The sequence below is a fragment of the Mucilaginibacter gracilis genome, from assembly GCF_003633615.1.
GTDB classification, from domain to species: domain Bacteria; phylum Bacteroidota; class Bacteroidia; order Sphingobacteriales; family Sphingobacteriaceae; genus Mucilaginibacter; species Mucilaginibacter gracilis.
In genome coordinates this window covers 5,420,589-5,651,274 of sequence record NZ_RBKU01000001.1, presented here as the reverse complement: position 1 = coordinate 5,651,274, position 230,686 = coordinate 5,420,589, and the positions used below count along the sequence as shown (strand labels likewise).

Sequence of the window (230,686 nt, the reverse complement as noted above, 5' to 3'; positions counted from 1 at the left end):
GCCGCCGGTGGTGTTGCCAATTTGCATGGCCGAGTAGGTTACGTAAAAAGGGTCGCCGGCGCTTGTCCAGTCGGTATCGCTGCCGCCGTCCCAGGTTTCTTTGTACTCTACCGTATATGATGCGCTGATGTTGGCATCGCGATAGTTAATGGCTGTATAATTAAGCTCGTCTTGAGGCAGCAGCAGCGTGCGCAGGTATTTTGATATATCGGCCCGGCAATAGCCTGTTAGGTTGGCGGCATGGGTGGCCGTTATTACGTTTGCGGCACCATCGTACCCGCTGGTAATTTTGGTTATAAACTTGCGGCCCGGTACTGCCGTAGCACTTTGGTAACCAAATATTATGGGGTTAAACAGTGCGCTCCAGCGCGATTGGCCAATGGCCGGGCTGCTTACCAGCCTGTTAAATACTAATGGCGTGGTGGTTACGGTATAACTTTGCTGGGCAGTACAGCCCAGGGCATCGGTTACGTAAGCGGTGCCGCTACCGCCGGATAGGCTGCTAAAAACCGGACTGCTAACCCACGTGGTGTTGTTAATGCTGTAGCTGATGGGCAGGTTTGCCGTTGTGGCCACAATGGTTAGCGTGCCGTTTGCTGCGCCGGGCGCACTTTCGGCAACGGTGCTTAGGCTGGTTATGGCAATATTACAACCGGATGGGCCGCCGCTGTTGCCATCGCTGCCGTCATCTATTGGTACGGTGCCGGGAGTTGCCACTAAAAAGGGGAAGGTTAGGCTGGCGGTAAAGGTTACCAATGTGCCGGGCCCGGTTTGCAGGGTGCCCACATAATCGCCCTCGTTGAAGCCGCCGCGCTGGCTGCTGCTTAGTGTGTATTGCTCGTTGTTGCCGGTAAAATTTACGGAAAAGCCGTTGCCACCAACATCATAACGAATTTGGTAATGGCCAAACTCGTTATCAAATGAATTTACTATGGTACCTATTATTGGCATGGGGTAAGGGTTTATGGAAGATGTATCAGGTAAGATGGAAGATGTGTTTTTATGTAAGATGTAAAAATATGTGGTTGCGAGCGATAGCGTGGCAATTGCACGGAGGCCGGGCCGTTATGCAGGGCGAATATGTCTCTGTGCGGTTGCTTCGTACCTCGCAATGACAGGGCTTTTTAAGCGTGGAAATCGCACGGAGGCCGGGCCGTTATGCAGGGCGAATATGCCTCTGTGCGGTTGCTTCGTACCTCGCAATGACAGGGTTTTTTAAGTGTATTTTGTTGAGGTTTTTGGTCTAATTTCGTGCTTCTCGCATCTTGCCTCTTGCTTCTTGTATCTTAAAATTACTGCCCCATCTCCAGCATGGGTTTAAATATATCTTGCGAGGCGGTTTGCAGGTATTCGGCACTGATGTTGGCGAATACCTCGTCGAGCCGTTCGAGTTTGAGGGGGATGCTGAGTACGCCCGAGTTGCCGCCGGAACGGTATAGCCGCGTTCCGTTTTTGTGGATGGCGTTGGCTACGGCGTAGGGGTTTATGGCAAGGCCCTTGGCATCCAGCCAGTTTTGTATCACTTCAACCAGGTTGGGGTTGCCTGCCGGTGTGCCGGGATGGGTGGGGCCGCGGCCGTTTTCCATAAAGTAAATGTTGCTGTTGGCCATTAGCTCCAGTCCGTTTGGTATTTCGGTAATCTCGAGCGAGGTTAGGGTTTTGCCGCTGGCATTCATACCCTTTTGGGTGGCAATTTCGATAATCTGGTTGCGGATATCGGTAAAATAGGCGAACAATTGCAGGTTCATTTGGTGTATTAATTTGTGAGCATAGTTTAATGTTGAGTATACTTACACGCACACGGCGTAGCCGCTCCTGTCGCGCAAGGTTATCATGGTGAGTACGCCGCATACGCACATATCAAACTTGTAGTAGAGGTGTTTAAATTGTATTTTAGATACTTCATCAAACTGGCGGGTTTTGTTAAGGCGGGCCACGTATTCAATAGCTAAATCTTTCATTTGTTCGGCAATGGCGTCCTGCTCGTCGGTAGTTAAGTCGATGTCGCCTTTTTGGCAGAAAAACAAAAACAGGGGCCATGTTTTACGTGCCGCGCCTGTGGTGGCCGATAATTCGGCACCCGAATTGGTGATGGTTTGCACGTGCAGCATCGGGAAAGCGGCATCGTCGGCCTGTATGTTAGCCTCGTAATCTGTTCCGTAAAAAAAGGAAGCTATAGAGCTTTGCCCGGCGGCCAGGGTTTGGAGTGTGGTTTTTATCATAACGGATTAGATAGTTTGTTGGGGTTTTGCTTCGTGGATATAAAAAATAGCCATGTGCGCGGTTTTGTTAAGGTTAGCCATACTTGTTAGGTATTGCACCTACGGAGCAATGTGAATAAGTTAAGGAACAAAACAATATCGAACACTGAATTTTGAATGTTGAACACCGAAATTTATCTCGTAATGACGGTTTTTGGGGTGTTTTTAAAAAGCCTTTAAATAATATTGGCCATTTGCTTTTTAACTTTACTTGCTGTTTTTATCTTTTATCTACCTGGTTCACGGCTTCGGCGTAGCGTTTTTGGTATTCGGTGCGTTCGCGGTTAATGATGAGTTTGATGATGGTGCGCTCGTAGCTTTGGCTCAGTACGTTATCCCAGCGGGTTATGTCGAAATTGGCGAGGGTATCAATGGTGAGCATCCAGCCAAATTGGTTAAGCTTTTGCGAATTGGCGCGCTGCTCGTCGGCAGTGGGTGGGCGGTAAAGTAGCTTGCCCTGCTCGGTTATAAGTGCGGAAACTTCCGAAAAAAAAAATTGGCAATGGGCACGGCATCCGTTATCGGGATAGTCATTATTTGCTGCTGGTAGGCTTCGTTCTCAATTTTTTCGTCGTTATAAAGCACATCGTCGCCCATAAAGGGCAGCCATAAATAATGGGCCAGCACCTGCGGAATGATGTTGGTAGGGTCGAACTCAATTTGGGCGGCGGCGCAACGCTTTTGCTCGTCGTTAATTAAGTTGTAAACGGCTATAAATGCGCCCACGGGTTCTATTTTTAGGTTTTTAGGCACGCGGATGGTTTTGCCACCCACCACGGTTTGTTTGGGCAGCGTGTGGCCATCAAACCCGGCGGCCAGTTTTTGGCCCAGGGTGTTTAGCAAGGCGCTGCATTTATCCAGATCATCGCGGCCCTTGAAGTTAGAAACGGTTTCGTGGTTTATCCCCGTAAGGGCACAAATTTCGTGCAGGATGCCTTTTGACTGGCGCAAGGCAAAAAATTGCCCGAGGCTGATCTCGGCTACTTCGGTAGGGAAATTGTAGGGTACTCCGTTTAGTTTAATTGGAAGCATTTTTATTGGGATTTAGTGCGTGGATCATGGTTGATAGTCTTTAGCCACAAGTCTTGAGTTCTAAGTCAAAAAAAGAATAATCTAACTTTTGACTCAGGACTAGTACTATTAAAGTTGTATACCTACGTTTTTCTATAGGTGGCTAAACTGCGCCACGATAGCTGTAAAAGTTAAACTATAGTTGATGAACTATCAACCATTAAACCGTTTTATTACTTTGATTACAAAAGTAATAAATAAAGTTTGAATAATAAAAATTTTATGGGGTTTTAATTTGCAGTAGGCACAACCCCTGCATAAGTGACATACCTACGGCATGCAAATAAGCAATTATTGATAAGCTACCGACCTTTTGCACCGATGGTGCATTTTTAAATAGCTTAACTAAATTACATGTACCGCAATTGATAACCTTAAAGATGTTGATTTTGAGTTTAGTAGAATGAAGATTAGTGTTTAAGGTGAAAATGTGTTGTTCACATTAAAAAGTTGATTTTTTAATGTGAATGAAAGGTTGAGGGATTGCTTTAATGTTAAAAAGATAGATTGGCATTAAAATTTAAGTTTTTTAATGTGAAAAACATTAGTTTTGAACTATGGCCTACAAGATTAATCCCGATAGAATGAAACCTTGGAATGATTTACCAGAGTTGCCCATAGCACCGGAGCTATACCGGGACATTGACATTTATGAACAGTTAGGTAATGCTAAAGCAGCCCTTGCCAGATTGCACGGTAGAAGTATTGCAATACCCAATCAAGGCCTACTTATCAATTCAATAAGTTTGCAGGAGGCAAAAGCTTCCAGTGCTATTGAAAATATATTCACCACAGACGACGAACTTTACAAAGCCTATAGTGAAGAAAATATAAACCATACAAATGGCCCTGCCAAGGAAGTACTTTATTATAGGGAGGCACTTTGGGAAGGCCATCAATATCTGCAAGGCGACCAACCCATTGACACCAATTATTTTGTACGGATGTACCGGATAGTTAGTCAGTTTGCCGACGGCATTCGAACACCTATCGCCCAAATTATTATTAAGGAAGGTGGCACTGGCCCTAACGCAGGGAGAACGTTTTATACGCCTCCACGCGGAAAAGGAATTATTGAAGCCAAAATGGACAATTTGGTAGACTTTTTAAATGATGATAAAAAATACCCGGTAGACCCCTTGCTGAAAATGGCTATAGGGCATTATCAATTTGAAGCTATACACCCTTTTAGGGATGGCAATGGCCGTACCGGACGCATTTTTAATATCAATTATTTAGCCAAAAAAGGATTGCTGGATCATCCGATTTTGTTTTTGAGTAAATATATCATCGACAATAAGGAGGATTATTATGCCGGCCTTGCCGGAATAACGCAAAGAGGTAGTTGGAAGCCTTGGTTGCTATTTATGTTGAAAGCTGTTGAGGTTACCTCAAACATTACTTATGACAAGATAAACGATATTATTGCCGCCAAGAATGCCATTTTAACGGCAATTGAGGAAGATACAGATGTGCAACGGCCAGACCAACTTGTTAATGCCATTTTTACACAGCCGTTTACCAAAGTAAAGCATTTAGTAACCAGCCGTGCTTATGCCGAAAATACTGCCAGACGATACTTAGATAACTTAACCAGGATGGGCATACTTGAAAAAAGGGAGGTTGGCAAAGGTTTTTATTATTTGAACCTGGAGCTATACCGCATACTTTCGGCGTAGTGAAACAACACCGGGCGCAGGAATGGCGAAATTACCCCCACTACTTACTTTCGCATTATCGTGAAATAGGGAAAGGGCAAGTTGCTTAACCGTTTTGGGTTGGTAAACGCTTTTGGCCGGTTTGTAGCAGGCGGCTTTGTTTGAGGTTTGGTTTTTGGCGGAAGTGGAACTTGGCCTGGCCGCTTATTGCACCCAGGCGCAGGCATAAATCGGTAGCGGCCCAAACCAGGGCGTCAATACGGTTTGGCGATCGTTTGCCTTTTTGGGCTTCCCAGGTTGTCATCTCCAGCTCAAGCTCCAATAACTCATTAATGTGATGGGCCTTGCCTTGCTCGTAAATGGCGGCAATCGGTTCGGCGCGGGTAAGTTTATCGCGCGTGGCATGTACCGATCGGTAACTTATTTTGGCGTCCACATTGCGCAGCACGGCTTCAATTAAATCGCCGCCGTTGTTAACCTCGCCAATAATACGGTCGGCACGGTAATGGTTGTACAGGGCAACGGCTTTGCGTGCCCACTCGGTGGGGCTGTACTGGCCGGTGGCATCGTCAATAACGTATAAATGGTTGTCAAAACCAATGCCGGCTACAATAATGCCGGTTTCGTCGCTGGTATCTTTACTGCTCACGGCGGGGTCAATGGCAATTACTATCCGCTTAAGCGCTACGGGTAGGGTACCATCGGGGTTGCGGCAAATGCGGGTGCCGTTAAGCAGGTCGTCGGTCCAGAGGGCACCTTCGCTATCGTCGGCAAATTCGCCGTCCCTAAAACGTTTTCGTTTGCGCAGCGGGAGCGAGTTTAGGGTGTCCAGGTATTCGGTGCTAATGTTTTCCAGGTTTTGGTCGGGGTTCATTTTAAGCATGGCATACCTGGTGGGTAATAAATTGGTATTGCTTTCGGGGTCGGTATGTTCAACAAATACGCGGTACATCCAGTGTTTTTTTGATGGCGGGTTGGCATCAACAAACAAAAGCGGCTGCGCGCCATCAACCTTTTGGGCCAGGCGGGTTTTAATGGTGGTATAAGCTTCGTATGATATTTGGCTGGCTTCGTTTAAAAAAACGGTTAAAAATTCCATGCCGAGTATTTTTTCGGTACGGTCTTTATCGTCCAGTCCGGCAATCCATAATTGCGATCCGTTTTCAAGCTGGAGGTAAAAATCGGTATTGCGCCAGGTAAATTTTTCGTCGGGGAAGCAAACGCGGGTTACTTTTTTAAGGGTATCTAACCAAATGGAGTTTTTGGCATGACTAAAACGGTAACGCGCAATAATATGCCTTGAACCCGGATACTGCTGCGCCATGCGTAACTGCTGATGTACAATAACGAATGATTTACCCGACCGGCTGCCGCCAACTAATAAAAACTCGCGCGCATGGCCCAAAAAAAGCTGCGCGGCCTGGTTTTGAATAGGGGTAAGTTTAAAGGTGGTATCCATGTGTTTTTATTTCGGATTGTGGAGGGAGGATTTGGGATTTTGGAAGTCGGAGGGCGGATTTCGGATTTCGGAGGGCGGATTTCGGATGTCCGTTTTGGGATTTCGGATTTCCTACATCTGACTTCAGATTTCTGTTTTCAGATTTCTGACTTCCGTCATCTGATTTCAGTTTTCAGAGATCTGAAAAACGGATTTATTATTGGGATAATAAAGTGGTGTAAAGGTACAAAAAATATTTTACAGGGCTGGTATCAATTTTATTTTAGCCGTTGGGTTAGCTGTTTGGTTAAAAATTGGCGGCGGCCAGGTACTGCAAAATAGGGCGTGCTGCATTATGAAACGTTAAAACTAAAAATAGGAATGGTTTTAGTACTTTAGCGGCCTCAAACAACCAGTTTTAAATTTTATCTATCAAAATGAAACAATCTTTTAAAATTTTATTGCTTTTATTATTAACCACGGGCTGTGGCGTTAAAAATGGAAAAGAGGAAATTGAAAAAAAGATACAGGCCAAGGCCGACGATTGTAAGGGTGCTGCCAATTGTATTGTTAAAATTGCCGATTTAACCAGTTTTAAATGGGACGGCCTTTGTGTGTTTAATACGCCCCTGCCAAAGCAAGATGTTGAAACCGCGCTTGGCGTGCCCTATCCGGATTATGAGGAAGGCACCCGGCCCCTGATATTTTTTTACCAGGGCAAAATTGTTTACAGCGAAAATAACCCAAACGGCTTAATAAAGGGTACGCCCGGCCAGGTGATATATGATTATGCCGTGGGTTTGCATTACGGTGTATATAACCCGCAAAATGCCGTTTTTAACGTTAAGGTTGAAAAAGGTGGCCCAAAAACATTTTACTCCATGCACTTGGTGCGCGCCGTTAAATAAATTATTTTTTTTGCCGAAACATTAATTTAACACAGGTTGCGTAGGCCATGTACTGCATGCGCCAAACTGTTAATTTTAAAGAAAATTTGCATGCGTAAAGTTAAAATGCTAACTTTAATTGTAAGTTTACAATAAGCCATGAAAATTATTTTTTTTACCCTTATTTCGGTTAGTTTGGGGTTAGGTGCAACTGCACAAGTAACGCCCAACCTGTTGCAAAATAAAGTGCAAAATTTTAAGTTGCAAGGTTTAAAAAGTGCCCCAAACCTTAACAGTTTGCTGTTAACTAACCCATCGCCAAGTATTGCCGATTATTTGGCATTGCCGCCAACTGCTGCACTGCCCAGCAACACCATTAATTTTGATAACGCCGAGGTTGTTTACAGCCGCATGCCCGTTGTGCGCTTAGGCAGCACCGATAAAATGCCGGTTTATAAATTAAACGGAACGCATTACACCATGCTGGTTAAACGGTTTAAAGTGGTTGATGCGCTTAAGGTTGATGCGCCTGTTACTGTGGGCCCATAACGGTTTATTTTTATGGTTGGTATGTAAAAAAGGCATAAGGCCGCTTTGTGAGCCGCGTTGGTGAAATAAAAAACAAATCCTTAATAGTTAAAAAATACGTATATTAGCTATTTTTATATAACATTTGGCAAAGCGTTGCCCTGTTTTATCATTTATGGATAAGCAATTATATATAAACATACTTGATGTTTTGCAGCAAAGCAACGCCATTGATAAAATGGTGGATATAAAACCTGCTTTTGACCAGGAACTTGATACCCAGGAAAAACGTAAAAATTTTAAAGCTCAGCTTGATTATTTGGTGGCCCAGGGGCTGATAGTTACCGACGGCAAATACGACTTTTTGGGATGGCAGCTTTTAAACGGCCTTTACCCCGTTGAGGGTAAAAAAATTGAAGCCCGTTTAGCCGGAAAATGGCAAAGCCATATTGCCTATAAACGCGGCGTTAAGGGCGAGCCGCCAATTATACCTATGGCTGCACCTGCGCTTGCCCCGGTTGCCCGGCTTGGTTTGTACGATGCGCCTTCGGCGGCACCATCGCTTACGCCTGGAGTGGGGCCGCAGCAATTGGCCGAGCCGCCGCTAACTGCAGAAACCGATGCTACCCCTGCAGCTAACAGTAATGATGATAGCGACTTTTTGCCTTTTAAAATTAAAAATCCACTACAGGCCAGGTCAAACAACAGTAATGTTAATTTAAAACCCGAATATTTTGCGCCCCTTAAAGCTAAAGCCGAGGAAGCGCAAACCGAGCTAAACAGCGATAATTTTTTAAAGGAAGATGATTTTTTGCCCTTTAAAAACAAAACCATACCGGCAGAAGAATTAGAGTACGAGAACAGGTTTTTTAGGGAGGCCGATTTTTTGCCTGCCAATACCAAAAGGGCCAATGCTGCCGCAGCCAGTACCGGCAACAACCTTTTAAACAGCAACCCATTTGCCAGCGAAAGCACCGGCACCCTAACTGCTGCTACACCCGAGCCCGAAAAAGCGCCCCTGCCGCCAGCTAAAATACCCGAAGTGCCTCAGGAGTTTTCGCCATTAAAGGTTACTTATTCGCCGCCAAGGGTTGATGTTAAACCAATGGTGCTTACAGCCAAGCCCTTTAAACCGGCACCTGTAAATACCCCTCCCGAAAGTAAAACTGCGCCTGTTGCGCCTTTACCGCCGCAGCTTACCAGGCCCGAGCCGGCATTGCCCGGCGCGGTAACACCCCCTGCTGCAACAATGCCCGAGCCTGTGCCAGGTCCGCCAATTGTGCCTCCTGCCGCGCCATGGCGCAGTATGCGCAGCGACCCGGATGAGCCTATTTTAACTGCCCGTACTGCAAGCTTGCTTGCCGCGCAGCCCTTGCCCGAGCCCGAAGCACAAACGCCCATTGCCGCAGTTGAGCCCGAGGTGGTTAAGGAACTTGCACAACCCAAGGTGGTTAAGTTTGCACCCCCAGGCGCGCCAACGCCTAAACTTGCCGATGCCGCGCCGCCGCAGCGCAACATAGTACTGCCGCCGCCATCAAATTACACGCAGATGAGGTTTGATACCGATAATAACCCCTTTGCCGATTTAAGTACCATATACCTGGCTAACGACGAGGATAAGCCTAAAACACTAAATTTGGCAACGCTTTTAAAATGGGCCATTGCTATAGCTGTTTTTATGGGGCTTGTTTTGGTTTATTTGCTCACCAAAAAGCGGTATTAGTGTAATATCAATAGCTTTTTATATTGCTTTTTGTGCTGTTATGGGGTAGCTTGGTGCGTTATTTTGTAATATGCTGTTTAAATTTCATTCACAAATAATTATAAAGAATAAAAATATCAATTCCCCGCGTCATTGCGAGGTACGAAGCAATCTTTAAACTATACAGAGCGGCTCTGTAAGTCCGTTTCTCCTGCTTAGAGATTGCTTTGTACCTCGCAACGACGCTCGTTTGGGTATTTTTTAAAGAGCCTCTAAAAATCTTAATTCCCGATGTCAAACCCTATCGCTTTTTTGGCCGATCAGTTGTTGCCTGGCTTTATCCCTAAGGATGCTGCAGCAACTACGCTTACCTTTCAGTTTACTATGGTGCCCAATACTACTTACCGGGTTAACTATGTTAAAACGCAAGAAAAAGGTAAAGCCGTTTGGACGTTTACCGGATACGAACTTGTTGAGCCACCTGCCGCCGGGTAAAGCCCCATGGTGCCAATTAAATAAACCCGGGCGCAAACCAATTAACTACCCCAAGCGTTAAAGGTTTATAAACTATAAAACCATGGCAAGTTTTGCTGAACTGATACAATCTGACAAGCCGGTACTTATTGATTTTTCGGCAGAGTGGTGCGGGCCGTGTAAGGCCATGCCACCTATTTTAAAGCAACTTAAAGATGCTCTTGGCGATACAATAACCATCCTGAAAATTGATATTGACAAAAACCCGGCGGTGGCCGGTGCCTACAAGGTGCAAAGTGTGCCTACGCTGATGCTGTTTAAAAACGGACAAAGCAAATGGCGACAAAGCGGCGTAATGCAGGCCAGCGAACTGCAAAGGGTTATTGCCCAGTTTGGCAAGTAAGGTGGTAAGTTAAAAGTACTAAGCGTTGAGTGAAAAGTTAGCTTATTATTTTTTGTATAAAAGGCTGTTTAAAAACATCAATCCCCTGCGTTTATCGCGAGTAATAGAATCCTGTGGCCTATGAAAGTGAACTGATGTTCGAAAGAGCGTTGGCTTGTGCCATTCCCCTCTCGAGAGGGGCGGAGGGGTGTGTTATTTTCGAAATGCCTGGCGTACAACACACCCCGGCCACTACACGTTTCAACCCGCCCACTCTCGAGAGGGGAATTAAAAACGTCATGGGTAGCGACAGTCGAAGGACGGAGCGGTGGCCTCTTTGCGCGACTCAAAATGCACTCGCCATTTAATCATATCTACTCTGTATAGCTGCTTGGCCTCTGCGCTCCCTTCTTCGACTGTCGCTCAGAATGACACCCTTATTAAAAACGTTATTGCGAGGTACGAAGCAATCTCTACGCAGGACAAACGGACTTACAGAGTAGCTTTGTATAGTTTAGAGATTGCTTAGTACCTCGCAATTGACGTGGTGAATTGGCGTTTTTCTTCTAAACACTATCTATCAGTACACTATTAACATCATAGTAGTAGCACTAAGCCGCGCCGGTGCTGGGCTCAATAAAAAGGCTTCGCCAAATTAATGGTGAAGCCTTTTGGGGATATATATATTAGGCGTGTACTTATGATGCTTGCGAATAAATTGTCATGGCGGGGCGGTTCATTATTTTGGTTTTGATTTCGGTATCGTTATCGGTGTATTTGGCTTTTAATTTTTTTAGTATCTCAAAACTAAACGCATCGCGCACCGGCAAATGGTTGGACTCTAACGATTTTGGGTGTAATTTCAAGGCTTTTAAGGGCACCAGCAAATCCATATGGTTAATATGGGTAAGGCCGCTTTGCGGGTCGGTTTCGTAAACAACAAAAGTGTCTATCATGTTACCTGCCGCATCGGTGTAAATTACGCTGTCGTGTTCGTTGTAAGTTTTCATAAATCGTAGAGTTTTTTTGTTGTTATGCAATTTATTAAACAATAGGTGTGCCATTTAACCAAATGCGCTTAAAACCCTGTTTTTCAGGTGTTGTAATTTAACTAAAAATTAATTTTTGCTACACCGTGTATTTAATTTTGAACACGAAGTGGGGGATATGGTTTAAGGTTTGCAGCGTGGACGCTGCAAACTGTTTTTGTTTAGGCGTGGACGCCTAAACGGGCGGGGGGCGCTCACGGGGTGCAAGGGATTATGGTTTGGGGTTTGCAGCGTGGACGCTGCGAACCGTTTTTGTTTAGGCGTGGACGCCTAAACGGGCGCGGGGGTGCAAGGGATTATGGTTTAAGGTGGGCAGCGTGGACGCTGCAAACCGTTTGTGTTCAGGCGTGGACGCCTAAACGGGCGGGGGAAATAATTATAGAAACTTCAACGCCCTCTTCGCCTCACTGGTGCAGCCAATCTAAAATATCGGTGTTTTGGTTAATCAGGAGGTCGAATAATTGGAATAGGGTGATGCGTTTGGCTTCGGTGAGGATGAGGTTTGGGGCCTCGCCGTTTATAATTTTGTTGAGGGTTGAGCGCAGGCCGGCGCGTTCGTCGGCGTAAAGCGATACGCGGCTGTAGCGGTTTATCATGTTTTGGCGGGCTTGCTGCAATATGCCGGCTTCTTGCTGGGGGTAAAGGGTATTTTGCCCATTGCGTTTATGTTATCAAATACCAGGCTGCCATAGTCGTTATAATAGCCGGTGGTTTTGTACTGGTAAAAGGCGGTTGCTATGCGGCTAATGCGGTTTTGCTTTATTTGTTGGGCACTGGGCACTGGTTTTGGGGCCTGACTGGCCAGTGCCGCGCTGTGTGCCTTTATGGCGTTTAGGCGTTGCTCGCTTTGGTAATGGGCCATTAAAAAATGCATAAATGTGGCTACGTTAAGGCCAAAAAAGTTACCAAACTGGCGCAATATGCCGCGGTTTATGGCAACGGGTATTTCGCTTAGGCGGATGTTGGGCAGGGTGCGCAGTACTTCGGCGGGCATGTTTTGTACCAGGTAGGTAATCTCGTCGTTACGGTCGGTGGTGTTAATGCCCATATCGGCAAAGGCTTTGGCCATTGCCTGCGCCAGGGTGTACTCTAACTGTTGTGGCGTAGCCTGTATGGCCAGGGGCGAATTTAACAATTGCGCCATGGCTGTTGCCGATGCCGTTGGCACCAAATTGCTTGTATATTGCGGGGCACTATCAGCTTGCTGGTTCATTTTTTAGCGTGTGGTTGTAATAATTGTAATGTTTAACGTATGGGGTTTGATGTTGCTGGTGGTTGCCCGGATATGGCCTAACGGTACTGTAAGGCTTGCTGAAAGGCGTTGGTTATTTGCACAATTTTGCCTGCCCCGGCGGCGGCGTTGGTTTGGTTCAAATTTTCGCGCTCAAGCCATTTTTTTGCGGTGAGGTATAGCGAGGTGTATTTTTTGTTGTTTTTATAGTTTTCTACCTCATCTAAAATTTTGTTGATGTGGTTAACGGTGTAACCGGCATCAATTAGTTTATCGTATTCATCGGTAAACAAAACCAGGTGGGCAAAGGCCCTGTATATTGTTCTTTGTTTATCTATTTTTTGTTTATTGGCTTTATTAGTTTCGTCCGGTTGTTGTCCGGCAGTTGTCGGGTCGGTGTCCGGCTGGTGTCCGGTTTGCTGGCTGGCGGTTTTGTTTATGGTGTTGTAACTTTCATAATTACAGATGGTTATAATGGTTTGCGTGGTGTTGGGGGCTGTACGGGTTGTTATCATTTGTTCGCTTTTAAGCAGTTTTAAAAAGCTTTCTACTTTGTTTTTTGTCCAGCCCCAGCGTTCCATTAAAAAGCGGATTGATGCGGGTAGTTCGCCGCGGTTCCATCGCACAATATTGCTGCCAATTAACACCCGGCCCTCGGTGTTATCAAACCTTGCCGACGTTATCAAATCAAGCCAGGCTTCAAATTTGGAATACTGGCGTTTTTCGGCCCAAAATTCGTGTTTAAAAAGCTTGCGGTTTATGGGTATAAAATTGCTTAATGGCGTTTTCATGGCTAATTAAAGTTGGCAAAGAGGGTAAAAAATGCGGTTTTTAGGCGGCGTTTGTTTGGTTAATTTTATTTTGTTTGATGAAATGATGGTTTAGAAATTATCGTTTAACAAAAGCATTTTAATTTTTAGTATTGGTTTGATGGGGTTTTATTTCTGTGTGTTAATTATTTAGCTTAATTTGGTCCGCCCAATTAAGCTAAAGTTATTACTGCATGCTCGAAGATCACTATTTGTGCCCGAAGTGTAATGTTTCATTCCATTACCAAATTCCACGTAGCCGTTGGATTAAATCGTTGTTTCCTAAACTTTCTAAACGGAAGATGTTTTGTGCTAAATGCTCCAAATTGTATTATGTGCGCATAAAGGATGAGCACCAGCGAGACGATAATTAGGTTAATTGTTACCCCTCGAATACTTTATACGCACTTGCCGTTTTAGAACGTACCAGTTTGCATTGCCTGGTTAAACAGGTTATTGCGCGGCGCACGGTGGGCAGCAATACATCGTGCCCGGTTATGGCGCTCACTATGGCCCTTACTTTTGCCGGGCTAAGCCACTCGCCGCTGTGGGTTTTAAATATCGTTAATATCAGTTCTTCTGTTTTGTTCATGTGGTTTTGCAATGTTTTGTTGTGGATGGAAATGCTGCGCCGATAGTTTATTGGCGGGGTTAAATGGTGCTTTCTAAATACTTGTGTATCACTTCGTGGTAGTTTTCGTTTAAAAAGGTTTCAATATCGGTTGCTGTTTCGGTATGGGGTTGTACGCTGCCGGTTTGGCTATCGTAACGGTAGGTTTCCCACTGGTTTAGTTTTTCGGCAAGTATGTAGTTAATAAGTGGTTGGCGCTCCAGGTGGGTATCCATCCATTGGGGCGTACTCATTTTAAGGGTAAAATCGAGGCACCACGATACATCGTAACCGCCATCGGCACTAAAATTAATATCGTCAATATAAATAGCTTTTTTATCGGCAAACAGGTGCGCCAGCAAATTATCAACGTTGGTGTTTGTTAAGGTTGGCATCGGGAGTTAATGATTGAATGATTGAGTGATTGAGTGATTGAATTTTGAATGATTGAGTGATTGAATTTTGAATGACTGAATGATTGAGTGATTGAATTTTTGAGTGGGTGAATTTTGATTGTGAATGAGTAATTATTTATTCTATTCAATAACTCGGTAGTTATTTCATTCAATCACTCAATCACTCAATCACTCAATCATTCAAAATTGATTCAATCACTCAATCATTCAAAATTCATTCAGTCATTCAATCATTTATCTTAACCTCCATACTCTAAAGTAGCCGCCGGGTTCTTTGGCGGTGGTGAAGGCTTTTTGCAGGTTGCTGTGGAAGTGCATGCTGATGGCTGCTTTTACCGAATTATAGTATTGAATGCTGATGCGGGTGCTTTGGTTTACCTGCATTTTGTTTAAACTGGCCTTCCAGTTACGGGGTGGGGGAGGTGGGATGTGATTTTCTACTTGCATTATTGAAAAACAATTTGTTACTTTGGTTATTATTGATGTACAAATGTAATAAGATACTTTCAATAATGAAAGTGAAAGAGTGAAAATATTTCAATTTGTAAAGTATGCATGAAGGAGACTACACCCGGAATACCCTTAAAGGCACCGGGAAGGCCATGGGCGATATTGCTATTATGCTGGGTTTAACACGCCAGGGGCTAAATTATCACTTGCGGAAGGATGTTTTGGAGGCTGGTTTTAAAAGGTTGTTGCTGGGTAAATTTCCGGATGCTTTCAATTTTGAAAGTGATGTGCCTTTGTCGATGATTGTGGCCGAGCATACTAACGGGTATTCGGTTGGGCAAATGCAGCATCACGACGGCGATTCGCCTTTTATTGATTTGGGTAACGGGCAGTATATTATGATTGTGCCTTTGGTGCAGGATTATGCGTATGCGGGTTACTTATCGGGCTACCAGGATGATGAGTACCTGGAGGAGTTGCCCAAGCATAGTTTTGTGGTAAATAAACAACATAAAGGGCATTATATGGCTTTCCAGGTTATTGGCGATAGCATGAGCAATGGTACAGATGAGAGTATTACCGAGGGCAGCACGGTTACGGGCCGCGAAATACAGCGGCATTTATGGAGCAGCCGTTTCCATATTCACCGTTTTAAGGATTATGTGATTGTACACAAGGAGGGTATTTTAATTAAGCGTATTGTTAAGCACAATGTTGATGCGGGTTTGATTACCTGCCAATCGCTCAATCCGGATAAGGAGGGTTACCCCGATTTTGAACTCAACCTTGACGATTGCCAGCAGATTTTTAATATTGTTAACGTTACGCAGATACGGTAAAATTGGGTTTATGCCTTAGAGCGTGTTTAAATTTTATTTGTAAATAATTGTAAAGAATAAAAATAGCAATCCCCTGTGTCATTGCGAGGTACGAAGCAACCGCACGGAAGCATATTCGCCCTGTATAGCAACCCGGCTTCCGTGCGGTTGCCACGCTATCGCTCGCAATGACATTACGATATTGATTGAAGGATTGAGTGATTGAATGTAATTACATTTTTTCAATAATCATTGAAATTCAATCCTTCAATAACTCAATCCTTCAATCATTAAAATTGCGAGGTACGAAGCAATCTCTACTTATGACAAACGGACCTACAAAGCCGCTCTGTATAGCTTAGAGATTGCTTCGTGTAATGAGACGTTGCCTGGTTTGTGGTGTTTTTTAAATATTTAAGCTTCGGTTGGGGTGGTTTGGGGTTCTGTTTCGGCTTCGGGTTGTTTGTTTTTATCTTCGCTGCGGAGGCAAAAAAACAGAATAATTACGCCAAAGGTTACGCACATATCGGCCACGTTAAATATGCCGGTGCGCAGGTTTTGGATGCCGATGTTGATGAAATCGGTAACGTGGCGGTCGAAAAATATACGGTCGATAAGGTTACCCAGTCCGCCCGAAAATATCATGGCCAAAGCGGTGGTTTTTGTTACCGACATTTGCCGTCGGTGCTTAATAAAGTACACAAAAAGCCCTACCATTAAGCCCAGTGGCAAAATGCTTAGTAATATAAAATTTGCGGTTTTGGGCAGGTTATCGCCCAGGCTAAGGGCGGCACCTGTGTTTTCGGCATACTCAAGCACAAAGGTATCGTGGAAGTAGGATAACACGGGGGCATTCATTAAATGATCTTTAGCGAGTTGCTTGGTAAACCTGTCGCAACCTATAAACAGTACTGATAGCAGGCAGAAAAATATGATTTTATTACGGGCCAACATGCGTTTTTTTTGCGATAAAGATATGGAAATTGACCGAAATGCGAACGGCTTTGGCTTTTGCGTGAGCAATAAACCAAAACCGTTGTTTTGCGCGCCAAGGGTAAAGTGTATTTAATATGAGTACGCATCAAGAGTAACTCCAGAGGAGTTTAAGGGCGGTAGAAAAGGCACCTGGTAATTAGTTCGTGCCGGAGGTACGATACTTGGCCGGTTGCTATCACAAACCTTAATAGTTTGTTAAGTATTGCACCTGAATACTTTATTTTCTACCGAGCTATTGCACCTAAAGGCGCAAAATGGTTGGATACTTTGTTTTTCTCCGGGCTATTGCACCTGCGGCGCAAAAGGGTTGGATACTTTGTTTTTTACCGGGCTATTGCACCTACGGCGCAGTATCTGGGTAGAATGAGCACCGGAACTATTAATAGAAAGTTATGTTGGCTATTCCTTTTTAGTTATTTCAGCTTTAGCACTCCGGGGATTTTAGCGCTCCAAATGAACGCCTGTTGTGGAGGGAACAGCTGCTTAGAATAATACAAATTTCTGTGTGGATCTCTGTGCAAAACCTTTGTGTTCTCTGTGGTTGATTTTTACCACGGAGGACACAAAGAGGGGAGTACAAAGGGCACGGAGCCAAATTACCTTTGGACTCCTTGATGGGTTTAAAACTTTAAGTGTTTTACCGTTAAGCCGTTGTTGATGAGTTGCTTTAGCGAATCGATACCTACGCGTAAATGGGTTTCTACATAGGTTTCGGTTACTTTGCTATCGCTTTCGGCGGTTTTAACACCTTCGGGTATCATGGGCTGGTCGGACACTAAAAGTATTGCGCCTGTTGGTATTTTGTTGGCAAAACCGGTAGTGAAAATGGTTGCCGTTTCCATATCAATGGCCATTGCACGCAGGGTTTTAAGGTATTTTTTAAATACTTTATCGTGTTCCCAAACGCGGCGGTTGGTGGTGTAGCAGGTGCCGGTCCAATAATCGCGGCTATAATCGCGAATGGTGGTTGATATGGCCTTTTGCAGTGCAAATGATGGCAGGGCGGGCACTTCGGGCGGCATATAATCGTTTGATGTACCTTCGCCACGTATGGCGGCTATGGGCAGTATTAAATCGCCAACGTTGTTTTTCTTTTTAAGGCCGCCGCATTTGCCCAAAAATATTACGACTTTGGGGTGTATGGCGGTTAGCAAATCCATCACGGTGGCGGCAAGGGCGCTGCCCATACCAAAGTTAATAATGGTTATACCATCGGCAGTTACGCTTTGCATAGGTTTATCTAAACCCATAATTGGAGCGTTATCATGCCACTCCGAAAACATTTGCAGGTATTTTGAAAAGTTGGTGAGGATGATGTATCCTGTAAAATCGTCGAGCGGGCGGCCGGTGTAACGTGGCAGCCAGTTGGCCACAATGGCCTCTTTGGTTTTTAAGCCCGATTTGATGGGGGTGCTTACTTCTTTAATTTTTTGAGTTGTTTGTGGTTGGGCCTCTTTTTTTACGTCTTTTTCTTCGTTCATAATAATTGTTTGTATAACAGCCGCCGGATAGCGGCATTTACATGAAGATAATAAAAAAAAGGCAATTTTGCAAATGGTATTGCTTTTTAGTTTGTACGTTTTGTTGCACTATAGTGGTTAATAGTGCTTTTAAGCACGCTGGTAGTAGTATTTGGGGCTCGCAAAATATTTCTCCCTTAGGTGGCGATGGCAATGGTTTTTTACCTGTGATTGCGAGGTACGGGGCAACCGCACGTAGGCTTGTTAACCCGGTATAGTTTTCCGTTCTACGAGCGGTTGCCACGCTATCGCTCCCAATGACATGATTTTTTGATATACCCCTACAATATAAGCGTAACACTGCCCGCTTTGGTGAAGCTTTGTTTGAGATAGGTATCGTAGCCATCCAGTATCCAATAATAGGTGCCTATGGGCATTTTTTGGCCGTTGTAGGTGCCGTCCCAACCTTTAAGGTAGTCGGTAGTTTCAAAAAGGAGGCCACCCCATGAGCCGTATATCCTGAAATGATTGAGCTTAATGGAGTTGGTTATGTTGAGCCGGAATACGTCGTTTTTGCCATCGCCGTTAGGGGTAAAGGTGTTTATGCCATAATCAACGGCGTTGGGCGCGTTAATGTTAGCATGTACCGCTTTTATTATTGAGCAATTGTTGCCGTTTACGGCTTGTATATAGTAGGTGCCGCGCACGGCAATTTTGGTAGCATCGGGTATGAGCCTGGTTGCCAGGCTATCCATATAGTAATAATAGGCGGTACCTGCCTGGCGGGTAAAGCTTTGTGTAATATCAATGGTAGCGGGGAAGGTAACCGCAGGCGGATCGGTAAGGTTTTTTATCTGCGGGTACTCATAAACGTTTATAAATATTGGTTTAACATCCGAAACGCAACCTGTAGTGGGGTTGGTGGCCCTGATGTAGTATTTTTGGTTAGTACCAACAGGTATGGCCTTTGGTGTTAGCATAGGGTTGGTACCATCGGGGTTATTCCAATACGAAAATTGGGCACCCGGCGTGCTGCCTGTTGTGGCTGCATCTACAGTAATATCGCCAAGGTTACAGGCGCTTATGGTGTTGGTTTTTAATACGGGTAAATCGTTTACTAAAACGGTAACTTGCTTAACATCGTAACAGCCATTGGTAGTATTGGTAGCCTTAATATAATAAGTGTTGGTTTTAGCTATTGCCTTATAGTTTGTGAGGGGTATAAGGCAGGCGGCATCGATAAAATAGGTTAAGTAATTGGCCATAACGCTGCCTGCGGTTACTGCGGGCAGGCTAATATCAACCGTTGTGCCGGCGCAAACCTGCGGCGGGTTGGTAATAATTAGTGTGGGAGTTGCTAACCGTGTTATGGTAATGGGGCTAACATCCGAGCAGCCCGAAGGGCCGGTAGCCTTGATATAAAAGCGCCCGGCGGTGGTTATTTTTGTTGGATCGACAACGAAATTTTGTAACTGGGCATCGGTATAATAAAGATAGGGGGGCGGGTATGTACTACCCGCTGTTATGCTGGCAGCGGTTATATCAACCGGCACATCCCTACAGGCCGAAAGCTGGGGCTGTACCGTGAGTACCAGTTTATCGGCCCGCATAATGGTTGTTGTAATTACATCTTCGCAACCAAGGCCGGGGTAGGGCTCAATACGAACGGTGTATTGTGTACCCACTGCGGGCAGCGGGTTTATGCTATAGGTGTTGGTGGTTGCTACCGGTGTACCGGTGGCGCTGCTGCCCAGGTACCAGGCGTATGATGCAAAACCGGCAGGTGCTTTTAAGGTTAACGAGGTGCTGCCATCGCATATATAGTTACCCGTTACCGGGGATGCGCAATTTTGTTCCACATCCAGGTAGGCGTAGGCAAAGTGTGCGCCGGGGGCACAATTGTTTGTGGTAAACTCAAGCCGCAGCGTTTTGCCTGCATAACCCCTAAGATCAATTGTAACGGGCGACCATTCTTTATAATAAACATCCAGGTCTCCGTGATAGCCGCCCACACTGGAGTGTGTAAAACCGGGTAAGTTACGGATGGATACAAAGTTAAAGTTGGCGCAATCGGTATATTTATCGTCGGTTACGTTGTAAACGGCGGCTATAAATTTGGGTTTATTTAAGTCGGTATGCCTGCCATCGTTCGGGTCCTCTAAAACTACGGCGTAGTAGTATATCAGGCTAAAATCGTTATTGTTTTGGGGCACGGTAAAGGTGTAGGTAAGTTTTTGCGCCTTGTTTACGCCACTGCTGTTATCGCCCAGTTTGGCAATAGTGCTGCTACCGTTTGGGCTGGTTAAGCTAAAGCCGCCATACTGGTCAACCTGTTGCGATGCGCGGGTTATAATGCTGTGTATACCATCTACAATGCCTTGCCCGGTAAATGTGATAACGCCGCTTGGGTTTTCTATATTGCCGGTATAGCCTGTCCAGCCGGTAAAATCGCCCATATCAAAACCAATGTTGGTGGGGCATTGGGCATTAACGGCGGTGGCGCATAGTATTAAAAAAAACGCAATAGTATAAACAAGCGGCCTAAACATTTACAAACTGGGGGATTTATAATTTACCAAATCAAAAATACATTTTAAATTAACATTTTATACTTATTGGCCCGTAACGTTTTAGCTAAAATGAATGTTGAAACGTGCTGCGCCGGGCTCCGCGATTAAAAAATGCCCTATTGTAACGGTTTTTTTGGCAAACGGGTATGTGGTTTGGAAAATAAATAGTGGGATGTACTGCCTCTTTTGCCACGTTATTGAAAGGCAACGTTTTTTATATCTAAATTTTGTTTTTGCGAAGCAATAGAATGCTGCGCCCTATGAAAGTGAACTGACGAATAAGAGCGTTGGCTTGTGCGATTCCCCTCTCGAGAGGCGCGGAGGGGTGTGTTATTTTCGAAATGCCTGGCGTACAACACACCCCTGCCACTACACGTTTCAACGCGCCCTGCTCTCGAGAGGGGAATTAAAAACGTAATGGGTAGGTACGAAGCAACCGCACGGAGGCATAGTATCGTTGCATATTTGCTGTTCTACTTGCGGTTGCCACGCTATTGTAATGACAATATGGTAAATAGAGACTGCGCACGGATGTGGCTTTTACTAACTATGTTAAAATTATCCAACACAAAAAAGGCCCCGGTAAACCGGAGCCTTTGTATTCGTTTTTATCGAATTAAGTTAAGCTACTTTTAGCTTTTTCAAGTCGGATTTATCAAATTTTTCGTGAGCGTAATCTAAGGTTACCACCAGTGCTTTTGCATCTTTTTTGGATGGGAACTCAAACATGGCATCAATCATGATGGCTTCGCAGATGGAGCGGAGGCCACGCGCGCCCAGTTTAAATTCCATTGCCTTATCAACAATAAACTCTAAGGTTTCGGGTTCAAACTCTAGGTCGATGCCTTCGTATTCAAACAGTTTTTTATATTGCTTTAACAGCGAATTTTTGGGTTCGGTTAATATGTTGCGCAGTGCTTCGCGGTCTAACGGGTTTAAATACGTTAACACGGGCAGGCGGCCTATCAGTTCGGGTATTAAGCCAAAGGCTTTTAAATCCTGCGGGGTAATGTATTTGTACAGGTTTTTCATGTCAACCTCTTGGTCTTCGTTTTTAAACTTGTAACCAACGGTTTGGGTGCGCAGGCGGTTGGCAATTTTTTTCTCGATACCATCAAACGCGCCACCGCAAATAAACAAAATGTTGCTGGTGTTTACGGTTATCATTTTTTGGTCGGGGTGTTTACGGCCGCCTTGCGGTGGTACGTTAACCATTGTACCTTCCAGTATTTTTAACAGGGCCTGTTGTACACCCTCGCCAGATACATCGCGGGTTATAGATGGGTTATCGCTTTTGCGGGCAATTTTATCAACCTCATCAATATACACAATACCGCGTTCGGCGGTGGTTACATCATAATCGGCAGCTTGTAAAAGGCGGGTTAAAATGCTTTCCACATCTTCGCCCACGTAGCCGGCTTCGGTTAATACGGTGGCATCGCAAATGCAAAACGGTACGTTTAACACCTTGGCAATGGTTTTAGCCAGCAGGGTTTTACCTGTGCCGGTTTCGCCAACCATAATGATGTTTGATTTTTCTATCTCAACTTCGTCTTTTTCAACCTTTTGGTTAAGGCGCTTGTAGTGGTTGTAAACAGCTACGGCAAGTACTTTTTTGGCATCATCCTGACCGATAACGTATTGATCGAGATGGCTTTTTATTTCGGCTGGTTTTAGTATGTTAGTAGTTTGGTTAGGGTTTTTAACCTTACGTACCTTCATTTCTTCGGCTAATATTTCGTTGGCCTGGTTTACACATTTGTCGCAAATGTGGGCATCCAAACCAGCGATGAGCATCAGAGAGTCCTGCTTTCCGGCACCACAGAACGAACACTTTATCTCTTTGCTGTTTTTATTCATCACCTTTAGTTTATTCAAAATTACGGATTTATTTACAAAAATGTTGCTGTAAAATTGAAAATATCAACATATAACAACATAAATACTTCATTAACAGTGGTTAACCTGTTTGTGTAATACTTACACTTTGTTAACCATGCAAATGTGGAATGGTTTTAATTATTTGAACGTAAAGTTAACGCGCCACGTATATAGCGTTAGTACGAAGCAATGACAATTTTAATGATTGAAGGATTGAGTGACTGAAGGATTGAATTTCAATGATTTATTGAAAAAATATAATTACATTCAATCACTCAATCCTTCAATCCTTCAATCAATCCTTCAATCAATATCGTAATGTCATTGCGAGCGATAGCGTGGCAACCGCTCGTAAGCCGGTTGCTATACAGGGCGAATTTGCTTCCGTGCGGTTGCTTCGTACCTCGCAATGATATGCGAGGGTAGCCTTACGCCAAAAAAATTACTTTTTAGCGTTGCCTCTTAAAACTTCGTCAACCATACCAAATTCTTTGGCTTCTTCGGCAATCATCCAGTAATCACGATCGCTGGCTTCCCAAACTTTTTCGTATGATGCACCGCTATGGTCGGCAATAATTTGGTACAATTCTTTTTTAAGCTTGGTAATTTCGTGGTAAGTGATCTCGATATCAGACTGCTGACCGTTTGCACCGCCCGATGGCTGGTGTATCATTACCCTGGAGTGTGGCAACGCTGCGCGCTTGCCTGCTGTGCCTGCGCAAAGCAATACGGCACCCATTGATGCTGCCATGCCTGTACAAATGGTTGCAACATCGTTACTGATAAACTGCATGGTATCGTAAATACCTAAACCTGCATAAACCGAGCCTCCGGGCGAGTTGATGTAGATCTGGATGTCGCGCTTGGCATCGGCAGATTGTAAAAACAATAGCTGCGCCTGTATGATGTTGGCATTAGTATCATAAATGGCATCGCCTAAAAATATAATACGATCCATCATTAAGCGGCTAAATACGTCCATCTGGGCAACGTTTAGCTGGCGCTCTTCGATGATATAGGGCGTCATGCTGGTTGGTATGCGCGAGTTATCAACGCGCGATATAAAGCTATCTACAGCAAGGCTGTTAATACGGTGGTGTTTAACAGCGTAATTGCGAAATTCGTTTTTGTCGATCTTCATGGTTATTTGGGGGTTATGGCCGGCTGCTAATATATAGCACACAGCGTTAATTATTAAAGCAAATTAAAATTTTTTAATGATTGAGTGATTGAAGGATTGAATTTTAATGATTTATTGAAAAAAATATAATTACACTCAATCCTTCAATCAATATCGTAATGTCATTGCGAGCGATAGCGTGGCAACCGCACGTAAGCCGGGTTGCTGTACAGGGCAAATATGCTTCCGTGCGGTTGCTTCGTACCTCACAATGACATTTTTAATGATTGAATTATTGAGTGATTGAATTTTAATGATTTATTAAAAAAATACAATTACATTCACTCAATCACTTAATCCTTCACTCAATCCTTCATTCAATCACTCAATCATTCAATCACTCAATCATTATTTTACTCCGGTACAAAAAATGCCGGGCAAGCCCGGCATCCATATTAAATATGTTTATGTCGTACTTATTTTTCGTTGGTAACTAAGGCTGCAAAAGCGGCACTATCAATTTCCTTTTTTTCGAGGGCTACAACGGTTTTTAAAAAGTCTAAGGTTTTAAGGGCCTTTAGTTCTTCAAAAATTTTGTTGCCGTTTTCTTTGCTTTGCAGGTATTGTACGGTGTACTGGCCCAATTGCTCGTCGCTCAAGGGTTGCGGACTGTACATCCTGAACTGGGCATCTAAACGTTGTTTTGCCAGCGCAAAAACCTCATCATATTTAATTTCGATGTTATGGTCCTTCATGATCTTGTTTTCGATGAGGGTCCATTTCAGGTTTTTGGCAAAATTGTCGTAATCTTTATCCAGGTCTTCCTGAGTTAGTTTTTCGTTAGTTGCAAGCAACCAGCGTTTTAAAAACTCGTCGGGCAATTCAAAGTTCACTTTATCCATTACCAGGTTATACAGGTCGTTTTGCAGGCGGCGGTCGCTATCTTGCACCATCATGCTTTCAACCTCCTGGGTAATGCGGTTTCTAAATTCTTCTTCGGTGGTAACTTCACCTTCACCAAACAGCTTGTCAAAGAACTCCTGGTTCAAATCGCTTTCTTCCAGGCGGTTCACGTTTTTAACGGTTAGCTGGAAATCCGATTTTAAATCGGCAGCTTCGTCTTCTTCAATTTTCAGCAGGGCGGCAACTTTTGCAGCGTCGTTATCAAAAGCCTTCTGTATATCAAATGTTATTACATCGCCCTTTTTTAAACCAATTAACTGCGCCTTTACTTCGGCGTTTTTAACCTGGTCTAAACGGATAGATGCCGTGTTGGTAATTCCGTCTTCAAAAACAGAGCCATCGGCAGAAAGTTGCACCAAGTCGCTGTAAAGAACATCATCATCTGCCGATACGTCAGGATTTGTCATTTTGCCATAGCTGCGGCGGATGTTTTTAACCCTTTCGGCCAAAGTAACTTCGTCGGCCTTAATAATGTATTCGGTAACTTTAGCTGTGGGGTCAATGTTTAAAGTAAACTCGGGGGCAATGCCCAATTCGTAGTTAAACTCAAAATTATCGTTATAATCCCAGTTAAAATTGGTGTTTTCGTCAATTTTAGGCAGCGGCTGGCCCAAAACGTCAATATTGTTTTCGGTGATGTATTTTGAAAGGCTATCGTTTAATAAACTGTTAACCTCATCAACCAAAATGCTTTTACCGTACATGCGCTTAATGTGCGACGGTGGAACCATTCCGGGGCGGAAACCTGCTATTTTAGCTTTCTTAGCTTGTTCTTTTATTGCTTTTTCAACACGCGGAGTATAATCTTCGGGTTGTAATTTAATGGTAAGTACTGCGTTTAGACTGTCGATTTTTTCCTGTGTGATATTCATTATGTGGTATTAAAATAATGTTTTGCTATTGTTAAAAACTGTGCCAAAAACCCATTTTGTTTTTGAGAGGTGCAAAGTTAATTATTATTTCGGATTTCGGATTTACGATTTGGGATTTTTGATTGAGGAGATATTAGGCAGAACTGCTATCCGGCAACAAAACACTAATTGCTCATCGCTCCCCGCAAGCGTCATCGCTTGTGGTTATGCAATTTGTTGACTATTGAGCATAGTTGCCACAAGCGAGGACGCTTGTAGGAGCGATGGCTGATAATCACTATCGGATACTATTCGGTTTCGGACGTTATTTTCCAGTTGATGCCAAATTTATCAGTTACGATGCCATAATGGTTAGTCCAAAAAGTTTGGGCCATGGGCATTATTATTTGGCCATGGGTAGCCAATTGGTTAAATATGCCGTAAGCCTGGGCCTGGCTTTGGGTAGCTATGTAAATAAAAAAGTTGTTGATAACCGTGCCGTTTGCTTTTTGGTAGGTTTCTACATTATCGTTACCCATTATAATGGTTTGGGCGTTAATTTGTAAACTGGCATGCATAATTTGTTGGTTGGTAGCAGCCTTAAAAAATTGCCTGCTTGGCAGTGGCACATCTTTATAGCGGCCCATATATAAAATTTTGCCGCCAAAAACCTGTTCGTAAAAATTAAACGCCTCTTCGCAATTGCCATTAAAAACCAGGTACGGACTGAGTGTTAGCATAGCTTTATCATATTTATAAATATCCGAAAAAAAAAGGCAATAGTGCTAATGTACAGTTTAAGCGATGGGAGATAATGATTGAAGGATTGAGTGATTGAAGGATTGTTTAATATAGTTGCCACAAGCGAGGACGCGTGCGGTGGCGATGCATTGTTTCTTGCTTCCTGATTCTTGCTTCCTGATTCTACCTTTCGCCTCGCCACGCTCATCTCACATGGTGCAGTACTTTTCTAAAAAGTTCGTCGGGTAAAAAGGGTTTTACAACAATGTCGTTAATGCCAACTTGTTTTGTTCTTTCTTCTACTTCGGCGGGCAGGTTGGCGGTTAGGGCCACTATGGGGATGGTGATGCCCCGGGCGCGCATTTCGGTGGCCGACTGGTATCCGTCCATTACGGGCATTTGCAGGTCCATCAATATCAGGTTGTGGCGGGTTGGGTCAACCTTGTCAAGCGCTTCCAATCCGTTAACGGCCACATCAATGGTAGCGCCCCAGCGTTGTAAAAACTTTTGGGCAACCAGCACATTCATGGGGTTATCTTCAACCAGTAAAATAGAGATGCCGTTTAGAGGTTCGTCATCCTGCGTTGGCGCGTTGTTTTCTATGGTTTGCTGCTCGGTAGTTTTAATGCTTTTATCAAAGGTTTGTATAAAGTAAAAGGTTGAGCCCTTGCCAACTTCGCTAACCAGGTTTAATGCCGATTGCTGAAGCTCTAATATACGTTTGCAAATGGCCAGCCCCAGGCCTGTACCGCCAAAGCCGCGCGAGGTTGACGAATCGGCCTGGGTAAAGCGTTCAAAAATAACCTTTTGCTTCTCGCGCGAGATGCCCATGCCGGTATCTTTTACCTGTATGTTAATGGTAATGGTTTTATCGGTTTGGGCGGTTACCAGCATGCCAAGCTCTACGTAGCCCTGGCTGGTAAACTTAATGGCGTTGTGTACCAGGTTGGTAATTACCTGGAAGGTGCGGGTAGGGTCGCCCATTACTTTGTTGCCAAGGCCGCCTGTAATGTTTAACCTAAGCTCAATGCCTTTATCTTCGGCGGGGCCTTTAAGGCCGTTAATAATATTGCGGGCTATTGATGCCAGGTCCATCTCGGTATGCTCAAAGGTAATTTTGCCGGCTTCAATTTTGTTGTAATCTAATATATCGTTAACAATGGCCAGCAGGTTGTTTGCCGAAAACAGCATCACATCCAGGTGCTCAACCTGATCGGGCCGTGGGTTGGTTTTTAAAAGCAGGTGGCTCATGCCGATAACCGAGTTAAGCGGCGTGCGTATTTCGTGGCTCATGGTGCTTAAAAAATCGCTCTTGGCGCGCAGGCCCTCTTCGGCAGCTTGTTTTGATTGCGTTAGCACAAACGATACCCTGTGCGACAGCACCAGCGATTGCAGGAAAAAGAAGCACATGTAAACTAGGGTGCTTAATGCTTTTAACTGCTCAATTACCGCCCAATAGTGCAACAGCGAAATGGAAAATATAACCATAAGCGCAACTGCGCTTGCCAATGCATAAACCGAGCCTGGCCGTTTATTTTTAAAGGCCCGCCAATATACATAGGGCACGTATAGCATGCAAAAAACCGTAATAACCAAAAACGGATTAATAAGTTGCGTATAGTAAACCGGCGGCAGGCATACCGAAGCCAGCCCAAACACAAAGCAAATAAAGCTAACGGTGTATAAAACGCTACGGTTAATACAAAGCGGGTACAGGTAGCGGGTATATAAGCCAAAAAGCCCAATGCTGATAAACAAACTAAGGTACTCAATACGCGTGGTAATGTACCAGCTTGTTGCGGGCAAAAGGGTGTGCAATACATAATTATCGGTACCAATAAGGCGGTAGCTGTACACGATGGAGAATATGGAGAACAGCAAAATGGCCTTATCGCGGTTGCCAAACAGGTAGAGGCCCAAAAAAAACAAGCCGCCCATAAACAGGCAACCGGTAAGCAATAAATCAAAAGCCGAGTCGCGGTTGCGGGTTAAGTCAATCAGGTATTTTTTGCCTATATACAGGGGTTTGCTTATGCCACCTTTGCTGTGCGCAAAATTGGCAATTTGGAGCACAATTTTAAGGGTATCGGCATTATCGGGCACGTCAATACTGTTGTAGTTCCAGTGCGGTTCAAAACCGGCCGGGGTGGTGCTTATGGTGCCGTTGGCAGCAACCTGTGTGCCGTTAACAAACAGGCGGTAGGCGCTGTAAACTTCGGGCATGGCCATGCGCAACGGGCGCGGGGCGCGGGGCAATAACACAGTTAGCTTATAGGTGGCATAGCCGAATGATGGCAGACGTTTCCCGTTAAGGTAATATGAGTCCCATTTAAACGGAAAATCAACTACAATGCCCTGGTGGGGGGCTTTATCTGCCGGGCTTATCAATTGCTGCCAATAAAACAGCCATTGCCCGTTTAAAGTTAAGTTTTCGTCGAAATTTTGCTTTCGCAGATCAATAACCCCGTTTTGAGCCTGGGGTTGTGCAACATTACTTTGCGCAATACCCAAAGCGGTAATACAGCAAAATAGTGGCATTAATACAAAAAATAGCCTTTTGCCTTTCATTATCAATCAATAAAATAAAATTGCTGCGGGGGCAAGCGGTTTAGGCCCGTAGCAATTTTGGGTGTTTGTGCCGGCAAATGTAAGCTATTAAACAAAATTAGCCAGTGTAATTGTAGCGTTAAGTATATATTAAACTAAAACGGTTGGTGGTGTATTTTATTGGCCATTATTTACACCATTTTAACGGTGGTAATTTTAGAGGCTGTTTAAAAAATGCCCATACTACCGTTATTGCTTTGTACCTTGTTAATTATACGGGAGATTGATATGATACCGAGATACAAAAGTTTAAAAGGCCATAAATTGTGCTTTGCGGCGTATGTGTTTTGTGTTTATTTTTACCGGCTAAACATCACATGAAAATACTTTTAACCCTGCTGCTATTGCCTATTGCCCAATGCTGCTGCGCCCAGTTTAACGATACTACGCATTACCATTTAATGGCAACAGCCGCCGGCTCTATAAACAAAACCGAAGCTAACACGGCTTACCTGCTTAACAACGCAGTAAATTTAGGTGTTAAACAAAAAAGCAGCTATTTAAATGTAAGCGGTGCCTGGGTTTATGGCAAGCAAAACAGCACGCTTACAAATAACGATTTTTCGACCACCGTATTTTTTGATCTTTACCGCACCTTTCCGCATTTTTATTACTGGGGGCTGGCCAATTATAACACCAGTTACTCGTTAAAATTAGGCAACCAGTTGCTGGCCGGCGCAGGCGTGGCCTACAATATTTTGGATAAAGATAACGCCCGCCTAAACCTGAGCGACGGGGTGCTGTTTGACCAAAGCAGCCTGCTTACCAAGGTAAACTACCACACCTACCGCAACTCGTTAAGGCTGCAGTTCCATTTTGCGGTAAGGGATGTTTTTACTATTGATGGCGGTAATTTTTTGCAAAGCTCGTTTTCAAACGGTAACGATTATATTATCCGCTCCAATACCATACTGGGTATAAAACTGCGCAAATGGATAAGCCTTACCACCACCCTGGCCTATAACAAAATGAACATTACCAATAGCGATAACCTTATTTTTACTTATGGCCTAACGCTGGATAAGTTTTTTTGATGGGAGAAGGGGTGGGGCATCCAAAAAGTGAAAATTTTGTGTGGGAAGCAAAGTGAAATTGGCGGAGAAGTTTTTTGCATTCTTTGTGTAAACCCCATTGCAGCCTTTGATTGTTTTTACCACAGAGGAAGTAACACAGAGAAGCACTGAGCTAAACTTATTTTGTATTTTTTCTTAAAAAAAATCATCTAAACAAATCAAACCCGTATTGGGCATCGCTCCAAAACTCATCGAGGGCTATAATGCGGGGTTTAAAAAACGATATTAAGGCGGGCCAGTGTTGCTGGTTAAAAATGCTTGTGCCGGGCAGTTGTTTGTAAATGCGGGTAACGGTGCGCTGGCCGTTTTGCAGTGCATTGGTATCGTTAATATGCAGGGCCCATTCCCAGGGTTCGGCAAGGGTGGCGTGCAGCATGGTTTTATAGCCCAAAAACTGGTCGAACATCATTTGCTGGATCTCCAAATCGGGGTGCGACATCTGGATGGCTATAAAGGCCCCTTGCTTATCGGCCTCCATTTTAAAATACAGGTGCTTAATGCCGGTTTTGTAATTAACCCAATTTATTTTTAAGCCTTCGGCAGATGGTTGCGGAGCTATGTATTGGCCAAAGGTGGTCCAAAATTGTTGTTTGATTTGCGATGCTTCATCTTTAGAATACATGGGCAGTTAGGTGTTTTTTAGTTCATGGATGATGGTTGATGGTTCATGGATTATGATTCATGGTTTGGCAAAATTACATCAAATACGTTGGATGGTGCAATTATCCTTTTTATCGGCATCTATTGTAAACCGTTATATACAGGTAGCAAAGTATAGCAAGCCGGTGGTGCCACACTTTGCCTGTTGCTGTTACCAGCTATAAAAGTGGGCTAAGTATTGCACCTACGGCGCAAAAAACAATTGGATATTATTGTGCTACCGGGCTATTGCACCTAACGGCGCAGCAAAGCAAGGCAATTAAATTGGGCAGTATGACGTTGCTATCTAAACAAGAAAAAGGCCTTGCAGCCAATAGCCTTCATCATTAACACAATACCTAAAAAACTAAATAAAACGCCATAAAGCATCAACAATCATCCATCAACAATGAGCAATCATCCATCAACAATGAGCAATCATCCATCAACCATGAACCATCAACAATGGGCAATCACCCATGAACCATCAACCATGAACCATCATCCATGAACCATGAACCATCATCCATGAACCATGAACCATCATCCATGAACCATCACCCACTAAGTAAAGCTAAATTTTTAACCAGCCGGTAATACTCATGCGGGCTTTGTTTGATAGTAGTACCTCGTGCTCCAGTTGGCTGCTTTTAAAAAACACGCTTTTGCCGTTTTGGGGGGCTATGTTTTGGGCTATGCCATTGTGATAAATGCACAGTTGGCCGCCGTCGGCAAGTTGCCAGTTGGGGTTTAGGTACATTATCATGGAATATTGGCGGCTGCCGTTGTTTTGAAACTGATCGATATGCTTTTTGTAAAAACTACCCTTTTCGTACAGCGCGTAATGAAACTCGTAGCCGGTAATGCCGGTATAGCAGGTGCGGTTAAGGTGGGCCACAAAGCGGTCCATCAAATCAAAAAAAGTGTTTTCGTGCGTGTTTTGGTGGGCGCGGTCGAGCCAGTAAATTTTATCGCTGCGGTAAAGCTCGTTGTGTACCACCAGGGCATGGTTGCCGGTGCCGGCGGGCAGCATTTGCTTATGGCTATACAGCTCCATTAAATTTTGTTTAAGGTGCAGGGCCAGGGCTTCGCCTAAAAAGTTATCGGCTATGCCAACATCATTACTAATAAACGAATTAATGAGGGTATCAAAAGGGCTTTCCAATAGGGCGCGGGATATTGGTGAAGGTAGCGATAACAAACCGAAGATGCTGGTTTTTAATTAGCCCTGTTTTAAGGCCTGGTACAAACTTTATTTTACGGGCGCGCAAACAAATTAACTGTAATTTTTTTAAGCTATGATATTATTTGTTTTTGTTTTAAAAAATTTGACGCTCTAACCATATCTGATGAACTTTTTAACAGAGCCGCTTTTTACGGCCCTTTTTGAAACAGACGTGCCCTGCCTTATTACAGGCATCAACAAGCCCCTTTTTAGTATTGTGGCTTGCAATAAAAGTTACCGTGCTACCGCCAATTTGCAAAAAAGCGATGTGGCCGGTTTGCCGCTTTGGGATGTTTTTGATACCAAGCGAAGCGGCGGTGTTAACACCCAGGCCTTGCGTAACGGGCTTGCCAAGGCCATGCAAACGGCGCAAAAAGTGTATATGCCACCCTTTACCAACCACGATGCCTGGGCCGCCGAGAACGACAATTTGGGCTGGTGCCAGCTTGTAATTACGCCCATAGTTGATGCCGATGGCCGGGCAACCAACCTTATGCTTACCATTAACGATGTTACCAGCCGCATTGTTAAACATAGCGAGCTTGACGATGTGCAGCTGCGCGCCCAAAGCCTGGCCCAGGAACTGGAGGCCACCAACGAGGAGCTTGCGGCATCAAACGAAGAATTGAGCTCAACAAACGAGGAGTTGAATACAACTATTGAGGAGTTAACAGAATCGAAATATAGTTTGCTTGATTTAAATAACACCCTTGAGGACCGGATTGCCTTGCGAATTAAAGATTTAAGCGAAAGCGAGGCCAGGTTTAGAACCATGATAGAGCAATCGCCGGTGGCTATGCTGGTTAACCGGGGCGACGATCTGGTGTTTGAAACCATTAACCAACCTATGCTTGACCTGATTGACCGCGATGCAGCAGTTATGGGCAAACCCTGGTACGAGGCCATGCCCGAGCTACAGGGCCAGGACGTTATAAAACACCTTTACCATACCTACCGCACCGGCCAGCCGTGGACGGGTGTTGAAGTGCCTATTGTAATAACCCGCGGCAATAAACCGCACCTGGGGTACTACAACCTATCGTACAAGGCCTTGTTCGAAAACGGTAAAATTGTGGGCCTGCTGCAATCGGCCACGGAGGTTACGGAGCAGGTAAATTGGCGCAAGGATTTGCAAGCCAGCGAGCATAAGTTTAAAAGTATGGTAATGACAACCCCCATTGGCATTACCGTTTTACGTACCCGCGAGCTTATTGTTGAAATTGCCAACCAGCAAATGCTTGACATTTGGAACCGCCACATGGACGATGTGATAGGCAACCGCATGATTGATATTTTTCCGGAACTTGTTGGCCAGCCTTTTTTACCCATGCTGGTAAGCGTTATAGAAACCGGCAAGCGTGTGGTGGTTAACGAAATAGAAGCCATTATATCAACCAAACAGGGCCAGCTAAAAAAATATTATGTTGATTTTAGTTACGACCCTTTGTTTGAGCCCGATGGTACCGTAAACAGCCTTTTAGCCACCGTAACCGATATTACCGGGCGCGTAGAGGCCCGCAAACAGCTTGAAGACAGCGAAGCCGAGCAGCAGGCCCTAAACGAAGAGCTTACGGCCACTAACGAAGAGTTGGCCGCCATAAACGAAGAACATGCCGCTACCAACGAAGAACTTGCTGCCGCTAACGAAGAACTGGTGGCTATTAATGAAGATTTAGACGAATCGCGCAGGAGCCTGAGCGCCGTGCTTGCCGAACTTGCCGTGAGCGAAGAGCGCCTGCGCTACTTGCTAAGCGAGGCCCCGGTTGCCATTGCCGTAATGACGGGGCCTGATTTGATTATCGAATCGGCAAATAAAAAGGTGTTACAGGTTTGGGGTAAAACCGAGGCCATTATTGGCAAACCCCTGCGCATAGCCATGCCCGAGTTACAGGGCCAGGGCTTTTTAACCCTGCTTAGGGGTATTTTAGTAACCGGCGAACCCTTTTATGGTAACGAAGTTAAGGCCCAAATTGAGCGCGGGGGCCAGATAGAAGAAATTTACTCAAACTTTGTTTACTATCCCTTAAAAGACGATGATGGCCAAACTACCAGCATCATGATGGTTGCCAATGTGATAACCGAGCAGGTAAAGGCAAAGCAAGAGCTGCAACGGGCCGAAGAGATGTTGCGTTTTTCGATAGAGGCGGCTAACGTGGGCACATGGTTTTTAAATATCAATACGCTCGAGTTTATACCATCGGCAAGGTTAAAAGAGATGTTTGGCTTTTACGCCGATGAGGAAGTTACCTACGATGCTATTACCGCCCAAATAACCGATGGTTACGACATTAAAATTAACGATGCTATTGAACTAGCCACTACCCGGGGCCAAAACTATAGTATGGAACACCCGGTAATTGGCTATCGGGATGGTAAAAGGCGCTGGCTGCGGGCCATTGGCAAGCTTTACCCCGATGCCGAGGGCCGGTTGCGGCATCTTTCGGGCCTGGTTATTGATATTACCGAGCAAAAGGCCGATGAGTTGCGCAAAAACGATTTTATAGGTATGGTAAGTCACGAACTTAAAACCCCGCTAACCACCATTACCGCCATTGTACAAATGTTGAGCCTCAAAGCCAAAAACAATAACGATACTTTTACCGCCGGCGCGCTCCAAAAAACCAATACACAGGTAAAAAAGATGGCCAACATGATTAATGGCTTCCTCAATATTTCGAGGCTCGAATCGGGCAAAATACTGGTTGAAAAGCAAACCTTTAATTTGAACAATTTGATTACCGATATTATTGACGAAACCAAACTAACCGTAAGCAGCCACGCCTTAACCCTTTTGCCCAGCGATATTATTGAGGTTTATGCCGATAGCGATAAAATTGGTTCGGTAATATCAAACCTGTTAAGCAATGCCGTTAAATATTCGCCAAAAGGCAACGAGGTAAAAATAAAATGTGCCTATGTTAACCAAACCGCCCAGATTAGCGTTGCCGACCAGGGCATAGGCATTAATGCGCATGATATTGACAAACTTTTTGAACGCTACTACCGGGTTGAAAACAACAATACCCTGCATATATCGGGCTTTGGCATTGGCCTTTACCTGAGTGCCGAAATTATTAAACGCCACGATGGCCACATTTGGGTAGAGAGCGAACCCGGCGTAGGCTCAACATTTTATTTTAGCTTACCGCTGGAGTAGCATTTGGGAAAGGTGGAGATAATGATTGAAGGATTGAGTTATTGAAGGATTGAATGAAACGACACTACACCGCTATTAGTAGACTCTGTGCATGTAGTCTCCGACTACATGAAGATCGCATAATGGCTAATTCAATCGCCGCCCATACGTTCTCGCTTGTGGGGGCGGTGGTGCAGCGTTGACGCTGCAAACTGTTTGTGTTGAGGCGTGGACGCCTCAACGGGCGGATATACTTGTAGAGTAGGTTTAGGTAAATAGCATTTTTGCCGCACCTCAAACCAAATATCCAAAATTGGGGCTACCTTTGCGGCCCATGCCCATACTCGATATTATTTATCACGACGATTACCTGGTGGCCATTAACAAGCCGCATGGCTTGCTGGTGCATCGCTCGCCCATAGCTCATGATGTTACTGAGTTTGCGCTGCAAATATTGCGCAACCAGCTAAACCGCCATGTTTTCCCGGCCCACCGGCTTGATCGTAAAACGGCAGGCGTGCTGCTGTTTGCCCTTGATAAAGATACCGAACGGCTAATGCAAACCCAGTTTATGGATAACCGGGTTGATAAAAAATACCTGGCCATAGTGCGCGGCCACACACCCAACGAGCAGGAAATTGATTACCCACTGCGCAAAGAAAACGGTACATTGCAGGATGCCTTTACGCGCTACAAAACCCTAAACCATGCCGAGCTTGATGTGCCGCTGGGTAGCCACCCAACATCGCGCTACTCGTTGGTGCAGGCGCACCCGCAAACCGGGCGCATGCACCAGTTGCGCAAACATTTTAGTCACGTTTTTCACCCGATTATTGGCGACCGCACACATGGCTGCAACAAACAAAACAAACTTTTTAAAGAACGCTGGGAAATGGAAACCATGCTGCTCCATGCATCGCAACTACAATTTACACACCCCATAACCGGCCAACCTATACATATCAAAGCCCCCCTGCAGCCCGAGTTTTTAAGGGTGATGGATATTATGGGATGGGAAAACGTTAATTTTTAATTAGTTATCGGGCTGTCGCCAGCTATTCGTATACGCCGCTATCGCCACAATCGCTACGGCAAGTGTCCTCGCTTGTGGTTATTCAGCATAGTTACCTGCTATTCGTAGACTTTGTCTGCGAATCTATATGCTCGTAGTCTCCCGAGGAGACTATATACGTGTTAGACCATGTTACTTAAAAAAATAATCGGCCAATTTAGTAGCCAATACACCAAGTATAGCTCCTGTTATCAATAATAGAGTTTGAAACCATCTATCAGATTGTTTTTCTTTTTGCTTCTCAATGTGCTCCGCCTCTCTCTCTTTAGCCCGCTCAATCTTCTCCAACTGTACTTTTCTTTCTTTTTCTTTTTCGGCTGCAATTTGCCCCTCTAAGCTCATTATTTCACCCATTGTCTTTCTTTGGTTTAGGTTTAGTTTTGCCTTTCTTTTGGGTAGCAGGTTTACTAACAGACGCTTTCATAATGCTATGAAAAATGTTAGATGCTTCTTTTGGGTTTTTCTTATCCTCTGCCATAATAAATGATAGTTATCCCTTTAAATAAAATGTACAATAAATGCCGAAACCTATTATCAACGCTATAAAACAGGCTAATATAAAATAAGCAATAGGTCTGTCGAAATTCAAATTCCAGCCCAAACCATCATCTCTTACAATAAACATAGGTTGTCTTTGCTTCTTCATAATATATAAAGTTAGCTATTTTTCGTATATTTGTTATACAAGAAAGCCCCGACAAACACTTACGCCTAATGAGAGACCACTCATGGGATGGCTGTTTACCGAGGTTAGGACTGTATATACTTGCAGTCCGCAATCTTGCGTCCGTCACGACACCATAAAGGGGCTATAAGCCCCTTATTTTTTATGCAGTTCTTTTTAAAATTTTCAATTTCGGTTTTGAATTTAAATACCAATCTTCCACTTTATGAAAGTGCAAAAGCTTGTTTAATTCATCTATGGTATATTTAAAATCGATCAAATGAGTATTTAAAACTTCCCTGCTATTCGTAGACTCTGTCTACGAATCCATATGCTTGTAGTCTCCCGACTACAGTAACATCGCAAAATAGCTACAAACTGCTTGTGTCCAGACGTTCACGCTTTACGATAAACCCGCCAACAAAGCATCAACATAAGTTTAAAAACAAGATTTGGTAATATGCAAAAATAGCTGCAAATTGCTTTAAGGGTTTGGCGTTAGCTTATGCTTTATTGCTGCCAAAAACCTGCACTACTTTTGGTTTGTTTTGATATCAATTTACTAAAATACAAAACGTTTAAATATGAAAAAAGTAACGGGCATTGGCGGCGTATTTTTTAAATGCGACGATCCGCAGGGGATGAACGACTGGTATGCCAAAAACCTGGGCCTGCCTGCCACCCAATACGGAACAACGTTTGAGTGGCGCGATGCCGATGATCCGGGTAAAAAGGGATCAACATCGTGGTGCGCGTTTCCGCAGAATACCAAATATTTCGATCCGTCGGCCAAGCCGTTTATGATTAATTACCGGGTAGAAAATTTGGTTAGCCTGCTTGAGGAACTCAAAAGCGAAAACGTTACCATTGTTGACGAAATTGCCGAATACGACTACGGCAAATTTGTGCATGTGCTTGATCCGGAAGGCAACATCATTGAGCTTTGGGAACCAAAAGATGAGCAAGAAGAGTAAGCCATAGTTGGCCCGATAGATGCTTTGATGCCCGGCAATACGTTAAACTGTTTGCTGCTCAAAATTTGCTTTAATGAGGGCGTAAAGTTTTTCGAAGGGGTATTTTAACCCATCGGTAGTAATACTTAGCGGCGAGCCATAGGTTTTTAAGTTGTACTGCATGGCCTTTTTTTGCAGGTAATGGGTTTGCCGCTCAATGTATTTTTCGGGGTTGCGCACCTCAAGCATTATAAATTTGTGGCCGCCCTCTTCAACCACAAAAACATCCTTAATATCGCGCCATAAAATTTGACCGGCGGCAACCGCGCTCGAGTTATCGCTAATGCCGGTTTCGTCAATAATTAGTCCGGGAGTATTATCCTGTAGTTGGCGGGCCAGTATTGATGCCGCAAAGCCAAAAACCAGCACCACTATAACGCCACTCACCCGGTAAATTAACACGTTTTTTTGCAGTAACAAAAACCACAAGCCAAGGGCGGTAAAAGCAATGGCACCCAATAGCAACAGGGCTATTTTAGTTTTGTTTAAAGGTATTTCGGTACGGTTAATATTTGCCATATAACAAAACTTAGGGGCCGGGCGTAAATGCCGGGGCCTTGTTTAAAATTTAACGAAACTGGTTTATAACTTTTAGGCTTAAAAGATGGTGTAAAACTAATAAAATATATTTTTAAAAATGAAATTATAATTATGAGGGCCTTTTTTGCGGTAAATGGCAAAAAATACCCCTTAAAATTTATACAATTTAAAAATTGGGCGTATTGTTAGTTAATCAAAACGCAAACAATTATCTTTATCGTTTCCAACATTTGCGGATCATATAAATTTTGAACATGAAAAAAATTGCATCAACAGTATTACTGTTATTACCCGCGGCGGCTATATTTGCCCAGCAGGGCGGCGCTTTTACGGTAAAAGGTTCGGTAAATAAAGCTACCGGGCAAGAAAAAGCCTTTTTGTTATATAACAACGGTACTACCAACGTTACCGATTCGGCAACGGTTGTTAACGGTGCTTTTGAGTTTAAGGGCACAGTGGCCAGCCCCGTAAAGGCAACGCTTGTTTTGGCCCACAAAGGCGAAACTTTTGAGGTAATTAGGCACACCCGCAAGGTTGATGTTACCCGCTTTTATGCCGAGCCTGCTACCATAGTGTTAAGCGCTGCCGATTCGGTTGCTAAAACTACGGTTACCGGCGGAGCGAATAATAAAGACAACGAATTGTTAACCGCTGCTACCAAGCCATTTGCCGACCAAAGCCAAAAAGTTGAGGCCGAAGAAAACGCTGTACCTAAAGAGAAGCAAACCCCCGAACTGCAAAAAGAATACGAAAAGAAATACAACGCCATTGATGCCGAAAAGAAAAAGGTTGTGGCGGCGTTTATCAAAGCGCATCCAAAATCGTGGGTGAGTTTAAACGCTTTGCAGGATGTGGGCGGCTATTACCCCGAAGCCAGCGATTTGGAGCCGGTGTATAACATCCTTTCGGACGAGCTGAAAACCTCTACCCAGGGTAAATATTATGCCACTTTAATACCTAAATTAAAATTGGTTGCCATTGGTGCCAAGGCCCCTGTTTTTGCACAAAACGACAAGGATGGCAAAGCTATCTCGGTAGAATCGTTCAAAGGCAAATATTTGCTGATTGATTTTTGGGCATCATGGTGCGGCCCTTGCCGTGCCGAAAACCCTAACGTGGTTAAGGCTTACAACCAGTTTAAGGATAAAAATTTCACCATCCTGGGCGTGTCGTTAGATCAGCCAACCGGTCGTGAAAAATGGCTTGCCGCCATTGAAAAAGACGGCCTGGCCTGGACACAGGTTACCGACCTTAAATATTGGGGTAACGAAGCCGCCGCCTTATACGGTGTGCGCGCCATTCCGCAAAACTTTTTGTTAGACCCGGAAGGAAAAATTATTGCCAAAAACCTGGAAGGTACCGACCTTACCAATAAACTAACCGAAATTTTTAGCGGCAAAACCGCCGTAAAAGCACCCGCCGGAACGGGAAAGTAAGGCTACTATTCGGCAGGAAAATATTTGATGAAATTACAGGACGGGAGCGGCAAACGCTTCCGTTTTTTTGTTTTAAGCTGGGTTTGCTTAGAAACTCTATTAAGCGTTAGTGGCTTGTTTTTATACAGTTTGTTGCTTACTTTTAACATAGTTACCATAAGCGAGTACCTATGCGGGAGCAGCCTGATTAGGTATTATGCTATCTTCCTGTAGTCGGAGACTACAAGCATAGGGATTCGTAGACAGAGTCTACGAATAGCGGGGGGTCCCCACCTCTCCCGCCAGCGTCCGCGCTTGTGGTTTACTTAGCATTTTTACCACAATCGCGGACGCTGGCGGGAGCGATGGGGAATCAATATCCTGAGCTATATTTCGCACTAAGCCACAAGACAACAATCGCAGCAATAAGAAGAATACGTTTATATTTAATATCTTCATCCTCAGTCGACCTTCCTGCCCATTCATCAGAGACAATCTCATAAGAGCTTCTATAGGTTACCGGTGGTACAAACTCCTTTTTGTAAACAGTTATAAAAAGAAACCGTATTATATGGTAAAGAAAAAACAAAAATAAGTTGTAAAAGCTCAAAGTCTCACCACCAATTAAACCAAATACTATCGTCAAAAGAAACCAACAAATACTAAACCACAAATTGGTAAATTTCATCAAAAACTTTTGTGTAAAAAGCAACAATCCCAACATGCTTATACAGATGTCGAAATCAGCTTTAATCTCATTGCTGGCGTCAAAAACCCGCAAACATCCCCTTGCTATTATTAATCCTCCGAAAATAGCCAAATAAATTTTATCATTTAATTTAAAAACTCCACTATAAAGTTTGTAAACTGAAATATCTATCATGTTCAAATATGCTAAATAATTGGGGTTTATAATTTCTCAAGTTATTCGTTTACATAGCTGTCCGAATGTCTCCGACTTCGGACAACTATGTAAACGAGATGCTTATTTCCCACGCTCTCGCAAGCCATGCAGAGCCAAAATGCGCATTGTTTTGCACGCCGCGTATTAATACTGCGCTCTGTAAAACTTGTTGTCTTCGTCCAGTTTGAGGGGGTTGGCGGCAAACCAGGTTAAAAAATCTTGCCATTTGGCGGGGTTTTGTTTGCGCCAGGTGGTAAAATCGGTTTGGTTGCCTTGTAAAAGCAGCCAGTGGTTGTAGGCTTCTATGCAACCGGCCTTGGTGATTTTATCCTGATAGTTAAACAATACGTTGGGGTAGGTTTTGTTAAAGCCGCGTTGGTTATAAAACTTTAAAAAGTTTTGCCTAATCCTATCAAGCGAGTTAATATCTATTGCTGTTTCGGTGGCGGCGGCGGCGCCCATTGTGGGTTGGTAAACAAGCGGGTAGGGCATTTTATCGGGCTTGCGGCCCTCAACAATTACCTGGCTGGTAAAGGTTACCTGGGGTTTACCCGGCTCGGCGAAGGTAATTTGATTGTTATAGGTATCGTAAAGCAGCTTACTAATTTCGTTGTTGCGGGGGCCGTTACGTTCGAGGTTCATAAACAGTTCGGCGTAAAGCACACCCCAAACCGGGTCGGTAGAGTTGCAGTAAAGCTTGGCCGCCCAGTAATAGTTGGATGCGAAACCGGGTTCAACCTCAATGCCTTTTTCAAAATATTGGAGTGCCTCGTCGTAATTTTTATCATCAAGCGGAATGGTGCCGCGCTCCAGATATAAACATCCCGATTTGGGGAACTTTTTTAAACCCTCGGTGTAAATGGCCAGTGCTTTGGCTCCTTCGTCTAAAACAATATAGCTTTTACCCAATAGCTGGTACAGGCGGTCGAAACTATTGGTGTTGTTTTTTAGGGTTAAAAGCTTATCAATAGCTTTTTGATATTGCTTTTGGCTGTACAGGGCATAAGCAATTTCGTAAGGGTAGTTAATATTTGCCGGGTTTAGCTTTTGGGCATCGGTTAGCAGGGCAATGGCGTCGGCGTAATTTTCATCGTCCTCCAGTTGCAGGGCCTGTTTATATTTTTGGTCGGCAGCATCTTTTGGTGCCTGGGCTTTAGCGGCAAAGCATAATAAGCCAAACACCAGTGCCAGCGTATATTTTTTAACTAACGGAAAATTTAAAAGCATAATTATTTACAATACAGTTTATAAAATTACCCAAAGTGGCCAAGCTACGCAACAATTTAACATACTATAACATTTGGCATATGGGATTGGGCGCTAAATGGGGAACTTTTGCTACAATTAGTCAATATGGCAGTTGTTTGTCATGTTTTCGAGACTGTGGTTTTGGTGTAAAAATAGTGTTTGTCATGTCGGGTGACAAAATGGCGTAAAAAATATTTTTGAAGCTTTAGCCGATCGAAAAACCATCAAAAAGCAATCATTTTTTTAAAATACCTACTTTTAAGTAGGTATTTTGGAGCACGACGCGATATTTTTAGCATTTTTAGACCTTTTTTTGGCTTTATCCCCTCGTTTTTTGGTTTGTCGGCTTTTATTTGGTGCTAATTTTATGGTTTGCCGGCAAATGCCGGCTTTGTATTTTGGCATCCCTTTTATTTTTGTGCGGCCTTTTAAATTGCCAATAAAAAAACCAATGCATCCAAATTTTTAAGTGATTTTTTAATTATCGTAAAATATTTTTTTGGCTTTTTGCCCCTAATTAGCTGGTTATAAAAAAAATAAAATATTGGTATGCAATTAGCTAAAGTACCATCAGCAGGCGGTATTGTTGCTCAGTGATAATTCAACCTGAAACGAAACTTATTCAATCACTTTAAAAAATAAAAACCATGTTAATCGCATTAGAAGTAGCCGTGTTAATTGTAGCAATTATTATCCCTTTGTTTACTCCAAAACAAAGCTTTAAATAATTTAGGCATACCTGAAAGGTATTGCTAGCGGGCGGCTTTTGTCGCCCTTTTTTTTTCTTTTTTTTTCTGCGGTATTCACCGTCAATAGTTTAGGGGCTGTTGTTGGTAAATGGTTGCGCAGCCGGTTAAGCAAAATATAAAACCAAAACCCTATATTTGTAGTATGAAACGCCTGTTGCTTATTTTGCTGGTTGCGGCCTACCTTTTATCGGGTTTAGGGGTATCTGCAAAAGGCACTTGTTGTATGGGCGTTTTGCGGTTAACCGCTATTAGCCACGGCACGCATTGCAAAAAGCATACCTGCAAAATGGCCGCCCGCAAACGCTGCTGCCAAGCCCAAAAGCAGTTGTTACAGGTTAACGATGTGCATATTTACCAAGGTCCGCTTTATTTTTTAACTCGGCTTTTCCCGGTACTTTTTAATTATAGTAACGATAATAAACCAGCCGTTGCCGCAATAATAAGTAAACAACAACAGTATTGCAGCCCTGCAAAACTGGCAAGCTTAAAAAACCCGGCGTATATTTTAAATTGCAATTACCGTATTTAATTTTATCCAGCCCTGCCAGGTTTTTTTAGGTATTTTCTTTCTATTAACCGATGCAATGCTAATAGCTTTACCGGCCCACTTAAACAATTTATAAGGCAATAAGCCGTTAATTTGGCAGGTATATGTTTAACAAAAGCCGTTGCTATTATTATTGTTTTAGCGGAGATGGAACGGATCATATTCAAAACATCATGTTGTGCGCAATTACATTGGCAACCAGCATTTTGCTAAAAAACAAAACTTTATAACCTTAACCCGGTTTTTAGTTTGTATTGTTAAAAAGGCTTTTACAACGCTAATTGCAGCGTGCTTTGTGTTAACAGTACGTAAAAAACCAGGGTAAAATAGGGCGGCGTTTTATATTACCTTTTTAATTTTTTAATTTGCGGTGCCTTACAACTGACGGGGCCTTCGCAAACCAATTTTATACGTTTACATTGATAAGAATATGAGCAATACTTCAAAAGGAGCAGTATTACTATTGGCAGGTTTAGCTGCCGGAGTTACTTTAGGAATTTTATTTGCACCCGCTAAAGGGAAACAAAACCGCGAAAAATTAGGTTCGTCGTTACAAAACCTGGGCGAAACCCTGGTTGACACGGCAGTTGGCCAAATTGACCATTTAATTACCTTTACCGATAAGCTGGTTACCCAGTTTAAAGCCCAAACCGACCCTTATGCCATGGTGCACGATGATATTGAGAACGCTATAATATAAGCACTCAAAAAAAAGCCATCAAAACAACAACGCCGGGTTATTAAACTAACCCGGCGTTGTTGTTTTGATAGGAGCGATATAATTGAAGCCGATGCAGCGTTGACGCTGCAAACCGTTTGTGTTGCGGCGGGGACGCCGGAATGGGCGGAACTTTTACGCTTTTTAAATAAGTGGGGCCAGTTTGCCTTTGGTGGCTTTGTTTTCGTAAACCAGGAGGGCTACCAGTAAAAACAGGCCAACGGCAAAAAAGCAATCGAGGGCCAGGGCGCTGTCGCGCATTTCGTGCCGCCAATCTTCAACCTTGGCGAAGCACAGGAGGCCCACTACAATGGATAGTTTTTCGGTAACGTCGTAAAAACTAAAATAAGAGGCCGTATCGGGTATATTCTCCGGAAGGTATTTTGAAAACGTTGACCGCGATAACGATTGTACACCACCCATTACCAAACCTACCACTACGGCTGCTACGGCAAACTGTGCTTCGTTGGCTACAAAATATACGCAGCAGCAAATTAGTGTCCAAACAGTAACCAGGCCAACCAGGGTTTTGGTGTTGCCATATTTGGCCGATGCCTTTGATGCAATTACCGCACCGGCTACGGCAACCACCTGTATAATAAGGATGATTACAATTAAATCGGCGTCGGGCATTTTAAGTTCTTTGGCGGCAAAGTTGGCGGCCACCAGCATAATGGTTTGCACACCTACCGAGTAAAAAAAGAAAGCCGATAAAAAGCGTTTCATGAGTGGCATTTTGCGCACTTTGCCAAACACTTTGGCCAGCTCTTTAAAACCACCTGTTAACACATTATAATTATGCGCCCCTGCATTGGGTACACCTTTGGGCAGCATTTTAAAGGCAATAAAGCTAAAGCTTATCCACCACACAAAAACTATTACAAATGATATGCGGGCAGGCAGGTAATCAACCTCGGTAATGCCAAATAATTGGGGCTTTAAAACCACTACAAAGCATATAAGCTGCACCACAATGCTGCCAACGTAACCATAAATAAAACCTTTGGCGCTTACGGCGTCTTGCTTATCGGCGGTGGCAATTTGGGGCAGGTACGAGTTGTAAAACACAAAACCACCGCAATAACCAATAGATGCCAGTGCAAAACAAATCATGGGTATTTCCAGCGGGGTGCCTTTATCAAAAAAGAATAATCCGGCGCAAGCCAAACTGCCCAGCCAGGTAAACAGTTGCAGGTACAGTTTTTTGTTTCCACGATAATCGGCAATAGAGGTTAGTATGGGCAGCAGGGCAACTACAACTAAATAGCTAAGGCCCAAAACGTAGTTTGATAAAACGGTATTAACATATTTGTGCCCAAAAAAAGTAACCATATCGCTTTTGGTGGGGTTGTTGGTGGTTACAAATACAAAATAAGCCGGAAAAATGGTTGATGTAATTACCATGTTGTAGGCCTGGTTAGCCCAATCAAACATGCACCAGGCCCAAATGGTTTTTTTATTGTTCTTTTCGCTCATAGCAAGGCTAAAAATATATAATTTTTAGGGTTTATAAGAGCCTGTTTAAATTTCGTTCACAAATAATTGTAAAGAATACCTCCGCTGCGTCATTGCGAGTAATACAATGCTGCGGCCTATGAAAGTGAACTGACGAATAAGAGCGTTGGCTTGTGCGATTCCCCTCTCGAGAGGGGCGGAGGGGTGTGTTATTTTCGAAATGCCTAGCGTACAACACACCCCTGCCACCGCATTCGCCAACGCGCCCCCGCTCCAAGAGGGGGAATTAAAAACGTTATGGGTAGGTACGAAGCAATCTCTACGCAGTACAAACGGACTTACACAGCCGCTGTGTATAGTTTAGAGATTAGCTACCGATCTTTTGCACCGACGGTGCATTTTTAAATTACTTACCTAAACCACATTAAATTACCTGTTTTTAGTTGCCTTTTATAGTTAAGCCTAACCTGGCGGCTACTGTACCGGCATAGTAAACGTAAACGTGGTTTGCTCAACGCCCGATGCTACTGTTAGCACACCGCCATGCGCTGTGGCTATTTGCCAGGCAATGTAAAGGCCAAGGCCCAAACCTTGCTGCCCCTGCCTAACCGCCCCGCGCGAAAACGGTTGGAAAAGGCCCTGTATTACCTCGCTGCTTATTGGGGCACCGCTATTACTTACCGATAGGGCAAGCTGGCCGTTTTGGCTTATGGCACTAATTTTTACCGGTGCATTTTTTTGCCCGTGGGTAATGGCATTGGTTAGCAGGTTTGCCAGTAGTTGCGCTATGCGCCGTGCATCGTGCGTAACAGGCTGGGTTATGGCTAAGGTGGTTTCAATTGGGCTTTGGGGCCAAATGATGCTTATTTGGGTAATAACCTGTTTAATGGTGGTTTCTATATGCTTATCGGCAAGGTTAAGGCTAATGCCGCCGCCCATGCGGCCACTGGCAAAATCCATCACGTTGTCAATAAGGCCCTTCATTCTAAATGAAGCATCTTTTAAAATATTGGCCAGGCGGGTGGTACGCTGGTCTAAAGGCATGCGCAGCAGCAGTTGCGCCACGTTTGATACCGCGCTGATGGGGTTACGTAAATCGTGCCCTAAAATGGCAATAAACTGCTCGCGCAGTTCGGCGGTTTGGCGTTCTTCCAATAGTTTGGCCTCGGTTTGGGCCAGTTGGTCAATGGTGTTTAAATGGTACGATATTAAATCGGCAAAAAGGGTAAAAAGGCCAATAGTTTGGGCTGTGTTAAGCTTATTGGGTTTGGGGTCTATCGCGCAAAGCGTACCAAAAAAGCTACCATCTTTAAGCACAATAGGCATTGATATGTAACTTTGAAAACCATATTGCAACGGCGTGTGGTGGCGCGCAAAATGCGGGTCGAGGTCTACATGGTCAATAACAACAGCGCCGCCGTTTTGCCTTATTTCGTGGCAAATGGTGGTTTCCAGTACCAATTCGCCGCCGGGCTTTAAGCCAAAATTAATATCATCCTTTACCGAGCATACTACCCAACGGGTATCGGTTACGCGCGCAATTGCCGCAAACCCCATACCTGTGGTGCGGCAAATAACTTCTAAAAGCGAGTTTATTACGGGTATTTGCCCTACGGCTTCAATATCCTGTTCAATTGTACGCCCTTGCACTGGTGTTTGATTTATGTTAGTGTGCAATATACAAAATTAGCCATTGGCAACTCCTTAAATTACTTAGTACAATATTAATTTTATTGGTGTGAAATTTATGAGGCTTTATTTAAAAAGCGATAAAAATCAACTTCATCTTATTTTCATAATTTAATACTACTATTGTTGTAACATGTATTTGCATTGTTACACATTGACTCTTTCCCCCAATTAAGATCAAACATGGTTGCCGAACAACATATTTTTAAACGTAGCTGTAAATTAATGGGCAACCATTTTGAGCTTAGTGTAGTGGCTACAAACCAAACCTGGGCCAACCAGATGATTGATGCCGGTATTGCCGAAATACAACGCATTGAACGCCTGCTTACTACGTTTAGTAACGACAGCGAAACCAACCGCATTAACCAAAATGCCGGTATTGGCCCCGTTGCCGTTAGCCGCGAAACTTTTAATTTAATTAAGCGCTCAATTGCCATATCGCGCGTAACGCAGGGTGCCTTTGATATTACTTACGGCTCGATTGATAAACGGCTGTGGAACTTTGACCAAAGCATGACCAGCCTGCCCGATGCCCAAACCGCGCGCCAAATGGTGCGCCTTATTAATTACCAAAATATAATTTTAGCCGATGATGCCTGCACCGTTTTTTTGCGCGAAACCGGGATGCGCATTGGCTTTGGCGGCATTGGCAAGGGCTACGCCGCCGAACAGGCTAAACGCATAATGGTGCAGCTTGGCGTTAAAAGCGGCGTGGTAAATGCATCGGGCGATTTAACGGCTTGGGGAGTGCAGCCCAACGGCAGCAAATGGACACTGGGCATTGCCGACCCCGACCGGGCGCAGCAGGTTTTTTCGTACATGAATGTTACCGGCCTGGCCGTGGCAACATCGGGCAATTACGAAAAATTTGTGATGATTGACGGCAAAAAGTATTCGCACACCATTAACCCCCGCACCGGCCTGCCCGTTACCGGCATTAAAAGCGTTACCATAATTACCACCAATGCCGAAATTGCCGATGCCATGGCAACGCCCGTAACCGTAATGGGCATACACGCCGGGCTTAATTTAATAAACCAGATGAAAGATATTGAAGCCATTATTGTTGACGATGATAACCGCCTTTACACATCAAATAATATAAACGTTATAACCCCTAAACCACATGAAACTACTGCTTAAACTAACGGCTTGCCTGCTTGTTACGGCAAGCTTAACCGGATGCTCGCACTTAAAAGAGTACCAAAAAAGCCGCCTTAACGATGCCGAAATGGTATTGGGCAACCGCAAGGTAGAAAAAAACGAACTCAGCTTTCAATCATATCGCGAGGGTGCATCGGGCGCAAATGCGGGTAAAACCGGCGGTGGTTGCGGCTGTAATTAATTAAAAATATGTTGCGCTTTTTTAAAGCCCGGCATAAACAGTACAGTAATGGCGCAACGCGGTTAACGCTTAAAAATTAACCGTAAACTATAAACCACCCCCAATTAATGAAAAAAGTATATCTCTCTTTTATAGGTTTTGCATTGGTTTGCCGCATGCATGGCTACGCGCAGCTACGCAACACCAGCAAAGATACCGTGGGCGAAAGGCCAATGGCCAGTTTATTTACCCCCGAAGCTATAGATAGCAGCGGTTATAGTATACACCGCTTACGTATCGACGAAATTAACCTCGTATCAAGCTATTACAATCAGGATGGTAACCACTCGGCGGTTACGGGCGGTATTGGTACCGAAAAGGTAACCGATATATCAAACGGGATTGACCTCAAGTTGGTTTGGCTGGGCAATAACAACAACAAAAACACCATTTCGGCAGGCTTGGGTATTGATTACCATACCTCGGCTTCGGCGGCGTATGTAAACCTATCGGGCGCATCAAAAACCGGCGGCAGCCGTATTTACCCGTCGTTAGACTGGACTATAGAGAAAGCTAAAACCGGCAATACGTTTGGCATAGGCACTTATTTATCAACCGAATATAATTACAACTCGTTTGGTGCCGATATACACTTCTCGCGCAAAACGCGCAATAAAAACGGCGAGTTTAGCTTAAAGCTGCAAGCCTATCTGGATAATGTAACGCTTATTTACCCGTCGGAATTTGTACCTAAAACCACCACCGTAGTAAGCGGGGTAACGGTGGTAACCAGTGCCAGCGGGCGCACATCAACATCGGGCGGTGGTTCAAGCAGTTCCGAGTCCAGCATACCCACCAGTCCGCGCAATACTTATACGGCATCAACCTCGTATTCGCAAATGATAAATACGCGCCTTCAGGTAATGTTTTTGGCCGATTTTGTTAAGCAGGATGGTTATTTGAGCTTGCCTTTTCACCGCGTATATTTTTCGAGCGGTAAAGATACCATTGAACACCTGCCATCGTCGCGTTTTAAATTACCACTGGGGGTAAGGCTCAATTATTTTATGGGCGATAACATTATTATACGCTCGTACTACCGTTATTATTTTGACGATTGGGGAACAAAATCAAACACGGCCAATTTAGAGGTGGCTTATAAAATAACGCCCTTTTTATCGTTATCGCCTTTTTACCGTTATTACACCCAATCGGCAGCCAAATATTTTGCCCCTTACGAGGGTCATAGCGCTACCGACCAGTATTATACCAGTAACTACGCCTATGCTAAATTTAACAGCAACTTTTTTGGTATGGGCTTTAGGGCAGCACCACCAAAAGGTGTTTTAGGCTTGCAGGGCCTTCACGATTTGGAAGTGCGTTACGGCCATTACAGCCAAAGCACCAGTTTGGCATCGAATGTAATTTCGATGAGTTTAGGCTTTAAGTAAAATAAATTGCGCTGTAGCCTGCCCTAATGCAGGCTGCAGCGTATTAAGTACAAAAAATAACAATAACCATGAAATTATTAACCGTACTGCTATTTACCATGTTTGCCACTGCCACACCTTGGCTTGGCGATTTTGACAGCGCAAAAAAAGAAGCCGCCGAAAAGCATAAGCTTATACTCATTAACTTCTCCGGGTCGGACTGGTGCGGGCCATGCATCCGCCTCCGTAAAGAAATACTGGAAACGGCTTTGTTTGATGCCTATGCCGCCGATCATCTGGTACTGGTGCGTGCCGATTTTCCGCGCCAAAAAAAGAACCAGCTTAGTAAAGAGCAAACTAAACTTAACGAGGCCCTTGCCGATAAATATAACCCCGACGGCAAATTTCCGTACACGCTGCTGGTTGACGCCAACGGCAAAGTTTTAAAAACCTGGGACGGTTTCCCCAACAAAACTCCCGAAGCTTTTATAGCCGATGTGAGCAGCACCACTGGTAATTAATACACTATAAAACAGGCGGCAGCAAGTTATTTGCCGCCTGTTATTGTTTTAAACAAGTTTTGCGCGGCGGTATACTATAAACAAGACGTTGCTATGGGAAATAAGAAGTCGTATTTAGTTAACCTGTAGCACTATCCTGTTATTAGCGATTTTAAAAGTGATTTACCTGGCAGCAGGAGAGGAGGGGGTGCTTAACGTTGCGTGGTTAATTATCCAGCTTGTCGGATATGTTTTTAATGGAATCGTCGAGGCCCTGTGTAGAGGTAAAAAGGTGTTCTTCGGCTTGCTGGTAATCTTTAAACTTATCGTCGCTATGTTTTATCACCGTTATAATGCCAATAATGTTTGATAGGTGCCGCCTAACCTCGTGCGAGTTAATAAAGGCCAGTTCTTCTTTTTTAGTGGTAAATAAAAGTTTTTCGTAGTAACGCTTTTGGCGATAAAATACGGCCACAATACCAATAGATAATACCGCTGCAATGATGATAAATATGAGCCACATGCGCTGGTGCTTATAGGCTTCTTCTTTTTGAATGTAGGCACCCTGCACCTCGTCAATTTTCATTTGCGATTGTATGTTACCCACCTGTGTTAGCCTGTTCACCTGGTCTTCAACCTGTAATAAGGCCTCTTTATAGTTGGTTGCGGCCAGGTTGCCATTATGCTCGTTTTGTGCAATAGCGCCTAAAACCTCGTATAAGTGAAACTTTACTTCGGGATGGTTATAAAGCTCGGGCAGGGCCAGCAGGTTATCAATGGTGTGCTTTGCCGAATCGGGCAGGTTGGCATTAAAATAAGCGTCGGCCAGGTTTTGCTGATCGGTAAGGTCAAATTTGTAGAGCTTGTCGGTTTTAAGCGCAATAATTTGCTTAATAGCGGTGCTGTAATTGCGCTGCAAAAAGGTTAAGCAATAATTAATACGGTTTTTAAAAATATACAGCTTATAGGTGCCGGTGAGGGTATGGTTTAGTATATCGGCATATCGCGTTAACGAATCGAGCTCACGCATCCTGAAAAAGTTTTCGGCCTTGTTATAGTTAACAAGGTTAATCAGGCGCTGCTCGTTTATGTGTTGCTTTTGCAGGATGGAGGCGGCCAGGTTAAGGTAAGATAATGATTGGCCGTAAAAATTATTGTGGTAATAAATATCGGATATGTTGATGGCTATCAGCACCTGCAAATAATCGTCGTTAAGTATAGTGGCCTCTTTTTTGGCTAGCCTGAAACTTGTTACGGCCTCAATAGTATTGCCCTTATAGGTGTGCATAAAAGCCATGTGGGTAAAAAAGGAATACAGCAAATAATGATCGCTGTTTTTTGCGGCTACCTCAATGGCTTTACCAATAAAATTATCGGCCTTATCAAGGTGTTGCAGGCGTTGCTGGGTAATACAATCAATAAAGTAGTTTAGGGCCACTTTATCAATATTATACTGGTCGAAAATAAGGTTCACCTGTCCCTTAAAAATCACCAGGCTATCGGCAGGCCTGTATTCAAAAACCGATTTTACAAAGCTCACCAGTTTTCTTTCGCGCTGGTTTTGATCTTTTATTTTGCAAATCAATGGCAAATCGCTCTGTATAGAAGCGCGCACTGCATCTGCACCCAATAAAAAGCAAACCAATAAAAATAAAACAGATACTTTTTTTAACATGCAGTTTTGTAATTATGCTAAACTACGTATTGTAAAACAAAAATGTACAATATATTATACACAACGCAGGCTTTTGTTTGATGTGCGCTATCAAAACCGGTTTATAGGTATAAATATAATGTTAATAATTATAAATTTGAATATGGGATGCAATGTGGTTATTTTTATGGAAGATGGAACAGGTAGCATAAACCGTAAACCGCTTTGTTTATTTAACCCCAAAACGCATCAATTAGCAAAAACCTATGCAGCTACGCCTTACTATAGTACTACTGGCACTTGGCTTTAGTGCCCTTGCCCGCCAACAACCCAGCCCGCGCGATACCTCGTTTACCACCTATAGCGCTTATACAAGTGCGCTAAAAAAATACCCCTTTATTACCGTTGCAAAGCCGCCCATACCGGCCACCGTGCAAAGTAAAGCCAACCTGGTTTATTGCCGGCTTGGCGGGCGCAGCCTGCACGTTGATGTTTTTTACCCGCCCACCAAAGGCAAAAAGCTAATACCGGCGGTGCTGCTGATACATGGCGGCGGATGGCGATCGGGCGATAGGTGGCAACATTGGCCCATGGCGCAGCAAATTGCGGGCAGGGGTTATGTGGCCATAACGGTTGAGTACCGCCTATCAACCGAGGCCCTGTACCCTGCCGCTGTTAACGATGTAAAAACGGCCATACGCTGGGTGCGCGCCAATGCTAAGGCTTACCATATTGATACTAATAAAATTGCGCTTTGGGGCTTTTCGGCCGGGGGGCAGTTGGCTACGCTTGTGGGCACCACGGGCGGCAGCGCGCTTTTTGCCGGTAACGGGGTATATACCAAATATAGCGACAAGGTGCAGGCTATTGTTGATGTTGACGGCACGCTGGCCTTTATACACCCCGAAAGCGGCGAGGGCGACGATAGCAAGCGTAAATCGGCAGGGACGCTTTGGTTTGGCTACAACAAAACCGAACGGCCCGACCTATGGCACCAGGCCGGCGCCCTTAACCATGTTGACGCCAAAACGCCACCCATAGCCTTTATTAACAGTGCCGTTGACCGGATGCACGCCGGCCGTACCGACGTGGTACACAAACTGGACAGCCTGCACATTTACAGCGAAATACACGCCCTGCCCGATACGCCGCACCCCTTTTGCCTTTTTAACCCCTGGTTTGAAACTACTTTAAATTTTACGGTGGCGTTTTTGGATAAGGTGTTTAGGTAGGATGCTTTTATTTAGGGCTGGCTAAACGGCATAAAGCTGCTCACGCCAGCGTCCTCGCTTGTGGTTATAAAGAATCTTCCTGTAGTCGGAGACTACAAAGCATATTTATTCGTAGACAGAGTCTACGAATAGCGGGCGGGGGAAAAGCAAACTCAAACGTTTTATCAAAAGGCTTTGGAGTTAATCAAGCTAAAATAAATATATGAAGGTAATTTATAAATCCCAGGTATTGGGTATAGTTTCAGAAAATAGCTATGAGGTTATTAAGAAAGGATTAAAAAGGAAGTTTAATGAGGGTTTAGCCTTAAATTTTTTTTGTACGTATTCAGAATATGAAATTCCCTTTGGTACACGATTTAATTATCTAAAAAATAATTTATCTGGTACCATAGTTGAAATACAAGCGACCCTAGTCGATGCCACACAGCAATGGGGCTTGCCATTTGATAATGTACCAATGGGCTATAAAACAATATCGCGATTTGAGTTCACAGAACTTGGGTTAGATCTCATAAAAAGAGAAATTCCAGTGATAGATTCATGGAGTAGCACAAAATCCGTATTTGAATTTTTAAGAATGCAATAGTATATGCCAAGTTATTCGTAGTCTGCTGTCCGAATGTCTATGACTTCGGACGACTATGTAAACGAGTTGCTTATCACAAGCAAGCATTTGCCTCCATCGCTCACGCAAGTGCCCTCACTTGTGGCAGATATGCTAAGTAGGCCGTTTTGGCTAAACTGCCTAAATCCACCAGCTGGGACGATGGCGGGAGCAATGGGAATAGCGGGAACCGACTGGGCCCCGTAGTACAAACCATATAAAGGATTATGGTTGCATTTCTAGCAAGTATTTTTCCAAATACTGGTCGGAGGGATTGAGCTTTACAATCTTACCCGTTTTGTCAACTAAAATTGTAAATGGGATATTGATGATGTCAAAAAGTTTAGCATCTCTTGATTCAAAGGCATTTAAATCTAAATAATTAGGCCAATCAACCCTCTGCTTTCTTACCGCTTCAACCCACTTTTGGTAATTATTATCTAGGGAGATCGACAGTAGTTTAAAGCCTTTACTATTATATTTTGTTAGTAACGACCGCATATATGGGAATTTTGCAATACACGGGCCACACCAGGATGCCCAATAGTCAATCAAATAAATACTGCTTTTAAAATTTATCGTTTCTATCTTTTTATGTGCATTGTATAAAGTTATGCTTGGCATGAATGTTTTCTCCAATGACTTCCGGAATAACAAAGTTTGAAAGTCTTTACCCTCTTGTGAATCCTTTAGCCTGTTGGAGAAGAATGGAAAAATTTGTTTTGCCATTTCAAAAACTTGAGGTGTAGCCTTATAAAGTTGCTTTAGGGTTAAGAAATTATAATATGAATCGGGATGATTTTTTATAAAAAAAAGGAGTGACATGGCAGAGCAGGAGTCCTGTATGTCCATCAATTTTGAATATTTCTGGGTTAATATTTCATTCTTATTTTCGTATTTAAGAAGACTATCCTGAAAACGCTCTCTAACAACTTCTATCGAATCCATTTTTCTTTTTGCAAGAGCTAGCCATTGATTTTGTTTCGACTCAACTTTTAAGGACTTGTAAAGGTAATCGGCCCCGTTGGCACTAATTTTGATTTTTCCAGTATCGATAATAAAACCTGCATAATTACCCTTTGATTTGAAAGCGATTGAGTAATACTTTAAATCATTAAATTGACCTTTGAAGACGCATTTTCCGTTAATCAATTGAGCTGAGTCAACCTTAACTATTTTTGATCTGTCTGAAGCGCCTCCCTGAGCATCGGCGAGGTATACAAATTCGCCGTTAGAGTTCGAAATATTAACTTCAATTGCGTATTGAAGCTGAGCTTTGCTTGGAAGCGCGTTAAAAATTATGGCGATTAAAATGAAAATGCAACTATATAATTTCATTGTGAATTTGCTTGGATGCTTGGAGTTTTTATAACAGATTTGATTTTTATGGTATTTGATCTCACCCTGGTGATTGTTTTTCAAATATCTAATTGATGATTAATATGATGAACTTCGTTTGTGCATAGATGTATAAGATATGTTCAGTCGAAATAAGAACAATTCCCCATCGCTCACGCAAGTGCCCTCACTTGTGGCAGATATGCTAAGTAGGCCGTTTTGGCTAAACGGCCTAAATCCACCAGCGGGGACGCTGGCGGGAGCAATTAGACATCAATGTTGAACTTTAATTTGAAAAGGTTACTTTAGAAAACATTACGGCTGCTTCCGTTGCTAAGTACTTAAACCAAACTAAATGATTAATGAACGTTTTGAATGTGAAATTTTAAGAGCGAGCAGGACCAGGCTATCGCAATTGATTGAAAAAAGTAACTACGAAATATTATTTAAAATTCCGGAGGGTTTTAACAATAATATAATTTGGCAAATTGGCCATTGTATCACTTCTCAACAGAGGCATATGTACATGCGTAGTGGATTGCCAATGTACATATCTAAAGAATTCGAGGAGTCCTTCAAAATTGGATCGTCTCCACGTTCTTGGAAAGTTACTCCAGATGTTAATGAGGTGAAACATTTATTGATTGATACAGTGAACCGCCTTGAAACAGATCTGGAATCCGGATTATTTGTTAACTATGAGCCCTTTGAGTTACCCATCGGGTTTCAAGTGAAAAATCATGTACAGGCGCTACAAGCCGCTAACTATCACGAAGCGGAGCATAGTGGGCAGATTTTTACGTATTTGAAGCTGCTAGTTAAAGAATGAAGTGCAATAAATTTCCATCGCTCCCGCAAGTGTGCTCACTTGTGGCAGATATGCAAAGTAGCCGTTTTGACTAAACGGCCTAATTGCCACGGATATTTGCCATGATGCAAAAGTAAAAAATTTGCAGTTCGATAATCCAATGATTAAACTATGGTGCGACACGATAGTTTAAATTATGATTGCTGCGATTATGATAATTGCGGCAATTTTATACAACTGGCATGTTTTACAGAGATAGGAAATGAAAAAAGCAATTATAGTATTTTTACTAACAGCATTAGTCGGTTTTGCATTTGGTCAGCAAGTTAAAAGGGTAGATTTGGAAGGCTCACGGCTTAGAGATTTTTACTTAAAACAAAATGTAGAAAACTTATGGCTGGCAGGTAACCATATAAACTGGGAGACGGGCGAGCCGGATAACCCATATGCAACAAAAAATATTAAAACACATTGCAGTGCTTTTGTTGCTTCTGTTTGTAAACAAAAAGGTGTTTATATTTTAAGGCCACCCGAACACAAAACAGAATTATTGGCAAATGCCCAATATAACTGGCTTTCTTCGGCAGATGGTTACAAACAGGGTTGGCGACAGATACAAGATAGTATTTATGAAAAGGCGCAAGAGTTTGCAAACAAAGGGTTTATTGTTATAGCTGTATATAAAAACCAAAATGCTAAAAAACCGGGCCATATTGCATTAGTTATGCCAATAGAAAAATCAATTGCCTATTTATTTAACGAAGGGCCAAATTTGATTCAGGCCGGGCATATTAACAGAAACAATGTTTCATTAAAAGAGGGATTCAAAAATCATATTTCCAACTGGGCACTTGCAGCAAACGAGATAAGTTTTTTTTACCAGAAAAACCATTACTTATAAACGGCTTTGGCTAAGGAAAACCACCGCCATTGCTCCCGCAAGTGCCCTCACTTGTGGCCGATATGCTAAGTAGCCGTTTTGGCGAAACTGCCTAAATCCACCAGCGCAGACGCTGGCGGGAGCGGTGGAATAACTTGGGGTTGATAATTAAAACTTTAAAATTATATTTGAATACAATTTACGTATATTATAATGACGTCAAAAATATCCAAGCTTATTTCTTACTGGCCTTTAACATTAGGGTTATTATTGATTGCGTTAATTGCAGTTTACATCGCAAAGATAGCGCACATCGCAATTTATCAAATTTGTTTAATACTTGTTGAAGCGCTTTTAATTATTAATGCTTCGTTAATTTTACTTAGCACGCTCAACTTTTTGATTAAAGTATTTGGGGTTAAGAAACACCATTAAACCCGGTATTAGTATACCCCATCGCTCCGGCAAGTGTACTCATTTGTGGCAGCGATGCTAAGTAGCCGTTTTGGGTAAACTGCCTAAATCCACCAGCGCGGACGCTGGCGGGGGCGGTGAGTTATTCGGATAACAGACTACGAATAACTTAGCTATATAACTTCTTTAATATTTTTATTGGTTTTAAATTTTAGTTATATTAGCATATGAATGAATTTGAATACGAAAAAAGATTTAGCCCTATTCCTAATAAAACTTACGCGGATAGAATAAAACGATTTAAAGAAGAATTGAAATATCTTTCGAATGAAGTGTTAGTCATAGATGATTTAAAAGGTGACAAACTATGGATTAATTGTTTTTTAGACTACGAGGCTAGTTCTAATCACGGATTACCATGTTTTGGCTTTCATAAACAATCAAATGTTAACTATAAAACAAAAGACCACCTATTTAATGTTTTTCTGAAACATTTTCCCGATGGAGTTAGGGGAAGCTTAGTTGGTTTTCCTCGGCAATTTTAAGTATATTTCTTAAATACCACATCTCCCGCAAGGGCCCTCCCATCGCTCCCGCAAGTGTACTCGCTTGTGGCCCATATGCTAAGTAGCCGTTTTGGCGAAACTGCCTAAATCCACCAGCGCAGACGCTGGCGGGGGCGGTGAGCAAACCCGTTTTACTCGGCGGGTATTACAAACCAAAAGGTGGAGCCTTTGCCTTCAATGCTGTTTACATTGATGCGGCCATTGTGGCGCTTTATAATTTCGGCGGAGATGTAGAGGCCCAGGCCCAGGCCGGTAAACCTTTTGGAGCTTTCGTCAACGCGGTAAAACCTGTCGAACAATAGGCTTTGCTTTTCGCGGGCTATGCCGATGCCAAAATCGGTAACGGCAATTTTTATGCCCTCGGGTATACGGCCAACGTTGATGATGATTCGTGCCTCGTCGGGCGAGTATTTGATGGCGTTAGAGAGCAGGTTTACCATCACCTGTTCAATACGGTTACGGTCGGCAAAAACTTCTACATCGGTTTCGCCATCAATAATAAGCTGATGTGTGCCGGCCAGGCTTTGCTGATCGCAGCACTCGGCCAATAGTTCGCTCAGTACAAATGTGGTTTTATTAAGTTCCAGTTTGCCGGCTTGTATTTTGGTAACGTCAAGCAAATCTTTAATCAGTTCTACCAGTTTGTTAACCTGTTTAATGCCTTTTTGCACAAAAACGTGGGCCGTTTTCATTTCGTCGCTGTTTGCCGTGGCCCGCTCTATCATTTGCAAAGCCGCCTTTAAACTGGTTATTGGCGTTTTTAGCTCGTGACTGGCTATACTCAAAAATTCGTCTTTCTTTTTTAACAGCTCAATGTTTGCCTGGTCGTTTTGTTTTTGGGCGGTAATGTCAAGCATCGTGCCGATGAAGCGTATAGGTTCGCCTTTTTCGTTAAAATAAGCGCGGCCCTTGGCTTTTAACCATTTAACATTATCATCAATAGGTATGGTGCGGTACTCAATATCAAAATCGCCGTTGGTGCCCTGGTATAGGGTTTTGCGTACACTTTGCTCAACCCAGGTTTTATCCTCAGGGTTTATGGTATCAAAAAAGGCCGATAAATCAACATGGCCCAGCGGTGCAAGGCCAAAAATTTCTTTACAGCGTTTATCCCAAACCAGTTCGCGGCTTTTGGGGTCGTAATCCCAGGTGCCTAAGCCTGCCGAGTCTACCGCAAATTTGAGGCGTTCTTTGCTTTCAAGCAACAAGCGTTCGGCTTCGGCCAGGCCCTGTTCAACGGTGCGTTTATCGGTAATATCTTCTATCGATAGCAGTATCAGCTTTTCGCCGTTAATATTATCAATTTCGCGGGCGTTGAGCCACATTGTTTTTTTGCCTATAACCGGGAACCTGTGGCTCACCTCAAAACCTTCCAGCTCTTTTTTCTCGGGCAGTATTTCGTCTAACAATTGGCGCAGGCTGGGTATATCCCATTGGTTGTTGCCCAGGTCGTAAATATACTGTCCTTCGGTTTCCTTTTCGGTTATTTTAAATTTAGCGTAAAAGCCGCCGGTGGCGCGTTTGATGCGGAGGTCTTTGTCGAGGATAAGCAGCGGATCGCGGATGGTGCTCACAATACCCTCGTTATACAGGCGCACGTTATTGAGTTGCTCGTTACGGTCTAACAGTTCTTTGTTAACTATCATCACCTCCTCGTTGGTGCTTTGCAGTTCTTCTTTAGATGTTTCCAGCTCCTCGTTAAGGCTTTGCAGTTCTTCACTTCCGGATAGTAACTCTTCGTTGGCGCTTTGCAGTTCTTCGTTTGATGCTTCCTGCTCGTCGGCAATAACGCGCATATCGGCGCGGGTTTGCATCAGTTCGCGCTCCAGGTGCTCAATGCGCATTTCGGCGGCGTTGTAATTGCTATTTTCGTCGGTATGGCCGGTATCAAACATACCGGGCTGTATACCAATGGTTGATGCCTGCTGAAAAACAATTAAAAAATGCTGCTCCGGAGCCTCGGGCAACGGGGCAACCTGTAGGTTAACAAAGTGCTGTAAATCGTTTATCTTAAAAAAAACGTTGAACTTGCGTGTTGCCAGGTTTGTTTTTTTTGCCAAATGCAGCAAGTTACGCAGCTCGAAGGCTAAACCCTCGCGCGCCATTTTAAGTACATTAAAACTTGGTTTGCCAACGGGCGGCACCAGCCAGGTTTCGGTAGTGCCTTTAAACTGCACAATATCAAACTTATCGTTAACCACTACAGCCGGCGGCATAAAGTTGGCCAGCATGGTTTCGTCGGCTATTTTAAATATGTCTTTATTGAAGCTTTCTTTTTGTACGTTTTTATCAATTTCGCGAAAGCTTTGTTCCCTTCCGGGCGAGCTAACCGTCATAAAGCGGCCCACGGGCCCTTTACGCAGGTATATTTTCTCGGCAAGGTTGTAGGCCGTAAATATATCGGTGCTGCCGCCAATTGTTTCGGATTTGCCCAGCATCAAAAAGCCATCCTTATTAAGCGAGTAGTGAAAAGTGCCCAGTGCCCGTTTTTGCAATACAGGCTCCAGGTAAATCATTACGTTGCGACAGCTCACCAAATCTATTTTAGAAAAAGGCGGATCTTTAAGCAAATTATGGTGTGCAAATACACACATATCGCGTATGGTTTTGCTTACCTGGTAGTTACCATCCTGCTTGGTAAAAAACTGTTGCAGCCTTGATGTTGATATACCCACCAGTTCGGTAGGGCGGTAAACCCCTGTGCGCGCCTTTGCTATGGCCGTTTCGGATATATCGGTAGCAAAAATTTGTATCTTTCTGGCCGTAGCCTTATCGCCAAGCAGCTCTTGCAGGCATATAGCCATTGAGTAAGCTTCCTCGCCGGTGGCGCAGCCTGCTATCCATATCCGTAAAGCTTCGTTTTCGGTTTTACTGCTTAACAACGATGGGAAAATAACGTTGCACAGCAATTCAAAACTTTGCGGATCGCGAAAAAAGTTGGTTACCGAGATCAGCATATCGTTGTAAAGCGAATCTTGCTCGGTTTTATTTTCGCGTAAAAAGTTAAGGTAATCTGCCGGTTTTTCTATTTTACTGAGCGCCATGCGGCGGATGATGCGCCGCTTTAAGGTACTTTGCTTGTAGTACGTAAAATCAACCCCGCGCCTAACGCGCAACACGGTAAGTATTTGTTTAAAGGTTTCGTTATCTTGCTGTGGTATGGTATTTACTATTTCGGAGTGCGAATAATCGGTATGGAAGGGGTGGTTTATGGCAATAAGATGCTGGGCTATTTTATCGGGCGGCATCACAAAATCAACCGCGCCCGATCGTACTGCGCTGTTGGGCATGCTATCAAAAGCTGCCGACTCTTCGTCCTGAGCAAAAGTTAAACCACCGTATGATTTGATAACCTGCAAGCCCCGCGTACCATCGCTTAAAGCACCCGATAATACAATGCCCACCGCATAACTTTGATGCACTACGCCTAACGACGAAAAAAAGAGATCGATGGTATTGGTTTTGCTTTTTTTATCTAACGGTGCAAGCTTAAGTATACCATCGGTAGTGGTAACAATTTTATTTTGCGGAATAATATACAGGTTATCGGGCTCAAGGTGTATATTATCGGTAATTGATTGTACGGGGAAGGGTGTAGTTTTTTGCAAAATTTCGGGCAAAATACTTTGGTGACTGGGGCTAAGGTGCTGGATAAACACAAACGCCATGCCCGATTTTGCCGGCAATGCCTGCAAAAAAGCCTTAACTGCGTTAAGCCCCCCTGCCGACGCGCCTATCCCTACAACAGGGAACTGTTTTTTTGAAGACTCCTCGCCACTACCTTTCGCCATCACTTGATATTTAACCTAATACAAAAAAAAAGTGGTTTTAACAGGTGAAGTTGAGCCACCAACAGAAAGCGTAAATGTAACCCAAATTTATTAACCACAGTCTTATTTTTTAAACAATTGGGCGGCAACCTAAAAAGCAAAAAGCCCACTTGTAAAAGCGAGTACACCCGTGAAAATAGGTTTGAAATTTACTGATAAAAAGGGACACCGGAAGTTTATCGCATAACCCAATCAATGTCGTTTAGTTTAAGCGGTTAAAAATGCACCATCGGTGCAAAAGGTAGGTAGCTAAGTGATAATTGAAAATTTGCATGCCGTAGGTATGCCACTTATAAAGGTGTTGTACCTACGGCATGCAAATTTTTATTTAATTTGTTTTGCTACCTACCTGTGACCCCGATGGGGCCGCCTTTTAACTAAACGACATTGAATGATATTTATAAAAAGCAATCAATATTGCTTTAACTATATATTTATAAGGTTAATAGCTTACAAGGTAGCCATATCAATAACAAAACGATAGCGTACATCGCCTTTAAGCATGCGCTCGTAAGCGTTGGCAATATCTTTCATGTCAATCATTTCAATTTCCGATACGATATTGTGTTCGGCACAGTAATCAAGCATTTCCTGGGTTTCGGCCAAACCTCCAATGTTCGATCCGGCGAGGCTTTTGCGGCCACCCAGCAAGCTAAATGCGGCAACCGGCGCCGGTTTTGATGGTACGCCAACGCAAATGTGGGTGCCGTTGGTGCGTAGTAAGCCAAGGTACATGTTTAAATCGTGCTCGGCCGATACGGTATCCAAAATAAAATCAAAAGTGCCTTGTGCAGCTTTAACCTGTTCGGCATCGGTAGTAACCACAAAGTGGTGGGCGCCTAATTTGCGGGCATCGGCCTCTTTATTTGCCGATGTGCTCAATACCGTAACTTCGGCACCAAAAGCAACGCCAAATTTTACGGCCATGTGGCCCAGGCCACCTAAACCTAATACGGCCAGTTTATGGCCCTTGCCTACCTTCCAGTGGCGCAGTGGCGAGTAGGTGGTAATACCGGCGCACAACAGCGGTGCAACAGCGGCCGGATTTAATTTTTCGGATATATGGAGCACAAAATCCTCGTTAACCACAATAGTGTTTGAGTAGCCGCCGTAGGTTGGCGTTTTTTTATCCTGCTCCAAACTGTTATAAGTTTGCGAGTTTCCGTTAAGGCAAAATTGTTCCAAATCCTGTTTGCAGTTTTCGCACTCGCGGCACGAATCTACCAGGCAGCCGGTTCCGGCCAAATCGCCAACTTTAAAGTTTTTTACGTGCGAGCCAACGGCAACCACGCGGCCAACAATTTCGTGCCCGGGCACCATGGGGAATATACCGGGAAACCAGTCGTTTTTAATTTGGTGTAAGTCCGAGTGGCAAACGCCACAAAATAAAATATCAAACTGCACATCGTGAGCACCAACATCGCGCCTCTCAAAATTCCAGGGAGCTAAGTCGGTAGTAGGGCTTTGTGCAGCGTAAGCTTTAGTAGCTATCATATAAATAAAAATTTTCTTTTTAAATGTAAAGGTACTTGCTAAAGCTAAAACGCGCTAATTTGTTTTATCTGTGTTGTGTAAAAACTGTTTTGGGTTGGTTTAGAGGATGGTTGGCCGGGGGCGGAGGATGTGGTTATTGGGGATACAGGATGATAAAAACCGCGCCATTTATTTACTGTTTTTCCTTTTCAATCAATCCTTCAATAACTCAATCCTTCAATCATTATCCCTGAAATAAAATGCTGGCGCGTTTTGTACATACTGCTGCCATAAAACCCATGTGCCGCTAATGATGACGAGGTTTTTCATGATATACTGGCCAAGTAAAGTAAAATCGTAAGGCAAATGCAGAAATGTAGCTTGCGGAAAAAACACAAAGGGTGTAAAAGTGAATAGCATGTGGATAAATACAAGCACAAGCGTTGCCCTCATCCACAGGCAACCCATCAATAAAATACCTAAGGCGCATTCGCCTGCGGCCAGCATTGTTATGGCCAAATGATCGGGCAGGCGGCCAAACGTTAAATGATGTACAGTTTGAGAGGCAATTTGCTTGGCAGGACTGAACCCGTAAAAGAATTTAAGTATGCCGAACCAAAAATAGATTAAGCCAATGCTCAACCTGAGTAAGGTTACCGGCTTGAGTAACTTTTGTTTATTTTGCGTATTAGCACTTTGACTGGTATTGCTCATACCGGGTTAGAGTACCACAACGCAGAATGGTTTAACCACCAGCCATTTCAAGAAAAATAAAGTATTAACGCTTGCCTTTCATTCAATCCTTCAATCATCTTACATAGTTGCCACAAGCGAGGCTCGTTGAGGCGCGTAAGCTATTATTGCCATCTTCCTTTAGATAGCGAATACAAGCATGAGGATTCGTGGACAGAGTCTACGAATGGCTCGGTGCTCACCACGTGCACATTTAACTGCCTTTACTTGGGGGGGAGTAAATGTTTTCAGCGACATCGTTGTCTGCATTTTCAGATGCTAAGTCCTCGTTGAGTTTTTTAGCAACTTCAATATTTCGTTTTAATAATTCGTTAAATACAACTTGAGTATCAATTACTGGTACATAAACATTAGTAAATCTGCTTCCTGCAATATTTTTCGCTAAAATAGCTCTCATGTGGCTAAATGCAATCCCAAATAAGCTTTCCAGTACCCCTTTTGGAAACACAACCTTTTTATCATCATCTAAAAAGCCACTTAAATTATTTATACTAAATCGTGTTAACACAGTCCCACTTAAAAAAGTAATACCAGTTTCAGAGTGTTGAAAATCGGCTCTTACATTAAATTGTATCCAGCTATTTGGCACGTCAAATAGGAAGTTCATCGAATAGCCCAATCTAACCTTATTGGGTTCAGCTTTTACAGCTTCTTCAATCATAAAGCCACAATCTACTATTCTGCTAATGCCAAATTCAAAAGGAGGATATTCAGTGTCCATTATTATGCCTGTTTAAGTGTTGGAATTACTGTTGTAGTGATAAAGTTATCGCCGTCAACTGGTAATTGTATTTGTTGAAGAGGGAAATCCTGAAAATATGGAGTATCTTTTATAGAAGAAGAGTTTATCGGAATAATTTTGCTAAACATAGATATGTCACTATCATAGTACGCTTTGAGATCAACATCTTCGTTAATAATATCTTCAACTTTTTTATATCCGATGTGAGGTACTATACCTATAGCCAAACAAAGGTCAATCAATTTTTTTAATGTGTAATTGAAATTTCCCTTTAAAATCTGGGATATATACCCTTTTGAAACATTCAACCTTTTAGCGAGTTCGGTTTGATTAATGTTTTCTTCTGCCATGTATTGATAAACCTGTCTAAACAGTTCATTTTGTTCAAATTCAAACCAATATGTCGAACTTCTTAATAATTTTTCTCTTGTCATATGTTTATTGAATTAAAATAAGATCTCTTTAATGCCCTAAAACTTTTTATATCACTTACCTGTGAACTCTTTTTACCGCCTATTAAAACAATGTTGCCAACATCATCTTTGATAAGATAAACTCTTAAATCTTTTGTTTTTATCTCGTATTCCTTTATCACTTCCTTATCAGGGGTAATGTCCCTGAATTTTTCTTTTGGCAACCTTCGTAAGTTAGCCACGTCGTTCATTCGTGATATTATTGTAATTAATTGATCCTCAAAATTGGCTTCTTTTTGTATTTCACGACAAAAATCATCCCAATAGCAAACAGTATCCTCAATCAGTTTAAAGAACTTTATTTTACCCGTAACATTATTATATTCTTTTAATGCAAATTTACTCATTTTTGTTTAGATATAACTAAACTCTTTAAAATACATAGAGTTTTAACTTTTATATTACGATTTATAATTATTCTTAGTTCTTTTTATTTTTAACCTATCTCAAACACCCAGCTCCTTCATCAATCTTCCAACAACATCTTTCAGTTCCTCTAATTCGGTTTCCAGTTTGGTTACGCGGGTTTCAAGTTCGTTGGTGGGGCGGGCGAGGGGTTCGTCGGTAGTATCGTCTTCGGTTAAATCGGGCGGGCCCGATAGCAGGTGGGCAAAGCGAACCTCTTTTTGACCGGGGCGGCGGGGTAGCTGGGCCACGTATGGCGGCTCGTCGGCAGCCAGTTTTTCTAAAACGGTTTGTACTTCTTCAAGGGTTTCAAACTCGTAAAGCCTGCCGCTATTGGTGTTAAGTTCGCCTGGTGTTTGGGCACCGCGCAGCATCAGCAGGCATATCAGGGCAACTTCGGCGGGCACTACCGGGAATACGATGGCAAAGTTATGCTTGTATTTTATGGCACGGCTTGAGCCGCCTGTGGCGGTTGATATCAGTCCGCGGCGCTTTAATTTATCCAGGGCTAAAACAACAGTTTCGTCGTCGTAATTAACAACCGGCTTGCGCGATGTTTTTTGGTTGCAGGCAGCCGTTAAGCTATTAACCGTCATGGGGTAGTAATCGGGCGTGGTGCGGGCTTTTTCCATCAGCACACCCAAAACACGAAGTTCGGTGGCTTCAAGTACAGGTAAAGTTTTGGTTTGATCCATCCGCTAAGATAGTTTTTGATTTCGGATTTGGGAATTTCGATTTGGGATTTGTTTTGATTTGGGAATTTGGATGTTGGATTTGGGATTTGTTTTGATTTGGGAATTCGGATGTTGGATTTGGGATTTGTTTTGATTTGGGATTTGGATGTTTGATTTGGGATTTATTTTTGATTTGCGATTTTGGCAATTTCCCATGTCATTGCGAAGAATGAAGCAACCGCACGGAGGCATATTCGCCTTGTGTTGCAGCCCGCACTTATTTGCGGTTGCCACGTTTGTTTTTAACCCATACAAAATTTTACTTTCGATACTAAATTTCTTCGCAAAAAAATGGGTTACTTTGCAGGTACATGTCACTGTTTATTGCATCGCTTAATTCGGGAAGTAACGGCAATTGCTATTATATTGGCAATGAGCGCGATGCTGTGCTGGTTGATGCAGGTATATCATGCCGCGAAACCGAAAAACGGATGCTGCGCCTGGGTTTATCAATGAACAAGGTACGTGCCATTTTTATCTCGCACGAACACTCCGACCATATTAACGGCGTGGCCGTGCTGGCAAAAAAATATCAGCTTAAAGTTTACATTACCCCAAAAACCATGCTTAACGGCGGGTTAGCCTTGCAGCCACATTTGGTTGCGCCCTTTACGGGATATGAGCCCGAGCGGGTAGGCGAGATGGATATTACCGCTTTCCCCAAGTTTCATGATGCTGCCGATCCGCATAGTTTTATGGTGAGTTACCAGGGGATTAATGTTGGTATTTTTACCGATATTGGCGCACCCTGCCAGCATGTTATACAGCATTTTAGCCAATGCCATGCCGCCTTTTTAGAGGCCAATTACTGCGAAACCCTGCTTGAGCAGGGCCGTTACCCTTACCACCTTAAACGGCGCATACGCAGTGGCCACGGCCATTTATCAAACACCCAGGCGCTTGATATTTTTAAAACCCACCGGCCCGCCCACATGAGCCACCTGCTGCTGGCCCATTTATCAAAAGATAATAACAACCCCGAGCTGGTACAAAACCTGTTTAACGCCCATGCCAACGGCACGCATGTTAGCGTGGCCTCGCGCTATGCCGAGAGCGAGGTGTACCAAATTGTTAACGGCCTGCAAACCTGGCGCAGCGGCTTTGAGCGCGAGTTAGGGCAGTTTTCGCTGTTTTAACAAGGGTGTTTGGCTATGCGCGGCCTTTTTTACAGGGCAGGGTGGCAATAAATTTTTATCTAAATTTATTAACTCAAAATATAAGTGAAGCTTTTTTATTTTATTAGTTAAATAAAATATTACTGGTTTGTTAAAATAAACCGCACAATAATAGGTTTATATAACTATAGCCATTATATTATGCTACCTTTATGTTTTTGGTAAAAGCCAGCACTACTGCAACTTTACGGCCAGTTAGATAGCCTTTGGGCATTCTAAAGGCATTTGCGTTTTAATTTAATAGCCCAATGCGTTTTTAGGGGTTAAGCCCTAAAAAATTAACCTACCACTAAACAAACAAATAATGAGTAAAGACAAAGGCAAAAAGGAAACTAAAAAAGCTCCGGCCACAGAAGGAAAAAAATCAACATCCGATTATCAATCGGGTAAAAAATCGGTGTCTCAGCTTGATCTGGGGTCTAATAAAGGTAAAAAGTAATATGTTAAACGGAACGGCTGAGTACCAGGCAAAAATGTACATGTACGATTTGAAAAATTGTGCCAAAGAGAACGGATTTAAACCCGATGATAAGTGGGAAGTTGGCCTGGTTACCGATGCAGAAAAAATTGCTATCGAAAACAAATACATACCCACCATTGCAGTTAAATTTGCCCCGGCGCTTTTGTGGGAGATGTTTGGCCTGGTTAAAGAAAAGCTCAACCAATCTAAAACCGATGCCGAACTGAGCCTTAACTCGGACAGTATACGTGTTAACGAGCTTAAATATTTAATAGCCTTTAGTGCTAAAAAGATTAGAAGGTAAATTTGTGCAGCATCCTGATTGTAGTTTAAATTAGGATTGGAACTGAGAAAATCCTGGGCTTTGTTATTGTTAGCCTATAGCGGTTAGCAACCCAGGATTTGCTCATCATCCTATCAAAAACAACAAATTTACAGCATTTTAAGGCGGCCATCCCCGTTGTTAACATTGTTTTTACTGGCCGTGATGCCCTTGCTGTGTTAAAGCTTTGCTGCCAGCCGCTCCTTAACACCACCCAACCATTCGTGCTTCAAAATACTCAACACTATCGAATCGCGCCGCTGACCGTCGGCTTTTAGGCCGTTGCTGCGTAATACCCCTTCAACCTGGCAGCCAATGCTTTGCATGGCGGCAATGCTACGTTTATTATTATTATCGGCCCTAAATTCAACCCGCTCGGCACCCAGCGTTTCAAAGGCAAAACCCAGCAGCAGCCATTTGCAATGCTTGTTTAGTTTGGTGCCCCTGAATTTTTGGCCATACCAGGTGTAGCCCAGTTGCAGGGTTAAATTAGCGGGCTGTATATCGTAAAAGCGTGTGCAGCCGGCGTAACTTTCGGTTAGTTTATCAAACACAATAAAGGGGTATTCTTTACCGGTTTGGCGCGCGGTTAGTGCATCGTCAATATAATTTTTTAGGCCCTCCTCGCCGGCGGCACTAACCTGCGAGTATTGCCACGTTGTGGGCTCGTTAAGGGCAAAGGGCAGTAAAGGCTGGTAATCATGGGCCTGTAAGGGGCGCAGCAATACGTTATCGGTTTCCAAAACATATTCGGTATGGGCATCAAAAATTAAGGGCATTTGTTGTAGTCTAGCGTATAAAGCAATTATAGCTAAATGTTTGTAAAAAATATTGCCATACCGCGGTTTTAAACGAGGAGATAAACAGGAAGTTATGCCCGGCAATATCAAACTCAAAATAGATACCCGGCCGTAGTGGGCTGTTTGTGGCAATTTGCCTCAACCTGCATATTGGTTTTATAAAACAAAACTGTGGCGGTTAGGGGTATAACAAATGCCGTTACTTATTTAAGCTTCCGGATAAAAAACTGTAATTTAAGCCCCGCTATTATTGCGTATGAAAGAAATTAGCGACATTGTACAGGCCTACCAACAGGCGCAAAAACAAGGTATACAAACTGCCTTGGCCACCGTGGTGCTGGTTGAGGGTTCGGCCTACCGCAGGGCAGGCGCGCGTATGCTGATTACCGAAAACGGGCACCTAACCGGAGCCATTAGCGGCGGCTGCCTGGAGGGCGATGCCCTGCGCAAAGCACGCCTGGTAATGGCGCAACAACAACCCATGCTGGTTACTTATGATACGATGGACGACGACGATGCCAAACTGGGCGTTGGCCTGGGCTGCAACGGCATTATCCATATTTTGATAGAACCCATTAACCGGCAAATACCTAATAACCCTATGCAGTTGCTGGGCATTGCGCTAAGTAAAAGGCAAAATGCGGTGCTGGTTACCTTGTTTTCGTTACAAAACCGCAAGGCTGCACAGCCTGGTACAGGCCTGTTGCTTACCGCAGATGATACTTACAGCGCTTTAGCGGATGATAGTTTACGCGCCACCCTGAATACCGATGCGGCGGAGGTGTTGCTAAACGGACAATCGGTAACTAAAACGTATTTTGCTGATAACGAATATATTGGCTTTGTTGAATATTTAAAACCCGTAATAGCACTCGTAATTATAGGCGCAGGTAACGATGCCGTTCCGTTAACTAAAATGGCGGGTGTTTTGGGCTGGGATGTTACCGTTATAGATGGCCGCGCCAACTACGCCCGTGCCGAACGTTTTACCGTCGCCAAGCAAATTATTACTGCCCGCCCCCACGAGGTGCTTAACCATTTGAGTTTAGATAAGCTTACCGCGATAGTAATGATGACGCATAATTACAATTACGAGCTTGCCCTGCTGCGCCAGCTTTTACCCCTGCAACCGCCTTATATTGGCATGCTGGGCCCCAAAAAAAAGCTGGACCGTATGCTTGCCGAATTGGAAGAGGGCGGCCTTGCCATTACAGCCGCGCATTTGCAACATGTTTACGGTCCGGTGGGTTTAGATATTGGGTCCGAAAGTCCGGAAGAAATTGCGCTATCCATTGTGGCCGAAGTTAAGGCTGTATTATCGGGCCGCAAAGGCTACCCGCTTAAACAAAAAGCCCAGGCCATACACGCCCCCGAAATAGAATGACAACCGGTATTATCATTTTAGCCGCAGGCTCATCAAGCCGCCTGGGCGAGCCGAAACAAAACTTAATTTACCAGGGCAAAACCCTGTTGCAACACGCCGTTTCGGCAGCAATAGCCTCGGCTTGCCGCCCGGTAATTGTGGTGCTTGGTGCTAACGCGCAAACCATACAAAGCCAAATTGCTAACCAGGCCATACAAATTATACACAACCCAAACTGGCAGCAGGGCATGGCAAGCTCCATTAATGCAGGCATAAGCCACCTGCAAAAAACACCAAACATACAAGGCGCCGTAATTATGCTGTGCGACCAGCCCTTTGCCAACCATACCCTTATTAACCAATTATTGCAAGCCCACACCCAAAGCGGCAAAGGCATTGTAGCCAGCTTGTATAATAACACTCAAGGTGTACCGGCATTTTTCCATCAAAAGTATTTTCACCACCTACTGGCCCTGCAAGGCCACCAGGGCGCAAAAAAACTACTCACCGCTTATGCGGATGATATTGCCACCGTACCCTTTGATAAAGGCGCAATTGATATTGATACCATGGCTGATTATGAGGGGTTGTTGGGGGAGTAGTGATAAGAAAATTAAAACTGAACATCGAATATTAACAATTAGATTACGGCATAAATTTCGGTGTTCGAAATTCAAAATTTGTGGTCGATATTTGTTCCGTTCTTTAACTTATCGACGTTGGAGAGGCGGCGTATTGGGTGTGTTCATCGTCACACGGGATAAGGAGAGCTATTTATTAATTACCAAAGCAATATTTTCGCAGCTAATTATTATTTTCACGGCAAATATCTACATGTGAAAACACTTTTTACCTTATCCTTAATATCGCTTTTTGTTTACCATAGCGGCCTGGCCCAGCAATATAAAACAAACCAGGCCTTTGGCCAGGTTGATATGGCCGACCTTACACTTACCAGTTGCAGCTTTGAAAAAGATGCCAATGCAATGGTGCTTTTAGATAAGGGCGAAATGACAACCAATGTTGATTCGGTAGTGGTTAATTACCATATGCGCATCAAAATTTTTAATAGCGCAGGTAACGATGCGGCCAATATTCGGTTACCATATTATTCGCGCAATAATTTGCAACAAATAACTCAGGTAGAGGCTCAAACCATTAATTTGGAAGATAACCATGTGGTGTACACTAAGGTTGAGCCCAGCCAAATATATACCGAAACAATTGATAAATACCGCAAAGCAATAGTATTTGCATTTCCGAAAGTAAAACCGGGCTGTATTATTGAGTATAAATACAAATCGAAGAGGTTGGGGCTTGTTAATCCGCCAGCGTGGTATTTTCAAGAGTCGTTACCGGTGCGTTACAGCGAGTTAACCGGCTGGATGTCAAAAACAACCAGGTATAAAATTATAAGCAGGGGCAACCAGCCTTTTGCAACCGATACCCTGGAGCAAAGTGACAATAATAAAGAGGTGAGCAAAAAAGTTTGGGCCAAGGCCAATATCCCATCTTTTACGGGCGAAAGTTTTGTTAGCAGCAGTACTGCCAATGCGCAATGTATTATGTTTCAGTTAAACTCGTTTGAGTGGGATACCGAATATAAGATACAGAATGGCTGGCACAAAATTGCGTTCGACTTAGGTTTCGACGATAACTTTGGTGTAGAATTATCGTTCAGGCTCAGTCACTAAGATACAGTTATCAGTAAAGCCAAAACCCTGCTTAGTAACGATGATAAAATAGCCTACATTTTTAACGTTGTTAAAAACACCGTAAAGTGGAACAAAAAAAACAGATGGTATACAGAGGATGGTGTGCGGCAAGCCTGGGCGCGCAAACAAGGCAATTCAACCGAGGTTAACTTAATATTGTTACGTTTATTAACCAAAGCCGGTATTAATGCGCAACCCCTGGCAGTAAGCACCCGCGATCATGGTGTGATAGACCCAGTTTACCCCAATATTTACGATTTAAATAAAACCGTTGTTTATATACCCCTTGATAGCACCAGGTATTACGTGCTTGATGCAACCAACAAATACAACCTTTACACCGATGTACCTATTGATTTGTTAAATACCTACGGCCTGATGGTAAAACGCGAGGGTATATACGTTAGCAGCAAATTAATACTGTTGCAAAACCAGCAACCAACTCAAAGAGTGGTAATTATAAACGGCGATATTAATGCAAACGGCCATATTACCGGCACTGCCGATATTAGCAACTACACTTATAACAAAACCTTTTTTGCCCGTTTGTATAATGACCTGGATAAAAAGGTATTTATTAATTTTTTGCGCGATAATAACAATGCAATAAATGTTAATGATTTGGCTGTAGAAAACATGGAGGCCGATAGTTTGCCGTTGGTACATAAAATAAAATTTAACCAGGAGCTAACCACTACCGATGATAAATATATTTATTTCGACTCCAATATTTTTACCGCTATGCGCAGCAATCCGTTTTTAAGCGAGCAGCGTGTGGCCGATATTGATTTTGAAACCTGTGCTGCAAACAGTATTAACGAGCACCTTAAATTACCGCCCGGCTATAAAGCTGATGTATTGCCTGCCAATGTTTTAGTACGCTTTGCCGATAACAGCATAACATTTAAAAGGGTAGTTGGCGAAGCAAACGGCTTTGTTGAAGTGCATTACACCATTACCCGCAGTCGCGCAAAATACCAGGTGGCAGAGTACCCCGCCCTGCGCCAGTTTTACAAAAAAATGTACGATATGCTAAACGAGCCCGTAGTGCTAAAAAAGCTATAAATGCAATTAATTTACCGTGCCGCCCTGGTAACAGCAACACACGGGCAAATGCGCAAAGACAACCGGCTTTTGTTACTCAAAAATTAAAAAACAATAGCTTAACGAAAGTTGTTCTTATTTTAAATTTAATGAATAAGAACATCATGAAAGCGATATTAAAAAAAACAGCTATCTGCCTTACTTTGGCTGTAGTATTGGGTGCCTGTAGCACTCCAACTATGGTAAGCAGTTCGTGGCGCAAACCCAATGCAACAGCAAACGGTTTCCACAATATTTTTGTTGCGGCCTTAACTAAAGAGGTGAGTACCAAGCAAAGTTTGGAGAGCGGTCTGCAAAGCCTGCTGCAGCAAAAAGGTTTAACGGTTGAAAAAAGTGTGGATGTTTTTCCGCCTACGTTTAGCTCGCAAACCGGGCAGCAGCGCGAGTTGGTAATGAGCCAGATACAGCGTACCAATGCCGATGGTATATTAACCGTAGCCCTGCTGCGTAAAGAAACCGAGAGCCATTATGTACCCGGCTCGGGCGGCGGTTATTGGAACCCCGGTTTACGTTACGGCTACTATAACCGCTTTTGGAGCTATTACAACAACTGGTATCCTATGATATATTCGCCGGGTTATTACGATCAAACCAAAATTTATTACATAGAAACCAACCTGTATAATGCCAAAACCGAGGAGCTGATTTGGACAGCACAATCGCGCACTTACGACCCAACCAGCATCAACAGCTTTTTAAAAGGTTATGTTGATGCCATTTACGACAGAATGGTTAAAGATGGCTTAATTAGCACAGTTCCGGGTGCTTAGTTGGTAACTAAGGAGCTATTTTTTATTGAACGTGTTGCAGCACAGTTATTTATAAAATTTAACTGTGCTTTATTACCTTAACCCTTTAAAACCATGGAATCTCCCGAAATAGTAAAGCATACGTGGCAGCAATTGGTAGAGCGTTTAACAACGCGGTTTAACTCCGAAGGTTACCAGGTGGTTCAATTTCAGCACCACGACCAGGTTTTTGGTAGCTGTTACATCATTTGGTCTAACAACCAGGAGGCCCTGCGCCTAACCTGGGACGGCAAAGAGTGCTGGTTTTTACTGGAAGAAACCATGCTCCCCATATCTGCCCAAAGCCCCTGGCAAGAAATTATTGTGATGCCCTTTGACCCTGATGAGCACGATGCCCTTTATGCTAAAACCTTGATTGACGATATAATGGATAGTTTGGAGTGAAGAGGGGCGAATGGGCTCAACATATTTTGGCACGGCAAAACCATTTCAAAGCCGGCTGCCAGATGCATGAAATACACATTTAATAATCGTAAAACGCTCGTTGTAGTTTTCTCCTGATTCTTGCATCCTGATTCTTGATTCTCATCCCCCACCACATAAACACATTTTTAAAATAATGTTAATTTATACCCACTGTTTTAGTAAGGTATTGTCATAGTGTTATCAATTTACTAAATTTTTTAAAAATAATTTTAGTAAATAGGTTTATATTTGCATTCTTAATAAATACCATGACTAAAAAGAATAAATCCGTTGAGAGCCCTGATGTTGTTTTGATAGGCGCCGGAATTATGAGTGCCACCCTTGGTGCTATGCTTAAACAATTGCAGCCCGACCTTACCATCGAGATTTTTGAAAGACTTGATATTGTTGCCGGCGAAAGTTCGGACGCGTGGAACAACGCGGGTACCGGCCACAGTGCTTTATGCGAGTTAAATTATACGCCCCAAAAGGCCGATGGTAGTATTGAAACCGATAAAGCGGTAAAAATTGCCGAATCGTTTGAGGTTTCTAAAGAATACTGGGCCTACCTGGTTGAGCAAAAACTGGTAGAATCGCCCGAGAAATTTATTCGCAGCATTCCGCACATGAGCTTTGTTTGGGGCGAAGAAAATGTTGAATATTTAAAAAAACGCCATCAGGCCCTGGAGCAGTTCCACCTGTTTAAAGGCATGCAATATACCGAAGACCATGCGCAAATAGCCGAGTGGGTGCCCCTGATTATGGATGGCCGCCAGCCCGACGAAAAGGTGGCTGCCACCCGCATGGAAATTGGTACCGATGTTAATTTTGGTTCTTTAACGCGTAGCCTGTTTACCTACTTAACCGCGCAGCCCGGCGTGCAAATGCACATGAACCACGAAGTGCGCGACCTTAAACAGGATGAAAACCATAACTGGGAGATCACTGTAAGGGATATGGGCACTAAAAAGAAACGCAAACTTAAAACCAAATTTATATTTATTGGTGCAGGTGGTGGCTCTTTAATATTGCTCGAAAAATCGGGCATACCCGAGGGTAAGGGCTTTGGCGGTTTCCCGGTAAGCGGACAATGGCTAAAATGCGTTAACCCCGACGTTATTGAAAAACACCAGGCCAAGGTTTACGGTAAGGCATCGGTAGGTGCGCCGCCAATGTCAGTTCCGCATTTGGATACCCGGATGATTAATGGCAAAAAAGCCCTGTTATTTGGTCCGTATGCAGGTTTTTCAACCAAGTTTTTAAAGCACGGTTCGTTTATGGATCTTCCGCTTTCTATCAAGGCCAACAATATTTTGCCTATGATGAAGGCCGGTTTAGATAACATACCGTTAACAAAGTACCTGATAGATCAGGTTCGCCAATCGCCCGAAGACAGGTTGGAGGCCCTTAAAGAATATTGCCCGTCGGCAGTAATGGCCGATTGGGAGCTTGAAGTTGCCGGCCAGCGCGTGCAGGTAATTAAAAAAGACCCTGAACTGGGCGGCATTTTAGAGTTTGGCACCGAGGTAGTAACCGCGGGCGATGGCAGCATTGCCGCCCTGTTGGGAGCTTCGCCGGGTGCATCAACATCGGTATCTATTATGCTCGATTTGCTTAAACGCTGCTTTGCCAGCAAATTGTACACCCACGAGTGGCAAACCAAGCTTAAAGAGATGATACCATCTTACGGCCAATCGTTAGCCCAAAACGGTGAGCTAACCGAAGCAACCCGCGCCCGCACCAGCGAAGTGCTCAATTTAGTTACTTTGCAGGAAGCGTAATTTTATATAAGGTACCAAACTACCGTCATTGCTTCGTTCCTCGCAATTTTAATGATTGAAGGATAGAGTGATTGAAGGATTGAATGTCAATGATTTATTGAAAAAAATATAATTACATTCAATCACTCTATCCTTCAATCATTATCGTAAATGTCATTGCGAGCGATAGCGTGGCAACCGCACGTAGAACGGCAAACTATACAGGGCGAACAAGCTTCCGTGCGGTTGCTTCGTTCCTCGCAATGACAATTTCAATGATTTATTGAAAAAAATATAATTACACTCAATCCTTCAATCCTTCAATCCTTCAATCCTTCAATCACTCAATCCCCCTCAGGGTATTAAAATACTTTTGCGCTGTACGGTATGTACGCTAAAATAACCAAGCACATCGGCGTTAAAAAAGTTTGATGGCGGGTTGGCCGGCGTTGCCGATGCTTGCGGCGAGTTACTGCCCTGGCTGCTTAAATTATCCCAATAGCTGTACATATTGGCATCAATACATTGCATATCAACATCCACAACATCGCCGCTTTTAATATCAACATCGCGCTGGTACAGGCTGCTTGATACTACGCGGCCATCGGTTAGGTTATCGTTTTCGTCAAAAATATGTTTAACCTGGGCGTTGTTAACATATAGCACAAATTTATATTGGTTGGGCTCGTTAGGCGGGTCGAAATAGTTTACCGCTATGGTTTTAATTTTTGTAGAACCAAATATCTGATTAGTAAGCGTAAGCGAATCTAAGGGTACGCCCACCGGCATTACGCCACTTGCCGTATAAACATGATTATCAACCGTAACATTAAGCGTATACAAAGTTTTGGCCCTGCCCCTAAACGATGTTATGGCATAGGTACCAGGTGTTGTGGTTTCTTTTAGTTTATATACCCTGCCGGTAGTGCCTTCGGTAAAGCTAACCGTTGCGCCCGATACCCCCGGAAAAACATTGCTGCTTGCATATGCTACCGACCGCGAAATAAGCACCGTTTGCGTGCCCGTAACATCGGTAAGGTTAGCTTCAATTACCAGTTTAGGCGCGGTGCTGGTAATATCAACATCAATTACCCTTTGGCAGGCTGCCAGGCCTGCAAGCATTATAAAAGCAACCATCAGTCTAACAGGCAAACCTTTAACCATACCGCTATTTAAAGTTAAAGTTCCAGGTAACTGAAGGTATGATGCCAAACAAACTGGTTTCTACAGCTTCGGTGTGTGGCGGGCTCCCCGCGCTGTCGCGGAAGATAACACTGTAAGGGTTTTTACGGTTGTAGGCATTATACACGCTAAAGGTAACGCTGGAGTGGTAACTTTTATGCTGCTTACCTTGCAAGGTGGCACCCAAATCTAACCGGCTGTTAACAGGCAGCCGCGATGCATTGCGCGCACCGTAGTAATAAGTGGTGATGCCATTAAGGCGATATTTGCCTGCCGGGTAAGTTACCGCATTGCCTGTACCATAGGTAAACACTGCCGAAACCGACCACCGTTTGCTCAAGCCATACATATTAACCAACGATACATCGTGTGTACGATCTTGCCGGGCCGGGAAGTAATTGCCGTTATTAATGGCATCAAAGCGGCGTTCGGTTTTTGATAGCGTGTAGCCCAGCCAGCCGTTATAGCGGCCATACTTCTTTTTTAAAAATAGCTCCAGGCCGTAGGCGCGGCCCGTGCCATATACCAGTTCCTGCTCAACATTGCTGTTGGCCAGCAGTTGGGCATTATCGCGGTAGTCAATTTCGTTTTTTAGCCATTTGTAATACACCTCTGCCGAAAACTCATAACCGTTATGGTTAAAATTACGGTAATAGCCAAGCGATACCTGATCGGCAATGCCGGGTTTTACGTTGTTGCTGCTCATTACATACAAATCGGTAGGCAGGGCTGAAGTTGAATTTGATAACAAATGAATATTCTGGCTGTTATGATTATACGATACCTTAACGGATGTATTGCTATTAAAAGTATAACTTGCCAAAAAACGCGGTTCCAGGTTTATATAGCTAACCACGCCCTGGCCCGCGCTGTAGTTTTGCGTGCTTAGTAAATAACCATCGGCATTATAGGTATTAAAATTACCGGGGCCAATTAAATTAAACACATTAAGCCTTGCGCCATAAACCATGTTAAGTTTATTGGCAGGCTGCCAACTGTTTGATAGGTAGGCCGCCCATTCGTAAGCATAGCGGGTCTCGATAACTTTAGGGTTAAAGCTCGATATTTCCGATGTGCTGATATCGCCGGGTACAACCGTGTGGTGCGTTACCGCGAAACCAAAGCGCAGGGTATTATTGTTGGCAATAAAGTAATCAAAATCTTGTTTCAGATTAAAATCTTCAATTTTAGAGTATACTTTAATATCGTTGTCGGCATCGTAATTGGCTATGTTATAATTGTATTTGCTGTAAATGAATGATGTGTTTGAGAATAGTTTACCGCTAAACACATGGTTCCACCGCAGGGTTGCCGTGGTGTTGCCCCAATCGGTAGCAAAGGTATTTTTAACGCCCACATCATCCTTACCCAAATAGGCCGATAGGTAAAGGGTGTTTTTATCATCAAGCTGGTAATTAAACTTGGCGTTAACATCATAAAAATACAAGCTGCTGGTGTTTATTGATGTATCCGACGACAGTTTTAAAAACACATCGGCATAGGTGCGGCGCGCGCTTATCATAAACGAACTTTTGTTTTTTACAATGGGCCCCTCAATTTTTATGCGCGACGATATTAAGCCAATGCCGCCTTCTACCCCGTATTGCTTGTTATTACCTTCGTCCATCTTAATATCCAGTACCGACGATAGCCTGCCGCCGTAACCCGCAAACATGCCGCCCTTATACAAACTCACCTCGCGGATAGCGTCGGAGTTAAAGGTGGAGAAAAAACCGAAAAGGTGCGATGCATTGTAAACCGTTGCGCCATCCAGCAAAATCAAATTCTCGTCGGCATTACCACCGCGCACGTAAAAGCCCGTATTAGCATCCCCGGTTGATTTTACGCCCGGCAGCAGCTCAATGGTTTTAATAATATCCTTTTCGCCAAGCAATACCGGTATATTGGCAATATCGGTCATGCTTAATTTATTTACACCCATTTGCGCGCTCAAAACGTTATCGGCGGCTTTAGTTTTTGCCGTTACGTTAATTTCGCTTAATGCATTATCGGCTGTAAGTTCAATATCAAGGCGGGTATTTTTATCAATATTTACCGGTATAGGTTTGGTTTTATAACCTATGTAACTTACCAGCACGGTGTAGGTATTGGGGCTAACCGTTAACGAGTAAAAGCCGTAGCTGTTGGTTATAACTCCGCCGTTTTGGCCGGTTTTTATGGTGGCACCTATAAGTGCCTCGCCGGTTGTGCTATCTTTAACAATACCGCTTATGGTTAGTTTGCTTTGCGCCCGTAAAAGGCCTGGCAGGCACAGCAGCAAAACAAGGCCGGGCAAATAAACAAGGCCGCGCAATTTAAAAAAGTTGTTTTTTAACCGGGAAACCAACATGGCGGGATATGCAATTGCTAAAAGGCTTAACGGGCTAAATATATGACGATTATTTTTTTTAATTGCAGGATAGTTTTTAATTAAAAGTGCAAGTGTTAATTTGACTATTAATTAAACTTAATTAATCTTTTAAATTAAAATTTAAATTAATTGGTAATCTAGTATCAAAAAATAAAAATGTTACTAACAAAGGCACATTTAGCCAATTGTTATTAGCAATATATTGCTATGTTTATAGCAATATATTAACCATTATAAACAAAATATGCATTTTACGATGCAAACGTGCAGGTGGAGCTAGAGAGATTTTATAAAAAATTACGTAATTCAGGGTCGGTAAGTATAGCCTTTATTTACATAGCTATTAGCCTTGTTTGGATATTGCTGCGCGACCGTTTAATTTTTTTACTTAAAAGCCGGTTTGGCTATACCAACTTTGAGGCACTTAACAGAGGCCATGGTTTTGCCTTTGTTATTGCTACAGGTATCTTATTGTTTTTTTTAATACGCCGTCACAGCAGGCAGGTAATTTTGAACGAAAACGAATACCGCGAACTTTATGAGGCCAACCCAAGCCCGATGTGGATTTACGACCCGCAAACACTTAAAATAATATCAGTCAATCAAACTGCAATTACCGTATATGGCTATACAAAGGAGCAGTTTTTGCAGATGACCGTTTTAGATATACACCCCGGGCGCGACCATGAAAAGCTGCTGGCGGCACTTGCCGGAGATATAAACACATTTAACCACTCGGGCGTTTGGGCGCAGTTTAAAAATGACCGATCGGTACTTTGCGCCGAACTATCACTCAGTAAAATAAACTTTAGGGGCAAAACTGCATTAATGGTTTTAGCCCGCGACCATAGCCTGATTATTGCACAGGAAAAAATGCTCAAAAAGGCTAACCATGATTTGGCCAACGAGAAAAAGCGGCTCACAGATATTCAGGAATTATCGAAAATTGCGGCCTGGGATTATTTTATTGAAGATAAGCAACTGGTACTTTCAAACGAGATTTACCATATATTTGGCATACTGGGGAAAAACTCAAAAGATACCTACGACATATTTTTAAAAACCGTACACCGGGATGACCGCGAACGCTTTATGGCTGCCGCCCGAAGCGTTTTGGCGTTAAATAACGACCTGGATATTGTACACCGCCTTTTTTTTGGCCATAACAACATTAGGTATGTGCGCCAACTGGGTAAACTTGAATACCGCAATGGCAAACCTTACAAGGTGCGCGGCACCATGCAGGATATTACCGAAATAAAACAAATTGAACGGGAGAACAACCAGATTAACACCGAAAACCGCAAACTGGCCACCATTATTACCAAAATAAACAACATGGTGGTTATTGAGGATGCCGAAAGCCGCATTACCTGGGTTAACAACGCCTTTGAAAAATTTACCGGCTACACCCTTGCCGAAATACAGGGCCTGCACCCATCGGAGTTTATTACCCGGCCAGAGGATGAGGAGGAAGTAACATCAATTAGCAAGGCCCAGCAAAGGTTGGAGTCGTTTGCGGTTGATGTTATTAATCACACCAAAACCAAACAACCTTACTGGGTTAATATTGAGTTTACGCCCATGTTTGAAGAGGGTAAGTTTATTGGCTACATTAGCGTACACAACAACATTACAACCCGTAAAGAAAAAGAAGACGAGATAACCAAGCAAAATACGGTATTGCGAAACATTGCCTGGCTAAGTTCGCACGAGATAAGGCGCCCCGCAGCCTCAATTTTAGGCCTCACAGACCTGATACGCAACGCCGACAACCAAACCGAAAAAGACGAATACCTCGATCTGCTCTATCAAAGCACCCTGCAATTAGACGAAATTATCCACAAAATAAACAACACCATTAACGAAAAATTGCCGGATAGTAATTGAGGTTGGTATTATGGAAGATGGAAGATGGAAGATGTGTTTTTTATGGAAGATGAGTCAGGTAAGATGGAAGATGTAAAAACTTGTGTCATTGCTGAGTTTTAAACCCGGAGCCTTCTGAATTTGCAATGATATTAAATTATGATGGGTGTCGCGCTGAGCGATAGTAGAAGCGCGGTGCGGTGGGTTTCGACTATCGCTTTACTTTTTATCCGAGTGCCCCAAACTTTTGCCGGGTGCAACCACGTTGCGTATTAACTGCTTGAGTTCCTTAATTTCGGGGAAACGGCCCTCTGCCGCCCTATCAAAAACCACGGCATCGTTTACACGGATAATGTAGGTGCCGCTAACCAAACTGGGTTGTAAAAGCACGCCAAAAACATCGCCTGTAAAGGTAGTTAATAACTCCTGCGCCATGTAGGCCGCCCTTAGCATCCAGCCGCATTTGGGGCAATACTCAATGGCAATGGTATGGTTGGTGGCGGTAAGGGGCGCGGTATGTGTTTGCATGGGCAGTAGTGGTGTTAAGTTGTTAGTATTAAGCGTTGAGTCAAAAGTTAGATTATTCTTTTTTTTTGACTCAGAACGTAAGACTTGCGGTTAAAGACTATCCGTTATTAAACGATTAACATAACAGTAGTTTAATTTTTTGCCGAAGCCTTAAAGTTTTGGTGGGCAGCAGCTACAGTTACCACCCCATTGTTTGGTGCCGTCGCTAAAATATTCGCATTTCCAAATGGTGGCCTCGTGTTTAATACGATCAATAATGTACTGGTTGGCCGCATACGCCTCCGAGCGGTGGGCCGATGCCGTAATTACAATTACGGCAGTTTCGCCCACGGTAACCTTGCCCGTGCGGTGCTGTGCCACAGCAATATTAAGCGGAAACTTTTGGCTGGCATCGGCCAAAATACTGTTTATCATTTTGGTGGCCATGGCTTCGTGAGCTTCGTATTCAAGGTAATCAACCGCCATGCCGTTGTTATGGTTGCGCACTTCGCCGCTAAACAACACCACAGCACCGGCAGCCGGGTGGTGCGCCTGCGCCAGCAGTTCCACAACGTTTAAAGGCGTGGCCGATAGTGCGGGCAGTTCAACCACCGCTGCTGGGTGGAAATATGCAGATGGTATCATTATTTTTTAAGCTATAATTTTGGTCAACAAATTCGTCGTGAACGGCAAAGCGGCAAATTTTTAAAATGCCGGCCGCATCGGTGTTTAAGGCTATTAGTTTTTGCTGTAGCGACGCCACATCGGCAACATCGCCGCCAAGCTCAAACTCCTTATCAAAGTAATCTTTTAAAACTGCAAAAACCTGTATTTTCATTGTTAAGTTTAATGATTGAAGGATTGAATGATTGAAGGATTGAGTTATTGAATTATTGAGTGATTGAATGATTGAAGGATTGAGTTACTGAGTGATTGAATGAAAAATTATAATTAAAATATTAAATCAATACTGTACTGTCATTGCGAGCGATAGCGTGGCAACCGCACGCTGGCCGGGCCGCTTTGCAGGGCTAAATGGCTCCGTGCGTTTGCTTCGTACCTCGCAATTTTAATGATTGAAGGATTGAATTATTGAGTGATTGAATGAAAAAATATAATTAAATTCAGTCACTCAATCCTTCAATCATCCAATCAATCACTCACTCAATCAGTAACTCAATCCTTCAATCACTCAATAATTCAATCATTAAAAAAACCTACCCCCCAATGTGCATCATACTTAGTGCGCTGCCAACAAAGTGCAGGTTTTGTTTTTGTTGCATGGCTTGTTGTAATTTACCTGTTAGTTCAATATTGTTTTCGTTACCGTTTAGCGGGATGGGGTTGTTGTTGCTTAGGCAGCCGTAAATATTGCCTTCGGCATCTAAGCGCAGGCGGTTGCAATCCTGACAAAAAGGTTCACTCTCGTTGCCTATAATGCCAAATATACCGCCCTGTTCGGTTTGCCAGTAATTGGCTGTTGCCGAGGTTTTTCGCGCAAGCCGCACAAAATTATACCGGCTTGCAATAACATCTAATATTTGATGCTGGGTAAACAGGTGTTTTTCCGAATTGCCAAATAAATGCCCCATAGCCATCACCTCTAAAAACCTGATGGGTACGTTTTGCTTAAAGGCGTAATTAAGCAGCGGCAGTATTTGTTTATCGTTTTGGCCCTGCATTATTACCGAATTTATTTTCACCTCCAAACCGCAGGCTATGGCAGCCTCAATGCCGGCCAGCGTGCGTTGCAATTGCTTGCGACGTGTTACGGCAAAAAAAGTTTCGGCATCCATGGCATCTAACGATACATTTACCGACCGTAACCCCGCTGCCTTTAATTTGGGCGCCATGCGCTCCAATAAAAAGCCATTGCTCGTCATCCGCACATCGGCAATGCCCAGGGCCGTAATGCCTTTAATTACGGTTTCCAGTTCGCGGTAAAGCAAAGGTTCGCCGCCGGTTAGCCTAATGGTTTTTAAGTTGAGCTGGCCGTGTAAGCCCGCAATTATTTTAACAAAATTAGCGGCAGGCGTTTGTGGGCGATGGTCGTGGGCTATTTCATCTTCGCTGCCCATGGTGCAATAAATACAACCCAGGTTACAGGTGCTCAATAAGCTCACCCGTAAAGTTTTAAAACTGCGATTATATTTATCGTCCAAATTAACCATTAATCAAATTTATACAAATTTTACCGATGCGGCACATGCTGTTAACAAACGTACCGAATATGACAATGTTTTAAACATAGGAATGGGGTTGGAACAAATATCGAACATCGAATTTTGAACACCCAACACCGAAATTTATTTCATCATTCGGCATTCATTATTAATTTCTTTTTGTTTAATGGAAGAGGCCTCAACTACTTAAAGCAACAGGCAATTCACCATATCTCCGGGCTGCAGTTCGTCGGTATCGGCGGGGTGAAAGGCCAGCGCACCGGCGTTTAATCCCAAACGTATATCGCCCGAAGTATTGATGGCGATAGGGCTAATTGCCGAAGGTTGCCCCGAAATAGCTACCGGAAAAAACTCATCAAAACTGCTGCTGCGCTTGCGTTTGCCGTTAAAAGGCAGTTGCAAAACGGGCGGCATCCCCAAACCAAAACAAACCGAAAGGTAGGCCTCAATAAACAATTTAAACGTTACCATGCACGAAAACGGATTTCCCGGCAAGGCAAAAACCAAACCGCCGTTAGGCAACTGCCCGCACCAAATAGGCTTGCCCGGCCTTATTGACAGCTTGTGGAACAGTTTTTTAACGCCCAGGCCTTCTAATACTTCGGGCAAATAATCGGCATCACCGGCAGATACGCCTCCGCAGCTAATTACCATATCAAAATTTAATACTTCGGCTAAAGCCGCATTCAGCTGCGCCTTATCGTCGGCAATATGCCTGCATACCTGCGGTTTAATGAGCCATTTTTTGAGCAAACTGCACAGCAAATATTGGTTGCTGTTGCGTATCTGGTTAGGCAAAATAGCTGCCGAAGCATCAACAACCTCGTTGCCGGTGGTAAAAAGTGCAACTTTGGGCAGGCTTTTAACCGTAATGTTGTTTTGGCCCAACGTGGCAAGCAGGCTAACCACAGCAGGTGTGCAAAGTGTATTGGCAGTTAAAATACTTTGGCCGCTTTTAATATCCTCGCCTTGCCGGGCAATGTTTTGGTAGGGTTTTATGGTTGTTACATTAAAGCTAACCAGTATGTTAAGTGCCTCTGCATCTTCGCGCCGTATAACCGCATTTGCCGATGGCGGTACGGGTGCGCCCGTCATTATTTTATAGCAATGTGCGGCTTGTAAATCCGCTTGTTCTGCCTGCCCGGCATAAATAATTTGCTGTACGGTAAACTGGCGCGTGCCGTTTTCCCAATCAGCAATATTAATGGCGTAGCCATCCATAGTGGCACGGTTAAAGGGCGGGTAGTCCCTATCGGCACTAACGGCCTGGGCAAGTACGCGGTTATCGGCACCGGCCAAATTAATAATTTCGGTACCAAACAATCGCGATAGGGCGGTTATAGTTTGCCGGGCTTGTATGTAAGTAAGCATGGCTAAATATAGCAAAAAGCCAACAGTGCAAAAGCCGGCTTTGGGGCGGCTTTTTAAGTTTGCTGGGCTTAGGTAACCATTACCTGGTTACTTAACTACGCGGTGAGCTGCTGCTTTTTTGTAACCACCAAAAGTATAACTTAATTACATTGCCTAAGCGCGTGTACAATTTAAACTGTAAATTTGCCGTTTGTTATTAACAACCAGCATGAAGAATTTTAAAAAATACTACGTTATACCCGCTACTCCCGAAGAAATATATAACGCCCTTACCAACCCGCTTAGTTTACAAATTTGGACGGGCGAAGAGGTACAAATGAGTACCGAACCCGGCACCGATTTTAGCTTATGGGGCGGCAGCATTGTGGGTAAAAACATTGAGTTTATTGAGAATAAAAAAATAGTGCAGCAATGGTACTTTGGCGAGCAGGCAGAAGAATCAATAGTGACTATTATACTGCATGGGGCCAAAAACGAAACCTCGGTTGAGTTGAGGCACACCAATATTCCGGATGATGATTTTGATGATATTGTTGAAGGCTGGGATGGCGCGTATTTTGGTTCGGTAATTGATTTTTTTGGCTTTTAGGCCAACCCGTTTGCAATTTAAGCAAACACAAGCACCGCTTTTGTGTTGTAAAATGTAATGTACTTAAAACACAAGATATGAAAACGTTAAAATTATTTAGATTACCTGCTATGCTGTTGCTGGCATCTGTTATGATGCTTACAACCGTAAGCGCGCAGGATAAAGAGCACGACAAAATAGAGGATGCCACAGGCGTTTTACGCGATTTTGGTAAAATGAAGGAAAGCATACCGCGCGAGTTGTTAGAAAAAACAAACGGCATTATCATTATCCCTAAGTTAATTAATGCTGGTTTTGTAATTGGCGGCAAACGCGGCAAAGGCATTGCCATGGTTAAACTGCCCGACGGCAAATGGAGCAACCCCGTATTTGTTACCATGACGGGCGGTAGCTTTGGCTTACAGGCCGGCGTACAATCGGTTGATTTGGTGCTGGTATTTAAAAGTGCTAAAACCCTGCACCGCATAGGCACAGGCAGCTTTACCCTTGGCGGCGATATATCGGCAGCAGCCGGACCGGTTGGCCGCAGTTCATCGGCTAATACGGATTATAAACTGGAGGCCGAAGTGTATTCGTACTCGCGCAGCCGTGGCTTGTTTGCAGGTATCAGCATAAACGGTGCTAAACTTGATATTGATGCCAAGGCAGATAATGCCTTCTACGGCCAATCATACTCGGCCCGCACCCTGTTTGCAGGTACCGACAAAACATCGGAAAACTCGGTAAAAGAGTTGAAAGAAACTTTGAGAGGGTTGTATTGAGGTTCATTAGTTCATTAGTCATTAGTTCATTGGTCTTTTATAGTGACAGAACTGAAAGCAAATCATAAAAAAACCGGCGATATTGCCGGTTTTTTTATGATTTGCAGTATGCAAGTCCACCAATTAACTAATGACAAATGAACCAATGAACTACCAAATCTTCACCCTTTTATCAGGATCTATCCACATGGCGTCGCCTTTTTTGATGCCGAAGGCCTGGTAAAATTCGGGTACATCGCTAAAGGGGCCGTTAACGCGTAGAAAGCCGGGGGCATGTACGTCGGTTAATATGCGGCCTGCAAGTTCTTCGTCGCGCTGCTGGCCCAGCCAGCCAATGGCGTAGCCTAAAAAGAAACGCTGCATAGGCGTTAGGCCGTTTATTAATTTACCCTCTTTATATTGCTTTGTTTTTTTAAAGGCATCAACACCTAAAACTATCCCGCCAAGGTCGGCAATGTTTTCGCCGAGGCAGGCTTTGCCGTTAACGTGCAGGCTATCTAAAACCTTATAGGCGTTAAACTGATCTACCAGTACCTGCGCGCGTTGGGTAAACTTTACCGAATCGGCAGCCGTCCACCAGGCTTTTAGGTTGCCTTTGGCATCGTACTGGCGGCCCTCATCGTCAAAACCGTGGGTAATTTCGTGCCCAATGGTTGACGCTGCCGAGTAGCCATAAACCACAGCGTCGTCAATATCCTCATCCTTAATGCCGGGGATAATAAACTGGGCGGCAGGCAAGGTAATTTCGTTGTTTGATGGCTCGTAATTGGCGTTATAGGTTTGCGGGGTCATGTTCCATTCTGTATGGTCGACAGGTTTGCCCAGTTTGTTAATGTTGTTTAAATAAGCCCAATGCCTGGCGTGCATTACATTTACGGCATACGAACCACGATCGATACTGAGTTTAGAAAAATCTTTCCATTTATCGGGGTAACCAACCTTGGCATGTATGCTGTTAAGCTTGTAGAGGGCTTTTTGCTTGGTTTCGGGGCTCATCCAATCCAGTTGGGCAATATGCTCGCGGTAAGCCTGGCGGATGGCCTCAACCAGGTCGGTATAACGTTGTTTCGCTTTAAGCGGAAAGTATTCCTGCACAAAAAGCTGGCCCAGCAGTTCGCCCATAATGCCGTTTTCGGTATCTAAAACGCGTTTCCAGCGTGGCAATTGCACCTTACGGCCACTCAGCACCGTTCCCGTAAAACGGAAATTTTCCTGATCGAAGCTTTTGCTGAGATAAGGCGCGTAGGAGGTAAGCACTTTCCAGCGGAGGTAAGCCTTCCAATCGGCAATAGTAAAGGTTTTGAGGTATTTGTTTACGGCTACATAGTACTCGGGCTGGCCAACAATAACGGTATCAACATTAGGTATGCCCATGTTGGTGAAAACCACCTTCCAGTTAATGTTGGGCGTAAGTTTGTTAAACTGCGCCACGGGCATTTTATTGTAGTTATGGTAAGGGTCGCGCAGATCTTCCAGTTTGCGGCTGCTATCGGCAAGTGCCTTTTCTATAGTAAAAACGCTTTTGGCCGCCGCCTTAGCCTGCTCATCGGTATAGCCCGAAAGCACAAACATGTTGGGGATATACTTTTCGGTATAGTCGGTGCGTATTTTGGTAGTGCGGGCGTCGGTTTTAAAATAGTAGTCGCGGTTGGGTAAGCCTAAACCGCCCTGGTTTAATTGCAGCATCATTTTCGAGCTGTTTTTATCGTCTTGCCCAACACCGGCGCTAACAAAGGTGCGCGCGCCAACGGTATTGAGGTAAGCAACGGTGCTTAAAATACCTGCTACGTCGGTTATCTGGTCAACCTTGGCGAGTGGTTCGCTAATGGCGGTTATGCCTAATTTTTCGATGTTTACGCTGTCTAAACCGCTATAGTAAAAATCGCCTATTTTTTGGGTACTGGTGCCTTTGGCAGCGTTGGCGTTAATGGCATCTTCGTTAATTTTTTTGAGGCGACTGCGGATATCCTCGCTAACCACATTGCCAATTCCCCAGCTTGAATAGGCAGGAGGGATGGGGTTGTTTTTTAACCAGGTACCGTTGGCATAACGAAAAAAATCGGCACCGGGACTGACCGATTTATCCAGATTTTGAAATACCGGGTCGTTTGCCGGATGCGATTGCGCCCTGCCGCTAAACTGCTGGCCAAAAACCATAGCCAACGCCCCGGCAATAATAAATTTGCTTGTATTAGTTTTCATTGAAAAGAAATCAGTTATGGATGTAAACATAATAAAATATTGCGGGATGTGGAGGGGAGATGACGCCAATTTACATGCAGGAGCTGTATGCATCTAGGTACAAGTACGCAGCGCTTTTTGCATTATGGCAATACCGCGCCGGGGATGGTGAAGCATACGCCACAGGCGTGCGCTGGTGATGGGATATTATAAAAAGTCATCAAAAAAGGAGTCATTAAACTTATCAAATTCCACATCTTCTCCGAGCAAGGAAACTTTTTCTAGCCGCTCTTTTTTCAATGGTTTGTCCTCTGCTATTGACCTTAATTCATCCAACACAATTGGATGTTTATGAAAATTCATCAAGTATTGAACGTAGTAATTGGTATTGTAAGTTTCGAAAGGGAGGGGCTTAATAGTTTTTACAAAGTCTTGGAAACCATCGCCTTTTTTTCTTTTTCTTAACAAATGAATTAAAATTTCTTTTTTTAAATAATGTTCGTCTTTAAAAGAGAATTCTTTTCTAATGAAAATTTTAAATGCTTTTGATTCATAGTTCACTTCGTAGGTGTAGATATTCATTCTTCTACATTCATTACGGATTATTTCATAAAGTTGTAAAGTTATTTTACTGATGATTTTTCCAATAAAATTTTTTATTCGCTGATCGTTCGGCGTTGTTTCAATCATTTCAACCTTAACTTTTATATCTAATTCTTCCTCTAAAAAACGTCTAAATTTTGCTTCGTGATTTTCAGCATAAACGGATTTTTTATTATACCGATTATATCGAGATGAATGATAAAAGTCTTTAATCACTTGCAAGAATTTTGTTGAAGACTTACCCATCGTGATTTCTTTATGAGCTTTAATTCTGTTCAAAAGGTTAAAATGATCGTGCGTAATCAATTTTTTTTCAAAATCTTCTTGATCAGTTTGAATATCATGTTCTAAAAGAATAACGGTAATTTTGGCTAACCGCTCCAATCCCACAGAGATATTGTATAAAAACTCAAAAACTTCTGCTTCATGATAGAAACTTTCCATTTGATCGAATGCATACAATCCATTATATAAGAAAGTTCCTGCGATTTGCAATTCAGTTCCCAATCTCCAGTTTTTCCAAAAAAAATCAGCTTCATTCAACATAAAAAAAATTATTAAAATTTACCACCGTCACTTGGTTACAACGGTTGGCAGCGTCCACGCTGCCGACTGCTAATAGTTAGGCTTGGACGCCTAACACTCGCCTTTTAATTATCTCTGCTCTGTATAGCTATTCGGCCTCTGCGCTCCCTTCTTCGACTGTCGCTCAGAATGACCCATTATTAAAAACATCAGGGCTAATATACTTCCGTGCGATTGCTTCGTTCCTCGCAACGACAATGTGTAAATACCCTCCCTCAATAACTAAATCAACTCAATAACTAAACCTCAATGCCCTTCCCCTAAAATCATTTTGCGTGCGTGGAAAACGCCGGGCAATATGGCTTCCAGCGATTCTTTTACGCCGTTGGTGCTGCCGGGCAGGGTTACAATGAGGGTTTGGGCTATGGTGCCGGCAATGCCGCGGCTCATCATGGCGAGCGGGGTGCGCTGCTGGCCGTAGCCGCGCATGGCTTCGGCAATGCCTTCGGCTTCGCGCTCCAGTATGGCCTTTACTGCGGTTACGGTATTATCGCGCGGGCCAAGGCCGGTGCCGCCGGTGGTAAATATAAAGTGAACATCGCGTGCAACCCAAAGCTTAATTTGTTGTTGTATCTGGTCAATATCGTCGGGCACTACTTGGTAATCGGTAACGGTGGCGTTAACCTGGGCCAGCATGTCTATAATCAGTTTGCCGCTTTGGTCTTCGCGGGTGCCGTTGGCAGTGGAGTCCGAGCAAACCAGTACCGCGCATACGGGCGGGGTGGCAAAAAAACGTTCGCGGTCGCTTTTGCCGCCGCGTTTTTGCAATAGTTTAATGTGGCCTATTTCCAGTTGTTTATCAACGGGTTTAAGCATGTCGTAAATTTCTAAACAGGCTACCGATACGGCGGTGAGCATTTCCATCTCAATACCTGTACGACCGATAGATTTCGCATTACCCATCACCACAATGCCCGAGCGGTCAAACACTGAATCGTCGAAATATTCGGCATGGGTATCTTTATCCAAAAACTCAAAGCTCATATCCATACCGTCAATTTGTACGGGGTGGCAATGCGGCAGCAATTGGGGCGTTAGCTTTGCGCCTATAAAACCTGCGGCCTTGGCCACATCAAACAAATTGCCTTTGGGCAAGGCATCGGTTTTAATAAGCTCTATAGTTTCCGCGGTGCAAAATATTGCGCCTATGGCCTTTGCGGTGCGCAGGGTTATTTGTTTGTGGGTTATATCGCGCATGTGTTATGCAGGGGTTAATGAGTTTAACATTTCTTTCACTTCGGCAACCTCAATTATATCGCCAATGCTAATGGTTCCGTGGCCGTTGTGAATTAGGTTTTGACCGAAATATACTTTGTTTTTGCTTTGGCGATATTTGGCCAGGGTGCGCGTAGGTTCTTTGGCAACGGCCCCGGTTTGTTGGTTTATGGTGGGGATGTTACAGCGCGCGCAAAGCTTTGAACCCGTAAATTGCACGGTGCCAATGGTAAATTGGGCCATGGTATCTTCGGCATAAGGTTGGCCGCCGGTAAAAACAATGTTGGGGCGAAAGCGATCCATAGGCAGTTTAACCTCAAGCCGTTGGTTCAAATCGTCCAGCGACGACTGGCCAATTATCAAAAATGGATAAGCATCGCTAAAGGATGTTATTTTGTGTTGGGTAACGTATTTAAATTCGGGGTCAACCAGGCGTTTGCTTTGGTTGGGCATATAAACCAGGCGGCAAGGGTGTTGCAGTGCGTTGCTAAACCAGGCATCGGCGTCGGCACTAACATATTGGCCGGTGCAGGTATCGTCCCAGATGGTAAACTCGCCAAATTGCTTGGTTTGAGGTTCAAAGGGAATGAGTATTTGCCTGTTTGTTGGTGCATGATTTACCAGTAAACCATCTGCCGAAAGGCTAACTTTAAGCAGGGCCATTTGCACAAATTCGCGCTGACTTAAAAAGCGGTTATTGTTATCAACCAGCATCCAGCGCCTGTCGAGCTCCAAACCACGATCGGTAACGGCAGCCGAAGTAAGCTCAACACCGCCCAGCGATTTGATGGGATAAATAAATAATTGGCTTACGCGTAGCATAGGGGTAAAGGTAGCGATTATGGAAGAGTGTTCATAGTTGATGGATGATGGTTCATGGTAAGAAGTTAATAGATCATGGTTGATGGTTTATGGAAAGACAAGCCAGAGAACACTTATAGTGCATAACAACCACAAAACCATTAACTATAACCCCGTATAAAACTATGAACCATCAACTATGAACCATGATCTATCAACTATAAACGAAAGCACCTAATCAACCAATACCATTTAACCCGCCTTTTAAGCTCAATGCATTGGTGTAGCCCAATTTGCGCATAAATTGTGCGGCGGCTTGGCTGCGGGCACCAACCTGGCAGTACAATATAATTTGCTGGTTTTTAAGTAATTCCGAAAAATTATGGTTAGTTAACGCTTTTAGCGGGATATGCTGGCCGCCAATGTGGTGGTTATCGCGTTCCCAATCTTCGCGTACATCAATTAAGTGGTAGCTGCCCGGGTGCAGCGTGGCAAATAGTTCGGGCGATATTTCTATCGGGCCTGTGGTTTGCTCAAAACGAATTTTGCTGGTTGTGCGGCTTTGCGGGTTGGGTTTGTAATTAATGGTTTTTAACTCAACCGATACCGCATTGTAGGTTGCCAGTTTGTTAGCCAGCACATCGGGGTTTTGCAGTATAACTTTTATGGCTTCGCCGGCCATCATTACGCCTATGATGTTGGTTATTATGTTGTAGGCACCAACGTCGGCGCAATTGGGTACATAGGTTTCGGCATCGGGCTCGGCAAAAAGGCAGCGCAGCGTGGCCGAATTTTGGTAGTTAAATACTGTTACATGGCCTTCGGTTTGGTAAATTGCGCCATAAACCAAGGGCTTATTAAGGTAAACACAGGCATCGTTAATGAGGTAGCGCACGGCAAAATTATCGGTGCCATCAACAATAATATCGTATTGTTCAATCAATTCCAGCACATTAGTTTCGTCAACCTGTAAACGGTGCACGTTAATACGGATAAACGGATTATGCTGTAACAACCTTGTTTTGGCTACTGCAACCTTGCTTTGGCCCACATCCTCGTAATTGTAAATTATTTGGCGGTGCAGGTTGGTTACGCTTACGGTATCAAAATCGGCAATGCCAATGGTGCCAACGCCGCATCCGGCAAGGTAAAGCAGGCAGGGGCAACCCAGGCCGCCGGCGCCAACTACAAGTACTTTGGCATCGTTAATTTTTAGTTGCCCATTGGTACCAATAAAGTTAAGTTTGCTGTGGCTTTGATAATATGTTTTTGCTGCTTCTGTCATTAAGGTATTAAAATCCGTTTACAAACGTATTAAAACCTATGGTTTATTAGGTTAGTTTTGGGTAAGTTTTTAAGTTAGTAGCCTGGTGCCGCTAATACTTTATAATGTACAAATTTTTTAATGAGCAAGTTTTTTACAGGCCTGCAATAACTACCCAATAAGCTGCCTGATATTACAGGCACGATTTTTTTTATTTATGACCAACACCCCCATAATACCCCAACTATACGTAATGGGCGCCGGCCCCGGCGACCCTGAACTGATTACCATAAAGGGGTACAAAATATTACAACAGGCCAACGCTGTGCTTTATGATAATTTAGCCAGCAAAGAGTTGCTGGCCTATACCCGAGACGATTGCGAAAAAATTTATGTAGGCAAGCTCCCTTACGGGGATTATACCACGCAAGAGCGGATATTGGAACTGATTAAAGAAAAGGCTTTTGAAAAGGGCCTTATTGTGCGCCTTAAAGGCGGCGACCCTTTTATTTTTGGACGTGGTTACGAAGAAGTGCTTTTTGCACGCGAAAACGGTATAGAAACCTTTTTTATACCCGGCATAACCAGTATGCAGGCCAGTGGCTTTTTAGATATTCCGCTAACGCACCGCTCGGTGAGCGAGAGTGTTTGGATGGTTACGGGTACAAAAAAGGACGGTCGCCTTTCGGCAGATTTATGCCTGGCTATGCAAAGCAACGCTACCGTGGTAATTTATATGGGCATGAAAAAGCTGGACCAAATTGCCCAAACCTATGTTGATGCCGGTAACGGCCACATGCCCGCAGCAATTATACAACACGCTTCGCTACCGCACCAACGCTCGGTAAAAGGCATCATAAGTGATTTGCCCCGCCTGGCGCACCAGCAGCAACTAACCCACCCGGCCATCATCATTATTGGCAACGTTGTTGGGGAGTTGAAATATTGAATCGGAGTACAGAACGCAGAGGACGGAGGACGGTTTTCGGAGGGCAGATGACGGAGGTCAGAAATCGGAAGCTCTCCGAGAACATCAAATCATTCGTCTTCGACATCTGTCATCTGTCCTCCGTCATCTGTACTCCGTCATCTGCCCGCCTAATCAAAGCTCTCCCTTCAGCACTCCCCAAACGTTGTTGGCAACAATTTTAGCACCTTTTGCGGTGGGGTGTATGCCGTCGGCCTGGTTAAGGTCTTTAATGCCGGCTACGTTTTGGAGTAAAAAGGGCAAAAAGGCCATGTTGTTTTTTTTAGCAACAGCCGGGAAAACGGCTTTAAAGGCGTTAGCATAATCTGCCCCCATGTTGGGCGGCACCATCATGCCGGTTAGTATCAGTTTGGCTTGCGGGTACTTTGCCTTAACCTTATCAACAATGGCTTGCAGGTTTTTTTGGGTTTCGGCGGTTTGCAGGCCGCGCAGGCCATCGTTGGCACCAAGCTCCAGTATAAAAATATCAACCCGCTGTTTAAGCAGCCAGTCAATGCGCGATCGGCCACCTGCCGTGGTTTCGCCGCTAAGGCCGCCGTTTATAACCTTGTAAGGCAGCTTTGCCGAATCCAGTTTAGCCTGTATCAGTGCCGGGAACGATTCGGCTTGCGGGTCGTCTAAACCGTAGCCGGCAGTTAGGCTGTCGCCAAAAAATAAAATGGTTTTGGTGTTTGCGGCCTGTGCGGGTTGGGTTGGGGTAGTGGTGGTATCGGCTTTACCGACGGTGGTGTTGGGGCTGCCGCAGGCACTGCTTAAAATTATGACAATGATGAGCGTTAAATATTGTAACTTATGCATGTTTTTGTTTTCTAATGAATAGTAATACCGATGTTGCTTTTAAACATCCCGGTGACATTTAAGTTTAGCTATTTGGCTACTTTACAAACATTTAATAATTGACTAACCGGGCACGGCAAATTAAAACAAACCGCGCCCACATTCCAAAAAAACAATTAGTGGAAACTATCCTCAACATTACCGATCTCAGCAAAACCTACCAAAGCGGCGGCCAGCCCCTAACCGTATTACATAACATTAACTTTGGCATCGAGGCAGGGTCTACAGCGGCCATTGTGGGGCCATCCGGCAGTGGCAAAACTACGTTGCTGGGCCTTTGCGCCGGGTTAGACCGATCAAGCAGTGGCGCGGTAGAACTGAACGGCATCCGGCTCGATTCGCTTACCGAAGATGAACGGGCGCAGGTGCGCAACCAGTACGTGGGCTTTATTTTTCAAAACTTCCAGCTATTGCCAACCCTCACCGCCTTAGAAAACGTAATGGTGCCTTTGGAGCTGCGCGGCGAAAAAAACATTAAACCCCGCGCTTTAGAATTGTTGGATAAGGTTGGCCTTTCGGCGAGGGGGCACCATTACCCGGCGCAGCTATCGGGCGGCGAGCAGCAGCGGGTATCGTTGGCGCGGGCATTCTCCAACCAACCCAAAATATTATTTGCCGACGAACCCACCGGCAACCTGGATGCCGAAACCAGCGAAAAGGTGGTAAAATTACTGTTCGACCTAAACCGCGAAGCCGGAACCACACTAATATTGGTTACCCACGATTTGGAACTGGCATCAAAAACCCAAAGAATAATACGCATAAAAGGCGGCCATTTGGTAAGTGATGAGAAAACAAATGCGTGATAAGTCAAAATTAAAAAGTCAAAAATCAAAAAAAGACGTCATTCCGACCGGAAGGAGAAATCTTTTGATTGCGATGAATTTGCACCATATTTAACGTGAGGAAGCCAAATAATACATATTATAAATGCGTAATTATACTAAAGCAAAAAGCCTGGGCCAGTGCGATTCCCTCCCCACGGGAGGGTGTAGGGAGGGGTTTATGCAAAAGCAAGGCGAATAAACCCCTCCCTGCCATTTCACAACCCAACGCGCCCCTCCCGTGGGGAGGGAATAGGCCATTCGTGGTGTTATAAGCATTATTGTCTCAACCACTCAACCCAATAGCTCAATCACCCTAATAACTCAATAACAAAAAAATGAAACAACCCTTAAACCTGCCCTGGCTTTTTAAAATGGCCTGGCGCGATAGCCGGAAAAACCGTTCGCGCCTGTTCCTTTTTGTATCGTCAATTGTGCTGGGTATTGCCGCGCTGGTGGCTATTTACTCTTTTGGGGATAATTTAAAGCAAAACATTACCGACCAGGCCGCTACCTTAATTGGTGCCGACCTGGTAATATCGGCCAACAAAGCGGTAACGCCGCCCATCCAAAAACTTATTGATTCGTTGGGTGACGATAAAAGTCAGGAGCGCGATTTTGTGTCGATGGTGCAATTTAGCAAAGGCACGCGGCTGATACAGATCAAAGCCCTGCAAGGTGCTTTTCCGTACTATGGCGATTTGGAAACCACGCCCGAAGCCGCCGGCAAAAACTTTAAAAACAGCAACGATGCCCTGGTTGATAAAACCCTGGTGCTGCAATTTGGCGCCAAAGTTGGCGATACCATACATGTAGGCAAGCAGGCTTTTAAAATAGCGGGTATATTAAACAAAGCACCCGGCCAAAGCGGCGTGGCATCAAGCGTAGCGCCTATAGTTTACATTCCGTTTCAGTATTTGCAGCAAACGGGCCTGGTACAGCAAGGCAGCCGCCTAACCTACAAGTACTATTTTAAATACAACCACCAGGTTGATATGGCCAAACTGGTAAAAAACATTGAACCCCGTTTGGAGAAAGAGGGGATCAATTACGATACCATAGACACACAAAAAGAGCAAACCGGAAAATCGTTTGCCGATTTAACCAGCTTTTTGGCCCTTGTTGGTTTTATTGCCCTGCTTTTAGGCTGCATTGGCGTTGCCAGTGCCATACACATTTACGTGCGCGAAAAAATTGCCACCATTGCCGTGCTGCGCTGCCTGGGCGTAAAAGCCGCGCAGGCATTTTTAATTTATTTGATACAGATAGTAGGCGTGGGGCTAATAGGTTCCATCATTGGTTCGTTACTGGGCACGGTTATTCAGCAGATATTGCCCGTTGTGCTTAAAGATTTTATACCCTTTGTTATTGATGTAACCATATCGTGGAAAGCCATAGGGCAGGGCATATTGCTTGGCCTTATTATTTCGGTTTTGTTTGCGTTATCGCCATTGTTATCGGTGCGTAATGTATCGCCGCTAAATACCCTGCGCATGAGCTTTGAGGAAACCAGCCTCACGCGCGACCCTTTAAAATGGCTGGTTTACGCACTTATTTTGCTGTTTATTGCGGGCTTTACCTATTTGCAACTGCAAAGCGTGGTGCAAACCGTGGTATTTGTTATTTGCATTTTGCTGGCCTTTTTAATACTGGCGGGTATGGCGCGGCTGTTAATGTGGCTGGTAAAAAGGTTTTTCCCCTTTTCGTGGAGTTACTTGTGGCGGCAGGGCTTTTCAAATTTGTACCGGCCAAATAACCAGTCGGTTATATTAATTATTTCTATTGGTTTGGGTACGGCTTTTATTTGTACGCTGTTTTTTATCCAGGGTATACTCATGGAGCGGGTAAGTATGTCGTCAAGCGGAAACCAGCCCAATATGATATTGTTTGATATACAGGCCAATCAAAAAGAGGGTGTTGCGGCACTCATCAAAAAACAAAACCTTCCGGTAATTTCGCAGGTGCCCATTGTTACCATGGCTTTGACAGAGATAAACGGAAAAAACTATGCGCAGTTAAAAAAGGATACCAGCCTTAAATTGCCGCCGCATTTTGTGATGACGCGCGAGTACCGGGTAACCTACCGCGATTCGCTCACCAATACCGAAAAAATTACCGAAGGGAAATGGATAGGCAAATCATCGCCAAACCAAGTTATTCCCATCTCGGTAGAAGAGCGTTACGCCCACCGCAGCCGCCTGCATCTTAACGATAAATTGCTGTTTAACGTACAAGGTGTACCCATGCTTACGCAGATAAAAAGTTTGCGCCAGGTTAACTATAACCGCGTGCAAAGCAATTTTTTGGTGGTTTTCCCGGCAGGCGTGTTAGAGCAGGCCCCACGCTTTTATGTTGATATTAGCCGTGTACCCAACAGTAAGGTATCGGCAAGCTTTCAGCAAACTATGGTGCGCAACTTCCCCAACATCTCGGTTATCGATCTCGCACTTATCCTTTCCGTTATCGACGAGTTGCTCAATAAAATAGGCTTCGTTATCCAGTTTATGGCAGGTTTCAGTATCCTTACGGGTATTATTGTTTTAATAGCATCGGTACGCATTAGTAAATACCAGCGTATACAAGAAAGTGTTTTGCTGCGCACCCTGGGCGCAAGCCGCAAACAAATACTGGCCATAACCGCGTTGGAGTATTTGTTTTTAGGCACCTTAGCCGCCGCAACCGGCTTACTGCTGGCCCTTGCAGGGAGTTGGGCCCTTGCCAAATTTACCTTCGACGCTGCTTTTACGCCGCATATTTTACCCGTGCTTGGCATATTTAGCCTCGTAAGTTTGCTAACCGTAGCAATAGGCTTGCTAAACAGCCGGGGCGTGTTAAGCAAACCCCCTTTAGAAATTTTACGCCGCGACGTATAAAAACACAAACAGCTTGCAGCATAGTAAAATGCGCAAGCTGTTGCAATTAAGGGGCAGGCTTTGTGGTTACAACTTATATTGCAAGCCGTAGTATACGCGGTAAAAACCTTTAAAAGCGTACTCGGTATCTTTATCAATATCGGCGGTGCCGGTAACGGTATCGCCAATTTTTAGGGTTTTTAACCTTTTAACCCAAGGCGAAGCACCACCTACCGAAAAGGATAACTTATCGCTAATTTTTAAACCCGCACCTAAAAATAGGGCCGGATAATCTGTACTGGCACCCACACCGGCCTGTATAAAAGGATGTATGCTTGAGTTGGCAATAAAAAGGTTAAAGTTTAGCATGGTAGTTACACTATATTTAGATACGTTGTCGCTACCGCCATCGGCAACAGTCATTTTTCCCGAAGCATCGGTAGCGGTGCCATACTTAGGATAACTTATATCCGAATAAACTACGCCGGCCCATACTTCGGGTACAAACCAATCAAATTTGCGAACGCTGATGGTGTAAGTAGCTAAAGTTTCGGTTTTTGAGGTTACAATTTCCTTTGCGGGAGAAAGCTCATACCCGGTTTTATTAATTTTTAGATTGAAATCTTTAATTGTGCCGGTAACCGCTTGCGGAGTACCAATATTTACAAACCAGTTTAACATATTGATCTGGTTACTGGCCGCATCATTATAAGCTTTGTTAACCAGGTCGGCTGCTTCTTTTAAAATGGTAAGCCGTTTTACTTGGTTAGCAAGTTCAGTTTGAATATTTGTTATTGTGGATGCCGCAACTTGCTTAAATATAAAGCTTGTGTAAGCATCGTCGCATTCAAATGCTGCCAGGGTATCTTGCAGTCTTTTTACAAGAGCCGTAACATTATCAAAGTGTTGCGTTATTACAGGGATTTTTTTGTTGATAGGTGAAAGTACCGCTTCAGTTAAGCCCTTACTTTCAAAGGTTAAATTTTTAAGATCAGTAAAAATTTTTATAGTTTCCGATTTCTGATTGTTTTTTAAAGAATCCGCAGTAGCGTTAAATAGTTCGATAAAATTATTGTACTTAATACTACAATCTGGCACGTCGGCAACGGTTCGCTCATCTAAGCTTTTTATGAAGCCTTGTTTATTAGTCCCACCGGATGATCCGGCAAATGTTTTGATATTGCTAACTATAGTTGCTATCGCGGCAGCAGATGCAGAAGATACCTCGTCTATCCTCGAAGTGATCTCTGAATTTATACCCAAGCTAAGCGGGTTAACGGGTTGCACATAAATATTTACGGCATTATTTTTTATTAAAAAGTAACTTTTATCGTTATAGGGTGTCCAGTTTAACGATCCTCCGTTTAAACTTGCTTCGCTTACATCATACCAAAGCTTGTTGCTTGAGTCTAATCTGAGCAATATTTTTTCGCGTTTTTTCACTACAATGCCATCTAAAATGTTATTTACAGTTTGGGCGTAGCTTTCCAGCTTCATCAAAGCTAAAAGCGCCAGTAAAATAATAATTGATTTCATGATTTTGTTTGTTTGGGTTTTGATTTATAACTTATTCACTGTTATAAAGTTAAATTCAAAAAACCACCATCATTACCGTATAAATACGGTAATAAAACCGTTATTAACCCCGGGTTTGCTTTACTGTGCATTGTTTTATATCAATTACTTAAAACTGTTTGGCCTAAAAAGCTGTGCCAGGCCAAGGTATTACCTTGCGTAAAGTTTGCTTATGCGAATAGTTGTTATTAGCAATAAAAAACACGGCACCGGCCAAATCTTAAGTTTGGTAATCATAAAAATTTATGATTGATTTGTATAAATGGCTATTAGCTTAGCGCGTTAGGTTAGCGGTGATTAATATAATAACCTAAAATAAATAAAAATATATGAGTAATAACGATGTGATGAAAAAACTGCGTGTAGCCTTAAAGCTAAACGATACCGATATTGTGGAGATATTGGCCCTGGTTGATTTCCGGATCACTAAAACCGAACTGGGAGCCATTTTTAGAAACGAAGACCACCCCAACTTTAAACCCTGCGGCGACCAAATACTGCGCAACTTTTTAAACGGATTAATTATTCATAAACGCGGCCCGAGAGAAAAAAAGGAACCCGAAGAAGAGGGGAAGTAAGAGTAGTTAGTAATCAAGTTGTTGTTGCGGGCGATAGCGTGGCAACTGCACGTAAGCCGCACAGCCATAAAGGCCAATATTGCCCTCTTAAAAAAACAGATGTTTTTTATTCCCTCCTCGGGGAGGGGTGCAATGGGTTGCGAGGTGGCAGGGAGGGGTTTATCCGCCTTGCTCCCGTATAAACCCCTCCCTACACCCTCCCGTGGGGAGGCAATCGCGCGGGGCCCAATGCTTGAAACCTATACTCTATTTTTGATAGGCTATTACGCTATAAAGGCCAATATTGCCCTCTTAAAAAGGCCGGTGTTTTTTATTCCCTCCTCGGGGAGGGGTGCAATGGGTTGCGCAGTGGCAGGGAGGGGTTTATCCGCCATGCTTCTCGCGTAAACCCCTCCCTACACCCTCCCGTGGGGAGGGAATCGCACGGGGCCCAATGCTTGAAACCTATACTCTATTTTTGGTAGGCTATTACGCTATAAAGGCCAATATTGCCTCCGGCCGATTGCTTCGTTACTCGCAATTACACGGTTTAGCGACCTTTTTACCCCAAAGCCTGGCCCAAAAGCGCATCTGCCTTTTCGCTATATGGCAAGGTTAGGGCGGCACTGTGGCCCGGCTGACTCATTTTGTTCCAGGTTTTTTTGATGATGTGGATGAGCTTTTCGTCAGTATGTTTTTGGATGAAATTTTGGAACTGAAATTGCAGAAAAACAAGGCATAACGCGTTTTCCATCAGTTGTACTTCGGCATCAAGCTTAATTTTTTGTTTCAGTATGATGCGTTGTACATCGGCAATAAAATCATCCGGGTAACCGGCTTGCAGCATCAGTTCGCCAGCCTTTTGGGCATGAAACTTTGATAAATCGCTTCGCCAGTTTAAATAGCCCGCCTTACCATCGGGATAGGTATTTCGGGGGATGGTCCACCGCCCGATGTGCTGGCTGCGCGATGCCAGCAGCACGGCTTCGCTGGCCTGTGGTTCAAGTTTTAATATCCAGTTATACAGCTCAATAGCATAAAAATATTCCGACGGGTAGGTTACGCCATCCCAAACCAAAGTAAATGGGTCTTGCTGGTTATAGGCATCAAATAGGGCAAAGGCTTTTTGTAATTTATCCATTGGTTTGTGTTGCGCTAAAAGTTAAAGATACACTTTCGGCTCAATACTATGGGTGGGTTTAAATGCTATTCACCAATAACGTATACGTATCAATTAAACGCGTCATTGCCGTGTTTTAAAGTCTGGGCCTCTGAGTGCGTTAAAAAAAGCGATGGATTGTGCGATTCCCCTCTTGAGAGGGGTGGAGGGGTGTGTTATGTTCGCAATGCCCGGCGTATAACACACCCCTGCCACCACACATTTCAACGCGCCCCCTCTCAAGAGGGGAGTTAAAAAAAAAGTGATGGGCGGGTACGAAGCAATGACGCCCGTTTAAGTGTTTTTAAGCCGCCATTAAGTGCCTCACTCCGATGCTTCTTCACCTTTTTCGCCAAGCTTTACAATATCGCCCTCTTTAAATAATATGGCTTGCAGGGTTTTTTTCCAAACCGGTTTTTGGCGCAGTAAAAATTCAAGGTCCATACCAAAATGTTTAAATTCCTCGTGCTGTGCGTTTTGCATAATGGCTTTGGCATCCTTGTTTTTTTCTACCGAAATGCGTTGCTCGTACCAGTTAATGGCTTCGGCTTCTTCGGTTAACGAAACAATCATACGGGCAAAGGTGCGGGTTTCGTCGGATAATTCGTTTGCAGGTTCGTGGTATTGGTCGAATGACATAATATTAAATTTAGTTTCAATACTTACTACAAATGCGCTTTACATTTGTTTATCATCAAAAAATTAAACATGCCACAAACTAAACCCGAAGTATGGCTGCGAGGCCCGCTGCCGCAAATACCGGCCCTGCTGCAACCCGTTGCCCATGCCTTGTTACAAGCGCGCGAAGAACTTAACCTTTTAATGGCCGGTTTCCCGGATGAATTACTTTGGCAGCGGCCCGCGGGTTTGGCGTCGCCGGGTTTCCATTTGCAACACCTTAGCGGGGTATTGAGCAGGCTTTTTACCTATGCCCGGGGCGAGCAGTTAACCCAACAACAATTGGCCTACCTTAACGCCGAAGGCAAGCCTGCCGAGGCACCAAACTTAACACAAGCCCTGGTTGCTGCATTTAACCACCAGGTTGATGCCGCCCTGCAACAGCTAATTGCCACCAATGAGGCTACATTAACCCAGGCACGTGGCGTTGGCCGCGCGCAAACACCATCAACCGTGCTGGGTTTGCTGGTACACGCCGCCGAACATACCCAAAGGCATTACGGGCAATTGCTGGTAACGGTTAAGGTGTTAATGGTGGATAAATGATTGAGTTAATACATCACAGAGCGGCTATGCAAAGCCGCCCTGTGCAGTATAGAGCTTGCATTGTACTCTTATAGTTATACCTTTTTTTGTTTTGCCTCATCGGCATTACCTTCTGCCGAATTAAATTGCGATTCTGGTTCATCGTCAAAGGTTTCAACAGTAATAATGGTTATCTCCGGCTCCAGCGGAAAATCGTCGCCATCGGTATAAATAGTTTCTATATAATCTTTAAAGCTCAAAACATCGGCACGCACAATTTTTTCGAAAAGCGGGTTCAGTAGTTTTGCAATGCCTGTGCCAATACCACCGGCGGGGGGCAGGTAGCTTATTACAACCTTTACAATGGTGCCACCGCCAGGTGCATCCTCAAACTCAACCTTACCTGCGTTTTGTATGGTTGAACCGGGGAGCGAGTGCCAGCCTATTACGGCGGCTTCTACATCGTTAACAATCTCGGCTTCCCAGCTTATATTGCCCAGTCCACCCGGTATTTTGGCTTCCCAGTGCGATAGGGTATCGTCAATAACGGTAACGTTTTCTAAATGGCTCATAAACAGGGGCAGGTTTTCTAACCTGCGCCAAAAATTGTACACATCGGTGCGGCTGCGGTTTACAGTAAATGTGTACCTGATGTTAACGTTTACCGGACTGGTACTTATTTTACCAATTTTTGCATAAAGCGAGCAATAGCCCGTAACGCCCCGTTGCAGCAAATAGCCGCCAGCAAACAGTTTAACAGCACCCCGCAAAGGATGCCTGAATACGCCAAAGAGGCCCGAAAAGGCCATTTTAGTGCCCAAGGCAACCGAAGCCAGGCGTTCGGGAAGCTCTATATTTACGGGGTGTTGCTCCGCATTGGCCGGAACAAGTTTTAAATTGATCGTTTTAAAGTCCATAACAATTAACTTTTTTATGTTATAGATTAACCCCGAAACCCATAATGGGTTTGCTTTAAATGAAAATATTTATAGGGAGAGTTATGGTGAAGGGGCAAAGATTTGGCAACTTTTTAAAAGTTGCCAAATCTTTGCCCCTTCACATCGGCCCTTACTCCTTATAATCAAAAATAAACTTTTGCAAATTGGGTAAATGTTTTTTGGGGCGTTGCAGTTCGTAATTGTAAATTAACTGGCCCAGGTTTTTTAAAAACGGCAGGCATACGGTTGTGTACTCGTACTTGTTGTCGTTATAAATACCGTCTTCGTTTGATTGTATTACGGCGGTGAGCATAAACTCAACCTTGTTTTGAGTATCAATAATGTAGGCGTTATCAATATCGTAGCCATACGAATCGCCCACTTTATTAAATATCCTGATGTTGGGGTTTATTGTTGCTGCGCTATCGGCACCGTAAAACAAAAACTTGCAATAGGCGGGGTAATAACCAGGTCTGCTGTAAGTAGGGTGGTGGCTTTCGGTAGGGAAGGTGCTCATGTAGCGATACAACAACCGGTAATCGGCAGGGGTAAGGTTAAAGCGTTGGGATGGCTCAAAACTTTCGGGGAAAAGTAGTCGCCGCAATACCATTTGCTGGTTGGTAATAGTGTAAATGTTGTTGCTGGTAAAATCAAAAGGTTGCATTACCAGTTTATCGTGGCTATCCATGTACCCTTTGCCTTGCAGCAAATTAGTCATCGTTATGGGGTATTCCGCCGAATCATACAGGGCGGGTTTGGTATAAACCAGTTTATGGCCATTGTAAAAATTAATGGGGTTGGTGTGCTTCGCGCTTTCGCCTTTATCGCCAACGGCAAGGCGGTTAACAATGCGGGTTTGGGTAAGGCCGTACTTTTTTAGTTTGGTGTTAATTTGGGCACGGCCAACAAATTCGTACAGGCGGTTAAAGGCATCGTTATCGCTAACCAGCAGTATTTTTTTAATGTAGTTTTGGATGCTTGGCAGGCCAGTTGTTGATGATGTATCCGTTAAAACCTGGGTTTGCCCCGCAAAGGCACTATCGGTTATCATGGTGCTTTGGCTGTTAAGCCCGGCAATTTTTAACTCATTTAGTTTTTCGAGCGCAAATATAGCCGTAGGCAGCTTTACGGTGCTGGCGGGGTAAAAGTAACGCCTGGGGTTTAGCCTATAGCTGTAACTTTTAAAATGCGGTTTGTTTTGCGCATCGCGGTTTATTTGGGTGTAAAGTATTTGCACCTCGTTTTGAGTGGGATGGTTTAATATCCCCAAAAATAACTCGGGATGGCTTTGCAGCATCGTTTTTAAAAAAACGGTATCGGGCTGCTGGGCTTTCGCCGATAAGGAAAGCAGCACCAAAACGGGTATCAGTAATTTTTTCATGCTTAAAAATTATAACCAACGCCAAACCTAACGCCGGCGTTTAGTAACGAATAAGGCGTGCGCCCGCTAAAATGTGCAACGGCGTGTTGTTGCAAAAACGGCGAAACCAATAAACTTATTTTGCCCATGTTAACCTGCGCACCAATGCCTAATTGGTAACCCAGCCCGGTTTGTTTTGCCTGTGCCACCATGCTGTTGCTGGTTTCAAAATCAAGGGTTAAACCTGCGTCGGCAAAAAAGTACTTCCAAAAAGTGGCCCTGGCTACAAAGGGTATGGTAAGCAAACCCAGATCGGCATTTTGGCTGGGCTGTGCTATACCCGGCTGCAAGCTGTTGTACTGCATGTGGTTAATTGAATAAACAACCCCTGTTTCAAAACCAAGCACGCGGTTAACCTGGCGGGTATAAGTTAGGCCAAACAGGTTTGAGTTACCATCCTGATAGCCACCGTCGGCCTTTTGTTTACTGCTGTACATGCTGTTGGCGGCAAAGCCGTATACAACCGTTATGCTATTTTTAGACTGCGAATAAGCGGCAATACTACCCCAAACGGATAGCATGAACAGGAACGTAATTTTTTTCATTGTGGGTGTGAGTATAAAGCTATGGTTTTGTTTGTTATCAGGTAACCGAAAAAGCATCAATCAGCGTTATTGCACTAGTAATGTGAAAAATAGAGCATAGGTTTAATGCATTGGGCCCGCGCGATTCCCTCGCCACGGGAGGTGCAGGGAGGGGCTTATGCGAGAGCATGGCGAATAAACCCCTCCCTGCCACTTCACAACCCAACGCACCCCTCCCCGAGGAGGGAATAAAAAGCTTCTATCTTTTAAAAGGCTGTTACTTTTGCATACTACAGCATTTTACTAATGCAATTACGTCGCGTTTGGTCTTTTAAACGTTCTCTAAAAATAGATAATTTATAACTCTTTTCAAGTTTATCAAATCTTATCCTAATTTTGCAGCGCTTTCGGTTTCCTTACTGTTAATGACTGTAGGGGATTAAAAGGGAATCCGGTGTAAATCCGGAGCTGTCCCGCAGCTGTAAGTCCGGGCCCCGCTAACTAAAATTTGGGGCTTAGTTAAGAAAAAAAAGTCACTGTGCGCCGCAAGGCAAATGGGAAGACCTTAACGTTAGGACGAGCCAGAATACCTGCCATAAGCATTTAATTATTCATAGCTTTCGGGGATAGAAGCTTGAGTGTGAATGCCCTGTGCACGGGGTGTATTCCATTCCTAATTCTTCGTTTTCGGTATGCTGTGGGAGAAAAACTCACAACAACATGAAAAAAAAATTCGTAGTAGTTGCTGCAGGCCTGGGGCTTGCACAACTGGCACTGCTAACAACGGCAGGCCTGGCGCAAAGCGCACAAAACACAAAAAAAGACACCGTTACCCATCTTAACGAAGTAGTGGTAACCGCCAGCCGGTCGGCAAAAAAACTGAGCGACATTGGCCGCGTGGTAACCGTTATCAGCAGCCAGGAAATTAACCGTTCGCAAGGTAAAACGCTGCCGCAGTTGTTAAACACCGTTGCAGGCATCACCTTTTCGGGAGCGCAAAACAACATCGGCATCAGCTCGTCGGTTTTTTTGCGGGGTGCAACTACGGGCAATACGCTCATCCTCATTGATGGCTTCCCGGTAAACAACGCATCATCAATTGATGGCAGTTACGATCTGAACGCTTTTTCGTTAGACCAGATAGACCACATCGAAATTTTGAAGGGCAGTGGCTCCACGCTATACGGCTCGGATGCCGTGGCGGGTGTTATTAATATCATTACTAAGCACCCTCAAAATCAGGATCTGGTTGGCGATGTGCAGTTTAGCGGCGGTAGTTACAATACCTTTAAGGGAAGCATTGGTTTAAACGGAAGGCTAAACAAAACAGGCATCTCGCTTAATTTTTCCAATTTACGGTCGGATGGGTTTGCCGCTGCTACCGATACTACGGGCAAAATGGGCTTTAAAAAAGACGGTTACCTGCAACAGTCCCTTAGTTTAAACCTCAACCAATACCTATCAAACAAATTTACGCTTAACGGTAATTTTCAACTATCGGCAAACACCGGCGATTTACCTTATGGTGCTTTTAAAGACGATAAAGATTACAACTACAACAATCTGTTTTTATTTGGTGGCTTAGGGGCCAAATTGGTATTGCCCAAAGGCTCGTTACTGTTTAACGTAAGCCAAAATACCGTTTGGAACAATTTTTACAATTCACCTCCCGATAACGATTCTACCCATTCGGTAACGCAAAACATAGGCCGCATAACCAATGCCGAGGTTGTTTTAAACCAGGCTTTGGGCGAGTATTTTGATATTACCAGCGGCGGCAGCTTTAAGTACAGCAACACCGGCCAATACAGTTTGTACGAACAGGCTTATTACCACCCTAAACCTGTTGATAGCTATATTAGTGGCAATAACAACATCAGCAGTGCGTATACCTCGCTGTTTTTCAAATCGGATATATTTCACATGGAGTTGGGTGGGCGTTATAATCGTCATAGTAAGTATGGCAACAATTTAACTTATACCGTTAATCCCTCGGTTATTATTGCCAACCAACTTAAAGTATTTATTACCGTTGCTTCGGCTTACAAAGCACCATCGTTATACCAGTTATACTCGCAATACCGAAACAGCGACTTAAAGCCCGAAACTACAACAAGCTACGAGGCGGGTTTTGATTGGGATATTACCAAGGCATTATCGTTCAACACCGTATTTTACAAACGCAAAACCACCAATGTAATTTATTTTTACACCGATGCTTCCTATAAATCAACCTACCAAAATGGCAATTTGGAAGACGACCAAGGTTTTGAAAGCGAACTGAAGTACCGTAAAAACGATTTTACAGCTTCGGCCTACGCGGCATACGTAACCGGTACACAAACCGATACCAAAGGTGTTGATACGCACAACCTGCTGCGCCGCCCTCGCAATACTTATGGTGGCAATGTAAGTTACCAGCTTATTAAAGCATTATCGGTTGGGGTAAATTACAAATATACCGGCGAACGCAGCGACACCCGTTTTTTAGATGTTGCGCCATACTCGCGTGTTGAAGGTTTAAAGGCTTACAACCTGTTTGATGTACATGTACAGGCCAGTGCCACCAAAAACCTAAGCTTGTTTGTTGATTTAAACAACGTATTTAATGTAAAATATACCGACTGGATTGGCTATAGCACCCGAGGGTTTAACGCTTACGGCGGCATTAAATATTTGCTTAATTAACCAATAAGCAAGCTGTTTTTATTGTAGTTTAGTTTGAGTATTTTTGCACCCATAATAAAGTTATATATGACCTTACAGAAAACAAATACACGCACCATTGTACTTATTTTAATGATAGTGGTTGCTATGGCCTTCCGCTTGCTGAGTTACAAGTTTCAGGTATTGAGTAATTTTACGCCTGTGGGAGCTATTGCCCTGTTTGGCGGTGCTTATTTTGCCGATAAATGGAAAGCTTATGCAGTAGTTTTGCTGGCTTTGTTTTTAAGTAATATAGCCATTAACTACCTGTACACATCTAAAATATTGTTGTGGACAAGCAGTTCGGTTTGGATGTATTTAACTTTTGCCATTATGGTTTTTGTTGGCAGTTTAATAAAAAAGGCTAACTTTTTAAACGTGCTTTTAGCATCAATAGCAGGCATTTGCATCCATTGGTTAATAATGGACCTGCCTTTTTTATACGGCACCATGTATCCGCATACTTTGGCGGGTTACGGGCAATCGCTACTGGCAGCCATACCCTTTGAGCGCAATATGGTTTATGGCGATGCCGTTTTTGGCACCTTACTATTTGGCGGCTTTGAATTGGCCAAGCGTAAATATTCGGCACTGGCTTACCAGCCAAACAATAATGGCGCTTTAAGAGCAGCTTAAACAAATTAACAACATAAATATTAGGGCGGTGATTACAGAAGATCACCGCCCTTTTTTTGTGCCGAAACAAACGATCGGCTTTAGAATTCCATTAAAAAAGAATTTATTCCCTCCTCGGGGAGGGGTGCAATGGGTTGTGAAGTTGCAGGGAGGGGTTTATTTGCGTTGCTCTCGCATAAACCCCTCCCTGCACCCTCCCGTTGGGAGGGAATCGCGCCAGTCCCAATGCTTGAATGTTATATTTGTCTTTCCATCAAAAAATTCCCCCTTTAGGGGATTAGGGGGCCATCGTTTTTTGTTTCCGTTTTCTTAATTTTACTGATATGGAAAACCAAGCACATCAAAAACCCGGTGCTCATATTGTAGTTTTAACCGGGGCAGGCATTAGTGCCGAAAGCGGCCTTAAAACCTTTAGGGATACCGATGGCCTGTGGGAAGGTTATAACATTGAAGATGTTGCCACACCCGAAGCCTGGGAACGCAACCCCGCCCTGGTTCAGGATTTTTATAACCAGCGGCGCAAGTCGGTTTTAGAGGCGCAGCCTAATGCCGCGCATTATGCACTGGCAAAGCTGGAAGAAAAATATAAGGTAACCATCATCACCCAAAATATTGACGACCTGCACGAGCGTGCCGGATCAACCAATGTAGTACACCTGCATGGCATCATCACGCGGTCGCAATCAAGCAAGCGGCCCACGCTAACCTATCCCATCAACGGTTGGGAGCTGGGTATGGATGAGGTGTGCCAGCTTGGTTCGCCATTGCGGCCACACGTGGTTTGGTTTGGCGAAATGGTGCCCATGATAGAAACCGCTGCCCAAATTTGCGCTAAAGCCGATTTGTTTATCCTGATAGGTACTTCGTTGGCTGTGTACCCGGCATCGGGCTTAATTAATTACGTGCCGGATGAAATACCGAAAATTATCGTCGATCCTAAAATACCCACCGTTTATAACGTTGCCAACATCATCAAAATAGAAGCCAAAGCCACAGTTGGCGTGCCCGAGTTGGTAGGGGAGTTGATGGGATAAGGTGTTTGAAGCAATGGCACGGAGTGTTATGTTAATGGTGTGTAATAAAGGAAAGTGTTTAGCCAAAAGTTTTAAGTTCTAAGTCAAAAAAAGAATAACTTTTGACTCAAGACTTAGTACTATTGACTTAATAATAGGTAATAGTAGCCCTGCTCTCAAGAGGGGAATCGCACAAGCCAACGCTCTTATTCGTCATTTCACTTTCATAGGCCGCAGCGTTCTATTACTCGCAATGACAGGATTTTAAAACAGCTTGTCATTCCATCGCGTCAAAATAATTATACTTGCATAAAAAAATACCATGGCTGTTAACCCTACCGATATACGCTATACCGAAGAAGTTTTTAAACTTTTCCTCTCGGCTATGGTTGGCTGTTTGGTGGGTTTGGAGCGCGAAATCAGGCGCAAGCCGGCGGGGTTTCGCACTTTGGCTATTATTTGTGTAGGTTCAACGCTGTTTACTATTTGCTCGTACAAGCTGGGCTTTCCGGACAATGAAGATAGGATTGCGGCCAATATTATTACCGGCGTGGGCTTTTTGGGTGCAGGAGTAATTTTCAGGAACGGCTTTTCGGTTTCGGGGATAACCACCGCCGCAACTATTTGGATTGCCGCAGCCCTGGGCATGCTAATTGGTATTGGCGATTATGCAATTGCATTGCTTTCGCTGGCTGTATCGCTTATAATTTTGTGGGCCATGCAGTTTTTGCAAAACTTTATTGATGCCCGTTTTCAGCACCGCAGTTATACCATTAGCTATAAGGATGGGTTTGATAGCGACGAACTGCAAGCCAAATTAACCCAACTGCAACTGAAGGCACGCAACTTTAAAGAAACCCGGCAGGATGTGCAAACCAGTTTTGAGTTTGAAGTGAGCGGTAAAGAAAGCAACCTTAATATATTTAACCAATGGCTTAAAAACGAAACCCGCATATACTCGTTTATGTGGTAGGTTTTTAAGCCATTGGTAATTGGCTATTGCCTGGTGCTGCCTTTTTTAAGATAATGGAACTTTAAATCGATAGTTAGCGAATCTGTTGTTACCACAGTATTGTCATGTGATTCTTTGTCGTCGTGCATTTTTATCTTTACACCACCGGTTGCCGTTATCAGGCTGTCTTTGATGTTAATTTTAATCACCTTTGCCTTAATATTATATTTCGGAGTACTTAGTTCGGCGTTATAAAGCGTGGTGGTTGGGGTGTTATAGTAGTGCCCGGTTGAATCGGTAGCGGTATATTTTGCAGCCTTAAATTCCTTATACATATCTTCATTGGATTTGGCTTTGTCATAATAATTTCCGGAATAAGCCATGGATAACCCTGTTACATCATATTTTTTGGCATTGGCAGCCGTTCTTGTTTTTGCAACAACCCTTATTGCAGTATCTTTTACTATATTTTGAGCTGCCGTTTGCGGTTGCTGGTTCAAAAACGTAACCTTTACCTTGGTATGTATGGCAGTATCCACAGGCCCCATTTGGGATATTTTTTTGGTTGGCGATTTTTCAAATGCAATTACGGCGTTGATGATTTTTTCGGCCAAATTGCGTTGATATTGCTTGTCGGTTAGGTATTGTACATCGCTTTTATTGCTCATGTAACCCATCTCCAGTAAAACGGCTGGCAGTTTATTTTTGCTCAGTACGCCTATGTTCTGTTGCACAACATCAAAAGATTCAACACCTTGTAAATGTGGCAAATGCGCCATCTGGGTAACAAAGGCCATGGCCAGGTTTTGCGATTGCGTAAACTCCAGGTTGCGGCTACTGGTAATAATGCGCATCCCGGTGGCACCGGCATCATTTACGGGTGCCCAGTTAGTATGTACCGAAACAAAAACATCACCCTTTGGCGCCAACCGCTCGGCCATGGATACTAATTTATCATCTGTGCGGGTTAAAACGGTTTTAATGCCCCTCTCATCGGCAACAGCCTTAATTTGTTGTACCAGTTGCAGGTTAAGGTCTTTTTCAACAAGGCCGTTGGCCGCTACACCGGTTTCTTTGCCACCGTGCCCGGCATCAAGCACTATTACAAAATTGCTGTTGTTATAGTTGTAGGCATACGTTTTTTCGATAACAAAAAAGTAAGTTAGCGCGCACAAAACAGGCAGCACCAGCAAGTAACACAACTTTTTGGCTGTGGCCGATGGGCGGTTAAACAACATGCCAACACGGCTTTTTAAACCATAGGCACTAAACTGGTTTACCAAACCCGCCCCTCCCGGCGATGATAGTTTGAGCAACAAACCCGCATAACTTTTTGAGTTGTATTGGCTGGCCAAACGGCGGTCAACCTCAAACTCGTGGGCCTGGCAAAGTGCGCGGGAAAACAGGTACACAAAAGGGTTAAACCAAAGTACGGCTTTTACTATCTCCACAAATAAATTATCTGCCGAGTGTAGTTGTTGCACATGCACCAGTTCGTGCGCTATAACCTGTTCTTTTTCGGCTTCGGTAAGGCCATCGGCATTCAAAAAAATGTAGTTAAAAAACGACGAATTGTTTGGCGATTGCCCATTAACCACGAAATAGCTTTTTTGCCGCTGCCCGTATTTAACCGCTTTATACAAAATAGAATAAAGGTTAATACACAACTTTAATACAAGCAAACCTGCAATTAACCAATAAGCACAGTTGGCTATAAAAAGCCAGTTGATGGGTGTAACGGCTTGCTGTACAACCACCGGTTGACTGGGTTCGGCAATGGCAACAATATTTGCTGCTGCATTGTTGATAGTTACCTGGTTGCTAACCGGCGGTGCATTAACCACCGTTTGCACGCTAATGTGCAGCGCCGGGATAACTAAGCTTGCCACAAGCGCGCTTAGCAGATACCACCTGTTAATGCTAAAGAAGGTTAACTTACTGAATAACAGATAATAAAAAATGTAAAAGGCAGCCGTACAGGCGGTTACTTTTAGCAGATACATAAACAGTTCCATATACATAATTATTGCTTGTTAATAAGTTGTTTGATGTTGCTGATCTCGTCGTTGCTCAAATTTTCTTCCTTTACCATGAAGGATAAAAGGCTCTCGGCCGAGCCGTCGAAGTAATCTTTAAACAGTTTGCCAAAGGTGTGCTTGCGGTAGGCGGTTTTTGTGATAAGCGGAAAATACTCGTAGGTTTTGCCATAAGCCTTAAAACCTACATAGCCCTTTTTCTCCAGCAACCTCACTACCGACGATATGGTATTGTAAGGCGGCTTAGGCTCACCGGGCAGTTTATCAATAATATCTTTAACAAACGCTGGGCCAAGGTTCCATAGTACCTGCATAATGCGTTCTTCGGTTTTGGTTAACTCTTCCATAAACCAAAGGTGAAACTTATTTTTCAGTTTTACAACTGTATTTTACGTTATTTAACGTAAAATACAGTTTAATATAATTAACTATTTGTTTTGCAGTGTTTTAATTATTTTATTGGTTAATTCCTCACCCTGTCTTGTTCGCTTTCGGCACTGCTGTTTCGCCTTTTTTCGTTTTTGGGTGTTGTGCCAAAGTTGTAGGTAAAGCCCGCCGTTACAGATCGGTTTCCATTATCATTATGGTAGGTTGCAAGTACATTGGGTATATTGGTAATGTTGCCTGCCGAATAATTGCCCTTAAAAATATCTCTCGCACTAAGCTTTATGGTGCCTTTATTGTTGAGTACCTTTTTTGATATGCCAACGTTTATCTGCTCGCGGTAAATATGCGTAAACTGCGCGTCTCTGGCTGGCGATAAATAAAATGCACTCAGTTCGGCCGCCCAGCCGTTTGTAAAATTGAACTGGTTAACCTCGTTTACATACAAATAGGTTGTACTGTTGTTGATGAACGAATTAACGAGCTGCCCCGAAAATTGATTATGGTCTAACTCGCCGTTTAGGGTAAAGTTAAACCATTTTACAGGTTTTAATGCCCAGTAAATTTCAAACGCCCAATGTACGCGCTGGCCCAGGTTCATGGTTGTGGCTAAAAAAATATCGCCTTTTTGCATATCGTATTCAACCTGGTAATCGTTAATTACATTATAGTCTACCGTTAACGAGAAGCAGCTTTTGTAGCCATACGTTAGTTGGTACTCGCTGGCAAACTGAGGCTTTAAAAAGGGATTGCCCTCAAACTGGCTATACTTATCTAATATGGTTACAAAGGGGTTTAAATCCTGATAGTACGGCCTGTCTATACGCCTGCCGTAGGATAGGTTTAGCGTGTGCGAGCCCGCAGTATCTAACTTATACAACACATAACCTGTTGGGAACAGGCTGGTATAGTGCTGTGTAAAAGCCGAATCGGGACTTTGGGCGTTGCCCAGTTGGTGGCCGCTTACGTTGGTGTTTTCGGCCCGCAGGCCAAACTGTGCCGAAAAACGCTTATACTCTTTATTAAAATTAACGTAAGCCGCGTTAATGTTTTCTTTGTAAATAAAGTGGTTGCTGTTGTTATTATCAACGGTGCTAACGTTGTTAAGCACGTTAAAGTAATAGGCGGCATTATCGGTATTTACGTAGCTGGTTTTAAGGCCGCTCTCAAACTTGCCTTTGGCGCTAAGGGGTTTGGCATAATCGGTTTTGGCGGCGTAAATGTTAATGTTGGCAGGCAAATCGTCGGTAATGTTTTGCTGGCTACCCAAAACACCTGCGTTGTTATAGCTGCTGTTGCTAAATGATTGTGTACGGCCCGAATTGTAATTTAGGTAATCTAAATTAAAACTCAGTTCGTGGCCTTTTTGCTCAAACTGGTGGTTGTAATTTAAATTGCCCCCTTTGTTGTAAAACTTGCTGCGGGTGGTGTTGTAGGCTATTATGGCCGAATCTGTTTTGCCCTTGCTATCGGTTATAAAACTGTTTACCGGGTTGGTATTGCGGCCCGTTGTAAACATACCCGTAAGCACAACACCAAACGTTGTTTTGGGCGATAGGTAGTAATCCATCCCCATTTTAATGTTGGGGTTATAACTCATGGGGTGAAAAAATGCCGTTTCGAGGTAGCCCGATGTGATGTTGCCCTGCCCATTAAGGTATGTGCGTGTAACATCTAAGCGGCGGTAATTATTGCCCACGCCGTAACCCATATTGGCAAACAGGTTAATGTTGTTTACATGGTAGTTTAGGTTAAGGCTCTCCAGCGTGCGCCAGTATTTGGCCCGGCCTACGCTGGCGGCAAAAGTGCCGTTAAAACCTGCATCCTTTGATTTTTTTGTTTTGATGTTGATAACCCCCGCACTGCCCGATGCATCATACTTAGCGGGTGGGTTGCTCATCAGCTCAATTTGGTCTAGTTGTGAGGCCGGGATGGCTTTAAGGTAGTTAGCCAGGTTTTCGCCGGATAGGTAGGTGGGTTTATCATCAATCATCACCATAACACCACCTTTACCTTTAAAGCTAATGTTGCCATTTTCGTCTACAACAACCCCCGGCGATTTCTCCAACACTTCAAGCGCGTTTGCACCTGTATTGCTAATCAGGGCATTTACGTTTACCACCGTGCGGTCTATTTTATGTTCTACAAAGTTTTTTTGCTCGGTGATGGCAACTTCTTGCAGGGCTTTGCTGGTTTGCACCAAAATAATAGCGGGTAATTTTATAGCCTGCCCGGTGCCTGTATTTATTGGTGTGCCGCGGTAGGTGCTATAACCCATTGTGGTTACTGCTATGCAATAATTACCTGCGGCCAGGTTATCAAACAAAAAACTACCATCGGCATTGGCAAGCACTGCTTTTACCGTTGCCGAATTCTTGGCGGCAATTAAGGTAACGCTTGCGCCGTCGATAGGTTTTTGTGCTTTATCTAACACCAGGCCACTAATTTTAGCCGTGTTTGTTTGCGCCTGCGCAAAATTTTGAGCAAGGCATAGCCATATGGTAATTAAAACCAGTTTAAAAGTTTTCATAAGGATGAGGATGGGAAGGGTGGTGATTGTTTATTAACCTAATTCCTTACAGGAATTAAAAAGAGATGTTATTTAGAGTTTGAATTTTAAAAAAGGAGCATTGGCCCGTGCTATTCCCTCCTAACGGGAGGGTGCTGGGAGGGGTTTATTCGCATTGCTCTCGCATAAACCCCTCCCTGCCAATCACAACCCAACGCACCCCTCCCCGGGGAGGGAATAAAAAAGCGTCTGTAATAGATATAGGCCATTTAGGCTGTTGAGGTAGATTAAGAACGTTGTTGAAACATTGAGCCCTTAATAACTCAATAACAAAAGCCCAACAACTACTTAGCTTTACGCAGATAGATGTTGCCGTTCATGGTTTTCATCAGCATTTCGGGGCCGCCGCCGTTAATTTTGCCGTAAACGGTTTCATCAACCGATAGGCGGTACATGCCCTGGCTATTGCTTTTGCTAACTTTGGGTATTTGCCTGTCGGCAGCAATATCAAAATCGCTGTAAACGTTGCCCTGGTCCGATTTTAGTTTAACGTTAGCCTTCAGGTTGGCCGGGAAAACTACGTCAACACTGCCATTAAGGGTTGAAAACGCCATAGGTGCCTTATTATCAACAGCTTTAAAGTTAACCTTAATGCTACCGTTAACCGTATTGGCCACTACCGAACCAGATATATCGGTTAAGGTAATAGAGCCGTTGGTGTTTGATATTTCCAGATCGCCGCTAACGTTGCTCACCCAAATACCCCTACCGTTAACGGTTGATAGTTTTAAATTGCTCACACCACGCGGAATTTTAATATTCAGGTTTATATTTTTCATCGGCATATCGGTATTAATGGTAACAACGTTGTTTCTTTCTTTAGCGGTAATATCAAGGCCGCCACCGCCGGCAATGCGTTTCATTCCGCCTTTGCGTTCATGGTCATGGTCGTCGTCGTCATCTCTTTTTTTCGATTCATTAATCACCTCTATCACAACATCTTTACCCTCGTAGGTGCTTACTTTAATGGAGCCAAAAACAAGGTCGACACTCAATTTATATGGTTTTCCGGGGTCGCTCAACGGAACTACTAACTGATCTGGCTGTTGGGCCATTAACCTTGCGGATAACAGCGCGGCGGCTATTAATGCGCCTGTATATTTAATTGCTTTCATTATTTTGTAAATTTATTAATTAGGATTGTTTTTTAATATAGATGTTCCCGTTAAGGGTTTCGTATTTAAACAGTTTGCCGCCTTTGCCAACGCGCACCTGCACATCTTTATTAAGGCGGTAAACGGTTGCATTATCTTTTTTACTCTGGTTTTTGGTAATTACTGCCGGTAAGGCCTCTACTTCGGGGAAATCGGTATAAAAAGCACCGTTCATGCTTTTAAACTGCATATCTGCCGATAAATTGGCCGGGTAGGTAATGGTTAACTTACCGTTGATGGTTTTGTATGACGACTCGCTATTGGGCACCGCCACGTAATTAACCGTAATTGGGCCGTTAACCGTATACGCCGCGGTTGCGCCTTTGGCATTAATTATACTAATTGGGCCATTAACGTTATTGGTTTTTAGCGTGCCATACACATCTTTTACATCAATACTGCCATTGTTAACTGTTGATGCATTGAGGTTTACATTGTTGGGCACCTTTACCACAAAATTAAGTTTAACGGTGTAGTGTACATTGTCGCTATCGTAATGCCAGCCGCGGGCACTTGGTTTGGTGTACCAGGGTGCGATAATGTAGGCCATAATGGTATCGGCGTTTTGCTCAAACTTTAATTTAAACTCATTTTTGCCTTGTTCTACATCGGCATTGGTGTTGCCGCTTATCGTCTCGTCAACTTCTATCAATACGTTGTTGCCGTTATAGCCCTCAACCGTTACCGAACCAAAGGTGTTGTATATACCTACTAAAGTATTGGCTGCCGGTTTTTGCAGGGTAAATTGCTTGCTAATGTGGGTTTTATAATCTTGTGCGGTGGCGCTCAATTGGGCAAGGCAGAGGCCGTATCCCGCCAAAAGCGGAATTAAAAACTTTGTTTTCATAATGTTATAAGGGTTAAATTAAAATTTTAATGGTTTGGCTTATTTTATCGCGAACGGTGGTATTGAGGTTTTTTTGCTTCAGCAGCTCTTTAAACTGTGTTATCGATTTCTTTTCCTGCAACTTGAGCATCAAGTCGGCAATGGCCGATTGCATGAGCGGCGAATCTTGCTGACTGATTGACTGTATCAAGCCCTGTCTAACTTCCGGGTGGTTGGCTAAATGGCTCAAGGCATCCAGCGTGCTTAACCTAACATTTACATTAGGGTCGTTATTAAGGGTTGCCAGCAGGGCGTCAATCACCTCTTTATCGGCGTGTTTAATTTCGGGCGTATAACTCACCCCACGTATCCGCTCCGAAGCCGAAGGGTTTTCCAGCAACGATAGCATCATGGTTTGCTTTAGTTCGTGTACCTCGTTGTTAAGGGCCTGCAATTGCTTATCATTATTATTGCTGCCGCTGTTGTGCATGTAAAAAAAGCCGCCACCTAAACATATTACCAATATGGCAAGGTTATAAGCCATTGGCCATTGTGGTTGCATTTGCCATAAGCGGCTCCAGCCTGCTTTGGCGGTTTGCCAAAAGCCATTTTTTTGCTCGGCAACTTCCTGCTTGTAAGTGTTAAGCATGGCATTAAACTTAACCTGTAAATGTGCCGATGGCTGGGGCGTTTCAATAGTGCCCATGATATTCCATAGCTGTTGCATAGCCAATAGTTGGGCAGTGCAATTGGGGCAGGCGGCTAAGTGCTGCTCCATGTTTTCCCTTTCGGGGATGCTGAGATCCTGGTTTATAAAATCTGTAAACAGATCCTCGTATTGCTCACATTTCATCTTTATCTCTGTTTAGCTTACCATTTTTGTATAAATATTTTTCAACTCGCACATAGCGCGGTGTACGCGCACCTTAACTGCACCTTCGGTAATGTTAAGTATTTGGGCAATTTCCTGGTGCTTTAACTCCTGGAAACGGCTCATGGTTAATATTTCGCGTTGGTCGGTGCTTAGTTTACTCATTGCCTTATGCAGTTCTTGTTTTTCTTGTTTTCGCTCCAGTTGGCCGTCGGTACTCATATCGCTTGGCAGTACTTCGGCCATGTCTTCGGCACTGTCGTGCAGGTGTTTTTTATTTTTTTTAGCCTCGTCAATAATCGTATTACGGGCTATGCTGTACATCCAGGCAACAAATTCGCCGTCGCCGGTAAAAGTGTGGCGGTATTTAAGCATCTTATAAAAAACCATCTGCACCATATCTTCGCTGGCCTCGCGCTTATACGTCATGTGGAACAAAAAGCCGTAAAGCTGCCTGTTGTACCGCTCAAAAAGCAGCCCCATGCGGTCAAGGTCTCCGGCTCGCACTTTCAGCATAATAGCATTATCGGTCAGCGTATTCAATTTGTTTTATTGTTGTTATTTGTATTGGAAACTTAACTAAAATAAAATGGTTACAGTAAAATTTTAATTTTTTAATATGGCAACAAAAAACGGTATGTTACACTGTTAATAAACAACTAAACAAGGCACCTTGTAAAACTGTTACCAATAAATAAAACTCACCATGTACGGTAAAATAACATTAGCCAAAGGCGACATTACCAAAATTAAAGCAGATGCTATAGTAAATGCCGCCAATAGTAGCCTTTTAGGTGGTGGCGGGGTTGATGGCGCTATTCACCGAGCCGGGGGCAAGGCCATACTTGATGAGTGCATTGCCATACGCAACAAACAAGGCGGCTGTAAAACCGGCGAAGCTGTGATTACCACCGGCGGTAACTTACCTGCAAAATATGTAATACATACCGTTGGCCCGGTTTATAACAGCGGCAAGGGCCAGGTTGCCCAACTGTTAGCCAACTGCTATAACAATAGTTTACAATTGGCGCTTGCGCATGGTATACAAACCATAGCCTTCCCTAATATTAGTACCGGTATTTATGGTTACCCAAAACAACCTGCGGCACAAATTGCTTTTGACACAGTTACCGCTTTTTTAAACGCAAACCAGGGCATTGCCGAAGTTGCCTTTGTTTGTTTTGACGATGAAAGTTTTAATATTTATAGAAGCCTGCTTGAAGCCGAAAATGGATAAGGCAGCGCTAAACACCGAATGTTAATTCAAAATAATTTTTGCCGGGAGCTTATTAAACAGCCAGCTTTTACCATGCTTAATTAACGGTTTTTTTGTGAGGATATTTTTTGCAGGAGCAGGTTGCTTAACTGAGATTCAATTTCGAGAAAAAGTCCCACAAAATAATACCTGCCGATACCACAATATTAAAGGAGTGTTTGGTGCCAAACTGCGGTATTTCAATACAGCCGTCAATTTGTTCCATTACATCGTCGGCAACGCCGTTTACTTCGTTGCCAAAAATAAGGGCGTATTTTTCGCCGGGTATGGGTTCAAACTCGTGCAGTTTGGTGCTATCAACGGCCTGTTCAATGGCAATAATAAGGTAACCATCAACCCGAAGCTGGTGCACAGCTTCGAGTGTGGTGGCATAATGTTTCCAGTTAACCGAGTTGGTTGCGCCTAGTGCAGTTTTTTCTATTTCGCGGTTTGGCGGTGTGCCGGTTATCCCGCAAAGGCAAACCACATCTACCGCAAAAGCATCCGACGTGCGGAAAACCGAGCCTACGTTGTGCAGGCTGCGCACGTTATCTAAAACAACGGCAACGGGCAGTTTATCCTGCGCCTTAAACTCTTCAACACTGGCGCGGTTAAGCTCGTCTAACTTTAATTTACGCATGGGTTATACAATAACGGCCTCGTGCAATTCGCCAACGCCGTTACCAATAAGCGAGCTATAAACCGATGGTGCATAACCAACTTTGGCGGTATAGTATTCGGTTAGGCCTGCGGTAAAGCTATCTAAACTATCTTTTTTAACCAGGGCAATGGCGCAACCGCCAAAGCCGGCCCCCGTCATGCGGGCACCTATTACGTTTTTATCGGTTGCGGCGTATTCAACCACGGCATCCAGTTCGGCACCACTAACCTCATAAAGCTGTTGTAACGAGTTGTGCGATGCGTACATGAGCTTGCCAAACTCGGCCAGATTATTTGCTGCAAGTGCTTTGGCGGCTTGCTTTACCCGGTCGTTTTCGGCAACTACGTGTGTGGCGCGGTTAAGTACTGTAGGGTTGGTAATGAGGTGTTTAAACTGCTCAAAAATGGGCACGGTAAGTTCGCACAGGTTGCTAATGTCCAGCTCAAGCTGTAACTCTTTTAAGGCAGTTTGGCATTCTTGCACGCGCTCGTTGTATTTAGATTCGGCCAGTTTGCGCGGTTTGTTGGTATTGATAATAGCCAGCAGGTAATCGCCCAGGTTGCTGTCAACAGCTTCGTAGTCAAGGGTATCGCAATCCAGCATCAGGGCTTTGTTCTCTTCGCCAAAGGCAACGGCAAATTGGTCCATAATGCCGCTGTTAACGCCAATAAACTCGTTTTCAACCTTTTTGGCCATCAGCACCAGCTCGAGCTTGCTAAAGCCGCCTTTAAATAACTCGTTAAAAGCATAGGCGGTAACCACCTCGATAGATGCCGACGACGACAGGCCCGAACCAATCGGGATATCGCCATAATAAAGCATATCCAGGCCCTGCACCGCGGTGCCGCCTTTTACAAAATAATGGATAACGCCCAGCGGGTAGTTAAACCAGCTATCGCCATCTTTTTGATACGAGTTTTGGATTGGCGCTTCCAGCTCTTCTTTAAAGTTTACGCTTTTAAACCTCAATACACCATCGTTATTGGGCGCGGTTAACATGTAGGTACCCAGGGTAATAGCGCAAGGCATTACCAGGCCGCCGTTATAATCAATATGTTCGCCAATAAGGTTTACCCGTCCCGGCGAAAAAAAGGTGTGTTGAGCTTCGGTGCCGTAAAGTTTTTGAAACTCCTGTTGTAAATTATGTTTCATGCAGATTGTGTAATTGGTTTTGCAAATGGGCAACCATTTAAAATTCAAATATCCCTAAAATAATTTAATATTGTAATAGATACACTAACTATTGTTGATTTCGGATCTTTGATTTTCGATTTGGGATTTGTTTTGATTTGGATGTTCTCCCCACGCGAAGAACGCGTAGGTAGAAAGACAGATCCCAAATCGGAAATTCGGAGCTAAATCAATCTCAAATCGAACATCCGAAATCCGATATTAAACATATGCAAATAAAACCATGAACCAATACGTAATAACCGGCCACGATTATACCGATGACGGTGCTTTAGAACGCCGCATGCAGGTACGCCCAAAACACCTGGAAGGCACCCTGCAACTTCGCGCAAGCGGAAATTATATTTTAGGCGGCGCAATACTTGATGATGATGGCCGCATGGTAGGTTCGGTAATGATATTGCAGTTTGAAACCCACGGGCAATTGTTGGCCTGGCAAAACCAGGAGCCTTATATTGTTAATAAAATTTGGGAAAATATTGATATTAAACCTTTTAAGGTAGCTAACGCGGTATAAAAAAAACGCCATTGCTATTTAAAATAACAATGGCGCCGGTTCAATCACAATTAACTAAACATAAAAACCACGAACCTGCCCTTTAACTGCTTTTATAACGTATTAACTTAAAAATAGGTTGCCTTTGTAGTTAAAAAATATGGTTAATCTAGTTCGGTGCAGTAATAGCCGCGCCGGGTAAGCAGGTCGGCAATGTTTTGCTGGCATAAATGGCTGGTTACAATGCGCAACACGCAGTCAATGTCTTCTAAATCAACGTTCCAATGGCTTATTAGCGGGTGTGCATCTAAAAGGGGTTTTAGGGTAAATTTATCGCCCTGGGTTTTAATGTTGGTTTTAAATATCAGTACATAAGGCTCTAACTCGCGATAAAAATTTGGCGGCGTTGCCCGGTTTTGGTTTACTAAATAAAGCTTTTCCATAGTAATTTAGTTTTAAATATGGGTGCAAATTAGTTGCCCGGGATGACAGCCCTATGTCAGCAGTTAACTGCGCCGCTAAAATAAAATTACACCATGGCCCTAAACAATTAATTAACCTTACCGTTTATAACTGAATGAACGATAAATTGGATATTGAGTTAACGCCCTTTGAGGCTGTAACCATGCTGGGCTTTTTACGCGAATTTAATTATACCGAAAACCCGCTGTTAAAAGCACTGGGTGATGTTGTACAATCGTTTGAAGATGAGTTGTACAAAAAGATAAGCAAAACCCAGTTGGAAGACGCCTTTGCCGAAATAGAACTTAAAAAACTGATAAACCAATGCCCGGATCAATAAGTGCTATTTGCGCCTATGGCGTTATTTATCAATAAATTATATGCGGTAGCGTAAAGCAATCGAATCGCCAATGGCGGCAAGCAGGTTTCCGTTAGGGGCGTTTTCGTCCTGTGCTTTCCACCGGCCCATGTTTTTATACAATTTATAGGTTTCGCCCTTTATAGAAACCGTAATATCATCTTCCATAACCCAGGGCTTGTTGTTGAGGATGTAAAAAACAACGTCCGAATTGTTGTACGTTAGGCGTAAAGGTAATGTTGTGTTCATGTTTTGGTTATTTAATTTTGTAAATCTTTTATAACCAATATGATACCAAAGTGCTAAAATTAATTGTTTGTTGCTTTAAATTAACTATTAGTAAATTAAATGCGCGTTATTTAAAAAAGCTAACTGAGTGCTGTATGTTTTTTGGGGCGCAGGGTGTATGCTGCACTATACCTGTTATTTAATAAATATATAGTGCCGTGTACGAGGCTTGTAAAAACTGTGTATTAGGGTGTTACTTATCTACACAAATGTGTATAATTTATGTTGATAAGCTTATTTTATAGCTATTGTAATTTACAATAGCCGTTAATAAATGCCAGGTTGGTTTATTATTTAAAACTGTTTAAACGTTTTGGCAATAAACACTGATGTGTTGTGAAGCATTACTGCCCAAACTAATTAAGCCTACTGTTAGTGGCTGTAGTTTGCAAAGGTTTCTAGCTTTTGATCTGCGGAATGCACGGTATCATATAAATCGCAATAAGTTATGTTGCCCTCAAACGAGTTACTCAGGGCCGACGCATTAGGAATTTGTTTTAGCGATTAATGAAAGAAGAAATTTATGGTTCCACCCGGCCATTTTTCTTTTTGCTTTCAGGCTGGCCTTACTGGTTTTGTCGGCTTTTAGGATATTTAGGGCTATCTTTCTGACTACGGCAAGGTTTTGGGCGGTCTGTTTGTTCCGTGTGGTATTGTAATCTTCGCCAAATCCGACATCCAACTGCCAGTGCAATTGGTTCTCAATGCCCCAATGTGCGCGGATGGCTTGGTTAAAATAGGCAGCATCAGCACGGAGGCTGGAGATATAGTAGCGGTCTTGTATGGAGTGGCTGTCACCTATTATCCTTTCCGAGGTTATTTTGATGATGGTCTTTATTCCCTTCCAATTTTCCTTTTCGTCAACCCAGTTAAGTTCATGAATGACTTTGCAGTCTCTGATCTCCGCCCGCCCGTGGCCCTTATCCAGGTGCTGGCTGTAACTGTCTTCTTTAAAGTTGAACTGATTGATTACCTGTTCATAAAGTGTTTCCTGGTTCTGTTTCAAAGCAAGGATATAATCGCCCTGGCTTTCGACAATCTGTTCAGCAATCGCTTTCTGTGTACCCATTGCGTCGATGCTTACTACCGCCCCTTTGATGTTCAATAGCGATAACAATGCTGGGATCGCCGTAATCTCATTGCTCTTGTCATCCACTTTTTGTTGCCCCAGTACCAACTGGTTACGACCCGACCAGGCGCTTACCAAATGCAAGGCCCCCAACCCCTGGTGTTTGCAGGCGCTGTTACAGATGCTCTTTCCATCGATAGCGATCAACTCCTTTTCGCCAGACAGGCCCGACTCCTCAAGACCCCGGCTAAGTTCCGCTGTCCAGGCACGAAAACACTGTTCAAAAAGCGCCGAATCGATCAGCATAAAAACCCGGTTGATCGTGTCATGACTGGGTATGCCGTTTTCAAGAGGCAGCAACTGCTTTAAAAAATCTTCTTTCTCCTTCCCGAATTCTTCCATCTCGTACCAGCTTTCTGCACCACATAGAACGGCCAATACCGACAAAATGATAACTTCCAGTAAATTGTGTTTCTTATTATTACCTGTACGAGGATCAGGTATCCATCTAAAATGATTGTGAAGTGAAGTCGTCATATGCTTTTACAAAGAAAAAACGCTAACCCGACTCTAATCCTCCCGAAACCACAAAAGTTATACCTACGTTTCCAACACTTTGTTCATAACCATATCAACTTTTAACTATTCTTATGCGTCAGCCCTGACGAGTTACTGTAGTAAAAAATATTTTTACCCAATATTTTGTAGCGCAGTGTGGTTTTATAATTACCCATTGATACAGGCGCAATAAACGATAACGAATTACCTGGTGCAATATGTTTTAATAAATAACTGTTACCGCAGGTGCTAAACTGCCAGTACTGCACCGCGCGCCACTGGTTTTGGCCAATAAGGGCTTCTAAAATACCAATAAAACTCCAGTCCTGCATTTGCAGTGCAACATCATTGGGGGTGTTGTTAACCATATAAATTAATTGCTGGCCGGCATTGCTTGCCGCATGGTATTTTTTTGCCAGTGTAGCAAAATTCGCTTTTTCCTGTGCTATAATAACGGCCTTTTGTGCTGCCGACGCTTGTTTCCATTCGGGCTTTATCAAACTAAAAATACTGGTGTCAACACGCTGGCTTTGCGATAGGTAATAGTTTTCGGAAACCGATATAAAATTTACGGGTTTAAATTGGGGGTTAACAATAATACTGAACTGGTTTTTAGGAGCCTTTGCCAATGCCAAAGTTTGTTGGTTGATGCCGTATTGATTGCTGGCGCAACTTATGGTATTTGCGCAGTTAGGCTTTAGCAAATTGTATTTTTGAGCCTGTGCGGTGCCAATGTTTATAATTAACATTAAAACAATGGCCTGGGTATTAAAACGGTTTTTCATCCTTACGTTTTTTTAGGATGATGTAAAGGTAAATGGTATTCCATAAAACTGCTGAAAATTTTTATACTTGCTCAACACGCAAACTGCTAAAGCTGTATCAAATAAAAATGCGGGTACAATTATTAGAAAATTTAACCACCGGAATTTATATCTTTGCGGAATGTTTCTGTAGTTCAACGGATAGAATTGCTGATTCCGATTCAGCAGATATGGGTTCGATTCCCTTCGGAAACACCACACGGCAAGTTGCCCGCATAGTTTTAACCAGGCCGCTCCCCAAAAGGGCGGCCTGTTGTTTTAATAGCTAGCCCTTGCATACTTCATTGCACCATGCAGGCTTGCGCGCATAAACTATAAAGGGTAAGCGGTAACGCTTTTAGTTTCGGATAGTACAAAAAAGCTTTGGATAGAGTTGATGTTGGGTAAGGTGGCTAATTTGTGCCGGTAAAAATCGTGATAGGCATCCATGTCGCTGGTGGCAATGCGGAGTAAAAAATCAAAGTTTCCGGTCATCTGGAAACATTCCATCACTTCGGGGAATTTCATCACCTCTTTTTCAAACTGGTAAAGGGTATCTGCCGCGTGGCCGTTTAATAACACCTGGCTAAAAGCTATTAACGATTTTTCTATCTTTTTTCGGTTCAATATCGCAACCACCCTATCAATATAGCCTTGTTCTTTTAAACGCCTTATGCGCTCGTGTATGGTAGCAATTGATTTTCGTAACGTAAACGATATTTCTTTATTGGTTAATTGGGCGTCTTTTTGCAAAAGCCGTAATATATCTATATCTGTTGGGTCTAAACCAGGTATCTTCATCCAAATTAAATTAAAAACCGAAAAAAGTTAAGGGTGTTAAAGCTAAATGGCCTCTAAATTATCAAAAATATCAATAATTTGTTATTTATCCGTAAAATTTATGGTTTTATCAATATTGGTTGATAGTAAATTTATATATATCGAGATTTACCGTAAATAATTACAAAGTGAGCGAAGTTTTGTTAGCCGGTTTAAACACCGATTTGGAAAGTAAATTTGAAAACCTTTGGCACCTGGTGGGTAATACCCCCATGCTGGAGCTGCAATACCAATACAACGGTAAACCGGGTAATATTTATGTAAAGTGTGAGCATTATAATTTAACAGGCAGTGTTAAAGATAGGATGGCCCTTTACATTATGTACCAAGCTTACCTAAACGGACAAATAAAACCCGGCGATACTATAATAGAAGCCACAAGTGGTAATACAGGTATTGCCTTTGCCGCCATTGGCAGGGCATTGGGCCACAATGTTAAAATAATTATGCCTAACTGGTTAAGCAAAGAGCGCATAGACATTATTAAAAGCATGGGTGCCGAGGTTATTTTAATAAGTAAAGAGGAGGGAGGCTTTTTAGGCAGCATTAAACTTGCCGAAAGTATGGCCAGCGAGTTGCCCGATATTTTTTTACCCCGCCAGTTTGAAAACCTGTATAACGCCGAGGCGCACCAAAAAACTACCGGTACCGAAATATGGCGGCAACTGCAAAGCATCAATAAAAAACCGGATGCTATTGTAGCAGGTGTTGGCACCGGCGGCACAATTATGGGTATTGGCACGTATTTACGCAGTATGCACCCGGCGGTTAAAATACATCCGTTAGAGCCTGCCGAATCGCCAACGTTAACAACGGGTTATAAAGTGGGCAGCCACCGTATTCAGGGCATATCAGACGAGTTTATACCCGCCATTGTTAAGCTGGACGAACTGGACACTATAATTAAGGCCAACGATGGCGATGCTATTATTATGGCGCAAAAACTTGCCCGGCAACTGGGCCTAGCCGTGGGCATATCATCGGGAGCAAACGTAATTGGCGCCATTAAACTTAAAGAGCAAATGGGCAACGATGCTACCATTGTAACCATGCTTTGCGACGATAATAAAAAATACCTGAGTACCGATTTGATGAAAACCGAACCGGTTAAAGACGGTTATTTATCATCAAACGTTACATTTACGGGCTACCACCCCATTAGCAGGCTTAAAGAATCATTCATACAATAAACCATAAAAAAAATGAAAAAGTTATTATTTACAGTATTTGTTTTTTTGCTGTGTACACAGTTACACGCGCAAATATTAACTCCGGTAAAATGGAGCTATGCCTTTAAAAAATTAGGCAACAACGAGGTTATGATATTGATGAAAGCCACTATTGACGAAGGCTGGCACGTTTATTCGCAAACGGTTAAAGATGGTGGCCCGGTAAAAACAACGTTTACCTTCCCGGCATCAAAAAGCTACACCGTGGTTGGCAAAACCATTGAGCCAAAGCCAATAACCCGCAACGAAAAAGTGTTTAACATGGATGTTTCTTTTTTTGAAAACTCGGTTGTGTTTCAACAAAAAATAAAATTAAAAACCGGCCAGGCCACCGTTAAAGGCACCCTGCAATACATGACTTGTAACGACAGGCAATGCCTGCCGCCCGAAGATGTTGAGTTTACCGTAGCCGTTAAATAAACAAAGCTGCCTAAATTAAAATACTGGCCGCTAAGGTTTATGGGCAAACATGCCTCATCAAACTGCCTGCATCATATAAAAAACAAAGGTTGGTAATGCTTCCGTACTTTAAAAAGTAACTAAAAACAATGCAAATAAAAAACATCTGTCTGGCTATAGCCGGAACCCTGGTATTGGCCGCAAATGCACTGGCGCAACAAAAACCTTTACCGCTTGATGTGGCGGTGCGTACCGGTAAATTGCCCAATGGCTTTACCTACTACATACGGCACAACGAAGAGCCCAAAAACAGGGTGGTATTTTACCTGGCCAACAAGGTAGGTTCGATACTGGAAACCGACGAGCAGCAGGGCCTTGCCCACTTTATGGAGCATATGAGCTTTAATGGTACCACGCATTTCCCAAAAAATGAGCTGATAAATTACCTTCAAAAATCGGGCGTGCGCTTTGGTGCGGATTTAAACGCTTATACCAGCTTTGACGAAACCGTTTACCAACTGCCATTACCTACCGATAAGCCCGATGTACTGCAAAATGGCATCCAAATTATGCGCGACTGGGCGCAGGAAGCAACTTTAGACCCGGTTGAAATTGACAAGGAACGCGGTGTGGTTTTAGAAGAAAAGCGTTTGGGCAAAGGTGCCCAGGAGCGTATGCGCCGCCAGTATTTCCCCATGCTGCTCAACCAATCGCGCTATGCCAGCCGTATACCTATAGGTACCGAAGAGGTATTGAAAAGCTTTAAACCCGAAACCATCAGAGATTATTACCATACCTGGTACAGGCCCGATTTGCAGGCGCTGATTGTGGTTGGCGATATTGATGTGAACCAGATGGAGCAAACCATTAAGGCCAAATTTGGCGATTTAAAAAACCCTGCTGCCGAAAAAGAGCGTGTAAAATATACCATCCCGCTAACGGGCCAAAACCATTTCCAGTCGGTTAGCGATCCGGAGATGACATCTATCGTAGCAGAGGTTATCATTAAACACAAGGCTACCGGCTTATCAACCGCTTCGGATTATAAGGCATCTATGATTAACAGCTTGTTTAACAGCATGCTTGGTGCGCGTTACGCCGAACTGCTAAGGCAGGCCGACCCGCCTTATATACAGGGTGGTGCCGATATAGACGATTTTTTAGGTGGTTTGGATAACTTTAGCGCAAGCGTAGTGGTTAAACCACAGGGCATGGAAAAAGGTTTAAAAGCTGTATGGCGCGAAACCGAAAGGGTAAAACGCTTTGGCTTTACGGCTACCGAGTTGGATAGGGCCAAGCAAAGCTATTTGAGCCGTATGGAGTCGGCTTTAAAAGAGAAAAACAAAACCGAATCTGAAAGTTATGTAAAAGAATACCTGGCTTACTTTTTAAAAAATGAAGCTGCCCCGGGTATAGATGCCGAATATGAATTAGTTAAAGCTGCCCTGCCGCAAATTACCCTTGCCGACCTGGCTAAAACAGCGCAGCAATACATACGCAACGATAACCGCGATATTTTGCTAATGGCTCCCGAAAAGGATAAAGCCGGATTGCCTGACGAGGCTACCGTTAACGGATGGCTGAAAGCCGTTGAGGCCGAAGATTTAAAACCTTATAACGACGAGGTAAGCACTTTAGCTTTACTGGCTAAACAGCCAACGCCGGGTAAAATAGTTAACCAGGTTAAGGATGCCGGCCTGGGCATAACCACCTTAACCCTTAGCAACGGCATTAAAGTGGTACTAAAACCTACCGATTTTAAAAATAACGAAATTATGTTTGGCTCTTTTTCGCCAGGCGGCACGTCGTTGTATCCCGATGCCGATTACCAGAGTGCTGCCAACACGGGCATTATACCATCTTTTGGTGCTGGTAATTATAACACTACCGAGTTGAGCAAGTTTTTATCGGGCAAGCAGGTAGCGGTGCAGCCTTACATTAGCGAGCGCGGCCAGGGTGTTAGCGGTGGCGCTATCCCTCAAGACCTGGAAACGGCCCTGCAACTTTGCTATGCTTACTTAACCGAACCGCGTAAAGATGCAAACCAGTTTCAAAGCATCATTCAGCGTTCAAAAGCAAGTTTGGCCAACCGTGGCAGCGATCCTAATAGTGTTTTTAAAGATTCGGTTAGCTCCTTTTTAGGCAACTATAACATCCGCCGCACGCCGCCAACGCTTGCCAAGTTAGATGCTATAAATTTAGATAAAGCATACCAAATTTATAAAGAGCGTTTTGCCAACGCTGCCGGCACCACCTTTGTTTTTGTGGGCAGCATTGATGTGGAAACCATTAAACCTTTGCTTGAAAAATACATAGCCTCGTTACCGGTAACCGGTGCAGCGCAAGCGGCTAAAGATTTGGGCATCCATCCGCCCGAAGGCCGTTTCCAAAAAAATGTTTATAAAGGCACCGAGCAAAAGGCTACAGTACAACTGTTTTTTACAGGCAATTTTGCTTACAGCGCTAACGAAAAACAACAGTTAGATGCCTTGAAAGAAACCCTTGAATTTAGGCTGTTAGAGCGCCTGCGCGAAGATGAAGGCGGTGTTTACACGCCTGGTGCTTATGCTAATGTGGCCAAGTTGCCAAGCGCGCGTTACAACTTTATTATTGCCTTTGGCTGTGCGCCGCAAAATGTTGATAAGCTGATAGCTTCGGCGCTTGACGAGGTGGAGAAACTGAAAACGCAAGGCCCGCCGCAGGTAAACGTTGATAAGTACAAAGCCGAGGAACTGCGTAGCCGCGAAACTAACTTTAAAACCAACAAATTTTGGTTAAGCTACCTAAGCGGACAGTTACAAAACAACGACCCGCTAACCGAGCTGGATAGCTATAACAATAATTTGCAGGCCATAACGCCCGAAAGCCTGAAACAAACTGCTCAAAAATACCTGAGCGGTAAAAACTACATCAGGTTTGTGCTTTTGCCCGAAAATAACAGCAGTACAACAACGCCTGCAAACCCAGGCGGAAAATAAGGAAATGAAATAAAACTCATTAAAAATATAGAATTGCCGCCAGACACTTCCTCTCGTTCTTTATCGTTTTTTCATTGCGTAAAAATGAAGTCAGTTAAAAGTTAATAAAAAAGCACCTCTTGCTGGCATAGAGGTGCTTTTTTTATGATGAAGAATTCAGAGTTCAGAGTCAGGAGTCAAGACGCTAGAGTCAAGACAGGAAAAAAACAGATACAAAAAAAGCCAGAACCAAGAACCAAGACAAAGTTTTAAAACTCATCTTGCCTCTTGATTCTGGCTTCTTGTTTCTGATTTAAACGAACTAAACGTTAAACCTGAAGTGCATAATATCGCCGTCGGCAACTATGTAGGTTTTGCCTTCTACGCTTAGTTTTCCGTTTTCTTTGCAGGCGTTTTCTGAGCCGTATTTTACAAAATCGTCGTATTTAATAACCTCGGCGCGGATAAAGCCCTTTTCAAAGTCGGTATGGATAACGCCTGCCGCTTGCGGGGCGGTAAAGCCCAGGGTAATGGTCCAGGCGCGTACTTCCTGCACACCGGCGGTAAAGTAAGTGGCCAGGTTTAAAAGCTTGTAGGCGGCTTTAATTAACTGTGTTACGCCCGATTGGGTTAAACCCAAATCGTCCAGAAACATCTGGCGCTCTTCATACGAGTCTAACGACGCAATTTCCGATTCTATTTGAGCCGAAATAACCAGCACCTGTGCATTTTCGTCTTTAACGGCGGCCTTAACTTTTTCTACATAAGCGTTGCCCGTGTTTACCGATTTTTCTTCCACGTTGCATACATACATTACCGGTTTGGCGGTTAGCAACCACAGGTCGGCAATGTAATCCTTATCTTCTTCGGCAACCGGTGCAGTACGGGCCGATTTACCTTCCAGCAAATGGTTACGGTAAACGTTTAACACATCGTAGGCACGTTTTTGTTCCTTATCGCCAATTTTGGCACCTTTTTCAACCTTCTGAATCTTTTTTTCTATCGATTCCAGGTCTTTCAGTTGCAACTCGGTATCAATAATTTCCTTATCACGTATCGGGTCAACAGATCCGTCAACGTGTATCACGTTATCATCATCAAAACAACGCAAAACGTGTATAATAGCGTTTGTGGCGCGTATGTTACCTAAAAACTGGTTGCCCAGGCCTTCGCCCTTGCTGGCGCCTTTAACCAGGCCGGCAATATCAACTATTTCAATAACGTTGGGCACTACGTTTTTAGGATTTACCAGTTCGATAAGCTTGGTTAAGCGCTCGTCCGGAACGGTAATAACACCCACATTGGGCTCAATGGTGCAAAAAGGAAAATTTGCCGCCTGCGCCTTGGCGTTTGATAAGCAATTAAAAAGTGTTGATTTACCCACATTTGGCAAACCTACTATACCACACTGTAGTCCCATGTTAGTTTTTGATTTGGGTTCATGGTTCATGGTTCACTGTTCATGGTAAGACGATGCTTACGGTGAACTATTTAAACCATAAATCATAAACTATAATTTTTTTTAAGGCTCTATGAACTATGATCCATTAACTATGAACCCTCTCCATCAAGCCAATTAAATTTCGCGCAAAGATAACAGAAAAACTGTATTGTAATTTGGAAAAATAACCGACTTTTGCGCCACATAAAGTTTTGTGCCTATTGCTGATAATTTAAAATAAGAACGTCTATGAAAGAAATGGTTGAGGAATTGGAGTTAATTCTAAAAACGGAGGATGAGGAACAACTCCGTGCGTATTTGGATAATCTTAATATTTCGGAAGTAGAGGAACTTATTGATGAGATGCCCGAAATGGCCGCTTTATTTATCCAATCCATATCCCTTAACCGCGCGGTAAATGTTTTTAGGATATTGGATTTTCCTACTCAGGAACGGATCATTAAAAAACTTCCGGGTGCAAAAATAGCCGAGATAGTTAGAGAATTACCTCCCGACGACCGTACCGCCCTTTTTAGTGAATTACATGGCGATACCGTTAAGGCCATGATACTACAGCTACCTGCCGACGACCGCAAAGAAGCCCTGATGCTATTAGGTTACAAGGAAGACAGCGTTGGCCGACTGATGACCCCCGATTATATTACCGTTAAAAAATCCTGGGACGTTACCCGCGTACTTACCCACCTGCGCAAGTATGGCAAAAACTCGGAAACGATTGACGTTTTGTATGTGATTGACAGCAGCGGCGTACTGGTTGACGATATACGCATACGCGATATACTTTTGGTTGAACCCGAAACCAAGATAAGTACCCTGATGGATAACCGCCTGATTGCCCTTAACGTGAACGACCCGCAGGAGGAAGCCATTAACGTTTTCCGGATGAATAACCGCACTGCGCTGCCCGTTACCGATGATAACAACATCCTACTGGGCATTGTTACCGTTGACGATATTTTGTGGATTGCCAACGAAGAGTATACCGAAGACATCCAAAAAATTGGCGGTACCGAAGCGCTGGACGAGCCGTATCTGGATATTAACATTATGCGCCTGGTTAAAAAGCGCGTTGGCTGGTTAATTATTTTATTTTTAAGCGAGATGTTAACTACAACGGCCATGCAATCATACGGTGGCGAACTGGCTTCGTTAACCATGCTGGCATTTTTTGTGCCGCTCATTATATCCAGCGGTGGCAATAGCGGCTCGCAGGCTTCTACGCTTATTATACAGGCTATGGCCCTGGGCGAGGTTAAACTGGTAGACTGGTGGCGCGTAATGCGCCGCGAAATTATTTCGGGTTTATTACTGGGCACCATATTGGGCATAATAGGCTTTTCGCGCGTTGCCATATGGACAACCTTTAGCGATATTTACGGCGAACACTGGCTGCTAATGGCCTTTACAGTTGGCTTTTCGCTGATAGGGGTTGTACTCTGGGGGTCGCTGGCGGGCTCCATGCTGCCACTCGCCCTCAAAAAAGTAGGCTTTGACCCGGCAACTTCTTCCGCACCATTTGTAGCCACCCTGGTTGACGTTACCGGACTGGTTATTTACTTCAACATAGCCATGCTAATTTTCGGCCATATTTTGAAAGTGCCGGTGCATAAGTAAGTTAAGGAACAGAACAAATATTGAACATCGAAATTGGTGTTATAGTTCGTCGCTCCCGCAAGCGTCATCGCTTGTGGTGGATATGCTCGGTTTGCCGTAGTTTGTCATTACTTGGACTGTAGTCGGAGACTACAGTCATAATAGTTCGAAGTCAGAGACTTCGAACAGCATTTTTATAAAAAGGGAAAAAGTAACATTTCTGCTTTGCTATTCGAAGTCGGAGACTTCGAATAGCATTATGCCTGTAGTTTGCAACTACAGTAGAAGTTTATTTTATTCCGAAAAGAATATGGACAAACCTTATTGAATAAAAAAGGCCCTGCTTAACAGCAAGGCCTTTCCATATTATATCTCGAACGAAAAATCGTCGTTTACTTTGGCGGTTTCGGGTATTTCGTTGTATTCGTAGCGTTTTTCAACAACGTCCTGGTTGGCTTTAATGTAATCGATGGTATCTTTTAAGCCTTCGGCAAATTTTTCAAAATCTTCTTTGTATAAAAATATTTTGTGCTTGATAAAAACACCGTCTTCCAAACGTTTTTTACTCTCGGTTACGGTAATGTAATAATCGTTTGATCGTGTGGCTTTTACATCAAAAAAATAAGTTCTTTTTCCGGCCCTTACTTTTTTTGAAAATACTTCTTCGCGCTCCCTGTTATCAAAATCTCCCATCTTTATATTGTCTTGTTAGTTTGCTTGGGCTAAATATAGATATTTTTTGAAAGTACAAATACAAAAAGTGTATTATAATTCAATTTAATGTAAAAAAATTGTAATGATAACGGTTTGTATTAATCAATTTCGGCACTTTCGTAAATAGGCTTAATTAATTGCGGCTCATCAAAATTGTAGTAAAAAATACTGAAGGCCATAATAACTACGTAGGGTAGCAAAGCAAAAACCACCCTGATGCTAAATGGAGTTTGGGAGAGCATTAAAAAAACCGCAAAAACGGCCAGCATAATTCCCTCGGCTAATATCAGGATATTGATTTTTTTGCTGATATTACTTTCGGTTTTTTTGTTAAGATAATGTACATCGAAAAATAAACCACATAAAACCAAACAGCCAAAGCCATTAGTTAAAACCACCACGCCAGGGTAGGTAGAAAGCAGTTTTTCTAAATGCCCGTTTGCTGTTGTATCAAAAGCATATAGCAGCACTATCAAAAACACCGGCGCGATGAAGATTGTTGTGAACCATACCTTAAATACGTATTTGTAATTAGGGAAACGGCTCTCGTCAATCTCATTCATTAAAGTATGTAAAAAAACGGCAATCAGCATCAGCAAACTAAAACCCATGAGGCCCGAGCCGGCTAAAATTGAATTAATACCCGTGTTTGTATTATTATTGGCAGGTTGTAAACTGGCGTATACGCTTTGGCCAATACCTATTACTTCTATTAAAATGGCTGCCGCTAAACCATATATAAATTTAATGTTTTTTCCTTTGGGCTCTGCCATTGGCCCTGCCGTTAAATAATCTGCTGACTTATTCGACGGATTAGTCATGAAAATGTTATTAGCCTTAATGGCTGTCCAAATTCTGTAAACAAAGGTAGTAGATGCTAATACTAATATTATAGTAAGATAAAAAGCGTCGGCAGTCATTATACTTCTTAATTGTGATTATTGATTAGGTTACGCCGTTTCCTGCTCTTCTAACAACTGCTTTTCGTACAGTTCAAAATAGGCGGCTTTGTTGGCCATTAGCTGGGCGTGTGTGCCTTGTTCCAGTATTTTGCCGTTGTCCATTACCAAAATTTTGTCGGCATTTTTTATGGTTGATATGCGGTGGGCAATAATAAGGCTGGTTTTATTTTGCATACTGCGGCCCAGGTTGTTTAATATCTCTTCCTCGGTTTTGGTATCTACGGCCGATAGGCAATCGTCAAAAATTAATATCTGGGGTTCTTTCACAATGGCGCGGGCTATTGATACCCTTTGTTTTTGCCCGCCCGATAGTGTGATGCCGCGTTCGCCTATCATGGTTTCAAAACCCTTTTCAAACTCCATAATATTGCTGTAAACGGCGGCATTTTTTGCGGCCTGCTCAACAACGGGCATGTTAAGTACATCGGCACTAAAGGCTATGTTGTTGGCAATCGTGTCCGAAAATAAAAAAACTTCCTGCGGTACAAAGCCAATTTGGGCGCGGTAGCTTTCCAGGTTTAGCTGTTTAATGGGTTTATCGTCAATGAGTATCTCGCCGCCGGTGGTATCATACATGCGCATAATTAAATTGGCTATTGTTGATTTGCCCGACCCTGTACGGCCAATGATAGCCACCAACTGGCCAGGTTCTGCGGAAAAAGAAACATCATCCAACGCTTTGATACCCGTATCGGGGTAATCAAAACTTACATTTTTAAACTCAATTTTACCTTTAATATCCTGCTTTTGTTTATTGATGGATTTAATTTCGGGCTCCTCGTGCAAAAACTCGTTAATGCGCTTTTGCGATGCCGCCGCCCGCTGCACCAGCGACGATACCCAACCCAAACTCATCACCGGGAAGGTGAGCAGCCCCAGGTAAACAATAAATTCGGCAATGTTACCGGCAGTTATATTGCCTTTTATAACCTCAACACCGCCAACGTAAAGGGTGATAATGGTGCTTAAACCAACCAGCAGCAGCATGAGCGGGAAAAACAGGGCCTGCACCATTACCAAATCCATCGACTGGCTTTTGTAGCCGTCGCTCTCCTTAGCAAAGCTTTCGCGCACAAAACCTTCGCGAACGTATGATTTGATTACCCTAATGCCCGAAAAGTTTTCCTGCACAAAGCTTGATAAGGTTGACAGCCGTTTTTGTATCCTTTCGCTGCGGCTTTCAATAATGTTGTTTACGTAATATATCATGAGGGCTAAAACCGGCATAGGCAATAACGATAGCAGGGCCAGTTTAGGGTTAACGCTCACCATAAAATAAATGGCTATTATAAAAAGGGTAACGGTATTGCAGGCATACATAATGGCCGGGCCAAGGTACATGCGCACGCGGGTCACATCTTCGGTAACGCGGTTCATTAAATCGCCGGTGTTGTGGCGGCGGAAAAACGCGAGCGACAGGGCCTGGTAGTGGGCATATATTTCGTTCTTTAAATCGTACTCAATATGGCGCGACATTAATATAATGGTTTGCCGCATAAAAAACACAAACAAACCGCGCAGCAACGCCAGCACCAATACCAGCGTGCCAAACAGCAACAAGCTTGAACCAAAAATGCTGTACACCATAGGCTGCTGCTCAAAACCGTTAAGTAGCTGGTAGGTGCTAATGTTTTCGGTAACGAGGTTAAACGCTATGCGGATAATTTGCGCCGGAATGATGCCGAAAATATTAGATATGGTAACAAAAATAATCCCTGGTATTAAATGCCAGCGGTATTTGTATAAAAACTTATTGAGGTAGGCCAAGTGCTTCACAACAACAAAGGTAATGTTTAATGATTGAATGTTATTTAATGATTGAGTGATTGAAGGATTGAGTGATTGAATTTTGGGGAATGATTGGATATTTATGAGAATATTTGGCAGCTTTTTAAAAGTTGCCAAATCTAAACCGCAACTGCGTTACCCGGTAATCAATCGCCGTTATCTTCAATACCGGCCAGCCACCACTTGCTGCCTTTATTTATAAAGCGGTATTCCATATCATAACCGGTATCCTCAATGTTAATAATGGTTTTGTATTGAGTACTGTTTAGGTGTTTTGTTTGGACGATGTATTTTTCGGCCTTGCTATCTAAAGTGTTAAAATACTTCCAATCTGCTTTTTTTATCAATTTAATAGTATGGGTATCGTCATCATAGGTAATGGTTAACTTAACCGGAAAAATGATTCGCGAAAGCTGGAATACCGAATCGCGCTCAAAGTGTTTATAAAAGGTTTCAAAGTTTTTATCGGCGGGCTCGGTTATCTTTTTGGGGATTGCATTAACCATTTGGTGTTGGGGTTTTTGCACACAAGCCAGCGTGGTAATTAGTAATGCAAACCCAAATAAAGCTGCGGTTTTAAAAAGCTTTGGCATTCTCATATTTTAAAGCTACATATTTTTATACCATCGCAGCAAAGAATATTTGGCAACTTTTTAAAAGTTGGTAAATCTAAATGGTCATCAAAAGCAACAAAAAACAATATTGTACACTATAATTAAAAAAAACAGCTACTTTTGTGGCATATCATCATACCTGCTTTGTTAACCATGCCAGTGCCGCCATCAAATAATACACCTTCTGTATTTAATCAGCTAAGTGTGTTTGGCCATCAAAAGGTGGTTTACTGTAACGACGAGGCAACGGGTTTAAAAGCAATCATAGCCATTCACGATACTACTTTGGGCCCTGCATTGGGCGGTACACGCATGTGGCCCTATAAAACCGAAGAGGATGCCTTGCAGGATGTTTTGCGCCTTTCGCGCAGCATGACGTATAAGGCTGCCATATCGGGCTTAAACCTGGGCGGTGGCTCAACGGTTATCATTGGCGATTCGCACCGTGATAAAAACGAGGCTCTGCTGCGCATGTATGGCAAGTATATTAAAAACCTTAACGGCGAATATATTACTGCCGAAGATGTGGGCACCAATACCCGCGATATGGAATACATACGCATGGAAACCCAGTATGTTACCGGCGTGCCCGAAAGCATTGGCGGCAGCGGCGACCCTACACCTGTAGCCGCACGCGGTGTTTACATGGGTATTAAAGGGTGTTTAAAGGAGTTGTATGGTAACGATAATTTGGCAGGCCGGTCGGTAGTGGTGCAGGGTACGGGCCATGTGGGCGAAAACCTGGTAAAGCTGCTGCGCGATGAGAATGCCAAGGTGTACGTAAGCGATATTGACGACGACAGGCTGCGCCAGGTGGCAAAAAAATATGGTGCCGAACCGGTTGGCCACAACAGTATTTTTGACCTTGATGTTGATATTTATGCGCCCTGCGCTTTAGGTGCAACCATAAATACCGAAACAATTAAGCAGTTAAAATGTGCTATAATAGCGGGCTCGGCAAACAGCCAGTTAAAAGATGATAAGCTGCACGGGCAAATGCTGTTAGAAAAAGGCATTTTGTACGCGCCCGATTATGTAATTAACGCTGGTGGGTTAATAAACCTCTACTCGGAAATTGCGGGTTTTAATAAAAAACGAACCATGCAGCTAACCGAAAATATTTATGATGCGGTGCGCAATGTATTAAAACTATCAAAAACCGAAAACATACCAACCGTTGAGGCAGCCAATAAAATTGCCGAAAAACGGATAGCCGATATTAAAAAGATTAAAACAACATATTAATAAATTACAATTTTAACCGTGCGCGTTTGGCGCACAAAAACGTTCTTATCACATGTTAAACAGAAGGCACCTTAGGGTAAAAGTACTACAATCGTTATATGGCTTTTATCAGTCCGAAAAAAAGGATCTCCGTATTCACGAAAAATCATTGATTCAGAGTGTAGATAGCGTACACGAAATGTACATCTGGATGCTATCGCTCATTAACGAAGTTGTACAATACGCCGATACCGATGCAACCGGCCGTGCCGCCAAACACCTGCCCACCGCGGCAGATTTAGCACCCAACCTCAAAATTTTAAGCAATACGTTCATCAAATCGCTTAACCTCAATAAGGATTACATTTCGGCAGTAAAAAAATACAAAATACTGTGGAACTTTGATCCCGAACTAACCAAATCGCTGTTCGCTACACTAAAAAACTCATCGGAATATACCGAGTACCTGGAGAAAACCGACGATACCATCCATTCGGATAAAGACATTATTAAATTCATCTTCAAAAAAGTAATTTTAAAATCGTCATTAGCCGAGCAGGTTTTTGAGGATAAGTTTATTTACTGGCCCGTTGACCGTGATGTGCTACAGGCCCTTATTGCCAAAACCTTTAAAAACTTTGCTCACGAAGAGCCCGAAAAAAATAAACTGGCCGAAACCGTAGTGAACTGGGAAGACGACCGCGAATATATTGTGAACCTGTTTCAGCTAACCATTAGGCACGATGCGGCTTTCCAGGAAATGATAACCGCTAAAACCCAAAACTGGGAGCCCGAGCGTATTGCCATGATGGATACCTTGCTCATGAAAATGGCCATTGCCGAATTTATGTACTTTAACTCTATCCCCGTTAAGGTAACCATTAACGAGTACCTGGAAATTTCGAAGGAGTTTAGCACGCCAAAGAGTAATTCATTTATAAACGGTATATTGGACAAAATTTTAGCCGACCTTAAAGCCGAAGGAAAAATTAAGAAAACCGGCAGGGGATTAATGGAATAAATTAGAATTGACAATGAAAAAAATATTTTTAGCCCTAATTACAGCAGGCATGCTGGCGGCCTGCAACAACACCAGCAAACAAACAACAGCAACCAATGCCGATAGCGTAGCCGGCAAACCAACGGCTGCACAAATTGCTATGGCACCCGTAATTACGTTTGAAAGCGACAGCTACGATTTTGGTAAAATAAAAGAGGGCGATAAGGTATCGCACAATTTTAAATTTACCAATAGCGGTAAATCGCCGTTAATAATTAGCAGTGCGGTAGCATCATGCGGTTGCACCACGCCCGAGTGGCCCAAAGAACCCGTTAAACCCGGCGATAGCGGTGTAATTAAGGTTACCTTTAATAGCGCCGGTAAAGGTGGCCTGCAAGACAAGCTGATAACCATTACCGCCAACACCATACCGGCCCAAAACCTGGCGCACCTTAAAGGCGAAGTTGAAGTAACTAAAACTAAATAACACACATTTTTAATTAAGCAAATGATATCTACTATTCTATTACAGTTGCCAGGTGGCAGCATGACTCAAACATATATTATGTTCGGGTTAATTTTTGTTGTATTTTATTTTTTCATGATCCGTCCGCAAATCAAGAAACAAAAAGACCAGAAAAAATTTGTTGAAGAATTGCAAAAGGGCCACAAAGTGGTAACCACAGCCGGCATACACGGCAAAGTTGTTGAAATTAACGACATTACTGTACTGGTAGAAGTTGATAACGGCGTAAAAATCAAATTTGATAAATCGGCCATTTCGTTAGAAGCCTCAAAAGCTTTGAACGCTCCTGCGGTTGTTAAATAATTTCAGTCAAAGGCAAATTAGCATTGCAAAAGCTCCGGTAGGGGCTTTTGCTGTTTAAAAAAACCACACGGATAGTTAAAATGTAACGTATGATAGATACCTTATCGTGGAACATTAGCACTAACGCCATCCAAAACTATACAAAAGGCGATTGGGATGATGACTGCTTTTTTGAAACTATTGATGCAAAATACGGCATTTATATTTATGCTATTTCTGAATGGAGAATGGGTGCCTATGCTGCCCAAATCGCTATTTATAGCAATAAAGTAAATGTAATCCCGGCTGTAAATTCATCCACAGTTTGGGTGTACTTCAGCATGGCAACAACATTTAGTTACCTGCCACTTTCTGATTGCTTAATTTTTAAAATGCTGGCATTTAAAGATAATCCAACTCAAAAAACAATACCTTATTTATTGATAAAACCGCTTGAAAATAGCTTCGCGTTTATTCCCTACGATTTTAACTCTATTTATCACGGCTTTAACGAAGTGAAAAAAGATACCATATCACTTAATAAAAGCAATACATCACAAAGCGATGGCATACCTAACCTTCATGTAAATGAGGTTTTTGACATTGCCGGCATTGAATGGTTTAATCTGGAAAATTTTGATAATGCATTAAGTATTTATCATCGGTTGATAGGCCGTTAGCGATAGTAAAATGTCCGTAATCTTTCCTAACAATACCCCTCTATGTACCCCGATCTTTGGTAAACCCCTTAGGGGTTATATGTCGGTAGAAAAAAATGCCCCTGCAATCAATTCGTGCCATAGGTACGATACTTCGTCGATTGCTTAACATAAATAATCGTTAAGTATTGCACCTACGGCGCAAAAGAGTTTGGATATTGTTATTCTACCGAGCTATTGCACCTAACGGCGCAGCATTAGTAGCACAATCAAAATGCATAGCCCCCTCCAAAATCTTATCTAAAATCTCTCCCCTAATATCTCACATCTTCTTGCTAATTTTGGGGCACGGGTATTATGGCTATAATCAAACTATCAAAAAACGAACGCAGGCGGGTATCCGTATTTTTTACGTGTTTGTTTTTGGCTTTTGGGGCTTGGGTTTTAACCATGCTATCAAACCGGTACACCTACCAGTCTAAAATGGCGGTTACGTTTGTTAACCCGCCTTTAAGGCGTTCATTTAGGTCGTTACAGGCCGATACTGTTGATGCTAGGGTACAGGGGAGCGGTTGGGATATGATGTTTTCGCGCATGAATATGCAGGATAACCACATAGCCGTTAACCTTAAAACTTTAGATAACCATAACTATATATTGCTAAGTAGCCAGCTAAAAGCCATTAACGAAAAGCGGGCGGCCAACCAGCAAATACTAAGCTTTGACCCCGATACGCTGTATTTCGATTTTTCGTCGCGGGCGGTAAAACGGGTGCCTGTAGTTTTGCAATACAACGTGGTATTTAAGCGGCAATTCATCATATCCGACGATATATTGCTTAACCCCAATTACGTAACCATAAGCGGACCGGCAAAAACGCTGGCCAATATCAATTACTGGAAAACAGATTCGTTAAAGCTAACCGGTGTGGAAGACCCTGTAGACCAGGTAGTGCGCCTACAGCCCGTTGCCGAATCAAACATGAGTATTTTTCCTAAAAGTGTGCGGGTGCATATACCCGTGAGCGAGTTTACCGAAAAAACGGTTGAGGTACCGGTAAAGCTCATCAATAATAAAAATTACTATAACGTAAAAATAATTCCTCAAAAGGTAAAAATTACCTTCACGGTGGCCCTAAATAAATATGCCCAAACAGATGAGCATGCCTTTGAGGCCATTGCCGATCTGGATTTTTGGGAAAGTAAGGGCTACAAGCAACTGCCTGTAAAGGTTACGCTTTTTCCGCCGTATTGCAAGCTGGTGCGCATAGAGCCGCAAAATGTTGATTTTATTGTGAAAGAATAATGTTAAAAGTAGGTATAACAGGTAACATTGGCAGCGGCAAAACTACCATAAGCAAAGTGTTTGAGGTTTTAGGCATCCCCGTTTTTTACGCGGACGACCATGCCAAACGCGTAATGACGGACGACCCCATACTGATAGAAGCTATTAAAGCAACTTTTGGTGATGAGTCGTATTTTGAAGATGGCTCGTTAAACCGTAAATACCTGGCCAATATTGTTTTTAACAATAACCAGCAACTGGCAAAACTAAACGCCATAGCCCACCCGGCAACCTTTAGGGCCTTTGATAATTGGGTGAAAAACGTTGGCCATGTGCCTTATATTTTAAAAGAAGCAGCCTTGTTGTTCGAGAGTAGTTCGTACAAGTTATGCGATAAAAGTATGATGGTTTTTGCCCCGCTTGAGCTACGCATGAACCGCGTAATACTGCGCGATAACATTACCGCTGCCGAGTTTGAGAGCCGCAACTCCAAACAGTTTGCCGATGAGGACAAATTAAAACTGGCCGACTATGTGATAACTAATGATGATAGCAAACTGGTTATTCCGCAAGTGCTTGCCCTGCACCGCCAATTTTTACAACTCGCGCAGCAACTATGATACTGGCCGATTTTATTGTTTTTAACGCAAACGGCCTGTATTGCCCTTACGGCGATTTTTACCTGGATGCCAAACTACCCGTTAACCAATCGGTAATATCACACGCCCACGGCGATCATGCGGTGGGTGGCAGCACCAACGTTTACTGCACCGCGCCCACCGCAGCTTTTATGCTGCTGCGTAATGGTAAAACGGCGGCAAAGGTTTTTCACCATATAGCCTTTAACCAGGCTTTTGTTATTGGGGGCGTAAGTATTACGTTTATATCGGCGGGTCATATTTTGGGTTCGGCGCAGGTTTTAATGGTTTACCAGGGCATACGCTACCTGTACACCGGCGATTACAAGGTGCAGCCCGATGATACCTGCGAGCCTATTGAATGGGCCAAAGCCGATGTGCTTATTACCGAAACTACCTTTGCACACCCCCAAACGCAGCACCCCGATGCCGTTACCGAGATTAAAAAGCTTAACGGTATTAAAACCAATATTTTGCTGGGTGCCTACGCCTTAGGCAAAAGCCAGCGTTTAATTAAACTGATAAACCAGCATTGTCCGCAAAAAAAAATATTGGTGCATCATAAAATAATGCCGCTTAACGCCATTTACGAAAAATTTGGCTTCGCCCTGGGCAACTACCAAATGTATGGCCGCAAGTTAATGAAACAGCAAAACGAGTTTGTTTACTTAGTGCCACCCTTTACCTTTGAGAGTTATTTTAAGGCTACAGGCGTAAAGCGCCTATTTGCATCGGGATGGAAAAACTTGCAAACAAACGAGCAAGATACCCTGTTTATATCAGACCATGTGGACTGGAACGATATTTTGCAATGTGTTGAGCATACCCAACCCACGCAAATTTGGACCCTGCACGGCGACGGTGCCCATTTAAAGCAGCACTTTGCCGGTACTATTGAAGTTAAGTTATTAAAATGAGTTTGATAGAAGGCATTGATTATTACATTAACCCTGATGGTAACTTTGTTTTTATGGAGGCTTACCATTTAAAACGCGGCTACTGTTGTAAAAACGGTTGCCTACATTGCCCCTGGAAACCCCTTCCGTCCCCTGAAGGGGAAACTAATAAGGAGGAGTGAAACTTTGCATTGATGTGCAATGTTATTAAGTTAATAATGAATACCGAATGGTGAACAGTTAATTATGAAATTAACTTCGATGTTCGATATTCAAAATTGGGTGTTCAATATTTGTTGCAATTACGGGGTTAGGGGGTTAAATTTTTTTTGCAGATATTTGAGGCGTAAATATGCACATTGATAAGGAAATACAGAGCGATAAATTTGACGACAATTACCACCGTGTAACCGTTAATTTACTATACACTTATGGCTGGTTAGGTAATTTAGTGCGCGGCCAGTTCGAGAAGCATAACATTACCCAGCAGCAATTTAATGTGCTGCGCATTTTGCGCGGGCAGTTCCCCAAACCAGCAACGGTTAATTTGCTGAAGGAACGGATGATTGATAAAATGTCGGACGCATCGCGCATTGTGGATAGGTTGGTGCAAAAGGGCCTGGCAACGCGCTGTACCAACAATAAAGATCGCCGCTCGGTTGATATCCGCATCAGCGACGAGGGCCTCGAAATACTATCCAAAATGGATCACGAATACAAAGCCAAAGATTACCTGCAACAGCACCTCACCGATGAGGAAGCCGCCCAGTTAAGCGCGCTGCTGGATAAAATGCGAGGATAGGGGAGAGAGGCAAAAGTTAAGAAGTAGGAATCAAGACTCAAGAAGCAGGAATCAAGATCAAAACTACCTGTTGTTGCGAGGAACGAAGTAACCGAACGGAGGTATTTTAGCCCTGTATAATTCGCCGTTCTTCAGTGCGGTTGCCACACCATCGCTTGTAATGAATTTTTTTAAACCCCTTAATCGCGCCTGTTTTTTTTAAAATCTTGTTTCTTGATTCTACCCTCTAATTTAGTTCGCTCAAAAACAACACTAACGGAATACTTATCCCAGCCAAAACCACAAGCAGTTTCTTTAAATTAAACTTATGATCTTCGGTTGATTCGAACAGAATGGTGGTTGATATGTGCAGGAAGATACCGATTACAATACCCATTATGCGGTTAAAATATTGTTGCAGGTTACCCACCACGCCATTGCTTAATGCGTTGCTAAAAAGGTAACCTGCGGGTGCCATAATGGCAAACAGGAACAAGAAAAATATCATGCTTTTTTTAGATACCTTGTTGGCCAGCATTACGCTTGCCAAAGCAAAAGCAGCGGGTATATGGTGCAGTGCAATACCAAATACCAGTTGCACCTGGTAGCCTTGCGCAAGGGGCATACCTTCTAAAAAGGCGTGCAGGCAAAGGCTAAATAGTATGGCAAATGGGAAATGAAAATGGTTGCCGTGTGGTTTGTGAATGTGGCCGTGCTCAATCCCGTCCGAAAATTGTTCCAGAATAATTTGGAATAAAAAGCCTGCCAGTATAAAAACACCAACCATGTTATCGTTGCCATGATAGGCATCGGGTATTAAATGCAGTACGGTTATGGCAAAAAGATAGGCCCCGCTAAAAGATAATATGAGTTTAAGGTGCTTGCCATGATTGCCGTTGCGGAATAAAAATATGCTGATGCCCCCAAAAAAAGCGCAAAAAAACAAAAGTAGTATTTGCCAAACCTGCATGTTAAAATTGTGGTTGAAGTTTTTTGAACAACAAATATACTACGTAGCCCACCAGCAAGCCGTATAATGCGCCAAAAGTTACATCAAACGGATAATGCACGCCTACATACACCTGTGCAAAGCTGATAAAAAATGCCCACGCAATGGCTACCCACCAAATATACTTCCACCGGCTGTAAAATACCAGGCTAAAAAAACAGGCAATGGCAAAATGGTTGCTGGCATGCGCCGAAGGGAAACTATAGCCCGAGCCGCAAGGTATGCGCACAATAATGGTGCCGGCCAAAGCAGGCTCATGGCAGGGCCGAAGCCTTTTTACCCGGTTCTTAATTAATCCGGCGCTGCCGTAGTCGGCAATGGCAAAGGTTAGGGCCAGCAATACAATAATATAGGCTCCTGCTTTTTTATAGCGGTAAAGGCAAAAAATAAAAATAAAAACGTAAAGCGGTATCCAAACATTGGGGTTGCGCAAAAGTGGCATCAGCCAGTCAAAAAACGGGTTACCAAGGTCGTGATTCACAAAATAAAACAACCGCCTGTCTAATTGTAAAATTTGGTTGCTCATTGTGTTTTTCTACAAATAAAAATTAAGCGGTCGGAGTTTTTGCAATCAAACTCTTCCAGGTTATAGTTACCAAAGCAATGCAAAATTTCAAATCCGCTTTGTTTAAAAAACAAGCTAAAATCGTCCATGTTGTAAGCCATTACTTCTTCGGTAAAGGTATAGGGCTGGTTATGGTCAACAAAATCAATTTTTTTAACAATTTTACAGTTCTCAATTTTTTTGTGGATGTTAAAATCAATACTGCCAATAGTTTTATGCATAGCCGGGCAAAGGGTTTCAATAACCTTGCAGCTGTTAAAAAAATCAAGCACCAGCAGTCCATTGGGTTTTAGTGCCCTGTTAAAATTTTGCAACGCCTTTACATGTTCCTGGTTGGTTTCAAAATAGCCAAAACTGGTAAACAGGTTCATGGCAATGTCAAAATAGTTGGTGTAAAACAGGTAGCGCATATCGTGTACGTAAAAATGCAAGCGGCTGTTTTGGTATTGTTTGGCGTATTGTATGCTGGCAATGCTTAAATCAATCCCGGTAACATCAAAGCCTTTTTTATTGAGGTATATAGAGTGGCGGCCCCGGCCACAGGCAATATCAAGTAGCTTTGCATCGGCGCGGGGCTTAATATAGGCGCATAAATTATCAATAAAAAATTCGGCCTCGGCGTGGTTGCGTTGTTGGTAAAGTATGTGGTAGTAAGGCGAGTTAAACCAATTTTGAAACCACTTTTTGGGCATGATATTGTTACTATAAGGCCGCAAATATAGGTAATTTACATTGTGGTAACCTATAAATTAACATTGGCTATCGGTCAATTATTGTTATTTTTGCAGCCTAACATTTTTTTACCTTGACATTAATTAAATCAATTTCGGGAATTAGAGGCACCATTGGTGGTGCGCCTGGCGATGCGTTAACGCCATTAGATATTGTTAAATATACGTCGGCCTATGCCGCGTGGGCCGTTAAAAAATCGGGCATTAAAAAAATTGTTGTTGGCCGCGATGCCCGTATTTCGGGCCAAATGGTGAGCAATATTGTTATAGGTACCTTACAGGGTATGGGTATTGATGTGGTTGACCTTGGCCTATCAACAACGCCAACTGTTGAAATTGCCGTGCCGCTTGAAAAAGCCGCAGGTGGTATAATTTTAACCGCCAGCCACAACCCAAAACAATGGAACGCACTCAAATTATTGAATGAACACGGCGAATTTATTAACGATGCCGATGGCCAAACCGTTTTGGAAATTGCCGAAAAAAGCGATTTTGCTTACGCCGAAGTAAACGACCTGGGTACCGTTACCGTTGATGATACTTATATGCAAAAGCATATTGATGCCATACTTGCATTGCCTTTGGTTGATGTTGATGCTATTGCAAAAGCAAACTTTAAAATAGCTATCGACTGTGTAAACTCTACCGGTGGCATATTTGTACCTGCCTTGTTAAACGCTTTAGGCGTTAAAACCGTTTACCCCTTATTTTGCGAACCAGACGGTAAATTTGCCCACAACCCCGAGCCACTGCCCGAAAACCTGGGCGAACTGAGTAAAGAGGTACTGGCCAAAAAGGCCGACCTTGGTATTGCCGTTGACCCGGATGTAGACCGCCTTTGCTTTGTTTGCGAAGATGGCAACATGTTTGGCGAAGAGTACACCCTGGTTGCCGTTGCCGACTATGTGTTGAAGAATACTAGGGGCAATACGGTATCAAACCTATCGTCAACCCGTGCTTTGCGCGATGTTACCGAGGCCGCCGGTGCCGAGTACCATGCCGCCGCCGTGGGCGAGGTTAACGTGGTTAACAAAATGAAAGAAGTGAATGCCATTATTGGTGGCGAAGGCAACGGCGGGGTAATTTATCCCGAACTGCATTATGGCCGCGATGCTTTGGCCGGTATTGCCTTGTTTTTAACCCATTTGGCAAAAACAGGTAAAAGCATTTCGGTTTTAAGGCATAGCTATCCGGGTTATTTTATATCAAAAAATAAAATTACCCTAACGCCCGAAATGGATATTGATAGCTTGTTGCTGAAGGTTGAAGAGAAATACAAAAATCAGCCGCACAGCACTATCGACGGCTTGAAGATTGAGTTTGACAAACAATGGGTACACCTGAGAAGATCAAACACCGAACCCATCATCAGGATATATTCCGAAGGTGATTCAAACACTGTAGCCAACAATTTGGCTAATAAAATTATTGCCGATATCAAAGACATTTTGCAGGTGCAATGATTGAAGGATTGACTTATTGAAGGATTGAATGTTTTATGTTAGTAGTTGAAAATACTACATTAGGTGTTCAAATAAATCAATAAATGGAAAATCAAAACAAGGTTGACTTTGTAGAACAATTTCAAAAGAGGACAAAGAAATTTGTAGTTGATAACATAAAACTATTTAGGAAGCTTCCTAATACAGAAGAAGCGCGTATAGTTGGAAGGCAACTATTAAGATCATCGTCATCTGTAGGAGCAAATTATAGAGCAGCTTGCAGAGCGCGATCTCAGGCGGAATTTCATTCGAAATTATCTATAGTTGTGGAGGAAGCCGACGAAAGTGTTTTTTGGATGGAGATATTAGAGGAAGCAGAAATAATTGGAAATTCGGAATTATCTGATTTAACAAAAGAAGCAAACGAGATACTTAAAGTGCTTTCAAAGGCCCGAAAAACAATATCGGAAAAAAAATAAATTAGAGGGATTGAGCACAAAATCATTCAATCCCTCAATCATTCAGTCATTCAATCATTAATTATGCGTGTTTATTTAGATAATGCTGCCACAACGCCCGTTGATCCCGAAGTGCTGAAAGCCATGTACAGCGTAATGGAAAACCATTATGGTAACCCATCGTCAATCCATTCGCATGGGCGCGAGGTTCGTACCGTGATCGAAAAGGCGCGCAAAACTATTGCGGGTTTGCTGCGCACTTCTCCGGCAGAGATATTTTTTACATCCGGCGGTACCGAGGCCGATAATACAGCCATCCGTTGCAGCATTGCCGATTATGGTATTAAACATGCCATCACCACCAAAATTGAGCATCATGCGGTTTTGCATACTTTGGAGGCCCTGCAAAACGCCGGAACCATTGAGCTGAGCTTTGTTGATATTGAGCAACGCGGCAATATTGATATGGCCCACCTGGAAACGCTGCTGCAAAACCCCAATCGTAGTTTGGTATCGTTAATGCACGCCAATAACGAAATTGGCACCTTAACCGATATGGAACTGGTGGGCGACCTGTGCGAAAAATACAACGCCATTTACCATGCCGATACCGTGCAAACTATGGCACACTATCCGCACGATTTAAGTAAGCTTAAAGCGCACTTTATTGTTGGCGCAGCGCATAAATTTCACGGGCCAAAGGGTGTGGGTTTTTTACATGTAAACCATCGCATTAAAATAAAACCGATGATTTACGGCGGCTCGCAAGAGCGCAATATGCGCGGCGGTACCGAAAACGTTTACGGCATAGTGGGCCTTGCCAAAGCCCTGGAGATTGCCTATAACGAAATGCCGCAGCACCAGCAACACATCCAAAACCTAAAAAGCTATATGATGGCCCAGCTAAAGGCCAATATACCGGGCGTTGAGTTTAATGGCGAAACAGATGCCGCCAACAGCCTTTATACGGTACTAAACGTGTCGTTCCCCGAAATGGAAATGGCCGATATGTTGCTTTTTAGTTTAGATATTGCAGGCATCTCGGCATCGGGCGGCAGCGCATGCAGCTCTGGTACCGATATTGGTTCGCACGTTTTAACAGCCATAGGCGCCAGCCCTAACAGGCCCGCCGTGCGTTTTTCGTTCTCCAAATACAACACTAAAGAAGAAATAGATTATACTGTTGCCAAGGTGAGGGATATTTGTTTGGTAAACGCCTAAAAATGAAAACTCAACAATTTAACGTTATACCAGGCAGTTTTAATACCATCCGTAAAACCATACTTGTGCGCGCAATACCGCTGTTGCTTATTATGGCGGTTACCGGTATTTTTATCACAACAGCAACCACCACCACAACCGAGGTAAATATTTGGCCATATTTAATCCCTTTTATGTGCCTTATGTTAAGCTTTGGTTTATTTAGGGGGATAAAAAAGCAAAGGCTTTTGTTTGAAAGCTATGAGCTTACTATTGATAACGATACTTTGGTACGTAAGCAATTTAACACCGCAACCATAGCAATGCCGGTTAAGGAGGTTAACCAAATTGTTAAAAGCGTTAACGGCAGTTTTATTATAAAAGGAAAAAGCTCAAACAGCAATATTATAGTACCCGCCCAAATTGACAACTATGCGCAGCTCGAAACTACACTAAACCGCATTAAGCCAGTTACTGTTAAGCAAACCACCAACTTTTTTGCAAAATATGCTGGCTACGCCGGTGCCGCTATAAGCGCCGTTTTAATGATATGCGTTTATACTGTAAACAACAAAATAGTTGTAGGTACAGCCGGGCTTCTGTTGGTTGCCCTTATGGCGTGGAGTTTTTATAAAATACGTGCCAGCAAAAATACCGATGCAAAAACCAAGCGGTCGTCGCTTTACATTGTAATTGCTTTGATTGCCATCATTGTGATAGTTTACACCAAACTAGCGGCCTGATAGGGCATCTTGGGGTCACCGTCTGTCAGCCAACAATAAACTTTAGGGCAAAGCTTTCGCAAAAGGGCAATAACATTAAATTTGCCGCCTCATTATTTTAATTCCATCGCCATGCGGAAACTTTTTATCCTATCAGCCATACTGCTTACAGCCATGTTAATAGCCTGGGCGGTTGTTTGGCCGCCTGCACTTTGGGTATTTTTACTGTGGGTTCCGGTAGTGATTGTTGGTATTGCCGATTTGCTGCAAAGTAGCCATAGCATTGTGCGCAACTTCCCGGTGGTTGGCCATTTGCGCTACTTAATGGAAGAGCTGCGCCCCAAAATATACCAGTACTTTATTGAAAGTGATACCGATGGAACGCCCTTTAACCGCCTTAACCGCAGCGTAATTTACCAGCGCGCCAAAAAGGTTGATGATACCCGCCCCTTTGGTACCGAGCTTGATGTTTACGCCAGCGGCTATGAGTGGCTTAATCACAGCATAGCTGCTATTGACCATAAACAGCTTAACGAAGACCCGCGTGTACTGGTAGGCGGCCCGGCTTGTACACAGCCTTACAGTGCCAGTATTTTCAATATATCGGCCATGAGTTTTGGTTCTTTGAGCCAGAACGCTATACTGGCCCTAAACGGCGGTGCCAAACTGGGCAACTTTGCCCACAATACCGGCGAAGGCGGCTTGAGCGATTACCACTTACAACCCGGTGGCGATATTATTTGGCAAATAGGCACCGGCTATTTTAGCTGCCGCCATACCGATGGTACGTTTGATTATAATGCCTTTGCCGAGCGTGCAAAACTGCCACAGGTAAAAATGATAGAGATTAAACTATCGCAAGGCGCAAAGCCGGGGCACGGCGGCATATTGCCGGCCGCCAAGGTTACGCCCGAAATTGCCCGCATCCGTTTGGTTGAGCTGGGGTACGATGTGGTATCGCCGCCGGGGCACACGGCCTTTAACACGCCCTTGCAAATGATGGATTTTATAAAAAAACTGCGCCACTTATCTGCCGGTAAACCCATCGGTTTTAAACTATGCGTTGGGCACAAAAGCGAGTTTTTGGCTATTTGCAAGGCTATGGTACAAACCGGTATTTATCCGGATTTTATTACCGTTGATGGGGGCGAAGGTGGTACGGGCGCAGCTCCGCTTGAGTTTTCAAACTCGGTAGGTATGCCTTTGCGGGAAGCACTGGCCTTTGTTTACGATGCCTTAACGGGGTTTGATTTAAAAAAACACATCAAAATTATAGCATCGGGCAAGGTAGCAACCGGGTTTGATTTGGTTAAAAACTTTGCCTTGGGTGCAGATATGTGCAACAGCGCGCGCGGAATGATGTTTGCCCTGGGCTGCATACAGGCCTTAGAATGTAACATGAACACCTGCCCAACCGGAGTTGCCACGCAAGACAAAGGCTTAATGCGCGGCCTGGTGGTGGGCGATAAAAAAGTAAGGGTAGCCAATTTTCACAAAGAAACTATTGGCAGCGCGGTACAAATGATAGGGGCGGCGGGTTTAAAAAGTCCCGCAGATTTGCACCGGTCGTTTATTTACCGCCGGGCGAGCCATAACCTTATACAAACCTATTCGCAACTTTTTCCGTACATCGCCAAAAAAAGTCTGCTGCAAACGCCTCACCCGCTTGCCTTTGAGTTGGATATGGCCATTAGCAGTGCCGATACCTTTGTACCCGATTATAACAAGGTATCATACGTGCATATTGATGCAGTAGGGGCGGTGTAGATGTGTTGTTTTTGTTTTTTACAGCATCAATTATAAATTTGGTGGTATTTTACAACCCGGCAATGCTTACTTTTTTGCACATGCCTGTACAAAAAAAGCTCCGGCATAACCGGAGCCTTTTCTGATACTTTTAATGTTCAATTACTTTTCGGGCGTTTCGCCTGCTATTGTTAAGTCATCAATAACCACATCCGGATGTTCTATGTAGCTTCTTTCTTTTAAATGTGGTGCAACAAACATAAACAACAATAAAAAAACCGCAACAACACCCACAAAAAACCAATAGTAATTTGCGCCAACTAAATAATTGGCAAAAAAGCCGTGGTTTGATATGTTACCGTTTATCATTCCGGTAAACAGGTTACCCAGTGCCACAACCAAAAACCAAATACCACTCATTGTACTTTTCATGGATATTGGCGAATGCGTGTAGGCGTATTGTAAACCGGTTATTGATACCAATACTTCGGCTGCGGATAAAATTCCATAAGCTAATATTTGCCACCAGATAGACGGCGAACCACCGTGGTCAATGTTGGTTTGGATAAGTGCGATAACTACAAACGACAATGCGGTTAAAAATAAACCAAAGCCAAGCCGCCTTAATGGAGTAGTTTTTAAACCTATTTTATCAAGCGAAGGGTATATCCAGTAATTAAATATTGGTATAAATAGCAGCAGGAATATGGTATTAACGGTATTAACCTGGCCGGCAATAATATTAAACGAGGTAAAGCCAACGTTAAGGTGCAGGTTCATTTTTGCAGCTTGTAAAACCCATTCCGAAAGGCATTGATCCCAAACGGCCCAATAAGCGAATGCAAAAAAGAATACTGCCATTACGCGATAAACGGCTTTAAAACCTTCTACCTTTTCAGGATCATATTTTTCTTTGGCAACATCTAATATTGATTCGCCTGGTTTCTTTTTGCTCATGTTCCTGAGCGCGTAAAACGATACAAAAATTAGATTATTTTTATTTACACCTGCCGGTGGAATTCTGACATACGATTTACGGCCCGAAAAGAAGATAATGGTAGCAAGTGCCATTAATAAACCTGGTATACCAAATGCCCATTGTGCGCCGTAGTATTTATACGTCCAGGGTATCAGCATGGTTGAAAACATAGAACCGGCATTGATGCTGAAGTAAAACCACCCGTATACCTTAGAAAGCAGATCTTGATTACTGGCATCAAACTGATCGCCCACGTTGGCCGATACGCACGATTTAATACCACCCGCGCCCACAGCTACCAATACAAGGCCTGTTATAAAGCCATTTAAATTACTATCAAAAATGGCTAAAAAAAGGTGCCCAAAGCAATAAACTATAGATAGCCATAAAATTATCCTGTATTTCCCGGTAAACCAATCAGCAATTAAACCACCTACAAATGGAAGCGTGTAGGCAAGCGTTACAAAAAAGTGAGTACTGGCGTTGGCATGGGCTTCGGCCACGGTAGTTAAAGCCTTATTACCTGTAGGGTTAAAAAACTGAGCCACTAAAAAAGTAACTAAAATAGAGCGCATACCATAAAAGCTGAAACGCTCGGCAGCCTCGTTGCCAATAATGTAGGGCACGCTTTTTGGAAAACGTTGTTTTGGTTTTGCTGTTACCGTAGGGGTAGTATCTTGCATAGTTTGTGTTTAATATTTTCGCTAAAATAAGATTATTCTGATAAATCAAAATTTAATGCTGTAAAGTAGCCAGAAAATTTGAAATACTAACTGGCATCCCGATATTATTACAAATCAAATTGTGATTTGGATAACGATGTTTTGATTTCGGATGTTCGATTTCGGATTTTTCTGAAACTACCGCAAAAAGAACAAACGGACTTGTAGAGCCGCTCGTTATAGTTTAGAGATTGCTGGGTACATCGCGTAGAGATGTGCAAATTTTAAATCAAAAAATAAATCCGAAATCGAACATCCAAAATCTCAATTTAAAAAACATCCATCATGGCTTGGCTTTTGGGTCGGTTAGTTGTTCATCGCGGGCATCGGGTATGTTTCGCATGTCAAGGTTGTCTATAAATACCCAGTGGCCTTGTTTGTACCGGTAACCCGAGTAGCTCATATCTGGGCCGTAGCTTTCGGGTTTGTTTTTGGTTTTGGCCTCGGCGGGCGACAGATGGTCGAAAATAATAAGTTGGCTGCCTGCAATATACCTCAGCATCATGGAGGCTTGGCTTGAATATTCAAAAACCACGCGGTTGCGTGTTTTATTGTTGCCATAAAAAACGGGCATGCCAAAAACAGGTTTGCCGTTTGCGAATGTTAACACGTCGATCACCTTTTTGGTGGATTGGCTGTTGTTGCCCTTCCAGCCCAATAGCGTGTAATAGGGCGTTGCGGCATCGGGTTGTATAATTTTGTAGTATTGCGCGCCGTACCATTTTTGGTTATCGGCAATGGTATCTTCGGGGTTGGTTATCCCTGCCGAATAATCTTGCAGGGGGAAAAGCTGCAACCCGCCGTTGCTGTTCATCTGTATGGCACCGTAATATTGGTAGCTGCCATCGTCGTTCAGCATGTGCCAGGCCATTATCCTGAAATGGTTGTCGGGCGCGTTAACAATGCTGATGTTTTTGATAGAATCGAAGGGGTATTGGTACGATCCCGGAGTTTTAAGTGCCTTTACCAGCATTTTAATAAAAGCGTAGGTAGCATTGCGGCGTTCGGGCTCGTTATCGTTGGTTATAAATTTATTGCCCAATGTTTTCAGGCTATCTTGGTAAGCCTGAAGTTGCTTTAAACTTACCGCATCAAATTTTTGCTGCGCCGAAGTGCTAAAAGCGGATAGTAAAAAAATGATGGCGAATAGGTGCTTTTTCATATTTGTTTTAGGCCTTGTTATAGCGGATATACATGTTGGCTATGCCTTTGTGCGGTTGCTTCGTACCTCGCAATGACAAAAAGCTAATAAAATTGTCATTGCGAGCGATAGCGTGGCAACCGCACGGAAGCCGGGCAGCTACGCAAATCGGATATGACTTGCGCGGTTACTTCCCCTTGGCAAACCAGGTTAATACCCCTTAACGCAAATTTTCAATTACAATTGCGCTTGCGCCGCCGCCGCCGTTGCAAATACCGGCAACGCCAAATTTGCCGCCGTTTTGCTGTAATACATTAAGCAAGGTAACCACAATGCGCGCTCCCGAAGCACCCAGCGGGTGGCCCAGCGCAACAGCGCCGCCGTTTACATTTACTTTGTTGGCATCTAAATTTAATATTTGGTTATTAGCCAGCGAAACTACCGCAAAGGCTTCGTTTATCTCAAAACAATCAATATCATCAACACCAAGCCCCGCGCGGCTTAAAGCCAGCGGAATGGCCTTTGATGGGGCAGTGGTAAACCACTCGGGTGCTTGCTGTGCATCGGCGTAAGCTATAATTTTAGCCAGCGGCTTAATGCCCAGTTCGTCGGCCTTTTGTTTGCTCATGAGCACCAGGGCCGCGGCGCCGTCGTTAAGGGACGATGCATTGGCGGCGGTTACGGTGCCGTCTTTTTTAAACACGGGTTTTAGTCCCGGTATTTTATCAAAGTTAACGGCATTGGGTTCTTCGTCGGCATCAACCAGGGTGATGTTACCTTTTTTGTCTTTAATTTCAACGGCACTAATTTCGTTAGTAAACTTACCGGCCTTTTGGGCATCCTGGGCGCGGTGGTATGATGATATGGCAAAGGCATCCTGCTCATCGCGGCTGATGTGGCATTCGGCGGCGCAAAGTTCGGCAGCCGAGCCCATATGGTAATCGTTGTAAACATCCCAAAGGCCGTCTTTCACCAGTCCGTCGGTAATTTGTCCGTGGCCCAGGCGGTAGCCGTTGCGGGCTTTATCCAGGTAATAGGGCACATTGCTCATGCTTTCCATGCCGCCTGCAACTACAATGTGGTTTTGGCCCAGGGCAATGCTTTGCGCGGCCAGCATAATGGCTTTGGTGCCGCTGGCGCAAACTTTATTAATGGTGGTGGCGGGTACATCGGGCAGGCCGGCAAACTTGGCGGCCTGGGTTGCCGGTGCCTGCCCCAAATTGGCCGACATGACATTACCCATATAAACTTCCTGTACTTGCTGGGGCTGCAAGCCCGATTGCCTGACGGCTGCCTTAATAGCTGCCGCACCCAGTTGCGTTGCCGAAAGCGACGATAAGCTACCCCCAAAGCTACCTATAGGTGTGCGGGTAGCGGCTACAATATATACTTCGTTCATGATGAAAATTCGTTAAAAAATAATTGGTGGGGCAAATTTAATGTTTGCGTATTGATATAACGTAATTATTTACGGAAGTTGTTTAATGGGATTGCAATTGTGTGGGGAGACTGATTTTTTTACCACAGGGAACACCGAGATTTTGCACAGCGTGCCCGCGCGTTAGGGATAGGAGCGGATACCGGCCTGTGGCTAAGGCCCGTGCAGTATGAGCGGATAGCCCGGGCCGTAGGCAACGCCCACGGGTAATTTGGGCTGCAATAACATTGTTTGATGCATTGCCCCGGTAAATAGTTTGTTAAGTATTGCACCTAACGGCGCAAAATGGATTTGATATGATTATTCTACCGGGCTATTGCACCTAACGGCGCAGATATACGGCGATAATAAAGATGTGGGTACAGGGTAAGCATCGGTTAACGCAAACCCTAATCTGATGCTGTTATTTCACGCCAAAAAGCCTGCATCTAACACCTCAAACCACCCATAAAATGCCTAATTGAACAATAGCAATTATAAAACAAAAAACTTATCTTATTTTTGAGTTAACATGGCAACACTTACACCTTCGCGCCAAAGGGCTTTGATGCGTAAATATGCACGCAACGTAAAATTTATTATGATGCTGCTTAGTATTGCCATTATTGTGGTATCGCTGCCTAAGCAGGCCAAATTTAGGTACGAATACGATAAGGGCAAGATTTGGAATTTAAAGGATTTAGTATCGCCTTACAGCTTCGCGGTTTTAAAATCCGACGAGGAGATGAAGGAAGACCAGGCCGCCGCCGTACGCAGCGTAATGCCCATTTACCAGCAGGATAAAGAAACACCGCAACAAAACCTGGAGGGTTTTAAAAACGATTTTGAAATAAAATGGCGCAATGCCGGGCTCAAAGAAAACCAAAAGCAAACCTATTTTTCGCTGGGTTACAATTTGCTGAAGCACGTTTACGAAACCGGGGTACTGGCCCTCAATAAAAAATACCAACTGGGCGACGAGAATTACCGCATTACCATACTGCAAAACAACGTAGCCAAAGAAACCAATACCAGCCAGCTTTACACCCGCGAAACAGCGCTGAGTTACATTGACCAGGTTTTATCAACCTATAAAAGCATTGATAAAACTTTTTTGATAGCCGTAATGCAAAACCGGCTGCAATATAACCTTAACTACGACGAAAAGCTGACGTCGCGCTTTGAGGATAACGCGGTTGACGGCCTATCGCTAACGCGCGGTATGGTGCAAAAGGGCGAAGTTATTGTGAGCAAAGGCTCGGTAATAAACCAGGAAATTTATCAAAAACTCGAGTCGTTCCGCGCGGCGTTTGAGGATAACGTGCGCGTATCCGGCGATCCGCGTTTGGTAGTACTGGGCCAGGTATTGCTGGTTGCTATTGTTATTACCTTGTTAATGGTGTTTTTATACCTTTTCCGTAAAGATATTTATTTTGATAACCGGTTGGTGAGTTTAATTTTGCTGGTTGTTACGGCTATGCTGGTAACGCTATCGTTATCCATCAGGGTGCAATTGCCTAACCTGTATTACATTCCGTATTGTATTGTACCCATCATTATCCGTATTTTGTTTGATACCCGCCTGGCGCTTAATATACACCTGCTGGTGGTGCTTGTAGCCGGGTTTTTTGTACCCAATAGCTTTGAGTTTGCTTATTACGAAATTACGGCCGGTATGGTGGCCATTTACAGCATAAAAAACCTCATCAGGCGCGAGCAGTTTTTAATATCGGCCCTTATTATTGTGGGTAATTATTTTGTGGCCTTTTTAGGGATTTCGTTTATACGCGAAGGCAGCCTGTACAGTATTGACTGGATGGAGTTTGTGCCCTTTATTTTTAGCGTTGTGCTTACCCTGCTGGCCTATCCGCTTATTTACATCTTTGAGAAGATATTTGGCCTCACGTCGGACATTACGCTCATTGAGCTTACCAACACCAATGCGCCCTTGTTGCGCAAACTGGCCTTTGCCGCACCGGGCACGTTTCAGCACTCGTTACAGGTAGCCAATTTGGCCGAGAGCGCCATATACAGCATTGGCGGCAATGCGCTGTTGGTTAGGGCCGGGGCTTTGTACCATGATATTGGTAAAATGGAAAGTCCGCTTTATTTTATTGAGAACCAAAACTCGGGTTTTAACCCGCACGATAGGTTGCCTTACCAGGAAAGTGCCCAACTAATTATAAGGCACGTGAGCAAAGGCGTTGAGATGGCCCGCAAGGGTAATATACCCGAAATTGTGATTGATTTTATACGCACGCACCACGGCAATACCCGGGTTGACTACTTTTATCAATCGTACCTCAAAAACTTTCCCGAAAAAATTATCGACGAAAATACATTCAGATACCCCGGCCCCATACCGTTTTCTCGCGAAACAGGTGTTTTAATGCTTGCCGATTCGGTAGAAGCGGCCTCGCGTTCGCTACACGAACCCAACGCCCAGAGCATTGATGCCCTGGTTGACCGCATAATTGAGTACAAACTTGACCAGGAACAGCTAAAAGACAGCGATATTACTTTAAAAGATATTGAGACTATCAAGATGATTTTCAAGAAGATGCTGATGGGAATTTATCACGTGCGAATAGATTATCAGAATAACTGAAATTTTTTTTTGATGCGAGATGCGATTTGCTATATTTGCAATCCCAAAAAACAGGGACATATGCATTGGCACATGTTACGGTGAGGTGCCTGAGAGGCCGAAAGGATCAGTTTGCTAAACTGACGTACGGGAAACTGTACCGAGGGTTCGAATCCCTCCCTCACCGCTGATTGAATAGTCAAAAATTGCCAAAAGCCTGTAAATTAAATATTTACAGGCTTTTTTATTGCTATGAGTTAACCAAAACAAACACTAATTCGCAAAAAAAATGAGCGTCATCTATGGCGTCTTTATTTCGTCAAAAAAAGACGCCACGGAAATGGCTTAATTAATTGAATTTCAGCATGTTTGTGCGATGGACATCTTGATTTTTTACCTCTGCATTTCGATATTTATTCACTTAAAAAACTATCGTTATGTTAGAAAAAAGTTTAGGCTTAATGTTTTTCTTAAAACAGCCCAAAAATTACCAACGCGGACCAATGTACATCTACCTCAAAGTTACTGTTGATGGTATTTCTAAAGACATCTCTGTTAAACGTTCCTGGGAGCCATCTAGGTGGAATTCGAAAGGAAACTGTGCCAGCGGTAATAAAGAAGACGCAAAAGCACTCAACGAGTATCTTGATGTACTACAAAATAAAGCATATGAAGCCCGGAAATATTTAATAGACCGGGGCAAGGTGGTTACTGCTTTAGCTATGGTGGAATTACTATCCGGGGTTAATGAACGGAAATGGATGTTACTTGCATTGTTTGAAGCACATAATAAAGAGCTAAAGAAAATGATTGGTAAAGGTGTAGCAAAAGGAACACATACTAACTTTGATACTTCCTATAGACATACCTCCAAGTTTATTAACTGCGAATACAAAGTACATGATATTAATATCCGTTCTCTAGACCTTGACTTTATTAAGAAATTATACAATTGGTACCGAACAGATCAAGGGCTTAACCATAATTCGGCGTTAAAAAATATTGCCAATATGAAAAAGATAGTATTGGATTGTGTAGATAATGGATGGTTAGTAGGAGACCCGTTCGCTAAATTTGAGATGACAAGAGAAGATGTCGATACCATCTATCTTGATAAAGAAGAAATCCAACGAATTGCGTCCAAGAAGATAGATAATGATCGTCTTTCGAGAGTAAGGGATTTGTTTGTATTTTGTTGTTTCACAGGTCTGTCTTTTATTGACGTTAAGCAATTGAAACGTTCCGAAGTGACCATGGCTCACAATAGTGAACTAAGAATTTACAAGAACAGGCAAAAAACAGGAACACCAGCAGTGATACCTTTATTGCCAATTGCTCTCGTTATTCTTAATAAATATAAAGATGACAATGCTTGCTTAGTCAAGGATATGCTTTTACCGGTTTTAAGCAATCAAAAATATAATTCTTATTTAAAAGAGCTTGCTGACAGTTGTGATGTTAATAAAGAACTAACTTCGAAAATGGCTAGAAACTCATTTGCCACCACCGTGACACTGGCTAATAATGTTCCAATTGAAACTATTAGTAAAATGATGGGGCATAAAACGATAAAGCAAACTCAGCACTATGCAAAGGTCTTAGCTATTAAGGTAACTGAAGATATGACATTGTTGAAAAAGAAACTGCACAGAAATAAATTTATTTCCGCAGAACAAATTGACCAATGTTCTAAAATCTGAAGAAGCGGATTGAAATACTTTTTAAAGGATTATCGTCTTCTGGAGTGGAAATTCCGCAAGGCTTGACCACATGATTCCATAGGCGTTAGAGCATCAAATCGTGTATTCTGCTTTTCAAAAATATTTCTTTTAGTCAATAAAATAGCCTAGTCAAAGTGTTACGGCATCGATTGATTACATCCTTGGAATGAGGTGATCAATGGCCTCGGAATTTGGAATCTGCTGTCGGATTCGTCACCGGAACTATTGGAAAGAGTGTACCTGACAAGTTGCCAATATGACACTCCCTTCCGAATTGATAAGTGGGATGAATACGGAACCTTAATCGTTTTGATGTTTATTATAGCATAGAGATAATTGCATCGGTGTTGAATGATTGGGCATCTGCCGGACGAGTTGCCAAAAGGTTAATTGAGTGGGCATTTAAACCTTATATATCAACGTTATTGCCGGCAAATTATGCAGTATCAATCAAAGCTATATCCCATGAAAATTCAAAATAGCGGGTAAGAACTACTTCCGGATATCCTCAAAGAATGGTGTCTTCTTTATTTCCACACATTTAGCAGCATAAAGATAAAGGGCAGCACTCCAGGTCTGCCAGTCCTGGCCCATCACTCTACCGTCCTGCGCTTTTATCCATTCATTAAAACCGTAATCCAGCTTTTTGTCACTTGAGATGCCGATTAATTTAGTCAGCGCTATTAGCTTTTCTTCGGCCAGCACGAATTGACCGGCAGCAACAAGTGCGGCGATATAAAAGCCGCATATAAATGGCCAAACTCCTCCGTTATGATAATGTCCAGGCAAATTAAAGGTTTCATACCGGGGGTGCCAGTCGGCATCCCCGGGCAGAACAAACGGGAAAAAATTAGGAGGCAGGTCAACAGCCAAGTCACCTTTTACTTTCATATTCAGGCATTCTTTTTCAATCCAGGAGATTATTTCCTCCGCCTGTAATATGGAAGTCAGACCTGATAATATCGCCAGGCTGTTCCCAAGCAGGTCAAACCGGTCGCTGCAGAAAATTTTGTACGACCAGAATGCGTAATAGGGCTTGTTTTTTACTACCAGGCCTTCATGAACATGATGCTGTATAAAGCCACCTGTGATACTTGGCTCTTTAAGTTCTTTACTTAGCCCGTTTGCCCTTTCGTGCAGGCCAAACAAACGAAGATAGCTATAGACCAAGGTATTTACGTACAATCCATATCCGGTGACCCACTGCTCATCCCGCCAGTCGCTTGTAGGTTGTTGGGCCACCAGGTATCGATCATCGGGACTTTGGTATTCCATCCATTTCAGCGATTTTGAAACAGCGGCTTCCAAAAAAGCGGTTTCTCCGGTGAGTTTTCGGTAAATGCCAACACCCAGTAAAAACAACGGTGTGGTATCGCTTGCGCCACGATCCTCTTTATCATGAACAAGAGAGGTAATATGGCCAAGCGTTGTTTGATTTTCTGCCAGCGTTTCCAACACTCTTCGGGTACTTGCTATAAGTACCTCGTCAGCTGTTACCGCTATTCCCAATATGGAGATCATTAAATCCCTGGTGTATGGCTCGGGATACCCCCATCCGGCGGTGCGGGGCAAACCATCAAACGGGCCATTCGCATTATACGTTAAAACCTGAATGGCGGCCATCCTGGCTTTTTCTATGATTTCCCAATCCGTAGTTTCCATAATCAGCTTATTTAATTGCTATATTTTTTTTGACCAGTTCCATGAATTTTTCAGCCACTAAACGGTAATCGAAATTCGCTACTACGCGTTTACGACCGGCTTCGCTTAACTTCAACCTCAACTTAGGATCGTTTAGTAATTCCACCAGATATTTTGCAATGTCATCGACACTTGCCCTGTAGTCAATTGTTCTTGGCACGTCAAATAGGACTTTTCGCTGTTTGGCTAACCCGCATTCATCCCCAATAGTTACTTCACTCACTCTAATATGTTCGGCAACCGCTGCAAGCAATGCCGTCTCCCCGTTTACCAAAGTATCGAGCATGCCCATCGCATTAATTCCTATAACCGCTTTACCGGACGCACCAGCTTCCACCTGGGGCATACCGAAGCCTTCCAGCCGGGAAGGACCGGCATAAACATCACAGGCCCCGATCAGGTAAGGCATAAAGTTACGTGAGGTAATACTGGTGGCATAGATTACTTTTTCTTCAATACCCAGTTCTTTAGCCAGTTTCAGATCTTCACTGTTTTGTATGGCGGTTCGCGGCTGCGGCCAGGTTTTACATACATAGCGCCAGTCGGGTAGCTGATCGTCTATGCGGGCTAAAGCCTGCATCACTTCTCTTGCACCCTTGGATGCGGCATCGCCGCCTACCGTTAAGATCATTAATTGTTCAGGTGTGATACCCAATGAATCTCTTACCGCTAAGATTTTTGGATCATCTTTAGCGTACGGTGTAAATTTATCGGTATCACAACCAACAGGCAATACTTCAATTTTGTCCCCGCAAATGCCGTCACGGACGTACATTTCCTTTACCCAGTTCGAGGTAACTAAAATCAGTGGGAGTTTATTGAGCACATCCTGATAATTGGCAATGTAACCATTGGCCACTAACCAGGGAACGGGCTGGATTCCAAATCGCTGCGGATGCAGGATCAAATGGGGTGTGTGTCCCCAATAACCTATACCAACTGCGATATCCGGTTTAAACCACCGATAATACCATTCTTTCTCCTGTTCGGATTCATAGTGGACTGAATGGACATCTACACCCATTTCCAGCAGCCCTTTGTAAAGCAGGCTTCCCTGGGTAGCAAGTCCCCCTGGTGAGGCCGGGTAATCATATAATAACAGGACTTTCATGAGGCGGCTCCTCCTTTCGCCACCCATTGCATTGCTTTTACCGGGTTGGGGAAATACCAGAAAGCTTCATTCTGTGGGGTTGTTTTAGCCTCCCAGCTGCTTTTTTCAAAGCCATAGGTCAGGGTAATGATATTGTATTTCAGGTCATACACACGTTGCTCCAGAATATGGTAGAAATCGGCATTGACCTGCGGTTTCGGATAGTGACTTTTGTGCCCGTCCTCATAGGCAAATGTCCAAAGCTGCTTTGCTGCGATCAGACCTTTCGCCCATAAATTGATTACTGCCCTGCTGATTTCTTCATGCCTGAGATGCCTGGTATACTCCCCGTCCGGGTTGTGCGTAATAACCAGATCATACATCAGATCCGGAATTAGTCGTTTAATCATTTCCTGTACGTCGTTATCTTTTAGTGGTATTTGTTCAGGGCCGTCATTAAGGTCACCCATAATCCCTGTCGCTCCTAATACGGTTAAAGCCTTAAAGAATCTGGGGGCTCTGTCCTGATCACTTTTCCTGCAAAGGCAAACCACATAACATTTCCATGAAGGATTGCTCATCATTGTACCTCCGGCCCATAAGGTTTCATCATCGGGATGCGCTACTATAATGGCGACATTCTTTAACTTTTGCAATTCCATTTATTTTAGGGGATAAGCTTTTTGGCCTTTAACTTTCATGTCTGGCCTTTTCAATGTTCTTAACAGCAGGCAGCTAAAGAGACTGGCAACGTGAACCAAAAGCTACTACCCTTCCCCAATTCACTTTCCACTCCAATTTGACCACCATGTTTCTTAATAATTTCCGCTGCGATGTATAACCCTAAGCCCAAACCTGAAATCTGGTTGCTGCTGGCATCAGCCTGATAATAACGGTCAAACAAGTGCGGTACCTTGGCAATTGGTATTCCTGGTCCTTCGTCACTAACTGATACTTTTGCGGTATCCGCATGTTTGCTGATATGAACAGCTATCGTTTTCGATTCTGAAGCATATTTGACGGCGTTATTTACAAAATTGGTAATCACCTGGTCTATACGGTCAACATCTGCCAATACCTGCAAATCCATATCGCCAGTTGTGTTGATGGTGTAATCTCCGGCAGCGCGGATATGATAACAGCAATCATTAACTACCGTTGAAATGTTGAACCATGTTTTATTAAGCTCCAGCTGTCCTTCATTCACTTTACTGACATTGAGCAGGTCAGCCACCAATACACTTAATTTATCAAGGCTCTTATTGGCCTGGTCAATTAACTGGGGTAACTTTAACGGCGAAGGGTTATCCTTCATCCTGCTCAACAGCTGCAAAGCAAGCTTCAGACTGGTAACAGGCGTTTTAAGTTCATGACTGGCCACGCTGATAAATTCATCTTTATGCTGGATCAGTTTCCGGCGCTGAGTCACATCCATAAAAGTACCGACGCCTTCAGTTATTATTCCGTCATCATCAAATATGGGGGCCGCATTAAAAGAAATATAAAACCGCTCTCCATTACGCGGCTGAATGGCGATCTCCTCATCAAAAACAGGCTTTCCGCTTGCCATCATGATCATCATCGGGTGTTCCTCATGGGGCAACGGAGAACCATCCAATCTCAAGTTATGCCATTTATCATCATTGTAATTTCGGGCTAACATTCCGGCCTGATCCAGTCCGAAGATCTTTTGGGCCATCGGGTTAGTGTAGGTCAGCTTACCTGCTTTGTTAACAATACATACCCCTTCGGCCATGGTTTCCAGAATTTGGGAGAGGTGCCGTTCGTTATGACGCAAGGTTTCCTTGATCTTCCTGGAGTTTCCGAGGGCTGTTTTAAGTTGCTTTTCGCTATCCTCCAGATTTTTCTGGGAAGTAAAATCGTCCAGCACCGTAAATCCGAAGGTTTCGTTTCCTTCGTGGTACAACACAGTGGTTACGTGAACCCACACTAATGATCTATTTTTTTTTACTAGGCAGGCTTCCAGTTTAAAAAATGGGAGTTCTTTATGCCAGAGCGCCTCCTGCAGGTCGTGCCATTGCCCTCTATATTCGGCGCAGACATACTCCATGATCTTAGTCCCTTCAATTTCTGCTGCCGGGAATCCTAATAATTCAATAAGCGCCTGGTTAACTTTTATAATGGTCAGATCAGCATTGAGGATTTTACTGGCCGCGCTGGTGAGGTTGAAGATCGTATCAAACTTGTCGCTGGCCTCTTTTAACTGACTTTCAAAAGGCATTAGCGATTTTTCAGTTAATGTCATCTGTTAGTTTCAATTAATTTCTGGTTATGGAGCAGGGTGCAGTTTGAATATCGGCATAAACGTAATTAAATAAAGATGCGTAGTTGTTGCATTATATCTCTTACACAACTATGTGAATAAATTACATGATTCACACATTCTGAGAACGATAATATAATTATGATTTCATTTATTCATACCGTAATGCCTCAATTGGATCTAATTTCGAAGCTTTCTGCGCCGGATACCAGCCGAAAAAAATACCTGTAAGTGCACAAACCACAGATGATAGAATCACGGACGATTGAGAAACGACCGTGGGCCATTTAAGCATCAGTGTAACGAGCCAAGTGGAAAGAAATCCTAAGACTACCCCTATAACACCGCCGGTGACACTGATCAGGACAGCTTCAATCAGAAACTGTAGGAGTATATCTTTTCCACTGGCACCGATGGACATACGCAGGCCTATTTCGCGTGTACGCTCCGTAACGGACACATACATGATGTTCATAATGCCAATACCACCTATTACCAATGATATTCCTGATACAACAGTCAACAGTATGGTTAACAAGCTACTCGTTGAACTTAGCGTATTAATGAGTTCAGCCTGGGTACGTACCGTAAAGTCGTTATCTTCTGATGGTTTTAACCGATGGGATTCACGAAGTATTCGGGTAATCTGCACTGTCGCGGAATCTATCACTTGTTCATTCGCCGCTGAAGCAAAAATATTCTGAAAGTAAATGGATGCCAATATCCTTTTTTGCACAGTGGTATAAGGAGCGATCAGGATATCATCCTGATCTTGTCCAAAAGCGTTTTGTCCTTTAGGACTGAGAATACCTATGATCTGGAATGGTATTTTATTAAAGCGGATGATCTTACCTATCGGGTTATCACCGTTCGGGAACAGGTTATCAATCACTGTCTGGCCAATCAGGCAAACCTTGGCAGAGGCCCTCACATCATCGTCTGTAAATGCTATACCGTCTTTAAGTGTCAACATCCGTATATCGAGGTATTCGGTGTTAACGCCCTGCATCGTCGTTGGCCAGTTAAGCGCGCCGTTGATCGCCTGTGATTTAGAGCTAACGATCGGGGACACCGCCGTTACGTATCCGGAACCTTCCCTTATAGCAGTGATATCCTTTTCGGTCAGGGTCTGGTAGCTTGATCCGGCTATTTTCACACCACCCTGGAGATTACTGCTGGGTAAAACGGAAATCATGTTAGAGCCCATGCCGGAAAGCTGATCATGAATACTTTGCTTGGAACCCTCACCTATAGCAACCATGGCAATAACCGAAGCTACACCAATAACAATACCCAGCATGGTTAAAAATGCCCTAAGCTTATTTCTGAGCAACGCTAAATAAGCTATCCGTAAAAGGTTGAATATATTCACAGCTTTCTTTAATTATTCGTTGTTAACCGGCAATGCCGCTAATGTATCTTTGGCCGATGCCGGCGTTTCATTCTTTTGATCGCTCAATATCTTGCCATCACGAAGCGTTATGGTGCGGTTGCTGAATGTAGCGATATCTGGTTCATGCGTTATAAAAACAATGGTTTTTCCCTGTTGGTTCAAATCCTGCATCAATGCCATGATTTCATAGGAGGTACGGCTATCCAGGTTGCCGGTGGCCTCGTCTGCTAAAATCATCACCGGCTCATTGATTAATGCCCGTGCGATGGCTACGCGCTGCTGCTGCCCTCCCGATAACTGGTTTGGCATGTGATCAAACCTGTCAGCAAGTTTTACCGCTTCCAGGGCCTTTATGGCCCTGTCGTGCCGGTCGATGCTGTTTACCGTGTTATTATACAACAGCGGGAGTTCCACATTCTCTAATGCGGAAGTCCGGGGTAGCAGGTTGTAGGATTGAAAAACGAATCCGATCTTACGGTTACGCAGCTGCGCGAGCTCATCACGGGTTTGTTTGTTAATATCCACGCCATCTAATAAATACGATCCGCTGGTAGGTTTATCCAGGCACCCTAAAATATTTAATAAGGTAGTTTTACCCGAACCACTGGCGCCCATGATCGTTACAAATTCGCCCGCCAGTATATCAAAGGTGATTCCCCTTAGGGCGTGAACCGTTTCACTGCCCATCAAAAACTCCCGCTTCAGGTCTTTTATTTCAATTATTTTTTTGCTCATTTTGCCCGTCCTCCGCGCTTTTGTTGTTTAGGCATAAAAGGGCTGGTGCTGGCTGTACTGGCTTTTGCCCCCTGGGAAGCCCCAGAAGTTAAAACACCGGTTACGACCAGATCAGCTGGGGTAAGGCCCGACAGTACTTCCACTTGGGTATTATCATTTAAGCCGATTTTTATTTTCCTTTTAACCAGTTTTTTGCCCTGTAACAGCCATACGATTGCGGCCTGAGCGGACAAACCCATACTGTCGGTGCGGTTTTTAACCGCCGATTTAGCTGATGTGTTGGTGCCGCCGCTGAGTTTGGCCTTGCTATCATAACCGGCATCGTCCGTAAGATGATATTGTACTTTCAAAGATGAGTCGGGCGTAAACTTGATGGCTTTTGCAGGTATCAAAAGAGTGTGCTCTACTTCCTTTGTATAGATCACAATGTTGGCGGTCATTCCCGGCTTGAGTTTCATATCATCATTGGGCGCATTAATGATGGTGGTATAAGTGACCACATTTGCCGAAACAGAAGGGCGAAGCCTGATATCTTTGACAGTGCCGATAAACTTGTCGTTAATGAATGCATCCACCGTAAAAATGGCACGCTCTCCTGCTTTAACTTCTCCTATATCCGCTTCATCTACATTGGCATCTACCTCCATTTTGGTAATGTCCTTAGCGATCACGAAAAGTGTTGGCGTGCTAAAACTTGCAGCAACAGTTTGCCCGATATTGATATTCCGGTTCAGTACAACACCGTCAATAGGCGAATAAATATCCGTGTAGGATAGATTTTTCTTTGCAGAACGTACCTGTGCAGCCACACTCGCGACCGCTGCTTTAGCCGCATTTAAGGTATTCAGCGCTATATCATAATCAGCTTTACTAATGGCATCAGCTTTAAAAAGCTGGTTCTGCCTGCTAAAATTATTTTCAGCGTAAAGGCGCTGGCTCATGGCACTCTGCAAATTACCGTTAAATTGGTCTAACGTGGCCTGTAATAATGATTTATCCAATTCGGCCAGTAACTCTCCCTTATTCACTTTTGAATTAAAATCAACATACAGGTATTTAATGATTCCCGATACCTGGGAACCAACCGTAACGGTGTCTACAGGCTCTATTTTACCGGTAGCGGTAACGCTTTGCGCGATATAGCCATAAATAGGGTACTGCGACTGGAGCACACGCGGTTTAACTGTCTTTCTGATCAAAAAGTACCATACCAGCGAAATGGCCAGTAGCACGGCTAAAACAATTCCTGATATTTTATAGTAACGCTTCATAATGGCCAATGCTTAAAGTGTAATAGGGATACCCCGGTAAAAATCATAGATCTTTCGGCTGAGCAATTGATTGTAACTGGCCTGAATGAATGCCTGCTGAGCTTGTACAAAAAGGTTTTTCTGTAATAAAAAGTCCACCGTATTGGCTGCGCCAACCCGCAGTAGTTCAGCGGCTATGCGGTAGCTTTCTTTGCTGTATTGATAACCTTCCTGCGCGGCCATATACTGGCTTATCGCGTTTTCAACATTAATATAAGCCCGTTCTACTGCCTGTGAGAGCACGATCCGGGTATTACTAAGATCAAGCCGGGCCTGGGTTACGGCTATTTTAGCCTCTTCAACCTGTGTTTTAACCACCCCTTTATTAAATATGGGTATCGTTAGCGTTAAGCCTACCTGTTGGTTAAAGTTGTTTTTTAGCTGACCAGGATATCCAGCTTCCTGGCCGCTGTTATATCCCGAATTAAGTGCTGCACCCCCGCTTAGAGATGGCTTGTAACCAGCCCTTGCTTTAGCTGTTTCTAACTCTGCTATATGTACATTTAACTGGCCGTTCTGTACTTCTGGCCTGGTTTTCAAGGCAAATTGTTCAACATCCTGAAATGACGTAACGCTATCGCTGAACTGTATTGATTCAGGCTTAATGATATCGAATCCTACGCCGCTGTTTAACAGCAGTATCTGCTTGAGGGTAAGCAGGTCGCTCCGCTCCGCATTTCTGAAATTAACCAGGGTGTATTGGTCTGCTGCCTGCTGGGCCTGCAATTGGATGAGGTCTTTTCGGGCCACACTTTCCGCTTTATATTTTTTTTGCGCGAGTGCTACCTGGGCCTTTGACGTATTAACCAGATCGGTATTATAAATAATGTTTTCTTTATCCACTAGAACCGTGAGATAGGCTTGGGTAATTTGCAGGGTAATATCATTTTCCTGCTGGATAATATTCAGATTGGCTGATTGAACGTAAAGGTTTTTTTGCCGGATATTATTGTTGACATAGTTACCGTTATACAGGGTAACCGATGAACTCAGTCCGTAACTGCCGGAGGATGTAAAGCCGGAGCCGCCTGTGCCATTATTACTGTAATCATTCCCATGAGCTAGATATTGCGAGGCCGAACCCGATAGGTCTGGCAACCGCGCAGCCCGGGCCAAAAGGTATTCCTGCTGACTGGTTAGCTGTGAAAGCCGGAGGCTATTGATCTGCGCGTTATTTTTCTTTGCGTAAGCTACACAGGTTTGTAAATTCCATTTTACCGCCCGGGTAATCCCTGCGGAATCTTGGGCTTTCAAAGGCGCGTATAACCCAATGCTGAAAAAGCAAAGCGGTGAAACTATTTTTAATAACGTAGCAGCATTAACCATCTTTGAGTATTTATGCGCTTCTTAAAGATGCCTTTTTTGCAAAAGCAGCAATGTTAACACGGTACAAAGTTGGTTATTGAACTGTAGCAATTCATTACACAACTCCGTAAATAGCTTACATAATTCACACTAGGCAGGCAGGGTATACCTATTCAAAATAAGGCTGAAAATCTCCCGCCGAGATAAAGCAGGGTTGGGTTCGTTGTTTTCAATAGCTTCCGAACGCAGGGATAGTTTCGGGTCTTTCACGGAATTCCTGAACCATTTCGAATAATCGTGCCGGTGTAAATGGTACAACCAGGTTTCGTCATCTATTCCCGCTGCCATCTGAATAAACATCATCAGGTTATTTGCTTTCAGGTTCAGGTGATTTGAGGGGCCGGTGAAATAAAAGCTGTTGGAATACATATCCCCGCTGGCGTATTTTCGCTTGTGGCGCATCAGGAACTGACCCGGCTCACTGCTTTTGATGATGGCGACGCTTTTAGGTTCTTTTTGCCAAACCAGCACATCCCTTTTTTGAAATGCCGATAATTCCGGAATAACAATAGTATCACCGGTAACTGCGGCAAATAATCCGATGGTTTGGGCGGGCAACTGTCCCATCGCCAGCATCATATCGATTCTTTTTAAAAGATCCGCACAAAGCAGGTCTGGTTGGGTCGTTATCGCGAATATATTGGTGAAATCTTCCGGAAAATCATTGAAGCTTTCCGTATTTTCTTTTGGTAGCACATGATGCGCCTCATCAATAATGATAAAATGGGGGTGTCCGGTATTTTTACGCAGTTCCGTAAGAGCGTAACGAAGTTTTTTGAAATAGGCAGGGCGATCATTTAAAGGTATGGAGAGGAAACAGACGATGGCATTTTCAGCCGTTTGACTAAGTACTTTAACAACGTGATCAATCAAAGGGGGCTGACTGCTATCTCCAATTGTTATAGCACCGGCTAAGTCCTGGTAGTCGCCTTCGGGGTCTATCAGGCAAAACTGGTACTTTTTGTCAATCAGTTGGCCCATAAAAGCTGCTGCCAGCGTCGTTTTACCGCAGCCAGACGTACCCGTCAGCAGGATGTTGTTTCCGTAGGGGCTTATTTTAAATGGCGAACCATCCGCTTGTTTGCCTATTTCAAGATAATGGCGTAGTAACTTTGTATCAAGGTTGACCAGATCATCCTGAATTAACCGGCTGATTAACTCCGATACGCCTTCGCCACGCTGGCCGGCCGTTACCAAGTCTGCGGCAGCTTTCAATTGTGGTAAAGCATTATTGACAGCTATGGCACATTCCGCAGCCTGCAACATGGCATTATCATTTTCAGCATCACCCACTGCCACCGTATTATGTTCTGAAAGGTTTAGTTCTTTAAGTGCCCGGTGTAAACCGGTGGCTTTATTTACACCCGGAGGCAAGATCATTATCGCCCCTTTGTTAAAGATCACCTGGTATTCCAGGCCGGCGTTTTTAATTGTTTCCAGTACAAGATCCTGGTGGGGTTCCCATGTTGCTACAATAACTTCGCCCACCGACAGCGGGATACCCTTGTCTTTTAAGGCCTGGATAAAAGAATCCGGCGGTCGTTCACCCAACAATATCTTTTTCAGCGTTGCCGGGTGGTAAATTAACGCCCCGTTTTCACCGACGATCAAATCAAATAGCGTGTATTCAGGAAATATCGCCTGTAACTGATCCAGTTCGCGACCTGTTACCAGGATAAGGTACCTTCCCGTTGCTTTAAGCCTAACCAGCGCATCTAAAGTTGTCCCGGAGACGTGTTCATTTTCAGCAATTGTTCCATCGTAATCCGTCGTTAATATATGATATCGCATCCCGTTCCTGTTTAATTTAAAGATTGTTGTTTACCTGTTGCTGAGTACTGACCTGCAACATAAGTAAGTATGATTTTTATCATTAGGCGAGTAATAAAAGTCGTCCTTTTTGAGCTATTGCTTTCTGGTACCCGATCTCAAAAATTTCATCAGCATATTTCATTTCAAACATATTGTACTTAAATAGCGGCGGTTCAATCAAAACGTCGCATAACATTGCCTGTAAAGCGACCTTTTTAGCGATAGCCAAATGGACGCATCGTTCCAGAACCTGTAACTTAGAAAGCTGTACCCCTTCATTATTTAAAAGTTTGTTGACATTCGATCCGATGATTTTATCGCATTTACCTGAAAGGCAATCAACCGGGAAATTATTAAGTACACCGCCATCAACCAAAAGCATACCCTGATAGGGAATGGGGTCGAATAAGGCCGGGATGGCGGCTGAGCCGACCAGTACATCATATAAAGGCCCTTCAGAGAATGTTAAGCTAACGCATTTTTCGATATCAGTAACGGTTACCAACAAGGGGGTTTTCAGAAACTCGAAACCGTTTTGCGGTATGGCCTCTACCAGCACCTCTCTTAATATTTCCGGTGAAAAAAGGCCTCCCGAAGTCATTACCGCTGCCAAGACACTCATGGGTGAGTGATCTTTCGCAATATTCAATATTTGTTTGGGCGTGTATCCAGCTCCGTAAAACGCTCCTATTACAGCACCTGCACTAACGCCGGAAATAACCTTTGGCTTAATGCCCATTTCCTCCAACGCCTGTAACAGGCCAAGATGGGCTATCCCTCTTGCACCACCCCCGGAAAGCACCAAACCTATATCAGCCATTTATTACTCAAAAGATAATTGCATCCGTTCCTTAGTTTTTTCCGGTAGGACAAGCTTGTACATCAATTCATAGTATTCCCTGGCAAGTCTGGCCGATTCAAATTGGGGGTCAACATCCTCAGCCGCTTGTTTAATCATCTTGAACCATTCTTTATTATCCTTATAATAAACCGGTAACACACTGTTTTCCAGCATATCCATGAGATTGGCATTTTCAATGCGATCTTTCGTGTCAACCGGCTGATCCTGATCTGCTGGCGTAATGAGAAAACAATTCTCCCCCTCTTTGGCAAACTCCGGCACCCAGCCGTCCGGCATAGATAAATTTATTGCCCCGTTCATTGCGGCTGTCATGCCGCTCGTACCTGAAGCCTCGTGGTACATTCTTGGATTGTTGAGCCACACATCGGCCCCTTTTTTTAGACAAGCGGATAATTCCAGTTCGTAGCCGGTCAAAACTGCACAATTAGCCAATGGTTTGGTTTTACCGATGATCCAGTTAAAGAGATCAATGCCTTGTCTATCTTCAGGATAAGGCTTGCCCGCCCAAATTAATTGTACCGGATATTGGGTATTATGGATTAGCTTTAGAAACCTTTCCCAATCCTGCATAATCAGATCGGCGCGCTTGTAACCGGCAAATCGCCTGGCCCACACTATGGTCAATTTATCTTCATCAAATAGTTTCCCGCATTGATCCGCAACAATTTTGAAAAGCTGATTTTTAAGTTCTGTTTTACGGGTTCGGAAAGCAGGTTCATCGTGATTATTGATGGCCTGATCAGTCGAAATATCTACCCAGTAATTCTTATTCTGTGCATTCGTGATGGATATGATCTCACATACGCCTTGCTGACCATTCCACATTTTCCTGGCAACTTCACCATGCATTTTAGAAACACCGTTAGCTTTATGCGCAAACTTCAATGCAGCCAGTGTATAGTTAAATTTACTACCCTCCACGCCCAGGAGTGAACGGACTTCCTGCTGATTCAGGTGATAGAAGAAAGACATCTCCTCAAGCAGTTCAAAGCTATGCTCTTCGTTGCCCGCGCTTTCAGGGGTATGTGTGGTGAAAACTACCCGCTTGCGCACTTCTTCGAGCGACTTATACTTTTCATACAGGTAAAAACTCAATGCGACCCCATGTCCTTCGTTAAGGTGATAAATTTCAGGTGTGAGGTTCATCAGATCAAGCAGCATGCCTCCACCAATACCTAAAACGATACTTTGGGCAATGCGGGTGGCTTCGTTAGGGTCATAAAGGCAATGGGTAATTGACCGCGATTCTTCATCATTTTCCGGGATATCCGTGCTCAGTAAAAATAGTGGTGCGGTTCCGAAAATCTCAGGTTTGAGGAGATATGCACGTACTTGCACAGGAGCATTGTGAACCTGTACGGTAAACGCAAGTCCGGTATCCTGCAAAAAGGAGTAATCCTTTTCAATAAAGCTGCTTTTCATCAAAGCGTTACCATCTCTTTCCTGATCGTAATAACCATATTTCCATAAGATCCCAACACCGATCAGGTTTTGCTTCAGTTCAAACGCGCTCCGCAGGTGTGATCCTGAAAGAAATCCAAGTCCGCCACTATAATTCTTCAGGGCCTGATCTATGGCATATTCCATAGAAAAATAAGCAACGGGTAAGGAATACTCCGGATCTGGTTCGTATCCGAACAAATCTTTTCTGTTGATGGGATTCATGGGATTGGTTATTTTTTAGCTAAAGATTTTAATAATAATTTAGCGGCTTGTTCCGAGGATGCCGGGTTTTGGCCGGTGATCAACAAGCCGTCTTGCCTCACATAGGAACCCCAGTCTGGCCCTTTACTATACAGGCCGCCTAATTTTTTCAATTCATCTTCTACCAGGAAGGGAACAATATCGGTTAACTGAACAGCTTCTTCTTCTGTGTTGGAGAACCCGGTTACGGCTTTACCTTTTACCAAAGGCCTGCCATCCGGTAATTTAACTTTCATTAATACGCCCGGCGCATGGCAAACAAAAGCAACGGGCTTGTGGTGCGCATAAAAATCTTCTATTAGTTTGATAGAAGCACTATCGTTGGCCAGATCCCACAAAGGCCCATGCCCGCCGGGATAGAATACGGCATCATAATGCATTTCGTTTACGGTATTTAACGGAAGTGTATGACCTAATTTATCTTTAAGGTCCTTGTCGCTGTCAAATCTTTGCGTAGCCGCCGTTTGTGCATCCGGACTTTCGCTTTTGGGATCGATAGGCGGCTGGCCGCCTTTAGGCGATGCAAGCGTTATTTCTGCCCCGGCATCTGCCAGTACATAGTAAGGTGCTGCAAACTCTTCTATCCAGAAGCCGGTTTTCTTACCGGTTTTCCCCAATTCACTATGGGAGGTCAATACCATTAATACTTTCATAATTGAATTTTATAGTTTTACAGAATCAAATTTTTACAACCATTTTCCCTTCATTGCTTCCTTCAAACAACCCCATGAAGGCCTGCGGGATATGATCAAATCCTTTGTAAATGGTTTCGTGATAAGTGAGTTTACCCGCCATTAACCATTCCGTTAATTGCCTGGTTGCCTCAGGAAACTGAGCAGCAAAATCACTAACAATGAATCCCTGGATGAGTGCGCTCTTTTTGACCAGGACGGGCTGGATATACGGGCCCAATACCGGAGTCGCATCATTGTAGAGCGAAATTGCGCCGCATAAGGGGATACGCGCGTGTTTATTGATGTTGTTCAAAACATCGTCTGATATTTTGCCACCAACATTGTCAAAATAAATATCAACCCCATTTGGGCACGCTGCATTAATGGACCGGGTCAGATCCACCGTATTTTTATAGTTAATGGCTTCATCAAAATGGAATTTTGATTTGAGCAATTGCACCTTTTCATCCGAGCCTGTGATACCAACAACCCGGCATCCCAGCAGTTTACCTACCTGCCCAACAATACTGCCTACGGCACCAGCCGCACCCGAAACAACTAAGGTTTCGCCCGGTTTTGGTAAGCCTATCTGCGTAAGCCCTAAATAGGCCGTAAGGCCGGTCATGCCCAAAACGCCCAGGTAGGCCGTTAAGTAGGCGGGATCGTTCGGTATGATCCGCAGCCCTTTCCCGTCAGATACCTGGTATTCTTTCCACTCCAAGTTTCCCAGAACAAAATCGCCTATTTTAAATAACGTGTTGTTGGAATCGACGACCTCAGCGATGATACCCGACTGTAATGGTTTGTTTAATTCAAATGGTGGAATATACGACTCCGCGTCATTCATTCTTCCACGCAGGTAGGGATCAACCGAAACATAAATTGTTTTCAGCAACACCTCACCATCATCGGCTGTCGGCATTTCTTCGATGTTAGTCTTGAAATCACCGAGCTCTGCTTTCCCCACCGGTCTTTTATATAAAACGATCACTTTGTTCATAGTCTTTATAATTATTTTAAGCAAATATTGATTTGAGTTGATTTCTGATGGATGTGTTTTCAATGCAATCTGCTACGGCTTTTAATACCGGCTTATCCAGGTGGGTTTTGCTCCACTGCATCCATTCGTTATCACATCTGTATAGGAAAGTTTCCTTGCCATCGTGAAATTGAACGCGCCATACTATCCATTTCCTGAAGCGGGTTGACGTAACGTGCAGAAGCTTGAAAACTTCAGTTTCGCCTGTTTGAATGATCTCGTAACTCATGGTAGGTCTTCTTTTAGCTTATTCATAAGAAACCATTCGGGTTTTTTATTTTTGATCAAGGCACCCAATTTCCCTACGTATGCAAGCGTAAAAAACTTCATACTGGCCTGTTCCACTATCCATGAACAATCAGGCCGGTAGGTTAAAATCATTGGCTGCGCTTTACCTCTTACGGTTTCCACTTTAAACCGGCAGAACTTGCTGTCTATAGGGGTTACGATCACACTTAATGGCATATTATAAACCTGTATATTGATTTCAAACCCTGACATTTTCGGACAAATAAGCTGTTAAACCATTAAATATTTTAGGATGCGGGTTCTCTTCGGTCGCGGATTAGAGGGGGGACCTATTGTAGCCAGCAGGTTTTCGTCAAGTGTTCGGCTAATTTCTTCACCGACCATTTGCCAGAATTCCTGAGTAATACTGTGATCATCCTCAGCATGCCAGTTGCCGTCTCTAAACTTGATTACAACTTTTCTGCCCTGCGGCGTCAAAACAGACCATCCTTCTCCGGTAGGTGTGTCTACTTTGTAAACCTCAAGCTCTAGTATCGTACCTGTCTGCGTTTCATTTAATGTGATCTTCATATTTGCCGGAAAAAAAGCGAATTAAAACTTAAACTATTGATAGTTAAAGATTGCCTTTTAAAAGTGTTTAGGTATTACATAATCTTACAAATAGCTTACATGATTCACACATTTGAGAGGGGGAAGAATAACATTGCTGAATAGCGTGATTCTTTATTTTCCAAGTATTGTTCCGTCGATCATCTCGATCACCCGGTCTGAATTTTCAGCAAAGTCATTGTCATGCGTAACAACGATGATCGTTTGGCCAAGCTCATGTGCCAGTTGCTGGAAAGTTTCAAATACGATCGCTGAATTTTTGGAATCCAGGTTCCCTGTCGGCTCATCTCCCATGATAATGAGCGGATCATTGATCAACGCGCGGGCTATCGCTACCCGCTGCTGCTGGCCGCCCGATAACTTGGAAGATGGTTTCAGGGCCTGATCTTTCAACCCCAATAACGTTAGCTTAGCATAGGCTTTTTCTTCTATCTCCTTTCTTGACAGCATCCCGAGCTTTAAGGCAGGTATCATCACGTTTTTGAGGCAGCTAAACTCGGGCAACAGGTAATGAAACTGAAACACGAACCCTATTTTTTCGTTCCGTAAAATAGCCAGATCATCTTTATCCTGTCCGGTAATGAGCTTATCTTCTATCTTAAGTATCCCTTCATAATTTGTATCCATGGTAGAAAGAATATAAAGCAAGGTAGATTTACCGCAGCCTGACTTCCCGATCAAAGTGGCAAATTCACCCTTGTTGATGGTGAATGAAATATCGTTTAACACTTTGAATTTTACCGGGTCGTAAAAATACTTCTCTATTTTATCGGCTTGCAATATCGGTTCGGCTGCCATTGGATGGGGTTAACGTTATTTTCTAAAGATGGATACTGGGTCAACGTTTGCGGCTTTCATCGCAGGGATCAATCCGGCTAACAGGGTTATACCCATTCCAAGCATTATGCTTCTCAGGTAAACGGCCGGTTCAAACCCAATAGGGAAATAGCCTATATCGCCGCCGATATAGGTTTTGGATAGTTCCCAAACAAAAAGCCAGGATAATAAGCACCCCATCAATAAGCCGATCATACCTATTGTAAATGCCTGAAGTACAAATATTCGGATAACATCGCGCCCACGGAAACCCATTGCTTTCAGTATCGCGATATCGTTGATCTTTTGACTGATAGTCATGTTCAATATATTGTAAATACCAAAACCCGCAACCAAAAGAATGGATAAAGATATACCGGTGATCACGATCTCCCGCATAGCTGATCCGGCTACCAGTGTTTGATTAGCAGATTGCCAGTCTTCAGCCCGGTAGCCTGTAAGTTTGGAGAATTGGACCGCGTAGAAAGGTGCGCTGTTAAAATCAGTTACATCCACATTGATGTCACTCACGTAGGTCGGGCTTTGTTTAAGTAACTGCCTGGCCGCGCTGATACCGATATAAGATTTCGTTTTATCCACACCGGAATTTTTGGTCTGAAAAATACCGGCAACCTTCATTACCTTGATTACATTTCTGGATGAGGTAAGCGTGATATTATCGCCTGTTTTAACATTCATTTTATCGGCAATTCCTGAACCGAGCAATATACCATTGGGAATGGTATTCAAATCAGTCATATTCCCTTCAACAACGGTAGACTGAATATTAAACATCTTGTCCGCGTCTTCAATATTCACCCCGGAGGCAATTCCATTGATCAGCGATTGCCCATTGTTATAAAACACTGTTACGGTTACCTGAGGGCTAACAACGCTTACGTGCGGTTGCTGTTTCAATAAAGAGACGATCTGATCCGGGTTGATTATTTTGTCGCTTTGCGGTATAACCCTGGGGTTTACGATGATGGCTAACTGTTTGCCGGTTTTGTCATTACTAATCAATGACCTGCTTATTTCGTCGTCTTTATAGATCCGGATATGCGGGGTGGTTTTGAATATCGAAGCATCTGTTGACCTGGAGAAACCGGCTGTCATCGAACTCATGAAAATATAAACAGCTATGCCTATCGTCACACCCAATGCCGCAACCAGGGTTAGTTTTTTTTGATTGACGATATAGGTAAATGATATTTCCGAATCAATATGGTGGTTGTATTTCATGGCTGTTATTTGTTGTCCAGAATTAATATATCCTGCTCATTAATACCGCCCAATATTTCCACCCATTCTGATGAAACAATGCCTGTTTTGACCTGGACTACTTTTTTATCTTTTAGCGTCACCTTATCTCCGTATGATAAATAGTTACGGGGTATAACCAATGCGTTTTTCTTCTCACCGGTTATGATATTGGCCTCTAATTGTGTACCGGCTATTCGAAAATCAAGGCTGTCTGTAAAATAAGCCTTAACTAAAAACGATTGTGTTCCGGTATCAAAAGACGGCAGTATTTCGTGTAACACCGCTTTATAGGTTTTATGCTTATTGGTATTGAGTTTAACAATAACCGTCTGGCCTGTTTTCAAACTGGCCATATTGCTTTCATCCACGCTTAATTTTGCGTAGATCAGTTTTTGGCTCGCGACAACAGCTATTACATCGCCCTTGCGTACATAATCACCTAATTGCTTCTGCTTTTCATAAACCCTGCCCCGGATTATCGCCCTCACCTGATTCTGATCTTTTACGATGGTATTTACATTGGCAATGGACCGCTGAGTAACCGCCTGTTGCTGCGCGGTTATTTGCATGCTGTTATATTGCTGTCGCAAAGCAGCTAAAGCCGCATTAGAGGTTGTTGCGGTTAAAACTGTATTTTCATATTCCAGCTGAGAAACACTGTTAGCGGTATAAAGCCTTTTATAACGGCCAGCCTGCAATTGGTCTAACTTCAGCTTTGCCTCGGCGGCAGCTATGTTAGCTTTGATCTGTAATAAGGCAGGTGCCGAAGGCAGCGTGTTTTGTTGAGCGATGCTGCTCAATACTCGCGCACTGCTTGCATTTGCCAGGTTCTGACCATTATCGATCACAGCAAGCAGTTCCCCGGGCATAACCTCATCACCTTCATTAAAATCTATGCTTACAATGAAACCGTCGGTCTGAGCAGTGAGCCTGTTCTCTCCGTCTGCTTCCAGTACGCCTGAAGCAAATACCATTTCTACGAGGTCTTTTCTGACCGGGCGGATTTGCTCGACCATCTGTTTACAAGAAACGGCGTTTATTGCTATGCTAATGATAAAGAAATGAAAGTATCTTTTCATGATATGATATCAAACCGTTAGGGTATAAAAGTGTATTTTCATTTGAGTGTATTGCTGATATGAATATTAGTATAGGCATAAGCACATGCTGCATATTGTGTCGCTGTGTTAATGCCTGCGGTAAACCAGTCGTTTAAGGAGTTGAGCAGATCGGTCGCAGATAAAATTCCTTCTTTGTAGATGTTGAGATTTTTAAGATAGCTGTCCTTTTTCAAGGCCTCGATTTGCAAAGCCAAACGGTAACTGCCCAGCGACTTTTGATACTCCAGCCGCAGTTGGTTATTATTAATCTTATCCTGTATCCGGGCATGCTCCAGGTTATTACCTGCTATAATGATATTAATACGCGCATTTTTTACCGCGGTGAGCTTACTGACATCAGGGACAAGTGGCAGGGTGACCCGCAATCCTATATAATTACTGGCAAACCATTGGCTGTTATCAAAAAAACGCTTTGTTGTATTCTGTTGCAAGGCAAAGCTGCTGAACAAGGTGACCGTTGGTAAAAACGATCTTAAAACAGCCCGTAAATCAGCCTCCTGGTAGTTTTTTTGCCATTGCTGCTGATTTTGGAGCAGGTCGCCATAGGCTTCAGGTATATCATCATTATTAACTAATGCCAGCCCTTTGTCCTGTATTTGCAAATCAGTATCGCTGTCAATATCGCAAAGTAATTTGATGGTATTATACTGTTCCAACAATTGCACTTGCAATTGCTGCAGCTTGTCTGTTACGGAAAGCGAATTGGCAATTGCGTTATTGACATCCTGTGACCGCGCAACCCCTTCGTTAAGCTTATTTTTCATGATGTTCGTCAACGTATCGGCATTTAATAAACTGTTTTGGGTAACCGTTATCTGCCTTTCACAGGAGACAGCATTAAGAAAAGCGGCGGCAAGATTTTCATAAAGGCTTTTTCTGGAGATGAGATGGCTAAAGTGAATCAGCTGTTCATTAGCCCGGGCAGTTTTAACTTTAGCTTCAGCGCCTAAATTCAGCAGGTCTATTTGCGGGTTAATATTAAGGTTACTCACATATTGCTGGCCAAAAGTTACCTTTTGAAAAGTCCCTGCCGGCCCGCCGAATATTTCAGCCGGTATAAAAGTAGTCCCTAATTTAGTGTTATCCGTGGCAGAGAAATTAGCATCACTTTTTAAATTCCATGTGCTCAGTTTTGCTGCCAGTGTTTGGTATTTGGAAAGAATATTTTCCTGTGTGGCGTTTTTAAACACACTGCTGTGTGCATCCGCGTAGATAAATGCCTCATCTACCGTTCGGAAAGAGATCTTGCCCTGTGCACCTGCAGGCAGGCAAAAACCAACTAATATAACCACAATGAGCTGACGCATAATAAGCTGTAAAAATGGCGAGTTGTGGTTCCTCGAGCATTACACAAATCTGTTTATAGCTTACATCATTCACACATTGTCGTATCCTGTTGATGTGTGAATGATGTAATTAATTGAAAGAATTACATAATACCCCAGCTGTTAAAAGTAAGCAGTTTTGTATCAACAAGTTATTGCAGGAAGCATTCAGGGATGCCGTTAAATCTTAAAACAGTCTATCATTTAAATATCTATAAAACGGAAAAACATGTCACTAAATTCATTTGTAACGCTCGGTCATTCGGGTCTTCGTGTTAGCCGCCTTGTCATGGGCGCCATGACTTTCGGTGAGGAAACCGGCTTTGGCAGCGATGCTAAACAATCAGATCAGGTATTATCTAAATACCTGGAACTCGGAGGCAATTTTATCGATACGGCCAACATTTACACCAAAGGCCATTCCGAAAAAATCATTGGCGACTATTTCGCGAAGGAAAAAGCGAAAAGAAACCGGGTAGTTATTGCATCCAAATTCATGGGCAATCTTTATGCAGGCGACCCGAACGGGGGAGGAGCCGGACGAAAAGCTATTTTCGATCAGTGCCATGAATCGTTACGCCGGCTGCAGACGGACTATATTGATCTGTACTGGCTGCATGCCTGGGATAGATTAACGCCTATTGAAGAAACCATGAGCGCATTAAATGACCTGGTCCGTGAAGGGAAAATAAGATACATCGGGTTTTCAGATGTACCCGCATGGAAGGCTGCGCAGGCACAGGTTATGGCGAAGGCGAATAACTGGGCACCAATAATAGCCCTTCAGTTGGAATACTCCTTATTGGAAAGAACGATAGAAGGTGAACACGTTGAAATGGCAGCAGAACTGGGCATGGGTATCATCCCCTGGAGCCCGCTCAAAAGCGGACTTTTAAGCGGGAAGTTTACTAAAGCCACGCCGATGTCTGGTGTCAGATCTTATTTTATAGGGAAAGTGACAGATCATCAGTATGCCATTATTGATGAAGTGGTCAAAATTGCAAAAGAGCTGGATACGAAGCCGGCTATTGTCGCATTGGCCTGGGTTCAGCAAAAAAGTGGTGTAAGCGCGACCTTATTGGGTGCCAGGACGCTGGAGCAACTGGAATCAAATGTTAAATCAATGGATCTTAAACTACCGGAGTCGGCGATAAAGCGTTTGGATGAGATCTCAAAACCAACACTGAATTTCCCATACGATTTCCTTGGCAATACAATTAATCTCTCTCAAGCCGGTACGACGGTTAATGGCATACCATCACAAATTACACCGATGACGCCGGCAAATGATGCCGAACGGCATTAAACATATCCACCCAAATAATTCACTTCTACAATCAATTTAAAATGAAAAAGATCATCATCACTTTAGTGGCTATCCTAAGTACAGGATTTTTAGCCAGCGCACAAATACAAAAAGGCAACGTAATGGTTGGCGGCAATTTTGCCAACATTAATCTTGGACTCAATGATCCGAAAATATTTAGCCTTGACATTACACCCAAAGCCGCATGGTTTATCCAGGATAATGTCGCATTGGGCGGATATGTAAATTTGGGCATCCAGACCGCCAAGGGTTCCAACACAACGACCAGTTATGGTGCCGGTGCTTTGGGCAGATATTATACCGGTTCGGATGTTGCAGTACTTAAACACGGGCGCATTTTTGTGGAAGCCACGGCTGGTATTGGTGGTGTCAATGTAAGTAATGGTGGCGGAAACACTAACGGACTTAACCTAAGTGCAGGACCGGGTTTTGCCTACTTTATAACGCCCAATATAGGCCTGGAAACACTGTTGAAATATAATGGACTGGTCGGATTTGGCAGTCAGGCCTATCAGAGCAATCTGAATTTATCATTCGGTTTACAAATATATCTTCCAGGCAGCTCAACAGCCAAAAAAATAAAAAGTGATATGAATTAGTATTCTTTTTAGACAAAATGTTGCCGTGGAAATTAAACTCTTCCATACAGAACTTCTCGGCCTGTTATTTAATAATCAAGGCATCGTGTTACACCTCAACCAAGTGTGAATGATGTAATTAATTCAAATAATTCCGTAACAGATCATCCGCCCAAAGGCGGCAGATTTGCAGTGTTCTCAATCAATAAATCATTTAAAAAATTAATATTATGTTTTACTACAACAACTTTTGGGGGATGGATTTTATCTGGTGGTTCATATGGATCATGCTGCTGATCTGGATCTTCGCCATACCCTACGATATTCCATTTCAGCGAAATGCCAAGAACAGCCCTTTGGACATATTACAAAAGCGGTTTGCATCCGGTGAGATCAGTAGGGATGATTACGACGAAAGAAAAAAGATCATTTTGGCCGACCTGTAATTTAAACCAGTAAAATTAAATACGCAACAAATACACATCTATTATTAAAAATTAAACAAAATGAAAACTAATCAGGAATTACAAAAAGACGTTCAGGATGCCATCAGATGGGAACCGTTATTGAACGCAGCAGAAATTGGTGTTACAGCCAAAGATGGTGTGATCACACTAACAGGTACTGTTGATAGTTACTACAAAAAGGTGGAAGCTGAAACCGCCGCCAAAAATGTAGCCGGCGTGAAAGCGGTAGCGGAAGAAATAACCATTAAATATGGCGATTATGGTAAAAAAAGCGACACTGAAATTGCCAACGAAGTATTAAATGCCTGGAAATGGAATTGGGAAGTTCCCGAAGAAAAAATAAAGGTAAAAGTGGAAAATGGCTGGGTTACTTTGGAAGGTGAATTACAGTGGAATTACCAGCGCGAAGCAGCCAAAAAAGCCATCAATACGCTTTCTGGCGTTTTGGGTGTTTCTAACAACATCAAGATCAAATCTGAAAGCCATGATGCCATCGAAAAAAAGGACATCGAATGTGCTCTGGAGCGTAATTCATCAATTGATGATCTTGATATAACGGTAGATGTTAAAGGAAGCAATGTAAAGCTGACCGGAACAGTTAATTCGTTTTACGCTAAAGACGAAGCTGAGCAGATTGCCTGGAATGCCCCGGGTGTCTGGACAGTAGATAACGAACTGGTTATCGAATACGATAACTAGGGTGTAGCTAAGAAAAGAGCGGAGGGGAATTCTCTCCGCTTTTTTTATTTCCAAGACCTTGTAAGTCTATAAAAATATTATCTGCCCCGATTCAGGGTAATTATCAAATCAACTAAATATAAGAACATGAAAAAAATATTAATTGCGCTAACCGCTATGGCATTAAGTTGTAGTGCTATGGCACAGACAAAAATGAATGATACCACTACCATCAAAAAAACTTCTAAAACTGCGCATAGAAAGTCCTCTAAAACCATGCATAAAATGAAAATCGAAAATGGTTTAATGATGATGGATGGCAAGATGATGACCAGGCAAGATGGCAAAAATACCCCCATGACAGAAGATAAAACTTTGGCTAACGGGACTAAAGTGATGCCGGACGGTACTGTAGAAATGAAGGATGGCAAAAAAGTCCAGCTGAAAGAAGGAGAGTGTGTGATGATGGATGGAAAAATACAAACCATGCCAGCAAAAAAAATCAAAAAGAAAGCAACCCCCAAAATATAAAACCCCTATACTTATCTGATAAAACCTGGCTTCAAATGCCGGGTTTTGTCGTTCTACAAGCTATCAGCTTTAAACCACCTATGCTTTTATAGTCATTTGGGTTAAGCGCTATTCAGTACGCTGTGACTTTTTTAATTGGAATTTATAAATGCGGTGAACTGCTTAGCAGAATATAAATATCTAAAAGCTTTTTTATTGTACCAACCCCATATGATCTAGGAAGCACTAACTCCAAAAAGATGACCAACCAGTGCGGTTACGCCCATTGCAACCGTTCCCCAGAAACCTATTCTGAGCACAGCCTTAGCGATATTTGAACCACCAGCCCTGGCGGCAACAGCGCCCAGAACCATCAGGAAAAGAATTGAAAAACCATATTGCAGATACACCATATATTTTATAGCTGCAAAAATGGAAACGAGAAACGGCAAAAGTGCCCCCATGGTAAATGACGCCAAGGAAGCTAGGGCAGCTTGTAGTGGATTTGCTGTAGTAATCTCGTTCATACCGAGTTCATCCCTTGCGTGTGCCTGAAGGGCATCATGCTTGGTGAGCTGAATAGCAACCTGATGAGCCAGTTTGGCATCAAGCCCGCGCTTTACATAAATATCAGCGAGTTCCTCTAATTCGATATCAGGCATTTGGTGAAGTTCCTCGCGTTCTCTACTTAGGTCTGCGCTTTCGGTGTCTGCCTGGGAACTCACCGACACGTATTCACCTGCCGCCATCGACATCGCCCCGGCCATCAGTCCGGCTAAAGCAGCAAGTACGATCGCGTGCCTGGCAGGTGAAGCTGCGGCAACACCAATGACGATGCTGGTCGTTGAAAGTATGCCATCATTGGCCCCAAGTACCGAAGCCCGAAGCCATCCCATACGGGTAACATAATGTTTTTCTACGTAGTTGTTGGTTTTTGCCATCTAATTTGAAAATCTAAAATTCTTAGTCCGGCACTTTTAATTTTTAACGCTGATCACATTGGCCGCTCATCGGTTAAGATAGCCAAATTTCGGATGATACCGGCAAAGCAGACACCTATAACGCCATTTGTATTGCCTTTTAATTGGCCGATATGTGAATCATGTAACTATTAATTGGAATTGCGTAATACCGGCACCTGAGAATCCGGCAATTTTGTAAGGTTATACATTCAGTTAATTAATCACCATGAAAAAAGCACTATTAATTTTTACGTTTATCGCCGCTTCGATTTCGGTCATCAGTTGTAATCAGGCCTCGAAAAAGGATCTCAAAAATGCTAACGATAATTTTAAAGCAGGAAATAAAGAGCTGAAGGACGCAGCTACTGATGCAGATAGCGTTGGAAAAAGTGATGCAAAGGCAGATTGGGCAAAATTTAAAGCGCAATCAGAAAGTTCGATTTTAGCAATGAATAAAAGAGTTGACACCATTAAGCTAAGTATAGCTAAAACAAATAAAAGAGATCAGAAAAAACTTGCTTACGATCTAAATAAGACCAGGCAAAAAATAGACACATTACAATCCCATTTGGATCAGCAGGATATCAAATTCAACAAAAGCTTATCCAAATTCGACGCATCAGTAAAAGCAAAGAATGATTCTTTCAAAAGGGAATTCGACCACGACACGAAAGAGCTTGGTACGGCTTTAAAAGATATCTTTAAAGATAATGTGAAGTAAAAACTCACTCTTTCCCTTTCAACGATTGCTTATCTTATCCGCTAAATATGTGCTTTTCCGCCACCGCAAGCTTCGGAGCTGGTGTTGCTTTAACCGTGATCGGTGTTGCATCATTAAAAAAAGTGCAGCATCCCTCACAGATTCTATTTGCCGCCATACCTTTGATTTTTGCGGTACAGCAGATCGCGGAAGGGGTGCTATGGCTCATCCTTCCGCATCCTGCCTTATTACATTTGCAAAAATATATCACCTATTTCTTCCTGGTCTTTGCTCAAATCATCTGGCCTTTGTGGTTACCGGTTGCCGTACTTCTACTGGAGAAATCAAAAACACGCAGGTTATTTCAGAAAATACTTATTGGCATTGGCTTACTCGTATCCGGGTACCTCACTTATTGTTTAATTCATTACCCGGTGCACGCCGACATCAACTGCTATCATATTGCTTATGAACAAGTTTATCCAGCAAAACTCAGGGTTATGGGCGGCCTTCTGTACATTATTGCGACAATCGCACCACCGCTTTTTTCTCATATTAGAAGGATGTGGATATTGAGTCTGACTGTTTTTATTTCTTATATCATAACAACCGTGTTTTATGACAATTATGTCGTTTCTGTTTGGTGCTTTTTTGCATCCGTTGTCAGCTTGTCTGTGTATTTCATCATGCGCGAAGTGTCAGAAATCGATAAGGCATTCTATAAATCGTACGTAAGGGACAAGTAAAAATAGGTTCGTAAAAAAAATCATGCAACAACTTGATTGTGATATCAAACATGACCGCAGATGACGATGGTCATCCCCAATAAAAAAAATATTCAGCAAATTTGATCAATGCCAAAAGGCAACATCAACAGCTATGAAACTATTATTTATTCGATACTGTCCTCCATTTTACGTAATTGTAGATATAGTCAGACAACTTTTAAACCAATAGTTTGAAATGAGGATTTAAGTGACACATGCCTTTCATTTGCTGTAAATAAATGATTAAATATCAGCTTAAAAAGCTATCTGTTCAAATAATACAGTTTTTAATCCGAAGTGGAAGTCGCAGGAGATATCATTAGAGAGCAAATGGCATGTTAAAACGGTTTTGAGGGAAGTTTGGTTCAGAAGTTTTAGATGACAGGAACGGCCCGGTGATCGAAAATTATAAAAAATAATTGTTTTATTATACCATTACGAGGGAGGGCCATCAATCTCCATTTGAGATTATTTCAGTAAAAAGCTAAACTATGATTATACCTACACGGCTAATCTATTTTCAGCAGTCGGGAAGTAAATGTTGAGCACTAACTGATTTTCCTTAAAATTGAAAGAGTAGAAGAGTTACTAATTTACAATAAGTTTTCAATCGCACATATATCCTATAAACTATAGTACGACAGTGTAGCCCACCGCTGCCTTTAATTTAAACAGATAACCGTTTAAATATCCAAACATTTCAAAAGATTTAAAGAGTGAAGCATTAATTACACACAGGAAGTATGAAGGAAATTCATTACAGGTATTTCCCGGATTCGCATCGTCAGGAAATACCCATATGAAATTGCAATTTGCCCGCAAGTAGTGCGGATTAAAATGGATCTGAAAGCGCGCTTGTGCGAATTAACTTTTTGTTTACAAATTCGTCGATACCCAACTCGGAAAGTTCACGGCCATATCCTGAACGCTTGGTCCCACCAAAAGGTAGGTCAGCCTGTGTCCAGGTTGGGTGGTTAATGAACACCATACCAGTATCTATCTGGTCTGCTACATGCTCGCCACGTTTCACGTCCTTCGTAAACACGGACCCCCCCAAACCAAACGGTGAATCATTGGCGAGTTTAATTGCTGCCTGCTCATCCTTAACGCGGTAAAAAGATGCCACGGGTCCAAAAAGTTCCTCATGATATACGGACATACCCGGTTTGATATCAGTTAAAATGGTCGGATTCATAAATGCTCCCGGGCGTTCCGGCCTTTTCCCACCGAGCACTACGGTGGCACCTTCAGCTACGGCTTTATTAACCTGTCCTTCTATTTGTACTGCGGCCGCTTCGCTGCTTAACGGACCTAGTTCTGTTTTCGGATCCATCGGGTCACCAACGATGATCGCGGATAATTTATCCTTGAATTTAGCCAGGAATTCGTCGGCGATAGCTTCAACAGCGATAAAACGCTTGGCTGCCACACAGCATTCCCCGTTGTTATTTAACCTGCCTACAACGGCCCATTCTACTGCTTTATCGATATCAGCATCCTCCAGGATAATAAAGGCATCACTGCCGCCTAATTCCAGCACAGATTTTTTCAAATGTTTACCTGCTTCGGCAGCAATGCTGGCACCAGCTTCTTCACTTCCGGTAAGGGATACACCTTTTATTCTGTCATCAGCAACCAAGGCAGAGGCACGTCTACCTGATATCAATAAGTTGGTATAAAGTCCTGCGGGCGCACCAGCTTCTTTAAATAAGTCCTCAATGGCGATGCCGCATTGCGGAACGATTGACGCATGTTTTACTAAAATAGTATTCCCGATCATGATGTTGGGTGCTGCAAAGCGCGCTACCTGGTATAATGGAAAGTTCCAGGGTTCCACCCCAAATAAGACACCAATAGGACTGTGGCGAATGAATGCTTTGCCATGTTCGGGGTTTAAATGCTTGTCGCCAAGAAATTTTTTGGCATTTGTTGCATAATAGTCGATTATATCAGCGCTTAAAATAACTTCGCCTTCCGCTTGTGCAAATAACTTGCCCATTTCAAGGGTAATTAGTGTGGCCAATTGTTCTTTTTTCTCCCGCATCAGGGAGGCCACTTTATGTAGAAGAACTGCACGTTGCTCGTAGCTGGTTTTACGCCATTCAGTGTAGGCACTTTCAGCCTGCGCTACAGCAGCGTCAACTGCTTTGTCACTCATTTCATCAAAAGATTTGACAACATTATTGGTATTCGGATTAACTGTTTGTATGGACATGATTTGTAGTTTTAAAAATTAACTCAGAATTATTGTATTATGATGGCTTGGCGATCTCCAGCACGATCCTGCCGCTGATATCCCCCTTTTTCATATCATCAAATACCGTATTAATATCTTCCAGCTTAGCCGCATGAACCGTGGCTTTCACCTTGCCCTCTAAAGCAAATGAAATAGCCTCCTCCAAATCTTTTCGCGTACCAACGATGGAACCGCGGATAGTAGTGCCGTTAATTACGGTATCAAAAATGGAGAGATCGAAACTTCCGGCAGGCAAACCGTTTAAGGAGAGTACGCCCTTACGTCTCAGTGCCGAAAGCCCTTGTTTAAAAGCAATTGGTGAGGGTGCAGTAACCAATACGCCGTGCATACCACCGGTTTCCTTTTTCAAAAATGTACCCGGGTCTTGTTCTTTGGCATTCACTACCAGATCGGCACCCAGGCTTTTTGCCAGTGCCAGCTTGTCGTCAGCAATATCAATGGCTGCCACGTGGAAGCCCATAGCTTTGGCATACTGAACAGCCAGGTGGCCTAAGCCCCCGATACCTGAAATGGCTACCCATTCTCCTGATTTTGCATCAGTTTGTTTTAAACCTTTATACACGGTTACTCCTGCACAAATAATAGGAGCCATTTCTGTGAAATTGATATTTGGAGGAAAATGGGCCACATAGCCGGCGTCGGCAACAACATATTCAGCAAAGCCACCATCGACACTGTAACCGCCATTTTGCTGAGTTTCGCAAAGCGTTTCCCAGCCGGTATAGCAATAATCACAGTTGCCGCAGGCGCTGTATAACCATGGAACGCCTACAATGTCACCTTCCTTGATATGCTTCACGCCACGTCCTAAAGCAACCACATATCCCAATGCCTCGTGCCCGGGAATTAACGGCATCATTGGTTTCGCGGGCCAGTCTCCCTGGCAGGCGTGCAGATCGGTATGGCAAACACCACAGGCGATCACCTTAACTAAGATTTGATTTTCGCCAGGCTCTTTGACCGGCATTTCCTCAATGTGTAAAGGCTGCCCGAATCCACGGATAACGGCGGCTTTCATTGTTTTAGGAATCATAGCGTTTTTAATATAAGTGGATGTGTAGACAACTAATTTTGCTAAAGGTGGGAATACATGAGTCAGCTGATGTTATACAAAAGCTTAATTTAGTTACATCATTCACACATTCACCGCTCAATCAGAACCAGGTCTATGGGCTTAAAGATGTGGTGTTTTAACGTCCAAACAATGTTTTTACGATCTTAAAACTACAATTCCAGGAACCATTCCTTACCTCGAATAATACATCATCATTTCTTTCCGGAAAATGCTCTTTTACACATCGGGTGATAGTTTGCTTTACCAAGGCGAAAACCGGCCTGAAATTATCCTCCTTCCGAAGTACATTGACGATAATATGATTCCCAAATACTTCCAGACTCCAGCCGGATGAACATTTTTCGCGTATGATGTTAAGCATGTTGGCCTGAAGTATTTCCATTTTTAAGTATAGTGAAATTAATAAGGTAGCTTGACCCTGTTTTAACCCTTAAAGAGGATTCAGCTATTAGCTTTGTTTCGAGCTTATTCTTCCTGATTTTCGATGGCGGCGGTTATGGCCTCCTTTAAACCATAATCCATACCGTTGCCTAAAAGACTTACCCAGTTATGGGGCAAATGTTCAAACCAACAAATTGATGCCCCAGGGCTTAATATGCTAAAAAGCACAACTTTGTAAATATGATTACTACTTCCATATTTTACCTTCATCACTTTAGTGTGATGTATCAGCGCTAAGTAATTAAACTTTATCGTGAATATTTTAAATGTGGATAAGGCAGTTTGTGTTTCCTCCTGGGGTTCACTATCGGGTGTATAAAGAATTATAGGTTTCGGGATCGTCTCATCTGTAACTTCTCGGTTTTTATTATCTAATGGGAGCCTTACTGAATAAATGGCGGGTTTGTAAACTTCGGTCAACAGCATTGTTTTATAATAAAGTATATGGTAAGAATCATTAAAGGCGACAACGATATTAAAGAAGATCAACACTGTTTAATATATTCAAATGTGAGTATAGTCTAGGAAAGGCGTATTACATCAATAACTTTAAAAGTTACATCATTCACACATTAAAAAGAGGATTGATTAAATGGGCCAACTCTTTAAGTAGAACAAACCAGGCAACTGCCATATTTACTTTGCGGTTCCTTTATTTAATTTTCTGTAAAACCATCTTTTGGCAAGTTCCGCTGCTGCTACATAACAAATGACGACCAACAGCATCCAGCCATATAGTGTTACAGGTATTTTAATAAACCCAAATAACGATGCTAAAGGTGTGGCAGGTAGTGCTAATACCAGAAGTAAAACAAAAGCAGTCGCAGCCGACAGATATCTGCCAGGCATGCTTTTAAAGAAGGGTAGTCTGGTCCGTACAACCAATACAATCAGGATGGCAGATATGACTGACTCGATGAACCATCCTGTCTGAAACGTCTTTTCCTTTACATGCAGAAATAATAATAGAATACCAAAAGTGACGTAGTCAAACACGGAACTTAACAGGCCAAAGGTGAGCATGAAACGCCTGATAAAACGCATGTCCCAATGTTGCGGCGATTGGATATTGATCTCATCAACCTTATCGGTTGATATCGCCATTTCAGGGAAGTCAGTTAACAGATTGGTCAATAGGATCTGCTTGGGTAGCAAAGGTAAAAATGGCAGAAAAAGCGAAGCTCCGGCCATGCTAAACATATTTCCAAAATTGGCGCTGGTAGCCATAAAGATATACTTCATGGTATTGGTAAAGGTCCGCCGGCCTTCAACAATGCCTTTTGTCAGCACATCCAGGTCTTGGCTCAACAATACAATGTCTGCCGCTTCTTTGGCCACGTCAACCGCTGTATTTACAGAGATTCCCACATCTGCAGTATGCAACGCCGTGGCATCATTGATGCCATCTCCCATAAAGCCGACTACCTTCCCGGCCTTTTTGAGCATAACAATGATCCGTTCTTTTTGATTCGGCTCTACTTCCGCGAAAATATCCGTCAACGGGGCCTGATGGATCAGGGCTGCATTACTCATTTTTTGCAATGCGGCTCCGGTCAGTATCTGTGGTTTTTTAATACCGATCTGTAATGCAAGGCTTTTTGCTACCAGGGCGTTGTCGCCGGTGATGATCTTTAGCCCGACCCCAAGCTTATTCAGGTTGCTTAAAATTTCAGCTACATGTGCTTTGGGCGGATCAAACAAGGTCACAAAACCCAAAAAAGTCATTTCCTTTTCGTCCTCCCGGGTAAAGTCATGAGCGGCTTCGCCGGGTTTATAGGCAACTCCCAAGGTACGCAGGCCGGCTTCGCTTAACTTGTCATATTGCTGGAGTATCGACTTTTCTTTGTCTTCGATGGGACCAATTTTTCCGTCACTGGTTTCAACCTGTGTGCAAATGGACAAGATAATTTTTAAAGCTCCTTTGGTGATAGCGATATTTTGTGTTTCGTTGTTTACCTGTATCGTCAATCGCTTGCGGATAAAATCATAAGGGATTTCTGCCTGGACTTTAAAGGTATTCGGTGGTCCCTTATAACCTGAAGCTATGGCTTCGTCAATCGGATTATGAAATCCCTGCTGCAAGGAAGCGTTAAGCCAGGCATATTGCATTACCTTGTCGCTGTGCACCCCATTAATATCCAGGGTATCCTTCAGATTTACTTTTCCCTCTGTTATTGTTCCTGTTTTGTCCGAACAAAGGATATTCATGGCACCAAAGTTCTCAATAGCCGAAAGCCGTTTGACGATCACCTGCAATTTCGCCATACGCCTTGCGCCTGTAGACAGATTTACACTGATGATTGCAGGTAATAACTGCGGGGTGAGGCCAACGGCCAGCGCCAGGGAAAATAAAAAAGAATCGAGCACAGGTTTATGTAAAAACACATTGACCGCAAAGATGATCAGCACCATTAACAAGGTAATCTGCATGAGCATATAGCCGAATTTACGTATGCCTTTCTCGAAATCTGTTTCGGGTGCTTTAGATTGTAAGCCCAGGGAAATCTTGCCAAATTCTGTCTGAACGCCAGTTTTAATTACCAGGGCTGTTGCTTTACCACTGATGACATGGGAACCCATAAACAAAGCATTGCTTCTTTTAGAGAGTGGGGTATCGACAGGCAGTTCACCACAAAGTTTTTCAACAGGATAGGTTTCACCTGTAAAGGCGGCCTCGTCAACGAACAATTCCCGGGAGTTTATCAATAAGCTGTCACCCGGAATAAGATCGCCTGCGGATAAGATAACCAGGTCACCCGGTACCACTTCTTCCACCGTTATTTCCTTTTTCTTTCCGCCACGTAAAACATCGCAATGCAACTGTACTAATTTCAGCAATTCTTTTACGGCATTTGCTGCGCCTTTTTCCTGCCAGAAACCAAGGAAACTGCTGATCAGTACAATCGTTAAAATAATAACCGTATCCATTACATCGCCCAAAGACGCGGACAGTAGCGCCGCTACGATCAGCATGATGGTCACGGGGCTTTTAAATTGAGCTAAAAACAAAAAAAAGACAGAATATCGGGAATTAGTTTTTATCGTGTTGCTTCCATACTCCCCTATTCTTTTGGCAGCTTCCTGTTCCTCCAGGCCGGATTCACCGGTGTTCAACATTTTGAAAGCCGCCTCCTGGCTAAATTGCCAAAAGGCTTTGTATTGATCCGTTCCCATGATTTTAGGTTCTATCTGGAAAAACCAACAAAGGAATTGGTATCTGATGTGCCATTTTTTGTGTCTCGCTTCCCCTGAAAAGACTATCAATAAAATTATGTGAGCGATGTACCATGGCGAGCATATCGACCCGACCGTTGTTACAGAGCCATTCCAGACCTGACTGCGCACCGTTACTTTTATACATTTTGTACTTAATATTTGAAAAATGTACCTTTTCGGGGAGCTCCTTTACAAACCGCTTGATCCATTGCTGAAATTCGGGTTTCTTATCTTCCTCTTCATAAATGTGTGTTAGTATTATTTCAGCGTTGAGTGGCGTAGCCAGTTCAGCCAATACAGAAATTGATAAAATATCACCTTCGGGATTTTTAAAGTCCGTAGCAAACGCAATTTTTTTAACCGGTGACAATTTTGCTGCGGGTGGTATCAGTAACAGCGGACGTGTGACGCTATCAATCATATTCCTGATATGGTTTCCCAATAATAGCGTAGTTATTCCGCTGCTGCCATGTGTTCCGATAACAACCAGGTCGATTTTCTCACCTGAGATGACCTCATTGACAACGGCCGTTAAGATGCCTGTTTGATTTAAACATCTTACAGATGGTAAAAAACCTGATTGATCCCTGCTTTTTTCAATAGACGATTTGAGTTTAACTAATTCTGATGTACTGTCTTTTAACAGTATATCAGATTCTTCCATTGGCCACACTACCAATCCCGCCTGCGGTGCTTCGGCCGGTATAATTACAGCATTGAATAAAACAATATCCGCCTTTATCTGCCGTGCAAGGTAATAACCATATTTAACCGCGTGGATAGCGTTCTTTGAGAAATCGGTCGGGAATAGTATCGTTTTCATTTGGTTAGATCGTTAATAGGAATTTTTATATAGCTGCCCTTGGTCTTTTTTTTCCATTTGCTTTGTCCGCACAAATATGCCGGGTCATACCGTAAACTTGTTATATAACTATGGGAATTGGTTACATCATTCACACATTTATAAAACTCTTTTTCAGCCACCAAGTGGGTTTATCATTTCTCTGATGTGTGAATGATGTAACATATTTTCAGAATTCAGTAATATTTATCGATTGAAATAGGCGCAATTTTACACGAATGTGAAATGGGCACGCTAAAAATAGCTACCCTGTTTTTTAAATCACTCAATTAAAACAGACAATGAACTCAGCCCTTAAAAACCCGATTACTAAACGGGATCACATGCTCGGAATTCAGGCGGCTCCTTTAGTGCTGCTGGAGTATGGTGATTACCAGTGTTCGTCATGCGGCGATTCTTACATGGCAGTAAATAATGTCATACAGGCAATGGGCGAAGATATTGTCTTTGTTTTCAGGAACTTTCCGTTAACAGACATACACCCGGATGCCTTCGATGCAGCCCTGGCCGCGGAAGCAGCCGCGCTGCAAAACAAGTTTTGGGAAATGTACGATCTGTTGTTTCAAAACCAGGCATACCTAAGCGAAAATGAACTATTTTCCTATGCCAGGCGGATTGGTCTCGATATGGATCGCTTTGGGCAGGATATACAAAGCCAGGCACTTACCTCGAAAATTGACGCTGACATCGAAAGTGGATTAAGAAGTGGCGTAAGCGGAACGCCCACCTTTTATGTTAATGGTGAAAAGTTTGACGGCGATTGGACAGGAGATGGGCTGGTTCAGTATTTAAGGGAGTTGCTTTAAGCAAGTCTGCTTTTAGGAAGCATTAATCTTTTATAGCTTAAAAACAGGTAACAAATGAATGGACGGTTCTTTTTAAAATCATACCTATGAAGCACAAGGAAATTGACGGTATTATCCGAAAAAGATTTGAAAAGTTAAACACTGCCTATGATCAGGTCAGGTTACATTTTCGGGAAAATGACATCCGGTTATTTCGCGTAAAGGTAAAAAAATTACAGGCGTGCCTGTCTTTAATGGAGCGTGTAAAAGGCCACCATCACGCGATTTGTGTTCCCCGTCATATCGCGGATCTTTATAAACTATCAGGAACTATCCGTACACTACAAATGCAGGATCGTTGCATCCGGGAAACATTGACCGGCAAAAATATGGCGCTTCCGCAAACTTATCTGGCTTTACTATCATACAAAATACTACATGCTATTGAGAAGCTTAATAAACTTATAAGCAGCTATGGGCCTTTTGGGAAAGAAGAACTGAACCTTGTGGACTTATTACCGCACCAGTTAAGCCAGGGAGATATCGAAAAATTTATCGCCTCGAAGGAAGACGCACTAAAAAAATTAATTGCACCGATATTTCCTACCGATGTAGCATTACATGAAATCAGAAAGGAATTGAAGAATTTATTATACCTATCTCCTTACATCCCCATAGGTATTGGCACATTATCATCGTTTGCTTTACTGTCAACTCCAGCGCAAATCGACTCATTTACCATTGTTTTGGGGGATTTTCATGACATGAATGTTGCGATCGACTGTCTGCATGCGGAATGCATGGATATTGAAATTAACGACGATGAAAAAGCAGTGCTGCGAAATATTGAAACTCAATGGATGAATGAAAGAACCAGCATTCGTGAAAAAGTTTATGATCAAATACAAAAAATCACCGCTTCCATCCTACCGTTGGCATCACCGGTAAAGTGACCGCTCATGTAATCAGTTTGATGCTGATGCTAATAACCTATCCCCCCCCGCCTTCTCCAAAAAGTGTGAATGATGTAACTAATAGTAAGAATTGAATAACAATTAAATACCTGAAAGCCATCAGATTTGTATAGTGATAGTCAACTGACATTAAACAAGATTAACCATGTGATGACTACCAGGAACGAAAAAAATCACTTAACGCCGATTTACCTGGTAGCAGATGACCAATTGAAAATCAGCATTTGTTAAGAACTTGATTAACCCTTACGCCAATGAAAACTAACCATCAACTACAGATCGATGTAATCGATGCCATCAAGTGGGAGCCTTTGCTTAAACAAACTAAAATCGCCGTTGAGGCTAATGAGGGTGTCATTACGCTTTCGGGAATTGTCGATAGCTTTATTAAGAAATCAGCAGCTGTGAACACCACCAAAAAAATAGGCGGTGTTAAAGCACTGGTGGAAAAAATTGAAATTCAGTTGAATGCGGATCATGAAAAAAGCGATGCGGAAATAGCTATTGGGGTATTAAGTGCCTTAAAAGCAAACGAGGATATTCCGGTTGATCGCATACAGATTGAAGTTGAAGATGGGCATGTTACACTTGATGGTAAGCTGGAGTGGAACCATCAGAAGCAAGCGGCGCAACAGTCGGCGAGTACTGTTGAAGGCATCAAAGTGCTTACCAACCATATTGAAATTGAAACCGATAATCCTGACGATATTGAAAAAGAGGAAATTGAACAGGCGATCGCACGCAACTGGGCACTGAATAACCAGGATATTCAAGTCTGTGTATCAGGGAATAAAGTCACCTTGAAGGGTACCGTTCATTCTTTCTATCAAAGAGATGTAGCTGAAAAGATGGCCTGGAATGCCCCTGGCGTATGTGTAGTAAATAATGAGCTAATTATTGGTGATATCAAATAGTCAGGCCATGCATTACGGATTCTGCTAATCTTAGTTTCTATCAAAACTTAATTCGATCGCTATTAATGAATAATCTAAATAAAAAACGGGTTAACCCGACTCAACACCGGAAGGTCTATCTTATCGGCGGCGGTATCGCATCTTTAGCAAGTGCTGCTTATTTCATAAGAGATGGCCAAATTAATCCTGATAATATCATAATTTACGAAGAGCTGAATGTTGCTGGCGGCAGTCTTGATAGTGCAGGTAACCCGGAAGATGGTTACGTGATGCGTGGCGGCAGGATGCTGAATTTCAGCTACCTGTGTACGTATGATCTTTTTTCATTTATTCCATCGCTGTCCGATCCGGGCATCATGGTACTGGATGAAATTAAGGCCTTCAACCGGAATATTAAAACCCATTCACAGGCCCGGGTAGTGGAAAACGGCCATATATTAGATGTTTCGTCAATGGGATTTAGCAATAAGGACAGACTTGATCTGATCGAGATGATGGCTGTAGGCGAAAACCATTTGGGCATCAAACGCATCAATGAATGGTTTGCCCCGGAATTTTTCAAGACCAACTTCTGGTTTATGTGGGATACCATGTTCGCCTTTCAGCCCTGGCACAGCGCTGTGGAGTTTAAACGTTATCTACATCGTTTTATCCATGAGTTTAAACGGATCAATACTTTAGCTGGCGTAGACAGGACGCCCTATAACCAATTTGATTCTTTAGCCAAGCCGTTAATCAACTGGTTAAAACAGCAGGGCGTTCATTTTCAAATAGGTGTCAGCGTAACTGATCTGGATTTCTCATTAACGGGCGAAAAGCTGACCGTGCAGCAAATTCATTTAATTGATGGCGGAAAAAAGAAATCTGTAAAGATTGGCGTAAACGATATGGTACTGGTAACCATTGGCTCAATGACTGCTGATTCAAGTTTAGGATCGATGCATGCTGCCCCCGAACTCATTACTGATAAACGTGACGGCAGCTGGAAATTATGGGAAGCCATTGCAAAACACAGTGACCAATTCGGTCATCCGTCGGTATTTGACAACCATGTCGATGAATCAAAATGGGAATCATTTACGGTAACTTGCCAGGGTACAGACTTTTTTGAACGGATGAAAACGTTTTCGGGCAATGACGCCGGAACCGGCGGCCTGGTAACTTTTAAGGACTCCAATTGGCTGATGTCAATTGTTTTAGCCTACCAGCCTCATTTCATCGGCCAGCCTGATGACGTGACCGTTTTTTGGGGGTATGGCTTGTTCCCCGATAATGAGGGAAACTTTGTAAAAAAGAAAATGGCCGACTGTAGCGGTACCGAAATACTGACCGAATTATTTTCCCACCTTCAATTTGACACGTTAAACGACCGGCTACTGAAAACCGCTAACTGCATTCCCTGCATGTTGCCGTACATCACCAGTCAGTTTTTAATACGGGCACCGGGCGACAGGCCGCAGGTTATACCAGAAATATCGGAAAACATCGCCTTTATCGGGCAGTTCGCAGAAGTGCCCGACGACGTGGTATTCACCGTAGAATATTCTGTAAGAACTGCGCAGACCGCAGTTTACGGATTATTGGAACTCGATAAAAAAACGATTCCAATGTATAAGGGCGATCATCATATTGATGTATTATTTGATGCAATGAAAACCATGATTTCATAATGTTCAATTACCGACAGGCAAAAATCCTTTACCTTATCCTGGTATTTATCAGCTTTTTCATCGATGCCTGCGCTCAGCAGGGTAAAACGCCTGCTAAAAAAGACTCATTAGCGACAGACTGGAACCAAACCATTCCCGGCAATTTCAGTGCCCAGTCAAAAGAATATTTTGACAGCACCCAAGTAAAAGTTTTTTTTGAAAAATACCCGGATTTAAACTCCTACGAAGATCTTGTGCAGGAATTTTATAGCAAAAGAAAATTTACTTTTGCCTGGTTTGAGGATGGCCGGTTAATCGAGCAAGCAGACAACTTGTCGAACCGAACTATGGATCTTAAAAATGATGGCGTTTATAAAATACTCCCTTACCAGGCAGTTTTGGACTCGCTGTTATACGGAATTAATATAAGTACGGGTAAAATAAGGCCTGATGTTATATTGGAGCTCATGCTTACTTCGCAATACTTTGCATTCTCCCGGCTTGCCTGGCAGGGCATGGGGACTTCCGCAAGTGACTCATCGCGATGGTATGTGCCAAGAAAAAAAATAGCCTACGATCAATATTTAGATAGCCTACTAAAAGCCCCAGCTAAATCTTTCTTCGCCAATGAACCGGTTTACCGGCAATATGAATTGCTCAGGCATTTCTTAAAGATATACCGCTCGTTGGATGCTGCGGATGAATGGAACCCCGTCGATACTAAAAGTGTAAACTTAAAACCAGGCGACACTTCTGCAGCCATAAAAGAAATCAAAATCCGGTTACTCAGGCTAGAGGATTTTCAGGGCGATACATTCAATGAGTCATACGATGCCGATCTGATAATCGCGGTGAAGCAATTCCAATACAGGAACGGGCTGGATACCAGCGGACGGTTGAATAAAGAAACTATAATGGCGATGAATGTGCCATTAAAAATCCGGATCAAACAGATTCTTGTTAATATGGAGCGAGCCCGCTGGTTACCTGTGTCGCTGAATGCCGATTTCCTGGCAGTAAATATCCCTGGATTTACCCTCCATGTATACCATGCAGATAGCCTTTTATGGAGCTGTCCCGTAGTTGTAGGGCAGAAGGTTCATCAAACTTCCATTTTTTACGGGGAAATCAAATATGTTGTTTTCAGTCCATATTGGAACATACCGCAAAGTATCGTGCGAGCCGAGGTTGTTCCCGGCCTTAAAAAATCACCTGATTATCTTCTGCGGCATCAGATGGAGATTACCGGCTACAAAGAAGGGCTTCCAATAGTCAGGCAAAAGCCCGGACCGGAGAACTCACTCGGTCTGGTGAAATTCCTGTTTCCCAATAGCTACAATATTTATTTACATGATACTCCTAAAAAATCTTTATTTGGCGAAACAACCAGGGATTTTAGTCATGGCTGTATCCGTATTATGGAGCCAGCTAAATTGGCCGCTTTCCTGCTCAAAAACCATAATAAATGGAGTGGGATCAAAATTAAGCGGGCTATGAATTCTGGTAAAGAACAGTATGTGAGCTTGGAGCATAAAGTTCCTGTCTTTATTACCTATTTCACGGCCTTTACTGATCGAAGGGGATTGCTAAACTTTAGAAAAGATATCTATAGCCTTGATGACCGGCTTGCCCGCATGATCATTTCCGGTGAAGGATTTTACGAAACAAATTAGCATATGAAATGGTCATAGATACCCTAATATTAAAAATAACAAAATGGCTTTAATCGAAGATACACGTAGTTTTTTAGATGAAACAGGTAGCATGGCCAAATTTACCGGTCACTTTTTTTCACATGGGCTAAGGCCCAGGTTTGAAGTTAAGGAACTGCTCGGCCAGTGTTATACCATTGGCTATAAATCATTTCCGCTGATCGGCCTTACCGGTTTCATCATGGGCCTGGTATTAACCATGCAGTTGCGGCCCTCGCTCGTAAGTTATGGCGTACAGTCAGAACTACCGGTTATGGTAGGTATAGCCATTGTGAGAGAGATTGGGCCGGTGATCACCGCTTTAATTTTTGCCGGGAAGATAGGCAGCAGCATCGGCGCTGAATTGGGCTCGATGAAAGTAACAGAGCAAATAGATGCTATGGAAGTGAGTGGCACAAATCCTTATAAATACTTGGTAGCTACCCGCGTATTGGCAACAACCTTAATGCTTCCAATTTTAACTGTTTTGGGCGATGCCATTTCCTTATTCGGAGCCTATATTGGGGTCAACCTCAGCTCCGTAACCAGCTTGCATTTCTTTTTTACACAGGTATTCCAAAGCCTGAGCTTCAGCGATATTTTACCGGCGATTACCAAAACCTTTTTCTTTGGTTTCGCGGTGGGCATCATCGGTTGTTATAAAGGGTTCAACTCCAGCAAGGGAACACAGGGTGTTGGCGTTTCAGCCAATTCTGCCGTCGTATTATCTTCTGTCCTCATATTCATTATCGACCTCCTGGCGGTTCAGTTCACAAACATATTAGGCTTAAATTAATGGGTATGGCAACAGCAGCAAAAGATGAACTAAGCCCTGAAGATCATGTGGCTAAAGGAGCGCCGGTGATCGTCATTGAGCACCTGTTTAAAAAATTTGGAAAGAATGTGGTGTTGAAAGATTTCAACCTGACGGTGCATCAGGAAGAAAACGTAGTCGTATTGGGAAAGTCGGGTGCAGGGAAATCCGTACTCATTAAATGCGTTATCGGGCTGTTGAAACCAGACAGCGGCAAAATACTGGTATTCGGTGACAACGTACCCGGGTTAAGCCCTGATGAGCTGGACCGGGTCAGAACCAAGATCGGTTTCCTTTTCCAGGCCAATGCCCTTTATGATTCTATGACCGTTCGTGAAAATCTGGAATTTCCATTACGCAGGCACTGGATCGATCTAACACAAAAACAGGTAAACCAGATGGTATCTGAAGCACTGGAGAATGTTGGCTTGAAAAACACGGTCGATATGATGCCTGCGGAACTATCCGGAGGAATGCTTAAGCGCGTGGCGCTTGCCAGGACCCTGATCCTGAAGCCGGAAATCATTTTGTATGATGAGCCGACCACCGGGCTCGATCCGGTTACTTCAAGGGAGATTGACAGTCTGATCCTGAAACTGCAAAAGAAATACCATACCTCTTCCATTGTTATTTCACACGATATGAACTGTGTCAAAAATATAGCAGACAGGGTGATCTTACTATTAGAAGGTAAGTGTTACGCGGATGGCACTTATGAGGAACTCGCACATTCAGCTGATGAAAAAATAAAACAATTCTTTGAACAATAGATCATGGCAAAACAAAGTGAAAATAATATCAAACTGGGCGTATTCGTAATAGCCGGCTTGATCGTGATGATAGTTTCTTTTTATATGATCGGAAATAACACAAGCATGTTTGGAAGCAAGTTTGTGCTAAAAGCACGGTTTAACAATTTAAACGGCTTGATGGAAGGTAATAATGTGCTTTTTTCAGGCATACAGGCGGGAACGGTGAAAAGTATAAACATTGTTAATGACACCACCATAGAGGTAAGTATGCTTATCGACAGCAAAGTAACTGCCTATATTCATGAGAATGCAGAAGCGGCCATTGGTACAGAGGGATTGATGGGGAATAAGGTAATAAATATACAGCCGGTAAAAACAAACAGCCCGGTAGTAAAAAGCGGAGATTTGCTTGCCGCTCAAAAACTGACCAGTATGGATCAAATGCTACAGACGCTTTCGAAGACCAACAATAATATTGCAACGATATCAGAAGTGTTAAAAACTACTATTTTAAAATTAGACACCAGCGCCATCTTTAATGTCCTGAATGATAAAAATATCGGGATCAGCTTAAGGTCATCGCTAAAAAACATCAATAATGCCAGCAGCAACGCCAGCGAGATGACTAAAGGACTCAATCAGATTGTTGTAAATCTCAAACAGGGTAAAGGAGCTGCCGGGTTGCTATTAAGCGATACTGCCTTTGCGGGTAATTTAAATATCGCTGTAATTAAGCTCAGATCAGCCAGTGTTAATGCGGATAAGATGACCGGTCAACTCAATAGTATGGCTGGTAATATCAATCATGATCTGGCATACGGGAAGGGGCCTTTGCATGCGCTTTTGCGTGATTCTGTGATCACTAAAAAACTGAATGCCAGTATGGATAATGTCCAAAAAGGGACGGAGGGCTTCAATCAGATCGTACAAGCTTTGAAGCATAATTTTTTAGTGCGCGGTTACTTTAAAACCCAGGCAAAAAAGCAGCAAAAGGATAGCATTAACCGGCAGATTCTAAAATAGCAATATCGTATGATTAGAGTATGAGTACAAACCTTGGAGACTTTTTGCTAATTATGCGCTATCTAACCTAAGCGCAGAACTTTGTTTGCTACTTCAACAGTACTTCTCACATGCTTTTAAAAAGGATCTTAATATAATCAAGATCACGTCTGTAAGTGTCCGTAGTCATTTAATCATCAGGTAATTATATTGAATTTAGAGTTAATATCTATCGGCCCTAATTTCAATACAATCACCTATGAAGACGTTAAAATTTAATTTCACTCCCCCATTTAAGGGTCATGTCCAGGTGATGATGCCCGGATGGCCCGATTTTCCATTAAAACGATTATTACTGGATATTAAAGCAAGTAATCTTGTTGAAATACCCTTAGCGGGCTTTCGAAATGGGAAATATAGAGTTACGCTCGATTGGGAAGCCGACAATAGATTTTTTATTCACCAGCAAGAATTTGAAATTAATGATAACCCTAACTTCTTTCCAGCGACCCGATGAAGATTTATATCAAGAATATGGTCTGTATTCGCTGCAAAATGGTCGTACAGGAACAGTTAAAGAAAATGAGTTTGCATCATACGGTAGTTAAATTAGGGGAAGTCGAAATTACAGATCCTCTCACTGGTGCCCAATTGAATGACTTCAGAACCGGTTTACTAAAGTTCGGCCTTATCGTATTGGATGACAAAAAAAGCATGCTCATCGATAAAATCAAAAAGGTCATTATTGAGTTGATTCATTATGAAAATGAGCCTTTAGGTATAAATTTTTCAGTTTACTTAAGTAAAAAACTGAACCATGAATATACCTATATGGCCAATCTGTTTTCTGAAGTAGAGGGGATCAATGTCGAACATTATATGATCAGCCATAAAATTGAACGTGTGAAAGAACTGCTGGTTTACGATAAGCTTTCGCTGACGGAAATATCTTACAAGTTGAGCTATAGCAGTGTTGCCCATCTATGCAATCAATTTAAAAAAATCACCGGGATAACGCCTTCTGATTTCAAAAAATCCAGCGCTGAGAATTATCGGCAAGCCGGGTAAACCAAGGTTATTCCTAAAGTGTGAATAATGTAACTAATAGACTGAATTACATAACATTTAAGCTATGGAATTAGTGAGGTTTGTATAACTAATCAGGATAGTAATGACAAGTAATCTTTCAGCCGGCAGCCTTCAGCAACCATTGCCGTTAACCATGAAAGCCATGGTAATGGAAGTTGCGGGCCAGCCATTAACAAGTAAAACACTTCCACTGCCTGTTCCTACAGCAGAGCAGGTGCTCATTAAGATAATTGCCTGTGGCGTTTGCCGTACCGACCTGCATATTATGGATAGTGAGCTCCCTGATCCCAAGCTCCCGCTTATCCCGGGTCATGAAATTATCGGTACCGTGGTTCAAACCGGAAGCGGCGTTACTCATTTTAAAACAGGCGATTTGGTTGGTGTTCCATGGGTCGGCTATACCTGCGGGCATTGTAAATACTGTTTGAGGGACCAGGAAAACCTTTGCGAAAATGCCTTGTTTACAGGCTATACGATTGACGGGGGATATGCTGAATACACCGTAGCATTTCAAAAATATTGTTTTCATTTATCTGCACAATATGGTATTCCTGCGGCTGCGCCATTGCTGTGTGCAGGCCTGATCGGCTATCGGTCTTATAAAATGATCGGGGCGCATGCCAAACAATTGGGATTTTACGGATTTGGCGCGGCAGCCAATATCCTGATACAAATTGCATTGCACCAGGGAAAAGAAATATATGCTTTCACCCGCGACGGCGATACCGCCTCGCAGGCATTTGCAACGCGGCTGGGTGCCACTTGGGCCGGTGATTCCAGTGTTGCACCTCCCGTCAGGCTGGATGCCGCAATTATTTTCGCACCGGTAGGAAATCTTATCCCTAAAGCACTAAAGGATATTGATAAAGGCTGCAGTGTGGTTTGCGCAGGCATACATATGAGCGATATTCCATCCTTTGCTTATGACCTATTGTGGGAAGAAAGGGTTATCCGGTCTGTGGCTAACCTGACCCGTAAAGACGGGGAAGAATTTTTTGAAATGGCATCCGAAATTAAGTTAAAGACAGAAACCCGGTTTTTTCCATTGCATGAGGCAAATGAGGCCTTAGCTGCGGTCAGGGGCGGAAAGATACGTGGGGCTGCCGTATTGGTGATGTAATGTGAGGCCGTTTTTAAACGATCGGCTATTCATAAACGCTATGACACCGCCGACAAATAATAAGCAGGCTCGATTCATGCAATGATGTCTTTAATAAAACACTGAATGTCAAAAAAATAACGTAAATTTCAATGATATTCTATATCGTAAATTTCGGCTCCGACTACTAAAACCATTCTTTAAACAATTCATATGCAATTAACTGCCCCCCATCACATTATCGCTATTGGCGCATCTGCGGGTGGCATGGAAGAGATCAACGTTTTTTTCGACCATACTCCCTTAGATGGCGTTTCGTATATTATCATCCAGCACTTATCATCTGACTTTAAAAGCCGTATGGTCGATTTGTTGGCCAGACACAGTAAATTGATTGTTAAGGAAGCCGCTCAGGGGATGAAGGTGATGAGCAATGAAGTGTATTTAATCCCAAATGATAAGTATATGACAATAAGCGGAGAAGAATTGTTTTTAAGCGATAAGAAGGACATTAAAGGTCCCCACTTAACTATTAACAAATTTTTTACCTCTCTGGCTACGGACTGCGGAAAAAAAGCGATCGGTATTATTCTTTCGGGGTTGGGTTCGGACGGCACCGAAGGTATTAAAGCAATAAAAAAAGCAGGCGGAATAGTCATGGCACGTAATCCGGAAACTTCAGGATTCCCAAGCATGCCTGCCCATGTCATAGCTACAGGTTTAACTGATTTTATATTGGAGCCTGCATTGATGCCCGCAGCTATCGAAGACTATATCAAGTACGGATTGGAGATATCTGAAGAAGATGACGATAAAAATATTAAATCGATTGTTGACCTGATCAAAGCGAATTCACCGCTGGACTTTTCCGATTATAAACAAGCAACCATTTTAAGAAGAACCAGAAGAAGGGCCGCAGCGGCTAATTTCCCTTCTCTTTCTAATTATCTGGCGTATTTAAAGAAAAACCCTGACGAGGTAGAAGTTCTTTCGAAAGATTTTCTGATCAGCGTAACATCATTTTTCAGGGATAAGCAGGCATTTGAGGTCATTCAAAAGGAAATCATACCAGCCCTGCTGCAGCTGCTTGCACCGGATGAAGAACTGAAGATCTGGGTTGCCGGATGCGCCACCGGCGAAGAGGTCTATTCTTTGGGAATCTTGATTCAAGAACAATTACAGGGCAATTTTAAAGATACCGTAGTGAAAATATTCGCAACGGATGTTGACAGCCTTGCCTTAGCACATGCAGGCAAGGGTATTTATAGCCTCGGCATAAAAAAACACATTTCTCCAGAAAGACTGGAAAAATACTTTATAACCGAGGGCTCCTGTTACCGAATTAGCCCGGCTATCCGGAAAATGGTCATTTTCGCACAGCACGATCTGGTTAAGAACCCGCCTTATTGTAATATGCATTTTATCAGTTGCCGGAACCTGCTGATCTATATGACCCCTGTTTTGCAGAAAAAGGTATTTGCTATGCTCTTATTCGGATTAAAAAAGGACGGTTATTTATTCCTGGGTCCAAGCGAGAACCCCATGCATATCATTAAGAACCTGAAGATAGTGAGTTCTAAATGGAAGATCTACCAGAATTTAATAGCCAAACGCGCGGTAAATTTCGATGCATTCAGTATGCCGGACTATCCGGACACTAAACATAGCCCTCCCATGCCCATGGCTGAAACGATGTCTAAAGATGCCAGACAATCGATCGCAGAGACGATAGTTACCGGTTTAACTGAAGACCTCGATTTTCTTTCTTTATGTATAGACGATAAGCAGCAGGTGGTACAATCATTTGGGAACACAAAGAAATACCTATTGCAAAAGCACTTCACCACGAACCTTACGGACCTCTTATCGAAGCCCCTTGCTGTTGCCTTTAGTTCACTTAGTAAAAGCGTTTTGAATACCGGCAAGAAGGCCGTAGTTGAACGTATAAAAATCAAGGTTGGGCGACGAACCTTGAAAGTTAACATGGCTGTACGGCCCTTTCCGGCGGATAAAAACAACCAAAAAATGCTCGTTGTTACGCTGAATGAAGATAAATTAGGTTCAGTACCAGACAGTAAAGTCGACACTTACGATCCTAAAGTTTACCAGGACCGATATGCTATCAACCTGGAAGAGGAAGTAAAAGAGTTAAAAGATAAATTACAGTCAGCCCTGGAGAAGCTCGACTCATCAAACGAAAATATGCAGTCTTTCAACGAGGAACTCATTTCTGCCAACGAGGAGATGCAAAGTACTAATGAAGAAATGCAATCAGTTAATGAAGAGCTTCACACGATTAACGCTGAATACCAGTCAAAAAACAAAGAGTTGCTGGAAACCAACGATGACATGAATAACTATTTCAGGAGCAATGTCAACGGGCAGCTATTTGTGGACGATGATCTTTTGCTCATGAAGTTCTCGCCGGGAGCAGTAAAACAAATCAACTTGCTGCCATCTGATATCGGCCGGCCGTTGAGCAATATCTCTACGAACATTAAATTTGAAACGATTTTAGCCGACATTACCGAAGTGTTGGCCAAAGGCAATGTAATTACCAAGGAAATTGAAACTAATAACGGAGACTGGTACCAAGTCATGACCATGCCCTATGTACGGCAGGCAGACAATAAACGAAATGGTGCCATCATTACCTTTAATGATATTTCAGAACTGAAGAAAGCACAACAGGAGCTCGACCTGAGCAGCAAAATGCTGGGTATGGCGATAGAGGCCGCCGAATTGGGCACCTGGTCCATCAACGTAAAAACCCGTGAGTTTACCTCATCATCCAGGCTTAAAGAATTGTTTGGATTTGAGTCTGCTCAAATGATGACATTCCCGGCAGCGATTGCACAAATCGCAGGAAATTACCAATTGATTGTTAGCGAAGCTATAGAAGAAACTATCAATGGCGGTAAAAAATGTGATATAGAGTTTCCCTCGCAGGGACATCATGATGGAAAATTAAGATGGATACGCGCGGTTGGAAACCTTACCCACAACAAAGAAAACATTCCCAATTATTTTAGCGGCGTTTTGCTGGATATCACTGTACATAAACTCAATGAGTTAAGAAAGAACGATTTTATCGCCATGGTCAGCCACGAATTGAGATCACCGTTGACCTCACTTCAGGCCAATATGCAGTTGCTGGCATTAAAGGCTAAAAAAAACGATGACGAGGGAACCCTCTTAGCTGTGGAAAAAGCAAATAAGCAAATTAAAAAAATGGGGACCATGATCACTGGTTTTTTAGATGCGGCCAGCCTTGAGGAAGGTAAAATTTATCTGCGTACACAAACCTTTGAAGTCAACGGGCTGCTCCAGGAAATCAAAGAAGAAATGATGACAACAACTACCAATCACCAGATCAACCTGCTTCCTTTTAAAACCATATCCGTAAACGCGGATAGGAATAAAATCGGACAGGTAGTAACTAACCTGTTAAGTAATGCTGTTAAGTATTCACCAAAAGGAGGAAATATAGAGGTATCGTGCAGGACGGTGAGATCAATAGTAGAGGTTAGCGTAACAGATGAGGGTCTGGGTATCAGTTTGCCCGACCAGGCTAAATTATTTGACCGGTATTACCGGATCGAAAGCGCCAGCAATGCTAAAATTGCCGGCTTTGGACTTGGGCTTTACCTGTCAAACGAGATCATCAATCGTCATAAGGGCCGCCTGTGGGTAGACAGCGAATTAGGAAAAGGATCAACTTTTCATTTTAGTCTGCCACTTTAAAATATAGTTCTACAGGTTATCGAACTTATTGACAATAACCTTTTTCTGCAGATTTCTGTAAACCAATAACCCAAAGGGAATTGGCAGCCAAAAGGTCAGGAAACGATAAAGTAAAGTAATGATCAGCGCAGCATGAACCGGTGCCCCTAATTTGGTGAAAAAATAAGTCATTGCACTTTCATAAACAATAAGTGACCCGGGCGAAATAGGGAGCGCGCCTATGACAAGAGACAATAGTAAGCCGAAAGCAACAATTGGGAACGGCATGGCTACATGAAACCCCTTTACCAGCGCGAAGACAGTTATTATATCACTCATAACGATGATCAGCTGCAGGCCTATCGTTTGAATGATAGATTTTTTCTTTCTTCCAAGCATTTTAAAAGTTCCTTCATTTTCGTTTTGCAGGGATAAAAGACTGGCTTTTTCAATAAAACGTTTAATAAAACCAATCCGTTCAAGCTTATGCATTGCAAAGGATAGATTATGCCCATTACTTATAATAAGCACTAAAACAAACAGTAAGATATAAAACACAAATCCCAGGAGCACTGTGTACGTTATCAAAATGTTAACGTGCGTGACCTTGTTAAGATACCAGGTATAAAAAAGGAGAAGTAAAATAAGTATAGCGGCGTAATAACTGATCGATTCCAATACAATCGCGGTAAAGGCGTTGTATCTCGATACTTTTCTTTTGATCAGCTGGTTAAAGATATATCCATCTCCGCTGATTCCACCCGTAGGCAGCACCTGGTTAACAAACATAATGACGATGGATAATTTAAACAGCAAAAAGTAATCAGTTGTTCCTGGTTTATCTTTAATAAGCAGCTTGATGATGAAGGCGTAAATAAGATAAGTTAATACCTGGGCAAATACGGCCAGGAACAACCAGGCCGGTTCCATTTGCAGCATCAGCTCTTCAATGTTCTTCAGCTTGCCGATGTAGTGAATGGCGAAGTAAAAAACAACAATTGAAAACACATAAAAAAGGATGCGGGAAGGCGCAAAAAAACTCGTCGGTGCTGCTTTCACTTTAACCATTCTGTGATATTTTAGATGAAGTTGATTTCCTTCATTTAGTCAATAGCTTTAAAAGCATCGGGGTATTTCTTTTAATAAGGGCAGATTTGACCTTATCAGTAAGCCATCCTTTAGGACGTAGCCACCGTTCTCATCTTACTTTAATTTCTGCTTGTAAGTCTGGCTCCTTTAATGTAATCCTCATTTTGTCTCGGCCTTTATTTAAATATTGCAATAGTTTAAAGATGCAGGAAAATACCACCACTTTTATTACATGATATCGGTCATTGCTTACATAATTCACACGTTTATGATAGTTCTGACTCGTTAGATAGCCAGTTTCCAATCACGTCAAAGTGTGAATGATGTAATTCACCAGAAGAATTTTATAACGTTAATAAAAATGGGACGTGTAATTTTCAACAGGTATTATTTAGCCAAAAGAACAAGCCAGATGAACGAGCAATTAAAAATGGATCATAGTAAAATGCAGCATGTAGGTGCTCCCGGTAAGGAGAATCAAAATCACCATATGATGATGATTGCTGATTTTAAAAAGCGGTTTTATATCGTGCTGATCTTGACCTTTCCTATCCTGCTTTTATCAACAATGATCCAGCAGTTTATTGGAGTAAACTGGAAGTTTTCGGGATCATCCTATATACTATTCGCGCTTTCATCTTTTGTCTTTGTTTATGGTGGATGGCCATTTTTAACCGGATTAGTTGGCGAGGTGAAAACAAAAAAACCAGGTATGATGCTGCTGATTGGTTTTGCCATCACGGTCGCATACGGTTATAGCACCGCCGTTGTATTTGGATTAAAAGGGATGGATTTCTTCTGGGAGTTGGACACCCTGATTCTGATTATGCTGTTAGGGCATTGGATAGAAATGAGATCAATCGTAGGGGCCTCGCGGGAATTAGCGCTATTAGTAGCATTAATGCCCGATAACGCCCATCTGGTTATTTCTGATAAAGTAAAGGATGTTAAAACCGAAACGCTTAAAGCGGGGGACATTGTACTGATCAAGCCGGGCGAAAGAGTCTCGGCGGATGGGATCATTATAGAAGGTGAAAGCTACCTGAACGAAAGTATGCTTACTGGTGAGTCAAAACCCGTGAAGAAAGCAAAAGGCGATAAAGTAATTGCCGGATCGGTAAACGGCAACGGCTCTTTTACACTTACCGTAAGTCATACTGAAAAAGACTCGTTCCTGTCACAAGTAATAAAACTGGTTAACGACGCACAGCAATCAAAATCTAAAACGCAATTATTGGCAGATACTGCTGCAAAATGGTTAACTGTTATCGCACTGGCAACAGGTTTGACTACCTTTTTGTACTGGTATTTAACCGGTCACCCGTTAGCCTTTGCAATCGAAAGAATGGTCACCGTAATTGTGATCTGTTGCCCGCATGCACTGGGGTTGGCTGTACCCCTGGTAGTAGCCAGATCAACCTCTTTAGCAGCCAAACATGGTCTGTTGATTAAAAACAGGAATACCTTTGAAGATTCGAGAAAGATCACGACCGTAGTATTTGATAAAACAGGGACGTTAACTGTGGGAAAATTTGAGGTTTCAAAAGTAGTTCCACTGAAGAAGGGGTTAGAGGAAGGCGAACTCATTAGAATGGCCGCCGCTCTGGAACTGAAATCAGAACATCCCATTGCATCAGGTATCATGCAAAAAGCAAAGAATTTGAAGATTGCCATTCCTCCCGCAGCAGATTTTAAGGCGATTACAGGCGAAGGGGTTCAGGCTACTGTTGAGCATAAAAAAGTATTGGTAGTTAGTCCGGGCTATTTAAAAGAAAATAAAATCACAGTTCCTGGTGATTTCAAAGCTAATGATACGGAAACAGTGGTCTTTGTAATTATAGCTGATGAACTGGCAGGGTATATTGCTTTATCTGATGAGATAAGGCCGGAGTCTTCAGGAGCGATCAAGGCTTTAAAGCAGGAAAATATTAAATCGTTGCTGCTTACGGGAGACAACCTCAAAGTTGCAGCAAGCGTTAGCAAAACATTGGGAATGGATAGTTTCATGGCGGAAGTATTGCCCGGACAAAAACAGGAAAAAATAAAGGAGCTGCAAAAAAAAGGTGAGTTTGTGGCCATGACCGGTGATGGTGTAAATGATGCCCCGGCACTGGCCCAGGCAGATATCGGCATAGCCGTGGGGTCTGGTAGTGATATTGCAGCCGAAACAGCCGGGATTATTTTAGTTAACAGTAATCCCAAAGACATTGTAAGTTTAATACTATTTGGAAAAGCCACCTATCGTAAAATGATACAGAACCTCATCTGGGCCACGGGTTACAATGTTGTTGCCTTGCCATTGGCAGCAGGTGTGCTTTATAATCAAGGCATTATGTTAAACCCCGCTGCCGGCGCCGCATTAATGGCCCTAAGCACCATCGTCGTAGCCATCAATGCAAGCCTGTTAAAGGTAAAATCCATGAACTAACGCTGCCGGTACCAAACGTGTGAATCATGTAAGTTATTAAAAGAATTGCGTAATACTTATCGCGGCAAAAGATAGCAGTTTTGCAGTGTTATCATTCCATTCATTCTAAAAATTAGCAGCATGTTTTATTACAATTATTTCTGGGGTATGGACCTTATTTGGTGGTTCATTTGGATCATACTATTGTTTTGGATATTCGCTATCCCATACGATATACCCGGCCAGCGCAACAGAAAACGTAGCCCATTCGATGCCCTGCAACGTCGTTTTGCCTCCGGAGAAATAGGGCCTGAGGAATATCATGAAAGAAAGAAGATCATTGAAATGGAATATATACAAAGAAGTTAAAAACCGCAATATCATATTACCTTAAATATAAATAAAATGAAAGACAGTGTGGATTTATTGGTGGATCCGGTTAAAGGATTTCACTCGAATATCGAAAGAGATGTAATGGAAAATATCAATTTCCGAAAGGTACTTTATACTAGTGTACACATGCAGGTGGTCTTGATGACACTGAAGCCCGGCGAAGAAATCGGAGAGGAGATTCATAACGCCAATGATCAGTTTTTCCGCTTCGAAATTGGTATAGGCAAATGTACCATTAACGGAACTGAGTACGACGTTAGTGATGGCGACGCAATTGTAGTGCCGGCCGGTGCTAAACATAATGTTGTTAATACCAGCACCTCCGCTGAACTGAAAATGTATACCATATATGCACCGGCTAATCATAAGGACGGGATCGTTAGGGTTACTAAAGCAGAAGCCGAGGATTTTCCTGAGAAATTTGATGGAGAGACCACGGAATAAAAGATTCCGGTCAACCAGATGACGGCTTGCCGGATTTTTTGACTTGGTTTCAAAATGATTCTCAATGGCCGATACTTCACTAATCATATACGATAGAGACAATTAAAATGAAAACGAATCAAGAATTGCAGAAAGATGTTCAGGATGCCATCAAATGGGAACCGCTGTTGAATGCCGCTGAGATTGGGGTAACAGCCAAAGATGGTGTAGTGACCTTAACAGGCACTGTTGACAGTTACGCTAAAAAGATAGAGGCGGAAGATGCGACAAAAAACGTAGCCGGTGTTAAAGCCGTGGCCGAAGAAATAACCATTAAATATAGCGATTTCGGTAAAAAGAGCGATACGGAAATATCCAACGAGGTTTTAAAAGCCTGGAAATGGAACTGGCAAATTCCGGAAGACAAAATTAAAGTTAAAGTTGAAAATGGCTGGGTGACCCTGGAAGGTGAACTCGAATGGAATTATCAGAAAGAAGCTGCCAAAATAGCCATCAGGAATCTTGCCGGCGTAATGGGCGTTATCAGCAATATTAAAATCAAATCTGATATCCACGACGGCATTGAGAAGGCAGCCATCAAATCTGCATTGCAACGGAATTCGTCAATTGACGATCTGGATATTAACGTTGATGTAACAGGTAACCATGTTACGCTAATGGGTACTGTCAACTCATTTTACGCCAAAGATGAAGCAGAACAAATTGCCTGGAATGCCCCGGGAGTTTGGAGCGTAGACAATGAACTGATTATTGAATATTAGTATATCTGTTCCCAATGAACCAGTGCGGCATACTTCACTGGTTCCTGTTTTTTTATAACCTGTACAGGTAATGATATTCATGCAATTTTTAAACAAAAGATAATGACAACGGAAAAAGGCTTAGGTATTTGGATGGATCATCAGAATGCCCACATCATGGAATTTACAGTGGATCCCATTAAAACAACTACGGTTGAATCAAAATTCACACATCAGGAAAAAGAAAACGCGCTTGGCAGAAGTGAAAAGTTAATGCATAATAAAGAGCAAGGTGAGGAAGCTGATTATTACAAAGCTCTTGGGGAGATCATCAGGAATTATAACGATGTCGTTCTCTTCGGGCCGACCGACGCAAAAGTAGAACTGCTCAACATCTTAAGGAAAGATCACCGTTTCGCTGATATTGTTATTGAAGTCATACCTGCGGATAAACTTACAGAGAACCAGCAGCATTCTTTTGTGCGGGATTATTTCTCGAAAAGATTATTTCTGATTTAAAGGATTAAATATAGTACAACAGTCCATGCTAAATTCCTGTTCAAATGTGTGAATGATGTAATTATAAACTGGAATTGCGTAATAGCTGATCAGGTAATTGCGGGTAGTTTAGTAGTATAAATTAAGGCGCTGTCATTCTTATGAAAACAAACCAGGATTTAAAAACAGATGTTGAGAATGCGCTCCTTTGGGAGCCCTTATTGCATACAGCTAAAATCAGTGTTATTGCGGACGATGGTATCATCACACTGGCCGGGACAGTTGACAGCTATGCCAAAAAATCAGAAGCGGAAGACGCAGCCAAAAAAGTGGCTGGTGTGAAAGTCATTATAGAACAGATGGAGGTGGTTCTGAACAGTGAGATTCGCAAAACTGATCAGGAAATTGCCCGGGAGATATTAAGCACATTGGCGGCAAGCTGGGTTCCGGCCGATAAATTAAAAATCAAAGTGGAGCATGGCGTGATAACATTGGAAGGAACACTTCAGTGGAATTTTCAAAAACAAGCAGCCACCAAAAGCTTAAAAAATATTACCGGCATAACGAAAATAAAAAACATGATCGTTATCAAGGCTGACACACCTGATGAAGTGGAGAAAAAGCACCTTCAAAATGCGCTTAAGCTCAATTGGGCTATGAATGGCCAGGATGTCAGGGTCGAGGTTCACGGCAAAGCTGTTACTTTATCCGGTGTAGTTAATTCCTATTATCAAAAGGAAGAGGCGGAAAGAATCGCCTGGCAGGCACCCGGCGTGAATGCCGTAAAGAATGATTTGGCTCTTGACCTTAAAGATTAGCATATAATTAAGCGAGAAAAATGAAGTTGGTCATGTCAACATCAACCCAAGATATGATTTATTTAAAAGTAACTTATGGTAATCTCCACTCAAATCTTTTGGCTTTTTCTATTAGCTATTCCGATAGCCTGTGTCGCCTGGACAGTGACGCATGAAGAAGTATTCCGGGAACCAAGGGAATATTGCGTTAAACGAAGTAAGGAAGGAAGGACGTTGCTGGAAAGAAAGTTTTTTTACCTGTTTACCTGCGAATATTGCTTTAGCCATTATGTAACAATTATATTCTTGTTGCTGACCGATTATAAACTATTGATGATTAACTGGACAGGTTACCTGATATCCGGGTTTGCATTGGTTTATGTGGCCAACGCCTATATGAGTTTGTTTGGCCTGATCCGGCAGGATATTGTCAAAGAAAAAACGGAGATCAAAGTAATGGAGATCACGACGGAAAAATCAAAACCAACTGCTTCGTGAAAAGCTGAGAATTCATGAAAAAATACCTTACCTTTTTTACCAAATATAAGAAGGCCCTGATCCTCGCTCCCTTATTGGTCATTATCGATGTGATATGCGAAATTGTTCAGCCCCAACTGATGTCCAAAATTGTTGACTTTGGAGTAAAGCAGAAAAACATGGCTTACATTCTACACACCGGCGGGCTGATGGTGATTTTATCCCTTGTCGCGATAGCAGCCAACGTTGGCAATATCTATTACTCTTCTCACGTTTCTGTGGGCTTTGCCGCTGAACTCAGAAAGGGAATGTTCAGCAAAATTCAGGAATTTTCTTTCTCCAATTTAGACAGGTTCAGTTCCGCATCGCTTACCACCCGGATGACCAATGACGTTAATATTATTCAGAATGTGATCATGATGTCGCTTCGTTTATTGTTTCGCGCGCCATTGATGTTGCTGTTTGCCGTGGTTATTGCCATTAGTATTAATGCTAGTTTGGCGATCATTATCGCTGTTGCTATCCCTGTTTTAGCCATTTGCATGTATGTTATTTTACACAAGGGCTTCCCGTTCTTTGAAAAAATGCAGCAAAAGCTGGATCGGGTCAACGCAGTCATTCAGGAAAACCTGGTGAATATACGCGTAGTTAAGTCCTTTGTACGGGAAGATTTCGAAAAGAAGAAGTTTGGGCACACCAATGAAGAATTAAGAGCCATGGCGGTTAAGGCATCCGGCATGGTTGTTCTGATCCTGCCTGTGATGCAGTTGGTGATGAATTTGTCCGTCGTGGCCATCGTTTGGTTTGGTGGAAAAGCGATTATCGCCGGCACCTTCCAGGTTGGGCAGCTGATGTCATTTATTACCTACATCACCCAAATACTGATGTCATTGATGATGCTGTCTATGATAATTATGACCTTCTCCAGAGCTGAAGCCTCATCGGATAGGGTATTGGAAATCTTAAACACAACTGTTGACATCGTTGATTCGCCCGCCGCGATAAAAAAGAATCTCCAGGTCGGTTTGGGAAAAGTTGAGTTTAAAAATGTATTTTTCAAATACCATGCTGACGGTACTGAATTCGTTTTAAAGAACATCAATTTAGTGGTTAAGCCTGGTGAAACCGTCGCGATTATCGGTGCAACGGGAGCCGCCAAAAGTACGCTGGTTCAATTGATCCCAAGATTGTACGACGTGACCAGCGGAACAGTATTAATTGACGATGTGGATGTTCGCGATTATACTTTGCCGAACCTTCGCATTAACCTGAAGCTGGTTTTGCAGCAAAATGAACTATTTTCCGGTACCGTCAAACAAAACCTTAAATGGGGAAATCAAAAAGCTACAGATGATGAAATAATAACCGCTGCTAAAGATGCCCAGGCCCATGATTTTATCATGTCCCTTCCCAAACAATATGAGACGGTTTTGGGCCAAAGCGGCGTCAATGTATCAGGCGGGCAAAAACAAAGGCTTTGTATTGCCCGGGCAATTTTGCGTAAGCCAGTCATATTAATTCTGGATGACAGCACCAGCGCGGTTGATACCATAACAGAAGCTAAAATACGGTCATCATTCAGGGAACATCTGAAAGGAACAACCATATTCATCATTGCCCAACGGATCAGTTCGATCGTATCAGCAGACAATATAGTTTTATTGGATAAGGGCGAAATAATAGGCACAGGCTCCCACAGTGTACTCATTAAAACCAGCTCCGTCTACCAGGAAATTTATAACTCTCAGCAGTTACAATTATGAGTGACAGCAACGAAAATTATCTGGCCAATAACAACGCAAAGCTGCCACCAGGCGGCCTTGCCGGAAAACAAGGGCATCTATCTATTGAAAAGCCCAAGAATTCACGGCTGGTCATATTTCGGCTATGGCGCTACTTAAGCCGACAAAGGGCTTTGCTGTTTCTGGTCCTTTTTCTTTTGCTTATCAATATTGGGGCTACTTTGCTGGGTTCTTACCTTTTGCGCCCTATTATTAACAATTATATTGTACCCCGAAACATTCCCGGATTGATCCGTATGATCATATTATTAGCAGGTATATATACCGTCGGCGCCATCACCGGTATCTACCTGAACCGGCTGATGATCAAGATCGCGCAAAAAACGATCAGTACCATTCGCACCGACCTGTTCAGCAAATTACAGACCTTGCCCTTAAAGTTTTTTGATAGTACCAACCATGGGGAGCTGATGAGCCGTTTTACAAACGATATGGATAATGTAAGCGACGCTTTAAATACCAGCATCCTCCAGTTATTTTCAAGTGCCATTACGCTGACAGGTATCTTTACCCTAATGGTTTATATAAGCCCTTTGCTCACCCTCGTAACGATAGTTGTTGTTCCTTTTATGCTCTGGGTGGCATCTGCCATCATAAAAAAAAGTAAAGGCTTTTTTGCCAATCAGCAAATAGCGCTCGGTGCTGTCGATGGCTATATTGAAGAGATGATTACCGGCCAAAAAGTGGTGAAGGTTTTTTGCTTTGAAGCCGTGGCGGAAGTTGACTTTGAAAAATTGAATTATGATCTTCGGGATAAGGCGACCAAGGCTCAATTGTATTCAGGCGTGATGCAGCCGATCATCCAGAATTTAAACACCATCAATTTTGCCTTGACGGCAACGGCCGGTGGCCTGTTGGCCATTTTCAGCGGTTTGGACCTTGGGGGATTAGCTGCCTTTTTGCAATATTCAAGGCAATTTGGCCAGCCTGTTAACGAAATATCAAGTCAGTATAATACGTTGCAGGGCGCTTTAGCCGGTGCTGAAAGAATATTTCAGATCATGGACGAAATACCTGAAGTGACTGATACCCCGGGAGCCGTCCAATTAGTCAATATTAAAGGCGACATCCGGTTCAATGCAGTAACTTTTGGATATGACAAAGGCATCGCAGTGCTGAAAGATATAACCATTAATGCAAAAGCAGGCCAGAAAATCGCCTTAGTTGGCTCTACCGGCGCGGGTAAAACAACCATTATGAACTTACTGCCCCGCTTTTATGATATCTGGTCGGGACTCATCACAATTGATGGCGTCGATATCATGAAGTTACAACGCAGCAGCCTACGAAAGTCACTCGCCATTGTGTTGCAGGATACGCATCTTTTTACAGGGTCGGTGATGGAAAATATCCGGTATGGCAGATTGGAGGCCAGCGACGACGAGGTGATCGCTGCTGCAACCCTATCGGGGGCAGATTCATTTATCCAACGTTTGCCAAAGGGCTATAAAACCTTATTGCAAAATGACGGAGGTAACCTTAGCCAGGGGCAAAGGCAGTTATTAAACATTGCACGCGCTACGGTATCTCGGCCTTCTATTTTGATTTTAGACGAGGCAACCAGCTCTATTGATACGCGCACGGAGCAATTTATACAAAAAGGGATGGACCAATTGATGAACGGACGTACCAGCTTTATCGTTGCGCATCGCCTGTCGACCGTTCGTAACGCGGATGAGATACTGGTACTTGAAAACGGAGAAATTATAGAGCGCGGAAATCATGAAAAATTACTGGAAAAGAAAGGAAGATATTATCAATTATACAAGGGACAGTTCGGGTAATCCAGCTTTAATTTTTATAAGCTTGCGTAATAGTATTTATCGCATCTCACCCTTCCGGCAATAGATCCGGTATTTTCATTTTAGCTACGCCGATGCAGTCATCTGCCATTCCGTAATAAACATCATAACGATCAGGCTGGCCTAAGTCAGTCCGACAATCTATACCTGTGGGAAAAACCACATTGGCAATCGTACCTATCCTTTCATCCTGCAATTCCGGTATTAGCACAGGAGCTTGGGAGCGGTAGCAGATTTTCGTAGGCTCTTTTTCGGATAAGACCATTACGCCTGCTGAATAACATAACTTCGGATTAGATTTTGTTGACCCTTCCAACTCATGTACCCCATGGTAGACTAACAGCCAGCCATGTCTAGTAAGTACAGGGGGAGCACCTGCACCGATCTTCAATTGTTCCCATGCCTGTTCCGGACTGGCCAGCCTATGGTGAGAGGTGAATTGGGCGTGTCGGTAGGCAGCATCGGTTTCGTGCTTTAAGTTGCAATAAGATATCCAGATGCTTTCTAGATCAAGGTCGATCTTATGCTTTTTATCAAGTTTTACGATCTCCTCCGGGCTTGTACCCGGAAACAACGGCCTGTGCAGCATGGCCACGGAGGGGTGCCCATGAGGGCTCAGCATATCGATTGGAAAAAGGCTGGCATCCTTATCAAATACCCCGTTAAAATTAATATGCTTGTAAGGTGAAAAGCTAACCAGTCCCAGTCGTTCCCAATTTAAAAGATCCTTAGACTGTGCAATGGCGATCCGGGGCCCATCAGGCCCGTAAGCAGTGTAAGTCATCTGGAAATATTGTAAAGGTTCCACGTAAGTAATCCGCGCATCTTCACACCCCCCGCCACCACCTGGCCTTTTTTCGTAAGATTCCTGAGGTTCGAGGGCTATTCCAAGTCGTTCTACTCCAAAAGGGTCACCGGCTTCGTTAAAAAGCACCCGAGCAATACCAATTCTCGAGTAATTACCCTTAGCAACCAATCTTGGAAATAAATACAGATGACCGTCGGGGCCACGAACAACAGCCGGGTTACAAACCCCTTCTTCTTCCAGCGGATTACCAGGCTGGGATCTCATAATCGTACCCAGGCGGTTTAACTTAAATGGATTCATGCTTCTTTTTGTTATCCATATTTAAATAAGCAATAATGGTTTGTATAACTATTTTGGTTTCACCGGGGTTTTTTACTTCAATGCAAGCCACCCCGGTTGTAGTTGCCGGATGGTCGTTGCCTCCCTCAAACAGCGCGTCACCGATGAATATAGTTTTTCTGATTTTAATGTCAAGTATTTGATGGAGTTTGTAAATACCATAGGCCTTGTCAACTCCGCGTTTAGTAATATCAATAGAAGTAGCACCACCCATTTCCACAGAGAATTCTGGAAGCGTTTTTTCGACTAAGGATTTTATTTTTCTGCGTTTGGCAAAGTCGGGATCAAATTCTCTTTTTTCATTAAGCGGAGCCTGCTGACCAAGTGCTGAGAAGGTGATCTGGCTTCCCCGGTCTTCTATTTGTTCTCCCCAGGTCTTTTCAATTTTCAAACCTGATCCGGCTACCGCTTTTTGCAAATTGTCAATTATGCGATTTGCTTCGATCTTCGTAAAATTTTCAGCATACAGTTGCTTCCATCCTGATCTGTACTGATAATATTTGGCACCGCAAGTAGGCAGTATAATGAGGTTTTTTAGAAACTGCTTTTGAGATAACTTTGATAAGACCTGTGTTTGAAATTGCGGCCAGTCGCCGCCTGATATGATAGCAACTTTGGCAACTTGTATGAGCTTATTTAAAAGTTCGGCCATTTCATTTTCTATAGCTGCCTTACTTTCTGCCAGTGTACCATCAAGATCAAATACTACCAGTTTTTTTAATTTTTTCATAGGGTTCTGATCTAATCCATAAGGTCATACAAAGGTGATTACTTTGATTACTTTAAATATTACATGATTAGGGAAATCAGTTACATGATTCACACATGTCTCAATGTGTGAATCATGTAACTAAAACACAAAGTTGTATAACAACACAAAGCCGAATCTACCCTACTTTCGTTATGCAATTCCGAAAGGGCGTTTTTTCGATTGTTATCCTTCCATGCTGATGGGCAATCAGTTAGGAAATTGTTGGCTATAAAAAAAATCAAATACTTATATGGAACGAAACATAAACAGCTTAACAGGCTATAGTTTAAAAGCTTCAAACGGGGAAATCGGAGACGTTAAAGGATTCTATTTTGACGATGAAACCTGGAAAATAAGATACTTAGTCATCAAGACCGGCGGCTGGCTATCCGGTCGTGAAGTTTTGATCGCACCGCATGCAGTAGAAAAGGTGGATTGGCTTAATCGTTTTTTTAAGGTCAGTCTTACAAAAAAACAGGTCGAAAACAGCCCGGATATCGATATCCATAAACCTGTTTATCGTCAGCACGAAATCGAGTTATATGATCACTATGCCTGGGAAGCTTATTGGTTGAGTGGATTTTATCCCGTTGGTTATCTGGGTGTTAGTATTTCCTTTCCGTCAATTGAAGGTAAAGGCACTATGCCACCATCCAGCGATGAAAAAGGATCTAAGGATGATTTGCATTTGCGCAGTACTAAAAAAGTAACCGGGTACCATGTTCATGCAAAGGACGGCGATATCGGGCATATTCACGATTTTGTCGTTGACGACCAGACCTGGCAGCTATTATACCTGGTTATTGACACCCATAACTGGTTAGGAGGAAAGAAAGTTATTATAGCGGTAGCTGATATTCTTAAAGTGGACTGGGATAATTCCAAAGTATATGTAGATCTTACTATTTCAGCGGTTAAAAAAAGCAAGCTATTTAAAGAAACTGTATTTAATCCATGGGAAACAGAACGCGAGATAAAAGTTACTTTACCTGTCATTCCGATGGAAATTTTATAAGGGAAATTTTGTACAGAAAAGGGATGTTTCAATTGTGGCAACTTTCCGGTTCCAATATTTAACGCATGAATCCTAAGCTATCTGGGTTTTCCCAATCGTTTATAAAGAGCCCGCAAAACAGAAATAAAGCAGGCTGCTAGCTGTTACGAAAGCAACATATGATTTTCAGGGCATTTAAAAGTGCCCGATCAATCTTTTTTGCAATCAGTTTATTGGTTTCATGTAAATAAAGCCAGCGTTCAGAAAGGCCAAGGATCACATAGTCTGCGCATGTTGACCGTATCATTTTCACGGAAATCTCGCATCCGAGTCCGATTGGTGCGCATTTTGGGCGCCAATTCATATTCGGGAATGATTTTTTGATAGTTGGCCAAATACATGCAAGTGGATAAATGGAGGGCAAATAATAATTTCCTGATCACCCTTTACCTCCTCGTGTACCAGCTTTAGCACTTCTGAAAATAAGGCTAAACCGTCGAAATAACTGTCGTTCATATTCCAGTTTGCCGCTATAACTTTATTTCGCATCGTGTGGTTATTTATCTGATGAATTAAGTACCGCTTTGGCCAGCGTTCTCGACATCCATGTTATATTCCCCTCGACGGGCAGCGGCATTACACATCACACGGTGATATAAGGCCTGCTGCGCTGCTAAAACGTTAGCTTCATACCCTTTCCATATTTCCAGCGCTGGTTGCTGAATGGCACGGGCAAAGGAAAAGGCAATATCCCATGGCATGCCCGATTTGAATCGTACATTCATTGCATTCAGCCTGGCAGTAGCCAGTTCGGCGGGCTGGCCACCCGATAAAAAAGTGATGCCCGGCACCGCTGCCGGCACGTTCCGCAACAGGCATTTTATCGTAGCATCAGCAATTTCATCTATCGATTCCTGTACCTCGCAAGACAATCCCGGCAGTACCATATTGGGTTTCAATATTATTCCCTCCAGCATCACATTCTGCAGGTATAACGCGGCAAAAACCGCCTGTAAGCACTCCTCTGTTACATCGAAGCACTGATGGATGCTATGGTCGCCATCCATCAGCACTTCCGGTTCAATAACAGGTACGAGTCCAGCTTCCTGGCATAGGGCGGCATAACGTGCCAGTGCCTGGGCATTTGCCGCTATACAGCCATGGGTTGGCAAAGTATCATCAGTACTGATAACGCCACGCCATTTAGCAAAACGGGCACCCATTAGCCCATACGCTTTTAGCCGGTCGCGTAATCCATCCAAACCTTCCGTCACTTTTTCTCCGGGATGCCCTGCCAGTTGTTTTGCACCTATGTCAACTTTTATGCCCGGTATAATACCTGCATCAAGGATGACTTTTATAAACGTTGTACCATCTTTCTTTTGCTGACGGATGGTTTCATCGTAAAGGATCACCCCGCTGACATACTTGCCCAGATCCGGCGTAGTGATGATCAATTCCCGATAGGCTCTGCGATATTCTACGGTTTGCGGAATCCCGATGGCTTCAAACCTTTTGTTACAGGTGCTATTACTTTCATCCATAGCCAGCAAGCCCTTATGACCTGCTGTCAGCGCCTGAGCGGTCGTTATGAGTGTCTGTTCATTCATGGTTAATTATGTTCCATTTCCAGTTACGGATCTCCGCCATATCCTGGCCATGTATGTCTATGTAATGCTTGTGCTCGATTAGTTTGTCCTGCATTATTTGTTTCAGGTAAGAACCTTTAGCCCCTAAATTTTCTAAACGGTCAACCACGTCAATGACCAGGTGGAACCTGTCAAGATCGTTCTGTACACGCATATCAAAAGGGGTGGTAATGGTACCTTCTTCCTTATAACCCCTCACATGAAGATTCCGGTTTGTTCTTCGGTAAGTTAAGCGGTGAACCAGCCATGGGTAGCCGTGAAAAGCAAATACAATATGCTTATCTTTTGTGAACAGTGAATCGTAATCCAGGTCGCTTAACCCGTGGGGATGTTCGCTGGCCGACTGTAGTTTCATCAGGTCAACAACATTCACTACCCTAACTTTCAAGTCAGGCAGATGCTCACGAAGAATGGAAACAGCAGCCAGTACCTCCAAGGTGGGGGTATCTCCGCAGCAGCCCATTACCACATCGGGTTCTGAGTCCTGGTCATTACTCGCCCATTGCCAAATGCCGATGCCTTCTGTACAATGTATAACAGCTGCATCCATAGTCAGCCATTGAGGTAAGGCGTGCTTGCCAGCCACTACGACGTTGACATAATCCCGGCTTCGTAAGCAATGATCAACAACCGATAACAGGCAGTTGGCGTCGGCTGGTAAATAAACGCGCACAATGTCAGCTTTTTTATTGATCACATGATCCAGGAAACCCGGGTCCTGGTGCGTAAAGCCATTGTGGTCCTGCTGCCATACATGAGAGGCCAACAAATAGTTAAGCGACGCGATATTTATTCGCCATGGCAACTCTTTAGTTACCTTTAGCCATTTGGCATGCTGACTAAACATGGAATCGATGATACGGATAAACGCTTCATAGCTGTTAAATATGCCATGCCTGCCGGTCAGTAGGTAACCTTCCAGCCAGCCTTCGCACTGGTGCTCGCTAAGTTGTGAGTCAAGCACACGGCCTTCGGGTGCCAGAAACTCATCATACTCCGCCTGTCTGGCATCCCATTGACGATTGGTCGTCTCAAAAACAGCTCCGAGCAGATTAGATAGGGTTTCATCAGGGCCAAAAACACGAAAATTATCGGGATTAAGTTTCACTACATCAGCCAGAAATTTTCCGAGTATGGTAGTATCCCCAACACTAACAGCACCGGGTGATGGTACACTTACCGCATGTTTGTGAAAATCGGGCATACGCAAATCATGAAGTAGCATGCCACCATTGGTATGTGGGTTGGAACCCATCCTCCGGTCACCTTTTGGCGCTAAATCCATTAATTCCGGGATCAGGGTGCCGTTCTCATCAAATAATTCCTCGGGTCTATAGCTTTTCATCCAGCTTTCCAATTGCGCTACATGTTCCGGATGATCGGCGTCAATTAAGAGCGGAACCTGGTGCGACCGAAATGTGCCTTCAACGTGAAACCCGTCGACTATTTTAGGCCCCGTCCATCCTTTGGGCGAGCGCAACACGATCATTGGCCAGCGCGGCCTGACTGACTTTTCGTTTGCTATTGCATCATTTTTGATCTGATGGATCTGTGCAATTACTTTTTCCAGGGTAGATGCCATTAACAGGTGCATGGCTTCGGGGTCATCACCCTCTACAAAATAAGGTGTCCAGCCACAGCCCTCCAGGAATTTTTCCAGCTCTTCATGTTCAATCCTGGCCAGCAGCGTTGGGTTACTGATCTTGTAACCATTCAAATGGAGGATAGGAAGTACCGTACCGTCGGTGATTGGGTTTAAAAACTTATTAGAATGCCAGGCTGTAGCTAATGGTCCCGTTTCTGCCTCACCATCGCCAATAACACAGGCTACGATGAGGTCTGGATTATCAAAGGCAGCCCCGAAAGCATGGCTGAGTGAATAACCCAGTTCACCGCCCTCGTGGATCGAGCCTGGAGTTGTGGGTGCGACGTGACTGGATATCCCGCCGGGAAAGGAAAACTGTGTAAAAAGTTTCTTTAAGCCCGCCTCATCCCTGGTTACATTGGGATAAACATCTGTCCAGGTACCTTCCAGGTAAACCTGGCCTACGATCGCCGGGCCGCCATGACCGGGGCCGGCTACGTAAAACATATTCAGATTGTACTCCTTAATAACACGGTTTAAGTGTACATAAATGAAGTTTTGGCCAGGTGTGGTTCCCCAATGCCCGACCACAAGCGGTTTTACATGGGCTAATTTTAGCGGTTCTTTCAGCAGCGGGTTGTCGTACAGGTAAATTTGCCCGACGGACAGGTAGTTGGCCGCACGCCAGTAAGCATTCATTTTTTGAATTAACTCCGGGGATATCATTTCAACCTCGGGGCTGGTCATTGCTGTTTCCATAGGTGTTTAGTTTTTAATGTTATAGTCCAAAATATCGCAAACCGACTTCGCTATCATTAATTCTTCATTTGTTGGAATGACACGAACTGATATCGTACTGATGTCGGCAGAGATAAACGGTTCGTTATTTGAATTTTTTTCTTTATCCAGCTCTATACCTAAAAATTCAAGACCGTGACAGATCCTTTCACGGACCTCGGGAGAATTTTCACCTATACCACCTGAAAACACCAGCGTATCTAAACCGTGAAGGGCTGCGGCAAATGAGCCAATGGATTTTCGGACCTGGTAACAAAATAGCTCAACGGCTTCTGCAGCGCGCCTGTCATTTGCCTGGATTTTTAACAGTTCCCTCATATCTGCGCTGGTTTCAGAAATACCCAACAGACCTGATTCGTGATTAAGGAGATGGTTGAACTGTTTAGGGCTAAGCGATTGGGATTTCATTAAATACCAGGCTACCCCAGGGTCAAGATCACCGGACCGTGTACCCATCGGTATACCGCCCGCCGGTGAAAACCCCATACTGGTATCTATGCTTTTACCTTCTTTAACAGCTGCGAGGCTTGCGCCGTTCCCCAAATGCGCTAGTATCAC

Annotated in this window: 218 protein-coding genes, 2 tRNA genes and 1 riboswitch (2 of these 221 only partly in view); of the genes, 101 read left to right on the top strand and 119 right to left on the bottom strand. The window is 43.3% G+C overall.

The genetic code is table 11. From position 1 onward, the window contains the following. From BDD43_RS25130 to BDD43_RS25115, 5 genes are all read right to left on the bottom strand, one after another. A protein-coding gene (locus BDD43_RS25130) for a hypothetical protein (protein ID WP_121200849.1) crosses the window boundary here: on the bottom strand, nt 1-951 show its 5' portion. It extends 849 nt beyond the left edge of the window; only the first 951 of its 1,800 coding nucleotides appear in the window; its start codon is at nt 949-951; its stop codon lies off the left edge, out of view. A 341-nt stretch (nt 952-1,292) separates the two neighbouring features. Then, nucleotides 1,293-1,748, bottom strand: a complete 456-nt coding sequence (locus BDD43_RS25125; protein WP_121200847.1) for a hypothetical protein — start codon at nt 1,746-1,748, stop codon at nt 1,293-1,295. Between the two features lie 42 nt (nt 1,749-1,790). Beyond that, entirely contained in the window at nt 1,791-2,222 is a 432-nt protein-coding gene (locus tag BDD43_RS25120) for a hypothetical protein (protein ID WP_121200846.1), read from the bottom strand. Nucleotides 2,223-2,481: 259 nt separating this feature from the next. Then, on the bottom strand, nt 2,482-2,643 hold the full coding sequence (locus BDD43_RS30255) for a hypothetical protein (protein WP_162847165.1): 162 nt from the start codon (nt 2,641-2,643) through the stop codon (nt 2,482-2,484). Nucleotides 2,644-2,726: 83 nt separating this feature from the next. Next, entirely contained in the window at nt 2,727-3,293 is a 567-nt protein-coding gene (locus tag BDD43_RS25115; RefSeq protein ID WP_121200844.1) for a hypothetical protein, read from the bottom strand. Nucleotides 3,294-3,889: 596 nt separating this feature from the next. Here BDD43_RS25115 and BDD43_RS25110 point away from each other — a divergent pair. Continuing rightward, nucleotides 3,890-5,011, top strand: a complete 1,122-nt coding sequence (locus BDD43_RS25110; RefSeq protein ID WP_121200842.1) for a Fic family protein — start codon at nt 3,890-3,892, stop codon at nt 5,009-5,011. 85 nt (nt 5,012-5,096) lie between these two features. Here the strand turns inward: BDD43_RS25110 and BDD43_RS25105 are convergent, their stop codons facing one another. Next, nucleotides 5,097-6,449, bottom strand: a complete 1,353-nt coding sequence (locus tag BDD43_RS25105) for a phage terminase large subunit (protein ID WP_121200840.1) — start codon at nt 6,447-6,449, stop codon at nt 5,097-5,099. A gap of 416 nt (nt 6,450-6,865) precedes the next feature. On the opposite strand from BDD43_RS25105, the gene BDD43_RS25095 reads away from it, so the two are divergent. The 5 genes from BDD43_RS25095 (at nt 6,866) to trxA (ending at nt 10,422) form a co-directional block, all read left to right on the top strand. Then, on the top strand, nt 6,866-7,336 hold the full coding sequence (locus BDD43_RS25095) for a hypothetical protein (protein WP_121200836.1): 471 nt from the start codon (nt 6,866-6,868) through the stop codon (nt 7,334-7,336). Nucleotides 7,337-7,474: 138 nt separating this feature from the next. Continuing rightward, nucleotides 7,475-7,864 carry a hypothetical protein gene (locus BDD43_RS25090; protein ID WP_121200834.1) on the top strand — a complete coding sequence of 130 codons (390 nt, stop codon included), beginning with the start codon at nt 7,475-7,477 and terminating at the stop codon, nt 7,862-7,864. A gap of 154 nt (nt 7,865-8,018) precedes the next feature. Next, the gene (locus BDD43_RS25085; protein WP_121200832.1) at nt 8,019-9,566 is read left to right on the top strand and encodes a hypothetical protein; all 1,548 of its coding nucleotides are present in this window, start codon (nt 8,019-8,021) and stop codon (nt 9,564-9,566) included. 270 nt (nt 9,567-9,836) lie between these two features. Continuing rightward, nucleotides 9,837-10,040, top strand: coding sequence for a hypothetical protein (locus BDD43_RS25080; RefSeq protein WP_121200830.1), 204 nt, complete (start codon nt 9,837-9,839; stop codon nt 10,038-10,040). Nucleotides 10,041-10,122: 82 nt separating this feature from the next. Then, on the top strand, nt 10,123-10,422 hold the full coding sequence (trxA, locus tag BDD43_RS25075) for a thioredoxin (protein WP_121200828.1): 300 nt from the start codon (nt 10,123-10,125) through the stop codon (nt 10,420-10,422). 677 nt (nt 10,423-11,099) lie between these two features. Here trxA and BDD43_RS25070 read toward each other — a convergent pair. The 7 genes from BDD43_RS25070 to BDD43_RS25040 all read right to left on the bottom strand — a co-directional run bounded on the left by BDD43_RS25070 (nt 11,100) and on the right by BDD43_RS25040 (nt 14,963). Further along, on the bottom strand, nt 11,100-11,411 hold the full coding sequence (locus BDD43_RS25070) for a hypothetical protein (RefSeq protein WP_147425733.1): 312 nt from the start codon (nt 11,409-11,411) through the stop codon (nt 11,100-11,102). 443 nt (nt 11,412-11,854) lie between these two features. Beyond that, a complete protein-coding gene (locus BDD43_RS25065) occupies nt 11,855-12,046 on the bottom strand; it encodes a hypothetical protein (RefSeq protein WP_121200825.1) in 192 nt (63 codons plus the stop codon). Next, nucleotides 12,043-12,663: a hypothetical protein gene (locus BDD43_RS25060; RefSeq protein WP_121200823.1), complete on the bottom strand. Its 621-nt coding sequence runs from the start codon at nt 12,661-12,663 to the stop codon at nt 12,043-12,045. The genes BDD43_RS25065 and BDD43_RS25060 overlap by 4 nt, the downstream gene beginning before the upstream one ends. 77 nt (nt 12,664-12,740) lie before the next feature. Next, nucleotides 12,741-13,472, bottom strand: a complete 732-nt coding sequence (locus BDD43_RS25055; protein WP_121200821.1) for a hypothetical protein — start codon at nt 13,470-13,472, stop codon at nt 12,741-12,743. Nucleotides 13,473-13,872: 400 nt separating this feature from the next. After that, the gene (locus tag BDD43_RS25050) at nt 13,873-14,082 is read right to left on the bottom strand and encodes a hypothetical protein (protein WP_121200819.1); all 210 of its coding nucleotides are present in this window, start codon (nt 14,080-14,082) and stop codon (nt 13,873-13,875) included. 59 nt (nt 14,083-14,141) lie between these two features. Then, complete coding sequence (locus tag BDD43_RS25045; RefSeq protein WP_121200817.1) at nt 14,142-14,495, bottom strand: hypothetical protein; 354 nt, start codon at nt 14,493-14,495, stop codon at nt 14,142-14,144. A gap of 255 nt (nt 14,496-14,750) precedes the next feature. After that, on the bottom strand, nt 14,751-14,963 hold the full coding sequence (locus BDD43_RS25040; RefSeq protein ID WP_121200815.1) for a hypothetical protein: 213 nt from the start codon (nt 14,961-14,963) through the stop codon (nt 14,751-14,753). Nucleotides 14,964-15,067: 104 nt separating this feature from the next. Between BDD43_RS25040 and BDD43_RS25035 the strand changes: the two genes are divergently transcribed. Then, entirely contained in the window at nt 15,068-15,805 is a 738-nt protein-coding gene (locus tag BDD43_RS25035) for a S24 family peptidase (protein ID WP_121200814.1), read from the top strand. A gap of 393 nt (nt 15,806-16,198) precedes the next feature. On the opposite strand, the gene lspA is transcribed toward BDD43_RS25035, so the two are convergent. The 8 genes from lspA to BDD43_RS24995 form a co-directional block, all read right to left on the bottom strand. After that, nucleotides 16,199-16,738 (bottom strand): signal peptidase II, encoded by a 540-nt coding sequence (lspA, locus tag BDD43_RS25030; protein ID WP_121200812.1) that lies wholly within the window; start codon nt 16,736-16,738, stop codon nt 16,199-16,201. 662 nt (nt 16,739-17,400) lie between these two features. Next, complete coding sequence (locus BDD43_RS25025; protein WP_121200810.1) at nt 17,401-18,261, bottom strand: AMP nucleosidase; 861 nt, start codon at nt 18,259-18,261, stop codon at nt 17,401-17,403. 320 nt (nt 18,262-18,581) lie between these two features. Then, complete coding sequence (locus BDD43_RS25020) at nt 18,582-20,789, bottom strand: gliding motility-associated C-terminal domain-containing protein (RefSeq protein ID WP_121200808.1); 2,208 nt, start codon at nt 20,787-20,789, stop codon at nt 18,582-18,584. Between the two features lie 642 nt (nt 20,790-21,431). Continuing rightward, nucleotides 21,432-22,670 (bottom strand): ATP-dependent Clp protease ATP-binding subunit ClpX, encoded by a 1,239-nt coding sequence (gene clpX / locus BDD43_RS25015; RefSeq protein WP_211339731.1) that lies wholly within the window; start codon nt 22,668-22,670, stop codon nt 21,432-21,434. A gap of 463 nt (nt 22,671-23,133) precedes the next feature. Further along, on the bottom strand, nt 23,134-23,832 hold the full coding sequence (gene clpP / locus BDD43_RS25010; protein ID WP_121202115.1) for an ATP-dependent Clp endopeptidase proteolytic subunit ClpP: 699 nt from the start codon (nt 23,830-23,832) through the stop codon (nt 23,134-23,136). 455 nt (nt 23,833-24,287) lie between these two features. Then, nucleotides 24,288-25,646, bottom strand: coding sequence for a trigger factor (gene tig, locus BDD43_RS25005; RefSeq protein ID WP_121200806.1), 1,359 nt, complete (start codon nt 25,644-25,646; stop codon nt 24,288-24,290). 287 nt (nt 25,647-25,933) lie between these two features. Continuing rightward, nucleotides 25,934-26,365: a VOC family protein gene (locus tag BDD43_RS25000; RefSeq protein ID WP_121200805.1), complete on the bottom strand. Its 432-nt coding sequence runs from the start codon at nt 26,363-26,365 to the stop codon at nt 25,934-25,936. Nucleotides 26,366-26,570: 205 nt separating this feature from the next. Continuing rightward, the gene (locus BDD43_RS24995; protein WP_121200803.1) at nt 26,571-28,934 is read right to left on the bottom strand and encodes an ATP-binding protein; all 2,364 of its coding nucleotides are present in this window, start codon (nt 28,932-28,934) and stop codon (nt 26,571-26,573) included. Nucleotides 28,935-29,290: 356 nt separating this feature from the next. Between BDD43_RS24995 and BDD43_RS24990 the strand changes: the two genes are divergently transcribed. Continuing rightward, nucleotides 29,291-30,007, top strand: a complete 717-nt coding sequence (locus tag BDD43_RS24990; protein ID WP_121200802.1) for a DUF481 domain-containing protein — start codon at nt 29,291-29,293, stop codon at nt 30,005-30,007. A gap of 184 nt (nt 30,008-30,191) precedes the next feature. Here BDD43_RS24990 and BDD43_RS24985 read toward each other — a convergent pair whose 3' ends face one another. Further along, the gene (locus BDD43_RS24985) at nt 30,192-30,668 is read right to left on the bottom strand and encodes a DUF4268 domain-containing protein (RefSeq protein WP_121200800.1); all 477 of its coding nucleotides are present in this window, start codon (nt 30,666-30,668) and stop codon (nt 30,192-30,194) included. A 591-nt stretch (nt 30,669-31,259) separates the two neighbouring features. Further along, nucleotides 31,260-31,886, bottom strand: a complete 627-nt coding sequence (locus BDD43_RS24970; protein WP_246001784.1) for a 2OG-Fe(II) oxygenase — start codon at nt 31,884-31,886, stop codon at nt 31,260-31,262. A 148-nt stretch (nt 31,887-32,034) separates the two neighbouring features. Here BDD43_RS24970 and BDD43_RS24965 point away from each other — a divergent pair, with 148 nt between their 5' ends. Both BDD43_RS24965 and BDD43_RS24960 read left to right on the top strand, forming a co-directional pair. Next, nucleotides 32,035-35,067, top strand: coding sequence for a PAS domain-containing protein (locus tag BDD43_RS24965; RefSeq protein ID WP_121200794.1), 3,033 nt, complete (start codon nt 32,035-32,037; stop codon nt 35,065-35,067). Nucleotides 35,068-35,386: 319 nt separating this feature from the next. Continuing rightward, nucleotides 35,387-36,079 carry a pseudouridine synthase gene (locus tag BDD43_RS24960; protein WP_121202113.1) on the top strand — a complete coding sequence of 231 codons (693 nt, stop codon included), beginning with the start codon at nt 35,387-35,389 and terminating at the stop codon, nt 36,077-36,079. A gap of 171 nt (nt 36,080-36,250) precedes the next feature. Here the strand turns inward: BDD43_RS24960 and BDD43_RS24955 are convergent, their stop codons facing one another. Together BDD43_RS24955 and BDD43_RS30925 are read right to left on the bottom strand one after the other, a co-directional pair. Further along, on the bottom strand, nt 36,251-36,472 hold the full coding sequence (locus BDD43_RS24955; RefSeq protein WP_121200792.1) for a hypothetical protein: 222 nt from the start codon (nt 36,470-36,472) through the stop codon (nt 36,251-36,253). After that, nucleotides 36,465-36,596 (bottom strand): hypothetical protein, encoded by a 132-nt coding sequence (locus BDD43_RS30925; RefSeq protein WP_262707437.1) that lies wholly within the window; start codon nt 36,594-36,596, stop codon nt 36,465-36,467. Before BDD43_RS30925 ends, BDD43_RS24955 begins: the two co-directional genes overlap by 8 nt. 770 nt (nt 36,597-37,366) lie before the next feature. Between BDD43_RS30925 and BDD43_RS24950 the strand changes: the two genes are divergently transcribed. After that, nucleotides 37,367-37,756 carry a VOC family protein gene (locus BDD43_RS24950; RefSeq protein ID WP_121200790.1) on the top strand — a complete coding sequence of 130 codons (390 nt, stop codon included), beginning with the start codon at nt 37,367-37,369 and terminating at the stop codon, nt 37,754-37,756. Nucleotides 37,757-37,798: 42 nt separating this feature from the next. Here the strand turns inward: BDD43_RS24950 and BDD43_RS24945 are convergent, their stop codons facing one another. Beyond that, nucleotides 37,799-38,314 carry an STM3941 family protein gene (locus BDD43_RS24945; RefSeq protein WP_121200788.1) on the bottom strand — a complete coding sequence of 172 codons (516 nt, stop codon included), beginning with the start codon at nt 38,312-38,314 and terminating at the stop codon, nt 37,799-37,801. A gap of 275 nt (nt 38,315-38,589) precedes the next feature. On the opposite strand from BDD43_RS24945, the gene BDD43_RS24935 reads away from it, so the two are divergent. Both BDD43_RS24935 and BDD43_RS29785 read left to right on the top strand, forming a co-directional pair. After that, nucleotides 38,590-39,771: a TlpA disulfide reductase family protein gene (locus BDD43_RS24935; RefSeq protein WP_121200784.1), complete on the top strand. Its 1,182-nt coding sequence runs from the start codon at nt 38,590-38,592 to the stop codon at nt 39,769-39,771. A gap of 27 nt (nt 39,772-39,798) precedes the next feature. Then, nucleotides 39,799-39,984, top strand: coding sequence for a hypothetical protein (locus tag BDD43_RS29785; RefSeq protein ID WP_147425732.1), 186 nt, complete (start codon nt 39,799-39,801; stop codon nt 39,982-39,984). A 139-nt stretch (nt 39,985-40,123) separates the two neighbouring features. Here BDD43_RS29785 and BDD43_RS24930 read toward each other — a convergent pair whose 3' ends face one another. Together BDD43_RS24930 and BDD43_RS24925 are read right to left on the bottom strand one after the other, a co-directional pair. After that, on the bottom strand, nt 40,124-40,633 hold the full coding sequence (locus tag BDD43_RS24930; RefSeq protein WP_121200782.1) for a hypothetical protein: 510 nt from the start codon (nt 40,631-40,633) through the stop codon (nt 40,124-40,126). Between the two features lie 165 nt (nt 40,634-40,798). Then, entirely contained in the window at nt 40,799-41,881 is a 1,083-nt protein-coding gene (locus tag BDD43_RS24925) for a tetratricopeptide repeat protein (RefSeq protein ID WP_121200780.1), read from the bottom strand. A 912-nt stretch (nt 41,882-42,793) separates the two neighbouring features. Between BDD43_RS24925 and BDD43_RS24920 the strand changes: the two genes are divergently transcribed. Both BDD43_RS24920 and BDD43_RS24915 read left to right on the top strand, forming a co-directional pair. Next, complete coding sequence (locus BDD43_RS24920) at nt 42,794-43,180, top strand: hypothetical protein (protein WP_121200778.1); 387 nt, start codon at nt 42,794-42,796, stop codon at nt 43,178-43,180. 448 nt (nt 43,181-43,628) lie between these two features. Next, on the top strand, nt 43,629-43,898 hold the full coding sequence (locus tag BDD43_RS24915; protein ID WP_121200776.1) for a YtxH domain-containing protein: 270 nt from the start codon (nt 43,629-43,631) through the stop codon (nt 43,896-43,898). 162 nt (nt 43,899-44,060) lie between these two features. Here the strand turns inward: BDD43_RS24915 and BDD43_RS24910 are convergent, their stop codons facing one another. Continuing rightward, complete coding sequence (locus BDD43_RS24910) at nt 44,061-45,392, bottom strand: MFS transporter (protein WP_121200775.1); 1,332 nt, start codon at nt 45,390-45,392, stop codon at nt 44,061-44,063. A 453-nt stretch (nt 45,393-45,845) separates the two neighbouring features. Next, nucleotides 45,846-47,021: a GAF domain-containing sensor histidine kinase gene (locus tag BDD43_RS24905; protein ID WP_246001783.1), complete on the bottom strand. Its 1,176-nt coding sequence runs from the start codon at nt 47,019-47,021 to the stop codon at nt 45,846-45,848. A gap of 222 nt (nt 47,022-47,243) precedes the next feature. Here BDD43_RS24905 and BDD43_RS24900 point away from each other — a divergent pair, with 222 nt between their 5' ends. The 4 genes from BDD43_RS24900 (at nt 47,244) to BDD43_RS24885 (ending at nt 50,338) form a co-directional block, all read left to right on the top strand. After that, nucleotides 47,244-48,206, top strand: a complete 963-nt coding sequence (locus BDD43_RS24900; RefSeq protein WP_121200773.1) for an FAD:protein FMN transferase — start codon at nt 47,244-47,246, stop codon at nt 48,204-48,206. Further along, nucleotides 48,190-48,408 (top strand): DUF4266 domain-containing protein, encoded by a 219-nt coding sequence (locus tag BDD43_RS24895; protein WP_121200771.1) that lies wholly within the window; start codon nt 48,190-48,192, stop codon nt 48,406-48,408. Before BDD43_RS24900 ends, BDD43_RS24895 begins: the two co-directional genes overlap by 17 nt. Before the next feature lie 107 nt (nt 48,409-48,515). Further along, nucleotides 48,516-49,838 (top strand): DUF3570 domain-containing protein, encoded by a 1,323-nt coding sequence (locus BDD43_RS24890; protein ID WP_121200769.1) that lies wholly within the window; start codon nt 48,516-48,518, stop codon nt 49,836-49,838. A 68-nt stretch (nt 49,839-49,906) separates the two neighbouring features. Beyond that, nucleotides 49,907-50,338 (top strand): thioredoxin family protein, encoded by a 432-nt coding sequence (locus BDD43_RS24885; RefSeq protein ID WP_121200767.1) that lies wholly within the window; start codon nt 49,907-49,909, stop codon nt 50,336-50,338. Between the two features lie 205 nt (nt 50,339-50,543). Here BDD43_RS24885 and BDD43_RS24880 read toward each other — a convergent pair whose 3' ends face one another. Next, nucleotides 50,544-51,992, bottom strand: a complete 1,449-nt coding sequence (locus BDD43_RS24880; protein ID WP_121200765.1) for a hypothetical protein — start codon at nt 51,990-51,992, stop codon at nt 50,544-50,546. A 245-nt stretch (nt 51,993-52,237) separates the two neighbouring features. Between BDD43_RS24880 and BDD43_RS24870 the strand changes: the two genes are divergently transcribed. Beyond that, nucleotides 52,238-53,203, top strand: a complete 966-nt coding sequence (locus BDD43_RS24870; RefSeq protein ID WP_121200762.1) for an alpha/beta hydrolase — start codon at nt 52,238-52,240, stop codon at nt 53,201-53,203. Nucleotides 53,204-53,405: 202 nt separating this feature from the next. Next, entirely contained in the window at nt 53,406-53,789 is a 384-nt protein-coding gene (locus BDD43_RS24865; RefSeq protein ID WP_121200760.1) for a hypothetical protein, read from the top strand. A gap of 243 nt (nt 53,790-54,032) precedes the next feature. Here the strand turns inward: BDD43_RS24865 and BDD43_RS24860 are convergent, their stop codons facing one another. Continuing rightward, nucleotides 54,033-55,145, bottom strand: a complete 1,113-nt coding sequence (locus tag BDD43_RS24860) for a TlpA disulfide reductase family protein (RefSeq protein WP_121200758.1) — start codon at nt 55,143-55,145, stop codon at nt 54,033-54,035. Between the two features lie 355 nt (nt 55,146-55,500). Between BDD43_RS24860 and BDD43_RS24855 the strand changes: the two genes are divergently transcribed. The 3 genes from BDD43_RS24855 to BDD43_RS24840 all read left to right on the top strand — a co-directional run bounded on the left by BDD43_RS24855 (nt 55,501) and on the right by BDD43_RS24840 (nt 57,792). Then, nucleotides 55,501-55,974 carry a DinB family protein gene (locus BDD43_RS24855; RefSeq protein WP_121200757.1) on the top strand — a complete coding sequence of 158 codons (474 nt, stop codon included), beginning with the start codon at nt 55,501-55,503 and terminating at the stop codon, nt 55,972-55,974. 241 nt (nt 55,975-56,215) lie between these two features. Further along, nucleotides 56,216-56,854: a hypothetical protein gene (locus BDD43_RS24850; RefSeq protein WP_121200755.1), complete on the top strand. Its 639-nt coding sequence runs from the start codon at nt 56,216-56,218 to the stop codon at nt 56,852-56,854. A 620-nt stretch (nt 56,855-57,474) separates the two neighbouring features. Continuing rightward, complete coding sequence (locus BDD43_RS24840; protein WP_121200751.1) at nt 57,475-57,792, top strand: hypothetical protein; 318 nt, start codon at nt 57,475-57,477, stop codon at nt 57,790-57,792. Between the two features lie 152 nt (nt 57,793-57,944). On the opposite strand, the gene BDD43_RS24835 is transcribed toward BDD43_RS24840, so the two are convergent. From BDD43_RS24835 to BDD43_RS24805, 7 genes are all read right to left on the bottom strand, one after another. Next, complete coding sequence (locus BDD43_RS24835; RefSeq protein WP_121200749.1) at nt 57,945-61,604, bottom strand: CheR family methyltransferase; 3,660 nt, start codon at nt 61,602-61,604, stop codon at nt 57,945-57,947. A gap of 489 nt (nt 61,605-62,093) precedes the next feature. Next, a complete protein-coding gene (locus BDD43_RS24830; protein WP_121200747.1) occupies nt 62,094-63,137 on the bottom strand; it encodes an NAD(P)-dependent alcohol dehydrogenase in 1,044 nt (347 codons plus the stop codon). A 216-nt stretch (nt 63,138-63,353) separates the two neighbouring features. Next, entirely contained in the window at nt 63,354-63,830 is a 477-nt protein-coding gene (locus BDD43_RS24825; RefSeq protein ID WP_121200745.1) for a hypothetical protein, read from the bottom strand. 232 nt (nt 63,831-64,062) lie between these two features. Then, a complete protein-coding gene (locus BDD43_RS24820; protein ID WP_121200743.1) occupies nt 64,063-64,590 on the bottom strand; it encodes a hypothetical protein in 528 nt (175 codons plus the stop codon). A 2-nt stretch (nt 64,591-64,592) separates the two neighbouring features. Further along, entirely contained in the window at nt 64,593-65,045 is a 453-nt protein-coding gene (locus tag BDD43_RS24815; protein WP_121200741.1) for a helix-turn-helix domain-containing protein, read from the bottom strand. Next, nucleotides 65,042-65,431, bottom strand: coding sequence for a hypothetical protein (locus tag BDD43_RS24810; protein ID WP_121200739.1), 390 nt, complete (start codon nt 65,429-65,431; stop codon nt 65,042-65,044). The genes BDD43_RS24815 and BDD43_RS24810 overlap by 4 nt, the downstream gene beginning before the upstream one ends. A gap of 99 nt (nt 65,432-65,530) precedes the next feature. Beyond that, complete coding sequence (locus BDD43_RS24805; protein WP_121200737.1) at nt 65,531-66,184, bottom strand: YceH family protein; 654 nt, start codon at nt 66,182-66,184, stop codon at nt 65,531-65,533. A 350-nt stretch (nt 66,185-66,534) separates the two neighbouring features. Here BDD43_RS24805 and BDD43_RS24795 point away from each other — a divergent pair, with 350 nt between their 5' ends. From BDD43_RS24795 to BDD43_RS24790, 3 genes are all read left to right on the top strand, one after another. Continuing rightward, entirely contained in the window at nt 66,535-67,359 is an 825-nt protein-coding gene (locus BDD43_RS24795) for an MBL fold metallo-hydrolase (protein ID WP_121200733.1), read from the top strand. Between the two features lie 343 nt (nt 67,360-67,702). Beyond that, complete coding sequence (locus tag BDD43_RS30920) at nt 67,703-67,837, top strand: hypothetical protein (RefSeq protein WP_262707436.1); 135 nt, start codon at nt 67,703-67,705, stop codon at nt 67,835-67,837. A 1-nt stretch (nt 67,838) separates the two neighbouring features. Further along, nucleotides 67,839-68,162: a hypothetical protein gene (locus tag BDD43_RS24790; RefSeq protein WP_121200731.1), complete on the top strand. Its 324-nt coding sequence runs from the start codon at nt 67,839-67,841 to the stop codon at nt 68,160-68,162. A 197-nt stretch (nt 68,163-68,359) separates the two neighbouring features. Here BDD43_RS24790 and BDD43_RS24785 read toward each other — a convergent pair whose 3' ends face one another. After that, a complete protein-coding gene (locus tag BDD43_RS24785) occupies nt 68,360-68,959 on the bottom strand; it encodes a GNAT family N-acetyltransferase (RefSeq protein WP_121200729.1) in 600 nt (199 codons plus the stop codon). A 277-nt stretch (nt 68,960-69,236) separates the two neighbouring features. Between BDD43_RS24785 and BDD43_RS24780 the strand changes: the two genes are divergently transcribed. From BDD43_RS24780 to BDD43_RS24750, 7 genes are all read left to right on the top strand, one after another. Then, the gene (locus tag BDD43_RS24780) at nt 69,237-70,364 is read left to right on the top strand and encodes an XdhC family protein (protein WP_121200727.1); all 1,128 of its coding nucleotides are present in this window, start codon (nt 69,237-69,239) and stop codon (nt 70,362-70,364) included. Then, on the top strand, nt 70,361-70,945 hold the full coding sequence (locus BDD43_RS24775) for a nucleotidyltransferase family protein (protein ID WP_121200725.1): 585 nt from the start codon (nt 70,361-70,363) through the stop codon (nt 70,943-70,945). Before BDD43_RS24780 ends, BDD43_RS24775 begins: the two co-directional genes overlap by 4 nt. Before the next feature lie 234 nt (nt 70,946-71,179). Then, complete coding sequence (locus BDD43_RS24770) at nt 71,180-72,037, top strand: DUF3857 domain-containing protein (protein WP_121200724.1); 858 nt, start codon at nt 71,180-71,182, stop codon at nt 72,035-72,037. Nucleotides 72,038-72,214: 177 nt separating this feature from the next. Next, a complete protein-coding gene (locus BDD43_RS24765) occupies nt 72,215-73,123 on the top strand; it encodes a hypothetical protein (RefSeq protein ID WP_147425731.1) in 909 nt (302 codons plus the stop codon). Nucleotides 73,124-73,266: 143 nt separating this feature from the next. After that, nucleotides 73,267-73,932 (top strand): hypothetical protein, encoded by a 666-nt coding sequence (locus tag BDD43_RS24760; RefSeq protein WP_121200720.1) that lies wholly within the window; start codon nt 73,267-73,269, stop codon nt 73,930-73,932. A 93-nt stretch (nt 73,933-74,025) separates the two neighbouring features. After that, on the top strand, nt 74,026-74,355 hold the full coding sequence (locus tag BDD43_RS24755) for a hypothetical protein (protein WP_121200718.1): 330 nt from the start codon (nt 74,026-74,028) through the stop codon (nt 74,353-74,355). A gap of 266 nt (nt 74,356-74,621) precedes the next feature. Next, nucleotides 74,622-76,157, top strand: a complete 1,536-nt coding sequence (locus BDD43_RS24750; protein WP_262707457.1) for a malate:quinone oxidoreductase — start codon at nt 74,622-74,624, stop codon at nt 76,155-76,157. Between the two features lie 333 nt (nt 76,158-76,490). Here the strand turns inward: BDD43_RS24750 and BDD43_RS24745 are convergent, their stop codons facing one another. Both BDD43_RS24745 and BDD43_RS24740 read right to left on the bottom strand, forming a co-directional pair. Next, a complete protein-coding gene (locus BDD43_RS24745; protein WP_121200714.1) occupies nt 76,491-77,300 on the bottom strand; it encodes a DUF4249 domain-containing protein in 810 nt (269 codons plus the stop codon). 4 nt (nt 77,301-77,304) lie between these two features. Beyond that, nucleotides 77,305-79,668, bottom strand: coding sequence for a TonB-dependent receptor (locus BDD43_RS24740; protein ID WP_121200713.1), 2,364 nt, complete (start codon nt 79,666-79,668; stop codon nt 77,305-77,307). 291 nt (nt 79,669-79,959) lie between these two features. On the opposite strand from BDD43_RS24740, the gene BDD43_RS24735 reads away from it, so the two are divergent. After that, on the top strand, nt 79,960-81,579 hold the full coding sequence (locus tag BDD43_RS24735; RefSeq protein ID WP_147425730.1) for a PAS domain S-box protein: 1,620 nt from the start codon (nt 79,960-79,962) through the stop codon (nt 81,577-81,579). Nucleotides 81,580-81,777: 198 nt separating this feature from the next. Here the strand turns inward: BDD43_RS24735 and BDD43_RS24730 are convergent, their stop codons facing one another. From BDD43_RS24730 to BDD43_RS24710, 5 genes are all read right to left on the bottom strand, one after another. After that, nucleotides 81,778-82,086 carry a SelT/SelW/SelH family protein gene (locus BDD43_RS24730; RefSeq protein WP_121200711.1) on the bottom strand — a complete coding sequence of 103 codons (309 nt, stop codon included), beginning with the start codon at nt 82,084-82,086 and terminating at the stop codon, nt 81,778-81,780. Nucleotides 82,087-82,236: 150 nt separating this feature from the next. Beyond that, nucleotides 82,237-82,710 carry a molybdenum cofactor biosynthesis protein MoaE gene (locus tag BDD43_RS24725; protein WP_121200709.1) on the bottom strand — a complete coding sequence of 158 codons (474 nt, stop codon included), beginning with the start codon at nt 82,708-82,710 and terminating at the stop codon, nt 82,237-82,239. Then, nucleotides 82,670-82,903 (bottom strand): MoaD/ThiS family protein, encoded by a 234-nt coding sequence (locus BDD43_RS24720; RefSeq protein WP_121200707.1) that lies wholly within the window; start codon nt 82,901-82,903, stop codon nt 82,670-82,672. Before BDD43_RS24720 ends, BDD43_RS24725 begins: the two co-directional genes overlap by 41 nt. Before the next feature lie 379 nt (nt 82,904-83,282). Then, on the bottom strand, nt 83,283-84,236 hold the full coding sequence (locus tag BDD43_RS24715) for a GTP 3',8-cyclase MoaA (RefSeq protein WP_121200706.1): 954 nt from the start codon (nt 84,234-84,236) through the stop codon (nt 83,283-83,285). A 198-nt stretch (nt 84,237-84,434) separates the two neighbouring features. Next, entirely contained in the window at nt 84,435-85,619 is a 1,185-nt protein-coding gene (locus tag BDD43_RS24710; RefSeq protein WP_121200704.1) for a molybdopterin molybdotransferase MoeA, read from the bottom strand. 208 nt (nt 85,620-85,827) lie between these two features. Here BDD43_RS24710 and BDD43_RS24705 point away from each other — a divergent pair, with 208 nt between their 5' ends. Both BDD43_RS24705 and BDD43_RS24700 read left to right on the top strand, forming a co-directional pair. Beyond that, a complete protein-coding gene (locus BDD43_RS24705; RefSeq protein WP_121200702.1) occupies nt 85,828-86,208 on the top strand; it encodes an SRPBCC domain-containing protein in 381 nt (126 codons plus the stop codon). Nucleotides 86,209-86,285: 77 nt separating this feature from the next. Further along, nucleotides 86,286-86,969, top strand: a complete 684-nt coding sequence (locus BDD43_RS24700; RefSeq protein ID WP_121200700.1) for a lipid-binding SYLF domain-containing protein — start codon at nt 86,286-86,288, stop codon at nt 86,967-86,969. A gap of 150 nt (nt 86,970-87,119) precedes the next feature. Here BDD43_RS24700 and BDD43_RS24695 read toward each other — a convergent pair whose 3' ends face one another. From BDD43_RS24695 to BDD43_RS24675, 5 genes are all read right to left on the bottom strand, one after another. Then, on the bottom strand, nt 87,120-89,171 hold the full coding sequence (locus tag BDD43_RS24695; protein ID WP_121200698.1) for a M13 family metallopeptidase: 2,052 nt from the start codon (nt 89,169-89,171) through the stop codon (nt 87,120-87,122). 186 nt (nt 89,172-89,357) lie between these two features. Next, nucleotides 89,358-90,299, bottom strand: coding sequence for a hypothetical protein (locus tag BDD43_RS24690; protein ID WP_121200696.1), 942 nt, complete (start codon nt 90,297-90,299; stop codon nt 89,358-89,360). 285 nt (nt 90,300-90,584) lie between these two features. Next, nucleotides 90,585-91,535: a bifunctional molybdenum cofactor biosynthesis protein MoaC/MoaB gene (gene moaCB, locus BDD43_RS24685; RefSeq protein ID WP_121200695.1), complete on the bottom strand. Its 951-nt coding sequence runs from the start codon at nt 91,533-91,535 to the stop codon at nt 90,585-90,587. Nucleotides 91,536-91,538: 3 nt separating this feature from the next. Continuing rightward, nucleotides 91,539-92,375 carry an MOSC domain-containing protein gene (locus BDD43_RS24680; protein ID WP_121200693.1) on the bottom strand — a complete coding sequence of 279 codons (837 nt, stop codon included), beginning with the start codon at nt 92,373-92,375 and terminating at the stop codon, nt 91,539-91,541. A 217-nt stretch (nt 92,376-92,592) separates the two neighbouring features. Further along, nucleotides 92,593-93,639: a HesA/MoeB/ThiF family protein gene (locus BDD43_RS24675; RefSeq protein WP_121200691.1), complete on the bottom strand. Its 1,047-nt coding sequence runs from the start codon at nt 93,637-93,639 to the stop codon at nt 92,593-92,595. A gap of 196 nt (nt 93,640-93,835) precedes the next feature. Here BDD43_RS24675 and cobA point away from each other — a divergent pair, with 196 nt between their 5' ends. Further along, on the top strand, nt 93,836-94,567 hold the full coding sequence (gene cobA, locus BDD43_RS24670) for a uroporphyrinogen-III C-methyltransferase (protein WP_121200689.1): 732 nt from the start codon (nt 93,836-93,838) through the stop codon (nt 94,565-94,567). Nucleotides 94,568-94,720: 153 nt separating this feature from the next. Here cobA and BDD43_RS24665 read toward each other — a convergent pair whose 3' ends face one another. Next, a complete protein-coding gene (locus BDD43_RS24665; protein WP_121200687.1) occupies nt 94,721-95,404 on the bottom strand; it encodes an arylesterase in 684 nt (227 codons plus the stop codon). A 158-nt stretch (nt 95,405-95,562) separates the two neighbouring features. On the opposite strand from BDD43_RS24665, the gene BDD43_RS24660 reads away from it, so the two are divergent. Together BDD43_RS24660 and BDD43_RS24655 are read left to right on the top strand one after the other, a co-directional pair. Beyond that, nucleotides 95,563-96,249, top strand: coding sequence for an ABC transporter ATP-binding protein (locus BDD43_RS24660; RefSeq protein ID WP_121202111.1), 687 nt, complete (start codon nt 95,563-95,565; stop codon nt 96,247-96,249). Between the two features lie 356 nt (nt 96,250-96,605). Continuing rightward, on the top strand, nt 96,606-99,140 hold the full coding sequence (locus BDD43_RS24655; protein ID WP_121200685.1) for an ABC transporter permease: 2,535 nt from the start codon (nt 96,606-96,608) through the stop codon (nt 99,138-99,140). A gap of 66 nt (nt 99,141-99,206) precedes the next feature. On the opposite strand, the gene BDD43_RS24650 is transcribed toward BDD43_RS24655, so the two are convergent. After that, entirely contained in the window at nt 99,207-100,655 is a 1,449-nt protein-coding gene (locus tag BDD43_RS24650) for a hypothetical protein (RefSeq protein ID WP_121200683.1), read from the bottom strand. A gap of 368 nt (nt 100,656-101,023) precedes the next feature. Here BDD43_RS24650 and BDD43_RS24640 point away from each other — a divergent pair, with 368 nt between their 5' ends. Next, nucleotides 101,024-101,272, top strand: coding sequence for a DUF1456 family protein (locus tag BDD43_RS24640; RefSeq protein WP_121200679.1), 249 nt, complete (start codon nt 101,024-101,026; stop codon nt 101,270-101,272). Between the two features lie 541 nt (nt 101,273-101,813). Here BDD43_RS24640 and BDD43_RS24630 read toward each other — a convergent pair. After that, nucleotides 101,814-102,392 (bottom strand): DUF4202 domain-containing protein, encoded by a 579-nt coding sequence (locus tag BDD43_RS24630; protein WP_121200675.1) that lies wholly within the window; start codon nt 102,390-102,392, stop codon nt 101,814-101,816. Nucleotides 102,393-102,734: 342 nt separating this feature from the next. After that, complete coding sequence (locus BDD43_RS24625; protein WP_121200673.1) at nt 102,735-103,049, bottom strand: ferritin family protein; 315 nt, start codon at nt 103,047-103,049, stop codon at nt 102,735-102,737. Between the two features lie 69 nt (nt 103,050-103,118). Between BDD43_RS24625 and BDD43_RS24620 the strand changes: the two genes are divergently transcribed. Next, complete coding sequence (locus tag BDD43_RS24620; protein WP_121202110.1) at nt 103,119-103,634, top strand: DinB family protein; 516 nt, start codon at nt 103,119-103,121, stop codon at nt 103,632-103,634. Nucleotides 103,635-103,708: 74 nt separating this feature from the next. Here BDD43_RS24620 and BDD43_RS24615 read toward each other — a convergent pair whose 3' ends face one another. The 3 genes from BDD43_RS24615 to BDD43_RS24605 form a co-directional block, all read right to left on the bottom strand. Beyond that, a complete protein-coding gene (locus tag BDD43_RS24615; RefSeq protein ID WP_121200671.1) occupies nt 103,709-104,530 on the bottom strand; it encodes an SRPBCC family protein in 822 nt (273 codons plus the stop codon). A 151-nt stretch (nt 104,531-104,681) separates the two neighbouring features. Then, nucleotides 104,682-105,932, bottom strand: coding sequence for a serine hydrolase (locus BDD43_RS24610; protein WP_121200669.1), 1,251 nt, complete (start codon nt 105,930-105,932; stop codon nt 104,682-104,684). A gap of 2 nt (nt 105,933-105,934) precedes the next feature. Beyond that, nucleotides 105,935-106,516: a hypothetical protein gene (locus BDD43_RS24605; RefSeq protein WP_147425729.1), complete on the bottom strand. Its 582-nt coding sequence runs from the start codon at nt 106,514-106,516 to the stop codon at nt 105,935-105,937. A gap of 370 nt (nt 106,517-106,886) precedes the next feature. Continuing rightward, nucleotides 106,887-107,107: riboswitch (cobalamin riboswitch) on the top strand. A 108-nt stretch (nt 107,108-107,215) separates the two neighbouring features. Here BDD43_RS24605 and BDD43_RS24600 point away from each other — a divergent pair. The 4 genes from BDD43_RS24600 (at nt 107,216) to BDD43_RS24585 (ending at nt 111,823) form a co-directional block, all read left to right on the top strand. Next, a complete protein-coding gene (locus BDD43_RS24600; protein ID WP_121200665.1) occupies nt 107,216-109,183 on the top strand; it encodes a TonB-dependent receptor plug domain-containing protein in 1,968 nt (655 codons plus the stop codon). 66 nt (nt 109,184-109,249) lie between these two features. Further along, complete coding sequence (locus tag BDD43_RS24595; protein ID WP_121200663.1) at nt 109,250-109,837, top strand: DUF6580 family putative transport protein; 588 nt, start codon at nt 109,250-109,252, stop codon at nt 109,835-109,837. Between the two features lie 323 nt (nt 109,838-110,160). Continuing rightward, nucleotides 110,161-110,871: an SIR2 family NAD-dependent protein deacylase gene (locus BDD43_RS24590; protein WP_121200662.1), complete on the top strand. Its 711-nt coding sequence runs from the start codon at nt 110,161-110,163 to the stop codon at nt 110,869-110,871. Between the two features lie 301 nt (nt 110,872-111,172). Then, the gene (locus BDD43_RS24585; protein WP_121200660.1) at nt 111,173-111,823 is read left to right on the top strand and encodes an MgtC/SapB family protein; all 651 of its coding nucleotides are present in this window, start codon (nt 111,173-111,175) and stop codon (nt 111,821-111,823) included. A 23-nt stretch (nt 111,824-111,846) separates the two neighbouring features. Here BDD43_RS24585 and BDD43_RS24580 read toward each other — a convergent pair whose 3' ends face one another. The 7 genes from BDD43_RS24580 to BDD43_RS24550 form a co-directional block, all read right to left on the bottom strand. Then, nucleotides 111,847-113,823: an N-acetylmuramoyl-L-alanine amidase gene (locus BDD43_RS24580; RefSeq protein ID WP_121200658.1), complete on the bottom strand. Its 1,977-nt coding sequence runs from the start codon at nt 113,821-113,823 to the stop codon at nt 111,847-111,849. 2 nt (nt 113,824-113,825) lie between these two features. Next, nucleotides 113,826-114,185, bottom strand: coding sequence for a BlaI/MecI/CopY family transcriptional regulator (locus BDD43_RS24575; RefSeq protein WP_121200656.1), 360 nt, complete (start codon nt 114,183-114,185; stop codon nt 113,826-113,828). A 116-nt stretch (nt 114,186-114,301) separates the two neighbouring features. Further along, nucleotides 114,302-116,752 (bottom strand): outer membrane beta-barrel protein, encoded by a 2,451-nt coding sequence (locus BDD43_RS24570; RefSeq protein ID WP_121200654.1) that lies wholly within the window; start codon nt 116,750-116,752, stop codon nt 114,302-114,304. 323 nt (nt 116,753-117,075) lie between these two features. Beyond that, nucleotides 117,076-117,906 (bottom strand): DUF4097 family beta strand repeat-containing protein, encoded by an 831-nt coding sequence (locus BDD43_RS24565; RefSeq protein ID WP_121200652.1) that lies wholly within the window; start codon nt 117,904-117,906, stop codon nt 117,076-117,078. Nucleotides 117,907-117,925: 19 nt separating this feature from the next. Next, complete coding sequence (locus BDD43_RS24560) at nt 117,926-118,792, bottom strand: DUF4097 family beta strand repeat-containing protein (protein WP_121200650.1); 867 nt, start codon at nt 118,790-118,792, stop codon at nt 117,926-117,928. 13 nt (nt 118,793-118,805) lie between these two features. Beyond that, entirely contained in the window at nt 118,806-119,624 is an 819-nt protein-coding gene (locus tag BDD43_RS24555; RefSeq protein ID WP_121202109.1) for a zf-HC2 domain-containing protein, read from the bottom strand. Between the two features lie 12 nt (nt 119,625-119,636). Then, nucleotides 119,637-120,185 carry an RNA polymerase sigma factor gene (locus BDD43_RS24550; protein WP_211339730.1) on the bottom strand — a complete coding sequence of 183 codons (549 nt, stop codon included), beginning with the start codon at nt 120,183-120,185 and terminating at the stop codon, nt 119,637-119,639. A gap of 163 nt (nt 120,186-120,348) precedes the next feature. Here BDD43_RS24550 and BDD43_RS24545 point away from each other — a divergent pair, with 163 nt between their 5' ends. After that, a complete protein-coding gene (locus BDD43_RS24545; protein ID WP_121200646.1) occupies nt 120,349-120,879 on the top strand; it encodes an O-acetyl-ADP-ribose deacetylase in 531 nt (176 codons plus the stop codon). Between the two features lie 124 nt (nt 120,880-121,003). Here the strand turns inward: BDD43_RS24545 and BDD43_RS24540 are convergent, their stop codons facing one another. Together BDD43_RS24540 and BDD43_RS24535 are read right to left on the bottom strand one after the other, a co-directional pair. Continuing rightward, nucleotides 121,004-121,537, bottom strand: coding sequence for an RNA methyltransferase (locus BDD43_RS24540; RefSeq protein WP_121200644.1), 534 nt, complete (start codon nt 121,535-121,537; stop codon nt 121,004-121,006). A 3-nt stretch (nt 121,538-121,540) separates the two neighbouring features. Then, nucleotides 121,541-122,710, bottom strand: coding sequence for a galactokinase (locus tag BDD43_RS24535; RefSeq protein ID WP_121200642.1), 1,170 nt, complete (start codon nt 122,708-122,710; stop codon nt 121,541-121,543). A 262-nt stretch (nt 122,711-122,972) separates the two neighbouring features. Between BDD43_RS24535 and BDD43_RS24530 the strand changes: the two genes are divergently transcribed. After that, nucleotides 122,973-123,266: a YciI family protein gene (locus BDD43_RS24530; RefSeq protein WP_121200640.1), complete on the top strand. Its 294-nt coding sequence runs from the start codon at nt 122,973-122,975 to the stop codon at nt 123,264-123,266. A 143-nt stretch (nt 123,267-123,409) separates the two neighbouring features. Here the strand turns inward: BDD43_RS24530 and BDD43_RS24525 are convergent, their stop codons facing one another. After that, the gene (locus BDD43_RS24525) at nt 123,410-123,688 is read right to left on the bottom strand and encodes a hypothetical protein (protein ID WP_246001781.1); all 279 of its coding nucleotides are present in this window, start codon (nt 123,686-123,688) and stop codon (nt 123,410-123,412) included. Nucleotides 123,689-123,822: 134 nt separating this feature from the next. On the opposite strand from BDD43_RS24525, the gene BDD43_RS24520 reads away from it, so the two are divergent. After that, complete coding sequence (locus BDD43_RS24520; protein ID WP_121200638.1) at nt 123,823-124,047, top strand: hypothetical protein; 225 nt, start codon at nt 123,823-123,825, stop codon at nt 124,045-124,047. Between the two features lie 36 nt (nt 124,048-124,083). Here the strand turns inward: BDD43_RS24520 and BDD43_RS24515 are convergent, their stop codons facing one another. The 3 genes from BDD43_RS24515 to BDD43_RS24505 all read right to left on the bottom strand — a co-directional run bounded on the left by BDD43_RS24515 (nt 124,084) and on the right by BDD43_RS24505 (nt 126,765). Further along, nucleotides 124,084-124,314, bottom strand: a complete 231-nt coding sequence (locus BDD43_RS24515; protein ID WP_121200637.1) for a hypothetical protein — start codon at nt 124,312-124,314, stop codon at nt 124,084-124,086. A gap of 523 nt (nt 124,315-124,837) precedes the next feature. Then, nucleotides 124,838-125,959: an ISAs1 family transposase gene (locus tag BDD43_RS24510; RefSeq protein WP_121195558.1), complete on the bottom strand. Its 1,122-nt coding sequence runs from the start codon at nt 125,957-125,959 to the stop codon at nt 124,838-124,840. Nucleotides 125,960-126,060: 101 nt separating this feature from the next. After that, a complete protein-coding gene (locus BDD43_RS24505; protein WP_121200635.1) occupies nt 126,061-126,765 on the bottom strand; it encodes a hypothetical protein in 705 nt (234 codons plus the stop codon). 162 nt (nt 126,766-126,927) lie between these two features. Between BDD43_RS24505 and BDD43_RS24500 the strand changes: the two genes are divergently transcribed. After that, nucleotides 126,928-127,002 (top strand) — tRNA-Arg (locus BDD43_RS24500). Between the two features lie 114 nt (nt 127,003-127,116). On the opposite strand, the gene BDD43_RS24495 is transcribed toward BDD43_RS24500, so the two are convergent. Next, nucleotides 127,117-127,584 carry an Lrp/AsnC family transcriptional regulator gene (locus tag BDD43_RS24495; protein WP_121200633.1) on the bottom strand — a complete coding sequence of 156 codons (468 nt, stop codon included), beginning with the start codon at nt 127,582-127,584 and terminating at the stop codon, nt 127,117-127,119. Nucleotides 127,585-127,751: 167 nt separating this feature from the next. Here BDD43_RS24495 and BDD43_RS24490 point away from each other — a divergent pair, with 167 nt between their 5' ends. The 3 genes from BDD43_RS24490 (at nt 127,752) to BDD43_RS24480 (ending at nt 132,229) form a co-directional block, all read left to right on the top strand. Beyond that, nucleotides 127,752-128,813 (top strand): PLP-dependent cysteine synthase family protein, encoded by a 1,062-nt coding sequence (locus BDD43_RS24490; protein ID WP_121202107.1) that lies wholly within the window; start codon nt 127,752-127,754, stop codon nt 128,811-128,813. 12 nt (nt 128,814-128,825) lie between these two features. Continuing rightward, a complete protein-coding gene (locus tag BDD43_RS24485; RefSeq protein ID WP_121200632.1) occupies nt 128,826-129,272 on the top strand; it encodes a protein-disulfide reductase DsbD domain-containing protein in 447 nt (148 codons plus the stop codon). Between the two features lie 128 nt (nt 129,273-129,400). Continuing rightward, nucleotides 129,401-132,229, top strand: coding sequence for a M16 family metallopeptidase (locus tag BDD43_RS24480; RefSeq protein ID WP_121200630.1), 2,829 nt, complete (start codon nt 129,401-129,403; stop codon nt 132,227-132,229). 301 nt (nt 132,230-132,530) lie between these two features. Here BDD43_RS24480 and ychF read toward each other — a convergent pair whose 3' ends face one another. Beyond that, nucleotides 132,531-133,628 (bottom strand): redox-regulated ATPase YchF, encoded by a 1,098-nt coding sequence (gene ychF / locus BDD43_RS24475; protein WP_121202106.1) that lies wholly within the window; start codon nt 133,626-133,628, stop codon nt 132,531-132,533. A 270-nt stretch (nt 133,629-133,898) separates the two neighbouring features. Here ychF and mgtE point away from each other — a divergent pair, with 270 nt between their 5' ends. Beyond that, nucleotides 133,899-135,284 (top strand): magnesium transporter, encoded by a 1,386-nt coding sequence (gene mgtE / locus BDD43_RS24470; protein WP_121200628.1) that lies wholly within the window; start codon nt 133,899-133,901, stop codon nt 135,282-135,284. Between the two features lie 345 nt (nt 135,285-135,629). On the opposite strand, the gene BDD43_RS24465 is transcribed toward mgtE, so the two are convergent. The 4 genes from BDD43_RS24465 to BDD43_RS24450 form a co-directional block, all read right to left on the bottom strand. Beyond that, on the bottom strand, nt 135,630-135,956 hold the full coding sequence (locus BDD43_RS24465; protein ID WP_121200627.1) for a DUF3276 family protein: 327 nt from the start codon (nt 135,954-135,956) through the stop codon (nt 135,630-135,632). A gap of 119 nt (nt 135,957-136,075) precedes the next feature. Continuing rightward, nucleotides 136,076-136,897: a hypothetical protein gene (locus BDD43_RS24460; protein WP_121200625.1), complete on the bottom strand. Its 822-nt coding sequence runs from the start codon at nt 136,895-136,897 to the stop codon at nt 136,076-136,078. A 30-nt stretch (nt 136,898-136,927) separates the two neighbouring features. Beyond that, on the bottom strand, nt 136,928-138,715 hold the full coding sequence (locus BDD43_RS24455) for an ABC transporter ATP-binding protein (RefSeq protein ID WP_121202105.1): 1,788 nt from the start codon (nt 138,713-138,715) through the stop codon (nt 136,928-136,930). 158 nt (nt 138,716-138,873) lie between these two features. Then, nucleotides 138,874-139,320 carry a DUF4348 domain-containing protein gene (locus BDD43_RS24450; RefSeq protein ID WP_162847164.1) on the bottom strand — a complete coding sequence of 149 codons (447 nt, stop codon included), beginning with the start codon at nt 139,318-139,320 and terminating at the stop codon, nt 138,874-138,876. A 174-nt stretch (nt 139,321-139,494) separates the two neighbouring features. Between BDD43_RS24450 and BDD43_RS24445 the strand changes: the two genes are divergently transcribed. The 10 genes from BDD43_RS24445 (at nt 139,495) to BDD43_RS24405 (ending at nt 146,652) form a co-directional block, all read left to right on the top strand. After that, nucleotides 139,495-140,586 (top strand): Glu/Leu/Phe/Val dehydrogenase dimerization domain-containing protein, encoded by a 1,092-nt coding sequence (locus tag BDD43_RS24445; RefSeq protein WP_121200621.1) that lies wholly within the window; start codon nt 139,495-139,497, stop codon nt 140,584-140,586. 52 nt (nt 140,587-140,638) lie between these two features. Beyond that, nucleotides 140,639-141,586, top strand: coding sequence for a transcription antitermination factor NusB (gene nusB, locus BDD43_RS24440; RefSeq protein ID WP_121200619.1), 948 nt, complete (start codon nt 140,639-140,641; stop codon nt 141,584-141,586). Nucleotides 141,587-141,599: 13 nt separating this feature from the next. Next, a complete protein-coding gene (locus BDD43_RS24435) occupies nt 141,600-142,052 on the top strand; it encodes a DUF1573 domain-containing protein (RefSeq protein WP_121200617.1) in 453 nt (150 codons plus the stop codon). A gap of 21 nt (nt 142,053-142,073) precedes the next feature. Continuing rightward, nucleotides 142,074-142,394 carry a preprotein translocase subunit YajC gene (gene yajC / locus BDD43_RS24430; RefSeq protein ID WP_121200615.1) on the top strand — a complete coding sequence of 107 codons (321 nt, stop codon included), beginning with the start codon at nt 142,074-142,076 and terminating at the stop codon, nt 142,392-142,394. Nucleotides 142,395-142,483: 89 nt separating this feature from the next. After that, a complete protein-coding gene (locus BDD43_RS24425) occupies nt 142,484-143,053 on the top strand; it encodes a hypothetical protein (protein ID WP_121200613.1) in 570 nt (189 codons plus the stop codon). Nucleotides 143,054-143,389: 336 nt separating this feature from the next. Then, nucleotides 143,390-144,337, top strand: coding sequence for a CdaR family protein (locus BDD43_RS24420; RefSeq protein ID WP_121200612.1), 948 nt, complete (start codon nt 143,390-143,392; stop codon nt 144,335-144,337). Then, nucleotides 144,337-144,936: a dephospho-CoA kinase gene (gene coaE, locus BDD43_RS24415; protein ID WP_121200610.1), complete on the top strand. Its 600-nt coding sequence runs from the start codon at nt 144,337-144,339 to the stop codon at nt 144,934-144,936. The genes BDD43_RS24420 and coaE overlap by 1 nt, the downstream gene beginning before the upstream one ends. Then, the gene (locus BDD43_RS24410) at nt 144,933-145,871 is read left to right on the top strand and encodes an MBL fold metallo-hydrolase (RefSeq protein ID WP_121200608.1); all 939 of its coding nucleotides are present in this window, start codon (nt 144,933-144,935) and stop codon (nt 145,869-145,871) included. Before coaE ends, BDD43_RS24410 begins: the two co-directional genes overlap by 4 nt. After that, complete coding sequence (locus tag BDD43_RS30250) at nt 145,868-146,032, top strand: DUF5522 domain-containing protein (RefSeq protein WP_162847163.1); 165 nt, start codon at nt 145,868-145,870, stop codon at nt 146,030-146,032. The genes BDD43_RS24410 and BDD43_RS30250 overlap by 4 nt, the downstream gene beginning before the upstream one ends. 170 nt (nt 146,033-146,202) lie before the next feature. Beyond that, nucleotides 146,203-146,652, top strand: coding sequence for a MarR family winged helix-turn-helix transcriptional regulator (locus BDD43_RS24405; RefSeq protein ID WP_121200606.1), 450 nt, complete (start codon nt 146,203-146,205; stop codon nt 146,650-146,652). 226 nt (nt 146,653-146,878) lie between these two features. Here BDD43_RS24405 and BDD43_RS24400 read toward each other — a convergent pair whose 3' ends face one another. From BDD43_RS24400 to BDD43_RS24390, 3 genes are read right to left on the bottom strand one after another with little or no spacing between them, the layout of a single operon-like run. Beyond that, nucleotides 146,879-147,601: a ZIP family metal transporter gene (locus BDD43_RS24400; protein ID WP_121200604.1), complete on the bottom strand. Its 723-nt coding sequence runs from the start codon at nt 147,599-147,601 to the stop codon at nt 146,879-146,881. 1 nt (nt 147,602) lies between these two features. Continuing rightward, the gene (locus BDD43_RS24395) at nt 147,603-148,166 is read right to left on the bottom strand and encodes a phosphatase PAP2 family protein (protein WP_121200602.1); all 564 of its coding nucleotides are present in this window, start codon (nt 148,164-148,166) and stop codon (nt 147,603-147,605) included. Beyond that, the gene (locus tag BDD43_RS24390; RefSeq protein WP_121200601.1) at nt 148,163-148,897 is read right to left on the bottom strand and encodes a class I SAM-dependent methyltransferase; all 735 of its coding nucleotides are present in this window, start codon (nt 148,895-148,897) and stop codon (nt 148,163-148,165) included. Before BDD43_RS24390 ends, BDD43_RS24395 begins: the two co-directional genes overlap by 4 nt. Nucleotides 148,898-149,010: 113 nt before the next feature. Between BDD43_RS24390 and glmM the strand changes: the two genes are divergently transcribed. The 5 genes from glmM (at nt 149,011) to BDD43_RS24365 (ending at nt 154,525) form a co-directional block, all read left to right on the top strand. Beyond that, nucleotides 149,011-150,399, top strand: a complete 1,389-nt coding sequence (gene glmM, locus BDD43_RS24385; RefSeq protein WP_121200599.1) for a phosphoglucosamine mutase — start codon at nt 149,011-149,013, stop codon at nt 150,397-150,399. Nucleotides 150,400-150,482: 83 nt separating this feature from the next. Beyond that, nucleotides 150,483-150,857 carry a four helix bundle protein gene (locus BDD43_RS24380; RefSeq protein WP_121200597.1) on the top strand — a complete coding sequence of 125 codons (375 nt, stop codon included), beginning with the start codon at nt 150,483-150,485 and terminating at the stop codon, nt 150,855-150,857. A 63-nt stretch (nt 150,858-150,920) separates the two neighbouring features. Further along, nucleotides 150,921-152,057, top strand: coding sequence for a cysteine desulfurase family protein (locus tag BDD43_RS24375; RefSeq protein ID WP_121200595.1), 1,137 nt, complete (start codon nt 150,921-150,923; stop codon nt 152,055-152,057). A gap of 2 nt (nt 152,058-152,059) precedes the next feature. Continuing rightward, nucleotides 152,060-152,779: a hypothetical protein gene (locus BDD43_RS24370; RefSeq protein WP_121200594.1), complete on the top strand. Its 720-nt coding sequence runs from the start codon at nt 152,060-152,062 to the stop codon at nt 152,777-152,779. A gap of 111 nt (nt 152,780-152,890) precedes the next feature. Further along, nucleotides 152,891-154,525, top strand: coding sequence for an FMN-binding glutamate synthase family protein (locus BDD43_RS24365; RefSeq protein ID WP_121200592.1), 1,635 nt, complete (start codon nt 152,891-152,893; stop codon nt 154,523-154,525). A gap of 141 nt (nt 154,526-154,666) precedes the next feature. Here BDD43_RS24365 and BDD43_RS24360 read toward each other — a convergent pair whose 3' ends face one another. The 3 genes from BDD43_RS24360 to BDD43_RS24350 form a co-directional block, all read right to left on the bottom strand. Next, the gene (locus BDD43_RS24360) at nt 154,667-156,166 is read right to left on the bottom strand and encodes a POT-type proton-dependent oligopeptide transporter (RefSeq protein WP_121200590.1); all 1,500 of its coding nucleotides are present in this window, start codon (nt 156,164-156,166) and stop codon (nt 154,667-154,669) included. 322 nt (nt 156,167-156,488) lie between these two features. Then, on the bottom strand, nt 156,489-157,367 hold the full coding sequence (locus BDD43_RS24355) for a hypothetical protein (RefSeq protein ID WP_121200588.1): 879 nt from the start codon (nt 157,365-157,367) through the stop codon (nt 156,489-156,491). A 199-nt stretch (nt 157,368-157,566) separates the two neighbouring features. Further along, entirely contained in the window at nt 157,567-158,745 is a 1,179-nt protein-coding gene (locus BDD43_RS24350; RefSeq protein WP_121200586.1) for an acetyl-CoA C-acyltransferase, read from the bottom strand. 550 nt (nt 158,746-159,295) lie between these two features. On the opposite strand from BDD43_RS24350, the gene BDD43_RS24345 reads away from it, so the two are divergent. The 3 genes from BDD43_RS24345 (at nt 159,296) to BDD43_RS24335 (ending at nt 163,050) form a co-directional block, all read left to right on the top strand. Then, nucleotides 159,296-161,371, top strand: coding sequence for an HD family phosphohydrolase (locus tag BDD43_RS24345; RefSeq protein WP_121200584.1), 2,076 nt, complete (start codon nt 159,296-159,298; stop codon nt 161,369-161,371). 79 nt (nt 161,372-161,450) lie between these two features. Continuing rightward, a tRNA-Ser gene (locus tag BDD43_RS24340) sits at nt 161,451-161,537 on the top strand. Between the two features lie 250 nt (nt 161,538-161,787). Next, a complete protein-coding gene (locus tag BDD43_RS24335; RefSeq protein ID WP_121200582.1) occupies nt 161,788-163,050 on the top strand; it encodes a site-specific integrase in 1,263 nt (420 codons plus the stop codon). A 513-nt stretch (nt 163,051-163,563) separates the two neighbouring features. Here BDD43_RS24335 and BDD43_RS24330 read toward each other — a convergent pair. The 20 genes from BDD43_RS24330 to BDD43_RS24235 form a co-directional block, all read right to left on the bottom strand. Next, entirely contained in the window at nt 163,564-164,733 is a 1,170-nt protein-coding gene (locus tag BDD43_RS24330; RefSeq protein ID WP_121200580.1) for a glycoside hydrolase 100 family protein, read from the bottom strand. A 7-nt stretch (nt 164,734-164,740) separates the two neighbouring features. Further along, nucleotides 164,741-165,883, bottom strand: a complete 1,143-nt coding sequence (locus BDD43_RS24325) for a glycosyltransferase family 4 protein (protein ID WP_121202104.1) — start codon at nt 165,881-165,883, stop codon at nt 164,741-164,743. Further along, nucleotides 165,880-166,524 (bottom strand): PIG-L deacetylase family protein, encoded by a 645-nt coding sequence (locus BDD43_RS24320; protein ID WP_121200578.1) that lies wholly within the window; start codon nt 166,522-166,524, stop codon nt 165,880-165,882. Before BDD43_RS24320 ends, BDD43_RS24325 begins: the two co-directional genes overlap by 4 nt. Before the next feature lie 59 nt (nt 166,525-166,583). Beyond that, nucleotides 166,584-168,128, bottom strand: coding sequence for an ATP-binding protein (locus tag BDD43_RS24315; protein WP_121200576.1), 1,545 nt, complete (start codon nt 168,126-168,128; stop codon nt 166,584-166,586). Between the two features lie 169 nt (nt 168,129-168,297). After that, complete coding sequence (locus tag BDD43_RS24310; RefSeq protein WP_121200574.1) at nt 168,298-169,518, bottom strand: ABC transporter permease; 1,221 nt, start codon at nt 169,516-169,518, stop codon at nt 168,298-168,300. Between the two features lie 12 nt (nt 169,519-169,530). Continuing rightward, on the bottom strand, nt 169,531-170,274 hold the full coding sequence (locus BDD43_RS24305) for an ABC transporter ATP-binding protein (protein ID WP_121200572.1): 744 nt from the start codon (nt 170,272-170,274) through the stop codon (nt 169,531-169,533). Next, nucleotides 170,271-171,545 (bottom strand): efflux RND transporter periplasmic adaptor subunit, encoded by a 1,275-nt coding sequence (locus BDD43_RS24300; RefSeq protein ID WP_121200571.1) that lies wholly within the window; start codon nt 171,543-171,545, stop codon nt 170,271-170,273. The genes BDD43_RS24305 and BDD43_RS24300 overlap by 4 nt, the downstream gene beginning before the upstream one ends. A 12-nt stretch (nt 171,546-171,557) precedes the next feature. Further along, complete coding sequence (locus tag BDD43_RS24295; RefSeq protein WP_121200569.1) at nt 171,558-172,910, bottom strand: TolC family protein; 1,353 nt, start codon at nt 172,908-172,910, stop codon at nt 171,558-171,560. A gap of 129 nt (nt 172,911-173,039) precedes the next feature. After that, the gene (locus BDD43_RS24290) at nt 173,040-174,740 is read right to left on the bottom strand and encodes an HAD-IIB family hydrolase (protein WP_121200567.1); all 1,701 of its coding nucleotides are present in this window, start codon (nt 174,738-174,740) and stop codon (nt 173,040-173,042) included. Between the two features lie 82 nt (nt 174,741-174,822). Next, complete coding sequence (locus BDD43_RS24285) at nt 174,823-175,581, bottom strand: patatin-like phospholipase family protein (protein WP_121200565.1); 759 nt, start codon at nt 175,579-175,581, stop codon at nt 174,823-174,825. A 3-nt stretch (nt 175,582-175,584) separates the two neighbouring features. Further along, the gene (glgP, locus tag BDD43_RS24280) at nt 175,585-177,288 is read right to left on the bottom strand and encodes an alpha-glucan family phosphorylase (RefSeq protein ID WP_121200563.1); all 1,704 of its coding nucleotides are present in this window, start codon (nt 177,286-177,288) and stop codon (nt 175,585-175,587) included. Nucleotides 177,289-177,296: 8 nt separating this feature from the next. Further along, on the bottom strand, nt 177,297-177,980 hold the full coding sequence (locus BDD43_RS24275; protein ID WP_121200561.1) for a type 1 glutamine amidotransferase domain-containing protein: 684 nt from the start codon (nt 177,978-177,980) through the stop codon (nt 177,297-177,299). Between the two features lie 25 nt (nt 177,981-178,005). Further along, nucleotides 178,006-179,001, bottom strand: coding sequence for an NADP-dependent oxidoreductase (locus tag BDD43_RS24270; RefSeq protein ID WP_121200559.1), 996 nt, complete (start codon nt 178,999-179,001; stop codon nt 178,006-178,008). A 16-nt stretch (nt 179,002-179,017) separates the two neighbouring features. After that, nucleotides 179,018-179,269 (bottom strand): hypothetical protein, encoded by a 252-nt coding sequence (locus tag BDD43_RS24265; RefSeq protein WP_121200557.1) that lies wholly within the window; start codon nt 179,267-179,269, stop codon nt 179,018-179,020. Next, entirely contained in the window at nt 179,266-179,541 is a 276-nt protein-coding gene (locus BDD43_RS24260; protein WP_121200555.1) for a hypothetical protein, read from the bottom strand. The genes BDD43_RS24265 and BDD43_RS24260 overlap by 4 nt, the downstream gene beginning before the upstream one ends. 18 nt (nt 179,542-179,559) lie before the next feature. Beyond that, nucleotides 179,560-179,859, bottom strand: coding sequence for a hypothetical protein (locus BDD43_RS24255; RefSeq protein ID WP_008513120.1), 300 nt, complete (start codon nt 179,857-179,859; stop codon nt 179,560-179,562). Between the two features lie 153 nt (nt 179,860-180,012). Then, complete coding sequence (locus BDD43_RS24250) at nt 180,013-180,696, bottom strand: ABC transporter ATP-binding protein (RefSeq protein WP_121200553.1); 684 nt, start codon at nt 180,694-180,696, stop codon at nt 180,013-180,015. 15 nt (nt 180,697-180,711) lie between these two features. After that, nucleotides 180,712-181,956: an ABC transporter permease gene (locus tag BDD43_RS24245; RefSeq protein WP_121200552.1), complete on the bottom strand. Its 1,245-nt coding sequence runs from the start codon at nt 181,954-181,956 to the stop codon at nt 180,712-180,714. 5 nt (nt 181,957-181,961) lie between these two features. Beyond that, a complete protein-coding gene (locus BDD43_RS24240; protein ID WP_121200550.1) occupies nt 181,962-183,056 on the bottom strand; it encodes an efflux RND transporter periplasmic adaptor subunit in 1,095 nt (364 codons plus the stop codon). A gap of 38 nt (nt 183,057-183,094) precedes the next feature. Next, a complete protein-coding gene (locus tag BDD43_RS24235; RefSeq protein ID WP_121200548.1) occupies nt 183,095-184,405 on the bottom strand; it encodes a TolC family protein in 1,311 nt (436 codons plus the stop codon). Nucleotides 184,406-184,652: 247 nt separating this feature from the next. On the opposite strand from BDD43_RS24235, the gene BDD43_RS24230 reads away from it, so the two are divergent. From BDD43_RS24230 to BDD43_RS24210, 5 genes are all read left to right on the top strand, one after another. After that, complete coding sequence (locus tag BDD43_RS24230; RefSeq protein ID WP_121200546.1) at nt 184,653-185,729, top strand: aldo/keto reductase; 1,077 nt, start codon at nt 184,653-184,655, stop codon at nt 185,727-185,729. Nucleotides 185,730-185,770: 41 nt separating this feature from the next. Continuing rightward, nucleotides 185,771-186,349 carry a hypothetical protein gene (locus BDD43_RS24225; protein ID WP_121200544.1) on the top strand — a complete coding sequence of 193 codons (579 nt, stop codon included), beginning with the start codon at nt 185,771-185,773 and terminating at the stop codon, nt 186,347-186,349. 209 nt (nt 186,350-186,558) lie between these two features. Next, on the top strand, nt 186,559-186,774 hold the full coding sequence (locus BDD43_RS24220) for an SHOCT domain-containing protein (RefSeq protein ID WP_211339729.1): 216 nt from the start codon (nt 186,559-186,561) through the stop codon (nt 186,772-186,774). 60 nt (nt 186,775-186,834) lie between these two features. After that, on the top strand, nt 186,835-187,494 hold the full coding sequence (locus BDD43_RS24215; RefSeq protein WP_008513130.1) for a BON domain-containing protein: 660 nt from the start codon (nt 186,835-186,837) through the stop codon (nt 187,492-187,494). A gap of 126 nt (nt 187,495-187,620) precedes the next feature. Next, nucleotides 187,621-188,004 carry a DUF6799 domain-containing protein gene (locus tag BDD43_RS24210; protein ID WP_121200541.1) on the top strand — a complete coding sequence of 128 codons (384 nt, stop codon included), beginning with the start codon at nt 187,621-187,623 and terminating at the stop codon, nt 188,002-188,004. A gap of 215 nt (nt 188,005-188,219) precedes the next feature. On the opposite strand, the gene BDD43_RS24205 is transcribed toward BDD43_RS24210, so the two are convergent. Continuing rightward, a complete protein-coding gene (locus tag BDD43_RS24205) occupies nt 188,220-188,924 on the bottom strand; it encodes a VIT1/CCC1 transporter family protein (RefSeq protein ID WP_121200539.1) in 705 nt (234 codons plus the stop codon). Nucleotides 188,925-189,171: 247 nt separating this feature from the next. Here BDD43_RS24205 and BDD43_RS24200 point away from each other — a divergent pair, with 247 nt between their 5' ends. Then, entirely contained in the window at nt 189,172-189,666 is a 495-nt protein-coding gene (locus BDD43_RS24200) for a hypothetical protein (protein WP_121200537.1), read from the top strand. A 47-nt stretch (nt 189,667-189,713) separates the two neighbouring features. Beyond that, the gene (locus BDD43_RS24195; RefSeq protein WP_121200535.1) at nt 189,714-190,391 is read left to right on the top strand and encodes a DUF6629 family protein; all 678 of its coding nucleotides are present in this window, start codon (nt 189,714-189,716) and stop codon (nt 190,389-190,391) included. An 853-nt stretch (nt 190,392-191,244) separates the two neighbouring features. On the opposite strand, the gene BDD43_RS24190 is transcribed toward BDD43_RS24195, so the two are convergent. The 6 genes from BDD43_RS24190 to BDD43_RS24165 form a co-directional block, all read right to left on the bottom strand. Beyond that, on the bottom strand, nt 191,245-192,627 hold the full coding sequence (locus tag BDD43_RS24190; protein WP_121200533.1) for an NAD-dependent succinate-semialdehyde dehydrogenase: 1,383 nt from the start codon (nt 192,625-192,627) through the stop codon (nt 191,245-191,247). A 37-nt stretch (nt 192,628-192,664) separates the two neighbouring features. Then, nucleotides 192,665-193,702, bottom strand: coding sequence for an alcohol dehydrogenase AdhP (gene adhP / locus BDD43_RS24185; protein WP_121200531.1), 1,038 nt, complete (start codon nt 193,700-193,702; stop codon nt 192,665-192,667). 157 nt (nt 193,703-193,859) lie between these two features. Further along, entirely contained in the window at nt 193,860-194,126 is a 267-nt protein-coding gene (locus BDD43_RS24180; protein WP_121200529.1) for a hypothetical protein, read from the bottom strand. An 83-nt stretch (nt 194,127-194,209) separates the two neighbouring features. After that, nucleotides 194,210-194,611, bottom strand: coding sequence for a hypothetical protein (locus BDD43_RS24175; RefSeq protein ID WP_121200527.1), 402 nt, complete (start codon nt 194,609-194,611; stop codon nt 194,210-194,212). 210 nt (nt 194,612-194,821) lie between these two features. Beyond that, entirely contained in the window at nt 194,822-197,359 is a 2,538-nt protein-coding gene (gene mgtA, locus BDD43_RS24170) for a magnesium-translocating P-type ATPase (RefSeq protein ID WP_121200526.1), read from the bottom strand. 4 nt (nt 197,360-197,363) lie between these two features. Beyond that, a complete protein-coding gene (locus tag BDD43_RS24165; protein WP_121200524.1) occupies nt 197,364-198,224 on the bottom strand; it encodes a universal stress protein in 861 nt (286 codons plus the stop codon). Between the two features lie 320 nt (nt 198,225-198,544). Between BDD43_RS24165 and BDD43_RS24160 the strand changes: the two genes are divergently transcribed. From BDD43_RS24160 to BDD43_RS24105, 12 genes are all read left to right on the top strand, one after another. Further along, nucleotides 198,545-199,069 (top strand): DsbA family protein, encoded by a 525-nt coding sequence (locus BDD43_RS24160; RefSeq protein WP_121200522.1) that lies wholly within the window; start codon nt 198,545-198,547, stop codon nt 199,067-199,069. Nucleotides 199,070-199,155: 86 nt separating this feature from the next. Further along, entirely contained in the window at nt 199,156-200,001 is an 846-nt protein-coding gene (locus BDD43_RS24155) for a CHAD domain-containing protein (protein WP_121200520.1), read from the top strand. Between the two features lie 275 nt (nt 200,002-200,276). Further along, nucleotides 200,277-200,936, top strand: a complete 660-nt coding sequence (locus BDD43_RS24150) for a BON domain-containing protein (RefSeq protein WP_121200519.1) — start codon at nt 200,277-200,279, stop codon at nt 200,934-200,936. Nucleotides 200,937-201,001: 65 nt separating this feature from the next. Then, nucleotides 201,002-202,606, top strand: a complete 1,605-nt coding sequence (locus tag BDD43_RS24145) for an oleate hydratase (RefSeq protein ID WP_121200517.1) — start codon at nt 201,002-201,004, stop codon at nt 202,604-202,606. Then, nucleotides 202,606-204,258 carry a L,D-transpeptidase family protein gene (locus BDD43_RS24140; RefSeq protein WP_121200515.1) on the top strand — a complete coding sequence of 551 codons (1,653 nt, stop codon included), beginning with the start codon at nt 202,606-202,608 and terminating at the stop codon, nt 204,256-204,258. Before BDD43_RS24145 ends, BDD43_RS24140 begins: the two co-directional genes overlap by 1 nt. A 43-nt stretch (nt 204,259-204,301) precedes the next feature. Beyond that, the gene (locus tag BDD43_RS24135) at nt 204,302-205,072 is read left to right on the top strand and encodes an MlaE family ABC transporter permease (protein WP_008513155.1); all 771 of its coding nucleotides are present in this window, start codon (nt 204,302-204,304) and stop codon (nt 205,070-205,072) included. A 5-nt stretch (nt 205,073-205,077) separates the two neighbouring features. Beyond that, nucleotides 205,078-205,860: an ABC transporter ATP-binding protein gene (locus BDD43_RS24130; RefSeq protein WP_121202103.1), complete on the top strand. Its 783-nt coding sequence runs from the start codon at nt 205,078-205,080 to the stop codon at nt 205,858-205,860. A gap of 3 nt (nt 205,861-205,863) precedes the next feature. Then, nucleotides 205,864-206,865, top strand: a complete 1,002-nt coding sequence (locus BDD43_RS24125; RefSeq protein ID WP_121200513.1) for an MlaD family protein — start codon at nt 205,864-205,866, stop codon at nt 206,863-206,865. A 238-nt stretch (nt 206,866-207,103) separates the two neighbouring features. Beyond that, a complete protein-coding gene (locus BDD43_RS24120) occupies nt 207,104-207,361 on the top strand; it encodes a hypothetical protein (RefSeq protein ID WP_121200510.1) in 258 nt (85 codons plus the stop codon). Beyond that, a complete protein-coding gene (locus tag BDD43_RS24115) occupies nt 207,358-207,912 on the top strand; it encodes a helix-turn-helix domain-containing protein (protein WP_121200508.1) in 555 nt (184 codons plus the stop codon). Before BDD43_RS24120 ends, BDD43_RS24115 begins: the two co-directional genes overlap by 4 nt. A 103-nt stretch (nt 207,913-208,015) precedes the next feature. After that, nucleotides 208,016-209,053: a zinc-dependent alcohol dehydrogenase family protein gene (locus tag BDD43_RS24110; protein ID WP_121200506.1), complete on the top strand. Its 1,038-nt coding sequence runs from the start codon at nt 208,016-208,018 to the stop codon at nt 209,051-209,053. A 192-nt stretch (nt 209,054-209,245) separates the two neighbouring features. Further along, nucleotides 209,246-212,776, top strand: coding sequence for a chemotaxis protein CheB (locus BDD43_RS24105; RefSeq protein WP_121200505.1), 3,531 nt, complete (start codon nt 209,246-209,248; stop codon nt 212,774-212,776). 9 nt (nt 212,777-212,785) lie between these two features. Here BDD43_RS24105 and BDD43_RS24100 read toward each other — a convergent pair whose 3' ends face one another. Continuing rightward, on the bottom strand, nt 212,786-213,823 hold the full coding sequence (locus BDD43_RS24100; protein WP_121200503.1) for a lysylphosphatidylglycerol synthase transmembrane domain-containing protein: 1,038 nt from the start codon (nt 213,821-213,823) through the stop codon (nt 212,786-212,788). Nucleotides 213,824-214,205: 382 nt separating this feature from the next. Between BDD43_RS24100 and BDD43_RS24095 the strand changes: the two genes are divergently transcribed. From BDD43_RS24095 to BDD43_RS24055, 9 genes are all read left to right on the top strand, one after another. Then, nucleotides 214,206-216,272, top strand: coding sequence for a copper-translocating P-type ATPase (locus BDD43_RS24095; RefSeq protein ID WP_121200501.1), 2,067 nt, complete (start codon nt 214,206-214,208; stop codon nt 216,270-216,272). Nucleotides 216,273-216,392: 120 nt separating this feature from the next. Then, a complete protein-coding gene (locus BDD43_RS24090) occupies nt 216,393-216,620 on the top strand; it encodes an SHOCT domain-containing protein (RefSeq protein ID WP_008513172.1) in 228 nt (75 codons plus the stop codon). 36 nt (nt 216,621-216,656) lie between these two features. Then, a complete protein-coding gene (locus BDD43_RS24085; protein ID WP_121200499.1) occupies nt 216,657-217,088 on the top strand; it encodes a cupin domain-containing protein in 432 nt (143 codons plus the stop codon). Nucleotides 217,089-217,195: 107 nt separating this feature from the next. Then, nucleotides 217,196-217,849: a BON domain-containing protein gene (locus BDD43_RS24080; RefSeq protein ID WP_121200497.1), complete on the top strand. Its 654-nt coding sequence runs from the start codon at nt 217,196-217,198 to the stop codon at nt 217,847-217,849. A 102-nt stretch (nt 217,850-217,951) separates the two neighbouring features. Then, the gene (locus BDD43_RS24075) at nt 217,952-218,347 is read left to right on the top strand and encodes a hypothetical protein (RefSeq protein ID WP_008513177.1); all 396 of its coding nucleotides are present in this window, start codon (nt 217,952-217,954) and stop codon (nt 218,345-218,347) included. Between the two features lie 140 nt (nt 218,348-218,487). Beyond that, on the top strand, nt 218,488-219,144 hold the full coding sequence (locus BDD43_RS24070) for a BON domain-containing protein (RefSeq protein WP_121200495.1): 657 nt from the start codon (nt 218,488-218,490) through the stop codon (nt 219,142-219,144). A gap of 75 nt (nt 219,145-219,219) precedes the next feature. Further along, complete coding sequence (locus BDD43_RS24065) at nt 219,220-219,621, top strand: hypothetical protein (protein WP_121200493.1); 402 nt, start codon at nt 219,220-219,222, stop codon at nt 219,619-219,621. 14 nt (nt 219,622-219,635) lie between these two features. Beyond that, on the top strand, nt 219,636-221,363 hold the full coding sequence (locus BDD43_RS24060; protein WP_121200491.1) for an ABC transporter ATP-binding protein: 1,728 nt from the start codon (nt 219,636-219,638) through the stop codon (nt 221,361-221,363). Further along, a complete protein-coding gene (locus BDD43_RS24055) occupies nt 221,360-223,186 on the top strand; it encodes an ABC transporter ATP-binding protein (RefSeq protein ID WP_246001778.1) in 1,827 nt (608 codons plus the stop codon). The genes BDD43_RS24060 and BDD43_RS24055 overlap by 4 nt, the downstream gene beginning before the upstream one ends. 46 nt (nt 223,187-223,232) lie before the next feature. Here the strand turns inward: BDD43_RS24055 and BDD43_RS24050 are convergent, their stop codons facing one another. After that, nucleotides 223,233-224,312 (bottom strand): glycoside hydrolase family 130 protein, encoded by a 1,080-nt coding sequence (locus BDD43_RS24050; RefSeq protein WP_121200489.1) that lies wholly within the window; start codon nt 224,310-224,312, stop codon nt 223,233-223,235. After that, entirely contained in the window at nt 224,299-225,081 is a 783-nt protein-coding gene (locus BDD43_RS24045) for an HAD-IIB family hydrolase (RefSeq protein ID WP_121200488.1), read from the bottom strand. Before BDD43_RS24045 ends, BDD43_RS24050 begins: the two co-directional genes overlap by 14 nt. Before the next feature lie 271 nt (nt 225,082-225,352). Between BDD43_RS24045 and BDD43_RS24040 the strand changes: the two genes are divergently transcribed. Continuing rightward, nucleotides 225,353-226,117: a PRC-barrel domain-containing protein gene (locus tag BDD43_RS24040; protein ID WP_121200486.1), complete on the top strand. Its 765-nt coding sequence runs from the start codon at nt 225,353-225,355 to the stop codon at nt 226,115-226,117. 136 nt (nt 226,118-226,253) lie between these two features. Here BDD43_RS24040 and BDD43_RS31130 read toward each other — a convergent pair whose 3' ends face one another. The 5 genes in view from BDD43_RS31130 to BDD43_RS24015 are tightly spaced (at most 23 nt apart) and all read right to left on the bottom strand, a layout consistent with a single transcriptional unit that may run on beyond the window. Further along, the gene (locus BDD43_RS31130) at nt 226,254-226,460 is read right to left on the bottom strand and encodes a triose-phosphate isomerase (RefSeq protein WP_121200484.1); all 207 of its coding nucleotides are present in this window, start codon (nt 226,458-226,460) and stop codon (nt 226,254-226,256) included. Further along, nucleotides 226,457-226,645, bottom strand: coding sequence for a triose-phosphate isomerase (locus tag BDD43_RS30915; protein WP_121200482.1), 189 nt, complete (start codon nt 226,643-226,645; stop codon nt 226,457-226,459). The genes BDD43_RS31130 and BDD43_RS30915 overlap by 4 nt, the downstream gene beginning before the upstream one ends. A 23-nt stretch (nt 226,646-226,668) precedes the next feature. After that, nucleotides 226,669-227,706: a class I fructose-bisphosphate aldolase gene (locus BDD43_RS24025; RefSeq protein WP_121200481.1), complete on the bottom strand. Its 1,038-nt coding sequence runs from the start codon at nt 227,704-227,706 to the stop codon at nt 226,669-226,671. After that, nucleotides 227,699-230,089: a phosphoketolase family protein gene (locus BDD43_RS24020; protein ID WP_121200480.1), complete on the bottom strand. Its 2,391-nt coding sequence runs from the start codon at nt 230,087-230,089 to the stop codon at nt 227,699-227,701. Before BDD43_RS24020 ends, BDD43_RS24025 begins: the two co-directional genes overlap by 8 nt. A 6-nt stretch (nt 230,090-230,095) precedes the next feature. Beyond that, a protein-coding gene (locus BDD43_RS24015; RefSeq protein WP_121200478.1) for an acetate/propionate family kinase crosses the window boundary here: on the bottom strand, nt 230,096-230,686 show its final stretch. 609 nt of this gene lie beyond the right edge of the window; 591 of the gene's 1,200 nt are visible here — the last part of the coding sequence; the start codon falls outside the window, past its right edge; it ends in the stop codon at nt 230,096-230,098.

Coding starts and splice junctions, on each gene's coding strand:
- BDD43_RS24605 (WP_147425729.1), bottom strand. CDS start 106,516: ATGAAAAAAATTACGTTCCTGTTCATGCTATCCGTTTGGGGTAGTATT.
- BDD43_RS24835 (WP_121200749.1), bottom strand. CDS start 61,604: ATGGCGAAAGGTAGTGGCGAGGAGTCTTCAAAAAAACAGTTCCCTGTT.
- BDD43_RS24115 (WP_121200508.1), top strand. CDS start 207,358: ATGAAGATTTATATCAAGAATATGGTCTGTATTCGCTGCAAAATGGTC.
- BDD43_RS24100 (WP_121200503.1), bottom strand. CDS start 213,823: ATGGTTAAAGTGAAAGCAGCACCGACGAGTTTTTTTGCGCCTTCCCGC.
- BDD43_RS24090 (WP_008513172.1), top strand. CDS start 216,393: ATGTTTTATTACAATTATTTCTGGGGTATGGACCTTATTTGGTGGTTC.
- BDD43_RS24825 (WP_121200745.1), bottom strand. CDS start 63,830: ATGAGCAATACCAGTCAAAGTGCTAATACGCAAAATAAACAAAAGTTA.
- BDD43_RS24230 (WP_121200546.1), top strand. CDS start 184,653: ATGTCACTAAATTCATTTGTAACGCTCGGTCATTCGGGTCTTCGTGTT.
- BDD43_RS24780 (WP_121200727.1), top strand. CDS start 69,237: ATGAAAGAAATTAGCGACATTGTACAGGCCTACCAACAGGCGCAAAAA.
- BDD43_RS24095 (WP_121200501.1), top strand. CDS start 214,206: ATGGGACGTGTAATTTTCAACAGGTATTATTTAGCCAAAAGAACAAGC.
- BDD43_RS25035 (WP_121200814.1), top strand. CDS start 15,068: ATGCATGAAGGAGACTACACCCGGAATACCCTTAAAGGCACCGGGAAG.
- BDD43_RS24655 (WP_121200685.1), top strand. CDS start 96,606: ATGAAACAACCCTTAAACCTGCCCTGGCTTTTTAAAATGGCCTGGCGC.
- BDD43_RS24125 (WP_121200513.1), top strand. CDS start 205,864: ATGGCAAAACAAAGTGAAAATAATATCAAACTGGGCGTATTCGTAATA.
- coaE (WP_121200610.1), top strand. CDS start 144,337: ATGTTAAAAGTAGGTATAACAGGTAACATTGGCAGCGGCAAAACTACC.
- BDD43_RS24190 (WP_121200533.1), bottom strand. CDS start 192,627: ATGTCCATACAAACAGTTAATCCGAATACCAATAATGTTGTCAAATCT.
- BDD43_RS24120 (WP_121200510.1), top strand. CDS start 207,104: ATGAAGACGTTAAAATTTAATTTCACTCCCCCATTTAAGGGTCATGTC.
- BDD43_RS25055 (WP_121200821.1), bottom strand. CDS start 13,472: ATGAAAACGCCATTAAGCAATTTTATACCCATAAACCGCAAGCTTTTT.
- BDD43_RS24640 (WP_121200679.1), top strand. CDS start 101,024: ATGAGTAATAACGATGTGATGAAAAAACTGCGTGTAGCCTTAAAGCTA.
- BDD43_RS24955 (WP_121200792.1), bottom strand. CDS start 36,472: ATGGGTGAAATAATGAGCTTAGAGGGGCAAATTGCAGCCGAAAAAGAA.
- BDD43_RS25060 (WP_121200823.1), bottom strand. CDS start 12,663: ATGAACCAGCAAGCTGATAGTGCCCCGCAATATACAAGCAATTTGGTG.
- BDD43_RS24345 (WP_121200584.1), top strand. CDS start 159,296: ATGGCAACACTTACACCTTCGCGCCAAAGGGCTTTGATGCGTAAATAT.
- BDD43_RS24950 (WP_121200790.1), top strand. CDS start 37,367: ATGAAAAAAGTAACGGGCATTGGCGGCGTATTTTTTAAATGCGACGAT.
- BDD43_RS24815 (WP_121200741.1), bottom strand. CDS start 65,045: ATGACAAGAGAAAAATTATTAAGAAGTTCGACATATTGGTTTGAATTT.
- BDD43_RS24195 (WP_121200535.1), top strand. CDS start 189,714: ATGTGCTTTTCCGCCACCGCAAGCTTCGGAGCTGGTGTTGCTTTAACC.
- BDD43_RS25125 (WP_121200847.1), bottom strand. CDS start 1,748: ATGAACCTGCAATTGTTCGCCTATTTTACCGATATCCGCAACCAGATT.
- BDD43_RS24425 (WP_121200613.1), top strand. CDS start 142,484: ATGATAGATACCTTATCGTGGAACATTAGCACTAACGCCATCCAAAAC.
- BDD43_RS24840 (WP_121200751.1), top strand. CDS start 57,475: ATGAATGAATTTGAATACGAAAAAAGATTTAGCCCTATTCCTAATAAA.
- BDD43_RS25000 (WP_121200805.1), bottom strand. CDS start 26,365: ATGCTAACACTCAGTCCGTACCTGGTTTTTAATGGCAATTGCGAAGAG.
- BDD43_RS24315 (WP_121200576.1), bottom strand. CDS start 168,128: ATGACATTAACTGAAAAATCGCTAATGCCTTTTGAAAGTCAGTTAAAA.
- BDD43_RS24225 (WP_121200544.1), top strand. CDS start 185,771: ATGAAAAAGATCATCATCACTTTAGTGGCTATCCTAAGTACAGGATTT.
- BDD43_RS24480 (WP_121200630.1), top strand. CDS start 129,401: ATGCAAATAAAAAACATCTGTCTGGCTATAGCCGGAACCCTGGTATTG.
- BDD43_RS24335 (WP_121200582.1), top strand. CDS start 161,788: ATGTTAGAAAAAAGTTTAGGCTTAATGTTTTTCTTAAAACAGCCCAAA.
- BDD43_RS24290 (WP_121200567.1), bottom strand. CDS start 174,740: ATGCGATATCATATATTAACGACGGATTACGATGGAACAATTGCTGAA.
- clpX (WP_211339731.1), bottom strand. CDS start 22,670: ATGAATAAAAACAGCAAAGAGATAAAGTGTTCGTTCTGTGGTGCCGGA.
- BDD43_RS24165 (WP_121200524.1), bottom strand. CDS start 198,224: ATGAAAACGATACTATTCCCGACCGATTTCTCAAAGAACGCTATCCAC.
- BDD43_RS24745 (WP_121200714.1), bottom strand. CDS start 77,300: ATGGTTAAAGGTTTGCCTGTTAGACTGATGGTTGCTTTTATAATGCTT.
- BDD43_RS24325 (WP_121202104.1), bottom strand. CDS start 165,883: ATGAAAGTCCTGTTATTATATGATTACCCGGCCTCACCAGGGGGACTT.
- BDD43_RS24055 (WP_246001778.1), top strand. CDS start 221,360: ATGAGTGACAGCAACGAAAATTATCTGGCCAATAACAACGCAAAGCTG.
- BDD43_RS24110 (WP_121200506.1), top strand. CDS start 208,016: ATGACAAGTAATCTTTCAGCCGGCAGCCTTCAGCAACCATTGCCGTTA.
- BDD43_RS24135 (WP_008513155.1), top strand. CDS start 204,302: ATGGCTTTAATCGAAGATACACGTAGTTTTTTAGATGAAACAGGTAGC.
- BDD43_RS24860 (WP_121200758.1), bottom strand. CDS start 55,145: ATGAAATTATATAGTTGCATTTTCATTTTAATCGCCATAATTTTTAAC.
- BDD43_RS24160 (WP_121200522.1), top strand. CDS start 198,545: ATGAACTCAGCCCTTAAAAACCCGATTACTAAACGGGATCACATGCTC.
- BDD43_RS24355 (WP_121200588.1), bottom strand. CDS start 157,367: ATGAAAAAGCACCTATTCGCCATCATTTTTTTACTATCCGCTTTTAGC.
- BDD43_RS24895 (WP_121200771.1), top strand. CDS start 48,190: ATGAAACTACTGCTTAAACTAACGGCTTGCCTGCTTGTTACGGCAAGC.
- BDD43_RS25065 (WP_121200825.1), bottom strand. CDS start 12,046: ATGATAAACCGCTACAGCCGCGTATCGCTTTACGCCGACGAACGCGCC.
- BDD43_RS24085 (WP_121200499.1), top strand. CDS start 216,657: ATGAAAGACAGTGTGGATTTATTGGTGGATCCGGTTAAAGGATTTCAC.
- BDD43_RS30250 (WP_162847163.1), top strand. CDS start 145,868: ATGAGTTTGATAGAAGGCATTGATTATTACATTAACCCTGATGGTAAC.
- BDD43_RS24080 (WP_121200497.1), top strand. CDS start 217,196: ATGAAAACGAATCAAGAATTGCAGAAAGATGTTCAGGATGCCATCAAA.
- tig (WP_121200806.1), bottom strand. CDS start 25,646: ATGAATATCACACAGGAAAAAATCGACAGTCTAAACGCAGTACTTACC.
- BDD43_RS24510 (WP_121195558.1), bottom strand. CDS start 125,959: ATGACGACTTCACTTCACAATCATTTTAGATGGATACCTGATCCTCGT.
- BDD43_RS24495 (WP_121200633.1), bottom strand. CDS start 127,584: ATGAAGATACCTGGTTTAGACCCAACAGATATAGATATATTACGGCTT.
- BDD43_RS24040 (WP_121200486.1), top strand. CDS start 225,353: ATGGAACGAAACATAAACAGCTTAACAGGCTATAGTTTAAAAGCTTCA.
- BDD43_RS24985 (WP_121200800.1), bottom strand. CDS start 30,668: ATGTATTCTAAAGATGAAGCATCGCAAATCAAACAACAATTTTGGACC.
- BDD43_RS24885 (WP_121200767.1), top strand. CDS start 49,907: ATGAAATTATTAACCGTACTGCTATTTACCATGTTTGCCACTGCCACA.
- BDD43_RS24690 (WP_121200696.1), bottom strand. CDS start 90,299: ATGTTGAATGAAGCTGATTTTTTTTGGAAAAACTGGAGATTGGGAACT.
- BDD43_RS24530 (WP_121200640.1), top strand. CDS start 122,973: ATGAACCAATACGTAATAACCGGCCACGATTATACCGATGACGGTGCT.
- BDD43_RS24485 (WP_121200632.1), top strand. CDS start 128,826: ATGAAAAAGTTATTATTTACAGTATTTGTTTTTTTGCTGTGTACACAG.
- BDD43_RS24675 (WP_121200691.1), bottom strand. CDS start 93,639: ATGACAGAAGCAGCAAAAACATATTATCAAAGCCACAGCAAACTTAAC.
- BDD43_RS24320 (WP_121200578.1), bottom strand. CDS start 166,524: ATGGAATTGCAAAAGTTAAAGAATGTCGCCATTATAGTAGCGCATCCC.
- BDD43_RS24565 (WP_121200652.1), bottom strand. CDS start 117,906: ATGAAAGCAATTAAATATACAGGCGCATTAATAGCCGCCGCGCTGTTA.
- nusB (WP_121200619.1), top strand. CDS start 140,639: ATGTTAAACAGAAGGCACCTTAGGGTAAAAGTACTACAATCGTTATAT.
- BDD43_RS25105 (WP_121200840.1), bottom strand. CDS start 6,449: ATGGATACCACCTTTAAACTTACCCCTATTCAAAACCAGGCCGCGCAG.
- BDD43_RS24725 (WP_121200709.1), bottom strand. CDS start 82,710: ATGATACCATCTGCATATTTCCACCCAGCAGCGGTGGTTGAACTGCCC.
- BDD43_RS25120 (WP_121200846.1), bottom strand. CDS start 2,222: ATGATAAAAACCACACTCCAAACCCTGGCCGCCGGGCAAAGCTCTATA.
- BDD43_RS24370 (WP_121200594.1), top strand. CDS start 152,060: ATGAAAACTCAACAATTTAACGTTATACCAGGCAGTTTTAATACCATC.
- BDD43_RS24945 (WP_121200788.1), bottom strand. CDS start 38,314: ATGGCAAATATTAACCGTACCGAAATACCTTTAAACAAAACTAAAATA.
- BDD43_RS24300 (WP_121200571.1), bottom strand. CDS start 171,545: ATGAAGCGTTACTATAAAATATCAGGAATTGTTTTAGCCGTGCTACTG.
- BDD43_RS29785 (WP_147425732.1), top strand. CDS start 39,799: ATGAAATTACAGGACGGGAGCGGCAAACGCTTCCGTTTTTTTGTTTTA.
- BDD43_RS24330 (WP_121200580.1), bottom strand. CDS start 164,733: ATGGAAACTACGGATTGGGAAATCATAGAAAAAGCCAGGATGGCCGCC.
- BDD43_RS24855 (WP_121200757.1), top strand. CDS start 55,501: ATGATTAATGAACGTTTTGAATGTGAAATTTTAAGAGCGAGCAGGACC.
- BDD43_RS24520 (WP_121200638.1), top strand. CDS start 123,823: ATGAACGATAAATTGGATATTGAGTTAACGCCCTTTGAGGCTGTAACC.
- BDD43_RS24880 (WP_121200765.1), bottom strand. CDS start 51,992: ATGTTAAAAAAAGTATCTGTTTTATTTTTATTGGTTTGCTTTTTATTG.
- BDD43_RS24205 (WP_121200539.1), bottom strand. CDS start 188,924: ATGGCAAAAACCAACAACTACGTAGAAAAACATTATGTTACCCGTATG.
- BDD43_RS24150 (WP_121200519.1), top strand. CDS start 200,277: ATGAAAACTAACCATCAACTACAGATCGATGTAATCGATGCCATCAAG.
- BDD43_RS24235 (WP_121200548.1), bottom strand. CDS start 184,405: ATGCGTCAGCTCATTGTGGTTATATTAGTTGGTTTTTGCCTGCCTGCA.
- BDD43_RS24615 (WP_121200671.1), bottom strand. CDS start 104,530: ATGGACTTTAAAACGATCAATTTAAAACTTGTTCCGGCCAATGCGGAG.
- BDD43_RS25070 (WP_147425733.1), bottom strand. CDS start 11,411: ATGAAAACTTACAACGAACACGACAGCGTAATTTACACCGATGCGGCA.
- lspA (WP_121200812.1), bottom strand. CDS start 16,738: ATGTTGGCCCGTAATAAAATCATATTTTTCTGCCTGCTATCAGTACTG.
- BDD43_RS24255 (WP_008513120.1), bottom strand. CDS start 179,859: ATGAAGATCACATTAAATGAAACGCAGACAGGTACGATACTAGAGCTT.
- BDD43_RS24790 (WP_121200731.1), top strand. CDS start 67,839: ATGTTAAACGGAACGGCTGAGTACCAGGCAAAAATGTACATGTACGAT.
- BDD43_RS24705 (WP_121200702.1), top strand. CDS start 85,828: ATGAAGAATTTTAAAAAATACTACGTTATACCCGCTACTCCCGAAGAA.
- BDD43_RS24890 (WP_121200769.1), top strand. CDS start 48,516: ATGAAAAAAGTATATCTCTCTTTTATAGGTTTTGCATTGGTTTGCCGC.
- BDD43_RS25095 (WP_121200836.1), top strand. CDS start 6,866: ATGAAACAATCTTTTAAAATTTTATTGCTTTTATTATTAACCACGGGC.
- BDD43_RS25045 (WP_121200817.1), bottom strand. CDS start 14,495: ATGCCAACCTTAACAAACACCAACGTTGATAATTTGCTGGCGCACCTG.
- BDD43_RS24620 (WP_121202110.1), top strand. CDS start 103,119: ATGCCACAAACTAAACCCGAAGTATGGCTGCGAGGCCCGCTGCCGCAA.
- BDD43_RS24130 (WP_121202103.1), top strand. CDS start 205,078: ATGGCAACAGCAGCAAAAGATGAACTAAGCCCTGAAGATCATGTGGCT.
- BDD43_RS24535 (WP_121200642.1), bottom strand. CDS start 122,710: ATGAAACATAATTTACAACAGGAGTTTCAAAAACTTTACGGCACCGAA.
- BDD43_RS24820 (WP_121200743.1), bottom strand. CDS start 64,590: ATGGACACTGAATATCCTCCTTTTGAATTTGGCATTAGCAGAATAGTA.
- BDD43_RS24410 (WP_121200608.1), top strand. CDS start 144,933: ATGATACTGGCCGATTTTATTGTTTTTAACGCAAACGGCCTGTATTGC.
- BDD43_RS24075 (WP_008513177.1), top strand. CDS start 217,952: ATGACAACGGAAAAAGGCTTAGGTATTTGGATGGATCATCAGAATGCC.
- BDD43_RS24630 (WP_121200675.1), bottom strand. CDS start 102,392: ATGGATAAATTACAAAAAGCCTTTGCCCTATTTGATGCCTATAACCAG.
- BDD43_RS25115 (WP_121200844.1), bottom strand. CDS start 3,293: ATGCTTCCAATTAAACTAAACGGAGTACCCTACAATTTCCCTACCGAA.
- BDD43_RS24915 (WP_121200776.1), top strand. CDS start 43,629: ATGAGCAATACTTCAAAAGGAGCAGTATTACTATTGGCAGGTTTAGCT.
- BDD43_RS25080 (WP_121200830.1), top strand. CDS start 9,837: ATGTCAAACCCTATCGCTTTTTTGGCCGATCAGTTGTTGCCTGGCTTT.
- cobA (WP_121200689.1), top strand. CDS start 93,836: ATGACCAACACCCCCATAATACCCCAACTATACGTAATGGGCGCCGGC.
- BDD43_RS24870 (WP_121200762.1), top strand. CDS start 52,238: ATGCAGCTACGCCTTACTATAGTACTACTGGCACTTGGCTTTAGTGCC.
- BDD43_RS24930 (WP_121200782.1), bottom strand. CDS start 40,633: ATGATAGATATTTCAGTTTACAAACTTTATAGTGGAGTTTTTAAATTA.
- BDD43_RS24805 (WP_121200737.1), bottom strand. CDS start 66,184: ATGGATCAAACCAAAACTTTACCTGTACTTGAAGCCACCGAACTTCGT.
- BDD43_RS25040 (WP_121200815.1), bottom strand. CDS start 14,963: ATGCAAGTAGAAAATCACATCCCACCTCCCCCACCCCGTAACTGGAAG.
- BDD43_RS24540 (WP_121200644.1), bottom strand. CDS start 121,537: ATGCGTAAATTAAAGTTAGACGAGCTTAACCGCGCCAGTGTTGAAGAG.
- BDD43_RS24180 (WP_121200529.1), bottom strand. CDS start 194,126: ATGGAAATACTTCAGGCCAACATGCTTAACATCATACGCGAAAAATGT.
- BDD43_RS24270 (WP_121200559.1), bottom strand. CDS start 179,001: ATGAACAAAGTGATCGTTTTATATAAAAGACCGGTGGGGAAAGCAGAG.
- adhP (WP_121200531.1), bottom strand. CDS start 193,702: ATGATTCCTAAAACAATGAAAGCCGCCGTTATCCGTGGATTCGGGCAG.
- trxA (WP_121200828.1), top strand. CDS start 10,123: ATGGCAAGTTTTGCTGAACTGATACAATCTGACAAGCCGGTACTTATT.
- BDD43_RS25025 (WP_121200810.1), bottom strand. CDS start 18,261: ATGAACGAAGAAAAAGACGTAAAAAAAGAGGCCCAACCACAAACAACT.
- BDD43_RS24505 (WP_121200635.1), bottom strand. CDS start 126,765: ATGAAAAACCGTTTTAATACCCAGGCCATTGTTTTAATGTTAATTATA.
- BDD43_RS24570 (WP_121200654.1), bottom strand. CDS start 116,752: ATGAAAACTTTTAAACTGGTTTTAATTACCATATGGCTATGCCTTGCT.
- BDD43_RS24140 (WP_121200515.1), top strand. CDS start 202,606: ATGTTCAATTACCGACAGGCAAAAATCCTTTACCTTATCCTGGTATTT.
- BDD43_RS24465 (WP_121200627.1), bottom strand. CDS start 135,956: ATGGGAGATTTTGATAACAGGGAGCGCGAAGAAGTATTTTCAAAAAAA.
- BDD43_RS24060 (WP_121200491.1), top strand. CDS start 219,636: ATGAAAAAATACCTTACCTTTTTTACCAAATATAAGAAGGCCCTGATC.
- BDD43_RS24665 (WP_121200687.1), bottom strand. CDS start 95,404: ATGCATAAGTTACAATATTTAACGCTCATCATTGTCATAATTTTAAGC.
- BDD43_RS25020 (WP_121200808.1), bottom strand. CDS start 20,789: ATGTTTAGGCCGCTTGTTTATACTATTGCGTTTTTTTTAATACTATGC.
- BDD43_RS24155 (WP_121200520.1), top strand. CDS start 199,156: ATGAAGCACAAGGAAATTGACGGTATTATCCGAAAAAGATTTGAAAAG.
- BDD43_RS30920 (WP_262707436.1), top strand. CDS start 67,703: ATGAGTAAAGACAAAGGCAAAAAGGAAACTAAAAAAGCTCCGGCCACA.
- BDD43_RS24740 (WP_121200713.1), bottom strand. CDS start 79,668: ATGTTGGTTTCCCGGTTAAAAAACAACTTTTTTAAATTGCGCGGCCTT.
- BDD43_RS24020 (WP_121200480.1), bottom strand. CDS start 230,089: ATGGAAACAGCAATGACCAGCCCCGAGGTTGAAATGATATCCCCGGAG.
- BDD43_RS24730 (WP_121200711.1), bottom strand. CDS start 82,086: ATGCAAACACATACCGCGCCCCTTACCGCCACCAACCATACCATTGCC.
- BDD43_RS24775 (WP_121200725.1), top strand. CDS start 70,361: ATGACAACCGGTATTATCATTTTAGCCGCAGGCTCATCAAGCCGCCTG.
- BDD43_RS24850 (WP_121200755.1), top strand. CDS start 56,216: ATGAAAAAAGCAATTATAGTATTTTTACTAACAGCATTAGTCGGTTTT.
- BDD43_RS30915 (WP_121200482.1), bottom strand. CDS start 226,645: ATGCGAAATAAAGTTATAGCGGCAAACTGGAATATGAACGACAGTTAT.
- clpP (WP_121202115.1), bottom strand. CDS start 23,832: ATGAAGATCGACAAAAACGAATTTCGCAATTACGCTGTTAAACACCAC.
- BDD43_RS30925 (WP_262707437.1), bottom strand. CDS start 36,596: ATGGCAGAGGATAAGAAAAACCCAAAAGAAGCATCTAACATTTTTCAT.
- BDD43_RS24070 (WP_121200495.1), top strand. CDS start 218,488: ATGAAAACAAACCAGGATTTAAAAACAGATGTTGAGAATGCGCTCCTT.
- BDD43_RS24210 (WP_121200541.1), top strand. CDS start 187,621: ATGAAAAAAATATTAATTGCGCTAACCGCTATGGCATTAAGTTGTAGT.
- yajC (WP_121200615.1), top strand. CDS start 142,074: ATGATATCTACTATTCTATTACAGTTGCCAGGTGGCAGCATGACTCAA.
- BDD43_RS24245 (WP_121200552.1), bottom strand. CDS start 181,956: ATGAAATACAACCACCATATTGATTCGGAAATATCATTTACCTATATC.
- ychF (WP_121202106.1), bottom strand. CDS start 133,628: ATGGGACTACAGTGTGGTATAGTAGGTTTGCCAAATGTGGGTAAATCA.
- BDD43_RS24240 (WP_121200550.1), bottom strand. CDS start 183,056: ATGAAAAGATACTTTCATTTCTTTATCATTAGCATAGCAATAAACGCC.
- BDD43_RS24285 (WP_121200565.1), bottom strand. CDS start 175,581: ATGGCTGATATAGGTTTGGTGCTTTCCGGGGGTGGTGCAAGAGGGATA.
- BDD43_RS24610 (WP_121200669.1), bottom strand. CDS start 105,932: ATGAAAAAATTACTGATACCCGTTTTGGTGCTGCTTTCCTTATCGGCG.
- BDD43_RS24050 (WP_121200489.1), bottom strand. CDS start 224,312: ATGAATCCATTTAAGTTAAACCGCCTGGGTACGATTATGAGATCCCAG.
- BDD43_RS24445 (WP_121200621.1), top strand. CDS start 139,495: ATGCCAGTGCCGCCATCAAATAATACACCTTCTGTATTTAATCAGCTA.
- BDD43_RS24380 (WP_121200597.1), top strand. CDS start 150,483: ATGGAAAATCAAAACAAGGTTGACTTTGTAGAACAATTTCAAAAGAGG.
- BDD43_RS24900 (WP_121200773.1), top strand. CDS start 47,244: ATGGTTGCCGAACAACATATTTTTAAACGTAGCTGTAAATTAATGGGC.
- BDD43_RS24515 (WP_121200637.1), bottom strand. CDS start 124,314: ATGAACACAACATTACCTTTACGCCTAACGTACAACAATTCGGACGTT.
- BDD43_RS24200 (WP_121200537.1), top strand. CDS start 189,172: ATGAAAAAAGCACTATTAATTTTTACGTTTATCGCCGCTTCGATTTCG.
- BDD43_RS24560 (WP_121200650.1), bottom strand. CDS start 118,792: ATGAAAACAAAGTTTTTAATTCCGCTTTTGGCGGGATACGGCCTCTGC.
- BDD43_RS24720 (WP_121200707.1), bottom strand. CDS start 82,903: ATGAAAATACAGGTTTTTGCAGTTTTAAAAGATTACTTTGATAAGGAG.
- BDD43_RS24585 (WP_121200660.1), top strand. CDS start 111,173: ATGGCTGTTAACCCTACCGATATACGCTATACCGAAGAAGTTTTTAAA.
- BDD43_RS24865 (WP_121200760.1), top strand. CDS start 53,406: ATGAAGGTAATTTATAAATCCCAGGTATTGGGTATAGTTTCAGAAAAT.
- BDD43_RS24450 (WP_162847164.1), bottom strand. CDS start 139,320: ATGCCAAAGCTTTTTAAAACCGCAGCTTTATTTGGGTTTGCATTACTA.
- mgtE (WP_121200628.1), top strand. CDS start 133,899: ATGAAAGAAATGGTTGAGGAATTGGAGTTAATTCTAAAAACGGAGGAT.
- BDD43_RS24755 (WP_121200718.1), top strand. CDS start 74,026: ATGGAATCTCCCGAAATAGTAAAGCATACGTGGCAGCAATTGGTAGAG.
- BDD43_RS24390 (WP_121200601.1), bottom strand. CDS start 148,897: ATGCCCAAAAAGTGGTTTCAAAATTGGTTTAACTCGCCTTACTACCAC.
- BDD43_RS24405 (WP_121200606.1), top strand. CDS start 146,203: ATGCACATTGATAAGGAAATACAGAGCGATAAATTTGACGACAATTAC.
- BDD43_RS24350 (WP_121200586.1), bottom strand. CDS start 158,745: ATGAACGAAGTATATATTGTAGCCGCTACCCGCACACCTATAGGTAGC.
- BDD43_RS24065 (WP_121200493.1), top strand. CDS start 219,220: ATGGTAATCTCCACTCAAATCTTTTGGCTTTTTCTATTAGCTATTCCG.
- BDD43_RS25090 (WP_121200834.1), top strand. CDS start 7,475: ATGAAAATTATTTTTTTTACCCTTATTTCGGTTAGTTTGGGGTTAGGT.
- BDD43_RS24260 (WP_121200555.1), bottom strand. CDS start 179,541: ATGTCAGGGTTTGAAATCAATATACAGGTTTATAATATGCCATTAAGT.
- BDD43_RS24785 (WP_121200729.1), bottom strand. CDS start 68,959: ATGCCCTTAATTTTTGATGCCCATACCGAATATGTTTTGGAAACCGAT.
- BDD43_RS24920 (WP_121200778.1), top strand. CDS start 42,794: ATGAAACGCCTGTTGCTTATTTTGCTGGTTGCGGCCTACCTTTTATCG.
- BDD43_RS24925 (WP_121200780.1), bottom strand. CDS start 41,881: ATGCTTTTAAATTTTCCGTTAGTTAAAAAATATACGCTGGCACTGGTG.
- BDD43_RS24695 (WP_121200698.1), bottom strand. CDS start 89,171: ATGAAAACTAATACAAGCAAATTTATTATTGCCGGGGCGTTGGCTATG.
- BDD43_RS24435 (WP_121200617.1), top strand. CDS start 141,600: ATGAAAAAAATATTTTTAGCCCTAATTACAGCAGGCATGCTGGCGGCC.
- BDD43_RS24700 (WP_121200700.1), top strand. CDS start 86,286: ATGAAAACGTTAAAATTATTTAGATTACCTGCTATGCTGTTGCTGGCA.
- BDD43_RS24400 (WP_121200604.1), bottom strand. CDS start 147,601: ATGCAGGTTTGGCAAATACTACTTTTGTTTTTTTGCGCTTTTTTTGGG.
- BDD43_RS24265 (WP_121200557.1), bottom strand. CDS start 179,269: ATGAGTTACGAGATCATTCAAACAGGCGAAACTGAAGTTTTCAAGCTT.
- BDD43_RS24710 (WP_121200704.1), bottom strand. CDS start 85,619: ATGCTTACTTACATACAAGCCCGGCAAACTATAACCGCCCTATCGCGA.
- BDD43_RS24220 (WP_211339729.1), top strand. CDS start 186,559: ATGTTTTACTACAACAACTTTTGGGGGATGGATTTTATCTGGTGGTTC.
- BDD43_RS24305 (WP_121200572.1), bottom strand. CDS start 170,274: ATGAGCAAAAAAATAATTGAAATAAAAGACCTGAAGCGGGAGTTTTTG.
- BDD43_RS24760 (WP_121200720.1), top strand. CDS start 73,267: ATGAAAGCGATATTAAAAAAAACAGCTATCTGCCTTACTTTGGCTGTA.
- BDD43_RS25050 (WP_121200819.1), bottom strand. CDS start 14,082: ATGAACAAAACAGAAGAACTGATATTAACGATATTTAAAACCCACAGC.
- BDD43_RS24650 (WP_121200683.1), bottom strand. CDS start 100,655: ATGAAATCAATTATTATTTTACTGGCGCTTTTAGCTTTGATGAAGCTG.
- BDD43_RS31130 (WP_121200484.1), bottom strand. CDS start 226,460: ATGAATTGGCGCCCAAAATGCGCACCAATCGGACTCGGATGCGAGATT.
- BDD43_RS24990 (WP_121200802.1), top strand. CDS start 29,291: ATGAAAATACTTTTAACCCTGCTGCTATTGCCTATTGCCCAATGCTGC.
- BDD43_RS25085 (WP_121200832.1), top strand. CDS start 8,019: ATGGATAAGCAATTATATATAAACATACTTGATGTTTTGCAGCAAAGC.
- BDD43_RS24995 (WP_121200803.1), bottom strand. CDS start 28,934: ATGAAAGGCAAAAGGCTATTTTTTGTATTAATGCCACTATTTTGCTGT.
- BDD43_RS24025 (WP_121200481.1), bottom strand. CDS start 227,706: ATGAATGAACAGACACTCATAACGACCGCTCAGGCGCTGACAGCAGGT.
- BDD43_RS24365 (WP_121200592.1), top strand. CDS start 152,891: ATGCGGAAACTTTTTATCCTATCAGCCATACTGCTTACAGCCATGTTA.
- BDD43_RS24045 (WP_121200488.1), bottom strand. CDS start 225,081: ATGAAAAAATTAAAAAAACTGGTAGTATTTGATCTTGATGGTACACTG.
- BDD43_RS24145 (WP_121200517.1), top strand. CDS start 201,002: ATGAATAATCTAAATAAAAAACGGGTTAACCCGACTCAACACCGGAAG.
- BDD43_RS24715 (WP_121200706.1), bottom strand. CDS start 84,236: ATGGTTAATTTGGACGATAAATATAATCGCAGTTTTAAAACTTTACGG.
- BDD43_RS24460 (WP_121200625.1), bottom strand. CDS start 136,897: ATGACTGCCGACGCTTTTTATCTTACTATAATATTAGTATTAGCATCT.
- BDD43_RS24295 (WP_121200569.1), bottom strand. CDS start 172,910: ATGGTTAATGCTGCTACGTTATTAAAAATAGTTTCACCGCTTTGCTTT.
- BDD43_RS24830 (WP_121200747.1), bottom strand. CDS start 63,137: ATGATAGCTACTAAAGCTTACGCTGCACAAAGCCCTACTACCGACTTA.
- BDD43_RS24360 (WP_121200590.1), bottom strand. CDS start 156,166: ATGCAAGATACTACCCCTACGGTAACAGCAAAACCAAAACAACGTTTT.
- BDD43_RS24580 (WP_121200658.1), bottom strand. CDS start 113,823: ATGTATATGGAACTGTTTATGTATCTGCTAAAAGTAACCGCCTGTACG.
- moaCB (WP_121200695.1), bottom strand. CDS start 91,535: ATGCGCGATATAACCCACAAACAAATAACCCTGCGCACCGCAAAGGCC.
- BDD43_RS24595 (WP_121200663.1), top strand. CDS start 109,250: ATGACCTTACAGAAAACAAATACACGCACCATTGTACTTATTTTAATG.
- BDD43_RS30255 (WP_162847165.1), bottom strand. CDS start 2,643: ATGCTCACCATTGATACCCTCGCCAATTTCGACATAACCCGCTGGGAT.
- BDD43_RS24275 (WP_121200561.1), bottom strand. CDS start 177,980: ATGAAAGTATTAATGGTATTGACCTCCCATAGTGAATTGGGGAAAACC.
- BDD43_RS24420 (WP_121200612.1), top strand. CDS start 143,390: ATGGCTATAATCAAACTATCAAAAAACGAACGCAGGCGGGTATCCGTA.
- BDD43_RS24910 (WP_121200775.1), bottom strand. CDS start 45,392: ATGAGCGAAAAGAACAATAAAAAAACCATTTGGGCCTGGTGCATGTTT.
- BDD43_RS24215 (WP_008513130.1), top strand. CDS start 186,835: ATGAAAACTAATCAGGAATTACAAAAAGACGTTCAGGATGCCATCAGA.
- BDD43_RS24590 (WP_121200662.1), top strand. CDS start 110,161: ATGGAAAACCAAGCACATCAAAAACCCGGTGCTCATATTGTAGTTTTA.
- BDD43_RS24525 (WP_246001781.1), bottom strand. CDS start 123,688: ATGGAAAAGCTTTATTTAGTAAACCAAAACCGGGCAACGCCGCCAAAT.
- BDD43_RS25110 (WP_121200842.1), top strand. CDS start 3,890: ATGGCCTACAAGATTAATCCCGATAGAATGAAACCTTGGAATGATTTA.
- BDD43_RS24625 (WP_121200673.1), bottom strand. CDS start 103,049: ATGTCATTCGACCAATACCACGAACCTGCAAACGAATTATCCGACGAA.
- BDD43_RS24680 (WP_121200693.1), bottom strand. CDS start 92,375: ATGCTACGCGTAAGCCAATTATTTATTTATCCCATCAAATCGCTGGGC.
- BDD43_RS24375 (WP_121200595.1), top strand. CDS start 150,921: ATGCGTGTTTATTTAGATAATGCTGCCACAACGCCCGTTGATCCCGAA.
- BDD43_RS24545 (WP_121200646.1), top strand. CDS start 120,349: ATGTACGGTAAAATAACATTAGCCAAAGGCGACATTACCAAAATTAAA.
- BDD43_RS24575 (WP_121200656.1), bottom strand. CDS start 114,185: ATGGAAGAGTTAACCAAAACCGAAGAACGCATTATGCAGGTACTATGG.
- mgtA (WP_121200526.1), bottom strand. CDS start 197,359: ATGGGAACGGATCAATACAAAGCCTTTTGGCAATTTAGCCAGGAGGCG.
- BDD43_RS24600 (WP_121200665.1), top strand. CDS start 107,216: ATGAAAAAAAAATTCGTAGTAGTTGCTGCAGGCCTGGGGCTTGCACAA.
- BDD43_RS24175 (WP_121200527.1), bottom strand. CDS start 194,611: ATGCTGTTGACCGAAGTTTACAAACCCGCCATTTATTCAGTAAGGCTC.
- BDD43_RS24555 (WP_121202109.1), bottom strand. CDS start 119,624: ATGAAATGTGAGCAATACGAGGATCTGTTTACAGATTTTATAAACCAG.
- BDD43_RS24935 (WP_121200784.1), top strand. CDS start 38,590: ATGAAAAAAATTGCATCAACAGTATTACTGTTATTACCCGCGGCGGCT.
- BDD43_RS24250 (WP_121200553.1), bottom strand. CDS start 180,696: ATGGCAGCCGAACCGATATTGCAAGCCGATAAAATAGAGAAGTATTTT.
- BDD43_RS24810 (WP_121200739.1), bottom strand. CDS start 65,431: ATGAGTAAATTTGCATTAAAAGAATATAATAATGTTACGGGTAAAATA.
- BDD43_RS24395 (WP_121200602.1), bottom strand. CDS start 148,166: ATGAGCAACCAAATTTTACAATTAGACAGGCGGTTGTTTTATTTTGTG.
- BDD43_RS24105 (WP_121200505.1), top strand. CDS start 209,246: ATGCAATTAACTGCCCCCCATCACATTATCGCTATTGGCGCATCTGCG.
- BDD43_RS24965 (WP_121200794.1), top strand. CDS start 32,035: ATGAACTTTTTAACAGAGCCGCTTTTTACGGCCCTTTTTGAAACAGAC.
- BDD43_RS24795 (WP_121200733.1), top strand. CDS start 66,535: ATGTCACTGTTTATTGCATCGCTTAATTCGGGAAGTAACGGCAATTGC.
- glgP (WP_121200563.1), bottom strand. CDS start 177,288: ATGAATCCCATCAACAGAAAAGATTTGTTCGGATACGAACCAGATCCG.